185 protein-coding genes and 1 riboswitch (2 of these 186 only partly in view) are annotated in these 230,686 nt (G+C 50.7%); of the genes, 98 read left to right on the forward strand and 87 right to left on the reverse strand.

What is annotated here, in order from left to right:
• Positions 1-431, reverse strand: the 5' portion of a protein-coding gene (gnd, locus tag AC27N8_RS31305; RefSeq protein WP_487072899.1) for a phosphogluconate dehydrogenase (NAD(+)-dependent, decarboxylating). 586 nt of this gene lie to the left of the window's left edge; 431 of the gene's 1,017 nt are visible here — the first part of the coding sequence; it begins with the start codon at positions 429-431; the stop codon falls past the left edge of the window.
• Positions 432-902: 471 nt separating this feature from the next.
• On the opposite strand from gnd, the gene AC27N8_RS31310 reads away from it, so the two are divergent.
• Positions 903-2,660: a hypothetical protein gene (locus tag AC27N8_RS31310; RefSeq protein ID WP_487072901.1), complete on the forward strand. Its 1,758-nt coding sequence runs from the start codon at positions 903-905 to the stop codon at positions 2,658-2,660.
• 161 nt (positions 2,661-2,821) lie between these two features.
• A complete protein-coding gene (locus AC27N8_RS31315) occupies positions 2,822-4,027 on the forward strand; it encodes an aminotransferase class V-fold PLP-dependent enzyme (RefSeq protein ID WP_487072903.1) in 1,206 nt (401 codons plus the stop codon).
• An 89-nt stretch (positions 4,028-4,116) separates the two neighbouring features.
• Here AC27N8_RS31315 and AC27N8_RS31320 read toward each other — a convergent pair whose 3' ends face one another.
• Complete coding sequence (locus AC27N8_RS31320; RefSeq protein ID WP_487072905.1) at positions 4,117-4,770, reverse strand: DUF998 domain-containing protein; 654 nt, start codon at positions 4,768-4,770, stop codon at positions 4,117-4,119.
• Positions 4,771-4,937: 167 nt separating this feature from the next.
• Here AC27N8_RS31320 and AC27N8_RS31325 point away from each other — a divergent pair, with 167 nt between their 5' ends.
• Entirely contained in the window at positions 4,938-5,702 is a 765-nt protein-coding gene (locus AC27N8_RS31325; protein ID WP_487072907.1) for a TetR/AcrR family transcriptional regulator, read from the forward strand.
• A 109-nt stretch (positions 5,703-5,811) separates the two neighbouring features.
• Positions 5,812-6,318, forward strand: coding sequence for an LURP-one-related/scramblase family protein (locus AC27N8_RS31330; protein WP_487072909.1), 507 nt, complete (start codon positions 5,812-5,814; stop codon positions 6,316-6,318).
• A gap of 68 nt (positions 6,319-6,386) precedes the next feature.
• Here the strand turns inward: AC27N8_RS31330 and AC27N8_RS31335 are convergent, their stop codons facing one another.
• A complete protein-coding gene (locus tag AC27N8_RS31335) occupies positions 6,387-8,849 on the reverse strand; it encodes a xanthine dehydrogenase family protein molybdopterin-binding subunit (RefSeq protein ID WP_487072911.1) in 2,463 nt (820 codons plus the stop codon).
• Positions 8,850-9,178: 329 nt separating this feature from the next.
• On the opposite strand from AC27N8_RS31335, the gene AC27N8_RS31340 reads away from it, so the two are divergent.
• Positions 9,179-10,036 (forward strand): YIP1 family protein, encoded by an 858-nt coding sequence (locus tag AC27N8_RS31340; RefSeq protein ID WP_487072913.1) that lies wholly within the window; start codon positions 9,179-9,181, stop codon positions 10,034-10,036.
• Between the two features lie 75 nt (positions 10,037-10,111).
• On the opposite strand, the gene AC27N8_RS31345 is transcribed toward AC27N8_RS31340, so the two are convergent.
• The gene (locus AC27N8_RS31345; RefSeq protein ID WP_487072915.1) at positions 10,112-11,809 is read right to left on the reverse strand and encodes a hypothetical protein; all 1,698 of its coding nucleotides are present in this window, start codon (positions 11,807-11,809) and stop codon (positions 10,112-10,114) included.
• 184 nt (positions 11,810-11,993) lie between these two features.
• On the reverse strand, positions 11,994-13,703 hold the full coding sequence (locus AC27N8_RS31350; RefSeq protein WP_487072917.1) for an AMP-binding protein: 1,710 nt from the start codon (positions 13,701-13,703) through the stop codon (positions 11,994-11,996).
• A 490-nt stretch (positions 13,704-14,193) separates the two neighbouring features.
• Between AC27N8_RS31350 and AC27N8_RS31355 the strand changes: the two genes are divergently transcribed.
• Both AC27N8_RS31355 and AC27N8_RS31360 read left to right on the forward strand, forming a co-directional pair.
• On the forward strand, positions 14,194-14,571 hold the full coding sequence (locus AC27N8_RS31355; protein ID WP_487072919.1) for a zinc ribbon domain-containing protein: 378 nt from the start codon (positions 14,194-14,196) through the stop codon (positions 14,569-14,571).
• A gap of 68 nt (positions 14,572-14,639) precedes the next feature.
• Positions 14,640-15,788 (forward strand): WD40/YVTN/BNR-like repeat-containing protein, encoded by a 1,149-nt coding sequence (locus AC27N8_RS31360; RefSeq protein ID WP_487072921.1) that lies wholly within the window; start codon positions 14,640-14,642, stop codon positions 15,786-15,788.
• Between the two features lie 365 nt (positions 15,789-16,153).
• Here AC27N8_RS31360 and AC27N8_RS31365 read toward each other — a convergent pair whose 3' ends face one another.
• On the reverse strand, positions 16,154-16,522 hold the full coding sequence (locus AC27N8_RS31365) for a VOC family protein (protein WP_487072923.1): 369 nt from the start codon (positions 16,520-16,522) through the stop codon (positions 16,154-16,156).
• A gap of 125 nt (positions 16,523-16,647) precedes the next feature.
• Between AC27N8_RS31365 and AC27N8_RS31370 the strand changes: the two genes are divergently transcribed.
• The 4 genes from AC27N8_RS31370 to AC27N8_RS31385 all read left to right on the forward strand — a co-directional run bounded on the left by AC27N8_RS31370 (position 16,648) and on the right by AC27N8_RS31385 (position 21,779).
• Entirely contained in the window at positions 16,648-17,595 is a 948-nt protein-coding gene (locus AC27N8_RS31370) for a helix-turn-helix transcriptional regulator (RefSeq protein WP_487072925.1), read from the forward strand.
• Between the two features lie 135 nt (positions 17,596-17,730).
• The gene (locus AC27N8_RS31375; RefSeq protein ID WP_487072927.1) at positions 17,731-20,787 is read left to right on the forward strand and encodes a DUF6788 family protein; all 3,057 of its coding nucleotides are present in this window, start codon (positions 17,731-17,733) and stop codon (positions 20,785-20,787) included.
• Between the two features lie 170 nt (positions 20,788-20,957).
• Positions 20,958-21,182: a hypothetical protein gene (locus tag AC27N8_RS31380; RefSeq protein ID WP_487072929.1), complete on the forward strand. Its 225-nt coding sequence runs from the start codon at positions 20,958-20,960 to the stop codon at positions 21,180-21,182.
• Positions 21,183-21,263: 81 nt separating this feature from the next.
• Complete coding sequence (locus AC27N8_RS31385) at positions 21,264-21,779, forward strand: DinB family protein (protein ID WP_487072931.1); 516 nt, start codon at positions 21,264-21,266, stop codon at positions 21,777-21,779.
• Between the two features lie 50 nt (positions 21,780-21,829).
• Here AC27N8_RS31385 and AC27N8_RS31390 read toward each other — a convergent pair whose 3' ends face one another.
• Together AC27N8_RS31390 and AC27N8_RS31395 are read right to left on the reverse strand one after the other, a co-directional pair.
• Entirely contained in the window at positions 21,830-22,759 is a 930-nt protein-coding gene (locus AC27N8_RS31390) for an MBL fold metallo-hydrolase (protein WP_487072933.1), read from the reverse strand.
• 12 nt (positions 22,760-22,771) lie between these two features.
• Positions 22,772-23,230 (reverse strand): hypothetical protein, encoded by a 459-nt coding sequence (locus AC27N8_RS31395; RefSeq protein WP_487072935.1) that lies wholly within the window; start codon positions 23,228-23,230, stop codon positions 22,772-22,774.
• Positions 23,231-23,557: 327 nt separating this feature from the next.
• Between AC27N8_RS31395 and AC27N8_RS31400 the strand changes: the two genes are divergently transcribed.
• The 3 genes from AC27N8_RS31400 (at position 23,558) to AC27N8_RS31410 (ending at position 26,342) form a co-directional block, all read left to right on the forward strand.
• The gene (locus AC27N8_RS31400) at positions 23,558-23,983 is read left to right on the forward strand and encodes a response regulator (RefSeq protein WP_487072937.1); all 426 of its coding nucleotides are present in this window, start codon (positions 23,558-23,560) and stop codon (positions 23,981-23,983) included.
• Between the two features lie 253 nt (positions 23,984-24,236).
• Positions 24,237-25,199 (forward strand): S1C family serine protease, encoded by a 963-nt coding sequence (locus AC27N8_RS31405; RefSeq protein WP_487072939.1) that lies wholly within the window; start codon positions 24,237-24,239, stop codon positions 25,197-25,199.
• Between the two features lie 156 nt (positions 25,200-25,355).
• On the forward strand, positions 25,356-26,342 hold the full coding sequence (locus AC27N8_RS31410) for an NAD(P)H-dependent flavin oxidoreductase (RefSeq protein ID WP_487074782.1): 987 nt from the start codon (positions 25,356-25,358) through the stop codon (positions 26,340-26,342).
• Between the two features lie 60 nt (positions 26,343-26,402).
• Here AC27N8_RS31410 and AC27N8_RS31415 read toward each other — a convergent pair whose 3' ends face one another.
• The 3 genes from AC27N8_RS31415 to AC27N8_RS31425 all read right to left on the reverse strand — a co-directional run bounded on the left by AC27N8_RS31415 (position 26,403) and on the right by AC27N8_RS31425 (position 31,607).
• The gene (locus AC27N8_RS31415) at positions 26,403-28,925 is read right to left on the reverse strand and encodes a tetratricopeptide repeat protein (RefSeq protein ID WP_487072941.1); all 2,523 of its coding nucleotides are present in this window, start codon (positions 28,923-28,925) and stop codon (positions 26,403-26,405) included.
• Between the two features lie 289 nt (positions 28,926-29,214).
• Positions 29,215-30,639: an acetate--CoA ligase family protein gene (locus tag AC27N8_RS31420; RefSeq protein ID WP_487072943.1), complete on the reverse strand. Its 1,425-nt coding sequence runs from the start codon at positions 30,637-30,639 to the stop codon at positions 29,215-29,217.
• Complete coding sequence (locus tag AC27N8_RS31425) at positions 30,636-31,607, reverse strand: PAC2 family protein (RefSeq protein WP_487072945.1); 972 nt, start codon at positions 31,605-31,607, stop codon at positions 30,636-30,638. Before AC27N8_RS31425 ends, AC27N8_RS31420 begins: the two co-directional genes overlap by 4 nt.
• A gap of 552 nt (positions 31,608-32,159) precedes the next feature.
• Between AC27N8_RS31425 and AC27N8_RS31430 the strand changes: the two genes are divergently transcribed.
• The 4 genes from AC27N8_RS31430 (at position 32,160) to AC27N8_RS31445 (ending at position 36,878) form a co-directional block, all read left to right on the forward strand.
• On the forward strand, positions 32,160-33,131 hold the full coding sequence (locus tag AC27N8_RS31430) for an RluA family pseudouridine synthase (RefSeq protein ID WP_487072947.1): 972 nt from the start codon (positions 32,160-32,162) through the stop codon (positions 33,129-33,131).
• A gap of 45 nt (positions 33,132-33,176) precedes the next feature.
• Positions 33,177-33,722: a hypothetical protein gene (locus AC27N8_RS31435; RefSeq protein WP_487072949.1), complete on the forward strand. Its 546-nt coding sequence runs from the start codon at positions 33,177-33,179 to the stop codon at positions 33,720-33,722.
• Between the two features lie 208 nt (positions 33,723-33,930).
• A complete protein-coding gene (locus AC27N8_RS31440) occupies positions 33,931-34,791 on the forward strand; it encodes a CHRD domain-containing protein (RefSeq protein ID WP_487072951.1) in 861 nt (286 codons plus the stop codon).
• A 224-nt stretch (positions 34,792-35,015) separates the two neighbouring features.
• On the forward strand, positions 35,016-36,878 hold the full coding sequence (locus AC27N8_RS31445) for a MutS family DNA mismatch repair protein (protein WP_487072953.1): 1,863 nt from the start codon (positions 35,016-35,018) through the stop codon (positions 36,876-36,878).
• Positions 36,879-36,885: 7 nt separating this feature from the next.
• Here the strand turns inward: AC27N8_RS31445 and AC27N8_RS31450 are convergent, their stop codons facing one another.
• From AC27N8_RS31450 to AC27N8_RS31460, 3 genes are all read right to left on the reverse strand, one after another.
• Positions 36,886-37,035, reverse strand: a complete 150-nt coding sequence (locus AC27N8_RS31450) for a hypothetical protein (RefSeq protein WP_487072955.1) — start codon at positions 37,033-37,035, stop codon at positions 36,886-36,888.
• Positions 37,036-37,271: 236 nt separating this feature from the next.
• On the reverse strand, positions 37,272-37,943 hold the full coding sequence (locus AC27N8_RS31455) for an orotate phosphoribosyltransferase (protein ID WP_487072957.1): 672 nt from the start codon (positions 37,941-37,943) through the stop codon (positions 37,272-37,274).
• Between the two features lie 95 nt (positions 37,944-38,038).
• Positions 38,039-39,136 carry a glutamate--cysteine ligase gene (locus tag AC27N8_RS31460; protein ID WP_487072959.1) on the reverse strand — a complete coding sequence of 366 codons (1,098 nt, stop codon included), beginning with the start codon at positions 39,134-39,136 and terminating at the stop codon, positions 38,039-38,041.
• Between the two features lie 200 nt (positions 39,137-39,336).
• Between AC27N8_RS31460 and AC27N8_RS31465 the strand changes: the two genes are divergently transcribed.
• On the forward strand, positions 39,337-39,663 hold the full coding sequence (locus tag AC27N8_RS31465; RefSeq protein WP_487072961.1) for a ferritin family protein: 327 nt from the start codon (positions 39,337-39,339) through the stop codon (positions 39,661-39,663).
• A 178-nt stretch (positions 39,664-39,841) separates the two neighbouring features.
• On the opposite strand, the gene AC27N8_RS31470 is transcribed toward AC27N8_RS31465, so the two are convergent.
• The 3 genes from AC27N8_RS31470 to AC27N8_RS31480 form a co-directional block, all read right to left on the reverse strand.
• Positions 39,842-40,501, reverse strand: coding sequence for a nitroreductase family protein (locus AC27N8_RS31470; RefSeq protein ID WP_487072963.1), 660 nt, complete (start codon positions 40,499-40,501; stop codon positions 39,842-39,844).
• Positions 40,502-40,777: 276 nt separating this feature from the next.
• Positions 40,778-41,848 carry an FTR1 family iron permease gene (locus AC27N8_RS31475; RefSeq protein WP_487072965.1) on the reverse strand — a complete coding sequence of 357 codons (1,071 nt, stop codon included), beginning with the start codon at positions 41,846-41,848 and terminating at the stop codon, positions 40,778-40,780.
• Positions 41,849-42,181: 333 nt separating this feature from the next.
• Positions 42,182-43,228 carry a VIT1/CCC1 transporter family protein gene (locus AC27N8_RS31480; RefSeq protein ID WP_487072967.1) on the reverse strand — a complete coding sequence of 349 codons (1,047 nt, stop codon included), beginning with the start codon at positions 43,226-43,228 and terminating at the stop codon, positions 42,182-42,184.
• A gap of 368 nt (positions 43,229-43,596) precedes the next feature.
• Here AC27N8_RS31480 and AC27N8_RS31485 point away from each other — a divergent pair, with 368 nt between their 5' ends.
• Complete coding sequence (locus AC27N8_RS31485; RefSeq protein WP_487072969.1) at positions 43,597-45,519, forward strand: ABC-F family ATP-binding cassette domain-containing protein; 1,923 nt, start codon at positions 43,597-43,599, stop codon at positions 45,517-45,519.
• A gap of 62 nt (positions 45,520-45,581) precedes the next feature.
• On the opposite strand, the gene AC27N8_RS31490 is transcribed toward AC27N8_RS31485, so the two are convergent.
• Entirely contained in the window at positions 45,582-47,405 is a 1,824-nt protein-coding gene (locus tag AC27N8_RS31490; RefSeq protein ID WP_487072971.1) for a tetratricopeptide repeat protein, read from the reverse strand.
• A gap of 664 nt (positions 47,406-48,069) precedes the next feature.
• On the opposite strand from AC27N8_RS31490, the gene coaE reads away from it, so the two are divergent.
• Together coaE and AC27N8_RS31500 are read left to right on the forward strand one after the other, a co-directional pair.
• A complete protein-coding gene (coaE, locus tag AC27N8_RS31495) occupies positions 48,070-48,666 on the forward strand; it encodes a dephospho-CoA kinase (protein ID WP_487072973.1) in 597 nt (198 codons plus the stop codon).
• Between the two features lie 55 nt (positions 48,667-48,721).
• Entirely contained in the window at positions 48,722-49,753 is a 1,032-nt protein-coding gene (locus tag AC27N8_RS31500; protein ID WP_487072975.1) for an alpha/beta hydrolase, read from the forward strand.
• 74 nt (positions 49,754-49,827) lie between these two features.
• Here AC27N8_RS31500 and vanA read toward each other — a convergent pair whose 3' ends face one another.
• Positions 49,828-50,868 carry a D-alanine--(R)-lactate ligase gene (gene vanA, locus AC27N8_RS31505; RefSeq protein WP_487072977.1) on the reverse strand — a complete coding sequence of 347 codons (1,041 nt, stop codon included), beginning with the start codon at positions 50,866-50,868 and terminating at the stop codon, positions 49,828-49,830.
• 1 nt (position 50,869) lies between these two features.
• Positions 50,870-51,829 carry a D-isomer specific 2-hydroxyacid dehydrogenase family protein gene (locus tag AC27N8_RS31510; RefSeq protein ID WP_487072979.1) on the reverse strand — a complete coding sequence of 320 codons (960 nt, stop codon included), beginning with the start codon at positions 51,827-51,829 and terminating at the stop codon, positions 50,870-50,872.
• Between the two features lie 1,099 nt (positions 51,830-52,928).
• Between AC27N8_RS31510 and AC27N8_RS31515 the strand changes: the two genes are divergently transcribed.
• Both AC27N8_RS31515 and AC27N8_RS31520 read left to right on the forward strand, forming a co-directional pair.
• Complete coding sequence (locus tag AC27N8_RS31515) at positions 52,929-54,356, forward strand: UDP-N-acetylmuramoyl-tripeptide--D-alanyl-D-alanine ligase (protein WP_487072981.1); 1,428 nt, start codon at positions 52,929-52,931, stop codon at positions 54,354-54,356.
• 342 nt (positions 54,357-54,698) lie between these two features.
• Entirely contained in the window at positions 54,699-55,172 is a 474-nt protein-coding gene (locus AC27N8_RS31520; protein WP_487072983.1) for a hypothetical protein, read from the forward strand.
• Here AC27N8_RS31520 and fxsT (AC27N8_RS31525) read toward each other — a convergent pair.
• Positions 55,169-57,955 carry an FxSxx-COOH system tetratricopeptide repeat protein gene (gene fxsT / locus AC27N8_RS31525; RefSeq protein WP_487072985.1) on the reverse strand — a complete coding sequence of 929 codons (2,787 nt, stop codon included), beginning with the start codon at positions 57,953-57,955 and terminating at the stop codon, positions 55,169-55,171. The genes AC27N8_RS31520 and fxsT (AC27N8_RS31525) overlap by 4 nt on opposite strands.
• A gap of 172 nt (positions 57,956-58,127) precedes the next feature.
• Here fxsT (AC27N8_RS31525) and AC27N8_RS31530 point away from each other — a divergent pair, with 172 nt between their 5' ends.
• Positions 58,128-58,823, forward strand: coding sequence for a helix-turn-helix transcriptional regulator (locus AC27N8_RS31530; protein ID WP_487072987.1), 696 nt, complete (start codon positions 58,128-58,130; stop codon positions 58,821-58,823).
• A gap of 430 nt (positions 58,824-59,253) precedes the next feature.
• Here the strand turns inward: AC27N8_RS31530 and fxsT (AC27N8_RS31535) are convergent, their stop codons facing one another.
• A complete protein-coding gene (gene fxsT, locus AC27N8_RS31535) occupies positions 59,254-62,058 on the reverse strand; it encodes an FxSxx-COOH system tetratricopeptide repeat protein (protein WP_487072989.1) in 2,805 nt (934 codons plus the stop codon).
• 130 nt (positions 62,059-62,188) lie between these two features.
• On the opposite strand from fxsT (AC27N8_RS31535), the gene AC27N8_RS31540 reads away from it, so the two are divergent.
• Positions 62,189-65,506 (forward strand): BTAD domain-containing putative transcriptional regulator, encoded by a 3,318-nt coding sequence (locus tag AC27N8_RS31540; protein WP_487072991.1) that lies wholly within the window; start codon positions 62,189-62,191, stop codon positions 65,504-65,506.
• Positions 65,507-65,755: 249 nt separating this feature from the next.
• Here the strand turns inward: AC27N8_RS31540 and AC27N8_RS31545 are convergent, their stop codons facing one another.
• The 3 genes from AC27N8_RS31545 to AC27N8_RS31555 all read right to left on the reverse strand — a co-directional run bounded on the left by AC27N8_RS31545 (position 65,756) and on the right by AC27N8_RS31555 (position 71,726).
• Complete coding sequence (locus AC27N8_RS31545) at positions 65,756-66,772, reverse strand: S41 family peptidase (RefSeq protein WP_487072993.1); 1,017 nt, start codon at positions 66,770-66,772, stop codon at positions 65,756-65,758.
• A gap of 300 nt (positions 66,773-67,072) precedes the next feature.
• Positions 67,073-70,315 carry a lantibiotic dehydratase gene (locus tag AC27N8_RS31550; RefSeq protein ID WP_487072995.1) on the reverse strand — a complete coding sequence of 1,081 codons (3,243 nt, stop codon included), beginning with the start codon at positions 70,313-70,315 and terminating at the stop codon, positions 67,073-67,075.
• Between the two features lie 40 nt (positions 70,316-70,355).
• Positions 70,356-71,726: a lanthionine synthetase C family protein gene (locus AC27N8_RS31555; RefSeq protein ID WP_487072997.1), complete on the reverse strand. Its 1,371-nt coding sequence runs from the start codon at positions 71,724-71,726 to the stop codon at positions 70,356-70,358.
• 944 nt (positions 71,727-72,670) lie between these two features.
• Here AC27N8_RS31555 and AC27N8_RS31560 point away from each other — a divergent pair.
• The 6 genes from AC27N8_RS31560 to AC27N8_RS31585 all read left to right on the forward strand — a co-directional run bounded on the left by AC27N8_RS31560 (position 72,671) and on the right by AC27N8_RS31585 (position 80,571).
• Complete coding sequence (locus AC27N8_RS31560) at positions 72,671-73,546, forward strand: GNAT family N-acetyltransferase (protein WP_487072999.1); 876 nt, start codon at positions 72,671-72,673, stop codon at positions 73,544-73,546.
• Between the two features lie 849 nt (positions 73,547-74,395).
• Positions 74,396-75,724, forward strand: coding sequence for a branched-chain amino acid ABC transporter substrate-binding protein (locus AC27N8_RS31565; protein ID WP_487073001.1), 1,329 nt, complete (start codon positions 74,396-74,398; stop codon positions 75,722-75,724).
• A gap of 125 nt (positions 75,725-75,849) precedes the next feature.
• Positions 75,850-76,791, forward strand: coding sequence for a branched-chain amino acid ABC transporter permease (locus AC27N8_RS31570; protein ID WP_487073003.1), 942 nt, complete (start codon positions 75,850-75,852; stop codon positions 76,789-76,791).
• Between the two features lie 55 nt (positions 76,792-76,846).
• On the forward strand, positions 76,847-78,904 hold the full coding sequence (locus AC27N8_RS31575; RefSeq protein ID WP_487073005.1) for a branched-chain amino acid ABC transporter permease: 2,058 nt from the start codon (positions 76,847-76,849) through the stop codon (positions 78,902-78,904).
• A gap of 20 nt (positions 78,905-78,924) precedes the next feature.
• On the forward strand, positions 78,925-79,809 hold the full coding sequence (locus AC27N8_RS31580) for an ABC transporter ATP-binding protein (RefSeq protein ID WP_487073007.1): 885 nt from the start codon (positions 78,925-78,927) through the stop codon (positions 79,807-79,809).
• Between the two features lie 57 nt (positions 79,810-79,866).
• Positions 79,867-80,571, forward strand: coding sequence for an ABC transporter ATP-binding protein (locus tag AC27N8_RS31585; protein WP_487073009.1), 705 nt, complete (start codon positions 79,867-79,869; stop codon positions 80,569-80,571).
• A gap of 58 nt (positions 80,572-80,629) precedes the next feature.
• On the opposite strand, the gene AC27N8_RS31590 is transcribed toward AC27N8_RS31585, so the two are convergent.
• Together AC27N8_RS31590 and AC27N8_RS31595 are read right to left on the reverse strand one after the other, a co-directional pair.
• A complete protein-coding gene (locus tag AC27N8_RS31590; RefSeq protein WP_487073011.1) occupies positions 80,630-80,851 on the reverse strand; it encodes a hypothetical protein in 222 nt (73 codons plus the stop codon).
• Positions 80,852-80,909: 58 nt separating this feature from the next.
• Entirely contained in the window at positions 80,910-82,238 is a 1,329-nt protein-coding gene (locus AC27N8_RS31595; protein ID WP_487073013.1) for a TolB family protein, read from the reverse strand.
• A gap of 124 nt (positions 82,239-82,362) precedes the next feature.
• On the opposite strand from AC27N8_RS31595, the gene AC27N8_RS31600 reads away from it, so the two are divergent.
• Complete coding sequence (locus tag AC27N8_RS31600; protein WP_487073015.1) at positions 82,363-84,033, forward strand: ATP-binding protein; 1,671 nt, start codon at positions 82,363-82,365, stop codon at positions 84,031-84,033.
• A gap of 6 nt (positions 84,034-84,039) precedes the next feature.
• Positions 84,040-84,759: a response regulator transcription factor gene (locus tag AC27N8_RS31605; protein WP_487073017.1), complete on the forward strand. Its 720-nt coding sequence runs from the start codon at positions 84,040-84,042 to the stop codon at positions 84,757-84,759.
• A 282-nt stretch (positions 84,760-85,041) separates the two neighbouring features.
• On the opposite strand, the gene AC27N8_RS31610 is transcribed toward AC27N8_RS31605, so the two are convergent.
• Together AC27N8_RS31610 and AC27N8_RS31615 are read right to left on the reverse strand one after the other, a co-directional pair.
• Positions 85,042-87,024, reverse strand: a complete 1,983-nt coding sequence (locus AC27N8_RS31610; RefSeq protein ID WP_487073019.1) for an APC family permease — start codon at positions 87,022-87,024, stop codon at positions 85,042-85,044.
• Between the two features lie 449 nt (positions 87,025-87,473).
• Positions 87,474-87,611: a hypothetical protein gene (locus AC27N8_RS31615; RefSeq protein ID WP_487073021.1), complete on the reverse strand. Its 138-nt coding sequence runs from the start codon at positions 87,609-87,611 to the stop codon at positions 87,474-87,476.
• A 55-nt stretch (positions 87,612-87,666) separates the two neighbouring features.
• Between AC27N8_RS31615 and AC27N8_RS31620 the strand changes: the two genes are divergently transcribed.
• Both AC27N8_RS31620 and gad read left to right on the forward strand, forming a co-directional pair.
• Positions 87,667-88,011 (forward strand): hypothetical protein, encoded by a 345-nt coding sequence (locus AC27N8_RS31620; RefSeq protein WP_487073023.1) that lies wholly within the window; start codon positions 87,667-87,669, stop codon positions 88,009-88,011.
• Between the two features lie 105 nt (positions 88,012-88,116).
• Positions 88,117-89,568 (forward strand): glutamate decarboxylase, encoded by a 1,452-nt coding sequence (gad, locus tag AC27N8_RS31625; protein WP_487073025.1) that lies wholly within the window; start codon positions 88,117-88,119, stop codon positions 89,566-89,568.
• A 106-nt stretch (positions 89,569-89,674) separates the two neighbouring features.
• Here gad and AC27N8_RS31630 read toward each other — a convergent pair whose 3' ends face one another.
• Positions 89,675-90,898 (reverse strand): cytochrome P450 family protein, encoded by a 1,224-nt coding sequence (locus tag AC27N8_RS31630; protein ID WP_487073027.1) that lies wholly within the window; start codon positions 90,896-90,898, stop codon positions 89,675-89,677.
• Positions 90,899-91,062: 164 nt separating this feature from the next.
• Here AC27N8_RS31630 and AC27N8_RS31635 point away from each other — a divergent pair, with 164 nt between their 5' ends.
• From AC27N8_RS31635 to AC27N8_RS31660, 6 genes are all read left to right on the forward strand, one after another.
• A complete protein-coding gene (locus tag AC27N8_RS31635) occupies positions 91,063-91,674 on the forward strand; it encodes a TetR/AcrR family transcriptional regulator (RefSeq protein ID WP_487073029.1) in 612 nt (203 codons plus the stop codon).
• 126 nt (positions 91,675-91,800) lie between these two features.
• Positions 91,801-93,786 carry a murein biosynthesis integral membrane protein MurJ gene (murJ, locus tag AC27N8_RS31640; protein ID WP_487073031.1) on the forward strand — a complete coding sequence of 662 codons (1,986 nt, stop codon included), beginning with the start codon at positions 91,801-91,803 and terminating at the stop codon, positions 93,784-93,786.
• 295 nt (positions 93,787-94,081) lie between these two features.
• Positions 94,082-94,831, forward strand: coding sequence for an ABC transporter ATP-binding protein (locus AC27N8_RS31645; RefSeq protein ID WP_487073033.1), 750 nt, complete (start codon positions 94,082-94,084; stop codon positions 94,829-94,831).
• Positions 94,832-94,871: 40 nt separating this feature from the next.
• On the forward strand, positions 94,872-97,730 hold the full coding sequence (locus tag AC27N8_RS31650) for an ABC transporter permease (protein ID WP_487073035.1): 2,859 nt from the start codon (positions 94,872-94,874) through the stop codon (positions 97,728-97,730).
• Between the two features lie 89 nt (positions 97,731-97,819).
• Positions 97,820-99,310 carry an ATP-binding protein gene (locus AC27N8_RS31655; RefSeq protein WP_487073037.1) on the forward strand — a complete coding sequence of 497 codons (1,491 nt, stop codon included), beginning with the start codon at positions 97,820-97,822 and terminating at the stop codon, positions 99,308-99,310.
• Between the two features lie 8 nt (positions 99,311-99,318).
• A complete protein-coding gene (locus AC27N8_RS31660; RefSeq protein ID WP_487073039.1) occupies positions 99,319-99,978 on the forward strand; it encodes a response regulator in 660 nt (219 codons plus the stop codon).
• A gap of 48 nt (positions 99,979-100,026) precedes the next feature.
• On the opposite strand, the gene AC27N8_RS31665 is transcribed toward AC27N8_RS31660, so the two are convergent.
• Together AC27N8_RS31665 and AC27N8_RS31670 are read right to left on the reverse strand one after the other, a co-directional pair.
• Positions 100,027-101,466 carry a sensor histidine kinase gene (locus AC27N8_RS31665; protein ID WP_487073041.1) on the reverse strand — a complete coding sequence of 480 codons (1,440 nt, stop codon included), beginning with the start codon at positions 101,464-101,466 and terminating at the stop codon, positions 100,027-100,029.
• A 4-nt stretch (positions 101,467-101,470) separates the two neighbouring features.
• Complete coding sequence (locus AC27N8_RS31670; RefSeq protein WP_487073043.1) at positions 101,471-102,139, reverse strand: response regulator transcription factor; 669 nt, start codon at positions 102,137-102,139, stop codon at positions 101,471-101,473.
• Between the two features lie 317 nt (positions 102,140-102,456).
• On the opposite strand from AC27N8_RS31670, the gene AC27N8_RS31675 reads away from it, so the two are divergent.
• From AC27N8_RS31675 to AC27N8_RS31715, 9 genes are all read left to right on the forward strand, one after another.
• The gene (locus tag AC27N8_RS31675; protein ID WP_487073045.1) at positions 102,457-102,702 is read left to right on the forward strand and encodes a hypothetical protein; all 246 of its coding nucleotides are present in this window, start codon (positions 102,457-102,459) and stop codon (positions 102,700-102,702) included.
• Positions 102,699-103,574: an undecaprenyl-diphosphate phosphatase gene (locus AC27N8_RS31680; protein ID WP_487073047.1), complete on the forward strand. Its 876-nt coding sequence runs from the start codon at positions 102,699-102,701 to the stop codon at positions 103,572-103,574. The genes AC27N8_RS31675 and AC27N8_RS31680 overlap by 4 nt, the downstream gene beginning before the upstream one ends.
• 23 nt (positions 103,575-103,597) lie before the next feature.
• Positions 103,598-104,251 carry a DedA family protein gene (locus tag AC27N8_RS31685; RefSeq protein ID WP_487073049.1) on the forward strand — a complete coding sequence of 218 codons (654 nt, stop codon included), beginning with the start codon at positions 103,598-103,600 and terminating at the stop codon, positions 104,249-104,251.
• Positions 104,252-104,476: 225 nt separating this feature from the next.
• Positions 104,477-105,646 carry a hypothetical protein gene (locus AC27N8_RS31690; protein ID WP_487073051.1) on the forward strand — a complete coding sequence of 390 codons (1,170 nt, stop codon included), beginning with the start codon at positions 104,477-104,479 and terminating at the stop codon, positions 105,644-105,646.
• A gap of 9 nt (positions 105,647-105,655) precedes the next feature.
• Positions 105,656-106,261 carry a hypothetical protein gene (locus tag AC27N8_RS31695; RefSeq protein ID WP_487073053.1) on the forward strand — a complete coding sequence of 202 codons (606 nt, stop codon included), beginning with the start codon at positions 105,656-105,658 and terminating at the stop codon, positions 106,259-106,261.
• Between the two features lie 214 nt (positions 106,262-106,475).
• Positions 106,476-107,666: a hypothetical protein gene (locus AC27N8_RS31700; protein ID WP_487073055.1), complete on the forward strand. Its 1,191-nt coding sequence runs from the start codon at positions 106,476-106,478 to the stop codon at positions 107,664-107,666.
• A gap of 9 nt (positions 107,667-107,675) precedes the next feature.
• A complete protein-coding gene (locus AC27N8_RS31705) occupies positions 107,676-108,239 on the forward strand; it encodes a hypothetical protein (protein WP_487073057.1) in 564 nt (187 codons plus the stop codon).
• Between the two features lie 302 nt (positions 108,240-108,541).
• Positions 108,542-110,743, forward strand: a complete 2,202-nt coding sequence (locus AC27N8_RS31710; RefSeq protein ID WP_487073059.1) for an APC family permease — start codon at positions 108,542-108,544, stop codon at positions 110,741-110,743.
• A 333-nt stretch (positions 110,744-111,076) separates the two neighbouring features.
• Positions 111,077-112,468, forward strand: coding sequence for an ArnT family glycosyltransferase (locus tag AC27N8_RS31715; RefSeq protein WP_487073061.1), 1,392 nt, complete (start codon positions 111,077-111,079; stop codon positions 112,466-112,468).
• Between the two features lie 100 nt (positions 112,469-112,568).
• Here AC27N8_RS31715 and AC27N8_RS31720 read toward each other — a convergent pair whose 3' ends face one another.
• On the reverse strand, positions 112,569-113,120 hold the full coding sequence (locus AC27N8_RS31720; protein WP_487073063.1) for a transposase: 552 nt from the start codon (positions 113,118-113,120) through the stop codon (positions 112,569-112,571).
• A 440-nt stretch (positions 113,121-113,560) separates the two neighbouring features.
• Here AC27N8_RS31720 and AC27N8_RS31725 point away from each other — a divergent pair, with 440 nt between their 5' ends.
• The 5 genes from AC27N8_RS31725 to AC27N8_RS31745 all read left to right on the forward strand — a co-directional run bounded on the left by AC27N8_RS31725 (position 113,561) and on the right by AC27N8_RS31745 (position 122,216).
• Positions 113,561-114,964, forward strand: a complete 1,404-nt coding sequence (locus AC27N8_RS31725) for a sigma 54-interacting transcriptional regulator (protein ID WP_487073065.1) — start codon at positions 113,561-113,563, stop codon at positions 114,962-114,964.
• 50 nt (positions 114,965-115,014) lie between these two features.
• On the forward strand, positions 115,015-117,204 hold the full coding sequence (locus AC27N8_RS31730; protein WP_487073067.1) for a vWA domain-containing protein: 2,190 nt from the start codon (positions 115,015-115,017) through the stop codon (positions 117,202-117,204).
• Position 117,205: 1 nt separating this feature from the next.
• Entirely contained in the window at positions 117,206-117,991 is a 786-nt protein-coding gene (gene rsmG / locus AC27N8_RS31735) for a 16S rRNA (guanine(527)-N(7))-methyltransferase RsmG (RefSeq protein WP_487073069.1), read from the forward strand.
• 240 nt (positions 117,992-118,231) lie between these two features.
• The gene (gene fxsT / locus AC27N8_RS31740) at positions 118,232-121,024 is read left to right on the forward strand and encodes an FxSxx-COOH system tetratricopeptide repeat protein (RefSeq protein WP_487073071.1); all 2,793 of its coding nucleotides are present in this window, start codon (positions 118,232-118,234) and stop codon (positions 121,022-121,024) included.
• A 436-nt stretch (positions 121,025-121,460) separates the two neighbouring features.
• The gene (locus AC27N8_RS31745) at positions 121,461-122,216 is read left to right on the forward strand and encodes a hypothetical protein (protein ID WP_487073073.1); all 756 of its coding nucleotides are present in this window, start codon (positions 121,461-121,463) and stop codon (positions 122,214-122,216) included.
• A gap of 70 nt (positions 122,217-122,286) precedes the next feature.
• Here AC27N8_RS31745 and AC27N8_RS31750 read toward each other — a convergent pair whose 3' ends face one another.
• Both AC27N8_RS31750 and AC27N8_RS31755 read right to left on the reverse strand, forming a co-directional pair.
• Positions 122,287-123,207, reverse strand: a complete 921-nt coding sequence (locus tag AC27N8_RS31750) for an NADP-dependent oxidoreductase (RefSeq protein ID WP_487073075.1) — start codon at positions 123,205-123,207, stop codon at positions 122,287-122,289.
• 135 nt (positions 123,208-123,342) lie between these two features.
• Positions 123,343-124,257: an alpha/beta hydrolase gene (locus tag AC27N8_RS31755; protein WP_487073077.1), complete on the reverse strand. Its 915-nt coding sequence runs from the start codon at positions 124,255-124,257 to the stop codon at positions 123,343-123,345.
• Positions 124,258-124,557: 300 nt separating this feature from the next.
• Between AC27N8_RS31755 and AC27N8_RS31760 the strand changes: the two genes are divergently transcribed.
• Entirely contained in the window at positions 124,558-124,947 is a 390-nt protein-coding gene (locus AC27N8_RS31760; protein ID WP_487073079.1) for a hypothetical protein, read from the forward strand.
• On the opposite strand, the gene AC27N8_RS31765 is transcribed toward AC27N8_RS31760, so the two are convergent.
• Entirely contained in the window at positions 124,919-125,782 is an 864-nt protein-coding gene (locus tag AC27N8_RS31765) for a helix-turn-helix transcriptional regulator (RefSeq protein ID WP_487073081.1), read from the reverse strand. The genes AC27N8_RS31760 and AC27N8_RS31765 overlap by 29 nt on opposite strands.
• Before the next feature lie 200 nt (positions 125,783-125,982).
• Between AC27N8_RS31765 and AC27N8_RS31770 the strand changes: the two genes are divergently transcribed.
• On the forward strand, positions 125,983-126,555 hold the full coding sequence (locus AC27N8_RS31770; protein ID WP_487073083.1) for an isochorismatase family protein: 573 nt from the start codon (positions 125,983-125,985) through the stop codon (positions 126,553-126,555).
• 26 nt (positions 126,556-126,581) lie between these two features.
• Here the strand turns inward: AC27N8_RS31770 and AC27N8_RS31775 are convergent, their stop codons facing one another.
• Positions 126,582-127,622, reverse strand: coding sequence for a LacI family DNA-binding transcriptional regulator (locus AC27N8_RS31775; protein WP_487073085.1), 1,041 nt, complete (start codon positions 127,620-127,622; stop codon positions 126,582-126,584).
• Between the two features lie 711 nt (positions 127,623-128,333).
• Between AC27N8_RS31775 and AC27N8_RS31780 the strand changes: the two genes are divergently transcribed.
• The 4 genes from AC27N8_RS31780 (at position 128,334) to AC27N8_RS31795 (ending at position 132,704) form a co-directional block, all read left to right on the forward strand.
• A complete protein-coding gene (locus AC27N8_RS31780; protein WP_487073087.1) occupies positions 128,334-129,668 on the forward strand; it encodes an ABC transporter substrate-binding protein in 1,335 nt (444 codons plus the stop codon).
• Between the two features lie 112 nt (positions 129,669-129,780).
• Complete coding sequence (locus tag AC27N8_RS31785) at positions 129,781-130,788, forward strand: carbohydrate ABC transporter permease (RefSeq protein ID WP_487073089.1); 1,008 nt, start codon at positions 129,781-129,783, stop codon at positions 130,786-130,788.
• 3 nt (positions 130,789-130,791) lie between these two features.
• Positions 130,792-131,616: a carbohydrate ABC transporter permease gene (locus tag AC27N8_RS31790; RefSeq protein WP_487073091.1), complete on the forward strand. Its 825-nt coding sequence runs from the start codon at positions 130,792-130,794 to the stop codon at positions 131,614-131,616.
• 59 nt (positions 131,617-131,675) lie between these two features.
• Positions 131,676-132,704: a zinc-dependent alcohol dehydrogenase family protein gene (locus tag AC27N8_RS31795; RefSeq protein ID WP_487073093.1), complete on the forward strand. Its 1,029-nt coding sequence runs from the start codon at positions 131,676-131,678 to the stop codon at positions 132,702-132,704.
• A gap of 63 nt (positions 132,705-132,767) precedes the next feature.
• Here AC27N8_RS31795 and AC27N8_RS31800 read toward each other — a convergent pair whose 3' ends face one another.
• Positions 132,768-132,920 carry a hypothetical protein gene (locus AC27N8_RS31800; RefSeq protein ID WP_487073095.1) on the reverse strand — a complete coding sequence of 51 codons (153 nt, stop codon included), beginning with the start codon at positions 132,918-132,920 and terminating at the stop codon, positions 132,768-132,770.
• Positions 132,921-133,030: 110 nt separating this feature from the next.
• On the opposite strand from AC27N8_RS31800, the gene AC27N8_RS31805 reads away from it, so the two are divergent.
• Complete coding sequence (locus tag AC27N8_RS31805) at positions 133,031-133,987, forward strand: PfkB family carbohydrate kinase (protein WP_487073097.1); 957 nt, start codon at positions 133,031-133,033, stop codon at positions 133,985-133,987.
• 17 nt (positions 133,988-134,004) lie between these two features.
• Positions 134,005-134,139, forward strand: a complete 135-nt coding sequence (locus AC27N8_RS31810; protein WP_487073099.1) for a hypothetical protein — start codon at positions 134,005-134,007, stop codon at positions 134,137-134,139.
• 68 nt (positions 134,140-134,207) lie between these two features.
• Here AC27N8_RS31810 and AC27N8_RS31815 read toward each other — a convergent pair whose 3' ends face one another.
• A complete protein-coding gene (locus tag AC27N8_RS31815; RefSeq protein ID WP_487073101.1) occupies positions 134,208-134,672 on the reverse strand; it encodes a hypothetical protein in 465 nt (154 codons plus the stop codon).
• Between the two features lie 239 nt (positions 134,673-134,911).
• Here AC27N8_RS31815 and AC27N8_RS31820 point away from each other — a divergent pair, with 239 nt between their 5' ends.
• Both AC27N8_RS31820 and AC27N8_RS31825 read left to right on the forward strand, forming a co-directional pair.
• Positions 134,912-136,213 carry a hypothetical protein gene (locus AC27N8_RS31820; RefSeq protein WP_487073103.1) on the forward strand — a complete coding sequence of 434 codons (1,302 nt, stop codon included), beginning with the start codon at positions 134,912-134,914 and terminating at the stop codon, positions 136,211-136,213.
• A gap of 200 nt (positions 136,214-136,413) precedes the next feature.
• Positions 136,414-137,169, forward strand: coding sequence for an SDR family NAD(P)-dependent oxidoreductase (locus tag AC27N8_RS31825; RefSeq protein WP_487073105.1), 756 nt, complete (start codon positions 136,414-136,416; stop codon positions 137,167-137,169).
• A gap of 50 nt (positions 137,170-137,219) precedes the next feature.
• On the opposite strand, the gene AC27N8_RS31830 is transcribed toward AC27N8_RS31825, so the two are convergent.
• The gene (locus AC27N8_RS31830) at positions 137,220-137,648 is read right to left on the reverse strand and encodes a hypothetical protein (RefSeq protein WP_487073107.1); all 429 of its coding nucleotides are present in this window, start codon (positions 137,646-137,648) and stop codon (positions 137,220-137,222) included.
• Positions 137,649-137,934: 286 nt separating this feature from the next.
• Here AC27N8_RS31830 and AC27N8_RS31835 point away from each other — a divergent pair, with 286 nt between their 5' ends.
• Entirely contained in the window at positions 137,935-139,017 is a 1,083-nt protein-coding gene (locus AC27N8_RS31835; RefSeq protein ID WP_487073109.1) for a HoxN/HupN/NixA family nickel/cobalt transporter, read from the forward strand.
• A 120-nt stretch (positions 139,018-139,137) separates the two neighbouring features.
• On the opposite strand, the gene AC27N8_RS31840 is transcribed toward AC27N8_RS31835, so the two are convergent.
• From AC27N8_RS31840 to AC27N8_RS31865, 6 genes are all read right to left on the reverse strand, one after another.
• Positions 139,138-140,475, reverse strand: coding sequence for an adenylosuccinate synthase (locus AC27N8_RS31840; protein ID WP_487073111.1), 1,338 nt, complete (start codon positions 140,473-140,475; stop codon positions 139,138-139,140).
• A 75-nt stretch (positions 140,476-140,550) separates the two neighbouring features.
• Entirely contained in the window at positions 140,551-142,080 is a 1,530-nt protein-coding gene (locus AC27N8_RS31845) for a spermidine synthase (protein WP_487073113.1), read from the reverse strand.
• Between the two features lie 30 nt (positions 142,081-142,110).
• Positions 142,111-143,418 (reverse strand): zinc ribbon domain-containing protein, encoded by a 1,308-nt coding sequence (locus AC27N8_RS31850; protein WP_487073115.1) that lies wholly within the window; start codon positions 143,416-143,418, stop codon positions 142,111-142,113.
• Between the two features lie 192 nt (positions 143,419-143,610).
• Positions 143,611-144,642 carry a hypothetical protein gene (locus AC27N8_RS31855; protein WP_487073117.1) on the reverse strand — a complete coding sequence of 344 codons (1,032 nt, stop codon included), beginning with the start codon at positions 144,640-144,642 and terminating at the stop codon, positions 143,611-143,613.
• Between the two features lie 190 nt (positions 144,643-144,832).
• Positions 144,833-145,324 (reverse strand): M67 family metallopeptidase, encoded by a 492-nt coding sequence (locus AC27N8_RS31860; protein WP_487073119.1) that lies wholly within the window; start codon positions 145,322-145,324, stop codon positions 144,833-144,835.
• 118 nt (positions 145,325-145,442) lie between these two features.
• The gene (locus tag AC27N8_RS31865; RefSeq protein WP_487073121.1) at positions 145,443-146,132 is read right to left on the reverse strand and encodes an HAD family hydrolase; all 690 of its coding nucleotides are present in this window, start codon (positions 146,130-146,132) and stop codon (positions 145,443-145,445) included.
• A 176-nt stretch (positions 146,133-146,308) separates the two neighbouring features.
• Between AC27N8_RS31865 and AC27N8_RS31870 the strand changes: the two genes are divergently transcribed.
• Positions 146,309-146,581: a hypothetical protein gene (locus AC27N8_RS31870; protein ID WP_487073123.1), complete on the forward strand. Its 273-nt coding sequence runs from the start codon at positions 146,309-146,311 to the stop codon at positions 146,579-146,581.
• 98 nt (positions 146,582-146,679) lie between these two features.
• Positions 146,680-147,378 carry a VIT1/CCC1 transporter family protein gene (locus AC27N8_RS31875; RefSeq protein ID WP_487073125.1) on the forward strand — a complete coding sequence of 233 codons (699 nt, stop codon included), beginning with the start codon at positions 146,680-146,682 and terminating at the stop codon, positions 147,376-147,378.
• Positions 147,379-147,429: 51 nt separating this feature from the next.
• On the opposite strand, the gene AC27N8_RS31880 is transcribed toward AC27N8_RS31875, so the two are convergent.
• From AC27N8_RS31880 to pdxR, 3 genes are all read right to left on the reverse strand, one after another.
• A complete protein-coding gene (locus AC27N8_RS31880) occupies positions 147,430-148,368 on the reverse strand; it encodes an NADP-dependent oxidoreductase (RefSeq protein WP_487073127.1) in 939 nt (312 codons plus the stop codon).
• A 212-nt stretch (positions 148,369-148,580) separates the two neighbouring features.
• A complete protein-coding gene (locus AC27N8_RS31885; RefSeq protein ID WP_487073129.1) occupies positions 148,581-149,144 on the reverse strand; it encodes a TetR/AcrR family transcriptional regulator in 564 nt (187 codons plus the stop codon).
• Between the two features lie 97 nt (positions 149,145-149,241).
• A complete protein-coding gene (gene pdxR / locus AC27N8_RS31890; protein WP_487073131.1) occupies positions 149,242-150,750 on the reverse strand; it encodes a MocR-like pyridoxine biosynthesis transcription factor PdxR in 1,509 nt (502 codons plus the stop codon).
• Positions 150,751-150,900: 150 nt separating this feature from the next.
• Between pdxR and AC27N8_RS31895 the strand changes: the two genes are divergently transcribed.
• The 4 genes from AC27N8_RS31895 to AC27N8_RS31910 all read left to right on the forward strand — a co-directional run bounded on the left by AC27N8_RS31895 (position 150,901) and on the right by AC27N8_RS31910 (position 155,232).
• Entirely contained in the window at positions 150,901-151,908 is a 1,008-nt protein-coding gene (locus AC27N8_RS31895; protein WP_487073133.1) for an SIS domain-containing protein, read from the forward strand.
• Positions 151,909-152,275: 367 nt separating this feature from the next.
• On the forward strand, positions 152,276-153,283 hold the full coding sequence (locus AC27N8_RS31900) for a LacI family DNA-binding transcriptional regulator (protein WP_487073135.1): 1,008 nt from the start codon (positions 152,276-152,278) through the stop codon (positions 153,281-153,283).
• A 192-nt stretch (positions 153,284-153,475) separates the two neighbouring features.
• Positions 153,476-154,846: a cystathionine beta-synthase gene (locus AC27N8_RS31905; protein ID WP_487074784.1), complete on the forward strand. Its 1,371-nt coding sequence runs from the start codon at positions 153,476-153,478 to the stop codon at positions 154,844-154,846.
• Between the two features lie 50 nt (positions 154,847-154,896).
• Positions 154,897-155,232, forward strand: coding sequence for a hypothetical protein (locus tag AC27N8_RS31910; RefSeq protein ID WP_487073137.1), 336 nt, complete (start codon positions 154,897-154,899; stop codon positions 155,230-155,232).
• Between the two features lie 110 nt (positions 155,233-155,342).
• Here AC27N8_RS31910 and AC27N8_RS31915 read toward each other — a convergent pair whose 3' ends face one another.
• The 16 genes from AC27N8_RS31915 to AC27N8_RS31990 are packed head-to-tail and all read right to left on the reverse strand — an operon-like array spanning position 155,343 to position 176,752.
• Positions 155,343-157,535 carry a D-glucuronyl C5-epimerase family protein gene (locus tag AC27N8_RS31915; RefSeq protein ID WP_487073138.1) on the reverse strand — a complete coding sequence of 731 codons (2,193 nt, stop codon included), beginning with the start codon at positions 157,533-157,535 and terminating at the stop codon, positions 155,343-155,345.
• Positions 157,528-158,478: an NAD-dependent epimerase/dehydratase family protein gene (locus AC27N8_RS31920; RefSeq protein ID WP_487073140.1), complete on the reverse strand. Its 951-nt coding sequence runs from the start codon at positions 158,476-158,478 to the stop codon at positions 157,528-157,530. The genes AC27N8_RS31915 and AC27N8_RS31920 overlap by 8 nt, the downstream gene beginning before the upstream one ends.
• A complete protein-coding gene (locus tag AC27N8_RS31925; RefSeq protein WP_487073142.1) occupies positions 158,478-159,479 on the reverse strand; it encodes a dTDP-glucose 4,6-dehydratase in 1,002 nt (333 codons plus the stop codon). Before AC27N8_RS31925 ends, AC27N8_RS31920 begins: the two co-directional genes overlap by 1 nt.
• Before the next feature lie 45 nt (positions 159,480-159,524).
• The gene (locus AC27N8_RS31930) at positions 159,525-160,241 is read right to left on the reverse strand and encodes a class I SAM-dependent methyltransferase (protein WP_487073144.1); all 717 of its coding nucleotides are present in this window, start codon (positions 160,239-160,241) and stop codon (positions 159,525-159,527) included.
• Positions 160,205-161,290 (reverse strand): glycosyltransferase family 4 protein, encoded by a 1,086-nt coding sequence (locus tag AC27N8_RS31935; protein WP_487073146.1) that lies wholly within the window; start codon positions 161,288-161,290, stop codon positions 160,205-160,207. Before AC27N8_RS31935 ends, AC27N8_RS31930 begins: the two co-directional genes overlap by 37 nt.
• A 38-nt stretch (positions 161,291-161,328) precedes the next feature.
• Positions 161,329-164,073, reverse strand: a complete 2,745-nt coding sequence (locus tag AC27N8_RS31940; protein WP_487073148.1) for an oligosaccharide flippase family protein — start codon at positions 164,071-164,073, stop codon at positions 161,329-161,331.
• A gap of 10 nt (positions 164,074-164,083) precedes the next feature.
• Positions 164,084-165,130: a D-glucuronyl C5-epimerase family protein gene (locus AC27N8_RS31945; RefSeq protein WP_487073150.1), complete on the reverse strand. Its 1,047-nt coding sequence runs from the start codon at positions 165,128-165,130 to the stop codon at positions 164,084-164,086.
• Complete coding sequence (locus tag AC27N8_RS31950) at positions 165,127-166,632, reverse strand: O-antigen ligase family protein (RefSeq protein WP_487073152.1); 1,506 nt, start codon at positions 166,630-166,632, stop codon at positions 165,127-165,129. The genes AC27N8_RS31945 and AC27N8_RS31950 overlap by 4 nt, the downstream gene beginning before the upstream one ends.
• A gap of 48 nt (positions 166,633-166,680) precedes the next feature.
• Positions 166,681-168,423: a tyrosine-protein kinase domain-containing protein gene (locus tag AC27N8_RS31955; RefSeq protein ID WP_487073154.1), complete on the reverse strand. Its 1,743-nt coding sequence runs from the start codon at positions 168,421-168,423 to the stop codon at positions 166,681-166,683.
• A gap of 54 nt (positions 168,424-168,477) precedes the next feature.
• Complete coding sequence (locus AC27N8_RS31960) at positions 168,478-169,623, reverse strand: SDR family NAD(P)-dependent oxidoreductase (RefSeq protein ID WP_487073156.1); 1,146 nt, start codon at positions 169,621-169,623, stop codon at positions 168,478-168,480.
• Between the two features lie 47 nt (positions 169,624-169,670).
• Positions 169,671-170,885 (reverse strand): DegT/DnrJ/EryC1/StrS family aminotransferase, encoded by a 1,215-nt coding sequence (locus tag AC27N8_RS31965; protein ID WP_487073158.1) that lies wholly within the window; start codon positions 170,883-170,885, stop codon positions 169,671-169,673.
• The gene (locus AC27N8_RS31970) at positions 170,875-172,947 is read right to left on the reverse strand and encodes a sugar transferase (RefSeq protein WP_487073160.1); all 2,073 of its coding nucleotides are present in this window, start codon (positions 172,945-172,947) and stop codon (positions 170,875-170,877) included. Before AC27N8_RS31970 ends, AC27N8_RS31965 begins: the two co-directional genes overlap by 11 nt.
• 29 nt (positions 172,948-172,976) lie before the next feature.
• Positions 172,977-173,216, reverse strand: a complete 240-nt coding sequence (locus AC27N8_RS31975; protein ID WP_487073162.1) for a hypothetical protein — start codon at positions 173,214-173,216, stop codon at positions 172,977-172,979.
• A complete protein-coding gene (locus AC27N8_RS31980; RefSeq protein WP_487073164.1) occupies positions 173,201-174,625 on the reverse strand; it encodes a nucleotide sugar dehydrogenase in 1,425 nt (474 codons plus the stop codon). The genes AC27N8_RS31975 and AC27N8_RS31980 overlap by 16 nt, the downstream gene beginning before the upstream one ends.
• Positions 174,606-175,637, reverse strand: coding sequence for a Gfo/Idh/MocA family oxidoreductase (locus AC27N8_RS31985; protein ID WP_487073166.1), 1,032 nt, complete (start codon positions 175,635-175,637; stop codon positions 174,606-174,608). The genes AC27N8_RS31980 and AC27N8_RS31985 overlap by 20 nt, the downstream gene beginning before the upstream one ends.
• A complete protein-coding gene (locus AC27N8_RS31990) occupies positions 175,628-176,752 on the reverse strand; it encodes a DegT/DnrJ/EryC1/StrS family aminotransferase (protein WP_487073168.1) in 1,125 nt (374 codons plus the stop codon). Before AC27N8_RS31990 ends, AC27N8_RS31985 begins: the two co-directional genes overlap by 10 nt.
• 246 nt (positions 176,753-176,998) lie before the next feature.
• Here AC27N8_RS31990 and AC27N8_RS31995 point away from each other — a divergent pair, with 246 nt between their 5' ends.
• Positions 176,999-177,607: an acyltransferase gene (locus AC27N8_RS31995; protein ID WP_487074786.1), complete on the forward strand. Its 609-nt coding sequence runs from the start codon at positions 176,999-177,001 to the stop codon at positions 177,605-177,607.
• On the opposite strand, the gene AC27N8_RS32000 is transcribed toward AC27N8_RS31995, so the two are convergent.
• The gene (locus tag AC27N8_RS32000) at positions 177,596-177,796 is read right to left on the reverse strand and encodes a hypothetical protein (protein WP_487073170.1); all 201 of its coding nucleotides are present in this window, start codon (positions 177,794-177,796) and stop codon (positions 177,596-177,598) included. The two genes, AC27N8_RS31995 and AC27N8_RS32000, sit on opposite strands and share 12 nt — an antisense overlap.
• 221 nt (positions 177,797-178,017) lie before the next feature.
• On the opposite strand from AC27N8_RS32000, the gene AC27N8_RS32005 reads away from it, so the two are divergent.
• Entirely contained in the window at positions 178,018-178,512 is a 495-nt protein-coding gene (locus tag AC27N8_RS32005) for a hypothetical protein (protein ID WP_487073172.1), read from the forward strand.
• 15 nt (positions 178,513-178,527) lie between these two features.
• On the opposite strand, the gene AC27N8_RS32010 is transcribed toward AC27N8_RS32005, so the two are convergent.
• Positions 178,528-179,874 (reverse strand): ATP-binding protein, encoded by a 1,347-nt coding sequence (locus AC27N8_RS32010; RefSeq protein ID WP_487073174.1) that lies wholly within the window; start codon positions 179,872-179,874, stop codon positions 178,528-178,530.
• 519 nt (positions 179,875-180,393) lie between these two features.
• Between AC27N8_RS32010 and AC27N8_RS32015 the strand changes: the two genes are divergently transcribed.
• From AC27N8_RS32015 to AC27N8_RS32025, 3 genes are all read left to right on the forward strand, one after another.
• Positions 180,394-181,200, forward strand: coding sequence for a metallophosphoesterase (locus tag AC27N8_RS32015; protein WP_487073176.1), 807 nt, complete (start codon positions 180,394-180,396; stop codon positions 181,198-181,200).
• A gap of 188 nt (positions 181,201-181,388) precedes the next feature.
• Complete coding sequence (locus AC27N8_RS32020) at positions 181,389-181,811, forward strand: archease (RefSeq protein WP_487073178.1); 423 nt, start codon at positions 181,389-181,391, stop codon at positions 181,809-181,811.
• Positions 181,812-181,956: 145 nt separating this feature from the next.
• A complete protein-coding gene (locus tag AC27N8_RS32025; RefSeq protein WP_487073180.1) occupies positions 181,957-183,411 on the forward strand; it encodes an RtcB family protein in 1,455 nt (484 codons plus the stop codon).
• Between the two features lie 413 nt (positions 183,412-183,824).
• Here the strand turns inward: AC27N8_RS32025 and AC27N8_RS32030 are convergent, their stop codons facing one another.
• Complete coding sequence (locus AC27N8_RS32030; RefSeq protein ID WP_487073182.1) at positions 183,825-184,037, reverse strand: helix-turn-helix domain-containing protein; 213 nt, start codon at positions 184,035-184,037, stop codon at positions 183,825-183,827.
• 264 nt (positions 184,038-184,301) lie between these two features.
• Here AC27N8_RS32030 and AC27N8_RS32035 point away from each other — a divergent pair, with 264 nt between their 5' ends.
• Entirely contained in the window at positions 184,302-186,461 is a 2,160-nt protein-coding gene (locus tag AC27N8_RS32035; RefSeq protein ID WP_487073184.1) for a recombinase family protein, read from the forward strand.
• A 184-nt stretch (positions 186,462-186,645) separates the two neighbouring features.
• Here the strand turns inward: AC27N8_RS32035 and AC27N8_RS32040 are convergent, their stop codons facing one another.
• The gene (locus AC27N8_RS32040) at positions 186,646-188,637 is read right to left on the reverse strand and encodes an ATP-binding protein (RefSeq protein WP_487073186.1); all 1,992 of its coding nucleotides are present in this window, start codon (positions 188,635-188,637) and stop codon (positions 186,646-186,648) included.
• A 1,142-nt stretch (positions 188,638-189,779) separates the two neighbouring features.
• Here AC27N8_RS32040 and AC27N8_RS32045 point away from each other — a divergent pair.
• Positions 189,780-190,223, forward strand: a complete 444-nt coding sequence (locus tag AC27N8_RS32045; RefSeq protein ID WP_487073188.1) for a hypothetical protein — start codon at positions 189,780-189,782, stop codon at positions 190,221-190,223.
• A 113-nt stretch (positions 190,224-190,336) separates the two neighbouring features.
• Here the strand turns inward: AC27N8_RS32045 and AC27N8_RS32050 are convergent, their stop codons facing one another.
• Positions 190,337-191,176, reverse strand: coding sequence for a PP2C family serine/threonine-protein phosphatase (locus AC27N8_RS32050; protein WP_487073190.1), 840 nt, complete (start codon positions 191,174-191,176; stop codon positions 190,337-190,339).
• Between the two features lie 302 nt (positions 191,177-191,478).
• Here AC27N8_RS32050 and AC27N8_RS32055 point away from each other — a divergent pair, with 302 nt between their 5' ends.
• The 3 genes from AC27N8_RS32055 (at position 191,479) to AC27N8_RS32065 (ending at position 194,193) form a co-directional block, all read left to right on the forward strand.
• Positions 191,479-192,099 carry a histidine phosphatase family protein gene (locus AC27N8_RS32055; RefSeq protein ID WP_487073192.1) on the forward strand — a complete coding sequence of 207 codons (621 nt, stop codon included), beginning with the start codon at positions 191,479-191,481 and terminating at the stop codon, positions 192,097-192,099.
• A 131-nt stretch (positions 192,100-192,230) separates the two neighbouring features.
• A complete protein-coding gene (locus tag AC27N8_RS32060) occupies positions 192,231-193,469 on the forward strand; it encodes a leucine-rich repeat domain-containing protein (protein ID WP_487074788.1) in 1,239 nt (412 codons plus the stop codon).
• 304 nt (positions 193,470-193,773) lie between these two features.
• Positions 193,774-194,193, forward strand: a complete 420-nt coding sequence (locus tag AC27N8_RS32065) for a peptidoglycan-binding domain-containing protein (protein ID WP_487073194.1) — start codon at positions 193,774-193,776, stop codon at positions 194,191-194,193.
• Between the two features lie 48 nt (positions 194,194-194,241).
• Here AC27N8_RS32065 and AC27N8_RS32070 read toward each other — a convergent pair whose 3' ends face one another.
• Complete coding sequence (locus AC27N8_RS32070) at positions 194,242-195,687, reverse strand: WD40 domain-containing protein (RefSeq protein ID WP_487074790.1); 1,446 nt, start codon at positions 195,685-195,687, stop codon at positions 194,242-194,244.
• 465 nt (positions 195,688-196,152) lie between these two features.
• On the opposite strand from AC27N8_RS32070, the gene mdlC reads away from it, so the two are divergent.
• A complete protein-coding gene (gene mdlC, locus AC27N8_RS32075; RefSeq protein ID WP_487073196.1) occupies positions 196,153-197,760 on the forward strand; it encodes a benzoylformate decarboxylase in 1,608 nt (535 codons plus the stop codon).
• Here mdlC and AC27N8_RS32080 read toward each other — a convergent pair.
• Positions 197,757-199,040 (reverse strand): metallophosphoesterase family protein, encoded by a 1,284-nt coding sequence (locus tag AC27N8_RS32080; protein ID WP_487073198.1) that lies wholly within the window; start codon positions 199,038-199,040, stop codon positions 197,757-197,759. The genes mdlC and AC27N8_RS32080 overlap by 4 nt on opposite strands.
• A gap of 947 nt (positions 199,041-199,987) precedes the next feature.
• Between AC27N8_RS32080 and AC27N8_RS32085 the strand changes: the two genes are divergently transcribed.
• Both AC27N8_RS32085 and AC27N8_RS32090 read left to right on the forward strand, forming a co-directional pair.
• A complete protein-coding gene (locus AC27N8_RS32085; protein WP_487073200.1) occupies positions 199,988-201,025 on the forward strand; it encodes an AAA family ATPase in 1,038 nt (345 codons plus the stop codon).
• Between the two features lie 247 nt (positions 201,026-201,272).
• Positions 201,273-203,690: a hypothetical protein gene (locus tag AC27N8_RS32090; RefSeq protein ID WP_487073202.1), complete on the forward strand. Its 2,418-nt coding sequence runs from the start codon at positions 201,273-201,275 to the stop codon at positions 203,688-203,690.
• Positions 203,691-203,863: 173 nt separating this feature from the next.
• Here the strand turns inward: AC27N8_RS32090 and AC27N8_RS32095 are convergent, their stop codons facing one another.
• The 4 genes from AC27N8_RS32095 to AC27N8_RS32110 form a co-directional block, all read right to left on the reverse strand.
• Positions 203,864-204,040 (reverse strand): hypothetical protein, encoded by a 177-nt coding sequence (locus tag AC27N8_RS32095; protein WP_487073204.1) that lies wholly within the window; start codon positions 204,038-204,040, stop codon positions 203,864-203,866.
• Positions 204,041-204,060: 20 nt separating this feature from the next.
• Entirely contained in the window at positions 204,061-205,878 is a 1,818-nt protein-coding gene (locus tag AC27N8_RS32100; RefSeq protein WP_487073206.1) for an outer membrane protein assembly factor BamB family protein, read from the reverse strand.
• 18 nt (positions 205,879-205,896) lie between these two features.
• The gene (locus AC27N8_RS32105) at positions 205,897-206,439 is read right to left on the reverse strand and encodes an RNA polymerase sigma factor (protein WP_487073208.1); all 543 of its coding nucleotides are present in this window, start codon (positions 206,437-206,439) and stop codon (positions 205,897-205,899) included.
• 198 nt (positions 206,440-206,637) lie between these two features.
• On the reverse strand, positions 206,638-208,371 hold the full coding sequence (locus AC27N8_RS32110) for an outer membrane protein assembly factor BamB family protein (protein ID WP_487073210.1): 1,734 nt from the start codon (positions 208,369-208,371) through the stop codon (positions 206,638-206,640).
• 180 nt (positions 208,372-208,551) lie between these two features.
• Between AC27N8_RS32110 and AC27N8_RS32115 the strand changes: the two genes are divergently transcribed.
• Positions 208,552-208,983, forward strand: coding sequence for a hypothetical protein (locus AC27N8_RS32115; RefSeq protein ID WP_487073212.1), 432 nt, complete (start codon positions 208,552-208,554; stop codon positions 208,981-208,983).
• A gap of 11 nt (positions 208,984-208,994) precedes the next feature.
• Here the strand turns inward: AC27N8_RS32115 and AC27N8_RS32120 are convergent, their stop codons facing one another.
• From AC27N8_RS32120 to AC27N8_RS32130, 3 genes are all read right to left on the reverse strand, one after another.
• Positions 208,995-210,161, reverse strand: a complete 1,167-nt coding sequence (locus AC27N8_RS32120) for a hypothetical protein (protein WP_487073214.1) — start codon at positions 210,159-210,161, stop codon at positions 208,995-208,997.
• 159 nt (positions 210,162-210,320) lie between these two features.
• The gene (locus tag AC27N8_RS32125) at positions 210,321-211,340 is read right to left on the reverse strand and encodes an LLM class flavin-dependent oxidoreductase (protein ID WP_487073216.1); all 1,020 of its coding nucleotides are present in this window, start codon (positions 211,338-211,340) and stop codon (positions 210,321-210,323) included.
• A gap of 87 nt (positions 211,341-211,427) precedes the next feature.
• Positions 211,428-212,408: an EamA family transporter gene (locus tag AC27N8_RS32130; RefSeq protein ID WP_487073218.1), complete on the reverse strand. Its 981-nt coding sequence runs from the start codon at positions 212,406-212,408 to the stop codon at positions 211,428-211,430.
• Between the two features lie 689 nt (positions 212,409-213,097).
• Here AC27N8_RS32130 and AC27N8_RS32135 point away from each other — a divergent pair.
• Positions 213,098-213,898, forward strand: coding sequence for a phosphate/phosphite/phosphonate ABC transporter substrate-binding protein (locus tag AC27N8_RS32135; protein WP_487073220.1), 801 nt, complete (start codon positions 213,098-213,100; stop codon positions 213,896-213,898).
• On the opposite strand, the gene AC27N8_RS32140 is transcribed toward AC27N8_RS32135, so the two are convergent.
• From AC27N8_RS32140 to AC27N8_RS32150, 3 genes are read right to left on the reverse strand one after another with little or no spacing between them, the layout of a single operon-like run.
• Positions 213,889-214,077, reverse strand: a complete 189-nt coding sequence (locus AC27N8_RS32140) for a hypothetical protein (protein WP_487073222.1) — start codon at positions 214,075-214,077, stop codon at positions 213,889-213,891. The two genes, AC27N8_RS32135 and AC27N8_RS32140, sit on opposite strands and share 10 nt — an antisense overlap.
• The gene (locus tag AC27N8_RS32145; protein ID WP_487073224.1) at positions 214,055-215,293 is read right to left on the reverse strand and encodes an MFS transporter; all 1,239 of its coding nucleotides are present in this window, start codon (positions 215,291-215,293) and stop codon (positions 214,055-214,057) included. Before AC27N8_RS32145 ends, AC27N8_RS32140 begins: the two co-directional genes overlap by 23 nt.
• Positions 215,294-215,322: 29 nt before the next feature.
• Positions 215,323-216,003, reverse strand: coding sequence for an ArsR/SmtB family transcription factor (locus tag AC27N8_RS32150; RefSeq protein ID WP_487073226.1), 681 nt, complete (start codon positions 216,001-216,003; stop codon positions 215,323-215,325).
• Between the two features lie 161 nt (positions 216,004-216,164).
• On the opposite strand from AC27N8_RS32150, the gene AC27N8_RS32155 reads away from it, so the two are divergent.
• Positions 216,165-216,848 (forward strand): methyltransferase family protein, encoded by a 684-nt coding sequence (locus tag AC27N8_RS32155; RefSeq protein ID WP_487073228.1) that lies wholly within the window; start codon positions 216,165-216,167, stop codon positions 216,846-216,848.
• A 191-nt stretch (positions 216,849-217,039) separates the two neighbouring features.
• Here the strand turns inward: AC27N8_RS32155 and AC27N8_RS32160 are convergent, their stop codons facing one another.
• On the reverse strand, positions 217,040-217,306 hold the full coding sequence (locus AC27N8_RS32160) for a heavy-metal-associated domain-containing protein (RefSeq protein ID WP_487073230.1): 267 nt from the start codon (positions 217,304-217,306) through the stop codon (positions 217,040-217,042).
• 110 nt (positions 217,307-217,416) lie between these two features.
• Positions 217,417-218,772, reverse strand: coding sequence for a sigma-70 family RNA polymerase sigma factor (locus AC27N8_RS32165; protein ID WP_487073232.1), 1,356 nt, complete (start codon positions 218,770-218,772; stop codon positions 217,417-217,419).
• Between the two features lie 198 nt (positions 218,773-218,970).
• Between AC27N8_RS32165 and AC27N8_RS32170 the strand changes: the two genes are divergently transcribed.
• From AC27N8_RS32170 to AC27N8_RS32185, 4 genes are all read left to right on the forward strand, one after another.
• Positions 218,971-219,933, forward strand: coding sequence for a D-2-hydroxyacid dehydrogenase family protein (locus AC27N8_RS32170; protein WP_487073234.1), 963 nt, complete (start codon positions 218,971-218,973; stop codon positions 219,931-219,933).
• A gap of 82 nt (positions 219,934-220,015) precedes the next feature.
• A riboswitch (cobalamin riboswitch) is annotated at positions 220,016-220,233 on the forward strand.
• 204 nt (positions 220,234-220,437) lie between these two features.
• The gene (locus AC27N8_RS32175) at positions 220,438-220,659 is read left to right on the forward strand and encodes a CbtB domain-containing protein (RefSeq protein ID WP_487073236.1); all 222 of its coding nucleotides are present in this window, start codon (positions 220,438-220,440) and stop codon (positions 220,657-220,659) included.
• A 15-nt stretch (positions 220,660-220,674) separates the two neighbouring features.
• On the forward strand, positions 220,675-221,424 hold the full coding sequence (locus AC27N8_RS32180; protein WP_487073238.1) for a CbtA family protein: 750 nt from the start codon (positions 220,675-220,677) through the stop codon (positions 221,422-221,424).
• 164 nt (positions 221,425-221,588) lie between these two features.
• Positions 221,589-221,738 (forward strand): hypothetical protein, encoded by a 150-nt coding sequence (locus AC27N8_RS32185; RefSeq protein ID WP_487073240.1) that lies wholly within the window; start codon positions 221,589-221,591, stop codon positions 221,736-221,738.
• A gap of 27 nt (positions 221,739-221,765) precedes the next feature.
• Here the strand turns inward: AC27N8_RS32185 and AC27N8_RS32190 are convergent, their stop codons facing one another.
• Positions 221,766-224,171, reverse strand: a complete 2,406-nt coding sequence (locus AC27N8_RS32190) for a heavy metal translocating P-type ATPase (RefSeq protein ID WP_487073242.1) — start codon at positions 224,169-224,171, stop codon at positions 221,766-221,768.
• A 253-nt stretch (positions 224,172-224,424) separates the two neighbouring features.
• On the opposite strand from AC27N8_RS32190, the gene AC27N8_RS32195 reads away from it, so the two are divergent.
• The 3 genes from AC27N8_RS32195 to AC27N8_RS32205 all read left to right on the forward strand — a co-directional run bounded on the left by AC27N8_RS32195 (position 224,425) and on the right by AC27N8_RS32205 (position 226,959).
• Complete coding sequence (locus tag AC27N8_RS32195) at positions 224,425-224,715, forward strand: hypothetical protein (protein WP_487073244.1); 291 nt, start codon at positions 224,425-224,427, stop codon at positions 224,713-224,715.
• Positions 224,716-224,956: 241 nt separating this feature from the next.
• Entirely contained in the window at positions 224,957-226,594 is a 1,638-nt protein-coding gene (locus tag AC27N8_RS32200; RefSeq protein WP_487073246.1) for an ATPase domain-containing protein, read from the forward strand.
• Positions 226,591-226,959: a response regulator gene (locus AC27N8_RS32205; protein WP_487073248.1), complete on the forward strand. Its 369-nt coding sequence runs from the start codon at positions 226,591-226,593 to the stop codon at positions 226,957-226,959. The genes AC27N8_RS32200 and AC27N8_RS32205 overlap by 4 nt, the downstream gene beginning before the upstream one ends.
• Before the next feature lie 111 nt (positions 226,960-227,070).
• Here the strand turns inward: AC27N8_RS32205 and AC27N8_RS32210 are convergent, their stop codons facing one another.
• Positions 227,071-228,384: a glycoside hydrolase family 16 protein gene (locus AC27N8_RS32210; protein WP_487073250.1), complete on the reverse strand. Its 1,314-nt coding sequence runs from the start codon at positions 228,382-228,384 to the stop codon at positions 227,071-227,073.
• A gap of 101 nt (positions 228,385-228,485) precedes the next feature.
• Between AC27N8_RS32210 and AC27N8_RS32215 the strand changes: the two genes are divergently transcribed.
• Positions 228,486-228,659, forward strand: a complete 174-nt coding sequence (locus AC27N8_RS32215) for a hypothetical protein (protein WP_487073252.1) — start codon at positions 228,486-228,488, stop codon at positions 228,657-228,659.
• A 416-nt stretch (positions 228,660-229,075) separates the two neighbouring features.
• Here the strand turns inward: AC27N8_RS32215 and AC27N8_RS32220 are convergent, their stop codons facing one another.
• Entirely contained in the window at positions 229,076-230,173 is a 1,098-nt protein-coding gene (locus AC27N8_RS32220) for a LacI family DNA-binding transcriptional regulator (RefSeq protein WP_487073254.1), read from the reverse strand.
• A 246-nt stretch (positions 230,174-230,419) separates the two neighbouring features.
• Here AC27N8_RS32220 and AC27N8_RS32225 point away from each other — a divergent pair, with 246 nt between their 5' ends.
• Positions 230,420-230,686, forward strand: partial view of an MBL fold metallo-hydrolase gene (locus AC27N8_RS32225; protein WP_487073256.1) — the start only. Its footprint extends 528 nt past the window's final position; only the first 267 of its 795 coding nucleotides appear in the window; its start codon is at positions 230,420-230,422; its stop codon lies beyond the right edge, outside the window.

A 230,686-nucleotide genomic window follows, 5' to 3' on the forward strand; every position in this document is an offset into this window, starting at 1 on the left:
TCTACGATCTTATCTTCGCCGCCAATCATTTCGCAATAGCCGCGATCCAGTCCCCAGACGCCTCCGCTGGTGCCGCAGTCGACATAGTGAATATTCGATTTTGCCAGCTCTTTGGCGCGGCGAATATCGTCCTGATAGTGAGAGTTGCCGCCGTCGATGATGATGTCTTCGGGGGAGAGATGGGGCAATAATTGAGCGATGGTGTCGTCGACTGATCCAGCGGGCACCATCAGCCAGAGGATACGTGGTGTGCTCAGCTGCTTGACAACATCCTCTAACGATGTCGCTCCACTTGAGATCGCACCTTCCTTAACTCGCTGTTCCACTGTTGAGGCGGTACGGGCGTAACCGACAACCTTATTGCCAGCACGCACGAGGCGTTGTGCCATATTGGCACCCATGCGGCCAATTCCAATCATTCCAAGTTCCATTATACTGTGTTCCTTTCTTCGTTGTGCCTATGCTGATTTGCTTCAAAAAGACACACATTAAGCGATCTCTGTGTAGCATGCGGGTAAGGCGAAAAATATCTTCCTGCGGGGAGAGCCTATTGTGAATTGAAGTTGTCGCATTGCCATGCTGGCTAGCTCTCTGCTCGCATTCAATGTATGCGTAGTGTTCTTTTACTATACCACGTCTGAGTAATTGCCGTCATGTTCTATTGCTCCATAGCTAACCATCAATTTATGGTATTGGACCCCTGGGTTGTCTGGCGGCCTGATGGCCTGAAGCAGGTTCCGTTCTGTCCCTTTTTTTAACTTCTTTTATATGGGTATCTGCCATATTATATGCATAGTTGAAATTCTTATTTATGGCATTCTTTTTGATGAGTGGTAGTTGTGTGGATTGGGGTCAATTGTTTTTCAGAACGTGCATCAAATCTATTTTATGGAGAGCCAGCTATGCCTCGCTTTTTTCATTTTTATGATCAAAAGTTTGTTATCAGTCGGCAAGCTTATAGAAAATTATCTATTCATGTTGTATTGGGCTGCTTGATCATTGTTCTTCTGGCGGGATGCTCATTGAAGGGTTCTTCGGGCGATGTCGCGTTGGGAGCGGGAAGCCCCACGGAAACTGTCGTAGCTCCGCAAACGACCTCTTCCGCAACAAACACACCTCCAACGCAGAACATAACTGCCACTTCTGTCGCCGGGACTCCTACCGCTCCCTCTACATCGCATACTTCGAGCTCGCTACAAGACGCGTGGGTGAACCGTCAGCCGTATGATGACAAAGGCGATATGGTTCCCGATTTCTCTCTGGTGGGATATGCTCATACGGGGACGCAAAACATCCCCGACGTCCAGAACATCGTAGAGACGCTATCCCCTCAAACGTCGCAGAAAGACGACACCGCACGCATCCAGCAGGCCATTGAACGTGTCGGGAGCAAAGTGAGCAGTGCTCATCCAGGCGTCCTCCTGCTTGAGGCTGGAAAATATTATCTCAAGGGGACGCTCAAGATCAACAAGAGCGGCGTTGTCCTGCGCGGAGCCGGACGAGGATCTCATGGGACAATCCTGGTGGCTCAGGGAGCACCGCACGAGTTGATCTCGATGGGAGGATCTGGTACCTGGAAGCGTACCGGCTCAACTATCAATGCGACCGATAGCTACGTGCCGCTGGGAGCCAGTAGCCTGCACGTTGCCAGCACAGCGGGACTCAACGTGGGCGATCAGATTATTGTCCAGCGACCTCAAACCGCGACCTGGGTGACCGCCATCGGCATGGATCGTATCCCTGACCGTCCGAATGGAACGCCCAGTACTCCCTGGCCCGCCAGCAGTGGCTTGCTATTCGATCGTGTGATCACCGGAGTTGACGCACAAAAGAAGCAGATCACTATCGATGTTCCATTGACTAATGCGTTAGAAAAGCAATACACGACGGCGCTTGTCTGGAAATACACCTTCTCCGGCCGTATCAGCAACGTCGGACTTGAGAATCTCAGCAGCGATGCCAGCGCCTTCACGCATGGCACGGGAGCCACGCCAATCAATGGAGCCTCCGACTCGAAATTTATGTCGATCGACGCTACTGAAAACGGCTGGGTACGAGAAGTCGCCTTTGATAAATATGTCTCAGGTCTACTCATCGGCGAAACCGCGAAAGCGATCACTGTCAATAACACAGTCGCTAACATGGATGTGCCAAAGACGTCTGCCGCACCTTCGGCGTATATGATTTCAGGACAGCAGGTGCTTGTCTCGAATAGTATTGTCACAGGAAATTATATTCACGCCTGGACAACCTCTTCCCGCACCCCGGGTCCAAATGTTTTCTTTAATTGCACCGCTACCGGCAACGTATCCGTCGATGCTGGTCCGCACCAACGCTGGGCGACAGGCATCCTCTTTGACAACATCAGCATTGCCAATGGCTTCATCGAGCTCATGAATCGCTCCTGGATGGGGACCGGTCAGGGCTGGGCGGCCGCCAATAGTGTCTTATGGAACAGCACAGCAAAAACCTATTCGATCGAGAACCCACCGACCGCCAAAAACTGGGCCGTCGGCATTAAAGCGACCTTGAAGACTCCCGTAGACAACGAGAAGAAGCAAGGAACAATCATCTCGGCTGGCGTGACCGTTCCTCTCGCTCTGAGCAACGGAAAAACTACCAACAGCCTGTACGAGGCCCAACTATCGACCCAAAAGTAGCGTCGTGCCCTCGGGCACGATGTCCCACTCGACGTATGATCAGGCACGCCAGCGTCGCTCACCGAGATCCAGCTGTAGACGTGCTTCTTTGGAGAATGTACAATAGTAAGAGCGGCTGATCGAGCCAGAGCGACTTTCTATATTGAAGGAGCACACTCAGGATGAATGCAGGGGAATCCAGGATGCAGTTTCCGACGCCTCCGGCGCTTGAGCATTCCGAACTGGTTGAGTATCGGGAGCAATTTCCGATACTTCTGAAGAAGACCTATCTGAATAGTGGCTCCCTGGGGGCACTTTCGCATCGATCTTTGCATAATGTGACGCAGTTTTTAGCGACATGGAACGAATGGGGTGCACAGGCCTGGGATGATCACTGGCTGGCCGAGATCGATCGGGTGCGCCGCACGTTCGCGACCCTGATTGGAGCGCAGCCGCACGAGATCGCCATCGCCCCCAACGTCTCGACGGCGCTCAGCTCGATTGCTTCGGCGCTCGACTACAGTGAGCGCAACAATATTGTGATGTCGGAGATGGATTTTCCTACGATGACGTATCAATGGCTGGCCAGGCAACGCCTGGGAGTCGAATGCCGCTTCGTGCCCAGCCCTGATCATATCTACGTTGCCCCTGAAGACTTTGCCTCTCTGGTGGACGATCGGACCGCTCTCGTGGCGACCTCGCGTGTTTGCTATAGTAGTGGATACATCCAGGACATCCGAGCGGTCGCCGACATTGCTCACAAGCACGGAGCCTATCTGCTCGTCGACGACTATCAGGGGACGGGCCAGATTCCCCTCGACGTGAACACTCTCGATGTGGATGTATTGGTCACGGGCTCGCTGAAATGGCTCCTGGGCGGACCCGGATTGGCCTTGATCTACGTGCGTGAAGGTCTGATCCCGCTGGTACAGCCAACCATTGCCGGTTGGTTCGGTGCCAAAGATCGTCTACAGTTCAAAAATGACACCTTCGAATTTCGTCCAGACGCCTCACGCCTGGAATTGGGAACACCCGCCATGGCCAGCGTCTACGCAGCCCTTGGAGGCTTAGATCTCATCAAAGAGATCAGCATCCAGAGTATCTGCGAACGCTCGCGCTATCTGACCAACGACCTCATTGCCCGTGCCCGCGAACGCGGCTGGACCGTCTACGCGCCGCAGGAACCGGAGTTGCGTAGCTCTCTGGTCACGCTAGAACTGCCAGATCCATCTCGCATCGCCCGTGAACTCCTTGCCCGAGGCATCATCGTCGATCATATACCCGGACGTGTACGTATCTCGCCTTATTTCTATAACACGATTGATGAGAACGCGATCGTCATCAACGCGATTGCCGAGATATTGGAGAGCCGCCCATCCTCACTCTAAATCAGAGCTGCACAGATTTTAAGACACTGTGCAGCGCATCATAATCGCATTTCTCTCTACTCTACGTTTAATGGTTCGTGTATCCGATCCTATCGGATCTGCCAGAGCAGAGAGGCATTCAAGGCAGTGATCCAGATGAACCCTACGGCAATTGCGCATCGTTGCCACAAACCCACCAGAGCCTCTGCCTTATGCTGGTGGGTTTGTGTGACTCCTGTAGCCATCATTATCCCGAGAAAAGCTATGAAGGCAACTCCAGAGCAGAGAGAGTACCAGGCCCACACGAGCTCACTGACCGAGAAGAAAAGACTACTAAAGAAAAACGTGCTTATTACGAGCCACCCAGCGGTGATGGGAAAATTCGCTCCATGAATCTTGCCATGAAGGGTTGGCCCTTTTTGCTTCAGTTCCAGTGGAAAGTAGAAGATAGGATCTGTTATGTATGCACCTTCCACCATCAGACCCAGGCCGAAGAGTCCCAGAAACAATGCTCCCCACCAGGAACCTGGTAAGACGCGAGTGATGCCAAACGCTGAAACGAAGATCAGCAGACCACTAACCAGGAAATTGGTAATCTGTACCCAGCCCCGTTTACCTAGAGCAAGCTCACTGCCGAAATACCGCCAGGGATCGTATCCTGGCCGCAATGCTCCCTCAAGCAGGAGGGCTGCCAAAAAAAGTAAGGGACCAATGGCTCCGCTAAGCAGGAGTAACTTGGGAATGAGGGAAACTATGTCTCGCACGATGCATTTTCCTTCCATGGGTGCCGATTCTCAAGAGCAGGCTTTTGCTCTACATTTGTAGCACACTTCTGCGAGTGTATTATGCGTATGGCGTACGCTATATTGCGTATGATATACTCAATATGTTGCATTGTCAACCTTGTAAGAAGGAAGGTGGATAACAATTAATGGATGAACAGCACGCATTCGAGATCCCGGCGAGCATTGCACTGGCCTGGGGGACACATCCTCGTGCCAGGAAAGGGCCGAAACGGGGATTAAGCATCGAGCGGATTGCTGAGGTAGCGATAAGGATTGCGCTCTCAGAAGGGTTAGCTGCCGTATCCATGAATCGTGTTGCCTCTGACCTTGGGACAGGGGCGATGTCGCTCTATCGCTATGTGGACTCCAAAGATGAGTTGCTTATGCTCATGCTCGACGTTGCTCTGGGGACGCCACCGCCAGCTATCGACGTGAACGATGGCTGGCGTACGGGCCTGGAACACTGGGTCAGAGCAATACGTGCCGGCTACAGTCGGCATACCTGGGCTTTGTACATCCCGATCAGTGGGCCACCGATCTCGCCCAATCAGGTTGCATGGGTGGAGGTCGGTCTTCGGCTTCTGGGAGAGACCAACCTTGCCGAAGCTGAGAAACTTTCGGTTATCATGCTCCTGAGCGGTTTCGTTCGCAGTGAAGCCACGTTGGCGGCTACCATTGGTGCCGCAAGCCTCGCGTCAGGGTTCACCGCGCAGGAAACCATGGCGGATTACGGACGCGTCCTTGCCGGAGTCCTCGATCCTTTGCGGTTCCCGGCGTTGCATGCTGCCATCGCGTCAGGTGCTTTGAGTGATGCAGACGGATCAGACGCTGAGTTTGAGTTGAGTTTGGCCTGTATCTTTGATGGTGTTGAGGCACTTGTACAAAGGCGAGCGAGGAGTCGTACTGTGTAACCCTTCCGACAAAATATCCACTTACTCTATCTCGGATTTGATATATGGCAGAGTTTTCCGTTATACTTCATGATAAGAAAATACTTTGTATCGTCATGGAGGGAACACTATGCGTTATCACTTGAAAGAACGTTTCTTGACTGTTAAAGATGATTTCGTTGTGCGCGGTGATAAAAATGAGATTATTTTTGATGTGAAGGGGAGCTTTTTACGTATTGGGGACTATCTACATATTTATGATCGGCATACTGGAAAAGAAGTTATCAGCATCAAAGAGAAAGTCTTTACCTACGACAAGCAGTATATGTTTTATCAGAACGAATCTGAGATCGCTACCATTCGTCGCAAGGAGTCTTCCGATTTCAAGAATAATTTCTTTGAGGTTGATTGCGCCAGTGGTGCTGTGCTTCAGCTTCATGGCAACTTCCAGGAGTGGGATTTTGAGATCGTAGATCAATATGCTCGCCTTTATGGACATATCAGTCGTGAATTTGCCTTCTTGAGCGATCATTACACAGTTGATGTTCCTGCTAATATCGATGCTCCCTTTGTGCTCGCCATTGCCGTTGTTCTGGATGAAATGCGCGAAGACAGGGTCAAGACCGAGAACAAATAAAAAAATTCGCTCTCTGGCCTGTTTGATATAAAAACAGGCCAGACAGGCTAATCTATTCGGCGAGGACGCTACTCAAATTCTGGAGCATCGTCACTTTTTGGTGCCTTCGCTTCGGCATTGAAGACGGATGGAAACGTCGGATCTGGTTGTGTGAGCGTCCCTTGTTGTGCGGCTTGTATCAAGGTCCAGATTTTTTCTGGCTTGAGTGGCATGTCGACTGCTTTGATACCCAGTGGCGCGAGTGCGTCCAGGACCGCGTTGACGACGGCTGGCGGTGCGCCGATCGTGCCGGCTTCGCCTACTCCCTTGACTCCCAGCGGATTGCGCGTGGATGGCGTTTCGACGAACTCGGTGACAAATTCTGGGATGTGTCCGGCGGTTGGTAGCGCATAATCCATCAGCGTGCTGGTGAGATTTTGCCCCTCATCGTCATACATCACTTCTTCGTACAGAGCCTGACCGATCCCTTGAGCCAGTCCTCCATGTATCTGTGCTTCCGTCAGATAATTGTTCAGCACGCGTCCACAATCGTCGACCGCGAAGTAGGTCAGAATGTGCACGTCGCCGGTCGTCTGATCCACCTCCACGACCGCCAGATGTGCTCCCGATGAGAAGGTCGCTTGTGGTGATACAAAATCGCGCCAGGCGGCCAGCCCCTCGATTGGAGCGCCATTAAACAGATTCGGCGACTCATGTTCGATCAATTCGGGCTGTTCTTCCACCAGACGTGCCAGCTCTCCCAATGGGATCGCACGGGCTGGAGTCCCTTGTACCATAACCTGACCATCTTCCATAATCAGATCTTGCATTGTGGCTTCCAACAAGTGCGCGGCCACCTGTAACGCTTTGTTGCGGACGGCTTCGGCGGCGAGCAGGATCGCTGATCCTGAGGTCTGGGTGACACGGCTGCCAAAGGTGCCGATGCTGTACGCTGGGAGTGTGGAGTCGTTCATCTGCACCTCGACCCGTGCCGCAGGGATTTGCAAGACCGTTGCCACAATCTGCGTGAAGGCCGTGAAATGCCCCTGACCATTGGTTGCGACCCCGCTCTGTACCAGGACCGTCCCATCTTGTCGGATGCGTACCGTGGCAGCTTCCTGTGGAATCTGGGGACCAGTCGGTCCCATACCGCCGCCAGAGTTCTCAATGAACGTTGCCAGACCAAGTCCGAGCAGAGGCTGTGATCCTCCTTGCTTGAGGCGCTCGGATTGCCTGGCTCGTAAGCCATTGTAATCTGACAGCTTGAGCAGGCGCTCAAGGCCAACCTGATAGTTTCCGCTCTCGTATTGCATACCAGTCACGGTCCGATAAGGAAAGGCATCGGCGGAGATGAAGTTGCGCTGACGCACCACCGCTGGATCGATATGTAGCTCATGCGCGATACGATCCATAATGCGCTCCAGGATATATGTCGCCTCGGGTCGACCGGCTCCGCGATACGCAGCCGTTGGTACCTTATTTGTAAAGGCTCCGACGACCTGAGCATCGATTGCCTGCACGCGATACGGCCCGTTTAGCAGGTAGGTCGTGCCTATCGGGATGGCTGCTGTCATGCCAGCCAGGAATCCGCCCATATCGCCGATGGTGCGCAATTTAATCCCAAGCAATTGACCGTCGCTTTTCACAGCGGCCTCGATATAATTGACCTGCCCGCGTCCATGGATCTGAGATTGTAAATTCTCGCTACGATTTTCGATCCACTTTACCGGACGTCCATATTTCATCGCCAGAGCAGCGGCCACAATCTCCTCACCAAGGAACGTCGTTTTCGCCCCAAAGCCTCCTCCGACCTCCGCATTGTAGACCTTGATCTTGTCTCGCTCGATATGGAGAAATTGTTCCAGCGTTAAGCGTACGCGCGAGAGCGACTGAGAAGAGACCCAGGCAGACAACTCTCCACTCGCGGGGTCAAAATCGAACAGACACGCTCGGGATTCCAGCGAACTGGGTGCCAGCCGCTGATTGATCAGGCGCAAATTGATTGTACGATCGGCCTGTGCAAATGCGGCTGCAATATCGCCTCCTCCCGATTGATTGAGGTAGGCTTGATTCGTGCCAAACTCTTCATAGAGGAGCGGAGCATCTGATGCGAGTGCCGCTTCCGGATCGGTGATAGCGGGCAGAGGTTCGTAGTCCACATCCACCAGCTGGAGCGCGTCATCAGCGATATACTGGCTCTCCGCCAGGATAACTGCCAGCGGATCGCCTACATAGCGGGCCTTGTCGATCGCGAGTAGTCGCCTGCTGGTCCTTTTGAGACCCGGCATCGGCATCGGCTCGATCGTTGGCATATCACTAACCAGTTCAGCGCCGCTAAAGGCTCCAATCACTCCTGGCAGACGCCGCACTTCAGCGAGATCAATATGCTTTATCCTCGCATGAGCGTACAAGCTATGTACAACTACCATATGGAGAGCTGATGGTCGTCCGGCTGGCGGTCGCAAATCATCCACATAGTAAGCACTACCAGTAATCAACCTGTTATCTTCTCTGCGTCGTTCCAGGCCAGCAAGCATGTCCTTCTCGCCCATACAAAGCTCCTTACATCTTTTCAAGCAATAGTTTGTGCATTAGATAGGCTATTCATGCCCGCGATATCTCCAGGCATATCATCATCAAGCTATCTTTCATGCTACCACAGAAACGTAGCGGCGTAAAAGATACAATGCAGACTCCCAATACGCATCAACTCGAGAACACATTGGTAGGATACGTCAAGCAAACACGTAAAAGCTAATAAATCGACAAAAAGAAATACATTGGTGATTGATTAATTTATTGCTTTCTATTAAAATATAAGCACCAGACATATTTTTTATCTTTGGTATAATTTAGTTGTTTGCAGGAAAGAGGATGTTGTATGTCTTACGATCCTAACCAAAGCAATAATCCAGATGCGACACCACCACCCGAGTCGGGTTATCCACCGCCTCCTGAGAATGTCAATGACAGTTATTCGCCACCTCCCGGCTACGGCTATCCACCTCCCAGCTATCCACCTCCTGGTTATCCCGCACCAGGCTATGGGTACCCGCCTTATCCGGGGGCGAATTTTGATGGTCCTCCACCCCGGCCACTACCGTTCGGTGAGGCGATCAAGCAATTGCCCGCGCAGTATTGGAGAGTCATAACCAAACCTGGTGCAGCGACCTTCTTTCAGGAGAAGAGCAAAGCAGCCTGGAATATCATCTGGTTCCAGATTGCGTTCCTCACTGTCTTGCACACACTATTCGTTACTATCCTATACAGTGTACTGCTGCCAGCCTGGTCTACTATGATGACAGAGAGTAGTAATCTACAGGTTAATCAGGCTAATTTAGAGAGCAAATTTTCAAGCGCTATCGGCATCGGGGCAGCTATCTTTACGCCTGCTCTGCTATTCGCTATGGTTGGCATTTACTACCTTATCGCCAAAGCTTTCAAGGGCCAGGGAACATTTGTAGAGCACATGTACAGCTATATGCTTATTTATACCCCTCAGTCAAGCGTCCTCATTCTCATTAGTTGGATACCAGTCGTAGGCACGCTGGTCGTCCTGGCTTTCAGTATCTATATGATTGTGCTACAAGTCTACATGACCATGGCCGTTCACCGTATGAGTGGAGGTCGAGCAACACTGGCTGTGCTTCTACTGCCAATCATTGTGATGATTCTCGCATGTGTTCTCGCAGGCATTCTGGTCGCATTCGCTGTTAGTATGGCTCACCAAATGCAGTAGCGGTGCATGCTAAGCGCCCGTCGCGATCAAGTGAATTGATCGCGACGGAAGCGGATTACAATGTCCACTTTTTTATTATTCTTCATAGCGGCGTCTGACAACATGCATCTGACGATCGTTCAGTTCATCATGAAGATTGAGTATCTCCATACCACTTCTTTCGTGGTCGCGCGAATCAATATGTAAAGGAGTAAGCCCGGAAGCGATCATTGTTGATCCTGGTTTCTTCAACATTTGGAGGTACGTATTATAGTACTCTTTTGCCTCCTTTGCATCATGCGCAACTTCTTGATTGAGCAATCCACCACAGTTAATCACAATGTCTGCTCCCTCCCGGGGGAGTTTGATCTCATCCATCAGTCGTTCAGGATTGGATTTATATACAGACAAGTCTTTTTGGGAAACAAAGGTTTGTAGATGTTGAGAGGGTAGCCTGTCGAAGCGCTCTTGCGCCGTCTCGGTATCCTGCTTATTAAAATCGACGAGGTAGTATTTGATTTTTAGATCTGGGAAGTGCTCTTGAGCGTCCTTGATAATATGCTCGGCCAGATCACCATTGCCTCCGGCGATGTCCAGGATCTTTACCTCTTGTTTGCCTCTTGATACAAAATCTTCAAGGACGCTTTTGGTATAATCTCCCATCGCTGGCTGGATCAATCTATAGTAGTTCTCGCGATTTTCATCGCTAAGGCGCCAGTTCTCCCAGAAGCTCTCTGTGTGTCCTTCGCTCTTCTGACGCGTTATAACTTCCTCGAACTGGTTTCCTGCTAAAAAGGGCCTGGTCTGCTTTACTGTGTCGAGGACTCTATCGCGCTGTTCACGATTCGTCGCGAGCGCATAATATGTTTTCCCATCCGTTGTTGTAAGCTTTGCGGCAATATAGGAAGTACCTTCTCCCCTGGCGTTTATGACCTCAAGCGATTTTAAATGCTGATCCTGGTAGGATAGGGAAAGAGAAGAGACGTCGAGGTGGTACCGGGAGGAGGATGTGGTAGAATTGCCCTCAAACAATGTGTCCCAATTTCCAGGAGGGTTTCCTCGCCACGTAATATCACGCAATTTATGCTCAGTCTCAGACTTGTCGCTCTTTGTGTAATCTTCTGATGGCTCGGCACGCCCTGCCTTAATAATGTGCCCCTCGTCCTCTCGTGTTTCATCTTTATAACGTGTGCCGCTAAAGATACGTTGATCTGGGTCATTTAAAATGTCACCTTGCTTCTTCTCTTGATTTTTAAAAGCTCTGCTGCTAGCTTCTATATGCAGCTGGTTTTCATCGAAAGTAGGATAGCGTTCCTTTAAGCTAGAAAAAAGAGGTTGATAATCTTTAGCGAACTCGTAGGCCCGTGCGGTTTGTACTGCGATATGGTAAGAGTCTTTATCGTCGAAAAATTCATGGCTATCAGGAATATGGTCATGCAACATCTTCATATATTCAGTCCTGGTTTGAGGATGTTGCATGGCCTGATCCATTGCTGAAAAGGTTACCTTCTCTTCAGATATACGCCAGGTATACCCATCACGAAAAACCTCTGACATTTTCTCTTTGAGTGCAGCATTGCTTTGAGCAATGTCACCTTCTGCTGAAGGGCGTCTCTCGAGAGACGCATCACTCCCACGAGCGACATCCTCGTGTGCTGCTCTTGCATGCCGCGCCTCTTCAGATTGCATCCTAACAAAATCATTATGTGATGACCCTCCGGCTTCTTGTTGTCGTCCTGGGTTGACCTCTCGTGGTCGATCTCTTTCTACACTTAAAGACCGTTTATCTGCCATGATAAATACTCCTGATTAACTTTATCCGATCAAAAACTTCACATATATAAGGTGCAGATCTATCGTTGGCAAAATATATTTGCTTTTCAATATTATAAATTGCTTTATTACCCAAAATCGATAGGATCTTAGCTCGTCCTCTACTGGCGTTGCTTGCCGATATTTTCAGCGACTGGACTGCGTTTTACATCTCCAGTTCCTCGATGGATTGCTGCCGCATCAGATACTTTTGTATCTTGCCGGTCACAGTCATCGGGAAGGCATCGACAAATTTGATGTAGCGTGGCACCTTATAATGCGCGATGCGGCCCTGGCAGTACTGCTGGACCTCGGCGACGCTGAGCGAAGCTCCTGACTTCAGCTTAATCCAGGCCATGATGGCCTCGCCGTATCTGGGATCGGGGACGCCGATGACCTGGACGTCACTGATCTGCGGATGTGTATAGAGGAACTCTTCGATTTCGCGTGGATAGACATTCTCGCCGCCGCGAATCACCAGATCCTTGATGCGTCCGACGATCGAGATATAGCCATCCTGATCCATGGTAGCCAGGTCGCCGGTATGCATCCAGCGAGCCTGATCGATCGCCAGCGCGGTCGCCGCGGGATTGTTCCAGTAGCCGAGCATGACGCTATAGCCGCGTGTGCACAGCTCTCCGGGCGTGTTGCGTGGGACGATCTGTCCGCTATTGGGATCGATAATTTTGATTTCGAGATGGGGATGGATGGTTCCGACGGTGGCGACGCGCTTTTCCAGTGGAGCGTCGCTGCGACTCTGTGCGGAAACGGGACTGGTCTCAGTCATCCCATAGCAGATCTCGACATCGGCCATATGCATCAGGTCGATGACGCGGCGCATGACTTCGATGGGGCAGGGAGATCCTGCCATGACGCCGGTACGTAGGCTGCTGAGATCAAATGAGGAGAATGTCGGCTGATCTAACTCGGCGATGAACATGGTGGGGACGCCGTAGAGCGAGGTGCACTGTTCTTCCTGGACCGCCTGAAGCGTGGCCACTGGATCGAATACTTCAGCTGGATAGACCATGGTGGCTCCATGCGTGATGCAGCCAAGATTGCCCATGACCATGCCGAAGCAGTGATAGAGTGGGACAGGAATGCAGATCTTGTCATGCTGCGTGATGTTTTGCAGGCGCGCGACGAAATAGCCGTTGTTGAGCAGATTATGATGGCTGAGGGTGGCACCTTTAGGAAAGCCAGTGGTCCCGCTGGTATATTGAATGTTGATCGGATCGTCGAAAGCTTGCTCCTGCTGACGTGTTGCAAGCTCATCGCCACTGATCTCTGCTCCCAGAGCGAGAAATTCACTCCAGGTTAGCATCCCGGGCTGCTTTTCCGTGCCCATGCGGATAATCGTGCGCAGCTCTGGTAGCCTGTCTGATTGGATTAACTCATCTGAGCCGGAGCCAAGCTCTGGGACCAGATCCAGGATCATCTGAGTATAGTGTGAGCTTTTAAAATCGGTTCCCAGCAGGAGCGCTGTACAGCCCGACTGCTTGAGTGTGTATTCGATCTCTTGTAGCCTGTAGGCTGGATTTAAATTAACCAAAATGGTTCCCACTTTACTGGCGGCAATCTGCGTGATGGTCCATTCGGCGCGATTGGGTGACCAGATCCCTAACCGTTGTCCCTTCTCAAGTCCCAGACGCATCAGGGCGCGGGCGCATTGATTGACCTGGCTTTGTAGCTCGCGGTAGGTCAGGCGGATATTTTGATGCCGTACGATGAGGGCTGGATTATCTGGATAGCGTTCAACTGTCTGATCAAACATGTCGCCGATCGTGAGTCCGAGCAGAGGCACATCGCTGGTGGCGCTGGTGTAGCTTGCTGCGGCTGGCTGCGACGGTGCAGTGATTTTTTCGGCTTGCGTCATCGTGATAGATCTCCTTTGATGTTGTTGGATAGAAGGATGCTTGAAAATAAGCAGTTTCTGCAAAACAAAGGAACGGCTGTGTTATGGTGTAGCGTACAAGATTCTTTTTGAAAAAGCAAATCATTGATCGTGCGTTTGGATGGGCGTAGAGGAGCGAAAATACTCCAGGCGAGTAAGCGTACTGTACCTTCTTCCTGTATCGGAATCAGTTTGCGGGACGTAGAGCTCACGAGGTTGTATAATGGATCTAACGGATCAATAGAAACGTACCAAAAGAGAGAAGTCTATTCTTGCCGCATCTGTCAGTTTTGTCGTGACAGATTTTTGTGGTATTTTATTTAAAATCGTCCCAATCTCTCCCCCAATTTTTCTACTCTGTACACTATATAGAGACTTATTGTTTTGCTTATATCAAAAGCTTGTTTGTTGGGAGAGGTTAATACATAAGCGGTTAAAGAGCAAAAATAGCCTATTCACGGAGGAAAAAATAATGCAGTGTCCCAATTGTCATGTGGAATATGCGGAGGGCGATCAGTACTGCCAGAGTTGTGGTGCTGAGGTCACAAAAAAATCGAGCAGTCTCATTCCTTTACAGACACATCTGCCTGCGGTATTGTATAATTCTCCCGTACCGCGTAGCGTAGCAGCCGGCGTGGGAGCACTTGCCGTGGGAGTGGGTATAGAATTATTGCGTCGCAACCTGCTCATGCGCTTGCAGCCGGAGCGTGGTATCAAAGGCGCTCTGCCAGCGTTGAGTAATGTGAAGGATCTTGTCTTCCCACAGAACAATAAGCCCGTAAAGCTGCCTAAAGGCTACGTGATGGAAGAAACAGTTGTCGCAGTGCGCCGCGTGATCCGTCGTGGATAAATAATCGAGCCGTGAGCCGGGGGAGCGAGGCGATTTATCAAGCTTATCGCTTGTGTAAAGAGGATGATATGTATTGCCAGGTAGTCAAAAATCGTCTTGCTCGCATCCTACCCCTGAGTATTGTCAGTCTCTGCTTACTACTCGCGCTCGCCGCCTGTGGGAGCGGTAGAAGCTGGCAAGCAAGTACTTCAAGTGCCTATCACATACGTGCCCTGGCGGTGAATCCCGCGCAGCCACAGGATCTCTATGCGGGAGGCGCTCAGGGCGTGCTGCTGGTGAGCCTTGACGCTGGAGAACACTGGCAAGCGACAAAGAATACATTCTCACAAACGATCACCATCAACGTGCTTGGCCTGGATCCTTCGGGGAAAAAGCTTTATGCTGCTACTGATCATGGCCTCTGGTATTCATCTGACAATGGCCAACGCTGGCAGAGCATCCCAGCCAGCAAGCTCCCCGCCGATGCATACACAGCTCTGGCCTTTGATACCTCATCGACAACGAACGCCCTGTACGTCGGAACTGCTCAGCACGGCATCTTTATGAGCTCTGATGCAGGGAACTCCTGGAAAAACATTTCCAGCGGACTACCAACGGCTGTGGCGATACGTGGTTTAACCTACAACGTCTACCAGCAACAACTCTGGGCGGCCACTGATCAGGGAATATATCGTACCGCAACCAGTGGAGCATCCTGGAGCGCTTTCAATCAAGGCTTGCCTGTGCATATAGCCATTAATAGTATCCTCACGACCTCTAATCAGATCGTCTATGCGGGCACGCAGCAAGGCATCTACGTCTCGCAGGATAACGGTGTCCACTGGTCGGCCAAAAACGACACCCTGGCGAACGCGCAGATTACCTCAATGCTCCTGGATCCTCATTCAGCCAACACTGTTTACGTAGGCACGCAGGCAGGCGCATTTCAAAGTACCAATCAAGGGGCCACCTGGACCGCCATCGCAGCAGGACTTCCCAATACTGCGCCTGTGCAGGCTCTTATCGTTGGTGGCACCAATAGCGATCATTTTGTTGCTGCCCAGAATACCATTTATCTCTACATCAACGATAGCGGCAACAGTCTTCTAAATTTTCTCCCCATTCTGCTCTTCGCAGTCATCTTTATTGGCATCTACTACCTCTCGCGTAGAAGACGCCCGCGACCGTTACGCCAATCGGCATCCAGTCCGGATGAACCTACAGAGGTGCCTTCTTGAGCTTGAAACATTGATCCTTAAATAAGGAGTTCTCAGGGCAATGAGGCGCTCTTCTGAGATACCTGTATCTCGTGTGGAGGATTGCAGACGTGCTGAAGTCACGCCCCTAGCGTTTTGGGGAATATTTCTCATGGCAATGGAGTGGTCTTCCGAGGTGCCTATATTGCATGTTTACGATATATGGACGTGCGAAAGGACACCTTGCATATGCATAAACGGCAATTCGGAAGAAAGATTCACATCCATTTGATACACTCTCCAAAACGCCAGGGAGCGTGGCTTCCGTGCGCCTGCGGCTTTGCCATATGACCAGGCTCATCGGAAGATTGATCCCGCTCCCAGACACGCTACTACATTGGCTGGTTTTATGTATTGCTCTCCGGTAATGCAAAGTGTGGATTTTTAATAAACCCCAACGTGTTCCCGAAGGGATCGATCACCGATCCTACATAGATGCCATCGCCGACATCCTCTACAGGTTCATGTTCGCGTGCTCCGGCAGCCAGGAGGCGTGTGAGGGCCTCCTGTGCATCCGTGACGCCCCAGTAGGCGATCGGACCCGAGGCGCCAGCCGTGCTATTGGGATTGAGTCCAAGCTCAAATCCGCCGACGTTGAAGCCGACGTAGAATGGCTGATCAAAGTATGGCTGGATACCAAGTATCTCGCTATACCATGCTTTAGCTTTTTCCAGATCAGTAACACCGTATACAACGGTACGCAAACCTTGAAACATGTGCATTTCTCCTTCAATTGTACTTTGTTCTTTTTCGAGTATACTTGTAAAGGCGGATGGAAGCGGTCCGCCTTTCTGCGGATTTTGTCAGAAGTTGTAAATCTGTGTACGGGGAGAACGTTTGTATGTATCATCCAACGAGCCGCGTACTGATTGTACTTGAGTTATTGCAATCCAGACCCTCGATGAGCGGTCCAGAACTCGCCAGACGCCTGGAAGTTGATACGCGAACGATCCGACGTTACATCATCATGTTGCAGGATATCGGTATCCCGGTTGAGGCAGTGATCGGTCGGCATGGAGGATACAGGCTGCGTGCCGGTTTTAAGTTGCCGCCTTTGATGTTTTCCCATGATGAAATCCTGGCCCTGACATTGGGACTGCATCTGGTTCAGCGCGTGGGTGTGGATGCGATGGCTCCAACGGTTGAAGGTGTGCTGGCGAAGCTTGAACGTGTCCTGCCGCTCTCCTTGCGAGAGCAAATCCAGGCATTGCAGGAGACGCTTGTCATCGACACCCTCTCGTCGGATGTGCTGGTGGAGAGGATCGTGATAGAACTGCTCAGCCTGGCAGCGCAACAAGGTCGTCGTGTGCGACTCTGCTATCGAACAAACGACGATCGCGACACGGAGCGCCTGTTTGATCCCTATGGAGTCGTCTGTCATGCTGGACGCTGGTATACAGTTGGTTACTGTCATATGCGCTCAGCCCTGAGAGTCTTTCGTCTGGACCGTATGCGACAGATTGAGATGCAGGAAGAGACCTTCACGCGCCCATCCGACTTTGACAGCCTGGACTACATCATTCAATCCTTTATTGCCATTCCTGACCGCTGGGATGTCGAAGTACTACTCATGCTCTCCCTTGAAGAAGCCCGCCGTAAAATCCCCGCCTCGCTTGCCACTCTGAGTGTAGATACACAAACGTCGGGAGTACTATTTCGCGCCTCCATTGATACGCTTGACAAAATAGCACGCCTCCTGGTCGGTCTCGGCTGTAAATTTGTCATCCAGCGTCCACCCGAGCTTAAAGAAGCCCTTCACACCCTGGCGCAAGAAATCATCCAAATGTAGCACACAGTCAATCGCCATACGTTCGTCCCTCTTGCTTGTGATTTTGCTACCCAAGAGGTATACTTCCTCCAAAACACGGTTTGGGTAGCATAGTGAGCGCCTGGAGGAAACCAGGCAGGAGGAGGTGTACCTGCGATGCCGAAGGCGGCCCCGTATTGTCTCAAATGGGATCTCTTGCAGAGCACGTACACATTTCATGACACGCGCAGCCAACAGATGCTTCTGGATACTCCAGACAGTCATGTGTGGTTGGACTGGTTAGCTCGCATCCCGTCATTCACCTTTAGTGGCCAGCACGGACAACTCACCGTTCGTCGGGAGATGCGTTCGGGGGGTGCCTATTGGTACGCCTATCGCAGAGTTGGCGGGAAGATGGTCAAGCGCTACCTCGGTCGGAGTACTGAGGTCACCCCTGCTCGTTTAGAGGAGGTTGCTAGCCAACTTGCCGAGGTAACATCCATCCCGGTGGCCATGCCTGTCGTGTCTCTGCCTGATCCACAAGCAGCCTCGGAAGCCTCGCTGGCCAGACGATTGGCCAGCAAACTGCGCTTGCCTCACTTGCGTCCGCGCCTTGTCCATCGCACGTACCTGGTTGAGCGTCTCCACCGGGGGATGGAGGTGCCACTCACGCTCCTTTCTGCCCCAGCTGGATCTGGTAAAACTACCTTGCTTGCGCAATGGCTCACGCAAAGCAAGATAGACTCTGCATGGCTGTCCTTGGAACCTGAGGACAATGAGCCCGTGCGTTTTCTATCCTCGGTGATTGCTGCCTTGCAAACCCTTGATCCGCAACTGGGCAGTCGTGCGCTGGCTATGTTGCGCTCCGCTGCTCCTGCGCCACTTCAACCTCCTGAGGTCATCTTTGCCCAACTTGCTGCCGACCTGAGCGAGCGTGCCCATCGGGATCTGGTCCTGGTACTCGATGACTATCACGTCATTACGACAGTCGCATTGCAAGATGCGGTGGCTGCTCTCCTGACACATGCCCCACCCTATCTGCATCTGGTTATCGCGACACGTGTCGATCCCGCCTTACCACTCGCACGACTGCGTGCGCGGGGCCAACTCTATGAAGTACGCGCCTCACATATGCAGTTTAGTCGCGAGGAAACCCACACCTTTTTGCAGACCGTGATGGATCTCGATCTATCCGCTGAAGAACGCGCTGTGTTGCAGGAGCGCACAGAGGGCTGGATTGCCGGCATACAACTGGCGGCGCTTTCCCTGCAAGGTCGTTCTGATGTGCAGCGCTTTCTGGCCGATTTCAACGGCAGCCATCGGCATATCGTTGATTATCTGGTCGAGGAGGTACTCGCCCATCAACCGGAGGCGGTGCAGGCTTTTTTGCTTCACACAGCCATCCTCGATCGACTAACAGGCCCCTTATGTGACGCGGTGACCGGTGAGACTCACAGCGATATCCTGCTGGAGCAACTGGAGCACGCCAATTTGTTCCTTGTACCACTCGATGAGCGGAGGCAGTGGTATCGCTACCATCACCTATTCGCCGAGGTGCTGCGGGTGCGCGTGCTGCGAGAAGTGGGGAAAACGGGACTCGCTACCCTGTATACGCGCGCCAGCGCGTGGTATGAGCAGAATGGGATGCCGGTTGAGGCGGTCGAGGCCGCACTTTCCGCGCATGATTTCGAGCGTGCGGTGCGCTTGATCGACGAGCCGCTCACCACGCGGATGATTATGAGCTTGCAGTTTGCTACCCTTATTCGCTGGCTGGAATGCTTCCCGCGTGAGCAGTTGTTTACCCATTCCTTCCTCTGCATATTATACGCAATGAGTTTATTCCTTGGATCTGAGACGTCTCATGCTTACGAAGGTCCTCTGGCCGTGGCCGAACGACTCTTTCAAGCTGAAGGAAACTATAGAGGTTTGGGCCGGGCATATATGTTACGAGCGATTGTAGCAAGCGTGCGAGGTGATGGAGTGCAGGCGATCAAGTACGGTGTTCAGGTACTCCAGTTGTTGCCAGAAGATGTCAGAATGGGACGTAGCACAGCGGCTAGCGCGTTAGCCGAAGGCTACCGACTGAACGGAGATGTGAGAGCAGTCCAGAAGGTGCTCGCCGAGGCGCGCTTGCTGCATGAGCAGGCTGGCAATATTCCCAGTACTCTGGGCGATACTATTGTGCTTGGTGACCTGCTCTTTATGCAAGGGAGGCTGCGTGAGGCAACTGCTATCTATGCTTCTGTACTCGCATCGGCGGGTGAGTGGCAATTTTTTGCTGTCCAGGCCCTGATTGGCCTGGGGAACGTTGCACGTGAGCGCAATGAACTTGATACAGCAAAGGCAGACCTCAGACGAGCCATCGCCATTGCTGGCAAGACGCGCGATAAAGTATTGCAAGCGCGGGCCTCGCTTGTGCACGCCCGTGTCCTCCAGGCTTGTGTGGATGCCAGGAGCGCGAACGAGGCCTGGTCTTCGACACTGATATTGGCGCAGGAGTGCGGTTATGCCGGGCTCGTGGAGCAAGCCCGAGCGTATCAGGTACATGGCTGGCTTCAACAGGGGCGCATGGATGAGGTGATACGCTGGCAGCACGCGTGCCCGCTTGCTATCAATGCTCCTGCCAGCTATCCACAAGAAGTTCTGGCTCTCACGCTGGTGCGCGTGCTGATAGCTCAGGGGGAAACCGGTGAAGCTCTACGCATGCTAGAACGTTGGCGCCAGCATGCCAGAGCGCAAGAGCGTACTGGCAGCGAGATTGAGATGTTAGTGCTCTCCGCATTAGCATATCAGACGCAAGGCAAAGCAGGGCAAGCATTACAAAAGCTCCAGCAGGCTCTCCTGCTCGCCTCACCTGAAGGATATGTTCGCGTGTTTGTGGATGAGGGCTTACCAATAACTGCCTTGCTGCATATGGTTCTCTCCAGATGGAAAGGGAAAAGCGGAGCCGATAATGTTCACAGGTTGCTCGCCGTTATGGAAGCCGTGTCAAGAGCCGGCACGTCCCTTACTCCCTTTGCTTACCATCGCGAACTGCCACTTGATCCTTTAACTGACCGCGAGCGCAAAGTCCTGCGCTTGCTTTCGGCAGGTCTCTCGAATGCAGACATCGCTGCCGAACTGATAGTCTCAATCAATACAATCAGGACTCAGGCGCGTAGCATCTATCACAAGTTGAACGTGAAGAATCGTCACGAAGCCGTAGCGCAGGCTCGCCACTGGCGACTGCTGTAGGCGATCCTGGGTGTTTCTGCGCACTTCTTATCCCTTCTTCATCCTTCAGACACACAAGGTCCACTTCATTCCAGTTTCATACCGTCAGGATGAAGACATTTCATCCTAATCGTGGCTACACTTGAGGCATAGAAACATATCCTATTCCAACTAAGTGGGGAGACTGATGCATGATGAGCAATTCGACGAGCTATCATATTCGTGTCAAAGGTCAGATAGGTTCTGAATGGTCCGAGTGGTTTGATGGCATGACTATCACCTCTGATGAACACAACGAGACGCTTCTTTCCGGGTGCGTGCTTGATCAAGCAGCCCTTTATGGCATCTTGAACAAGATTCTGGCTCTGGGCCTCCCCCTGCTCTCGGTCTTGCGCGAGGAGATACCATCCTCGTAGAGTCTGAGGACGCCTCCCACATAATGTTGAGCTGTATGCCCTCGATGGAGAGCAGGCTCATTGAAAGGTAGAGATTTACACATGAACACCAATATCTCTGGTTCTGCAACACCGACTATCCCTCTTTCCGATCGCATGGCCTTGCGCGCCCAATTAGAGGAAACGAGGCTGGCCTACCACGCGCTGATGGAATCTCTGAGCGATGCGGATTGGTCTCAAAAGACTGGAGCGACCTCATGGACAGTCGGGGAGATGATGACTCATCTGGCTGACACGCTTGCGGACAAGCCCGCAGGGATTGCCTCTGTGCGGCGAGGGAAAAATTACTTAAATCCACCGCCAATCCTTTACGGGCTGGTGATGAGAGTCTCATACCTGATGGTGAAGCGCAGCGCGCGCGGCCAAACACGCCAGACAGTTCTTGCTCGCTACGACCAAGCCTACTCAGCGCTGCTAACCACCTTTGATGGGGTCAAAGACCAGGAATGGACGCTGGGAGCCTTTTGCTACGGTGAGGGGTACAAAACGATTTTCGAGATCTTCCAGATGCCTGTGAGTCACTTTCAGGAACATTCAGCTCAGATTGCTTCACGATGAGCAAGCTAGTAGTAAGCGGATAAATCCTCTTTTGGGCTAATTTTTGTGATTTAGTGCCCAGAAGTATTTCGTGATAAGAGCCAATGAAAGACTTTTTTCACGTTTTCTTGATGTACTTCGCGATAAAAAGTATGATCGATGCTATTGACTTTATCTGCAACTACTTCTTCATAGGGATAATCTATCATTTCTGCGATAGATTCAAGTTGTGGGCTGTCTGGATGCCGGGCAAGTCGTGCTCGTGCACGTTGTTCGATGGTACGTATATAGGCGAGATTCCTGCTCAGGACGTCAGGATCGCTGGTTTGACCGTGTGAACAAAGGACAATCTTTGGCTGGAGCGCTACTAATTTCTCAAGCGAAGTGAGCATAGCGGGCACACTCTCCGCACTTCCTATCGTCGGGAATGGCTGTTCGGCGGCATCGAAGGCGAGCAGCAAGCGTAGCGCTGGTAGCCAGAGTGAGCAATGTTCGTCACAATGTCCAGGGGTATGTAGGAGTTGAAGTTGTAGATCTCCACCATCCAGGGAGAGCGCATCAGAGAAGGCCAGTTTGGGAGGTGTGATGTTGACGTTCTTGAAGAGTGGGAAGCGCTGTTGATACTCCTGTAGAAAAGTGCGATTTTCGGCCGTATCCATGCGTGGAGCACATAACATATGGGCGATCAGGAGCGCATTGTGTGCCGATATGCTTTGTATGTAGCTATTTCCCCAGCAATGATCCCAGTCTGCATGGCTATTGATGATCAGTAGCTGTCGTCCTGCCAGCTGATCGTGCACCGTTTGCAGCATGAATTGTAGATCCTCCGGGCAAAGCAGGGTGTCACAGATCACCACAAAGTATCTGGTAATGATACAATAAGCATCAACCTGTAACTCATCGAATTCGCCGGGTGCCGAGAAGATGCGGCGAAAGACGCGTATGCGACTATCGATGGGGAGGTCAGGGACGATAAACGGCGTTGATGCTTGCGTTGGCATGAATTCCTTATCCTAATGATGCAGTGAACCCAGGAAGGCCACGACGAGATACAGCACAAAGATCAGTAGCACTACCAGGAGACAGGCCACCAGGCAGGTGATGTTCCAGGCGCGTTGATTGTTTAAGGCTTGCCAGAGCTGGTCTCGCATGTCGGACGGATCTAGTTCGAGCTCCGGACGTAGCTCAAGCAATTTGGGTAGCATTTCACGAAAGTCTTTGGCATTCGTCATACCTTCAGCGAGGATAATTGTTGAGTCATCATCCAGATCGGCCATCAGAACTAGTTTGGATGGGTTGGGATCGCCAGGGATCAGTGTCAGGCGCCGCAGGATATCTAGAGGCACGCGGATCTCGTGGCCTTGCTCGATGCCTGTGACCACCAACTCATCGGAATAGAGCTGGATCTCTTTACTCATCCCGAAGCGCACGACGTTGATCGGGTACTTGTTTTCAGTCTCGTTATCGCTCATGCATGTTCCGTTTTTTGTGAATCGACAATGGTAATATTTGATTGAATAGATTGTACACTAAGTTTCTAAAGGCGTCGAGTCGTTTCCCTACTTGCGCCGGCGCCTTTCAAGGATAAACTGAACATTTGTTTGTGTGAGTACTATAGAAGAGGTGTCGTATTTTTGTACGCGCCCATACATTTTGTGCAAAATGGTGAGATAGAGAAGAAACTCCACCTCTGTATTAGCCGAGATGGGGGAGTGACTTACCCTCTTCTTGACATGTGCGTATAGAAACATTACAATTCAAAACTGAACTGTTCGTCAGACAAGGAACGCTGATATCCTATGGCCCAGGTAGGTCTACTTGAAGACAATGCACGTATCGCAAAACTTTGTGCAACTATGCTGCAATATGCGGGTCATCATGTAGTTATATATGAACATCCCCGCGCATGCCTCAACGACCTTTTGTCTGTTTCCGTGAACAGGCAACCCGTTGCATTTGCGCCCGTGGTAACCAGATTGCTCCCGGTCGATGTTCTTATTCTCGATCTACATCTACCCGACATGACAGGTATTGAAGTTTTGCACTCATTGCGTGCGCATCCGCGAACTCAATCGTTACCATTAATCTTTTGTACCGCCGCCACCTCAGCCGAAGTGGCCAGTGCGCTGAGCATCGCTCCGCAAGCCTGCTTTATCGAAAAGCCGTTCACCTTTCAGGAGTTGATTTCCGCCATCTCCAACGCGCTCTGTGCACAAAAGGATTGATGGCCTCTCCCGCCGCAGCGGTGACGCCCTGTAACGATGAGATGATGTATATCCTGCATGCAGGATATATTCATTATTCCCCAAAAGTTTGACAAGATATACATCTCTCTCTCTATTTTGAACCTCTCACCGCACAACTAGAGATATCCTGACTCATGTATTCATTTGTGATAGAATATAAATCAACCTTGTTATGTTTGTGGCCTCGCACGCACACCATCTAACCTGGTTCCACAGAAAAGATGCACTTGTTATGAGTATATATGAGCGAGATGCGCTGGCTATGGATGCTTATTCTCATTCAGTCACTACTGCTGCTGAGCTTGTTGGTCCCGCAGTTGTCCGTATAGATACAGAGCATGATGCTACTTCACGTTCTGGACGTTCCGCCTCTCCGCGTGGAGGAGGCCTTGGTTCGGGTTTCATTTTTGCGTCCGATGGACAGATTTTAACCAATGCGCACGTTGTTGAGCATGCGAAGCGTATCTTCGTGACGCTTGCCGATGGTCGTAAGTTTGCGGCTGGCCTGCTGGGTAGTGATCCAGAGGTGGACGTCGCTGTCCTGAGAATTAGTGCTGATCGTCTGCCGGTCGCCGAGCTTGGTCGTCAGACCTTGCGCGTGGGGCAGTTAGTCATCGCGGTAGGAAATCCCTACGGCTTAAACTGGACCGTCACGGCAGGGGTCGTGAGCGCTCTGGGCCGTACGCTGGATGTGCCAGGCTCAAAAAAGATGGTTAATCTTATTCAGACCGACACATCGATTAATCCGGGCAACTCTGGCGGTCCTCTTGTCGATAGCGCAGGCCGCGTGGTGGGTATCACGACGGCTATGATGCCGATGGCTCATGGCCTGGGCTTTTCGGTCCCTCTGGACACGATCAAAGCCGTATTAGCGCGTATCTCACAGAAGCGAAGCGAAGCGCCAGTCGGCGTTTCATTAGGAGTCGGCGGCCTGGGAGTATCTCTGGATGCTGCACTGCGTCGTACCCTCAAGTTAGAACAACAATATGGTATGGAGATCCTCGAAGTGCGTCCCCACAGTCCCGCCGAGCAGGCTGGCCTGAAGCGTCAGGATATCATCCTCGCAGCCGACGGCGAGCCCATCGCCGAGCCACGCGACCTGAAAAACGTCTTGAGCCGTCGTCAGGTCGGCGGAAAGGTCGTCATTACCTTTATGCGTGCCGGCAAACAGCGTAAAGTAACTATCGTCTTGTAAACGTCATATCGTAGCGTCGTACGCTTGCGTACGATGTTCCAGTTTATCGTACGCAACGTCCCACTTGTGAGCGTCTCTTACGGGTTACTGGAACACCGTACGCAAGCGTACGACGCTACTTTAAGGGAGAAAGCGATGGCCATGCTACCAGAGAAGATGCATACGCGTTTCACCGCTCTTATCGACATTCGCTACCCGATAGTCCAGGGAGGATTATCGCACCTCTCCTATGCCGACCTTGCGGCAGCCGTCTCCAACGCCGGAGGGCTTGGTCAGATTGGCTGTGCCTGCTTTGCGACTCCTGAAGAGCTCCGTGCCGACATCCAGAAGGCGAAACGCCTGACTGCTCAGCCGTTTGGGGTCAACTTTCCGATCGGACATGTGCCGCTGGATGGTTTCCTGGATGTTGCACTGGAGGAATCTGTGGCTGTCATCAGCATCACGGGAGGGAATCCCGAGAAGCTTCTGAGGGCGATCCAGCAGAGCGGCGTGAATGTTCGCACGCTCGTGCTGGTGGCAGGCGTCCGAGCTGCCCAGAAGGCTGAGCAGTTGGGCGCGGATGCTGTGATTGCGGTCGGCTTCGAAGGCGGTGGACATCTGGGACGTGACGATATCGGGACACTGGTCCTGGTGCCACGCATCCTGGATGCTGTCAAGATCCCTGTCCTTGCCAGCGGCGGACTCGCGGACGGACGCGGCCTGGCTGCCGCTCTGGCTTTAGGCGCTGACGGTATCGAATTAGGGACGCGCTTCGTCGCGGTGCAGGAGAGTAACGCGCATCCAGCCTATCAACGAGCGCTGGTGGATGCCAAAGAGACCGATACCGTGATTATCGAGCGTGCCATCGGACGGCCTGCTCGTGTGCTGAAAGGCCCTATCCCCTCGGCCATTCTGAAGATCGAGCAAAAGCTTGAACAGGAGCAGGCAACGCCTGAAGAACGCCTGCAACGGCTGCTCCCCCACATCAGCGGGAGTGTAAACACCCGTGCCGCGCTCGAAGGTAGCTTGGATGAAGGTTTTGTCTGGGCTGGCCAAATGATCGGCTTGATCAACGATATCCCCACGACGCAGGAGCTGATCGAGCGTACCGTCAACGAAGCCTATGGCCAGACACAACGCCTGCAAAGAATCTTCTCAGAGTAGCGTACTGGATCTTTCCCTCTCTCTTTCACGCGTTGCATGCTAACAGGCTACGCTCGCGCACTAAGAGAGGTTATGCTCAATCGCGTAGCGGGTGACAGCGCTACGCGAAGGCACCTGTAGCTTGCGATAGATCGATGTCAGATGAAAGTTGACCGTGCGACGACTGATGACTAGCTGTTCCGCCACCTGGATATCTGTCAGTCCCTGCGCTACCAGACGTAGTACCTCTCTCTCTCGGTTCGTCAAGTCATCATGTAAGGTCCGAGGAGCGATGGACCTCATCATAACCTTTTTCTCTGGTTTCTCTGGCTGTGTGAGAGAAGTAGCTCTTGTGCTTTGATAGCGTGACGCAACTGCTTGCTCTGGAGACATAGCTTGTCCTTCGGCCCAGGCGGCAGCGAAGATACGCTCGCCCGCTTGATTATGCAGCTTTAAGAGTGCCTCCTCATAAGCTTCCGTTTCGACCGGTGTCATCGATGTCCCCATTGTTTGCCGTAATGCTTTCGCAGTGCTCAGGAGGCGCACGGCCCAGATAACCTCGTTTTGTGCCACCGCGACTCTGGCCTGTCCCTCCAGATAAATGGCGGTCACCCATCTATCGTCGATGCGCATAATGATCTCCAGACCCTCCTCGTAGTATGCGCTCGCCTGGGCATACTCACCCATCATAAAAGTGATTTCTCCTAAAGCGCTGAGGGTATGTGCAATGCCACGCTGGTTCCCTAGCTTTCGATGGGCGGCCAGACTCTCCTCTTGTAACGCCCGTGCAGTCTGGATATCCTCCTGAAGAAGTAATATCCATCCCTGCATATTCAGTGCTGAAGCGATATTGTACTGATTACCGAGCTCTTTTGAGATTTCCAGGCTCTCTTTGATCATGCGGAGTGCCTCCGATGCATCTCTTTGAAAGAAGGCCATTGAAGCAAAGGCAAAAAGTGTTTCGCTCCGCGCTACTTTACACGGCTCTCCATGTATCTGAGAGATAGCCAGACTTGCTTCATAGTGCCTGCTTGCCGCCTCAGAATCTCCCAGCATCCCGTCGATATATCCCAGGCGATAGAGCGACTCTGTGATCCCCACCGGATCATCCAGTTCGCGGAAGATAGCCAGGCTTTCTTCACAAGCCACTGACGCAGAGCGGAAATCTCCTTGATAGCGGGCCAGGGTTGCGACGACGTACAGTGCACTGCCACGGATCGCCGGCGCTACCTCGTACGGCTGCTTGAGTGCTCGTTCTAGCAGATCACGCGCCTCTTTTACATGGCCTCCAATATTCCAGAAGCGTTCCAGGGCTTTTCCCATGCGCAGAGCCATCTCCGTCCCCTGACTGGTCTCCTGATCTATCAGAGAACAGAGTGCTTCCCGCACGTTATCGTGCTCTCGTTGCAGACGTTCCAGCCATGGACGCGGATGTGGTCCGTTCAATTCCGGCTCAGCCTCCTCGGCCAGAGCCAGATAGTATGTTGCGTGAGCCCATTGGATCTGCTCTAGCTCTTCTGTCTGCGCGAGACGGTTGAGTCCATACTCGCGAATTGTGCGCAACATCAACAGACGTGGCTCTGCTGCCTCCTGCGTCGAGCGATAGAGCATACTTTTATCCAGCAGGGAGGCAACTCCCTCAAGCACCAGCTCCTTCTCTTGTTGATGTCCCATCAGTTCCCAGATTCTCTCGATTGCCGGAAAGGTACAGCCACCAATGAAAATTGAGAGATAACGAAAGAGCTGTTGCTCCTCTGCATTCAGCAGACGATAGCTCCACTCCAACGTATTCTGGAGTGTCTGCTGCCGTCCAGGGGCATCGCGCATCCCATGGGATAATACCTGGAAGCGATGATCAAGCCGCTTAAGCAGGGTTTGCGGTGAGAGAAAATTCAAGCGCGGAACGGCCAACTCAATCGCCAATGGGAGCCCATCCAGATGAACACAAATTTCTGCAATGGTACGAATATTTTCATCATTCAGGTTTATTTGAGGCAGAGTTGCCCTTGTGCGCTCCAGGAAGAGTATAATCACGGGATACTGTAGCAGTTCCTCTTTCTCAGGTAGCCGAGTAAGGTTTGGCAGTTCTAATGGAGGCACAATTAATGTATGCTCTCCTGATATCCTCAGGACCGCACGACTGGTGACCAGGATCTTGAGACCTGTACAGGCCTCAAGGAGATTGGCCAGGGCAGGTGCTGCCTCTATAACCTGCTCGAAGTTGTCGAGAAGCAGAAGGAGATGCCTCTCCTTCAGAAAAGTTTTTAAATGTTCGAGGGTAGGTTGGCTTCCCAATTCTTGCAGCCCGAGCGTTTTGGCGATGGTGGGGATGACGAGTTCGGGGTCGCGTGTCTCCATCAGTGAAACAAAGCATACCTGATCGGCAAAGTCCTTGCCCAGGTTCATCGCCACCTGTAGGCTGAGACGCGTTTTCCCCACTCCACCGGTACCGATAAGGGTCAGTAAGCGTATCTTAGGACGTCTAAGCAACTCGCATGCGGTAGCGATCTCCTGCTCGCGTCCAACGAACGAAGTCAATTGAACGGGTAAAGAGGGCCATCCTTTAGATGTAGCAGATGCAGTCGCTTTTCCATCTCGATGCATGAGTGATCTCTCCTTTAGGACGTGTCTTCTTTACGACAATGAAGTCTCACCTGCCGAAGCCTGCTCGTTCAGGGGTCATTGAGCCAGATGCACAAGGAACAAAACTGCTCTCATGCATCTTTTTCGTTACACGTCTGAATTGAGATGGGCATCGTTTGAACCAGAGATATTTTCGTCTTCGCTTTTACCAGATAAATAAGTTATTGCCCATCTTGCTATCATTAACGATCAGCCCATGTCGTTTTGGAAGTCGTACTGTACCGGGACCACATCTCCTACTGAGAATACATTAGGCATTCTCTAGAAACTGTCCAATCTCGGAGAGGGCAGCCATGGCGCGGCAGGTAATCTCCACCGATTCGTAGTAGGGAATATTCTCCTCTCGCAGTAGCCGCAAAGCCGGGATGTCGTGGCGGGCATAGACGGTCTGTACCAGGATGGGTTTCTTATAGTTTTTGACGAGCTGTCCAAGCATACGAGCGGCTTCTTCTTCGCGGGTTCCAAATTCTTCTGCGAGTAGCATGCGATAGCCGCCGAAGAGTCCGGTGATGATGACTCCATCGATGTCTGGATCTTTGAGGCAGACCTCGGTGATGGTGGCGAATGAGAGCGGATCTTCGTCGGTTGCGCCTGCGACGTCGATGGGATTGCTGGGAGTGGCTCGTGCGGGCATCAGGGGACGTAGCTCTTGCTGTGTCTGCTCGCAGAGCACCTCGACCTCCAGGCCAGCGCGGATCGCTGCGTCGCCGGTCGCGACCGAGCTGCCGCCGCCGTCACCGACGACGGCGATACGTCGTCCGCCCCTGGGGGTAGGAGGCTGGACGGCCAGTGCCTGGGCGACCGGATAGAGCTCGTCGGAGCGGATGACGCGTACGACACCGCTGCCGAGCAGACCGGTATCGTTATCGGGACGGACGCTGGCTTGCGTGCCGGTATGGGCGAGAGCGGCTCGCACGCCGACGGATGTTGCTCCGCTCAGAAAGATGACTGAGGGCTTATAGCGTCCATGCCGATACATCTCTTTTGTGGTCTGACGCAGGGTCTCTTCCTCGATGGCTTCGACGTAGCCGGCGATGACGCTGGTCTCTGGATCGGTTGAGAGATAGTGCATGCATTCGGGAAAGGAGACGTCGATGGCGTTGCCGATACTCAAGAAGGTGGTAAAGCCAGAGCCATCAAGATGAGCTTGAGCGAACCAGTACATGCCCAGATTGCCGCTCTGCGAGACGAGTCCGATCGGGCCGACCGGTAGCGGAAAGACCATCCCGAGGGCGTTGAGCTTTGAGCGCTGCACATACAGACCCATGCAGTTGCTGCCGATGATGCGCACTCCCTGTTCGTGGCAGCGTGCGACGAGCTCTTGCTCCAGGAGGCGTCCTTCGGGACCAGTCTCGCTAAAGCCAGCGGTGATAATCACGATCCCCTTGACGCCATGTGCCAGACAGTCCTCGACGCCTTTTTGGACATGGTTGAAGGCGGTGGCGATGACGGCCAGATCTACTGGACCGGGGACGTCGCGTATGCTCGGATAGGTTGGTCGCCCCAGGATTTCGGAGACGGATGGGTTAATTAAATAAATATCACCGGCGAAACCTCCGGTGATGAGCTGTTTGGCGGCGACATGTCCCCATTTCTGGGGAGCACGAGACGCGCCCAGTATCGCTACTGAGCGCGGTTGTAAGACCTCTTCTAATGTGTAGGGTGAAATGCTCATTCACTCTCCTCTTCGTCGTCAGATTGGTTGGTAGGACCGTTGGCTCGTTGCTCGCGGAGCAGTGCTTCGACGTCGCGGATGAGGCTATCTGCGCTGGGAAGTGGTCCGCTGCTGGGGGCGCGATCCGGATTCAATGAGAATTCCTCTTCTTCATCGTCATCGTCATCATCATCGGGATCGATGCCATTGGCGATCTGCTCCTCGAGCTTGCGCACGTACTCACGCGCCTCTGGATCGCGTGCGACCAGGGCAGAGACCTGCTCCTCGAAGCGTACCGCCTCTGATTGGATCTTCTGGAGATCCAGTCCGAGCGAGAGAAATTGGTTGAGATAGGTGAGCAGCGCTGCTGTGACCTTGATATTTGGCGTGGCCGCTAGATAATGGGGGGCGGCCGCCCATAAGGATGCCGAGGCAATATTGGCTTGAGTACAAGCATCTTGCAGCACACCGATCATCCCCGTTGGTCCCTCATAATGTGATCGATTGATCTCCATCTCATGGAGGCGCTCGGTCATACCCTCGTTCGCGGAGGACCCTGAGACAGGCACTGTCAGAGAGTGAGGCACATCGGCGAGCAGAGCCCCAATAAAGACAACTTCAGTGACGTGAAACTTCTGACACACCTCAATAAAATTGGCGCTAAATGTTTTCCACTTCAACTGTGGCTCGGTGCCCAGGAAAAGGATCACATCATGCGTGAGGTCAAGACTATGATAGGCTAAAAACTGATTGCTCGGCCAGACAATATTGCTCTGGACGCCATCGACATATTTAATCGTCGGTCTGGTTTCAGTAAAAACAAAAAATTCTTCTGCATCTATCTCGGCAATTTTTTCAGCGGACCAGTGATCAATCAGAAACTTAATCGTTGTCGTTGCGGCATCCGCAGCATCATTCCACCCGCCGAAGGCGACCACTACCACCGGATCTCGTAACTCTGGCTGATTATAATACTGTATTTGTGACATCTCTATCCCTCTTTATCTGCCCGCATGGATATTTCTCAAGCAAATATGTTGTTACCATTCTATCACATTCGCACAATGCCTTGATGACTTAAATCCGCTCCACAAGCGGATCGAGATCTCTTTTGGCCTGTCTGAGACAACGTGATTGCGGCGTGCGCTTGTGCCCAATACCTTTCAGTTTAGCCAACAGCTCTTTTTGCATCAGGCACAAATGCTTGCCAACGTAGCGGTGCGGCAATTCGCTTGATCGCGACGTACCGCCGTGCTGTCACTAGACGCACGACAACGTCCCACCTACATCTGAAAGCAACGCAAACGAGACGATCCGCAGTGGAAAGATCGCTCAATGGGATCTCCATGAGGAGCGTGATCGTACGAGTCACAGACAGCACGGCGGTACGTCGCGATCAAGCGAATTGCCGCGCCGCTACGTCAGTAGGCATCTCACCCCATTGGGATGCTGGTCTTCAATGCCGCTTAGGTGTGCGCTTGTGCCTCGCGTGAAAGGGCATTTCTCTTGACGCTTGAGAGAGAAGCTCTTATACTGCGAACATGGAAACGGAAAGCACTCAAATTGAACTTGTCTACCAGGATCATTATCTCTTAATAGTGAACAAAGCGGCGGGCCTGGTTATTCATCCGACGTACAAACACAGCGATGGTACGATGTGGGATGCTGTTTTGGCGTTTCTCGCGCAACAGGGGGGCGATGATTGGCAGCCTGAGTTGCTCCCCGACGATCCTGAGTGGAGTGGCGCGCCGCCTGCGGTGCGTGAGATGCTGCGGCTGAAGCGTACCGAACGGCTCTGGCGCGAGGATGGCTTATTACCGCGTCCCTGTCTGGTACATCGCCTGGATAAAGATACTTCTGGCATCGTTGCGCTGGCGCGTACTGAGCGCTCAAGACGTCATCTGATCAAGCAATTTCACGATCACAGCATCGAGAAGCGCTATCTGGCGGTTATCCAGCGCGGAGCCAGTGACTGGTCTCGCCCGAGGGCTCCCTTTTCAATTACCAGAGAAAGTCCAAGTGGAGAACATCTGCCGATGGTTGATGGTACTTGTTTCTACACGGCTACGAGTGCTGAGAAGTTTCTGCTTGATGGAGCCCTTCAGCGCGATCCTGACGAGCGTCGACGTTGCATCGTTGGACCTGATGGACAGGCATCGCAGACCTCCATCCGAGTGCTGGCCGTTGTAGAGCCATATGCCTTCCTCGAAGTGCATCCGATCACCGGTCGGACGCATCAGATTCGAGCGCACCTCGCCGCCGCTGGATGTCCTATCGTTGGCGATCAGATGTATGCTCCACCGGCTCCCGCAGGCAGCGCCTCGGCGCAACTCGCCCGACAATTTCTGCACGCGTATAGCCTGACGCTTCATCGCTATCCGCGCAACGACCCCTATCAATTTATCGCCCCGCTGGCATTGGACCTGCAAAGCTGGTTACAGCAATATAGTCCCGGCTTATGGCAAGCCTGGCTGAGGCTGCAAGAGACAGAAGCGCCTGCACCATCTATTTAAACGTTGATATCGCAACCAACCAATGAAAGCGACACGGAACATCCTATGCAAGCAGAAAATCATCCAGCCAACAGCGGCCCCCACGCGCAACTGTCCAGAGCAGATAAAGAGAAGCGTCTGGATGCCATGGTCAAGATCTGGCAAAGCGAGACCGAAAAGCGCTGCCAGCCCGATACACTCCCCGCTTTGATCGCCGCCAGCGGACTCGATGAGTATCGCTACGCTGTCTGGCTGCGCTTCCCCGAATGGGAACGTGATGCCGTCGTCGGACAGGTCATCACTCTGCAAAAGCAGGCCGGAGGAGACGTCTTGCCGGTTCTCTACAATCAGTGGAAGCGCGAGCCGCTGCTGCGTAGTATGCCTGATTGGAAGCAGCATCTTCCCAACGAAAACGTCTTCAACATCTCGGTCCGCATTACTCCGGGCGGACTCGGAGAAGGAAGCAAATGGGCTGTCGTCATGCCCAAAGAACTCATCCCCCGCTACCGACCTGGCTGGCCGACCCAGCAAGAATGGGTCTCCTGGACACGCTCCTTCGACTGGCTCTCTGTCGGCACAGGATTTATCCGCTCCCTGCTCAACGCCCTCTGATGTCTCACACATCGTGATAAATCGTACAAATCGAGCTGGCGTTACATTGGCATAACCTTTGTCGGCAAGCGAGACGCATGACACAAAGAAACATTTGATCGCTCGTAGTCGTGTAGGCTACAGCAGATTTCTGCTGCTTGTAACTGTTGTTGTATTGCCGAGGCATTTTATCAATAGATGTGTCTTGTTGAGCGTTAAGGAGTCTTTTATGCAGAGAATTATCGCTATGATTGCCAGGATTGTCCTGTTAGGGATTTTCATCATCTCGCTGCTGTCTCTGAGTAGTCTGACTGGGACGTCGCTTGTGCACGCGGTTGGCCCTCCGTCAGATATGGGGAAGCAGGTAGGTGCCGCGTATCTTGAACATACTGCACGTGGCTCGGCCCAATTGAACTGGTCTCCGGCGCAGGATGTCTTAACGGTTACCTTGCATGTATCGGGCTTGCAGGCGAACAGTGTGCATCCGGCGCATATCCACGCGGGCAATTGCGCTGTCGATGGTGCAATTATCTATCCTCTGAACAGCGTTATAGCTAACGCGGCGGGCAATGCGGTCTCCACCACGGAGATCCGCGCTGTCAAAGATGGTATTCCCGCGATGGGTTGGTATATCAACGTCCACGTTGGTCCTACCTTAGCGACACCTGAGCAGGCGGCGGCGCTGGCCTGTGGAACGATCATCAATCCATCGCACGCGGATTCTGCTGTGACTACATTGGGTCTCACGCCAGCGCCCAATCAGAGCGCCTATGGGGTTGCGCTGCTCACCTTGAAGGGCGATACGTTAACTGTCTCTACCACGGTCTATCATCTGGTACCTGGATCGAAGCATATGGAGCATATTCATGCCGGCAGCTGTGAATATCAGACTCCTGGTACCGTCCTCTATCCGCTCAGTGTACTGAAGGCTAACGACAAAGGAGTTGCTACAGCCACCACTTCCATCAATGGGATCACTGCGATACCCCCTGCCGGATGGTATATCAATATCCACTATGGCACGGACCTCTCTACTCAGGTTGGTTACGATGCTATTGATTGTGGAAACGTTACCCCCATCTCTTACTAGCCAGTGCGACGCGCAAGATGACCAGCTCGGCGGCACACAGGAGAAATCATCTCTGCTGTGCCGCTCTTCTGTGCTGATCACTTTCATCTGACAGGTCTCCTATAAAAGATCAGGGATTCAATTGTATGTGAGCGTATTGTGTGAGACAATGCGGGAGGCATATTTCTCTCTGCTTGCGAAATATGCAGCGGATGTCAAGTACCTACGAGGATTGGAACTTTTCTATGAAGACACTGTCTACGCGACAAGCGATAATCGAGCGACAGTTGGAGCGTGTTGGTCGTCGTTTGAAGAAGTTAGAGGAACTGGATCAGAAGAATAAGGGCCGCACCCTAAGTGTGGTTGCGGTTGGTGTTTTTCTGACAGTTGCTGGTCTGGCGACCGTACATTGGTTGGGATTTATTTTCCTGCTGGCGACCTGTGTTGGTTTTTTTATTCTGGCACGCGTCCAGCCGAACGTGAACCAGAGCGTGCTACGTTATCAGGTCTGGATACGTTTGCTTCAGGCACAGATTGCGCGTTTGCGTCTCGAATGGGCTGAACTGCCGCCTGTCCCTCCGCGTGAGGAGGAGGAAGAGATGGAGATGAACCATCCCTACGAGCTTGATCTTGACATCAGTGGAGAACGATCTTTGCATCGCCTCTTGAACACTGGCGTCTCTCAGGAGGGGATGTTACGCCTGCGTGATTGGCTACTTGAGCTTGAGCCTGATCTGCCGACGATTGAGGCACGACGCGCTCTGGTGCGCGAACTGATCCCTATGACGCGTTTTCGTGATAAGTTAATGATCTATTCTCTCTTTGCGACGCGTTACAGCACCTCATCGGTTGATGGCGATCGCCTGCTTGAATGGCTGGAGGATCGTACCGAAGTCAAGCCGAAGCGTTCCTCTTTGATTGTGGCCATCGTTTTGTCATGTTGTTTTTGTCTCTCTTTATTATTGACCCTGATTATCCACGTGCCGGTTGAGATCAATGTGGTCACGCTGGCGCTGTGTGTGGTCTGGTACTTCAACATCAAGAAGGAGCAGGGCATCCTGTCGCAGGATGTGAGGTTGGCACGGACCGCACTTGATCAGCTCAAGCAGATTTTTCAATACCTGGAGCACTATCGCTATCCCCAAAATTCGGAGCTGCGACAACTCTGTGAGCCATTTTTTGCCCATGCCGAGAGTAGGCCATCGCTTCTATTGAACCGTGTTGACGGCTTACTGGCTCTCAATTCGATCGCTGCTATGCCGCTGGTAAATCTCGTGATTCCGATTGGAGCAGTGGTGGCTTACCGGATGGAGCGTTGTAAAAATCAGATTGCGCAGCATCTGCCGACGTGGTTAGATGTCTGGTATGAGCTTGAGGCGACTAGTTCGCTCGCCAACTTTGCCTATCTGCATCCCGACTACACCTTTCCCGAGATCGTTACAGGCGATCAATCCACTTTTGAAGCGAAAGGGTTGGGACATCCACTGATCTCGGACGAGCGTAAAGTGGCTAACGATTTTCAAATGGCGCCCGGGGGAGAGATCTTGCTGCTGACCGGCTCAAATATGTCTGGCAAGAGTACCTTTCTGCGTACGATGGGCATCAATATGTGCTTGGCTTACGCCGGAAGCGTTGTGAACGCCACCTCGTTCCGCACCTCAATCTTCGAGCTCTACGGCTGTATTCGCGTGACCGACTCGCTGGCCGATGGCTACTCTTATTTCTATGCGGAAGTGCGCCGCCTCAAAGGACTGCTGGATCGCCTCAAGGCGGGTCCCATTTATCCCGTCTTCTTCCTGATCGACGAGATCTTTAAGGGCACCAACAATTATGAGCGCTTGATTGGAAGTGAGGCTTATATGCGTGCCCTGGTGGAAAAGCAGTGTATTGGAGCCATCACCACCCACGATCTGGAACTCGTAACGCTCTCAGAAAGTTTCCCCATCATCAAAAATTATCACTTCCGAGAAGACGTCATCAAAGGGAAGATGGTCTTCGAGTATCGACTGCGTAGCGGACCTAGTCCGACACGTAACGCTTTGCGCATCATGCAAATGGAAGGCCTACCTGTCCGCTGGGACACTCCTTCAACGGCAAAAGCAAAATAGCGCTCGGTCAAAGGTCATGGCTGCGATGTGGCGTTGGAGTCGCGCATCCCAATGGGGTGAAATGCCCACCGACGTAGCGGCGCGGCAATTCGCTTGATCGCGACGTACCGCCGTGCTGTCTGTGACTCGTACGATCACGCTCCTCATGGGGGTCCATTGAGCGATCTTCCCACGGTGGGACGTTTTCGTGCGTCCAGTGACAGCACGGCGGTACGTCGCGATCAAGCGAATTGCCGCGCCGCTACGTCGGCAAGCATTTGCACTGTAAGCGAAAGGATATTCTACCCATCCTCTCGGAGATGTATTGATGCATGAGTCATGATGTACTTTTAAGCAAAGAAGCGGATATAACCTTCATCGAAGATTATATCCGCTCCTCTGGCTCGGGTGTTGTTAGAACCCGAGCGAACCGGTGGGGGAATCCCCTTGTTTGCTGCGTAAATACTCAGTGCATGCGCGATAGGTCTCATCAGTGATCAGACCGCGCGACGCATAGTGGGTGAGCATCACATCGAGCTTTAAGATGCTGATCAGATTAAACCCTTGACGATGCAGGCGCTCGGCTGCACCATGTTCACGGTCAATCAGAACAATGACATCCTTGACTTTCACGCCATTCTCTTCGAGAAGCGAAGCTGTTTCAATAATACTGCTTCCGCGTGTGATCAGATCGTCAATAATAATCGCCGTATCACCTGCCACAAAGTGTCCTTCCACGCCACGTTTGCCAGTTCCTTCGGGACGGCTACGCGCATAGATAAGAGGAATATTTGTTTCCAGGGAATAGGCGGTTGCCAGTAAAAGCCCTCCGACCGGCACCCCTGCCACAAGTGAAAAGGGATGAACACGCGGACGACGTAATGATTGTGCTAAATCAATTTCTTGTTGCATCAGCTTGCTGGCAACACGCAGGGCGGTTGGGTTACTGATCAAGACTTTTGGATTTACGAAAATTGGAGAACTTACCGTTGATTCGCTCACCGTAAAGTTCCCAAATTGGACGCCACCAAGGTCGAAAAGTATCTGTGCCAACCACAAATTATCCAGAGACTGCTCTTTCGCCACTTCGGATCCTTTCTCTCAACAGAAGGATTTGTTAATTAAGTATATCATATTGCATCTGTCCAGCCAACATTTTCCATCTCGGAGAGGAATGGCCCTCACCGATATGTTTGGCGCAGCGTTTTCTCGATCGATCCGGTGGCCTGGAATGTCGCGATCTGTTTGTTGACAGGCATCTCTCCGGTGGTCAGCATCGTACGTAGTGGAGCAAGCAGCCCAAGGTCATCATCGTCGCTCAGAGCGGCTTCAGCAGCGTGCAGGACCTGCTGCGCGGTCTCGGCGATCTGCGCGTTTGAGAAGCCCTGGCGTGCTGAGAGCTTATGCAGGGCAGTATCGGGGACGGTAGCGCGTCCTGTCAGGGTGGTGTCGAGGATAAGTCCCTTCAGGAGGGCCAGCAGAGCGGCATAGATCAAGAAGTTATCACAGCTATCGAAGGCTTTAAACTCGATGCGCCCCACTTCGGCCGGGATGCGGGCCAGTTTGGTGTGCGAGGGATTGCTGGCGACGAGTTCGGAGTGATGCTCCAGAAATACCAGTGCGGCGGGACGTAGTCCGGTGCGTAGAAATGTGCGTACCGATAAGCCATCCCAGAGCTTGCCGGCGTAGAATGGCGAGCTGAAGGTAAAGGGGACAATGTAGGGGCTATAGTGAGTAAATTTGCGTCCAATATCGATCAACGTGTTAGTATCCAATCCTGAGTGCGAGATACTGAGGTCGGGACCATAGGTGAGCATGGCCAGAAATGCTGATAGGTCTTCTGGTGAAAGCTGCAAGAGCTTTTCCTCGTAGGCATTCAGGGGCGGATCGGGGATGAATTCTGTCTGGTAAGGATGAAAGCTTGTTAAGACCGGTGTGAGTCCTTCTGCTGCTACTTCGGAGGAGAGGATCTGGAAGCTGCTCGTAAGCTCGTTGATGGCTCCCATGATGGTGTCGTGCGGCGCGGTACGGATCTCCAGCCCCTTGATGAGGCAGGTGAGCAGGTTCCCTTCAGGATCAAAGCGTTCCACACCTTCCATATACCAGCGCTTGACACGAATACCCGCATCGCCGATCACTAATTGGGCTGCATCGCTTTCATAGCTGGGGAGTCGAGCGACAATCTGTTTGAACTCCTCAAATGATGCCGTCGTAAAATCGGTGAACTGATCCTTTTGATCGAGAAACGCTACCTCGTGTTCAATGCCAAATTTGAACATGTCAAACCCTTCTAAACTGAACCATTTATCTACCATTTTAACACGTATGACCAGGGTGTGATTTTGTGCTTTTTGGTGACATATAATGGGACAATATGACTAAAATTGCTATTGTTTGTTGTGCGAAACTCATTGGAGCAAGTATAGTTAATAATCTCAACTACTGTTGTTTTTTTAGCATTTCTTGAAAGGATTTTGAAATGGGACTTGGACAGTATCATGAGCCTGCCAATGAGTTGTCGCAAGAGGTTCGTACCTTTGCTCGTATGATTACTTCACTCCAGGAAGAGTGTGAAGCTATTGGATGGTATGAGCAACGCCTCTCACTGGAACAGGACCCTGAAGCGAAGAAAATTATACTGCATGCGCAGGCTGAAGAATGTTTGCACTTCTCCATGGATCTTGAGTTTCTCCTCCGTCGCCATCAGTTGTGGCGTGTGGCTGCTCAGCACGTGCTGTTTCGTGAAGGCGATATCGTTGAGAATGCAGAACAGGGCGAACATGCGCAGGATGACATACTGTCATAAGTATTTTTCCTTCCTGGCGCAGAAAATATTTCATGTATCATGACTTTTTATCAAGTGTGCATTATTGGTTCGCCAGTGTGCTGATGTGACTGTCTTGATCTTCTGACGAAAGGAAATGCTCCAACTTATTTCACAGCTGAGAGCATTTCCTGGTTGCAACGGAACGCGATAGATATTTTTATGAGAGCCAGGTCGTTTTTTCTGAGAAGTGCGTTGGCGTGCGCATCTGACGTATCACTTTGGGATAGCCGACATAAATAAAGCCAACGATATGGTCATCGTTACCGAGCCCGAACCAGCGCTTGACCAGAGGATCGTAAGCGCTATCGCCCGTACGCCACAACGTTGCCAGTCCCATCTCCTCGGCTGTGATGAGCATATTCTGGGCGGCGGCAGCCGCAGCCTCGATATTCTCTACCAGCATCCCCTCGATCTCCTGTATCTCCTTGATCGCAATCGTGATAATTACTGGTGCCCTGAGTGGCTTATTGCGTTCTTTCCATAATCTGAGCTGCATTTTTTCAGGGGAGAGATCTTTGAGGGTGGGCCGAAGCGAGGCCGCCATCAGAGCACCTAACTCCTCGCGAGCGGCTCCCGTGATTACGTAGAAATGCCATGGCTCTGTGACATGATGGCTTGGAGCATACGTTGCTGCTTCCAGCATACGCTCGATCTGTGCTCGTGACGGCTCTTGATCGGTTAACTGCCCGACGCTCCGCCTCTGCTTGATCGTGTTGAAGACCGGCGCTTGCTGTTCTTGCAGCAGCTGGTCGATCGAATGGATTTTTTGGTTCATTGTACGTTCCGTTGTAATGCGTTCAATCTCAACAATGCTCATATGCGTGCATCTATCCTTCTTTTTCTTTTTTCGGATCTCGCCAATCGAATCCGTTCGTCCGGTGCACTGAATGTCTTCGTTGTGAGGAAGGCATTCATTGAGCTTTTCTCTCTCTAAAGATAATCCGCTCTTACTCTCTATCCACGTCCATAAACGCTGTTTTTTTCTGTTCAGGACCATTCGGTGGTACTAAGAGGATAAGAGGTTGTATGAGTTTCTGTGAGAAGGGCTTCCTCTCTACCCTGAACCCCTCTCATTGCGCTCCTTCTGCCTGTGTCAGTCCCCATTTGTCTCTACGGCTACCTTGCCCTCAGTTGTGGGAGGAGCTTCACGCAGTTTGAAAGGTTCTTGACCACTTTTCTTTGGGAGCGCGACCGCCTGGTAGCGCGCCACTACATACGATCCCAGCACCAGGATAACTGCGACGCTTTGGGCCACGATGGTCTCGACGTTGGGGAAGATTGAGAACCATAAGCCAGCCCAATCAGGTAGCCATTGCAGCCAACTAATATTGGTCGTACCAATCCAGCCAGCCAGTTGCATCTCGTTGATCTGTTCGCCAACCATGACAACCAGGACGGCTGCCAGCAGGACGCCTGTCAGAATGAGCATTTTCTTATAGGGCAGGTGCTGATGTCCCACAAAGGTCAGGAGCGCTACGACGCCAGCAAAGATCGCGCCGAGCAGTGCTCCATAAAAGACGACCATCCCTCCCATCTGTAAGCGATAGCTTTGCAGGAACAAGACGACTTCGAAGCCTTCTCGATAGAAGGAGGTGAAGCCGAGCATTCCCAGTCCCAGGAGGATACTTCTCTTTGACGCCTCTGGATCTTTGGAGTCTTGGAGCAGGCTACGCTTTTTGCGATTTTGAAAAGATATCCAGCCAGTCCAGTAGATTTTATGGAAGAACCAGTTCATGACGACGAGCAGGACGACGATGGCGAGCAATCCCGTCCAGGCCTGAATGGCGAGGGCCGAGACGCTTTGGGTCAATGCATTGATGATTGTGATGGCGATAAACCAGGTGATGAGTGTGGCGATGAAGCCGAAGCCCGCACCTATGCTGATCGGACGGCGATATGACTGATTGGTCCCCATCAGACCGGCTGTAATCGCTGAAAGCACCAGCACGCATTCCAGTCCCTCACGGAATACCAGGACTGCAATATCCAGCACTGCCACGGTAGTACTTGTATGTGGTAGTGTCGGATCAGGACTCCCGGCTGCGGTAATGGCTTGCCAGATTATCACAGCTGCAACCAGAAGCGCACCGATCACGAGACCTATGATCGTGAGCGGCTGCATTTTGCGCGTCCTTCTTTGCTTTACAGCGCTATCAGTGGCCATATCAAACATCCTTCCTCTGTACAATCACACTTGACCTTTTCGGCTTTCGTATGCATATCCCCTCAAGCTGAGGTCTGCTGCTTGGTCTGCTTGAGGCGATTGAAACAAGATAACGTCAGTGAAATAACTTTGCTTTTATATCTTTGATGATTCTGCGATCGTTTATCGGGTCAGAAAAGATTTCTTTTATCTCTAACCTATCAATATCCTACTCGCATAGTCGGATATTAGCACTACCTAATATCTCTTGTCAAGAGGAAAGAGACACAATTATCCCGGCTAGCGTGATATCACGCTAGCTTAGTAACTCGATGGGAAGTGGGACAGGCCCTTTTAGGCGTTTCCAAGTATTAAGGCGACGAGAAATACGAGCAGCCCGCCTCCTACAACTTGCACCAGTGAGAGCCACAGTTTGGTCTTAAAGTATTTATAGCGAATGGCGGCGATTGCGAAGAGTTCAACTCCGACGACAACATACGCCATTGTGAGAGCCAGATTCAGGTTGGGAATCAGGAATGGCAATGCGTGTCCAGCTCCACTGAGAAATGTCATCAGGCCGGTGACGCCTCCACGAATCAGAGGATTTCCGCGACCCGTGATATCACCATCATCGGAGAGCCCTTCTGCAAAGGCCATACTGATGCCGGCTCCCAGAGCCGAAGCCATTCCAACCACAAATGCGGTGAATGGTTGATGTGTGGCGAACGCTACGGCGAAGATAGGTGCCAGTGTCGAGACTGAACCGTCCATCAGTCCGACCAGACTTGGCTGAATGATCTGTAACAGGAAGCCCTGGTCCACCTCATCACCATCATCATCTTTTGCTGCTTTACTCTCTCTGGCTGCTGAGCTGAGCTGTTGTTCGAATGACTGGGCGTTTGGATATGCTGGATTGATGAGGGCTGGATTATAGCTTTGACTCCACGCAGGGTTGAGCGTGGATTGCGCAGGGAAGGCCAGTGGTTGTTGTCGTTGCACTCTCTCTTGAGGTGCCTCGGTCCCGCTCCAGGTTGGAAGCGCCTGCATTGGTGACGACTTTGTCTGCTTGGACGTTCTCTCTTCGCGTCCGGTTACATACATCGCAGCCTGTGATGTGGTTTGTTGTGGGGGTCGTTGTACGCGTGCGCTGATACTGTACCAATTCTGGTCAGCACCCATGAAATTGACGTTAAACAACGATGCTGATTCCTGACCTGCATCAGCCATTCCCTGAGGCGCGACCGCCCCCGCTTGTTGAGGTTTATTCCCTCGTACGACTGGTATATTTCCTCCTGTCACAATAGGAGGGACTAATTGCCAATTTTCTCTTTGCTCAAATGCATCCCAATTATCTCCGGCATCAGGATTCATCTGAAAGTCATCCTGCATGGCATTCATCATGTAAAAAAATCCCCTTTAATCACCTGTCCTTTTATCGCTATGGGAAAGAGCACTACCCGTGCTCAGTGCTAATTATAACGATACATGTTGATGCAGCTACTTTCAAGCAAATCCCTGCAATTGGTACTTGTAGATAAGACATGATAAAATTTCTTAACCAGTATTCCAATTACCTTTTCTTTTTGTTTTGCCTTCTTGCCTGGCATGCCTGGTTCTCCCTCATGGTCAGGTCGTGATAAAATAGAGAGAGTTAGAGCTTTCTCGTACGCCTGTCAGGTGGCCTCTTGCGTCAGATGTATTGGTATGTTACGCTTGCTAAAATTATTTGTGCAATGAGAATGCTCGTTTGAAATCTCAGGAAGAGTGTTATGCCAGTTGTAAGTGTGATCAATCTTGGAAAATCTTTTGGCGCGGAACGTATCTTTGCGGGCATCCAATTTCAAATCGAGGCGCAGGATCGTATCGGCCTGGTGGGACCTAACGGAGCGGGGAAGTCAACCCTCCTTAATATTCTCGCACGTCGCGAGGAGCCTGATGAGGGCTCGATCGCTCTGGCACGCAACACGCGTCTGGGCTATCTGACACAGGTAACCGATTTCAATCCACAGCATACGTTGCGTCAGGAGATGCTGGCGGTCTTTGCGCATCTGCGCCAGTGGGAGCAGGAGCTTGGTGAACTGACCTCGGAGATGTCGTCGGTGCAAGGAGACGATGCTCGCTATGAGGCGGTGTTGAAGCGCTATGATCAGTTACAGTCGCGTTATGAGCATGCTGGTGGCTATACCTACGAGCATCGCGTGGATCAGGTGCTGGACGGCCTTGAGTTTACACGCGAGCAGCAGGGCGCTCCTGTCATGCAGTTGAGCGGTGGACAACAGACGCGGGCGGCTCTGGGCAAGTTGTTGCTACAGGAACCCGAAGTATTGCTGCTGGACGAGCCGACGAACCATCTGGATCTCGCCACGCTGGAATGGCTTGAGGGCTATCTCTCGTCCTGGTCTGGTGCGATGGTAATCGTGGCACACGATCGTTATTTCCTGGATAAGGTTGTCACACGCACCATCGAACTGGCCTTTGGACGCATCGAAGAGTATCCAGGCAACTACACCAAATATCTCTCTTTACGCGAGGAGCGCATGGAGCGACGCCAGCGCGAATATGAGGCTCAACAGGCCTATATCGCGCATACAGAAGAATTTATCCGTCGCTACAAGGCGGGACAGCGGAGCCGCGAGGCTCGTGGACGTCAGACGCTGCTCAATCGTATGGATCGGGTTGAGCGGCCGCAGAATATGCCCGAGCTGAATTTTGAGTTTGCTCCGGTGATTGATAGCGGAACCATTGTCGTCTCCACGCATGGCCTGTCGGTTGGGTATAAGCAGTCGGGAGCCGAAGATAAAACGCTGGTTCGTATCAATGATCTCAATCTGCTGCGCGGCGATCGCGTTGGCTTGCTTGGACCCAATGGAGCAGGTAAGACGACGCTGTTGCGGACTCTGATTGGCGAGTTACCGACCTTAAAAGGGCATATCAACATCGGGAATAGTGTGCGCGTTGGTTACTACTCGCAGACGCACTCGGGATTGAATATGGAGCGCAGCATTGTGGACGAGATTCGTCAGGTGAGTGCTTTGAGCGAAGAAGGTGCCCGGAGTTTTCTGGCCCGCTTCCTCTTCTCCGGCGACGACGTCTTTAAGGAGGTCGGGACATTGAGCGGTGGTGAGCGGAGCCGTGTGGCTCTCGCCAAGCTGACCTTGCAGGGTTCCAATTTCCTGATCCTCGACGAGCCGACAAACCATCTTGATCTGCAATCGCGTCAGTTTCTTGAAGAAGTGCTCAGCGAGTTCGATGGCACACTGCTCTTTGTCTCGCACGACCGCTACTTCATTGACAGTCTGGCCACGATGATCTGGGAGATCGAGCAGGGAACCCTGACGGCCTATCAGGGGAACTATACCGAATATCGTACACGCCGCCTGCAGATTCAGATGTCAGGCGCCCAGGGCACATCATCCGCCAAGGCCCAGCCTGTCAAAAAGCAGAGCAGTAGCAACAACAAATCCAACAATAAAAAAGCGGGCAAAGAAAAGGTCAGAACCATCGAGGCGGTTGAGCGTGACGTAGAGAAAGCTGAGGCGCAGGTTAAAGCCCTCGAAGAGGCGCTCTCGCAGGCTGCGCTTCAGGGTGACGGCGCACAATTGACGCAGCTATCGAGTGAATATGAGCAGGCAAAGGCTCGCGTTGACGAACTCGTTGCTGAATGGGAACTTCTTGCCGACATGGTTAGTTAACGCGTGGCCAATCAAAAATGAGCAGGTAGCGAGGTCGCACCTGCTCATTTTTTGTTGCAAACCTATTTTTTTCTGCTACGCATGCGTACGGGAAAACCAATCAAGAAGCCCAGCAGGGCCAGGACGAATGGGATACTGGCGGCTGCAATTAACCATGCTCCGACAAAGATCAGTGGCTGAAACAATGAGGGCCGTATACTCAGCTGATTGAGCAGGGTGTTGCTTTCAAACTTGGCGCTGATCCCCAGGATGCCCGCGATGATCAGGCTGAAGATCGCGACCTCCAGTAGGACGGCGAAGCCATTTCTAAAAGATCCACGAGCTGCGCTGACACACAGGACTGCTAATCCAATGCTGCCGACAAAGAGACCGACATAGGGAATGCTGGCGACAAAGATCACCAGAGCGAATCCCACGATCCCCAGTAGAATGCCAAGGATACTTAATCCTGCCCCGGCCAGGAATGCGCGTCCGAAGCTCGTCGGCGGCGCTGCTGAAGAGCGCTGCTGCGCTACTGGAATGTTTTGTGCCTGACTTTGCGACATCGCAAGGCTCCCCATGATATTATTTTTGATCGCGTACGTCTCAGGGTTTTGTGGATCAAGCTCCAGCGAGCGCTCGATAGCTTCTAGCGCCATCTGGAACTGGCCCAGATTACTCAGCACGACCGCTCGCATGCTCCAGCCCATGGAATTATTGGGATCGAGCTGCAAAATATGCTCAATCGTGCTCTGAGCTTCGGGATAACGTGCGGCGGTACCGAGAAGTTGTCCTTTTAAGATCAGGGCGGATAGGTCGTTGGGGCTGTTCTGGAGCACTTGCTCGGTTAGATTGAATGACTCTCCATAGTTTTTGGCATCGAAGAGCTTTTGGGCCTGCGCGATGAGCTGCTGATTGCGCTGATCCAGTGCGGCTGCCTGACTATTATCCAGACCCGCGGGCGCTGGTGTGGATGAGGCAACGGCTGCTGCCATGCCAGCGTTGGGAATATTTTGCTTGAGCAATCCCGTCGTTGATGGTCCTGCGGGCGGCATCCAGGCCGGGCCTGCCGTCGGATTAGACATCTGGCTCTGGACCTCGGGCGTTGTATCAGGTAGATCTCCGACCAGCAGAAATGGCATCTGCTGTTGTCCGAAGAGCTGCGGTCGATGTTGGTCATCCAGTGTGCTAAAGAGATAGGCATGGAGCTTGGTTAATGTGACGGAGCCTGTGGCCTGATCGATGGCGGGGCCGCAGAGGCCAAGCACCATACTATGTACCAGTTGTCCAATGCCGCGCTCTCCGGTCTCTGGGACGCGGTCATTGCCGCGACATGAACACATAAAGAGCCGATTGGCCTGCGTCTGTAAAATATTGAGGACCGATGTACCCAGCAGGGGCTTGGAATCATAGGGTGAGGTCCGGCGCATACTCCACATCTGCCCGGTCTGGAAACAATCAAAGATGCACAGAATCTGTGAGGCACGGCTGCGTGTCAAAACATGCTGAGCCAGGGAAAGCAGGCTCAGGCAGGTTGTCAGATCTTGATACTGCGAATTGGTAAACGCGAGATATCCTTCGCCCGAACGTTCATCAATAAAGGTATGGCCTGCGAAGTAGAGCAGGATCGAGTCGCCTTCTTCGGCTTTCTGAATGCATATTTGGGTGATTAGAGACTCTATAAGCTCTCGGGTTGCATGTTGTCCCTGTACGAGCTGCACATCTGGCGGCGACCATTTGCCCCCTTTGTTATTTACCAACCATTGAGCGAGTGCGCGTGCATCGTTTTCTGCAAACTGTAGTGGGCAAAACGTTCTATCCTGATATTGGTTCACGCCTACAATGAGACCGAGATGCCGTGGTAACGCTTTCTGTGGTGGCGTTCTCGTCAACTCTCCAGAATACATGTTGTTCCTTCCAGTTTTGATTCATATTTCCTTGCATCCAGATGAGAATGGTGCCGCAGCACCTTCCTCGCCATGAGTGTTGTCTCCACGCTTTTGCTTGAGCGCCACATCTTCTGAATGCATGTGGGTATGAGTGGTATATCGAATTGTTTCTTTTTCTCGTCACATCTGCTCTGAGGATAAAGTCAATATACAGTGCACAACGAAATGAGCCGGGTCATAAAAAGCTGTGTGTTGCAGTACTTGCTATTTTTTATACGCACAGCAACGCCGCTTTATGGACAATTTGTTGCTAAGGATGAGACAGATAGCCTGCTGTTGCAGTAGTTTCCGTTTCGATAAAGATTAGACCTGAGTAAGAAATTTTCGCTAATTATATAAATTTGTGCGCTTATGAACCAACAGAATTTTGATATACCACAACGTCAAGTATACACCATCAGGGAGAATTGTAGGAAAAAGATGAGGACTTTTGTCCTTTGTCCGCGTGCTGTCGCATGGAGGTCTCTCTCGGATGCTGTGCGAAGATAAGATGGGACATGATTTTTGTTGTTATGGAACTTGCGGTCCTTGATACAATAGACTTGATGATAGTTGTTGTGGCAGGGCTGATGGGCTATATTGTGCGTGAGCTAATCAAAGGATGCCTGGTTGGAGGTAAGATTTGCGTATTCTTGGCATCACAGGGAACATCGCCTGTGGAAAAACATCGGTGGGCAAGATGCTTTTGAGCCTGGGGGCCGAGCGCTATATTGATGCGGATGCACTGGTCCATCGCCTCTACGAGCCGGGACAGCCGGTCGCACAGGGAGTTGGTTCTGCCTTTGGCAAGAAGGTTCTGGCTGAGGATGGTAGTGTCAATCGGCAGGCACTGGGCGCGATTGTCTTTAGCGATGCAGAGGCACTGCGCAAGCTTGAGGCCATTGCCCATCCGGCCGTCGCCGCAGCTGTGCGTGCCGAACTGGCGTTAGTCAGCGCTGCTGGCACTGCCGTGATCGACGCGGTCAAGCTGCTCGAAGGAGGATCGGCGATCTTGTGTCAGAGTATCTGGTTGATCGTCTGCTCCGAGGAGCATCAATTGCAGCGACTGATGGACAGAAATCAGCTGAGCAAGGAAGAGGCGCAACTGCGCTTAAAGTCCCAGCCTGCTATTGCTGATAAATTATCATTGGTCGATGAAGTAATTCAAAATGATGGAACGTCTGAAGAGACATATCAACAAGTAAAGGCTGCCTTTGAGCGATTTTGTCTGAAATTTTAACGATTTTGCCTGAAATTGGAAAAAGGGATGGTCTTTTATTGGTGGAGAGGGTTGTATGTGTAGATCATCATTTGTACGCTCATTCCTGATAAGTATCGTACTTGTATTTGTCGTATCGCTGCTCTGGTGTATCTACGCCGTCGATATCTCGCCAGCCAACAGCGCTACGGATACGTTACTGCATGCAGCTCAGCAAAATGCGCGAGCGATGAAAGCAGGCCAGCTTATCTCCGCCGGGATCAAAAACACCAGCCAATCCTCGACCCTGAACGATTCAGTCCAATCCGACCTTTTTCAACTCACCGATGGCTTGCGACCCGGACCCGGCCCAGATATTCCCGCAGCCAGAGACGTGCATGAGATACCGGTGAGAGACATCTCATTTTTCAATCAGCGTGGCAATCTGCTCTCGGGCTGGATAGCAATCTACTCGCGGCAAGCGCCCGTCATCATCCTGAATCACGGCACCCCCGGCAATCGCGTCGACATGCTTGAGCGAGCAGCCTTCCTGTTCAAACACAGATATAGCGTTATGCTCTTTGATTTTCAGAGTTACGGTCATAGCCAGGGGATTATGTCGACGCTGGGCATGGTTGAGTCGGAGGACATTCTGGCGGCGATCTCATTTCTGCACGTCTATCCCGACACCGCCAATAACAAGATCGGCGTCCTTGGACTCTCGATGGGAGCGACCGCCGCTGTCCTGGCGGCCGCGCATAGCACGGACATCTCGGCGGTCGTCGCCGAGAGCTGCCCCGAAGACGCCACTCGCGTCCCTGGAGATGTCCCCAACGATCAAGTACGAGCGGCCGATCGCAAAGCCGTCGCAGCGGCCTACGGCGTCGACATCACGCTGGCGCGACCCGTTGACGTCGTTCATCAACTTGCCGGACATACTGCCATCTTCTTCATTAATGGCGACAACGACACACAGACACCTCTGGCCGGCATGGAGGATTTATATCGGCACGCAGGAGATCCCAAACAAGCGTGGGTCGTCCCCGGCGCCAGACATGCTCAGTCCTTTGCCGTCGACCCACGCGATTATATCCTCAACGTCGATACCTTTTTCGATACCTACCTCTAAGCGAGAGAAATAAACGAGAGGAAATTGCTATCAGCTTTCCTATAGCTTTCCCTGCTGCGATCAGGTTGCAGTGTTTAGCGGACTTTTTCGGTCACTGCCAACGAGATTATCCGGTCGAGCATTTCGGCAAATGGCATTCCTGCGCCCGCCATCATGCGTGGATAACGGCTGTATGAAGTCATACCGGGCAACGTATTGACCTCGTTAAGTACGACCTTTCCATCTTCCTTCAGGAACATATCCACCCGTGCAATTCCCCCGCATCCCAGGGCGCTATAGATGGTTTTTGCTGTCTGCTGAACGAGCGAGCGTGCCTCGGGCGAAATATCGGCGGGAACGATGACTGTTGAGTTTTCGGAACCGGCTTCGGGTCTATTCTCCTGATGGATTCTGAAGAAGCCATGAGAGAGACGAATTTGATCGACCTCGCCGACGGTTAAATCAGAACCGTTCCCTAATATCGCACATCCCACCTCGCTGCCGACGATAGCTTCTTCGATCAATATCTTCGTGTCAAACTCTCTTGCGGTTTCCAACGCGCTCAGCAGTTCTTCTTTGTTCGATATCTTGCTGACGCCGAAAGATGAGCCCGAACGGGCTGGCTTTACCACGACAGGATAAGGGAGTTGTAACGTCTCAATATCCGTATCCGCTGTGACAATCCAGAAATTCGGCGTGGTAATGCCCGCACTTCTCACGACGAGATACGCAAGGGATTTGTCCATGCACAGAGCAGAACTTTGGATATCGCAGCCTACATAGGGGATGCCGGAGAGCTCTAACAAACCCTGCATCGCACCATCCTCGCCGAGTTTGCCATGCAGAACGGGAAGTACCACATCTAAACGGATCGTTTTATATGCTCCGTCTTCCAGCACGAGCAATCCGTGGACGCTTCTATCCGGGGACAGTACCGCCGGACGGCTATTGTTATTTTCCCAATCTGCGTCAGGGCCGTCACACAACTTCCAGATACCGCTCTTGGTAATTCCTATATAGAAAGGCTCAAACTTCTCGGTGTCGAGGTGTTTGGCGACCTCTTGCGCAGATTTAATGGAGATGGGATGTTCTTCGGAAATGCCTCCAAATATGATGGCCAGTTTCAACTTATCCACGTTATGTTCTCCTTGCAAATTTCAGGCAATTAATAATCGTATTTTCAACAGTATCTCTCAGGGCGTGATCTGTATAATAGGCAGTGTGCGGGGTAATAATCACTTGCGGTAATTTTTGTAACCGTAGCAATGATTGGCTTGCGATGGGTTTGTTTCTGTAGTCCGCGTAAAATATTCCATCCTCACCTTCGAGGACATCCAACGCCGCACCGCCTAATCTGCCGCTTTCCAACGCTGGAAGAAGAGCCTCGGTATCAATCAGTGAACCGCGTCCAGTATTGATAATGACTGCGCCGTGCTTCATCTGCTCGATACGTTGACGATTCAAGAGATGGTTTGTCTCCACGTTCAATGGTGTATGAAGCGTGACAATATCGCTCTGGTGTAACAATACATCAAGAGGAACGTAATTGGCAGAGGTTTTGGGACAATGATCATAGGCTAAGACGTGGCAGCCAAAGCACCGCAGACGATCCATCACTGCTGCGCCAATGCGTCCTGTTCCAACTACTCCAATGGTCATGTCGCGTAATTCTTTTCCTCGTACGTCACTCAATCTGAAATCGTGCATCTCTACACGGCTGAGAATGGATTTTGCATTTCGCAGCACCATCAGCATCAGCATCAGTGTGTAATCAGCCACACTATCGGGCGAATATACCACATTTTCAACTGTAATGCCAACGCTTCGCGCGAAATCTACGTCAATATGATTATATCCAGAACTTCTTGTGGAGATATATGTTACGCCAGACTGTCTCAGTGCACGAAGAATGGAATGTGTAATGTGAGTTTTATGATTGACGCTGATGCATCGATTCTCACACGCCAGTTCAATATTGGCTTCAGATACCGGTGCCGCTGTAATCGTTGGCATCACGTCAAAGCGAGGCGCTATCTCCTGGAACAAAGCGGTTTCGTCGTGCTCGCACCCATACATTGTAATTCCCATTTTTGTCATAATTTATGTACCGTTTCTCAAAAGTAGGACAAGAGTGGACAATCATCACGATTGTTCATATCCCTCTATCCACACGCATCGGCCATTAGCGCCGTGGGATAGGAAGCATGCAGGCTCACCGAGTGACGCCACCCATTGTGATACATTTTCCTGCGTATTGCAGGCAAGCTCGTGGGCTTCTCGCTGGAAACTGTAGCAGCGACCGCGTTCCGTCTGACGAAACGGGTTTGACCTGTTGCTCATGGATGTGGAGGTTGATGAATCCCCACCAGTTTCCAGTGCCGTTATGCTTCTTTGAGTCACGCCACGCCAAGCTGTGCAATGTTGAGAAATGCCACATCATCTCGTAATCTATTCTACCCACCGTGGGTGCAAGAGTTTTGGCTGTGCTTGTTTTGTCCACTGATGCATCCATATTTGTCTATGTTCCATACGAGTCTACCATCGTGCTGTCTTTTTGTTAACTGCTAAAACTTCTATGTAAAGCTTTTTAATTATGTTTTAGCTTATGGTTTATGTTAAATTGCAGGTATGCTCCCGATTATGCTTAATATCGCATTCGAACCCTCCTGCCGAGTGAAATATAGTGGCAAGCTAATAGTCTGCGGGCTGCTTGATACCATATAAAATAATATCTTGAAGAAGCGACTGCCGGTAATCTTCGTCAAGAGATTGGCATTATAAATGAGCTTTTCAGAATATCCTGCAACTAAGAGTTCTTCGTTAGAAACTGCTTGCATATCGTTAAAGTACCCCATCTTATTCATCTTTGCAATGGTAAGCGTCACTGCAAGTTATAAAAAATGAGTATAAAAATTCCATTTAGCCGCACTTGATGTGTAAATTTCATATTCTATTCACATTTAAATGGTACCCTAGTGGATATAAAGAGTATAGGTTTCATGATTGCAGTCAAAAATGTACCATATTCCAAAAATCCTATCGTTGTTGGCCAAGTTTAAGGATGGGAAGATATTCCTATTTATACCCTCGACAAACCTGACAGCATTGAACTGCTCACTCCCTGCATAGACGAAAAATCAACGCCCGTGATATAATCGTCTCAAATGAGAAGAGAAGTAAAGGATATTACTTACACATGTTCACGCTCAACGATATACTACAAAGTAACGCCAATCAGGTCCATATCCAGAGTAGTGTCACTCCCGATCCTGATCTGGTCTTCCGCTCAGCCCATCATGATAGTCGCTTGATCATGCCCGGCGACCTCTATATTGCTCGCAAAGGAGCCAGCAGCGACGGTCACAGCTTCATTCCGGATGCCGCTCGTGCAGGCGCACTGGCCGTTCTGTGCAGCACACCGGCTACCGACGTCCCCCCCGACTTTTTACAGATCGTTGTGCCCGATGTTCTTGTCGCTCTTCACGCCACAGCACGCGCACGTGCTCAGCGTCAGAAAGATACCATTCGCATAGGCATCACCGGGAGCAATGGCAAAACAAGCACAAAAGATGCGGTGGCTGCCGTGCTCAGCCGTAAAGCTCCCACGCTTAAAACCTTTGCATCATATAACCACGAGCTTGGCTATCCCATCACGCTGCTTCGCCTGGAGCCACAACACCGTTACGCTGTGCTGGAGATGGGTGCTCAATGGGTCGGCGAGCTAACCTGGCTCAGCAATTCCATTGCCAGCCCCCATTGGTCTATCATCACCAGCGTTGGTGCCGCTCACCTTGAATATTTTGGTACACAGGAAAACGTCGCCATTGCCAAAAGCGAACTGGTGCAGGTTCTCTCTCCTGACGGTTTTGCCATTCTCAACTATGACGATGAAAATGTGCGCGCTATGGCGGCGAAAACGCAAGCGCGTGTCATCTATTATGGTACAAGTGCAGAGGCGACGGTACACGCTAGCAATATCGGTGGTGATCCCCTCTTCGGACGTAGCTTCACGCTGCACTATCGCGATCAACAGCGGCCCGTTCAACTTCGTCTTCCTGGCGAACACGGTGTCACCATTGCCCTCGCTGCCGCTGCCGCTGGCTACGCGGCCGAGATGCCACTGGACGATGTCGTCTCGGCTCTGGAAGATCTCTCACCTGCACCAGGACGCTGCGAAATCAAATCTGGCCCCAACAACAGTATCCTCATCGACGACACCTATAACGCCAATCGCCAGTCGATTGTCGCCATCACCAGCGCCATGCACAATACAAACAAGGCCCCCAATGGAAAACGTTGGGCCATCCTGGGCGATATCTTCCAACTTGGTACCTATGCACGCGCCGAACACACCGACAGCGGCTCTGCCCTGGCTGGCTTTGTGGATTATCTCATCGCCATCGGTGATCAGGCTCGTTTCTACGTTGAGGGCGCTATCGCTGCGGGGATGCCAGAAAAGAACACCTACTACTTTAGCGCTGACGTCAGCAACAAGGCAGAATTAGAAGCCGCCAAACGCGCCGCCGCCGATCTCCTCAAGCAGGAGGTGCAATCCGGCGATCTTGTACTCCTGAAAGGATCACGCGGCATGCGCATGGAAACTATGATTACCATGTTTGAGTGATATCCCGCACGCTCTGATCTAAAAACGGAAATATCTAGCCTGAGCAACAAAAGTGTCGAGCGAAGCGAGGACACCGTAGCGTCGCACGCTTGCGTGCGATGTCCCTGTGACTCGTACGAGCCAGCAGGCTCTTTGCGGCACACCTCGCAGGTCAGTCTGATTGCGGTGCACCATGCGAGCGGGCCTGATCGTACGTCGAGTGGAACATCACACGCGAGCGTGTGACGCTACGGTGTCCTCGCTTCGCTCGACACTCATGAGAGACATCTTTCGGCAACAAGTGTACTATTTTGAAATGCTGAAAGATAACGATCACTATCATTTTTAGGACGAGTGAATACTATGCGTAAGCAGTTATCTTTTTCTTTTGTGGTGCTCCTTGCATGTATAAGTAGTTCTCTTTGGCTTGCCGCCTGCGACGTCACGAAAACGCCACAGACGACCACTCAGCTATCTCCGGTGCCAACCACCCTTCCCTTAACTTCCACCCCTGTCACATTGCCCGCACTTACTGCTGATCCAGGATGGCATGCTGTCTATAATCATACCGGAGATGCGGCCCATTTTGTGGATCAATCGTTTACGGCCGAAAATTCGTATGCTGTGATTGCTACCTGTCTGGGGACTGGTAGCATGACTGTCTACATCGATCCTGGTGAGAACTCCACCATTCGCTGCTCTCAGACAGGACAGCCGATCACACAAAATCAAAGCTCGTCTGCTGCTGGCCAGACACGCACTGTCCACGTTGAGGTACAAGGTGCCAATATTCAATGGACTGTGCTTGTCGAAACGAGTAAAAATGTGGCTCATTAAGGTGATTCATTAAGGTGTATTTTGTCCAAGATGCGGGTATAGTCGGCTTGTGATTCCTCTATTTCTTGATGTGTATTACCTAAAACACTGACTCTGATTTCTAAGGCACGTTTGTACAGGGCCATCGCTTGTTGATTTTCTCCCTGAGATTCATAAAATGCCGCGAATTCGGCTAGAATGTCTGCTGTCTCTGGATGCTGCCCTAAGTGCTCTTCTCGTAACTGTAATGCATGTTGATAGAGTGGTTCTGCTTGTTTGTTGTGCCCTTGTTTGAAATAACAATTGGCTAGTCCGCGGAGTGGATATGCAAGATATGGATGATTAGGGCCGTGAGTCTTTTCACGAATGTGCAATGCATGTAGGAAAAGTGATTTAGCCTCTTCATACTTCTCTTGTTTAACATAGAGATTGGCGAGATTGCTCATCACTCGAGCCATATTCAAGTGCTCTGGCCCCAGGGATTTTTCCCACACTTGTAATGCTCTTTGAAAGCGTAACTCGGCTTGTTCGTATTTTTCTTGCGCGTGAGCTATGGATCCCAGAATATTTAGAATCTGCGCTATGTAATCGTGAACTGGCCCTAGAGCTTGTTCGCGAATAAATAAAGCTCTTTGACCCACCTGTTCGGCTTGTTCGAATATTCCCTGTCTGTAATACAAGATAGTTAATCCATGAAGTGGGATAGCTACTAGAGGGTGGCTATCTCCCAGTTTTTGTTCCCAAATGCTTAAAGCTTTCTGGTAGAGGGGGAGCGCCTGTTGATATTTCCCTTGCTCTGAATAACAAAATGCTAGATTACAGAGTGGTTGGGCTATTGTAAGATCATCAGATAGGAGTGTTTGCTCCCAAATATTCTGTACTTGCTCTAATAGCCGTTCGGCTTGTTGATACTTTCCCTGTTCTATATAGAGTGCAGCCAAGCCATTGAGTGTCTCGACAAATTGGTGTTCTTGGTGTTCTGCGCTTACATTTCTTTCTAAAATAGATAAAGCTCGTTGGTAAAGAGGTTCAGCCTGTGCGTATTTCCCCTGATTGAAATAGAGATTGGCAAGTCTACTTAGTGGGGACGTTATAGAAATATGCTCATACCCTAACGTTTGTTCTCTGATCTGCAATGCATGCAGGAAAAGTGGTTCTGCCTCTTTGTGTTTTCCTTGTGTTCTGTAAAGCTCTGCTAGTTCGTTAAGTATTTCTGTGAGTAAAAAATGTTCTGGTTCTAATATTTGTCTTCCCATTAACAACGCGCGCTGGAAGAGTGAAGTCGCCTCAACATATCGGGCACGCCCTGACAAGTAGGTTGCTACATGACTCATCAAGGTGATCAATACTGTGCGTAATGCCTTATCCTCATTTAGTTGCTCATGCAGTGTTATACAGATCAGCGCGTGCGGAAGAAGTTGTTCGCTTGTTTTCCAATAGGTCTCTTGTCTACCCTCATAAGAGGGAAAAAGTTGAGCCATACTATGCAATATACGGGTAATCCACATTTGTTGGCTTGTTATTGATGCCTGTGCTTTGTGCACCGCCTGTACCAGCCGGTGAATTGAGATGGTGGCGTTACTTGTATTGCGTTGTACTAACGAATACATAAGGAGTTCTTTGAATGCGGCGTGGAACAAAAATGGATCATCCGCAAGTTTTTTAATGGTTGGTCCTAAGCATGATGCACCCTGGATGAAAAACATTTCGGGAATCTCATTGGGGGCAAGATAGGCACAGATTGTGAGTATCTCCGCTGCCGATGAATTTTTCCTCTCTAAATGTCCAAATGCCAGTTCAAATGTTTTGGTTACAGATAAGGGATGGTTGTCGTGTGCCTCTCGTTCATCGAGTAGTCGTACCTGATAAGCCTGGAAGAGTTGCAAGTAGGCGGATAAGCTGCATTGAGTAGATTCTATATAGGCGCCAGCTTGATCTAGTGCTAGAGGAAGGCCATCCATGACAGAAACAATCTCCCTGGCAAATTGTGAATCTGTTGATGAGAGTTGATCTATTGTATCTGTTGCCTGGAGAATTCGGGCACGATGGGTAAGCAGGTGCACCCCATCCTCCTCTGTGATGCGTTCAAGGGTGAATGCGTGCGAGGTGAGCCCTAATGATTGTCGACGGGAGGTGAAGAGCAATGAGCCGGAACGCGTAGTAGGCAGAAAACTTTTTATCTGCGCTAGATCTTCAATATTGTCAAAGATCAGGAGCCAATCCTTGTGACTGCTGAGCCAACGTGTGACCGCTACTACAATTTTCCCCTGCTCTGGCTCCTGTTTTTCTACTAAATTGAGAATATGTGCAATGATGATCATGCTGGAGATCACAGTTTCTGGTGTTTCTGCACTGATCCAGAAAACTGCTGTATAATTATCTGCGTACCGATAGGCATACTCGATCGCCGTCTGCGTTTTGCCAATGCCTCCTAGACCGCTCAATGCATATGATTGATTTAGAACTGCACTATGCCCCTGTTTTAAAGTCTCGTGTAAGTGGTGTAGTATCTCCTCACGACCCGTGAAAAAGGGATTGCGTTGATGTGGAACGTGCCAGTAGGGAGAAAGTGCTGTAAGACTGGCTTCCAGTAAGCGGCGCGTCTCATCTGTATCCAGTCGTAATTGATGGGCTAACTCCAACACGATCGTTTTGCTCTCGGGGAGAAAGTCTCCGAGCTCCCAGGTTCCAATCGTATTGCGATGGACTCCCATTAAGGTCGCCAAATCCTTTTGAGTCAACCTCTGTCGTTTGCGCCAGGCTTTAAGTAAATCTCCGAAACCAGAGAATCTATTCTCCATCATAATCTTTCCAGAAAATTTTTAGGGGAAATGCACAGTTATTCCGTGCATTCAGCCCACTATCATAATAGTAGCACAAGAGTAAATATATCTCGTGATTGTTTTAAAGCTTGAGTTTCTTGCATAGTATTCACTGAGTGAGAATCTCATAGAGAGTTTTTATGGAGAATTTATTATGGCAATTAGATCGTCGGATGAACTGATTTCAGATGATGGTACCTATTTTGGAGATAAGCATTATGAAGCTGGTATTCCTACTCTTGATACCTCAGTTGAACTCCTGACATATTTTGAGGATGCTTTTATCTTCGTGCAACACTTTAATGAACATACGACTGTGCAAGAAATAAGAGCCTTTTTAGCGACATTTGAGCAGAGAGCAGAGCATCGTTTTTGCTTATTTTTTCATCACTCATCCGAGGATTTGTATATCCCGCCCAATTACCATAGCCATTTTCCTATTCAATTTGGGAAGCGGATCTATGGAACACTTGTAGTGAAAGGGCAAGTAAACCAACCTACTACTCCAGCTTTTTCACTTCAGTTGGCTCACGCGCTTGCTCGACTTTGCGGTTGGCTACTCCATACCTGTGAGCAATCGATGTTTATTTGGAGTTACCAGCGGCCAGAAGCCTTGACTTTGATCAATGATACGCTTTCAAAGCGAGAGCGCGAGGTTTTAACGTTAATGTGCCATGGTTGTAGCCTGGAAACTATCGCACGAACGCTCAATATCAGCACCATGACAGTGACCAAGCATAAACAAAATATCTATCAACAATTAGGCGTGCATACTTTTCGCGATGCGCTTCATGTTTCATATCATTGTGGGCTGGTTTCATTTTTGGACGAATTATATGCATGGAGGTAGTAGTTTGACTGCTCTCGCATGAGGCCGTAAACCACAAAAAATCAAAGGTCTTCAGCCTCTGGATAGATTTGTAAAACTTCCACTCTAAACATCTACCTATTCATTAGAAATTGTGTGCGTATTATCATAACTTACATGCTATATTGATTTAGTGAAAGCTAAAAACAATAATGCTGAAAGGAATACAATGAAATGGAAGATTCAGAAGCAACGAGGAAAAGATTACATGATTATATTTCTTCGCCAACTTGTTTTCTCTATGGTTAATCAATCAGCCTGGTACTGTCCTCTTGGATGAAAAAGAGGCTAATGAAAAATGGCAGGCAAGAAAAGCTGAAAAAGGTGAACCTATTCGTTTGAGATGGACAAAACAATAATCCCCTTCTTCCCACATTTCGCTGCGTAATTATTAAAGGTATCTAATGGATCCTTATTCCTGGGTATCTTTGGCCCACAGACTAACGGTACTATGATGGATATTGAGTTTTTTGGCAATATCACGGGTACTTACTCCTGCTCGGGTAAGTGCCTGCGCTTGCGCTTTGATTGATGCATCGTAGCCACGTTGTTTCGCTCCAGGAGTAAAATAACGCTGGCATGAACGGCAGCGGAAACGCTGTGTTCCCGCTCGATTGACGCCACTGTGCACAACAGCTTCATTTTTCTGGCAAGTAGGACATGCTGGATAAACATCTCTGCTTTGCTCAACAGTTATCGCCGCGTTATTCGACATTTCAACTGTTGGCACTTCTATGCGGGCGTCTTTGATTAACTGCTCTGCTTTATTGGTCCTATCCAATTCTTGCAAGAGTTGCATATAGTCTGACTGAGTTTCTTTTGTTTTATGATGATCTAGTCCTAATGTCTGCTCTCGAATCCTCAGTGCTTGCTGATAAAGAGAGAGTGCATCTGTTCTTTGTTGGTTCATCCAGCGAAAGCGGGCGAAGTCATGCAAGGTATCTGCTGTTTCAGGATGCTCTGCTCCTAAAATATGCTCAAAAAGAAAGAGCGCTCTCTGATAAAATATTTCTGCCGAGGGATACTTTCCTTGATCTCGAGCAAGATTAGCAAATAATAATATCGTGGAGGCAACACGACGGTTTTGTGAGCCGTAGGCTTGTTTAAATAGGATGGCTGCTCGCTGGTTAAGTGAAGCCGCTTGTTGGAATTTTCCTTGTTTATAGAAAACATTTGCCAGATAATTTGAGCAGAGTGCTACACGTGGATGAGTAGAGCCATGAAACTGTTCGTTGAGTGCAATTGCACGTTGAAAGAGCACTTCGGCCTCGGCATATTGCTCTCTCTGGCTGTAGAGGATCGCAAGATTTTTTATGCTTACTTCAATGTATAAGTAGTTTTTCCCTGCTGGATGATTCTCAGCAAGTTTCAGTGCTTGCCGAAAGAGAGGTTCTGCTTGTGTATACTTTCCTTGATCAACATAAAGTGCTCCTAGATTATTTAGACCCTGCATATAGAGAGAGAGGTTTGGCGTCTCTGCATTCTCTAATATATTGAGTATTTGATGAAAGAGTGGTTCTGCTAGAGGATATTTTCCTTCATTTCTATAAAGGATAGCGAGGTTTCCCAGAGTTTTTATAGTATCAGTATATTCTTCACCTTGTTGACGAATATGCAATGATTGCTGATAGAATGGTTCTGCTTGTCTATATTGTGATCGCTCATGTAAATAAAAGGCAATACCATGAAGTAAATTACTCGCTACAGGGAATATCATGTTCCAATGTTCTATGTGATTTGCACATAGGATTGCATGAGGTAAGTAGCGTTGACACTGGGTCCAGGTACTCATCTCACTCGAAGGAAACGCCTTATCCAGAAGATGTACTATTTGCTCCGCCCAGTGTTTTTGTATTTCTTTTTCCATCGATTCCCGAATGACAACCTGCACAAGGCGATGAAGTGAAAATGTATGGTTCTCTATGTGACGTTTGAGTAAGGAATAATGGAGTATAGCTCCGACAGCTTGATTAAACATATAAGCGTCTGTGGTTATGGCGCTGAGTTTTGGGCCTAGATAAATACTTTTTTGAGTAAATAATTCCTCTGGAATGGCATCGGGCGATAAGAAAGAACAGATACGTAATATATCAGCAGCAGCGGGATTAATATGATCTAAGCTTTTGAGGGAAAGCAGAACGGTTTTAACTACTGAATTAGAATGGTCTGCAACAGCAGAACGTGTATCCAATAGTTGCGTTGGATACTTCTGATAGAGTTGTACGTAGTCAGTAAGATCACATTGAGTCGCTTCTATGTAGGCACCTGCTTGATCGAGTGCCAGTGGCAATCCATCCATAGCTGTGACTATCTCTCGCGCACGTGTTACATTTGCGTAGGAATGCTGATTCAAAGATGTAACAGATGTAGAGAATCCTGCACGATGTAGCAGGAAGAGTATTCCCTCTTCAATGGTTATCTGTTCGAGTGCCAGCATTTTTGTAGAGAATCCTAATGACTGTCTGCGCGAAGTAAAGAGTAAAAAACCGTAGCGAGCAGAGGGAAGCATGTGTTGTATGAGTGTTGGATCTTCGACATTATCGAAGATCAGTAGCCAATTATTATGGCTATTGAGCCAACGCATAACGGCTGTCAATATCTGAGCTTGATCTTGATTTTGTTTTTCAGATAAATTGAGTAATGTAGCAATATCAACCATACTGGATGTAATACTCTCCAGCGTTTCTGCATCGATCCAGAAAACCGCAGTGTAGTCATTTGTATAACGATAGGCATACTCGATAGCCGTCTGCGTTTTGCCAATGCCTCCTAGACCACTTAACGCATATGATTGGCTCACGACTGCACTATGCTCCCTTGTCAATGCCTCATGTAAGTGATGCAGTACATCCTCGCGACCTGTAAAGAAGGGATTTCGTTGGTATGGAACGTTCCAATAGGGTGAGAGTGCCGTGAGACTGGCTTCCAGTAAGCGACGCGTCTCATCTGTGTCTAGTTGTAACTGATGGGCCAGCTCCAATACAATCGTTTTGCTCTCGGGAAGGAAATCGCCAAGTTCCCAGGTTCCAATCGTATTGCGATGGACTCCCATTAAGGCGGCCAAATCCTTTTGCGTCAACCTCTGCCGTTTGCGCCAGGCTTTGAGTAAATCTCCGAAACCAGAGAACGCCATATTCTCCATTTTTAATCCTTCATAAAAAGATTTAGTTTTTTTGTGCAAATGCACGGTTATTTCGTGCATTCGATATTTTATCATAGAGGTATCACAAGAGTAAATCTATCTCTATTGCTGGAAAATTCATATATCTTGTGAAAGGAGAAATATATTTTGTATTTTCTCCTAGTTGATTTTATGATAGTGATTAGCTTTTATATGGAGAAAAATTATGGTTAATATGTCAACCCTCAGTAAAGTTACTTCACCAGTAGTATCTCCAAAGACCCTTCATCGAGCATCGCTTGTCCAGACACTTAACGAGGTTATTGGCAGCCCAATTGTGAAATCATTTTCCTATAAACTTATATTGCTCTCTGCGCCAGCAGGATATGGAAAAACAATCTTACTTGCAGATTTTGCTCAACGCACAAGCATTTCTTGTTGCTGGTATTTTCTTGACCACACAGATATTGATATAATCACCTTCTTTAATACACTTCTTATAAGTATACGTCAATGTTTTCCTCATATTGGCAAAACATTTGAAATCGCGCTTGCTAATATTACATCAGTGATTACTGATTCAGTAAGAATAGAACATATATGCGAAGAAATTGTAGATTCCTTTATTGCCGCCATAGAATCGGAAATCACCGATCGTTTCGCTATTTTTTTCTGCAACTATCACGAGATAAGTCAGAGTCATACTATCAACACTCTGATGAATCGCTTCTTGGAGCGTTTACCTGCACACTGTCTTGTAGTTATCGAGAGCCGCAGCGTTCCTGAGTTGAAGTTTGCGCAACTGATCATCCAACGGAAGATACTTAGTTTGGACAGGAGGTTTCTACGCTTTACATCCTCAGAAATTGGCCAGCTTGCACTCCTTCAAGGAACTGTATTTCTTAGCGAGATCGAGGCAGAACAAATAGCCGTTTTATTTGATGGATGGATCGCAGGAATCCTACTGGGAACGCGTCTAGGAGATATCCAGTGCTTAGACAAAACACACTCTTTCCATACTCATTCTCTATCACTAACAATTCTGAAGAGCCGAAAAGAACTCTTCTTTTATTTATTTAATGAGGTATTTTGTTATGACCTTGTAAACTATACCTTTCTGAAAGATGCTGTTGTTCTCCAGTGCATGACTACATCCCTATGTAACGATCTGCTTCATGTTAATGATGCTGAAGAGCGATTGCATTATCTGGAACAAAAAGGTTTTTTGACAAAGAGAGAAGAAAATGAGGAATCGGTTTATGAGTGTTATCCATGTGTAAGAGATATTTTATTAGATGAGCTTAAAAGCCAGTCTTCAGAACATTTTGTCTTTCTCCATAAAAAAGCTGCAGAAATATTTTATGCAAGTGGAAACTATTACCAGATGGTTTATCACGCATTCCAAGCCAATGAGTGGCAGTTCGCTGAATCCGCCATCATGGAAGTACAGAAGGATATGTTTGTAATGGGACAAATTGAAATTCTTGCTTGTTGGATCGATGAACTCCTTTCTGTTATGCCGTTTATTCACCCTACATTACTTCTCGTTCGTACAAAAATTGCCATGCTCTTTGGAGAATATTCTCATGCAGAGCAGTTATTGGAAATAGGGTCCAAGGTCATTGCTGATCAAATTCCTGCTACTAGAATGGATGATGTTAGGGTTTTGCTGGCAGAGACAACACTTCTCCAGAGCAGAATGCTTTTTTACAAAGGAGACTATTCTCAAGCACAGGCATTATGTCAAAACGTGCTCGATACAATCTCGATTGATGAAATTACGCTGCAAGCAGAGACCTATATGTGTCTGGGTATTGGGGCGAATCTGTTTGGGAATTTTCAAATGGGCATTGTGTACTTCCAGAAAGCACTTCATCTTCGAGGACGTAATGTAAAAAACCAACAAATAGCAGAACTGCATGGAGCGTTAGCCAACATCTATGGCTTGCTCGGGAATTTTGTCTTGGCCGAACACCACCTTACTCGCGCGCATGCCTGTTGGAACCATTTATCCACTGAGCGAGGAAGAATTGATGATCTTATCCGAGAGGGACTTATCAAACACTATCAGGAGAAGTTCGCTGAGGCCGACTCGCTTTTTGCTCAAGCTTTGAATTTGAGCAATAGAAGTCTCCGCTTTTGTCGAGAAAGAGCTTACATCCTGGTGAGTCAAGGAGAATTGTACTTGGATCAAGGACTTTATAGTCAAGCCTTGACGTGTTTAGACGACGGGCTCTTCCTCGCTCTCGAAATGAAGGATACCCATCTTAGAAACTGTGCATATCGTATGCTGGCTATGACCTATGTTTTCCTGGGAGATATCGACACTGCTCGGTTACAGGTTTCACAAATACATATGCAAACTGACGACGTGAAATCAATCCACTATGAAAGTGTGTTACGAGAACTGATCCATGGAACTATTTCCTTATATGAAGGACATCTTAGTGAAGCATATTCCTGTCTCACGTCTATCGAGGATGATCTGTGTCAAATAGGTCTCAAACGGGAGCAAACTCGGCTCTCTTTGCGTATCGCAGCCTGTCAGGTCACGCTAGGCGGAGATGTAGGTGAAGTGATCAGACGTATGGAGGAATTGGTAACTATAGCCCAGCATGACCGCCTTGAGCACCTCATCAATACTGAGCTTCATCGTCTTCCGAAACTGGAACAGTTTGTGAAAACACAGCAAGAGATGGCATCTATAACCCCGCCTCACAATAAGAAGATTGGTGTTTTCCAGCATCAGGCTCCTTCTGCCTCTGCTGATGTACTCCCACCGGTTGTAAGCTCCCTTCGTTCTGATATATCGTCATTGCATATACAAGCGCTAGGAGAACCTGTGATCACCCACGATAATGGTCTTGCCATCCAATGGCATCTTGCACGAGCAATGGAGTTAGTCTTTTTTTTGCTTGAGAAAGGCCGTCCCGTTCAAAAAGAACAAATTTTTGTTGCGCTTTGGCCCGAGACTAAGGGCAACATAGAGCAAGCACTTCGTACCAATGTGTTTTATGCACGCAAAGCTCTAGGGGAAAAAGCTATTATCTATCAAGCTGGCACGTATGAATTGAAGCTTACTTCTCTTTATGAGGTAGAGTACGATGTTTCCATATTCCAAAACCATTATACACAAGCAAAAAAGGCACTTGAAGCAGAAGATACGATGACAGCAAGAGCTCACTTTCTCAAAGCTGCTGGTCTCTATCGAGGAGATTATGTCCAATCTTTTTATAGCGATTGGCGCATTGTCAAATGTGATGAATTGCGTACTCTCTATCTCGATATACATCAAGTTCTTGCGCGAATGGCTTGGAAGCAGAGAAGCTTTGACGAAAGTCTTAGCCATTGGAAGCATCTATTAACAATGGACAATTGTCTTGAAGAAGCACATCATGGACTCATGAGTTGTTATTTGCAGTTGGGGAAAAGAGGTTTAGCTTTGCGTCAATATCAGCGTTGTACAGAAACTTTAAAGAAAGAGCTCGACGTGGAGCCTGGCCCTGCTCTTCAATGCCTATACAAACGCCTCACTAATTTATAAGGCAATTGCGCTTGCTGTCTGTGTGCAGTCCATTGTCTGTTAGCTCGCCTATATACATTAGGTGAAGCTGGATGAGTATCGGCTCGGACCTAGCCTGATGAGAGATGACTTTCCTTATCAATTTCTCTGCCTTCTCTGTCACAGTCTTTTTCGTCTCATTGGAAGAACGCTTCTTTTTCACTCCCAATGTGTATGAACCATTCTTCGCACTTATTATCAGCTCTCTCGACTTTCCCTCTGTTTTTTCTGTTACTTCTGACAGTTCTGCTGACTATGCAACCAGGTTGTGGCAGTCCGGAAAAGACTCGTGTTTTGGTTAGGCGGGATCATGACATCAGGAGCGATCGCACCATCGTATTTGTGCCCTGTGCGGTCAACATCGATGGCATCCGTGAGCACCAGATATGCTCCATCACGTAATCGGAAAGACTCATTCGCAGTGGGAAGGCCATAGGTAGACTGGCCAAAACTATGGCTGTGTGGACGCCCGCGGAAGGCGACAACCATAGCCTCGCCAGAACTTGCTGTGCTAACACTGGTTAAGATGGCAACTGGAGGGTTTGGATACTTGAGGTGATAAGGGTTCTGGATACTGAGTAGTGGTGGGGAGCCTGCCTCTTGAGCCTGCCCATCAACGTACCCCCAGTTCTGCCTGGTTCCATCAGGAAAGGCAAAGAACCCGGCAGTTCCCTCCCCCAAGATCGGCCCAACTCCAACAAGCATAGGCCCTAATTGCCCTCCAGTATTGTAACGCAGATCCACGATCCAACCACAGGTGACGCTCTGATCAATTTCTCTGATGGCCTTCTGGGCGAGCAAGGCATACTGCTTTTCTGCCTGCTCTGATCCTAATATGGCTGGGAGCTGGAGATAGCCAACGCCAGAGGTTAAGAGTTGTCCACTGGGGATCTCATAATTCTGTAACGCGCCCCTTTCTTGTTGCTGCATGGTTTGTAGGTCTACGAAACGGCTATGATGATCACCTAGTGCATCCAAGGCATTCCTGATGGCCGGGTAGGTGTCGGCTGGTGTTTTGGCACCATTTGCATCTTTTAAAGCCTGGTGCCGCAACATGTTCCAATTAATCTTCTTGCGATTCAGCGAGTGTTCTTGCAGAATGTCCAATGCTGCGAGCAGATAGGACTGCGCTTGTGCAGATAAAGTAGGTGTTGGTGTGGCACTAGCAAGAGGGGTAATCGTTTGACTACAACTACTCAAGCAGATGACGAGACAGAGACCCAAGAAAGAAATGTGAAGAAATCGCATATGTTGATAATCTTTCTGTTTATATCGATATCTCATTATTACTAGCAACAGATAATAAATTATAGTATCACTTGTATTAATAGAAGGACGTTTTCTCTGTATTTCATTTGGAAAGAATAACTCAAACTGAAATTCCAGATATTTCAATGTCCATCTTAAGAAAGCATAGACTTTCATTTTTCCGTCCGATCAATTCTCATCAAAACGCCAGAGTTTGGAGACTCCCATCCGATCTGGGTGAACTAAGTAGGGAATGGAATTGCAACCTTTCATTCGAGCTCAAAGCCTCACCGATCAAGCTCACTCAGACCGACGCTCCAAAGATTTTAAGGTATATCTCAAGAAAGCGTAGACTTGCGTTTCTCTTGCCCGATCAATTCCCAGTAGTCGATTGATATGCATATGCGCCAGGCTACTCAACAGAGACATTTCTGATATTTGGAGCTTGCCTGATTCAGCTAATGAGCGTACCTGCATAGCTAACTGACTCAGATGTGCATACTGATCTTTCAGGAGTTCTAACAGTTGAGCATGTTGCTCTGCTAGAACAGGATCGGATTGGTTTTGTGGTGCGAGCAGATCACAATAGCGCTTTCTCTGGGAACGGTATTCTTTGTTGTATACATATGGCTCGGTCAGGTTCTGTGCCCAATCCAAACGTTGTCTGAGATCACAGCCCCAGGAGGAAAGTAAGTGATTAAGAGAGAAGACTGCAACTTCCAGAGGATCGAGGGCCACACGGTGCATATGCTGGGCCACGATTATTGCACTCACCACACTACTATCTATCATGAATACCTGCTCTAATAGGTCAATGGACTCTGCTCCACCGTAGCGCTCTACTTCGCGCTCATAGGTATCCAGGGAATAACGCTGGATCTGACCACGCTTTGCCATTTGCAGACAAAAGGGCAAAACAAGATTTAAAATGGAATAGATATTAATAACTTCTTTGGCGTGAAAACGTAGCCTCAAGTGTGGTTCAGGATCGTAATAGCGAATAAAGAACCAACAGTCAATTAGCTCCTGCTCTTGTAGCATGCGCACCAAGACAGGTAACAAAGAAGCGATCAACTCTTCATGTTTGCTTGGCGCTGCATACAGTTTTAGATAGAGCCAATCTTCGCCAGGGAAACTGTTGCGCTCTATCGAGCTAATAATTCGTGCATCACGAATGAACTCCTCTTTCTGGGGGGTGGGTCTAATTGCTGGATCCACAGCATCCATGCGAAGAAGTGGCACCACAATCTCCGAGAAATATTTCTGATCCAGACCATCGCGTAGCCAAAGATGCTCAAAGTTGGGGAACAGTTCTTCCAAACGAATAAATCTAGAATCGTTTTGCTTGTTTAGTTCATTGTGGAGTTCAGCCACCATAAGAGGATGTTCCAGATCTAAAAGTAATCGATTATCTAGATTCTCAACTAGATAGACGTAGCGTGGCACATGCCATTGTTTGCGCCAAGCTTGTAAGCCTTGGAACCAGCGGGCATCCTCAGTTCCTTCGCCTAGCAACGGAATCACGTCGTTCTGAAGATTCCAGCGGACTGGGGTGATTACGAGCTTGGAGGATGGACCAGTCTTCAATACTAGGCGAGGCAGGAAAGGAGCACCAGAAAGTATCCCCCAGTCAAAGTGGTTCAAGAGCGGCTGTCCATCATCATTAATTTCGGAGATGAAGCGACAAACGTTAGGAGCCTGCGCAGGGACGAGCATATGTGTCCTGCAGACATGCACTTGTTTACCAAGACGGAGCGAGCGCAAGTAAAAACGTCCATTTTTAACACCAACAACCAGATCACAAAGCTCAATTACTCGCTCAGGAGGAACCGAAGGTGTAGTACCCACGGCGATTTCATAGGAACGCATTAGTGGACGAATTGCGACATTGGCTTGTCGGGCCTCCGTAGGTTGGTAGCTTAGTTCGGCAAAGATAACGTCTGGTAGCAACGCTTCTTCACGAGCGGCAAGATCATGCAACGCATCCATACCCGACTCTCCCAGGAGGTCGAAAAAGCGCCCGAAGGTCCGTCCGCCACTATGGGAGCCACAATTACCGCTGATCACGGCTGCCCATTCACCGCGATCTAGAGCCTCGCGGGAATGTGCATGTATTTGCAGATAGATCTCTAGTGAGAGTGGAGTCTCCGACAAGCGAGGTGTCCAGGTTGCTAAGCGACGTTGGAGATCTTCAGTGAGCTCAAATTCCTGACTTCCTTGATTTATAGCCTCGGCTACCAATTTTATCAAAAGCTGATGGCGGGAGCTGTTTTCTGGAGGAGGATTGCTTGTGGAGCGTTGATAAACACGCGGCGGTTTTGTATAGCCTACCGGGGCATCCAAACCGTTTTCTGGGCTGAGAAGATCAAGCAAGGGCACCTCGGCATTGGCTCCATATTTTTCAAGAAACCACAGTCGATATTCCTGGAGCTTAGGAGAGCCCGTTGGAGCGGGAGTCTGAGAGAGGAGTAATTTGGCAGCACACGCAGCGGCTTCGCCAATTGTGTAATTGAGAGTAGGTGATTGCAAATGCAGAGCCACATCGACTTGGAGGGGATATTTCTTCACAGGTACCAGCGATTCTTGCTTCTCAATCAATGTAGACAACAAATCGGGTGAGGCACCAATACTAGCCTTATTTATTGCCGCTACTGCTTCCAGCACTTGCTTCAGTTTTTTTCTTTCCTCATCAACATTGAGTAGCGTCTCCAGGGTATTTGTAATATACTCAATAGGCTGAGCATTGGTGAGCGGAGGATGCAACTGGCTAATCAAGAATCCATGCTTCCAGAGTTGCCAGAGTAAACGATCAATTTGCTCTAGCGTTGCATGTGGGAAAGCATGCAGAAGATCTGCTCGTAGTTGAGCATACAAAATACTCTGGTGTGCTAGGGCAAACACTTTACGCACAACTGCGGTGGCACGCAAAGAGATTGTGCGAGCATCTTGTGTTCCATAGGTATCAGCAAGAGGCAGGACGGCCCGTTCACCTGTAAGATAGGCAGTTTGGTTAAGCCTGACTCTCAGTTGTGCTACCAGAGATGGATCCTTTTCTAGATAGTGTAAGACGGAGAGTACCCAGGCCATATCAGGCCTAGCACGTATACTTGCAACTGGAGGAGACGCCAGAGAAACGTGTGTCGAGTCTGCAAAAACACCTAGAGCCATTCCTGAAAACAAGCCAAAGGGAGTAGGACGAGTACTCATACGGATGAGGTAACGTAATAGGCTTGCATAGGTACGCTTATGACGGAGAGCAGAGCTTTCTCCTTGCTTTATGCGTTCATATGCTTCTAGTAAGGCTGGACTGGCTATTGCCAACGCTTGAGTTACCTGCGCTTGAGCAACCAGTTGGTCAAGCAGTTCATAACACGCCATCTTCCGGCTTTGCAGCATGAGATCAAGATTCTCCGAAGCTTCTTCAGGCGAGATTTGCCCTATCGTAGATAGGCGTAGAAAGACCTGGGCAGACAGAACAGGAGCCCTCATCATATAGAAGCCCGCTGGTACAAAAATTAGCGTCTCTCGCTTGCTTTCAACCATAACACTCTTCCTTTCAATGCTTATGAGATACTGTCTCTTCCTAGGAAATTGCCAGAACCTTGTCCCAGGCGGGCCAAACAGGCGTAGAGGCAGCTAATAACGCCATAGCTATTCCAGGAGCGCCCGTCAGCCAGGCAGGCTGGTCAAGGGGTATCCCCTGCACCACATCCTGGAAACCCAGCATTAAGGCTGGATTGAAAGCATCGAGAACTCGCTCAACCAGCAATGGTATCGCTTTTTGAATCTGCTGGCTCTCGGTCTCAGATGCAAAATGGAGACAGATTTGTAGCAAACCTGCCGTTCCATGACAAATACATGTTGGAAGATTGTTTTGAGCTAGAACATAATGTATCATTGTCTCAATTATCCCAACTGCAACTTGGCGTAAATTCTCCTCTTCTAGTGCGCTTCCAGCTAACCAGAGACTGCGTGCTATCCCTGGCGCGCCATAGCACCAAGTAGGAGGGGTTGCAGGCAAACCCTTCCAATCCTGAGGTAAATATGCAAACTCTAGCGGGATATTGGCAGGCCAGTTTATATCCCATTCCCCATGTACTTGGTGTTCTACTAACCAAGTACTCAAATAGACTATTGATTCTCGTAAGCCTGGTGAACGGTATCCAGCAAGCCAGGTCAGCGCAAGAACCGCTAGAGGGCCTGGAATACCATGGGCCAGCCCACAATTGAAATGCCCTTGAGGGGCTGCTCGACGTTGGATATCGTTAGGCAATAAGGCAGGGGGAATAAACCAACGCTCTTGTCCAATTGGTTGTCCTGGTTCAGACAGCCACAATAAGTAATCCAGAATCTTGCAGATAGCCTCCTGCACATACATCTCGGGATGTTTGATTGAAACCAGATAGAGTAATATGCCCGAAGCTCCAGAGATGAGATCATAATCCCTGGGCGCTACTCCCTTTTCCTCTTGAGGTCTTCTCCAGTGCTTCGCAAGTACCTGTTTGCAAAGCCCCTGATTGAGCTGCTCTAAGGTATTTCGATAACGTTTTCCCTCCTTGCTAGCTAAGGAGAGGGTAAAAGCTATGCCTGTATTCCCTCCGAAGAGAGATGGCTCGACAAAGATTCGCTGACTTTCCGCAGCGGCGAGGCATAAATATTGTTGTGTCAGCATATCCCAGCCCAACCCTGAAAAACAATCATCGAAATATGCATACATTAGTGCTACTCCAACCGACCCCCCTGCTAATGAAGTAGGGAGCCATCTCGATGGATAGGGAGACCGGTGGCTAACTAGTTTCGCTGCATTGATTACATATCCAGGATCTCGCATCTGGTTAGCGACAAAATGAGCAGCCTCTTGAGCACGTTTCCTTAAAACCTCATCCAAAAAACATGGCCATCTGACTTGTTTCTGCTCAAGAGAGGATTTATAAGAAAGTTCACTTACATTCATTCCTTTTACCTCTTGTAGTAAGGAATCTACCTATTGATGTTTAGACTCATTGTGTGAAGCAGGATGAAGCCATTTTAAAAAATGGTGTGAAGTCACTTTCCATCTAGCGCCAGAAAAATGTAATCTAAACACCAATAGCTATATACAGTCCACTAATTAAGTAAAAAAGTATAGATGAAGAAGAGAGGGCTCCTTTGGCGAATAGAAATCCTATTCACTCTAGAAAAAATCTTTCTCCATTACAAAATTGGTAGAAGTTTCCTGACTTCTAGAAGCAGCACAATGTACCACCTGTAAATACGGTTCGACAGACATCTGTACAAGGAAGACTGTCACAACCCGTTATATCTGTTTGTTGGAAAACGGGGTTCTTTGTTGAAGAATCAGGAGCCTGCGAGTTGAGCGTAACTCGAATGTCCAATTCAAAGGTTGGATCGATCTCTTGAGTATTTTCCAATGCAGTAATAGGTGACATGATTCACGTCCTTTCAGTAGTGAAGCTTGTGTAGTAAACAGTCAACGAAAGCATTTCCAACCAAATACTTTGAAGAGTGCAGAGGCAGAGAGTCATAATTCATTCCTCTTCACAGTTGGGTGAGAGCTATGTGGTATCACATCCACAGCATGCGCTGGTAGCTCCAATAGGCGTCACTCTTCCTTAGATTTCATGAAAGGCATTCCAGAATATTCCAGCTCCCTTTCAGTTACTAACTGCTTGCTTCCGTTAACTAAGAACCTTGTTAAGGTTGTATGGATGATATGAAAATCTCCTTTTCCCGAAATCTCACGTATGTGTGGACTTAAAAGAAAGGATACAGGACACGTGTTTATTTTCTGTTTAGCTAAAGTTTGAATAAGTTCTAAACTTGTTCTAAACAGCATTTTTCTATTCTTTCAGTAAAAAATAAAATTTTGAGGATTTTAGTAAAGAAATGAGGAAAAAAATGGGTCAAAATCATTTTAGTGATGACCAATTTGTTATGGACAATTGCTATTTTTATAATGCCACAGAATATTCGTTTGCTCAACTTACCGAGCTGCGCAACGCCAGTTTTAGCGGCGATTTATTTTCGCTGACGATGACTCCTAAGATGACTGCCGATTTTTGGCGTATCAATCAGATTGATGCGAACCTGTGTGTTGTTATGCACGATCAAGCGGGCACGTTTGTGGGTATGGCGTCTATGGGTATGCGGGGGAAGCGGGGCTGGTGTGGCGGCTTTGGCATTGTACCGGAGTTTCGTGATCGGGGCGCTGGTAAATTGTTGGCTACTAAGATGGTCCAGGTGGCGTACGCTAGTGGCCTGGCAACATTGCAATTGGAGGTGCTGGCACAAAACGTTGCTGCGATAAAAACCTATGAGAGTGTCGGTTTCGTGACAACGCGCCAGCTCTTCAGTTTAGAGATCGCTACGCAAGATTTGTCACAAGATGTTATTTTCCATGCTCAAGCCTTCGCCCCTGATGTGCTTCTGCCCTGGCTTCAAAACGCAGATCGGCCCACTTGGGGGCGTGAGTTGGGTACGTTCCTCGGTATTCATAATGAGGCGGTTATCGTAGCTGGCCCCGATGGTCGGATGAATGGATTGCTGGTCCAGCGCTTGCACTTGGGCGAAATAATCCGTATTCATGGTGCTGTGCTCCAGAGCTCATTGACGGATGTACAACTGGCAGCCTTATTGTGGCAAGCTGCAGGCAATGCTAAACAGATCCAACTCTTTAATGAGCCAGAGGGAAGCTCATTCCTGGCTCGTTGTCGTCAGCTTGGTTTTAAAGAGTTCGTCAGTCAGTACGAGATGTTTCGTTCTTTTCTCGCTTGAGAATATATCTGCCTCTTAATTTTCTACGAATAAGCCTGATTGGGTAAAACAAGAGGACCCTTATGTCCACATTACACATTATCTTGCTCTCGTTGACGCGACCATCTCTCAGCATTTAGATGTAAATGAAGTGCAACTTGTTCAAAACGCTGTTAGCAATTATAACAAATTGCCTCTGACATTTTGTCAAAAAGGATCAACCTCTGGTAGTTTTAGGCTTCTATTTTCCCAACAAAACTCTTAACTAGTTTGGCTTGGTGTTTTATTTCAATGGTCCTTGCAAAGTATACTATCATTCAATTGTCTGAGCGAAGCCACTACGGAGGAACAGGAGTTGGTAGTAATATTAGCTTTCCTTATGATATTCCTCTCCCTGAAATAAAATTCCTTCCCTTCTTTCAAAAATGCTTGCAGGTGAATGCTTGGGGAGCCTTCTCTCAATAGTTCTTGTAGAATAGCCTGCCGTGAAAAAAATAAGTATTGACATCATCTGTGATAGTACATATAATTTCCTCACTCTGGTTGCTACTGAAGTATGAGAAGGATGCAAATATAAGTTAAGATAGCTTGTGTTTATTTCGTATATGTTTTGTCACGAAATTTCCTTTATTACGGTATTTTACCAGGAAGCTATTTGGATTTGGAGCTTGTAGGTGTAGATCTTGGTGAGAAGAATCTATTTGGTGACGTATTATTTTTGTAAGCCATCGACGTCTTTATAAAATAAGCAGAGCAACTTGTGACCTGTGACTCCTTTTCGTTGTTTTTTTATGTGCTAATTTGTTTTTTGTTTTGAGAGTGTCTTATCCTTCCTGATAGGCGCTTTTTGAAAGGCAGGCTGACTAGATTATGAGACGACTTTCGCCTCGTATTTTCGCCTCGATTGTAGGCTTGACGCTGGTAATGACCATCCTGGCTGCTTGTGGAGCTGGTGCTGCGACCACAACCACAACCTCATCTGGTCCAATTACCATCAAAATTGGTTCTGAGTTTCCAACGACTGCTTCTGACGCATCCAGTGGTAAGCCGGCGGAAGATGGAATCGCATTGGCGATTCAGCAGGCAAACGCTAAAAACTTTTTGCCTGGCTATAAATTTGTGCTGGTTGCCAAAGATGATGTCGGTAATGGTGGCACCCACAATGCTACAGTTGGACAGCAAAATGTTACTGACCTGGCTGGTGATGCACAGGTAGCTGGTATTGTTGGACCTCTGAACAGTAGTGTGGCTCTGGCAGAGATTCCAACCACAAACCGTGCTCCAATTGCATTGATTAGCCCTGCTAATACCAATGACTGTCTGACAAAAAATACCCCTACTGATGAATGTGGTGGTAGCAAAGATCTTATCCCTTCACTACGTCCTTCTGGCAAAGTGACCTATTTCCGTACAGCCACAATTGACCAGTATCAGGGTGCTGCCCTGGCTCTCTATGGTTATAAAACCAAAGGGTACAAGACAGCCTATGTGATCGATGATACTGAGACTTATGGTGTTGGCCTGGCGAACAATTTTACTTCGTATTGGAAGAAACTCGGTGGCACCATTGTTGGATCTTCTAGCGTCAAAGTTACGAACTCATATGAGAACATTTTGACTCAGGTTGCGGCTAAGAAGCCAGATGTGATTATGTTTGGTGGCAATGACTCTACTGGTGGTACCACAATTCGTCAGCAGATGAAGAGCATCGCGGGTCTGGGTAATACACCTTTTCTGGCTGGTGATGGTTCCCAGACAGGAACTCTTGCCAAGGCTATCAAACCATTGGGTGGTGGCGCTGTCTATACCTCGATTCCTGGTATTGATCCCAGTAAGTCAAAGGGCTATACTGATTTTTATAATGATTACGTGAAAGCGTTTGGAGCCAGCAACTTTGGTTCATACAGCGCTGGTGGCTATGACGATGCAAATATCCTCTTGCAGGCGATTAAGACTGTCATCACCGCAAAGACAGCTACACCTCCTGCTAATGCAAATGGGGATGCCAGTGCTTTCCGCCAGGCTGTCATCGACGCTGTTCAGAAGACGACCTATGTTGGCCTGACTGGTACCCATAGCTTTGACGCTAATGGTGATACGACCAACCACTATGTTTCTCTATACACAATTGCTGATGATGTCAACACTGGTACTGGATGGAAGTTCCTGGATCAGATTGATACAAGCACTTTAGGCTAAGCCTTTCTTGCTTATGGTGGACCTGGGGAGGTTGTAAATAGCTTCCTTCGAGAGCTGATGCTTCCCCGGGTTTTTTTATTGACTTGTTGAATATCCTTTGCTACGAAGAGGAGTAACCACCTTCTATGGCTACTTTCTTAAATTTACTGATTGTCGGTCTGGCCACTGGTGCCATTTATGCCTTGATTGCTCTCGGGTATACAATGGTTTATGGCATTATCGAGTTGATCAATTTTGCCCATGGCGATATCTTCATGCTCGGTACGTTTGTGACGATTGCGATTATGAGCGCTCTAGGTGTTCAGGCGAACAATCCTCCCTCGGTGATGACCTGGGATCTGGTTGGTCAGTTGGCTCTTGCTTGTGTTGGCTCGTTTCTCTTCTGTGCTGTTTTGGGTGTCGTTATCGAGCGTGTGGCCTACCGACCACTGCGTAATGCTCCCAAATTGGCTCCTTTGATCTCGGCCATTGGCGTCTCTCTGATCTTGCAAGATCTTGGCAAGCTCTGGTTTGGCAATACAAATGTCTCATTTGTCTCCTTACCTATTGGCGCTTTGAGCTTCGGACCGATTGATATTGATGTGATTAATATCTTTGTGCTTGTTGTTGCCCTCGCTTTGATGGCTGCTTTACATCTCATGGTCACGCGTACCAGAATCGGGCGTGCTATGCGTGCGGTGGCTCAGGACCGTGATGCGGCTGCTCTGATGGGTGTCAATGTTAATCTGATTATCGCTTTTACTTTTTTTGTTGGAGCTGGTCTGGCCGGTGCTGGTGGCTTCATTTACAGTCTTAAGTTCCCCAATACCTATTTCTATCTTGGATTTCAGCAAGGTTTGATCGCTTTCACTGCTGCTGTTTTGGGGGGAATTGGCAATCTTGTGGGTGCCATGCTCGGAGGATTGTTGATTGGTATCATCTCTTCCCTGGTGACGCTCATTCCTGCCTCTATCTTGCCTCATGGTGGAAACGCCTGGAACCAGGCTATTATCTTTGTGATCTTGATCCTGATTCTCGTTTTTCGTCCTTCTGGCCTTTTGGGACAGCAAGTACCTGAGAAAGTATAACAGAGAATTGGAACGAGATAAAAATAAATCAAGCATCAGAGTGAGGTGATAAAACGTGGCTGTATCAGTAAGTTCCCGTGGATTGCTTCCAAATGCACAGACGGGCAGGCTATTGCTTAAATGGCTGCCGGTCATCCTTGTTCCTGTCGCGGTCTTCACCTTCGTATGGAGCGGTGAGACGATTGTGAACCAGGCGCTACTGGGAGTTCTTGATCCTCAGAATCCATTATTCGACCACAACGTCTGGTTTGATTTTCTCAATTTTCTCTTTGTGATCCTCTTATATGGCACAACGATTGTACTACAAGGCTATCTGGTTGCAGCGGATAGCGGTCGTCACAGCACTCTGGAAGTCTGGCTGGATGCCTTATTCGTGATGGTCTTGCCGATTGTCTTCCTTTATATCACGAACAATCTGCTAATAGGATTGGCTTTAGGTGTGATTGTCTGGGGGATCTACAATCTTGTCCGTGCGCGTGTGCGAGCGGCTATGCATTACGCGCCTCCGCCCCCTCTGGATGCTGTGCAGGTGATGGATGCTGAGCAGCAAGCTAGTCTGCTGCGTCTGGCTCGCCTGGGTGGTTTCTGGTTTGCTACCATCTTCGCTGTTATCTTTCTGGTTTTGGATCTTGTTTACTTTGCCATTGGTTCTTTGCCCGCGCTGCTTTTACCCTGGGTGATTATCCGCACAGTCCTCTTGATTGGTGTGGGCTATTTCCTGGGTGGATTGGGTGGCAGGATGGCTTTACGCTATGTGATTAAGCCAGAAGACGAGATTACAGTGGCCGAGGTTGGTGCCGCTGATCGTCACGAGGAGCCATCTGCCGATGGAGGTGCCCGCCGTATTAGTCGCCAGCAGCAGTTGCAAAGCTTGTCGGCCAGTCGAGCGAGCGAAGAGGCGAAGGATGTGGTTCCTAATGATAAACCCTTACAGAGTAAAGGGGCCACACGTGTCTATATGTTTCTCTTCCTGGCTTTCCTTATTGTGTATCCGATTGTAGACCCTTTGCTCTTTGGCGCAGGTTCCAAAGGACGTGTTTCGAGTTATGGAGACCTGGGCTTCTATGTGATCCTCGCTTTAGGTCTAAATATCGTGGTTGGCTTTGCTGGTCTGCTTGACCTGGGTTATGTGGCCTTCTTTGTGATTGGAACGTATGCCTGGTCGTTGGTCGGCTCACCACAATTTTATAAGCTCACCAATATTCTGCTTACCCAGCAGGTTGTCTCCTGGTTCTTCTGGCCGATGCTCATCATTGCGGCGATTATCACCGCCCTATGGGGGGTCTTGCTGGGGGCTCCGACGTTGCGACTGCGTGGTGACTATCTGGCGATTGTGACGCTGGGCTTTGGCGAAATTATCCCCATCGTCTTTACCCAGGTGGATAGTGTTACAAACGGCGCAAATGGTATTGCCGGTGTCTATCCGCCCGCGACCCCTTGTATTGGCTCCTTTTGCTTGAATTGGTTTTCCGATCCAACACCCTATTTCTACCTCATTTTGATTTTGATTGGCCTGTGTATCTTTGCTAATGTGCGCCTGCGCGATTCTAAGTTGGGACGTGCCTGGATTGCTATTCGTGAAGATGAGATTGCTGCTTCATCATCTGGTATTAATCTGGTAAACACCAAGCTGTTTGCCTTTGCCGCTGGTGCTTTCTTTGCAGGTATTGCGGGAGCTTATCACGCTGCAAAATTAGGGGCTGTTGCACCGGCAGATTTTAATACGAATGACTCGTATATCTATCTGTCGATGGTTGTGCTTGGTGGCTTAGGAAGTATCCCTGGTGTTCTGGTGGGAGCTGTGGTGGTCTATTCCATTAACCTTCTGATCCTTAACCAGCTCGATACCTTCGCGACTGATCCGAATAACGTTTTGCACATTATTCCTCAGCTCGTGCCAAACTTTAGCTTTGAAAACATCCGCAATCTCCTCTTCGGCATTATTCTGGTCTCCATCATGATCTTCCGGCCACAAGGCTTGATTCCAAGTGCTCGCCGTCAACGTGAGTTGCGTCGACCGAAGAATGAGCCCGAAGAGTCGCAAGAGGGACTGGGCTCATTGGATGAACCTCCAGGCTCAGCCGAATTTGGGGCTGAAGTCCATGTGGAATAGTGGCATAAAGGAGATACATTATGAGTTCTAATCAGGTAGAACAGGACGAGCAACCCGCCTCTGGTTCGTCGACGGAACATGCATTGCTAGAACTTCAGTCGGTGACCAAGACCTTTGGAGGTCTGACGGCTGTCTCAGACGTGAATCTGATCGTCCGACCGCGTGAGATTGTCAGCGTGATTGGCCCCAATGGCGCTGGTAAGACTACTGTGTTCAATCTGGTGACAGGCATCTATAAACCGACGAGCGGTGCCATTTTGTTGGATGGCCATTCGATTGTGAATCTTTCGCCCGATCGAATTGTTAAGCAAGGTATTACCCGCACTTTCCAGAATATTCGTCTCTTCAATAACATGACTGTACTGGAAAATGTCCTGGTGGGACAGCATACTCGTCTGAAAGCTGGCGTGATGGGATCACTTTTCCGCCCTCGTTATGTGGTGGAAGAGGAGCGCATTGCTCGTGAACGTGCGATCGAATTGCTTGGTTTCTTTGGTACGGCACTGGTTGAGCGTCAGGACGAGTACGTCATCAATCTCTCTTACGCGGATCGTCGCCGTATTGAGATTGCACGCGCCCTGGCCGCAGATCCCAAGCTGCTCTTGCTCGACGAGCCGACCGCTGGTATGAACGAGGCTGAGACGCTTGAAGCCGTCAAGTATATCCGGCAGTTACGCGACGAGTTGGGCCTGACAATTCTCTTGATCGAGCACAAGTTGCAGGTGACCATGGGCATGTCCGATCATATCGCGGTGCTGGACTACGGGGTCAAGATCGCCGATGGCTTACCCGACGAGGTTCGCTACGATGAGCGCGTGGTTGCGGCCTATCTCGGACGTCAGACCGAGAGCGAGATCGCTGCTGCTGAAGCGGAAACGGCCAGAAAAAATCAACTACAACAGTAAGCGTTCAAGCGCATCATATGCCCATATGCATACGAGAGGTTATGAGGTAGGTCTATAATGTTACGACTCGTTGATGTCAATACGTATTATGGTCCCAGCCATGTCTTGCAGAACATCTCACTGGAAGTCAACAAGGGAGAGATTGTCTGCCTCCTGGGAGCCAATGCCGCTGGCAAGACGACGACCATGAAGACAATTTTTGGTTTGACGAAGTCCAGTAGTGGTCAGGTCTTCTTTGAAGACAGTCCGATTGAGCGCAAACTCACGGGCGACATCGTGAAGTCCGGCCTGGCCCTCGTGCCAGAGGCGAGACGCGTCTTCCCGCGCATGACCGTGCGTGAGAATCTGGAGATGGGAGCCTTTGTGCGCAGCAATCGTAAAGAGATCGCTGAAGACATGGATCACGTCTGTCAGATCTTCCCGCGCCTCCAGGAGCGTCTGAAGCAGACTGCTGGAACGATGTCCGGTGGAGAGCAGCAGATGCTCGCCATGGGACGAGCTATCATGTCGCGTCCCAAGATGATCTGCATGGACGAGCCATCGATGGGACTCTCGCCCAAACTCGTCGAAACCGTCTTCGACACCATCCTGCGCATCCGCGACGAAGGCATGACCATCTTCCTGGTGGAGCAGAACGCCTCCATGGCCCTCAGCCATGCCGATCGAGGCTACGTGCTCCAGACTGGAAAAATCGTCTTGAGCGACACAGCCAAGAACCTGCTCACCAACGACCTGGTTCGCCAGGCCTATCTGGGGGGATAACCTGGTTTGTTGGAAAGAGAGCGTTGGACCACTATTTAGGTCCAACGCTCTCTTTTGTTTAATCGGCATCCAATTTTTGATTGAGCTTCTCGATCCTTTGGATCACCTCGGCGAGTGTACTCACGCCAAGCTCTTCCATCTCCTCCTGGAGGGACTCCAGATGCTCTAAGAGCTCAAGATCATCATATTCGTTATCGGCGTCCGAGGATGCCACATCGGCGGCCTCTTTTGACTCTGCTGGAATCTCGATAAAGCGTGCGTGTGATTTCTTTTTATTCACGCAAAAAATCTCCTCTCAACAAACCAAATTCTGCTCTCATTGTATCTCATTTTACCTCTTAATACAGAAACGATGTATTTGGATCTTGATAGGTCCATCCAGGTTGGCTGATGTTGCCCGTAGCCAGCGAGAGTGGAGTGCCCTGTACCTGTCCTTGATCGTTGATGGTAGCGGTATAGAGTCCGTTACTGGACAACTTTTTGCCTTGCCATCTGAGGCGTTGCTGGCTGAGAAAGACGAAGTGACGGCTATCGGCTGACCAGAGGCTATTAGGTACGGGTTGTAGTAATGCGCCGGTGGACGGAAAATTTATCTGCTGTGACGCTGACTGTATATTATCGGTCAGCAGGAGCGTCTGCTTGTGAGTCGCCACTGAGATAAGCGAGAGCGTATGAGAGCCATCCAGCAGGAGGAATTGGCTGTCCGGTGACCAGTAAGGGACTGCTTCGGGAGAGACCGCAAAGCTGAAAGCGGTTTGAGTGGCGAGGTCGAGTATCGTATCGGTCTTTCCTGTGCTATAGAGGAGCTTGTTGCCATTGGGAGACCAGGCGAACTGTGTACAGACACAGGTAGCGAGTCTGGTTAGCTTGCCGGCCGGGCTTTGCATGACGAGGTGTATCGGTAGTGGGGTACTGCTCGTGACGCTCAGCGGATAGACATCCTGTGCATAGACGAAGCTCTGGTCCTGATGTGCCGGTCGCCAGAGCAAACGCTCTAGCGAGGCCGACAGGGGATGGTTCAACAGTGGACTGCTTCTATTGACATTGTTGGTGCCCTCCATGCTGGTCGTGAAGATGCCTGTTGTGCCGTTGGCGACGATCAGATAGCTTTGCGGGTCGTAAGAGATCGATGGGATTGAGAAGGTGCCTGGGAAGCGCTTGGCTGCGATGCCGCCCGGTTGATCATTCTGAGCGATCCACCACTGCGCGTTGGCTGGATTGGCTGCGAAGTTTTTTGGAGTTTGTCGATAGATTACACGAGTGCCGTTGCTGTTCCATTGAGGATTGTTATAGTTGACCTGTGGGCTGGAGAAGGCGATCTCAATCGGCGTACCACCATCGACGCCAATCGTATTGAGCGTGCTGGGGAGATCGCCGATGACTCCGCTGGGAGATTGCGAGACGAGATGTTTGGCCTGTTCAGTCTTCGCGAAATCTTCATCGAGCGTGCGGAACGCGAGCAGACGATGATCTGGTGACCATGCATCGCTGACGACAGCTGTCTGTGGTGCCACCGTTTTAAACGCGTTTGCTCCATCAGGATCGATGGTCCACAACTGTCCATCGCGGAGAAAAGCAATCACCGTTGTCCCCGAATGACCGGGTGAGCAAGCTACGAGTCCCAGACAGAGAAATAAAGCCACAAGTCCAATACGTAGTTGTTTCATAGCTTGAGTATAGCGTTGTAGCAATACTCAGGTCAAGAGTCTCGTGTTGTGATATCCTTGAATATAGACATGGATGTTTGATACTATCTTGTATAGGATTCTCTGAGAGAAATTAATTGCGACCATGAAAAAAATAGAATCTCTCCTTTTTTTGGGCCTGAGGGATGATCGGCGTGGGAAGCGTTATCTGCTTGATACGCTGATTGCACTTGTCTTACCAGCTATTGTGACAGCTTTTATTTACGCTGCCAGGCTTTACCCTGCGATTCCCAATATTTCATTTCTCTATTTGCTTGTAGTATTGGGACTGGCCAGCGTCCGTGGACTCTACGCGGCGGTGATTGCCTCGTTGATCTCCTTTTTTACGTTTGACTTTTTTCTGGTGGCACCGGTTTTTACGCTGACCATTGGGACTGGTGAGGAGTGGCTGGCACTGTTTATTTTTCTGGTGACGGCGATTATTACGGGCGAGCTGGCATCAGCGCTCAGGCAGCGTGCCGAGCAGGCGCTGCAACAGGAGAAAGAGACACGAGCTCTCTACGAGCTGGTGAATGCCACGACCAATGAAGATGATCTCTCCTCTCAACTGCGTACGATAGCGCGAGCTATCGTCGACAACTTCTCGATGCTGGGTGTCAGCGATTGCTCGATTCTGTTGCCTGATCTGCACGGCACGGGTAAGCTAGAGATCCAGGCCGCTGCGCTGCAAGAGCCCGCTCAGGTTCGGCTCTCTGCCGACGAGATGCATACGGCGGAGTCGGTGATGCGCGAGGGTAGAATCATGAGCTTTTTCGTCAGTTCTGAGCAGAAATTGACGGATCGTGTTCGTCGATCTGTTAACGATAAATCTTCGACGCGCTTTGTGCCATTGCGGCAGCATCAGAAGGTGTTAGGAGTTGTGCGGTTGGTCATGGTGGATAGCTCGCAGCGTTTTCCGCTTGAGCGTCGGTCAGTCGATGCATCTGTGAATATCAATGATCAGGCGACGTTCTTCTGGACCTTTCTCGATCAGGCGACGGCGATGATTGAACGCGCTCGCTTACATCGTGAGGCGGTTCAGATAGAACTCCTGCGCCGTACAGATGCCTTGCGTGCTGCACTCCTCTCATCGGTCTCTCATGATCTGCGTACGCCACTCTCATCGATCAAAGCGGCGGCCAGTAGTCTGCTGCAAGACGACGTCGTATGGGATGAGGAGTCCAAAAAGAGCTTTGCGCAGGCCATCGAGCGTGAAGCTGATCGCTTAAATCGTCTGGTCGGGAACATTCTGGATATGTCGCGTATCGAAGGTGGAGCGCTCAAGGCCGAAAAAGAATGGTATCCTTTGGATGAACTGCTCCACGATGTGATGGGACGGATGCACGACGCTTTGCTGGGACGCGCTCTGCACGTGGATATTCCAGCTGATCTGCCGCCCGTACAACTGGATTATCTCCAGATCGATCAGGTGGTGACCAATCTTTTGGAGAATGCGCTACGTTATACGCCATCCGATTCGCCGCTTGAGATAAGTGCTCAGGCTGTTGATGATCATATCATGGTCAGCATTGCCGACCGTGGTCCAGGCATTCCTCCATACGATCTGGAGCGTATTTTTGATAAGTTCTATCGTGTCACGGGAGCAAATCGTAAGTCTACCAGCGCGATGGGGACCGGTCTGGGATTGGCTGTCTGCCGAGGGTTGATTGAGGCCCATGGCGGACGCATCTGGGCTGAGAACAGGCCCGATGGTGGCGCTGTTTTTCGTTTTACTTTGCCGCTGGGCAAGATAGATGATCAGGTAAAGGTAAGGTAAAAGGTTATGAGTAAAAGTGGGGCGCGTATCCTGGTGGTGGATGATGAAATTGAGATTATGCGGGCGTTACAGCGTAGCTTGACGGCTCATGGATATGAGATCTTCACGGCATCGAGTGGTGAAGAGGCTCTGGATGCGATTCTGGCTCATCGTCCCGATCTGGTGCTGCTGGACCTGGGTCTGCCCGGCATGAGCGGCCTGGAAGTCTGTAAACGTATTCGTGAGCAATCTAATCTGCCCATCATCGTCTTATCCGTCAAAGATACCGAGCGCGATAAGGTGATGGCTCTGGACTTTGGCGCGGACGATTATGTCTCGAAGCCCTTTGGCATGGATGAGGTGCTGGCACGCGTACGCGTTGCCTTGCGTCATACGGCGCAGATCCAGGCGGGGACGGAGCCAGTCTTTGTGGCTGGACCCTTGCATGTCGACTTTGCGTTGCGCAGCGTTCAGGTGGACGGCAAAGATGCGAAATTGACGCCGACCGAGTATGATCTGCTCAAGGCATTGATCAAGAATAGTGGCAAGATTATGACGCGTCAGATGCTCCTGACGCAGGTCTGGGGGACTGGCTATGGGACGGAGGCGCATTACTTACACGTCTACGTAGGCCAACTGCGTCGTAAGATCGAACCAGATCCTACCCATCCCCGCTTCATTCTGACCGTGTCCGGAGTAGGATACCGCTTCAATGCCGACGAGTCGAGCGAAGCGAAGACCCCATAATGCCTGACGCTTGATCGTAACAAGAAGAATGACCTTTTGCACCAGGCATCCAAGCCAGCCGACGTAGCGCCGTGGTCTTGTGCCCGGCGGCCTCGTGACGTATGATCCGTTCGTTTTTGCCATCCAATGTTGCAAAACGATACGGACGATCGGCGATGGGGGACGTTTTCGTACGTGAACTGGCCGCCGGGCACAAGTCCACGGCGCTACGTCGGTAAACATTTTCATCTCAAGCGAAAGGAGTATTTCTCTTTCGCTTGAGTGTAATGTATGTAAGCGTATTTACCAGCGTTTGATCAGATGGGCGACCTTTCCTTCGGGGGTCAGTTCGTAGCGTACGCGATCTGGATTGATGTCCTTGAGCTGCTGATCATCTTTGGCGGCCACCAGGGTGTCGCGTGGATGGATCGATTGCCAGATCTGCTCTGCCATATTTGCCCCTTCTTGTAGATAGATGTAGCTACGGTTGGGGGATTTCGCTTTCAATGCTAATCCCTCGGCCTTACTAAAGGTATCCTTGGCCTCCGCATCGTCGAGATACGGATCAATGATTTCCATCATCTGTGGCGTCACCGGATTTGTCGGCTTGCCTGCCAGATACAGGAAGAGGATGGGATGCTGGGGCTCAGCACTTTGAATGGCTGCACGCATGACGGCGCTGTTCTGCTGCGTATGGCCGGGTGTCAGGATCGCGAGCGTTGCCCCTGGCGTGGTGTCCTTGAGACGCGTCATGACAACTGGCACCGGTACTTTACCCTCTCTCTGATGGCGCATATAGTTGAAGATCGCGATGCTCATACCAATCACCGTCACGCCGCCGCCGAAGGCGGTTGCCAGTGGCTTGGTGACGAGGTTGGTCCCCCACGCGACCGCTACCAGGATGGTCGTAATGATACCAAGCCCGAAATTGATCTTGAACCAGAGTCCATTGATTTTGTTTGTGGCAGCCGCCTCAGCTTGTTGATGGGCTGTGAGTACGGGTTGCGCATTCGATTTGAGCAGATCATGGACTTCAACGGCCGCTTGTTTTTCAGCTTGTGCGTGTGCTTTGCGGCTCACGGCACGCTTCAAATCGCGATAGCGTACGATGTCCATACCCAGACAGGTGAGCGTGAACGCACCTAACAAACCAAAGGCATACATATCACCCAGGATATCGATTCTGCCCCAGACTGCGACCAGGATGGCGATGGGTATTCCTGTGGCGAGCATAATGGATATATGGGGTGTTCCGCGTAGTTTGTTGCGTTTCAGGATAAACGGTGGGAGGAATTCCATGCGCGAGAGCGCGATAAAGACGTGGTACGCACCAATGATGGCGGTGTTACTGGCAAAAATGAGTAACGCGCTGGCACTGATTGATACTTCTGTCTGGAGGATTGGCCCGCCCCATTTACCGGCCAGAAGCGAGATGATCTCACTTGATGTCGCTGGATCTGCTGCGTATTGCGGTAAGAGGAGCGTCGAGAAAATGGTCAGGAGTGGACTGGTGATACCGACAGTGATCACAACAAGTGTCAGAGCGATGCCAGCCACCCGCCTATGCGGTGTCCTCATCACGGGCGATAACTGCGAGATGCTTTCCAGGCCTGAGAAGGCGAGAAATGCTCCTGCAAAACCAGTTAAGAAGGTCACTGGTGTAATGGCATGACCCGCGAACATCTCTGAAATCAGCCCAAAGAAGGCCGGTATCGAGAGATGTGAAAAGACGGTGATGAGAATTGCGATATCGCTGCCAAAAGCGATGATTGCACCGACCAGACTGACTTTGGCGCTTTCACTAATCCCGATCCAGTTGAGTATTCCGAGCAGTACCAATACGATAATCGTGATGATGACTGAAATGCCGATGGGACTGATCTCTGGAATGACGACACTGAGATAGATGATCCCCGATAGACTACTGATCGCGGCAGTGAGAAAATAGTCCACAAGAATAAACATGCCACCAATGGCACCGAACCATGGATTGATGGCTTGCGCTGCTACCGTGACGACTCCTCCACCTTGAGGAAAGCGATGCGTGACTTCTGCATATTTGAGCGCAAGTAAAATAAAGGCAGACAATGTCAGGAAAACAAAAAAGCCTGCTAATCCCTGTACAGTCTGATAGAGAATACCAGGTACATAGTAGACCGATGTTCCAATGTCTGCGAAAACCACTGCCCAGCAGAGGAGAGGTCCGAGGAGATGACCATCTGAATGCTCATCTACGTGATCGGATGTGCTTATTTGTGTGTTCTGTGCCACAGATTCCTGTGCCATACGATTTGATCATCCTTTGATGAAGGAAATTAAGCCTGTTCCTACAACGTGCGGACTACTCTTCCCACAATAAATAGCCTACACAATATACGTAATTGGAACAATGTATGCGTACATAGTGTAGCACAGCAGATACTACAAGTAAAATATTTTAGAGGGGAATTTTGACAGGATTTTAAGGGTTGCTATGGAATTTTTGACAGAATCCTTAGCAAGCAGCCTTTTTTATTGAGCTGTACCTGAGTCGCTTTTCATGTTTGTTCACATCTTTCATGTCACACCGATAGTAATTTTGAGAGTATTACTATATAAATATGCCTCTCATTTGGTATGATACAAGTAATACTCTCTCGAATGTGCTGCTGTCAGGTGGTCAAGAGAGAATTGTTATCTACCATTACCTATGGCTTAAAACTGGAGATACACGACCTTTTAGTGTATAATCTTTTCTAAGAGACAATTTTTTCTGAACGGCGATGGAGTTCGCCGTGCCAACGTCTATTGGCAAACGTGCGTCGACTGCTCAAGACTCCCCGATCCTGTCCAATGGAGACAGTATCAGGAGTATTTTTTTGTTCATCTGACATCTTCTCTCTTATTGTATGTACACTTGTGTGGATTGAGGACCAAAGAGGACTATCTATGAATTGTTATGTATGCTCTGCTGAAGATCTGGAGAGATCTTGTGTGGCAGTTGCCATCTGCCAGCAATGTGGAGCAGGTATGTGCCATAATCACCTCGTTACGCTCAAAGGAGCGGCATCCGTTGGCATGGCAGGAAACGTATCCCGACGACTCATCTGCTCTGCCTGTCATGATTTCCTTATCGTACGCCATCATAAATCGGCCTTTAACCGCCCCGGACAAGCACATCCCCGTCAAACATGGTGGAACCGCTGGCGCAAGAGCAAGCCAGTCGAACTTCCCGATCCACAAGATGCTGTGCTGGCTGCCGAACTCTTCCTGCAAACGAAACGCCAAAAGTAGCATCGCAAATTTCAGAGCCTCAGCGACTTTTAACGTCTATCCAGCGTCTATCTACGTGTAAGCAATTGAACATATCATGCTTAGTATGCTGTAGGAGTCGCAAGAATGCTTCATAAGAAAGTACACCCCAAAGATGTGGGCGCTTCAGAGGAGATGGTTACGCCGGTCTTTTGTCGCGTCTCACCTGATCATGCTGTGCCACGCTATGCCCTGCCTGAGGAGGAGATGCTTCCTCAGACGGCCTATCAACTTGTGCACGACGAGCTGATCCTGGATGGTAATTCCCGTCAGAATCTGGCAACGTTCGTGACGACCTGGATGGAACCTGAAGCTCGTCAGCTCATGGCTGATACCTTTGATAAGAATATGATCGATAAGGATGAGTATCCGCAGACGGCCGAACTGGAGAGGCGCTGTGTCAATATGCTGGCGCACCTGTGGCACTCTCCCGACGAGAATGATGCTCTGGGCTGCTCCACGATTGGATCAAGTGAGGCCTGTATGCTGGCCGGGATGGCGTTAAAATGGAAGTGGCGTGAACGTCGGCGTGCCGCTGGCAAGTCCAGCGAGCGTCCCAACATGGTGATGGGGATCAACGTTCAGGTCTGCTGGGAAAAGTTCTGCCGCTACTGGGATGTCGAGCCGCGCTTCGTGCCCATGGAGGGCGAGCGTTATCATCTGACCGCCGATGAGGCGATTAAGCTGTGCGATGAAAATACGATTGGGGTTGTCGCCATTCTGGGAAGTACGATGGATGGCAGCTATGAGCCCGTACAGGAGATCAGCGCAGCCCTTGATCGTCTGCAAGCAGAGACCGGCCTGGATATTCCCCTGCATGTTGATGCCGCGAGTGGAGGGCTGGTTGCACCATTTATCCAGCCAGAACTGCTGTGGGATTTCCAGATCGCACGCGTGAAGTCGATCAACGTTTCAGGTCACAAATATGGCTTAGTCTATCCTGGCGTTGGCTGGGTTGTCTGGCGCGATCAGGGAGACCTGCCCGAAGACTTGATCTTCTCCGTAAACTATCTGGGCGGACAGATGCCTACCTTTGCCTTGAACTTCTCGCGTCCAGGCAGTCAGATCGTCGCCCAATATTATAATTTTCTCCGCCTGGGCAAAGAAGGCTATCGACGTATCCAGCAGTGCAGTCAGGATATCGCACTCTATCTGTCCGGAGAGATCGCCAAATTAGGTCCGTTTAAGCTCCTCTCCAATGGCAGCGATCTGCCCGTTTTTGCCTTCACTCTGAAGGAACCAACCAATTTCACCGTCTTTGACTTCTCCGAGCGCCTCCGCGATCGCGGCTGGGTCGTACCGGCCTATACCTATCCCAAAAACCGCGAAGATCTGGCCGTGATCCGTATCGTCGTCAAGGAGGGCTTCAGTCGTGACATGGCCGATCTCTTGCTCAAAGACATGCAACGACATCTCAAATATTATGCCTCTCAGTCAGAATATCCGCACAACGGAGGCAGTCCCAGCTTTAGTCACGGTGCGAGCCAGGAGGAGAAGAGCCACGCGGCGTCTGTCCATCGGAAGCTTGCTGATGCATAATATCTTCGTGGTGGCCTTGCTTAAACATGAGGTAAAAGTACAGTAAGGAAGAAAACGTGCATCCGTCATCGTAACTCCAGAGACGGATGCACGCTGTTTATGGCGGTCAGAACGCGACAGGAAGATTGGACAATCCTAAGATCAGCAGGCCGGGACGCCAGTGCAGATCTTGTGGGTCGACGTTCAATTTTATGTCAGGTAAGCGCTTGAGCAGGGTATTGATGGCAATCTGCCCTTCCAGCCGCGCCAGAGGAGCTCCCAGGCAGAAGTGGATGCCTTTTCCGAAGGCGAGATGCCGGTTCTCTGGTCGTGTGATGTCCAGTTCTTCCGGATCGTTGAATTCGGCCGGATCGTGATTGGAGGCGGCCAGTACGACAAGGACTTGTTCGCCGCGCTTGATCTCCTGTCCTGCAAAGGTGAGATCTTCGCGTGCCCAGCGGTTCGTCGATGTCATGACTGGACTGCGGTAGCGCAAAAATTCTTCGACGGCCGTTTTGATTAAGCCTGGATCCTGTTTCAACTTCTCCAGTTGATCCGGATGCGTGAGGAGTGCCAGCACTCCGTTGCCGATCAAGTTAACAGTTGTCTCGTGACCTGCTACGATCAGCAAGAAGACCATTGAGACCAGTTCGCCCTCTGTCAGCTTATCGCCCGCAGTCTCGGTTGCGATGAGTTGGCTGAGCAAGTCTTCGGCTGGATTTTGACGCTTTTCTGCGATCAATTCACGGATGTACGCGTAGAATTGCGACATCCCTTCGCGAACCTCTGGTCTCCTGAAGGAGGCAGGATTTCCAGTCGCATCCACGATCATGTTTGACCAGGTACGGAAGCGGTCGCGGTCGGCCGATGAAACGCCAAGCATCTCACTGATGACCAGGATTGGGAGTGGAAAGGCAAAGGTGTCAATCAGATCGACCTCTTTTTGATCCTGGATCGCATCCAGCAGCTCATCGGTGATCGCCTGAATACGTCCACGCATATGTTCGATCAGGCGCGGAGTAAATGAGATATTTACCAGAGAACGCAGCCGGGTGTGATCTGGCGGATCGGTGTTGAGCATCTGCTCTCCGAACATTGGCTGTCCCTGCGGCTGAGGAGAAAAGTATGCTTCAATCTCTTCAGCGGTGAGGGCCGCACGGATATTTTTGACAAAACGTTGATCTCGTAGCGCTTTGTCGGCCGCGTCGTAGCCAGTGATGAGCCACGCTTCTCGCCCGCCCGGCATGGGCATTTTCTGCACAGGATTATGGGTACGCATGTCGGTGAAGACGGCGTAGGGATTTTCTTTGAATGCTGATGATGTGAGATTCAGGTCTGGTGACTGGGTCATAAAGACTCCTTTGCTTCATGGATGGAAAATGGGGACTTTATTTCTACATCTGTCGACTATCTTTACATCTGTCCTTCTAAATACTATAGTATAAGCAACAGGGCAGGTCAAGGAACAAGATTGGTGCTTTTGTAGACTATCCTACAAAGAGAAGGGATGTGTAGATGAACTCCTCAAGTATTCACGAAGATTTACGCGTGCGACGTACGCACAAGCTTTTATGGGATGCTCTGATGTCTTTAATGGATGAGCGGGAATTTGAGAAAATCAGTGTGACTGACATTTGCGAACGTGCCATGGTACATCGTACCACGTTCTATAAACACTATCAAGATAAGTATGAGCTCTTCCTTAAGGGTATGCGCGGTATGCATAATGAATTTATAAGCAAAATAAAATTTGAAGAGACAGGCCGAGATGCTGAAGAAGAGATGTTGGTAAAGTATGAGTATATCTTGGAGCATGTTGCTGAATATCAGCGCTTTTACAAATCTGTTCTTTGCCGTGATCATGTTGGTTCTTTTCACTCTCTCTTGCATGGTTATTTGATTGAACAATACGAGCGAAAAATGCAAAAGATCCAGAAGATGGGCACTACTTTTGTTGTCCCTCCGGTCATCATCGCGCAGTTTTGGGCAGGGACAATGATCAGTACGATTGCCTGGTGGCTGGAAAATGATCAGCCGTTTCCTCCTGCGCAGATGGCGCAATATATGCGCCAGCTTTTGATCAATGGCTATCAGAGGGTAGAAACGAAGGTATTTTCTGAAAATTAGTACAAGTGATGCTGCGGTACGTTATAATCTGTAGGATCTGCTTAAATTATGGGACCCTGCTTTATGTAATAAAAAGGCAAGCTTCTAGCTCTGCTTTGCTCTGTATGAAATGAGAACAAAAATTGTATGGATCAGACACCTCCGCAGCCTGATGAGTGGTCGCAAGGCACTCCGTTCGATGATGGCAATCCACGTTACCAGGGCTTAGAGTTCCTTCCATCTTCACAATCTTTTCGCGTTGATGACGTGCGTGCGGAGCTCGCGCAGCAAGAGCTATTGCAGGTTGCCAATGTGACGAAGCCTCTGAGTGAAGATGAGTTATTGTCAGACATGGAGCCCGATCTGTCCCAGGAACTTACGGCTAAGGTCAAGGCCGTGATTGCTCGCCAGGGGACGAGTGTGAGTCGGGCGGCGTTGTTGCTGACAAGCGCATCCTTTATCTCGCGCTTTCTGGGATTGTTGCGTAGCTCGCTTTTTTCGCACATTGGAACCAACCAATTCACGGATGCCTACACTCAGGCCTTTAACCTGCCTGATCTTGTCTATAACGTTGTGGCGGGAGGAGCTTTAATCTCGGCCTTTATCCCGGTCTTTAATCTCTACATGATCGGCAAAAAGGATGAGAAAACGGCCTGGCATGTGGCGAGTAGTGCGCTGAATATCTCGACCGCCTTTTTGATGTTTCTTGCCTTGCTTGGTATGATCTTTACGCCACAAATTATCCATGTTTACTACTTTACCACCCCTGTGGCCGAGCAGGGGACGATTGTCTCCCTGATGCGGATTATGTTTCTACAATCGGTGATTATGGGGGCCGGAGTGATTATCGGCTCCATCCTTAACGTACGTGGAGACTTTGTCCTGCCAGCTGTTGGTAGTATCTTATATCCGATCGGGATGATTATTGGCTTAATCCCTAGCTTCTTCCTTACGCAATCCGCCACACAGAGCACGAACGCCATAGATTATACCACCGTCTACTATGCCTCCTGGGGAGTTGTGCTGGGAGCCGTCTTGATGGTTGCTGTCCAGATCCCTGGCCTCTGGAAAGTTGGCATGCGCTATCAATTTGTCTTCGATTGGAGGCATCCAGGCTTCCGGCAGATGGTGCGGCAGATGATCCCACGCATGGCCAATGCTTTGATGATTACCATGTCACAATACGTAGACATTCTCCTGATCGGTGTCCTGATTGCCTATGTCAAACTGCCCGGATTACAGATTCAGTATCGGAATGCTTTTACAATTGTCAGTATTCCGCTGGGTGTAATTACGCCATTGGCGACGGCCTCCTTTCCGCGCATGGCCGAATATGCCGCCGAGAGCCGTCTGAACGATCTACGCACATTGATTATAGAATCGCTGCAAAGTGTTATCTTCATTGCCTTACCTTCCTGCTTAGGCATGGTTATTCTCAGCCTTCCCCTGGTCCAGTTGCTCTATGAGCACGGCCAATTTACCTTGAGCGATGCCCAATCGACGGCTATCCCCTTGATCTGTTATGCGTTTGGTCTGCCTGGTCTGGCTCTCGTGGAGATTCTGACGCGTCCCTTTTACGCCATGCGGCAGAGCCGTCTACCGGTCTTTATCAGCTTGATGCAGCTCGGACTCAAAATCGCATTAAGCATCGTCTTGCTCAATCCAGCCGTCTGGCTGGCACAGACAATGCTGGGAAAAGTCTTCCCTACAGTCTTAAATCCCCTGCTCTTATCGGTCGCGTGGGGAATGGGAGCGCTGGCGCTTGGAACCGCTATCTCAAGTTTATTGGAGGCCATGGCGCTGCTCTGGGTGCTGCACAACCAATTGGGAGGACTCCAGCCGCGTGCCCTGATTGTCTTCATTGGACGCGTGCTGCTGGCTATGGTTGTCCTGACGATTGTCCTGGGAGGGAGCTACTATGCTCTTGGACTGGTCCTCAAGACACCTGATACCGTCGCTGGGGATTCAATGTCCCGGGCTAGCTCGATCATCGTTGCTGTCAAACTGATCATCGCCGGCGCGCTGGGAGGCTTTGCCTACTTACGGACTGCTCGCTTTCTGCATCTGCTGGGAGGCAATGAACTTCGTCCCGTTAATCGCCTCCTGACCCGCCTGCATCTCGCCTGGATCTAACCCAAACGTAGCGTCATGCCCTCGGGCATGATGTCCCACTTGACGTATGATCAGGTGGACTAGTGTGGCTCGCCAAGATCGTGCTGTCTCGTACGAGCTACTGGGACATCATGCCCGAGGGCATGACGCTACGTTTGGATACCCGTCTAAAGTCTTGCTGACAACCCTTCTCTGGATGCGTTACAAATTCCCTTGTTGGGCTTATGCTTAAGCCAGTGAGACATGGAATCACCTGTCACGATAAAAATCATCCTATAGCCATATGAAATAGCTGCATGAAGGGAAAAATAGTACTATGACGATACAACCCTCTTTAGAACTTGACAATACCTCTCCGACTGAACAGAAAATTGTCATGGATGTCAGAAACATCACGAAAAGTCTTCCACTCGGTCATGAGCGTATTGAGATCCTCAAAGGCATCAGCTTCACTATTCCCAGCGGAGAATTTGTCTCCATTGTTGGACCTTCGGGCTCTGGTAAAAGCACGCTTTTGGGCATTATCGCTGGATTGGACAATCCTACCACAGGCTCGGTGCTGATCGATGGCATCGATATTACGCGTATGTCCGAGGGCAAGCTGGCAACGATTCGCAACAGTAAGATTGGTATGGTCTTTCAGGCCTTTAATCTGATTCCGACCCTGACCGCACAGGAAAACGTTGAGATTCCTCTCTATGTTGGGAAGCATAAGGGCTCACCTGCGACACGTGCGAAGGAACTGCTTGCGTTAGTAGGTCTCTCGCATCGGCTTAATCATCGTCCCAATCAGCTCTCCGGCGGTGAGCAGCAGCGCGTTGCGATTGCGCGTTCGCTGGCAACTGATCCCGCCTTTGTAATCGCTGACGAGCCAACGGGGAATCTGGATGCAAAAAATGGTGAGAACGTGCTCAAACTCATCTCCGACTTACGTGCTCAGACCGGTAAAACCTTTATCATCGCCACCCATGATCCAGTTGTGGCCTCGCACGCCGATCGTGCCATTCGTATTGTGGATGGAACCATCGCCGCAATAGATCATGCACTTGGCGTTATCACACAATAATCTATTGCAGCAGAAGTAATGTTAAAGGACTTTAATTACTATGAAAGCTTCTATCTATCTCAGCTATCCCACAAGTTCATTGATACGAGGTGGACAGCGCTCCTTGCTGGCAATATTCTGTGTCGCCGTTGGTGTGATGGCGCTGGTCGCCTTGCAACTGGTCGGCGGAATGTTACAAAGTACGCTGACCGTGAACACACGTGCCACCAATGGTGGGGATATCGCCGTCGCCGCGCAGGCCAAACCGTTTACCGCCAGCGATCTGACATTCTTCAGCCAGCGTAAAAGCGCGGGCAATATTCTCAACTACACAGCCGTTGTGAACCAGACAAGCTCATTAAACTCAGTCTCAATCACCAGCGGCACTGGTGGCGGTGTACGTGCGTCCTCGTCCAGCGACTCATTTCAGTTGGACGCAGTTGACCCGGGTAACTATCCGCTGGTTGGGCAGCCGGACTTTGTGACGCCGACTGGCGGGAAACTTTCTTCCTTACTGACGAATAAACAGGTGGTCGTGACGCAAGCCTTCGCAACCAATACGAAGCATAAAGTTGGCGATACCATTACCACCTATATCCGATCACAAACTGGAACCGCTCAAGCGCTTCATGTCACCATCGCGGGTATCATCAGCAATACTGGAGGCTTTTCCGAGTCCAATAGCCTGATGCTCATCTCGCAGGCTGAATATAAGGCGCAGATCTCGCCGAAGTCCGCGCTGAGCTATAGCAATGTCTATATCACGACCGCTGATCAGGCGCAGACAGATGCGACCGTCAAAGTGCTCAACCAGCACTTCACGCAAGCTTCTACCCAGACGGCGACCGATGTGCTGAAACAGGAGCAATCCTCAATCGATAACGTCAACGAGTTTCTGGAGATCGCTGGTCTGCTGGCTTTGCTGATCGGTGGCGTTGGGATTGTTAATACCATGCAGGTGCTGCTCTCACGGCGTAAGACAGAGATTGCTATGCTCAAGACGGCTGGTTATCGCCGTGGCGATCTTTATGCTCTCTTTGGATTGGAGGCTGGTCTGCTGGGTCTGATCGGAGGCATCATTGGAGCTGCGGCCTCAATCGGTGTCAGTGCCATTGTACGCATCCTGGTACAAAACCTTGGCTTCAGCGTGCCGTATGTCATCAATCCGCTTACAGTTGCAGGCGGAGTGATCATTGGTATTGCGACCTCACTGATCTTTGGCTTGCTTCCGATTGTCCAGGCGGCCAATATTCGGCCCCTCAATGTGATCCGCGACACTGGAGAAAGTCGTGGCGCTGGCAGCGTCATTCTGAGTCTTATCCTACTCATCTTGTTGTCTGTCCTCTTTTGTGTGCTCGCTATTATCATCTTAAATAATAACGTCATGCTGGGTATTGAAGCCGTCTATGGCACTTTTGCCTTCTTATTGTTGCTCAGTGGCTTCTTCAGCCTGGTCGTACTCGTCGTAAGCAAGTTGCCTGTGAGAAATCACTTCAGCTATCTGCACATTCTCTTAACAGTGATTGGTCTGCTGCTGGCGGTGCTACTCTATCAGGTCGCGCCGGTCTTCGGGTTCGTCGTTTTCGGCATCACGGTTTTGGGGCTGCTGCTGATTATCGCACCACGTACCTGGCAGGTCAGTACCAGATTGGCGCTACGCAATATTGGTCGTCAGCGTTCGCGTACCACGACCACCATGGTGGCGCTCTTTATCGGCATCTTCGCGATAGGTCTGGTCTTGTTACTGGGACAGAACCTGCAAGAGCAGATTAATAACACGCTGGCGCAAAATCTGACCTACAATGTGATTACGTTGACGACCGGAAAAGACTCGCAGACGCTCCACACGCAAATTGGGGAGATTCCGGGCCTTAAAAAATCTCAGGTTGATACATATACACAAACTCAAATAAAGACAGTCAATGGGAAGCCATTAAAGACGGTGACACCGACTACTACGAGCACGAAGGCGAGCGCTACCGCTCCTGCACGTAGAGGGGGAGGAATCTTTGGTGGTGGTCCGGGAGGCCCTCCAAACGTAGGCTCCACTGCTCCTAAAACGACGACCGACACCGCACTTGGAAGTAGTTTAGAGGGATATGATCTTTCCAAAACCCTTCCTGATGTGACAATCGCGCACGGACGTAATCTGAAGGCCAGTGATGCAGGTACAACGAATGTCGTGATTAACAGCTCTTTAAGTACCCCTGCTGCTGGTCAGGCTGCGATCAAGGTTGGCGATACGATTACTCTGGGCAGTACTGATGACAAGGTCGTCAAGACAGCTACTGTGGTGGGTACCTATAGTACAACCGTAGCGAGTGGCCTGGCACATATCGGCTCTATGCTGGTACCGAGCCAACTGGCAACTGACCTCAGTCCTGCTGCCACTGGTGTCACGACTATCACTTATATGGACATTTCATCTGCACAGGTCAATGATGCGATGAAAAAGCTGGGACAGCTTGTGCCAGACGCGAGCGTAGAGAATCTGGCGAGTATCGCTGATTTTGTGGAAAGCCTTCTCAATAGTATCACCCAGGTCCTCGTAGCGATTGCCTCGCTCTCGCTGCTGGCGGCCATTGTCATCATTGCGAACTCGGTCGCCCTGGCAATGTTGGAGCGTCGACGTGAGATGGGTATTCTCAAAGCTGTCGGCTATACCAGTACGGTCGTCATGAACGAAGTGATCATCGAGAACGGCCTGGTTGGCGGTATCAGTGCCCTGCTGGCGATGCTGCTGGCCAGCCTGATCATCGGCCTGGTTGGGAAATTTGTCTTCAACCTGACCCTGAGTGCTTCACCGCTGATCGTGGCCGGACTCCTTGGAGGAACGGTTCTGTTGACGATCCTGACAGCTGTACTTGTTGCCTGGAACGCCGTGTGCGTGCGTCCACTTATGGTATTGCGCTACGAATAGTAAACGGAACGTCGCACGCTCGCGTGCGACGTTCCATCTGGCATATGCTATACTATGGGCGTCATTTTTTTTCGTGAAAGCGGTAAGGCATGTACGGACATCAAGCTCCACGCTTCTTTCGTCGGCTCGGGGGGAAACTGACATTAGCCTATACGTTAACCTCTGTCGTCTCCTTTTTGCTGGCCGAAATTGTCGCGATCGCTATCGTCTTCTGGGTTATCCATAGTGAAGCTGCAAATGCCGCCTTGCAGAGCCTCGAATTGAATGCTCCACAAGTGGCCCCCTATGTTGTCACAAGCCCTCCTGATCGGCGACTATTGACATCCTGGCTGTATACCATTAGCAACAACTCATTGCGGATACCGACGCTCAATCAGCTTGATTCCTTAAGTGTGGTCGACGCACAGGGCATGACGATTGCTTCGATTGGTCGGCATCCCAGCATGCCTGATACGTTGGTGCAGACACAAATGTCGCCACAAATCCGTAGCAATTTCCAAGCAGTGCTCAGCGGCTCTGGAGGCACCAAAGGCTTGCTCGGACAGGAGGCGGATGGTACGCCGGTAGCTATCGCCGCGATCAGCGATACGCATGGGAAGATACAGGGAGCACTCATCATGTACATTTCCCAGCCTGATATGGTCACCCTGATCGGGACGTCCTTTCATCTGATTAGCGTGACGGCGATCATCGTGACGATTATTGCTGGAATTGCCGGATTAATCTTTGGGTATCTCAATGCGCGTGGCATCACCAATCGTCTCCAAAACTTGTCCATCGCGGCCGACAGATGGAGCCGTGGCGACTTTAACGCTCTGACTCAGGATACCTCAGAGGATGAATTGGGACAATTGGCGCGTCAATTGGATCTTATGTCCGGGCAATTGCAGAATCTCCTCCAGACCAAACAAACGCTTGCGACCTTAGAGGCACGGAATCGCCTGGCTCGCGACCTGCATGATAGCGTCAAGCAGCAGATCTTTGCTGTTGCTATGAACATTGGAACCACGCGATCCTTGCTCAAGCGTGATCCCGAGGCTGCCGAGGCGAGCTTGAAGGAGACAAGTAAACTGGTGGCTCTGACGCAGCAAGAACTGACATCGCTCATCCGAGAGCTACGTCCGGCGGCCTTGAATGGGAAAAATATTGCCACTGCTCTGCACGAATTAGTCACGAGCTGGGCGCAGCAGACCAACATTGTTGCCAACGTGCGCACAGAGATCCCATATCCACTGCCATTGACCGTTGAGGAAGCTTTCTTTCGTGTCACGCAGGAAGCCCTATCCAACGTAGCGCGTCATAGCAAAGCCACGCTGGTCCAGGTGGAGCTGAAGGCGGTCCAGGATAGTGTGAGGCTGGCAATTAGCGATAATGGGCAAGGCTTTACAAAACAGCACCATGATGGATCTGGTCTTGGCCTGCACTCGATGCGGGAACGCATGAAAATTCTGGGTGGGGATGTCCAGATTGAGAGCACTGTAGGATCTGGTACTAGAATTATCGCGCAGTGCGCATATCGGCATCGTAGTGCTGACAATCAGCCGTCAGGAGTTGAGGCTGTATCTGACTCCATGGAGTAAACATTGCTATGACTGACAGTATCTCTGTCCTTATTGCGGATGATCATGCGCTGGTGCGCCAGGGGATCTATACCTTCTTAGCCTCCCAGGAGGATTTTATTGTGCTTGGGGATGCGAACTCGGGTGAGGTGGCTGTCCAGATGGCTGGCGAGCTCGTTCCCGATGTGGTTCTCATGGATCTGGTGATGCCTGGCATTGGAGGCGTCGAAGCGACCCGTCAGCTCAAACAGGTAAGCCCACGCTCACAGGTTATCGTGCTGACTTCTTATTACGAAGACGAATATATCTTTCCTGCTCTGCGTGCGGGTGCGCTCTCCTATGTGCTCAAGGATATTGGTCCCGATGAACTGGCCGATACCGTACGCAAGGCGGCACGTGGCGAATCGGTCTTGCATCCCCGTGTCGCTGCCCGCGTCGTCCAGGAACTACGCGGCACGCGTACCGATATTCCTAATCTCTTCACCGACCTGAGCAATCGCGAATTAGAGATTCTCAAGCTGATTGCCAATGGTCACACGAATGGCGAGATCGCTGGCAAGCTCACCATCAGCGAAAAAACGGTCAAAGGGCACGTGAGCAATATCCTGACCAAGCTTCACATGCTTGACCGCACACAAGCTGCTGCCTTTGCCTGGCAGCAAGGATTGATGATGCGGCGCGATCCTTAAACTCAGCTGTCCCGTCCTGATGATCTTGTACTATGATCTCAAATCTGCTTATTCCGGCGGTAATGAGAGGAGTGGGAGTGAGATTGTGAAGCTGCTTCCCTGTTTGAGGATGCTTTCGACGTGAATGGTGCCGTTGTGCTGCTTGATGATGCCCTGGGCAATGGCGAGCCCGAGACCTATCCCAGGCAGGATACGAGCATTTGGGGCGCGATAAAAGCGCTCGAAGAGCCTGGACAAGTCGTCTTGAGCGATACCTATACCTGTATCTGTGATCGCGATGTCTATGTATTGACCGATAATTGTGCCCGCGACCGTGATCTTGCCACCATCGGGTGTATATTTGCAGGCGTTCTCTAGCAGAATCAAAAAGACCTGTTTGAGGTAATCAGCATTGCCTGAGACGACGGCATTCTCAATCCTCTCAAAACCCTGGCATTCCAGTGTGAGCTGATTGACTGGAGGACGGCCCTGGCGGCATGCTTCGCTGATAATGTCGACGATGAGTAGTGGTGTTTGTGTAAAGGATGTGCTGGCATCGGTACGAGCAAGCATGAGCAAGCGCGTAACCATACGAGCCATGCGTTCTGTCTCTCCGTGGATATTTTCCAATGCGTGGGCCTGAAATTCTGGATCACTTCCCAGCTCTTTTTTCATCAGGTCCAATGAGGAGAGAATGATCGTTAACGGTGTGCGCAGTTCGTGCGAGACGTCTGCCAGGAAGCGGCGCTGAAGATCATTGACGCTTTGTACCTGTTGATAGGCATCTTCTAGCGAGTGCAGCATGCCGTTGATCGTCTGGGCCAGGCTGTTGATTTCATCTGGACGCTCACCGACCTGTAAGCGCAAGGAGTGATCGCTGGTCATCGCGATATGCGAGGCAGAGTTTGCGAGCTGTTCCAGGGGACGTAGCATATGGCGTACCAGTAACCAGACAAGGATCGCGGCCAGTATGAGCATGATGATAACTCCGCTGTAAAGTAGCGTTAAAAGCAGGTTGATGATCCTGCTATTGGTGATGTCTGCAGCTGCCAGAACGTATCCCTGGATCTTGCCTTGCACAATAACAGCATGTCCGTACATCATAAATTTGCTGTTATCAAACGGGACCTCTTTGAGTACGATGTTTGCCTGTATGGCTGGTTTGATCTGAGCGAGCGGTAAGATAAGCCTTCCCATATTATTTGAACTGGCAAGGGGCCTGCCCTGCTGATCCTGATATTGTAGATAGGTCTCTGGCGTGCTAAAGGCTTCCAGTTGCTTATGGATGAGTGAGAGGTTGGTTCCTGGTTCTTGCTCTAGCGCGTCCGTGAGGGAATTAACGTTTTGTTGCAGACCTTCCTGCGTGACAGTTATCAGGACCCAATGTGCTATGAGGAATGTTGTGAGCACTAAGAGTAGTAGCCCGCCTGCCAGGATGGCAATAATCCAGAGGGTCAAACGGGTATGAATAAGACTGATTTTCTGTATGAAGCGATGCTGTGCCGGCATCACATTATCCTTTCATTACGTAACCGACCCCGCGAATCGTTTGGATCAGGCGTGCATTGCCATTGGCCTCTAATTTTTGGCGCAGATGTCCCATATGGACCTCCAACACATTTGTTTCCAGAGTAGCATCGTAGCCCCAGATCTGTTCCAGAAACTGGTTACGTGTCAATACTTGCCGCGGATGGCGCATGAGCATAAGTAGTAGGTCATACTCGCGTGTTGTCAGTTCTATTAACGCTCCCTGTCTACGTACCTCGCGAGAGACCTGATCCAATTCCAGATCGTCGTACGTGAGCAATTCTTGAGTACCACTATGACGACGCAATACGGCGCGCATCCGTGCCACTAACTCATCAAAGGAGAAAGGTTTAGGAACATAATCATCTGCGCCCAGGCCCAGGGCCAGAACCTTATCCGCGACATCATCACGCGCCGTCAGCATGATGATAGAGACCTCTCTATGGAGGTGCAAGCGACGACAGACCTCCAGACCATCGATACCAGGCATCGTGATATCCAGGAGCACCAGTTGCGGCTGATAAGTTTGTGTTGCTGTCAGTCCGGCCTCACCATCCAGAGCTGTATAGACCTCAAAGCCCTCATAGGCTAATCCTCGTTTGAGTAAGGAGATAATTTTCGGGTCATCATCTATTAGCAAGACACGCGTTGCCATTGCAAAAATTCCTCGTGTTGGATGCATGAACTGCATTTGTATTCGTATATTTGTATCTCTGTTTTATGAATAGAAGCATATCACAGAGAACCTCCTTCTTTGGAGCCATTATATGCTCACTTCGGAGTAGTTACAGGGACCCTTTATCAAATCTTTATCCTGGCTTCATACAGATTTCAGTCGTAGTACATATTCTGAGACGACAAGCTTGCTCATCTTTGTTTCATCTGGGGTTGCTAGAATAGATGCTACGAAACAGAGCCTGATTTACAGATGAAAACAGAGTCTGATCTACAGATGAAAGGAAGAAAGACAATATGAATAACAAAAAGACTTTTTTTATTGGAGCAATTATTGCTGCGGTTGTATGCATTGGTATCAGCATTTACTATATTGTGCCTGGATATGATCATTTATTGGTGACGCATGACTCCACTCATTCTCATCCGACCCATGCCTTTGCCTTCTTTGCGCTTGCGGTGATCTGTATCATCGGTAGCCTGATTACGCGTCCAAAATCGGTCAGCATGCCCACACAATCTGACACGGAGCACCCTGTATGAATATTACGTTCTGGCAAACGCTGTTTCTTGCACTTCTCCAGGGTGTCACCGAACTTTTTCCCATCAGCAGTCTGGGTCATACCGTGATCCTTCCCAGCCTGCTTGGTTGGGGAGATCTGGTACGTGACAAGCATTTCTTGCCCTTGATCGTTTCTCTCCACCTTGGAACCAGTATCGCCTTGATTCTGTATTTCTGGCGCGATTGGATCAAAATTCTGGCTACGCTGGGAGACAGTATCAAAAAAGGCGAGATCCAGCGGGGGACCGACTCATGGGTAAGCTGGCTCGTTCTGATCGGATGTATCCCGGCTGGCTTGATTGGCGTCTTTTTAGAAACACCCTTAAAAGATTTGTTTGCGTCCCCACTGATTGCTGCTTCGTTTTTGATTGTCAATGGTTTCATTTTGTTCTTTGGTGAGATGTTGCGCAAGCGACGCGGGGCACGAGATGCTTACTCTGGACCACTGATGCCAAAAACGAGTCGTGCGTTGTCCTCATTGTCCTGGAAAGAAGCACTGCTGATTGGTCTGGCTCAATCATTGGCGTTGATACCGGGCATCTCTCGTTCGGGTGTCACCATGGTTGCGGGCTTAGGTGTAGAACTCGATCATGAAGATGCGGCACGTTATTCCTTTTTGCTCGGTACCCCCTTAATAGGTGCCGCTGCATTTTTGGAGATCCCTCAACTGCTTGGGCAATCGGCTTATGTATTAATCATCATCGTCATAGGTGTTATCGTGTCCGGTATCGCTGCTTTTCTAAGTACAAAATTTCTTTTGAAATATTTTGAAACTGGACGCTTGAATCCATTTGCGTACTATTGCTGGGGAGCCGGACTGCTTTCATTGGCTCTGCTCCTGATTTTTCGTTGATATAAAGATAAACAAGGATATATATGGCTAACATTACCACGTTCCTTACGACTGTTATCACAAATCTTTACATTTCTACGGGCTTGTTAGGACTTGTTCTGGCTATGGCCATTGAAAGCTGTTGCATTCCACTGCCGAGCGAGATAGTCATTCCGGTCGCAGGGCTCTTACTGGCCCAAGACAAGTTGCTTCCAGGTGTAAACACGCTTGAAGGTGTCTGCTTGATCGCTCTGGCTGGTTCTATTGGCTGTCTGCTTGGGTCGATCGTCGCGTACTGGATTGGTTTTAAGGGTGGTCGTCCGCTAATGCTGAAGTATGGACGTTATGTACTCATCTCGCGACACGATGCGGAGAGAGCTGATCTCTTTTTTCAGCGTTGGGGGAGTGCCACTGCGTTTTTCTCGCGGCTACTCCCTGTCATACGTACCTATATCTCATTGCCAGCTGGGATCACAAAGATGCCATTTCTTAAATTTTGTCTTTACTCCCTGGCCGGTTCTTTTCCCTGGTGTCTACTACTTGCTTATGCCGGCGTGGTGCTGGAAGGGAATATGGCGGTCATTGACCCGTATTATAAAAGTTTTGAGTATGTGATCGTTGCGCTCGTTGTCATTTTGATTGTACTGTACATCTGGCAGCACATTCGCAATGATCGCCGTGCACGCAGCAAGGCATAAATCGTCCTTTATCAAAACTTTATCTTAACTTCATAGAGACTTCAGTAACGGCAAGTATCCTGAGTAGAGCGCACCTGTGGAACTGCACTATGTCTGCAACGCCATAGGTGCGGGCTCCGGAACAGTTTGAAGCACCTCTTTTTACTTAATAAGTAGAGGCAAGGGTATCAATCTGGCTTGAGGCGCATTGAAGAGAAAGTAAAAGTAATCAAAAGGACGATTTATATGGCCCAACACACCATTGGCGAGACACGTTCGATACGTGAGATAACCTCGCATGAATTATCGTTAAGCTCTGTGGTCAGGATACGCTTGATTGCGGCTCTGGTCATCACATTGAGTTCGTTGATCTGTTTTTTAGGAACGAGTTGGGATATTCAGTGGCATGTGTTTGTGGGACGCGATCGGACGCTTATCCCGCCGCATGAGATGATGTTAACCGGTATTGCTCTGACGGGTATTGCCGCTCTCGTGGTTGTGATTACTGAGACCATCTGGGCTCGGCAAAATCGAAGCAATACGAAACAGGTTACGCCATTTGCAGGCATCTTTTCTGCACCGCTGGGTGTCTATATTGCTGGTTACGCGGCCCTCAATTCGGCTGTGGCCTTCCCTTTAGATACCTACTGGCATACTCTTTATGGTATCGATGTCACGCTCTGGGCACCTTTTCACGTGATGATTATTAGTGGTATGGCCTTGACTGGCCTGGGTGCTGCTTATATGTTTGCGTCAACAGTAAACCTTGCCCAGCGTATGCAGGCATTTGGCGCGAGGCGGATCGCCTATCTGGGTCTGATGGTAGCCCTGGCTACTACTCTGTCTCTCTTCATGCTACTTGAAGTCAATGGTATTGATACCCCTATCTTTGGTATCGCTCCCTTTCCATTTCTGATGGGATTGCTGGTTGGCTGTATTCTGATTGTTGCAAATTCTATTCTTCCCTGGAAGTGGGGCGCGACAAGCGTTTTCGGTGTGAGTGCCCTTTTTGTGATTATTGATCAATTGGTCATTCCGCCAGCCTTAACTTTGCTCATGCAAATTGAACAGTTAACATTTCTGAACAGGCACCATTCTGCTCCCCCCAGCATCTCCGTGGTTGCCGTTACCTGGCCTCTCCTGACACTCTTTGCGGCTATACTTGTAGATCTGGTGGCGCAAAGCGCAAAAAAGCGTCATTGGTCACAACGAAAATTGCTGATTGGATTAACTTTAGCTGTTGTTGTGAGCACGATACCTGTTACAGTTGAAAATCCTATTACCATTGTTGATATGCTGAGTGCATTGGGTATCGTGGGAACTATTGTGACATTTCTGTTCGGTATTCCAGGAATATTTCTGGGTATCAAGTTTGGACAGAGCATGGCGAAAATTCTGCGCACATTGGAGGGATAGCCCATGAAGATGTCAAAATTACTGCTGCAAAGGTTTATGCTTGTGTTGGGCGTTGCCGCTTTGGTTGTGGTGCTGGTAGATCTTGGGATCTCGATTGCGGCGACTATTCCAGGTTCGACACCTGCACGTGTGGAGCATGTCAAAGCTGGTCCCTATCAACTGACCGTTGGCTTGTATCGTTATCCCGCCAGTGCTGGTTATGCCTTACCTTTTACTGTAACTCCTGTGAATGTTTCCAGCGACTCTCTGACGTATCAGATTTTTTCTGTTCCGGCTAAGGGGGTAGATGCGACGCCGGTTAGGGCGACATTCAGTCCTGTAGCGAATGTACGTAACGGTATTCAAGGGGCGGCTGAAATTACCGTCAAGGGAACCTGGTCGTTACAGATCCAGGTCAATGGTGCGGCCGGCTCGGGATTAGCTACCCTATCGTTTCCAGCAACGGCGCTACCTGCCGTTCCAGTCTGGCTTGGCTGGGCGGTCGGATTGCTTCCTTTTTACGTTCTTGGAGTCTTTTTCTTGATGCAGATGTCTCGTAACAGGCAGACGATCGGGCTGGAAGACGATAAAGAGGTGACAAATCCTGCACAAAGTGTTGATGCGCTCGCTGTCTAGCAGCGTGTGACCCATTCAAGATTGATGGCGACGAAAGAATCTTGAATGGGAATACTATCTTTGGCTTGTAAATGGTACAAAATTGACACACTTTTGGCAATAAGTCGTTATATCTCGGCGCTATCCTTATTCATAGAGAGAAATGAGCAAGGATAGCGATCTATTAGCAGGTTCTGCTTGCTCTTAGTATATGAGAAATGAGGACTTCTTTCATATGGTACAACACAGTATCAGTGAGACGCGTTTAGGACGCGACATCGCTCCGCAGACATTGTCATTACACACAGTTGTCAGAGTACGCTTGATTATGGCTCTGCTTATCACCGTCAGTTCATTGACCTGTTTTTTAGGAACGAGCTGGGATATTCAGTGGCACAATTTTGTCGGACGTGATCGGACGCTTATTCCACCGCATGAGATGATGTTAGCTGGCATTGTACTGAGCGGCATCGCAGCTCTGGTGCTGGTGGTCATCGAGACGATCTGGGCGCGCCAAAATCGCAGGAGCCCACAGCAGGCTACTCCTTTTGCTGGACTCTTTTCTGCTCCCTTAGGTGTTTATATTGCTGGCTATGCGGCTCTCAATGCGGCTGTCGCCTTTCCTCTGGACAGCTATTGGCATTCGCTCTATGGCATCGATGTCTCCATCTGGGCACCTTTTCACGTCATGATTATCGCTGGCATGGCACTGACTGGTCTGGGGGCTGCGTATCTTTTCGCCTCAACGGCTAATCTTGCCACGCGCATTCAGGCGTTTGGAGATCAGCGGATTGCCTATGTGGGCATGGCAGTGGCTTTTGCCTGCGTACTGTCTCTCTTCATACTTCTCACCATTGATGGATTGGATGTTGAGAATCTGCTTCCTTTGGGCGTGGGCGTTGGAGCCATTAGCTTCTTTCCATTTCTGATCGGTTTGCTGGTGAGTGCTGTCCTGGTTGCTGCTGCCGGCATCCTTCCCTGGAAGTGGGCTGCCACAAGCGTTTGTGGCGTGATGGCGCTTTTTGTGCTCATCGATCAACTGGCTATACCGCCGGCCTTAACGCTATTGATGCAGTCGGAACAGCTAACCTTTCTTCGTGCGGATCGTCCAGCCCCACCAGTAGCAGTTGTGAGCGTTTCGTGGCCGTTGCTGACCCTCATCGCCGCCCTGTTGATCGATCTTGTGATGCAGCGTGCCAAAAAGCGGAACTGGTCAAAGCGGCAGTTGCTGGTCAGATTAGCACTGGCTGCTTTTGTATGCACTATTCCTGTTTTCATCGCCAATCCTACCGTCGCTCTGGAAGTCATCGGTGTCCTTGGTGTGATAGGAACTGTCCTGACGTATGTTATTGGCTTTCTGGGCATCTTTATTGGTATCGAGCTTGGACAGAGTATGAGTAAAACCATGCATACATTGGAAGGATAGTGCATAAAGATGTCAAAAATATTGCTGCAAAGAATCATGCTTGTCGTAGGCGTTATCGCATTGCTGGTCGTGCTGCTAGATCTCGGGATCTCGATCGCGGCCACCATCCCAGGTACGACTCCTGCGCGCGTAGAACATATCAAGGCCGGTCCCTATCAACTGACCGTCAGTCTGTATAAGTATCCCGCGAATGCCGGCTACGGCCTCCCTTTTGCTGTTGCTCCGGCGAGTGTCAATACGGGTGATGCTCTGACATATCAGATTTTTTCTGTCCCCGCCAAAGGTGTCGATGCCAATCCGGTCAGGGCGACGTTTAGTGCCGATCCCGATGTGCATAATGGTGTCAAAGGTGCCGCAGAAGTGACCGTTAAAGGTGACTGGTCATTGCAGATCCAGGTCAATGGGGCCGCAGGTCAAGGAGTGGCGTATGTAACGTTTCCGGCTACCGCGCTGCCTGCCGTTCCCAATTGGCTAGGTTGGCTGATTGGACTGCTTCCCTTTTATGTGCTTGGCGGATTTTTTCTCATGCAAATGTCGCGTAACAGACAAGTAGCAGCCATACCTGTGGGGTAGGCTGTAGTGTCAAGAGATCTTGAGGATTCATTGACGAACGTGGAAGAAATCTTGAGCCTTTGTGCTCAACTCATGAAGAGTATTGAGGGTTTGCTTATGTATGCTCAAGAAATCTTGAGGATTCACAGAAATCTATTGAGGTTTTCTTGATTTTCTATGACCTATACTGACAGCAGTCACGACAATTGATAGCGTAGAGATCAGCGCAGCGAGTGTCAATCTGATGCTTGTTGCGCGTGATGATTTTGATCCGAGCAGTTATCTTATTCTTGATGCTGTGACTATATAGGAGAGCATAAGCGATGTATCAAGAGGATACACAGACCCTCAATACCTCTGGTCGGAGTGCAGATACTTCTGCCACTCCAGAGAGCATAGCTATTCCAGCCCCCATGGCTAACGGGAATGAAGGAAAAAAGACCGCGGACCTTATCGACGAAGATGATCCTGCTCGCATTGCCCGCTCAAGATTTCTCAAAGGAAAGTATCCCAGTCACGAACGTATTCGGACGGTACGTCCCAGCAAGCAAGCCCTGGAGAGTGTCAGCCCTGGCTTGCTGAAGGCCACCGATGAGTTGTTAGCTCCTCCTTATGGTGGGAGCCGTCTGCTCTATTATATGAAGCGTACGCTGATCGGAATGCCTATTGCAAGCTCCCAGGCTGAAAATGAGCGCTTACCAAAGTTCAAGGCACTGGCAGTCTTATCTTCAGATGCGATCTCATCGGTTGCATATGCCACGGAGTCCTGTATGGGGGTCCTGCTGCTGGCGGGTCTCTCCTCATTGCATCTTGTGCTGCCCATCAGTATTGCGATCATTGTCTTGCTGGCCATCGTTGCCATATCATATAGTCAAACAATCCCGGCCTATCCCAACGGCGGTGGATCGTATATCGTTGCCAAGGACAATCTTGGAGACAAAGCCGGGCTGGTGGCGGCGGCAGCTCTGCTGATCGACTATGTTTTGACTGTATCGGTAAGTGTCGCTTCAGGAGTACAAAATCTGGCCTCCATTCCGGCCTTCAACTTCTTGACGGGACCGCATCTGGAGGCGCTGGTTGATGTGGGATTGGTGATTGTGATCACCGTCGTTAATCTGCGTGGAGTGCGGGAATCCGGTTCGATTTTTGCCATCCCGACCTACTTTTTCATCTTTAGCGCGCTCTTGATGATTGTGCTGGGCTTTTTCGACGCATTTGTGCTTCATCATCAGCCCTTAGTCGCGCAATTCCACGTCATCAACAATCAGGCGATCCACGCCACCGAATCCGTTTCGCTCTTCCTGGTCTTGAGAGCCTTTGCCTCGGGCTGTTCGGCCATGACCGGAGTGGAAGCGATCTCGAACGGGGTGCCGGCCTTTAAGAAGCCGGAGGCGCGTAATGCACGCGTGACGTTGATGTGGATGGCGATTATTCTGGGCGTCTTGTTTAGCGGGATCGCTATTCTGACCTTGTCCTACGGCATCGCCCCCGATCCAAGTGGAGCAACGACCGTGATCGCACAACTCGCTGCCAGAATCTTCTCTGGTCCGCTGGCCTTTATGTATCCGCTGTTCCAGATCGGCATCCTGCTCATCCTGACCCTGGCCGCCAATACCAGCTATGCCGACTTCCCACGGCTGGCGTCGCTACTGGCACGCGATAACTTTTTACCGCATCAGTTCGCCTTCCGTGGTGATCGTCTGGCCTTCTCAATCGGCATTGTTGTACTTGCCATCATGGCCAGCATCTTACTGCTCGCCTTTGACGGCAGCGTCAACCACCTGATCGACCTGTATGCAGTAGGAGTATTCATGTCCTTTACCCTCTCGCAGGGAGGTATGGTGCTGCACTGGTGGCGTCTACGTGCCAGTAAAAAGACCTGGCTGCGCAGCGCGATCATCAATGGTACAGGGGCTCTGACGACAGCACTGGTAGCTCTAGTCATTGCCATCACCAAGTTTGCCTCCGGTGCCTGGATCGTGGTGGTGCTTATCCCGTTGCTGGTACTGATGTTTATCGGTATCCACAAGCACTACTTGCGTGTGGAGCAGGAGCGTACTACCAATATTCCTGCCAGTCCGACCGATATCAAGCACATGTTCATTGTGCCGATCGCGGGCATGGATCGTGTCTCGATCCAAAGCCTCTCTTATGCACGATCGATCACGCACAACGTCATCGCCGTCCACGTCGCCATCGACGAAGCCGACGAGTGCCACGTGCGCGAGGAGTGGAAGCGCTGGCGACCCAATATCGGTGCCGATGAAAAGACAGAACTGGTGATCATCGAGTCCCCGTATCGTTCATTGGGACGTCCCTTGCTGGCCTACATCGACACCATCCATGAACTCTACAGCGACTACACCGTCACCGTCCTGCTGCCGGAGTTCGTCGTCGGACATCTGTGGGAGCATATCTTGCACAACCAGACCGCTCTGGCCTTGAAAGCCGCCTTGCTTTTCCGTCCGGGAATTATTGTCACCAGTATGCCTCAGCATCTGCTGGAGCGCGTCGCAAGAGTATAGGATAGAACCAGGCGAGCCTGGTTTGGTATCAGAACATTCAGCACAACAGTGTTTGCTCATTGTTGTGCTGAATGTTTTTGCTTTTTATACCCTAGAACTAGAGTGTATCTGAAGAAAGGCTGATTTTGTGAGGCGTTCTTCCAATGAGTAACAGGCCATGCTCAGACGTTTAAATGTTACCATGGTCGGCTTCCTGAGCGCATAAAAAGGAGCGCTGTCCGCTAAGATATTGTTTTAATCACCAGAGAGCAGGTATAATCAGATGAATTATGCCTGCCCTCTATTTGTGGAGGGAGATTTTATCAACATGGAAGTGTGTCAGGATCGTCGTTCATGGAAGAATTTAAACAGCCTTCTTTTTCAGCAGGCTTGCTTTTTGCACAATTTCAGAAAAAAGCCACTGCAGGCGTGAGTATTTTTTTGCTTGCTTTCATTATCCGGCTTATCTATATTTTAACAGCAGCCTCTCACTATCAACCCATCTTTGATGCTGGATTATATGATGCTATTGCGCGTAACCTGTTGCATAAAGGATGCTATTGTATCCACGGAGACTCTTTAACCGTCAGCCGTGCTCCTCTCTGGCCCTGGATTCTTTCCATTATCTACTATTTCTCGCATGAGCAAGTCTTTTTCGCGCAACTTTTCTACTGCTTGATAGGGAGTGGAACCTGTATCTTTATCTACCTTCTTTCGAAACAACTCTTTAAGCCATCGATTGCCTGGTTAACCGGGCTTATCGCCGCAACTTATACTGGATTGTTTCTTTATGATGGCTGGCTGTATTCTGAATCTCTCTACACATTTTGCCTGACAGGATTTGTCTACTCACTTTTCATGCTCCAGACCTGCTCTCAATCTCTTCTAGCCAAAAAGGATAAAGATCATGGTGCCAGCAAAAGTAGTCGCCCCTTTTTTAACAGATGGGTGTTATGGAGTGGATTGTTTCTTGCCGCAGCGATTTTAATACGGCCAAATGGATCAGGTCTCTTGCTTGTCGTATATTGCTTTATCGGCATCCATATCGTCATCAATGTTATAAAAGGACAACCATGGATGCCTCTGGTGATGCAAGCCGTATTGATGACATTGCTTGCGCTCATCATCGTTGCTCCCTGGACCTATCGAAACTATCAGGTTTCGCATCAGTTTGTTCTTGTCTCTACAGGCATGGGAGAGGTACTTGTTGGAGCGTATAATGATGGTGTTTTGACTCAACCAGCGGCAAACCAGGGGTTGTGGAGTCCTCCCAGGGGAACCAAAATCCATGATGAAGTGAACTATACTCCTGCCGATGATAAAAATAGTACCAATCAAGCCATTGGGTGGATCACCTCACACGTGGATAAGATGCCTCTCTTGTTAGCTCTTCATTTCGAGAATATGTGGAAGCCCTACTCCTATTCTCACGGGCTACCGATTGAAGAGTTTCCACAGCGATTTTCCTCGCAAGTTATCTTCTGGCTCATCCCCTTGCAATCGTACCCGATCTTTATCCTGGCCCTGCTTGATTGCCTTTTGACGTGGAGGCAACAGAAAAAAGAGCTTATGATTGTCTATATCGCAATTGCTTTTACCATTGCACAAAATGTCTTATTTTATGGCACCATGCGCTTTCGTGCTCCGATCGAGCCTCTACTGGTACTGCTCGCCGGCGATGCGCTCTGGAAGTCATTTGCCTTACTTAGAAGCCTGCCATGGTCGAGCGAAGCGAAGACCTCGTAACGTCGCACGCTGGCGTGCGATGTCCCACTCGACGTACGAGCCAGCACAATCTTGGCGAGCTACACAGGCGTGCCTGATCGTACATGAGTGGGACATTGGTTCATTCGGGAGGAAACGGAATATGACCGCATGAGTTATACTCACACGCATCTTTGATTTTCGTCTTTCCTTTTTTTAACATCGCAGCTAGAGGATTATTTAACATATATAGCCGTTGGTTTTCCAGATCCTTTTCGCTCCGGATAATGTGATCATAAAAGCTTCTTTGCCATAATTGGCCATGATGGTCTGCTAATTGCCCATTGATATGGCGTAACCATGCAACAGCACAAAAAGATTTGTAACTGTCTATAACATTAATGATACTTTTTGTATTTTCTCCCCGACCTTGATGCCAGATGATGCAATGAAGATGGTCAGGCATGATAATGAGAAGGTCTAATGCAACACCCGCAAAATGTTGAGGCAGATGATACCATTCATCCTTAAGGATATTTTCCACAACGGGTGTACTAAAAGGGCGGTCATGACGATCATGAGCACAGATAGTCATTGCATAAGCCCCAACTGTTTGATAATCATAATTGCGAAGATGCATGTTGCGGCGATGCTGATAAAAGATCCCTTGTATTTTCGATGAATGTGTAGACAATGGTAAATTCCCTTTCTTATTCACAAAAACATGTTCATATATATCCTATACCCCCATATAGCCAATAAAGCGGAAAGTAGCGTCAGGTCTTGGGCCTGATGTCCACTGGACGTACGACCGAAGGCAGCTGGCTAGCGCCACTGCAAGTATGCAAACCTGTTCAGTTGGGGTTCGAAAAGATCGCCGTTGGACGTGGGCTTGGCGCTAGCCGGCTGCCGTTCCGGTCGTACGTCCAGTGGACATCAGGCCCAAGACCTGACGCTACGGTGTCATCGCTTCGCTTGACACTGCCCTTGCGTTTTCTGTGATGAGGCTGTAAAATCAAGTATGGTTCCACATGTTTCTGGTCCCGTTGGATCATGCCGGATCGGTTCCTATTGCCCTCAATCCAAGACATGTATTCCGCGAGCCACCCCCCAAGAAAGGTAGCAGAAAACTGAATGACTATCACTACTCGACCGAGCACAGTTGGTGAGTTGCGTGAAAGTGGATATAAGGTGCTTTCCGTGAAAGAAGAGATGCGGAAAAACCTGATTCAGAAGATTCGTGATGGTGAAGAGCTCTTCCCTGGGATTATTGGTTACGAGGATACGGTTATTCCTCAGATTGAAAACGCCATTCTCTCGGGTCAGGATATTATCTTCCTGGGTGAGCGTGGTCAGGCGAAGACGCGTATGGCGCGCAGTCTGGTCAATCTGCTGGATGAATATATTCCGATTATCGCCGGCAGCGAAATTAATGATGATCCCTTTGAACCGATCAGTAAGGCGGGTCGCGATAAACTCGATGAGTTTGGCGAGCGTACTGAGATCGAGTGGATCGGTCGCGATCGTCGCTACGGTGAGAAGTTGGCGACCCCTGACATCACCATCTCCGACCTGGTTGGAGAAGTTGATCCGGTTCGCGTTGCCGAGGGCCGTTATCTGTCGGACGAGTTGACCATCCACTATGGGATGATTCCACGTACCAATCGTGGTATCTTTTGTATCAACGAATTGCCGGACCTTGCGGAGCGCATCCAGGTGGGACTACTCAACATCATGGAAGAGCGCGACGTGCAGATCCGTGGGTATAAGATTCGCTTGCCCCTCGATGTCTATGTTGTTGCCAGTGCCAATCCTGAGGATTACACCAATCGTGGACGTATCATCACGCCACTGAAGGACCGCGTTGGTTCTGAGATCAGGACGCACTACCCGACCACGATTGAGCACGAGATCACCATTATGGAATCCGAGAGCAGCTCGTTGCTCAAAGAGGATCTGGATATCGTGGTCCCGCAGTTCATGAAAGAGATTATTGCGGAAGTGACGCATCTGGCGCGTCGTAGTAACGACATCAGCCAGCGCTCGGGTGTGAGCGTGCGTGTCAGCGTATCGAATTATGAAAATGTGATCAGTAACGCCAGCCGTCGTGCGCTGCGACTCAAAGAGCGTCAGGTGGTGCCTCGCGTGAGCGATCTGGACGCGATCATTGCTTCGACAAGCGGCAAGATCGAGCTGGATGCGGTCGGCGATGTGAAAGAGGAGCGTGTGATCCAGAAGCTGGTCAATGGAGCGATCTTAAGCGTCTTCAGCCAGCATTTCGAGCCACGCGAATTTGAGCAGTTGGTGGCCGGCTTCGAGCGCGGACTCAACGTCCAGGTGGGCAATGACATGCCTTCGATGGACTATGTGACACAGCTTTCGAAGGTTGGCGGTCTCAGCAAGGCCATCGATAAATTGAACGGACGCGGTAATCCCGCCTTGATCGCCTCAACGGTCGAGTTTCTGCTTGAGGGACTTCATCTGAACCGGCGTCTCAACAAAGACGAAGTTAAAGGGAAGACACGTTATCGACGCTAGTACCCGTAGGCCCATAGACATTCAACCGAGCGATGTAAAGGATGCGCATTATGTTCAATCGATTTTATCGCAACCGTTACGGATATACGCGTTGGGATGGCACACAGAAGATCGATGGCCTGGACGCCGATGATATTCTTAATGCTCTCTCCGACGACTACATGGAAGAGGGGAACCTGCAACAGGCGCTGAAGCGTCTGATGCGGGAGGGCGTCAGGGGTCAGGATGGCAGCAAACGGGCGATGGGGCTCCGTGAAATGATGGAACGTATGCGCCAGACTCGTCAGGAGCAATTAAGTAAGTACAATATGGCTTCGGGCGTCATGGATGATCTGCGTCAGAAGCTTGAAGAGATCAAGCAGATGGAGCGCGACGGCATCCAGCGTCGCGTCGACGGCACCCCTGACGAGAAATCATATCCACCTGGTGCACAGGGCCAGCCGCATGGTGATCAGTCCCCATCAGATCAGCAAGGCGAGCAAGGTCAGTCAGGACAACAGCCATCCGGCCAGCAGGGCCAACAAGGTCAGTCTGGTCAGCAGGGACAATCCGGTCAATCCGGACAGTCCGATGATGGCGATCTGACTCCGGAACAGAAGCAGCGCATGCTGGAGATGATCGCCAAGCGTAAGCAGGATTTTCTCGATGCTCTGCCGGGCGATGTGCCCGGTCAGATCAAAGGTCTCTCCGACTACGATTTTATGGATGAGCAGGCGCGAGAGAAGTTCCAGGAGCTGATGGCTGGCCTTCAGCAGCAGATGATGCAGCAGTTCTTTCAGGGTATGCAGCAGGGATTGCAGAATATGACTCCTGAGGATGTTGCCAATCTGCGCGAGATGATCCGCGATCTGAATAAGATGCTGCGCGAGCGTCAGGAAGGCATCGAGCCGGACTTCGACGCGTTTATGCAAAAGCATGGTCAATATTTTCCGGGCGTCAACTCCCTGGACGATCTGATCGAGCAGATGCAGCAGCAATCGGCAGCTATGCAGGCCATCATGGATAATCTCTCACCCGAACAGCAGCAAGAGTTGCAGGATCTGATGGATCAGATGATGGGTGACGATCGTATCCGTGTTGATCTGATGGAACTGGCGCAGAATATGCAAGCCATGGCCCCTTCCGAGCCATCCAGGACACGCTTCCCTTTCCAGGGCGACGAGACGCTCCCTCTCAATGAGGCGATGCGGATGATGGGTCGCATGCAGCAGATGGAGGGTCTTGAGGAGCAGATGCAGGACGCTCGTCGGCTGGAGAATCTGGAAGCTATCGATAGCGAAAAAGTCAAAGAGTTGCTGGGCGATGAGGAATATCAATCGATCGAGCAGCTAAAACAGATGATGAAGACGCTTGAAGAGGCTGGCTATATTCAGAAAAAAGGGAGCCGTTGGGAGCTGACCGCTCGTGGTATTCGTAAGATTGGTCAGAAGGCGCTCCAGGACATCTTCAACAAAATGAAGCGTGATGGCTTTGGTCGTCACATCAGTCCCTTCCGAGGTGTCGGAGGAGAGCGTACCGACGAGAGTAAGCCGTATCAATTCGGTGATCCCTTCCTGCTCGATCTGGAGCGGACGCTGATGAATGCGGTCCATCGACGTGGCACTGGCACACCTGTCGACCTGGCGAAAGAGGATTTTGAGGTCTATCGTACCGAATTGACCACGCAATCATCTACCGTCCTGATGATCGACATGAGCAACAGTATGATCTACAATGGCTGCCAGCAATCCGCCAAGAAGGTCGCCGTCGCTCTGGAGAGCCTGATCCGCTCGCAGTTCCCACGTGATAATTTATATGTGGTTGGTTTCTCGTATCTGGCACGCGAATACAAGCCGAACGAGCTTTTATCCTTGAGTCAGCTGGATAACCAGCAGGGCACGAATATGGCTCATGGCTTGATGCTTGCTCGACAACTACTCGCCAAGCAGCGCGGCACCAATAAGCAGATCATCATGATCACCGATGGCGGACCGACTGTCTGGTACGAAGAAGGAGCTGGCTGGCTCTTCTCCTATCCGAGTCCCTACGCCGAGCAGCAGGCGCTGCTAGAAGCGCAGCGCTGCACGCGTGATGGTATCACCATCAACACATTCATGCTCTACGACGATCAGTGGATGGTCGCTTTTGTCAACCAGCTGGCGCAGATCAATCGTGGACGCACCTTTTACGCCGATAAGGATAATCTTGGTGAATACTTGCTGGTAGATTATCTCAATAGTAAACGGAAGTTAGTATCGTAGTATGTCTGAAGACGTTCGGAGTGGAACCGCCAGCGAAGCAAGCAATGCAGGAGCTGGCGAAGCAGTAAGCACAGAATTTCGTCAGGGATTAGTACAGTTAGGGCTCTCAACGCAAGTTGAGAGTGCCTTTCTGCTCTATCGACGGGAACTCCTGGAGTGGAATACCCGCTTTAACCTGACCGCCATCAAAGATCCAGCAGAAGTCTTAACCAAACACTTCCTTGACTCGCTCTCCCTATTGCAAGCCTATCCGAGCCAGAGCGCCATCCACATCCTGGACATCGGCACCGGAGCGGGCTTTCCCGGCATCCCTCTCAAGATCGTGCGTCCGCAGTGGCATCTGACCATGATCGAAGCCACCGGCAAAAAGATTACCTTCCTCCAACATATGGTTGACACTTTACAACTGAGCAACGTTGAGATTATCCAGGGACGCGCCGAGGATATCGCTCACAAGCGTGCGTATCGCGGACACTTCGATCTGGTGACCGCACGCGCCGTCGCAGCACTGCCCGCGCTCTTGGAATGTAGTGCTCCCTTTTGTCGTCGCGGTGGCCTGTTGATCCTGCCCAAGAAAGGCGACATCGATGCCGAACTCATGCAGGGCAAGCGTGCCGCCAATCTGCTGGGGACACGCCTGAAAGCCAATGTGGCTGTCACTCTGCCCACCCTTGATGATGGAAGACGACTTCAGGTCTGGGAACAGTATAAAGAGTGTCCACCACAATATCCCCGCAGTTGGGCCGCCCTGACTAAAAATCCGCTGGGCTCTGGCTCTGCCGTGTGACTTTTTGAGCTGACCGGCGATAAAACGTTGTGATTGTGGCTCTACACTTCTCTTTGCTGGCTTACTAAAAGGGCTTCATGACAAATGAGAGCACGTAAGTCCTGATACATTGCTTTGATGATAGGAATGTCTATATTGTATATATGATCAAAGCGATAAAAAGCCGTACCTGGCTGTGATAAACGAGAACGGCTCAATGAAGGAGCCGTTTTTGTGATGAGAAAGTGATGGGAAATTTTTATGCCACGAAATGAAGCTTTAAGACGACAGCGTATCCTGCGCAATTGGCGACAAGAAGATATCGCGCAACAACTGGATATCCCGCAGAGCACTGTACAACGCTGGGAAAGGGGCATCCATCATCCCAGCGCTTACTACCGGATGAAGCTCTGTGCTCTCTTTGATCTTAGCCCACAAGATTTGGGATTGGTCGAAGATCTCGAACCATCGCCACAAGAGGAGAGAGAAGAAAGATCACTGTGTGGTGATGACCCATCGCAAGAATTTACGCTATGGACCATACCACATACACGTAATGCTCATTTTACCGGGCGTGAGGATATTCTTGAACATATCATAGACTTCTTTTCTATCGCGAAGGCAGAGACAGCAGGGGATCAGACTGCATCGCCCCGAGCCTATGCGTTGAAGGGGCTGGGGGGCATTGGGAAAACGCAGATTGCGGTCGAATATGCGTATCGGGCTCGTGAGCAAAAGCGCTACACCCATATCCTCTGGATCACGGCCACCAGTGAAGAAGCCATTCTGAACAGTTTCGCGGCTCTTGCTCAACGCCTGCCAGTGTTTTCTTCCAGGGATGTGACCGATCAGCGAAAACTTGTGGCGATGGTGATTGGCTGGCTGGAGCAGTGTCTTCAGTCCTGGCTGTTGATCATTGATAATGCAGATGACATTGCGCTGGTTCACCCCTATGTGCCACGCATAGGGAACGGTTGTATCTTGTTCACCACACGAGCAAGCGCAGTGAGCACTATCGCCTCATCTCTTGAAGTCGACAATATGAGCATTTCCGAGGGGATGACCTTCTTGTTACGACGGGTGGGTTTGTCTCAGGCAGATCTCTCTCATTCTGAGATGGAGCATGCTACCCATCTTGTTGTGACACTGGCACAGTTTCCGCTGGCACTTGATCAAGCAGGAGCCTATATTGAAGAAACAAGGGGAAGCTTTTCGAGTTATTTTCAGCTCTATGAAACGTATCGTCAAAGCTTGCTTGCCAGACGTGGTATGCAAATGACCTTGTATCCTTATTCGGTTGCGACGACCTGGTCGCTGGCATTCGAGCATGTAGAAAACATCAACCCGGCTGCGGCCGAACTGTTACGTCTGTGCGCCTTCTGTGCCCCTGATGCTATCCCCGAGGAATTGCTGATACGAGGTGCTGCTCATTGGACTCCGCTGCTGAAAGAAGCGGTGACGGATCAATTCAGCTTCAACCAGATGCTAGAAACCTTGCTGGCCTTTTCTTTAATTAAGCGTTCAGTTGATGATTCCTGTCTGAGCCTGCATCAGCTAGTACAGGTCGTACAGGTGGAATGTATGACTCCACAAGAGCAACGCCAGTGGGCCGAGCGTCTGATATATGCAGTTAATGCTATCTTTCCTAATGGAAATGAGCCAGAAACCTGGGCTCAGTGTCAGCGCTATCTGGCGCAGGTAGACGTTTGTTCCTTACGCATCGAGCAGTGGAACGTGATCAGTGTAGATGCAGAGCGGTTGCTTCATCAAGCAGGTGTCTATGCGAGAATACATACTCTCCATGTTCAGGCAGAGCGCTGGCTTGCTCAGGCCCATGCTCTCCGTGAGCACATGCAAGGAACGGAACACGCTGAAGTGGCAGAAAGCCTCAAGGAATTGGCCACGCTCTACCAGCTGCAAGGGAAATATAAGGAAGCGGAATCATTCTACTTACGTGTCCTGGAGATCCAGGAGCGCCAGTTGGGGGGCGAGCATCCTGATATTGCAACCAGCCTTAGCGGCCTGGCATTTGTCTACTGGTGGTTGGGAAGGTACAAGGAAGCGGAATCACTCTATGTGCGTGCCTTGACGATACAGGAACAGCAGTTGGGAGTCGAGTATCCTGATATTGCAGAAAGCCTCAACGGCCTGGGTATTCTCTACTGGTCATGGGGAAAATATCAGGAAGCGGAACCACTCTTGCAGCGTGGTGTGAGCATTATGGAGCAACAGTTGGGGCCAGAGGATCCTAATATTGCAATAGGTCTGAATAATCTGATATTGGTATATTGGTCATGGGGGAGGTATCAAGAAATGGAAGCGTTCTTGCCCCGTGCTCTGCGCATTGGGGAGCAGCAGTTGGGGCCAGAGCATCCCTATGTGGCAATCGGCATGAGTAATTTGGCCTTATTACACTGTTCAAGAGGGAGGTACCAGGAAGCGGAACCACTCTTGCAGCGTGGTGTGGGCATTATGGAGCAACAGCTGGGGCCAGAGCATCCCTATGTGGCTATGGGTCTGAATAATTTGGCCTTAGTGTACTGGTTATGGGGGAAGTACCAGGAAGCGGAACCACTCTTGCGGCGTGCTGTGCACATTGTGGAGCACCGTCTGGGACCAGAGCATCCCGAAATAGCTAGTGGCCTCAACGGATTGGCATGTCTCTATACCAGGCAAGGAAAATATGAGGAAGCAGAACCGCTCTACTTACGTGCCTTGGAGATCCGAGAACAGCAACTGGGAGGAGAGTACCCGGCAGTGGCAGAGAGCCTCAACGGCCTGGCATGTCTCTACACTGACCAGGGGAAATATAAGGAAGCAGAGCCGCTCTACTTACGTGCTCTGGAGATCCGAGAACAGCAATTGGGAGAGGAGCGTGTGGCGGTGGCGGAGAGCCTTAACGATCTGGCATGTCTCTATACCAGGCAAGGAAAATATGAGGAAGCGGAGTCGCTCTTGCTGCGTGCCCTGGAGATCCGAGAACAGCAATTGGGAGAGGAGCATCCTGATACGGTTGCCACGCGCACTTGCTTAAACTTACTTTGTACAAAATAAAACCGTCCTTCTGGGGGAGCAGTACACTTTCAGCGTTTGAGTGACGCTGCCCCTCCTCAGTTGACGTTAACTACTCGCTCATGGCATGTCGATGACATAGGAAGAAACGCTGTCAAAACGCTATCCAAACGCTCGCCAATGCTCTACCACCTCACTTTCCAATCCTCTATACTACTTCATATGTTTTGCAATAACACCTTTTTACTGCTTGATATTTGATAAGAAGCATAATAAATACTTCTCTCTATTCCATTTGCGAGGAGATGAATGCAAGCAACTTCTCTACGAATTTGCTTTGTTGTAGTGATGTTTCCAACGAGATGAAACGAAATAGTTTTTTTGATACTTTCTCCTTTCTCTTAAATGGAAGATCATCGCTTCTCACTCTTTTTCAGCACTGGGATATCACCTTGTTTACATCGAAAGGAAATCATACATGCCTCGCAGAACTCAAGAAGTCTCTTATTCAGAGCATTCTGAAAATATATCTAGTACATCATCTGGAAGTCAGAGAGATGTGTTACGGCATGCAAGTTCATATCGAGATTCATCTCGTGTTAATTTGCAAACAGAAGAAAACAGAGGTGGAGATGCTAACACGCCCTGGGGTAGAGAGATGCATATAAATATGAATATGACTATGCCAGGATATAGAGGTGGATATGTGGAGAGTGGGAGTTCTGAAGTGAGCTCAGAACATGCTGGATCTTATGAGACACAAAGCAGAGGTGGATATATTAACGAGCCAGGGAACAGAGGTGGATTTTATGGTGGTGGGAGTTCTGATGTGGGCTCACAATATACCGGATTTTATCAGACAGAGAGTAGCGGTGGATTTTATCGCGGTGAAGCTTCTGCATACAGCGAAACCCCGCCAGTATTAGATACATCTAGTCGGTCCAAGGGGGGCAGATTTAAAGAGGAACTTGATTCGCCTACGGCATTAACTAAAGCTCATGAGACGCTGGAAAGCTGGATAAATGACGATATTGCTGCTGGAAAAGAGCCAGGAGCGTGGATTACCGCGAAAAAAACTGGTACAGGAAAGCGAGGAGACCGTGTGGATTATACGCTTTCGGATGGCAATTCATATCAAGTTTCAGCTCGCGATAGCCAGAGATTAGACAATCTTATAAACAGTCACAGAAGTGCTACTGCTGAAGAGGGAAATCAGGCAGTATACTGGGATTAAAACCTCCATTGCCGTTCTTGCGCTAACTCAGCTTGCTTGTTGTAGAGCAACAAGCAAGCTGAGTATATGCTTATGGTACGAGCACAATCTTGCCACGCGTATGATGCTGCTCTAGATCGCGAAATGCCTCCTGCACCTCCGAGAGAGGATAGGTGCGAGCGATCGGAATTTCTAATTCTCCCCGATCGATGAGCTGGGCGAGCTCGGTCAGGATTGCGGTCGTGGCTCCTTGAGAGTGACCTTCTCCTTTGATGCCATACTTTGCCACCGCCTCAAAGTTAATAATTGTATCGATCCGTTCGGGTTGGACGCCAAGCTTGAGGGCGAGTTCGACGTAATCGGCCCCAAAGGTATCGATAAAGGCGTCGAGATGATTATCGCTGGCTTTGCGCAGACGCTCCTCGATTCCCTCACCGTAGGCGACCGGGATAACGCCGTGGTCGCTCAGCCACTGATGATTCGCTGGACTCGCCAGGCCAATCACTCTGGCGCCTACTTTTACCGCCAGCTGCACCACGATTGAGCCGACTCCACCTGCGGCTCCTGAGACCGCCAGCGTATCTCCCTTTTTCAGCGAGACGGCACGAATGGCCGCGTACGCTGTGGACCCGGCGACAAACAGCGCGCCTGCGACTTCCCAGGAGACGCCGTGCGGACGATGAATCATCTCGTTGGCCTCGACGATGACAAATTCTGCCTGGCTGGCTCGATTGTTCGTAAAACCGATGATCTCATCGCCTACGGCAAAATCCTTTACGCCCTCGCCGATAGCGTCGATCACGCCCGCCAGATCGGTACCCTGTCCGGAGGGAAATGTGGAGGGCCAGCGCTCATGGAGCAGTCCCTTGCGGATGGATGCCTCACCGGGATTAATCCCGGCCGCTTTGACTCTGACAAGGACCTGTCCAGGACCTGGCACGGGCTGCTCGACATCGACGACCTGCAATACGTCTATCCCACCATACTGATTTAATCTGACTGCTTTAGCCATGCTTTCACGCTTTCTTTTCTTATCACTCAACTGATTTTTTGTTACCCTCGCGTCTATATATCGCATTCAATATATGACACGCTCCATGTTTGATCCTCGTGACCCGAGATTTTCTGTAGCTGTCTTGCTTCTCTCTTACTGAGACAACTTTGTTTGACGACGGATAAACTTCCCCATGTTCTCCAGCGATTGCTGACCTTCAGGCAAGACGCAGGCAAATGCTTGGAACACATGCCACATATCATCCCATACAGTCAGCTCGACTGGAACATCCGCAGCCCGGGCGTGTTCTGCGAGTAGAAGGGAGTCATCCAGAAGGACTTCGTCATTACCGACTTCGATCAACAGAGGGGGGAAGCCATGCAGGTCTGCGTTGATAGGTGAGAGGAGCGGATTATGTTTATCTTCTGTGCCAGCATAAAATGTCGCTAGAAAGTTGATCGCCTGTCCCGAAAAGACGGGATCGACTGCGTCGCGTGTTGTCCGACTCTCAACTGTGCCAACAAAATCGGTCCAGGGCGAAAGGAGTACTGCTCCTGCTGGCAGTGGTATGTTCTTTTCACGCGCTTTTTGCAGCAGCGCCAGGACCAAGTTGCCACCTGCGGAATCGCCTCCGAGTATGATATGCTCCGGTTTAATTCCCTGCGTCAGCAGCCAGTTATAGGCTGTCAGCGCATCGTCAAGCGCGGCAGGAAAGACGTGTTCGGGCGCGAGACGATAATCAATCAGCAAACCACGCACACCTGCTGTGTTACTGAGACGTGCGGCCAGATCACGATGTGATTTGAGTGAACCAATGACATAAGCACCGCCGTGGAGATACAGCAACACGCGTTCCGTATCGGCATCTGCTGGATAAATCCATTCCGCTGCTATGCCATCTACATTCACAGACTCGACACGTGTCCCTTCTGGCAATGGGATTGGATGTCCGAGATAGTTTTCAACCAACAGTTCATATGAGACACGCTGCTCGGGCAATGGGACGCTTGGAGCATTCTTACCGTCCAACAAATAAGGGCGGATCTGCAAGCTTTCTGGGCTAGCCATAAGGAAACACCTCATCTTGTAACAAGCTACTGGAAATAACCAGAGACAAAAGTTTATCTACGGCTACTATATCTGAAACACTTTGATCATGTAAGAAGTTACTAAAAAGTGATAGGGTTACCAGATAGAAACCAGGAAGCAAACCTCTTTTGTTGATATCTATAATTGCTGCAATAACCTCAAGCAAGAGAGCGATTCGAAACGTTCCACTGGCTGATTACGTATCTGAGGGAGGATGCTATGTTATTAGAGATATTCTTATAGTCAAATATAGAGATGCCGAAAGGATGGGTTTTGACCATGGGTGCTGACGAGGAAAAAGTACGTAAGGATGATCGTCGCTATACACAGCAGGAAGGTGGATTGGCAGGTGCTGGCGGTGGCAATATCCCCAATGGAGGGGCGCCCATTGGTCATGGATCTGCTCCAGAGGAGGGCGAAGACGTGAAAAATGTCGATGCGCATGCTACCAATCAGGAGAACACTTTGGGGAATATCAACGCATCGGATATGCCTGCGCAAGGGACGTTAGGTGGACGTAATCCCGGGCAACCCAATAAGAATATTGGCGATATGGATCGTCCACGGGAGCAGGGTGACATGGAAAATGGCCCGATTGATCCCATGACTTCAAGGGCTCCCCATAAAGTCAACGAGCATCCTAAAAAAGATCCTCAACCGGAGGCGTAGATCTCTGAAGCAGCTGGCAAAGCTTTGCGGATGTTCCTGTATTATCTACTGGCGTATAGGTTGTCATCTTTAATTCAGGTGCATCATAGACCTGAAATGTGAGGTGTTCAAATACCAGATGTCCTGCCTGTGGATGATTAAGGATTTTTTCACCCTCAGTAATGCGTAGAACCTCATGCTCTGGCCACCAGGAGCGAAATTCGGGACTCTGCTTCATCAGATCGTCCCGTAGCTCTGTCAGTTGTGGATCATCAGGGAAGCGCCCGCAACTGGCGCGAAACTGTGCCAGGATATGCCTCGCGTGCTCTTCCCAATCCACGACCATCCGTCGATGGTCTGGCGACAGAAATATGCGCCAGACCACATTGCGTTCGTGTGGAGTCATCTGGCGGAAGTCTCCAAAGACAGCGCATGCAGCCTCATTCCATGCCAGGATGTCCCAATACTCACTGGTCACATAGGCGGGAATGGCACCCAGATGGTCGAGAAAGTGCTGGACCGCTACACTTACTGTCTGCTGTGAGGGAGTTCTTTCTGGCGGAGGCTGTTGATGGGCTAAAAAGAAAAGATGTTCTCTCTCGTTACCATCGAGACGTAAGGCATGTACCAGACACTCCAGGACCTGAGTCGAGACCATGATCGAACGTCCCTGCTCCAGCCAGGTATACCAGTCAACACTGACGCCTGCCAACTGAGCAACTTCCTCCCGCCGAAGTCCTGGCGTGCGACGCCTTCCTCCCGCTGGCAACCCAACCTGTTCTGGCGTCATGCGCTTCCTGCGTGTCTGCAAGAAATCTCCTAGCTCTTGCAAACGTCGCTGATCTTGCTGCTCCAAGCTCATTTGCTCCCCGGCCCCTTCTTTCTAGACTGTATCAGCTCTATCCCAGGAGTTTTGCTCCTATGATAATTTCTCATCTAGTATAGCAGCCATGCTCAATATACACTAGCGATGCGGTGCAGGTGATGTTGCCAGAGGTGACCGCTCTCAATGCGCGCTACTAAAAAGTCTATTTATACTAGAAGGAGTATCCTTTCATGACGCAACTTTTCGATTGGAATACCACAGCTCTCGTTGTGATTGATCTACAGCAATGGATCAGAAGCAATCAATATGCTCCCTATTCGGGAGAGCAGGTTGTGGCGCATGCCGCCACGCTGGTGGAGGCTTTCCATACGCACCATGCCTTTGTGGCGCTGGTACACGTGTCGACCAATGATGGAAAAGACATGGTACAGCCTCTCCTGGATCAGGAGCCGCCGAACATGAATTTTGTGGATGGCTGGCATGAGATCGTGCCTGAACTTGGTGCCAATAGTACGGACCATATTGTGACCAAGAAGCAATGGGGTGCTTTTTACGGCACAGATCTTGATTTGCAGCTCCGCCGTCGAGGCATCACAACGCTGGTGCTTTGTGGCATCTCTTCCGGCATCGGCGTGGACACGACAGCCAGAGAAGCATTTCAGCATAACTATAACATCATTTTTGCCAGCGATGCTATGACTGCCTTTACGCAAGCTGAGCATGAATACGTTCAGAGTTACATCTTTCCGAAAATTGGTCGCCTGCGCACGACCCGGGATATCCTTGATAATGCTAACGAGTAAACAGCCTCTACTCTTCGTATATCTATTCAAGTCCCTGTTTGTGTTTGCAGCGTGGCACCACACGACTCACGTACGATCAGTGTCGGTGCCAGACGTATCTCTCTGGGAGATGCCTGTCGATTCTTCATACGCTCGAAGAGCAGATATGCAGCCTGTTGGCCTATCTCGTAAGTTGGCTGGCTGATGGTCGTGAGCCTGGGATAGACCACAGAAGCCCATTCGAGATTATCGAAGCCGACCAATGCGATATCCTGGGGGCAGCGCAGGCCGAGCTTATTGATGGCTTGTAGCGCGCCGATGACCATCAAGCCGTTCATGACAAACAGGGCTGTCGGGCGCTCAGGCCGGGACAAAATGTGGAGCGTCGCTTTTTCTCCGCCATCGATGCGCGAATTGGCTTCCGCGACGAGCTCGGGATCGAAGGGGATATGATGAGCCTCAAGGGCTTGCTTATAGCCGATTAGACGTTCTTCGGTGGTGGTGATGCCTGCGATGCCGGTGACGATCCCAATGCGTCGATGATGCAGGCTGATAAGATGCTCTACCGCCTGCCGGGCTCCCGCGATGTTGTCGACGAGAACTGCGTCGATGCCGGCTTTGAATAGGGAGCGATCAATGCTGACAAGTGGCAGATGATGTCTCGGCCAGGTGCGCAGGTAGTCGTGATTGCCATTTGTCAGGGCGACGATCAAGCCATCGGCGCGTTTGTTCTCCAGGAGGTTGAGATAGCTCATCTCCTTTTTGATGTCCTCGTCGGTATTGCCAAGGATCAGTGAATAGTTTTGAGCGTTCGCGACGTCTTCTACGCCTCGCACGACGCTGGTGAAGAAAGGATTGGTAATATCGGAAATGATCAGGCCGATGGTATGGCTGACCTGTGTTTTTAAGCCTTGAGCGAAGCTGTTGCGTTCATATCCTAGCGCCTTGATACTCTCACGGACGCGTTGTGCTAGTTCGGGACTCACATACTTGTTGGCGTTAAGCACGGCTGATACAGTGGCTACGGATACCTCTGCCCGGAGCGCGACATCCTTAATCGTTGGAGGATGATCGGCTGACTTCTCCATATTTAAAAATCCTTTGGTTTTTTGCGTCACGAATGCCATCGTTTTAGCTAATCGTTACACTGAAGATATATCATGGATGTTAGATTTATGTCAAGCGCGGGTTTTGGGCGCTTGCTCCACTGCGTGAATTTCTCTCTTTTGTGGCCTTGACAAGCATGAATATCGTATGGTATGGTTAGTGAAACGATTAGCTAATCGTTTCACTGGTTTTCTCGTTAGCGACGTTGGTTTTGCAATTCATCAATGGGTGATGAGGCAGGAGTAGGCCAGGATGAGTTATTTCATCTTAGCTCATGTGCAAAGAAGCAATATATTTTTGATTATCTGCTGTAGTGAAGAGTCGCTTTGATTGTTTTAAGGTGTGTTCTTTTCTACACGTATTGCTACACTACACCTCTAGAAGCCTCCAGGATACGGTTTCATTGAAGGTTCGCATACTTCTTTGATCGGTCACGGCGTGCACTGTATCCATGAAGATCACTCCAGGCAACATTATCTGAAGGAAGGACTCATGACGATTTTTTGCCCTTTTTCGCCTCTTTAGTAGAGAGAATGCTATCCATCTGCCATGTGCAGCAGGCATGGAGATCCATTTTCTGTCCCTGTAGTAGCGCCCTCATTGTATCGTCTCGTTTTATATACCAGTCTTGGAAGTAGGTATTCGAAATGAAGAGATTTTTGCGCATTTTTTCTGTTCTCACGGTATGCAGCATGTTTTTGATGACCATCGCGGCCTGTTCCCCAGCGAGTCAGACCTCCTCCGGGAATACGGTTACGCTGACCGTCGGTACCGTCAACAATTCTCAGATGGTGCAGATGGAACAGTTAACGACGCAGGTATTCCAGAAGGATCATCCCAATATTAAAGTGAAGTTTGTGACTCTGCCCGAGGATGATTTGCGTACCAAAGTCACGCAAGATGTGGCGACGAATGCTGGCAAGTTTGATATTGCGACCATCGGAAGTTATGACACTCCGATCTGGGCTCACAACGGCTGGGCTGCGAATCTGACGCCGTATCTTGATAAGATGTCGGCCTCTGACAAGAGTAGTTACAATTATGATGATCTGCTCAAACCTGTGATGGCATCGCTCTCGTACCAAAACAATCCCTATGCCCTGCCATTTTATGGTGAGAGTAGCATGTTGATGTACAATAAGAAAATATTTGCCAGCCATAATCTGACCATGCCTTTGCATCCGACGTGGGATCAGATTGCCACCTTTGCCAAAGAATTGAATGATCCTTCTACCGGGACAGTCGGGATCGCGTTACGTGGTCAGGCGGGCTGGGGTATGAATCTGGCTCCGCTGAATACGGTGATCAATACCTTCGGCGGTCGTTGGTTCGACGAAAATTGGACTCCTCAGCTTTCGACTCCTGCCGTCACGAAGGCGGTCACCACCTACGTCAATCTGCTGAAGAACTACGGTGAATCAGGCGCTTCCACCGCTGGTTGGGAGGAGTGCTTGAGCTTGATGACTCAGGGTAAGGCCGCTATGTTCTATGATGCGACCTCCTTTGGTGGCTCGCTTGAGTCCCCTTCGACCTCTAAGATCGCAGGTAATGTTGGCTATGCCTATGCACCAACCGAGGTGACGACTAACGGTAGCCGCTGGCTCTGGGCCTGGGCTCTGGGCATCGTCAATTCCAGCCACAACAAGGATGCTGCCTTCCAGTTTCTTACCTGGGCGACCAGTCCTCAGTATCTGACCCTGGCTGGCAAAACCTTTGGTTGGGCCAACGTTCCTCCTGGTACCCGCACTTCGATCTATCAGAACGCCGATTACCAGAAGGCGTCTCCATTTGCTGCACTTACGCTGGATTCGATTAATACGACGACCCCAAATCAGCCAACCCTCCAGCCGGTCCCGTATCATGGCGTGCAATTTGTGGGTATCCCGCAATTTGAGGATGTGGGTCAACAGATCAGCGAGAATATCTCCGCTGTCATTGCCGGAAAAATGACGGTTGCCGCTGCCTTAAAGCAATCTGATCAACTATTATCATCGCAAGTGAACAAGAGTAACACTGCTGGCTACTAATACTGTTTTCTGCGCCTGTAACGAGGAGGCTGTTTATCATCTTGATGATAGACGGCCTCGCTCAAACATTTTCGGATTTGTTCGGTACGCAGACAAAAAGAAAGGTTTGGCCATGAGTGAGGATGGCTTTACGATGAAGCAACATGCGTTGGCTCTTCAGCGAGCTGAGTCGACCAATGCTCTCAAGGCTGCCAACGGTACGGTGACAACTGAGGAGCGTGTGAGAATGGCTCGGAAGCCAATGTCTCAGCGCCGTAAGGTGTTATGGCTGTATATTCCAGCGCTTGTCTTTATGCTTGTAATGACCCAGATCCCCTTCTTGTTGACCATCTGGTACAGTCTGCACTCCTGGAGTCTTTTGCAGCCAGCGGCAGGCTTTAATCTGGTCGGCTTGTCCAACTATGTTCATATGCTTTTTGGTGATGTCAACTTCTGGCCGGTGATGGGTCATACGCTGGAACTGGTCGTGGGAGCGATTGCTCTGGCGCTGATCGGTGGAACCATCTTAGCGTTGCTCTTGAACCGTCCCATCTGGGGGAAAAGCGTCTTGCGTGGCGCTGCGACGATCCCGTTCCTGGTGACGCCGGCCGTGATGGCTCTGGTCTGGAAAAACCTCCTGCTGAGTCCTGACTTTGGCTTGATCGATTGGATCTTTAAGTCGGCTGGTTTGCCTGCTGTGGCCTGGTTCTCTTCATTTCCGTTGGAGAGTGTGACGCTGATTGTGGCCTGGGAATGGACTCCTTTTGTGATGCTGGTGCTCCTGGCGGGTCTCCAGGCCGTACCGGATGAAGTTTTGGAGGCGGCGAGGGTCGATGGCGCAAATGCTTTGACGACTTTTATCCGTATCGTGTTCCCGTTGTTGCGACGCTCCTACGAGGTAGCGATTCTCTTTGGAACGATCTTTATCTTTCAGACCTTTGGTGAGATCTACCTGACAACTGGCGGTGGACCTGGTGTGGCGACAAATACGCTGCCTTATTATACCTATTCTACGGCCTTCACCTCATTTCAGATCGGTCAGGCCGCGACGCTGGGCGTGATTGGAGTGATCATTGCGATCTTTGCCGCCAGAGGGATGCTCCGCGTGACTGCCGATAATACGCCGGATGAAAGGGGCTAACACATGACATTTTTTAGAAGAATCTCAGCGCCATTTTTGTCTGTGCTCACCTATCTGCTGGTCCTGCTATTAATCTTCCCGGTGATCTGGATGGTCATTACGGGCTTTAAGCAAGAGGCAGACGCCTATTCATCATCGCCGACGCTGTTTTTCCAACCAACGCTGGATCAATTCGCGCTGGTAGTAAATTCAGGCTTCGCCGCCTATCTATTCAATAGCGCGATTGCCTCGCTGGTCTCGACGGCGATTGCCCTGATCTTAGGCGTGCCCGCAGCGTATTGTATGGTCTTTCAGATGCGCAAAAAATCGTCCAACGACATGCTCTTTTTTGTGCTCTCGACGCGTTTTATGCCCTTTGCGGCCATCCTCATTCCGCTCTATGTGATTTTCACGCGCCTTAACTTATTGGATAATGTCTTTACCCTGGTGCTGGTCTACACATCGATGAACCTGCCCCTGATCATCTGGATGGCTCGCTCTTACTTTATCGATCTGCCTCTGGAGGTCCTGGAAGGTGCCTGGCTGGATGGCAGTTCTACGCTGCGGACGATTATCAGTATCGTGGTCCCGATGGCGGCTCCCGGCCTGGCGGCGGCGGCCTTACTCTCCATCATCTTTGCCTGGAACGACTTTTTCTTTGCCGTCACCTTAACCTATACCGATGCGCCGACGCTACCCATCATGGTCGCAGTCTTCTCTAGCAACCAGGGATTATTCCTCGCAAAAGTCTCAGCCCTGGCGACCGCGATTATTATTGTCCCCGTGATTCTAGGCATCTATGCTCAGAAGCATCTGGTTCGCGGGTTGACTGGTGGTGCGGTAAAATAGTGGGGACGGAGATTTTTTTGTGGATAGAGTATTATACAAGTAGTGAAAGAGGATGAAGCATGCGTGCAGTTATTATTGATAAACCTGGAGAGATTCGTGTCGGAAACGTTGCCGATCCAACGCCGAAGCCCGACGAACTGATCATCAAGGTGGGAGCATGTGGTATCTGTGGTACCGACCTGCATATTGCCCAGGGAGAATTTCCTCCCACACCTTATCCGATCGTGCCGGGACACGAGTTTGCCGGCGAGGTTGTCGCGTTGGGAAGCAATGTCCAGAACCTGAATGATAAAAATAGGCCGTTGGTGATCGGGAGCCGGGTCGCCGTTGATCCATCGCTCTACTGTGGACATTGCTTCTTCTGTCACACTGGACATGGGAATATGTGCGAGAATTGGCAGGCGATTGGGGACACTGTCAGCGGCGCTTTTGCCGAATATGTGGCCGTGCCATTTGCGAATGCCTACCAGATTCCTGATCGGATCACGTTTCGTGAGGCGGCCTTAATTGAGCCAGTCGCCTGTGCTGTCCACGGTGCTCATCGACTCGAACCAAAGCTGGGCGAGAGCATGCTGATCGTTGGAGCTGGCACCATGGGTTTACTGCTCCTGCAACTTCTCCTGCGCGGAGGCGCGTCACGCGTCGCCATGATGGATCTCAATGAGCAGCGTCTCGAAACTGCCAGAAAGCTCGGCGCGGATCGTACCGCAACCTCGATTGAGGCGCTGCTGGCAGATGAGCCTCTCGGCTTCGATTGCGTCGTTGACGCCACAGGAGTCTCGCGAGCGATTGAGTCAGCCTTCACCGCAGTCCGGCGCGGAGGAAAGTTCATGGTGTTCGGAGTCGCTCCACAGGAGGCTCGCGTCGCCCTATCTCCGTTCCGCATCTATAACGAAGAGATCACCATCGTCGGCTCAATGGCGATCCTGAACTCTTATCAACAGGCCGTCGACCTTGTCAGCGGAGGAGCCATCGACACCAAAACCATGCTCACGAAAGCTCTTCCTCTGGATGGTTTTTCGCAGGCACTCGATATCGTCAGACGTGGCGAGGGCGTGAAAACGCAGATCCTGCCCAACGGCGAATAAAAATCCGCACATAAACGTGTGCGTACAATATTGTTACGTGAAGGAAGCATCACCCCAAAGGGATCAAGCAAGCAGACGTAGCGGCGCGGCTCCGCCGTGCTGTCTGTGGCTCGTATGATGCGGCCTGGGTGCGTCTCTCAATGGAACGCCATGGGCAACGTTGCCATACGAGCTACAGACAGCACGGCGGAGCCGCGCCGCTACGTCGGTGGACATGTCACCCTATTGGGATGGACGCCTCCAATACAACTTTTATGCATTGACTTTATTTACAAACTTTACGGGAGCGTAAAACGTTCCGTGTTACGAGAAGAGGAACCGGTTTTATGGACGTTATCACCTGTGGTGAATTGCTCATCGACTTTGTCTCTCTGGAAAGTGGAGCGACGCTTGCTCAGTCAATCACATTTAAGAAGGCGCCTGGAGGTGCTCCTGCTAACGTCGCCGTAGGTCTGGCGCGCCTGGGTAGGAGTACCGCTTTTATTGGACAAGTCGGAGACGATGAGTTTGGTCACTTTCTCGCTGATATCCTCCAAACCAACGGGGTGGATGTGCGTGGTCTAAGCTTTTCCGAACAGGAACGTACTGCATTAGCCTTTGTCTCATTGCTCGCCAACGGTGAGCGTGACTTCATGTTCTATCGACATCCAAGCGCCGATATGACCTGGCAGTTTCGAGCCGAGGATGCAGATTTCTTATCCTCGGCTCGTATTTTTCACTACGGATCCATCTCGCTGATCAACGAACCCAGTCGCAGCTCGACACTTACCGCCTTGCGCTACGCCAAAGAAGGTGGAGCACTTATCTCCTACGATCCAAATCTCCGGCTCCCGCTCTGGTCCTCGGCTGAAGCCGCTCGCGCCGGTATCCTGGATGCCTGGCACTATGCTGATCTAATCAAGGTGAGCGAAGAAGAGCTATCCTTCCTGAGCGGCAAAGATACGATCGCAGATGGCGTGTGCTCACTCTGGTCCAAGAGCCTGCAACTGCTAATTGTCACGCAGGGCAGTGCTGGCTGTAGTTACTATACCGCCACGGAGAGTGGACATCTACCCGGCTTTACTGTCAACGCCATCGACACCACGGGAGCCGGCGATGGTTTTGTTGCTGGTATGCTCTCCGGCTTGCTTGACGCAGATCTTCAACTTGATACGTCATCGATAGAAAAAGCTCTAGCATTAGGGAACGCGGTAGGAGCGCTCGCCACCACGCAGCGTGGAGCTATTCCGTCCCTCCCAACTGGAGACGAAGTCCAGGCATTTTTGTTACAGCATTCTTCTTAACATCAGGAGATGATCTTATGGCTGATCAACAGGTGAAGCCGCCGGCCCCACCACATATTGTAACGGTTGAATTAGCTCCAGGGCACTACTCAACGCAACTGAGTTGCCAGTTTCCTGAATCCTTGTTGGCAATCAGCCTGGCCAGCGTCTGAGACAACAGCCGCTCTCATGAGCGGCTGTGAAACTATTATTATGTATTGACTATCTTCTCTCGTGCCCTCTATATATCGTTTACGTACCTATCCTGTGATTGTACCTGCTGCCGTGTCTCAGGCTTGACTTCCTGATAGATGGCAAGGATCGGAATCACCAGTGGGAGCATCAAAAATATTGATTGAATGGCATACTTGTGCATCGACTTTACCCTGTGTATCGGCTCAAACGCTGCTTCTCGCGCAGCACTTTTGTGCTTGATGATGCTGATGGCATAGAGCAACATGGGTATATAGTTGAGCGTGATCCACGAGAGTACAATGCCTATGATCAGCAGAAGAATGGGACTGTCACTATTGCTGAAAAAGGTGTACAGGGTATAGATACCCAGCAAGCCACTGACAACCACTCCAAAGGCAAACTCTGCCAGAATAATCCAGCGACCGTGAATCGAGATATCCAGAGCTGCCAGTTTTCTTATATTGATGAACATTTCCTTTTGCGCCTCTTGCTGTTCTTGTTGTGTGGTCATATACTTCTCCTCAAGCGATAAGAATAGACAGCTATTTCAACGGCGATGGTAATTTGCTTGTATTATACATCCTTATTTTCACATCGTCATATATGTATAACGTGGGAGAGGTGAGCAAAAGATGAGATATAAGGGAGAAATGCTTGACCAATGAGCACGAGTCGTGCGAAGATGTGTAAACATGTTGGCTCCAATGGTGAGGACAGTTCTACTTTATGCTACGCAAGAGGAGAGATCTTTTGAAGCATATCAAAGGGCACGCATTAATCTATCTTGGCCTGGCGATCTATCTTCTTTTCTATCTATCAGCCTTCAAGACCGGATGGTTTGACCTCTTTTTTTCTGGTGCAGCGTTGCACATAGGTGCCAGGGGGATCGACTTTTATCAACTACCGCGTGGAGCCTGGGCATTCTGGCATGGTGGTGCGCTGACCGGTGAGGCACTCCCCGATGGATCGATGTATGCGCACAATGAATCTGCCAATCCGAACGTCTATCATCCCTTATTCACGCTCACGCTGGGATCATTTTTGATGCTTTTTGAGCCGGTGCGTGCGTTATATGTCTGGCTGGGCATCAAACTTGTGCTCTCCTTGATTGTCATAGACTATTTTTATTGGAGTTTTCGTACCTATAAATATATTCAATTTGCTGTCTTCCTCTTACTCGCAAATTTCAGCATCTATTTAGAACTGGCTGCCGGACAATTTCAATTTGTCTTAAATATATTTCTGCTACTCTTTTTGATCACGCTGGTCAAAGGTCAATCTCGTCTGGGGAGCAGCATGTACTACACGCTGGGCCTGCTGATAAAGCCTGTGGGAGCGCTGTTTGTCTTTGCCCTCTTTTTTAAGCGCCACTGGCTGATCGCTGGACTTGGTCTGATGCTTTTTGTTGTCTACACAGCCATCTTCTGGTTCAATGGCCTGGGGACCTATTACGTCGATAACTTACTGGCCAATTTTTTTTCATCGGCGAAGGCGGGACCGAATCAGATCATCACCTTAAACGCGCTGCTACGCTTTAGCCCTCTCACCGACTGGCCTGATTTCGTCTACAAGATTATCCAATATAGCGCCCTGCTAGGAGTCATTTTTTTAAGCTCATTGCGACGTATCCATATCAGCAAAGCGATCTTTTTTACGATTGTTTACTATCTCTGCTTTTATGAGCAAGTCTATGAATATCAATGGTCCATTTTAGCCTACGTCCTATGTATCTGCGTCGTCCTCCTGCCAGAATTCCAGACCCGCTTCTCCATCATCTGCTGCCTGCTCATCTGCCTGCCAAGCTGCTTTGTTATCTTGAGCCTCTTTCATATCGACGTGCTCAACGTGAAAGTTCTCGGCTGGCTGCCTGACGTATCAGGCTGGGAATTGATGGTGATAAGTAAACTGCTCCCTCTGTTCTTGCTGTGTGGAAGCGTTCTCCTGGTGGATATCGAAGCCCTCATCAATCGTATCCAGAGGAAGAGTATCGTTGGTACTCCTGTTAATCCAGATCTACCTATAATATCTGATGAACCCCAAATTACTGATTGAGGAATTCCTTTTGTCTACTCTGCCTTGTTCGATACATCAGACTCTGTTATGCTGTAGAACAAGTGAATTACCTGGCTGCTACGTGGGCTGACCTGGTTGCCTCACGGCTACACGGAGATCTTTGGATGCATGTCTCAGGTTCCACATTGGCACTATGAACTTTGACTAAGCGCTACATTAAAATAAAAAGGTAGAAAGATATGGATATAGCAGGAAAAGTGGCTTTGATAACGGGTGGAGGTACTGGCCTTGGCCGGACAATTGCGCAGCACCTGGCTCATAAAGGGATGCATATTGCGGTTGGATACTCTCATTCTAAAGATGATGCGACTGACACTGTCCGGATGTTGCAGGAGATAGGCGTACAGGCGCTGGCGGTGCAGGCTGACTTGAACGCTCCCACTGCCGTGGCTGAGAGCAAGCAGATGGTTGAGCATGTCGCCGCACACTTTGGACGGCTGGATCTGTTGATTAACAATGCTGGCACTACGCGAGCCGTGCCCTTTGCACAGATTGATAAGCCTACGGAAGATGATTGGGATACGGTCCTCAACGTCAACACCAAAGCTCCCTTTTTCACGACGCAGGCAGCCGTGCCGATCATGAGACAAAATGGAGGCGGCCAGGTAATCAATACGGCCTCCATATCTGGGATTCGCGCTGGTGGTGGCAGTAGTATTGCCTATGCCGTCTCCAAAGCGGGAACAATTCACCTCACCAAATGCCTGGCGGTCGCGCTGGGACCAGATATCCGCGTCAACGCCGTGGCGCCAGGTTTTCTTGCCACACGCTGGAACGTACATTTTACCGCTGAACAACTCCAATTGGTCACCCGACAAGCTGCGCTCAAGAAAGCGGCCGATCTGGATGACGTTGCGGCTGTCTATGTGATGCTGGCCTGTAATGAGAGCATCACTGGTCAGGTGATTACTGTCGACGCCGGGGTGACGGCATAATTCAGGTTGACCAGAGAGCAGAGATCTTGCTCTCTGGCGCGCTAAGTGTCCTACTGATAAGGAATGAAGATGGATGGATCGCCCTTACACCCAAGGATATGAAGGCCATCGCTCAAGAGCCTGGCCTGATTGCAGGCGATATCGGCTATGAAATGATGGAATGCTGGTACCATGTACGTATAAAGCGACTCATGAATTTGACACGTGGGAGAGATCCAGAACTTTCTGGTCGAACCAGTATCGATCCCCATCACATGAAATGTCAGCGTCTTATTGGCGCAAATCTGTGTAGCCAGCCAGAAGCATCGTTCAATTCTGTTTGCGTTGGGAGTATATGGGGGACCACCGTGGGAATCGACCTCTCCGCAATCGGTTGCAATCGGAGCTGCGGAAGCGCCTGGGATTGCCAGGAAAAGGATGCATGTGCCCGCCATCGTAAGTATGATGAACAGAGTGGTGAGTAGTCGCCGTTTTATCATGACAGACTCCTTTAACGAATATCTCCTCTATCTACGATCAACCGCCCGTGTCTCATAGAGATATTCTTAGTTGAATGACGATGAAGCTGCTGTAAAAGTTCCCACACAACTTTTGTTATTAGGAAATTTAAGTAATTGCAAATCATTTGCAATTACTTTTTTTTGCGCGTATACTCTCTACGTACCATTTTCAATGGGACAGCTTTAGGTCGTGCTCCGCAGATCACTGAGGATTGTTGGACGGAGCTGCTTAGGCCCTCATGCTCAATCGTCACCTGGAGGTTTCATGAGTAGTAACTTTGGTCTGGCTGCACTTTCGCGGGTCTATCAGCAGAGCTCGCCTGATGTGCGTCGCAGAGTGGTCGGTATTTTTGTGTTCCTGATCGCCTATAACGTGCTGGTCTGGCTACTTGCCTTCTCTTTATTTCATAGCCGTCCAGACTTATTAGCTCTATCCTTCACCGCCTATACCTTTGGCCTGCGCCACGCCTTTGACGCAGATCATATCTCGGCGATAGATAACGTTACCCGCAAGCTGATGCAAGAGAAGCAACGGCCGATTGGAGTTGGTTTCTTCTTCTCGCTTGGGCATTCCACCATCGTTATCGTCTTAACTGTCTTGCTAGCATTTGCCGCAGTCGCCCTGAACAACTTCGACCGGCTCAAGGATATCGGTGGATTGATAGGTACCAGCGTCTCAGCATTTTTCCTGTTAATCATCGCGGGCATCAACATCGTGATCCTGGTCGACGTCTATCGGACGTTTCACGAGGTGAGGCAAGGTGGCACATATAACGACACGATCCTGGATGAATCTTTGAATAAACGTGGACTCATGGGACGCTTCTTTCGTCCCCTGCTCAAGATGACCGATCGTAGCTGGAAGATGTATCCCATTGGCGTGCTCTTCGGCCTGGGATTCGATACCGCTACCGAGGTTGGTCTCCTGGGGATTGCCGCCTTTAGCGCCGGCCATGGAGTCCCGATCGCAGCCATCCTGATCTTTCCCGCCCTCTTCACCGCCGGCATGACCCTGATGGATACGACCGATAGCGTCCTGATGCTTGGAGCTTATGGTTGGGCCTTCGTCAAACCGATGCGTAAACTCTACTACAACCTCAACATCACCTTTATCTCAGTCCTCGTTGCCCTGATTGTCGGAGGCATTGAAGCTCTCAGCATCGTCGCCACCGAGATGCATCTCCGTGGCCCCTTCTGGGACCAGATCGACGTCCTCGACGGTCAATTCGGCCTGCTTGGCATCATCATCTTTGGAGTCTTCATCGCCAGCTGGCTTATATCGACCATTATATATAAGGTCAAGCGCTACGACGAGATCGACATCAGCTGGGACAAAGCCACCCCGTAGCGTCGTACCCAAGGGTACGATGTCCCAGTTTCTCGTACGAGACAGCAGCATCCCGGCACACCACGCTGGGGAGCTTGATCGTACGTTGAGTGGGACATCGTACCCAAGGGTACGACGCTACTAGCGCATCGAGTTTCTGGGATAATTTTCGTCGCGTGCGGGTTCGGCAAGGACGTCCTGAAGCTGGATGGTCTTGTTGCGCTCGGGGCTGACGGAGATCATCACTATAGGTGTCTCTATAATTTCTTCGATGCGCTTCAGGTAGTTTTTGGCGGCGGCAGGCAGATCATCGTACTCGGTGATATCGGTGGTGCTGCATTGCCAGCCGGCGACCTCTTCATAGATGGGCTCGCAGGCGGCGAGGTCGTTAGGGATCGCTGGCAGGTTATGGATGATTTGTCCGCGCAGGCTGTAAGCGGTGCAGATCTTGATGCTTGGGAGGGTGTCGAGGACGTCGAGTTTGGTGATGACGGCGGCGTCGAAGCCGTTGATCTGAGCGATAAAGTGTCCGGCGACGCCATCGAACCAGCCGCAGCGGCGCTCGCGACCGTTGTTGGATTTGGCTTCGTGTCCGCGCTCGCGCAGGATGTCGCTGGTATGGGAGTCAAAGATCTCGGTGGGCATGGGACCGCTGCCGACGCGGGTGGTGTAGGCTTTGAAGATGCCGACGACGCGATCGATGCTGCGTGGAGGCAATCCGGCTCCGACGGCGGCGTTGGCGGCCATAGTCGATGATGAGGTGACGTAGGGATAGGTGCCGAAGTCGATGTCGAGGAGGGCTCCCTGTGCCCCTTCGAGCAAGATGGTTTTGTGATCAAAGAGCGCGTCATGAAGCATCTGCTGCGTATCGGCGATATGCGATTGCAATTGTTGTCCGTACTTGAAATATTCTCCGTGGATCTCTTCCAGTGAGAGGGCTGGATGTCCATAGATCTGCGTGATCATGCGGTTCTTCTGCTGGAGTACCAGAGATAATTTAGCGCGGAACGCATCCACATCGAGGAGCTCGGCGATGCGGATACCCGAGCGTGCATGTTTATCGACATACGCGGGAGCAATCCCCCGTGGTGTCCCCTCCAGGGGCTCGCCTTCTCCCAGACGCGACTCCTCCTCCAGGCGATCGAGTACGATGTGATAGGGCATCACGACGTGCGCTCGCTCGCTGATATACAGGCGTGAAATATCTATGCCTTGCTGCTGTAAGAGCTGCATCTCTTCGAGCAGACCTTTGGGATCTACTACCACTCCGTTCCCGATGATACAGATCGTGTTCGGAAATAAGATGCCCGATGGCACAAGATGAAAGGAGAATTCTCCTCCTCCGTGAACGACGCGATGGCCCGCATTGTTGCCGCCTTGATAACGTACCACATAATCCGCACGTGTCGACAGCTCGTCAACAATTTTCCCTTTGCCTTCATCGCCCCATTGTGCCCCGATAACTGCTACTACAGCCATAGTTGTTTTTCCTCTCAGATTTATCTTGCTTGTTTTTTATCTCACCTTAGACCAAAATCTGCTGACTGTCAATCGTCACGAATGCACAATGTAGTCAATCAGGAGTTGATCCGTGATCTGTTCGATTGGGGCTTCGTTGTCCGTAAAGATTAAACCGCCGTCGGGGCGAGCACGCGTGGCTACTGGGAGGACTTCACTGGCGAGTAGACCCATCGTTGAGTCGGGTGCGAATTGGCCCATCTGTTTCTGGAACGTGCCAAGCGATGTCGGTTGGACCGTGGCTACGATCTCCGTGTTGATGGTCCCCGGTACATTAAATGTATAGACGCTTGGAAAGACGGTGCTTAATGTGTTTACAAAGGCCTGTACCAGACGATAATCGTTGTTTGTGTGTCCTGTGTTGATCGCTACGACTCCGGTGGAGCTGAGATGGCTGCGCACCTGCGCGAAAAATTCTTTAGTTGTAAACTGGAATGGAATATATGGTTGCTGATACGCGTCGACGGCAATCAGTCCATAGGTGTGTTTGGAAGCCGCAAGGAAAGTACGCCCATCTTGATTATACACGTTCAGGTTTGGCTCATTCATATTGAAATACTTGCGTGCCACCGAGACAATCGCTGGATCGATCTCCGCTCCGTCGATCTGGACATTGTGATAGACCTGCGTGAATTGGCTCGCCGACGTTCCACCGGCCAGCCCTATAATCCCGACTCGTTGCAGTTGATCGGGGGTAAAACCTGCATTGAAATAGGGCGCTGCCAGAAAATAATCCCAATACCAGCTGGTCAGGACGCTGGTGCTGTTGGGATTGTAGATAGAGTGGACTGCATCGCCCTCATTGAGCACTAATTCGCGGGTGCCATCATTGCTTTTGGTGACCTGGATATAGTTATAGAGCGATTCTTGATCATAGATCAGATTCGGGATCGTTTTGAGCGGACCCAATGGCACGACCAGTACAAAAACCATCGGGATAATCAAAACCGCCAGCGGAAGCGCTAAGACCGGTCGCTGCTTTGGCACAAAGCCCCATAACGAGGATGCTAACAGGAGCACACCAAAGATAATCAAAGAGCGCCTCACGCCCCAGGTTGGGATGAACCAGAGGACAGGTAGAAATGCTCCCAGGATGCTCCCAACCGTCGAAATAGCATACAGCGAGCCGCTGATGCGCCCACTCTCCTTGACTTCGCGTGTGATGATGCGGATGGCAAAGGGCGAGACGAGTCCGAGCAGCGTCACTGGAATCGCAAAGAGTAGCAAGGTGCCAACCAGCGAGCCAGCAAAAAGGCTGACAGAGACCTGTTCGAGTCCCGTGACTGATCCGGCCAGAATGCCTTTGCAGACAAAAGGGATCACTATAATCGATAAAGCTGCGATGGCTGTAATGCCGCAAAGTACGCGTGGCTGTGGATAGCGATCAGCCAGCCGACCTCCTACAAAGTAACCGATCATCAAATAGAGAAGAATCAGTCCTATCAAGCTGCCCCAGATAAAGAGCGAGGTCCCAAAGTAGGCTCCCAGGAGACGTGATGCGCACATCTCCAGGGCTAAACTTGTCATGCCACTGACGAACACGAGTCCGCTCAGGAAATATTTCAACGTTTTCTCCGATTAGTGAAGCTTGTTCGTTTACGTAAATTGGAACTTACCAATCATTATATTGTAGTACGCAGTACTAACTTGTGCAAATTGCGCTTGTGCCGATTGTACTTCCAAAATAAAAGCTTTCCCCTGGTGGACGGTGACATACGCCGTGACTTGCTCTATTTGTTGGGTACTTCCCAGGTAGACAATTGAGGAGGATGACCATGTTTCACCTCCAATTGTGACAGCCTGGCCGCTCGGAGGATTGGGGGCTTGATAGCCTGGCTGTGTCCCATAACTGCTCTGTAGTTCACTCAGCAGGATCGCGTCGGCGGCAGCCGTTGGATTATCCTGCCGTTTAAGCAGTGCTACCTGGTCGGTCTGCATAGGATTGATAAATTGGATACCGATGGTGCTTGTGAGCGCACTCATTTGCCAGCCATTTGGGTATTCATCCATGAAGCCGCTGGGGATGCATTCAAGGCCACACCAGATAAAGCCTGCGTCAGGGACCGGTGTCGGTGTCAGCGCTGCATTTGAGGTGTGGGTGGGAGGAGTTTCAATCCCGCCCGCATGCGTGACCGTGGTTGTGCCTGTGACGTTAATGCCGTCGGTCTGTGAGTTTTTGGGTTGGCTGCCCTGATAGATAATGGCTGCGCTGATGATGATAATCACCAGTACCACCAGGCAGATGCTGATGATAAGCGGCGTAGTGTTTTGTGTCTGGTTCTTCTGCGATGGTCTGGACGGCGCTCCCTGATAATAGCGGCCATTTGACGGTGGGACATAGAGCGGCTGACTGATGGGTGGATAGCTATAAGCTGGATTGCTAATGGGTGGCGGAGCGGCCGGGAGTGCATGGCTGGGTGGATGCGAAACGGAGGTTGGCGCGTAAGGATCATCGGAGCGAAAAGGCTGATGACCGGCGATAGTTGGTCCTGGAAAGCCATAGGATGGCTGAGGAGAAAGTTGTCCTGAGCGTAGCAGTGGTCCGCTACTGATTGGAGGCATCATGATTGCGTCTGTGGCATCCTGGTAAAAGCCCGCCACAGGAGGTGGTGGATTGCTCGTGCTGACCTGCTGATCTGCTGGCGTGGACGCATTGAGAGAGGCCGTTGTGCGGACGAGATTGTCAGGTCCAGAGGCGATTGGGGCTTGAGGAGATTGAGCAGGCTGTGGCGTTGTCGTATGGGGGAGACCGCGCATGACTTGAAATTGTGATGGTATTGCTTGTGGAAATGCCAGTTGATCTCCGTCCGCCACATTGGGGGAGGAGGGCCTTAAGCGACTTCCACAATGCCCACAGAATTCAAACCCTGCTGGTGCTTCGTGACCACATTCAGGACAACTCATCGTCAGTTGATCTCCGCTTCTCTGAGGTAGCTTTATCCTCCAACCATGAAAGAAGTGAGTCTAAAGCTTATCTGACTGGACTAGATTTTATGTGTGCAGGCTATTATAGCGTATTTGTGGGGGTGAGACCAGATTTTTTATCCAAAACTAACCATTTTTGCTATAGCCCAGGCATAATTGCATGCTCAGATGTTACTGGTTTCCAACTGACTCCGATGATGTGTCGGGGTAAAGTAAGCGTCCACCAGGGCGATCTATCATACAGATCGCCCAGAATTTGGGATATTCCTTTGGAATAACATCAATTGGGTGTTCATTTACTCCGAAGATCCCCCATTTGCTCGTGACAAAGATTTGATTCCCTTTTATTCCTGAAACAACACCTGTATGTGGGGGGTCCAATTGTCCCGGCCAGTTATAATAAGCAACAACGTCACCTTTTTTTATGTTCAAATTTTTTACATGCAGGTATTCTTCACCGTGATAGCTGGCAACCTGCTTATAGCCATTATGCTCGAGGATCGTGCGTGCGTTTGCATTTGTCAGCCATCCGCCTTTGCCATCAGTAAAGACATAGCTATGGCAATTATATTCAATGTTGGCTGGCTTAACTTCGCGAACAGCACGAAAGCGCGGATCCTCTAATTTTTCATCTCTCATCACCTCATCGGCTCTTTTAATGAGATCTTTCTTACTCCAATTTCTGAAACCTTGCAATGCTGGCTCATACGTCCATGGGCGTTTGGGGATACGCACGTGCGCATCGGTGATGTGAGAAATAGGTTCTAGATAAGAGCGTGCAGCGGTAGCTGCGAGCCCCTCCCTTGCTGATGTGAAGACCCCTTTAATCGTCTCTTGAGCCAGAGAGGGAACAGAATAAGAAGGGTCAGATAAAATATCCCTGTAGCGCGGAGACTGCTCTTTATAACTATAAACTCCATTGCTTTGAACATGTTCAGGCCGGGTAGGTTTTGCATGACTGTTGCTGTCGTCATCCATAAAATCCGAGAAATATGTTACCTTTGTAGGATCGCGCATCTGTTCCCATTGCTGATGACGCCTAGAAGCCTCTTTAAGTGCATCAAGTGTTGGGCGCTTGCTTTCTCTGCCTCGTCTTTGAGAAGAATCCTTCTGAGAGTCAGCCATCTTTTTAGCATGACCTATTCTGGATTCCCGCGAATTTTCATACATTTCAAATTTTTTTTCTGCATAAAAGTCAGCCAAACAGATTACAGGCTGTTCAGGCTGATATGACAATTATAGAGCACTTGTTAGATAAGACGATTTTTGCTCTTGAAAGTTGACAGGTAAACCATAAAGCGAAGAGGAAGAATTTTAAATGGTTAAATTATACACATCTTCATGCGAAATGTATTGGATATATTATGATCAGGCGAATTGCAAGCGTACGATTCTATTTGGTTTGGGGGTGCAGGCAGATGGGTATGTGTTGGAGGCCGTCGCTGCTGAAGTGATGGTAGGCAATCAATGGTGCTGAGGTGAGTCCTCCTTGAGCCTCTTGACGAAATTTCGCGTCGAAGGGGCCGCTGACAATCAGCCAGGCCCAGGGGATATTTTGTTGTCGATTGACGCGCTGCATATTGTCTCGATCGGTCTGACTGGCTCGCGGGAAACCTGTCGGATGGCTATGATAGACGCCAATAATCTGGTCTGGATGGTTGAGCTCGACCTCAAGGAGTTCGACCGGCTCAAATTCGAAGTAGACCGGCGAGTTGGCGCTGTTGGTGAGAGGATGTGCCTCTTCGACATTCCAGTGACCATCTTGATCGATGGTCCCCAGCAGGACGCCACAGGCTTCTATCTGCCAGCGTTGCGTGATGTCTTCTAAGATGGTTTGTTGTGCGGCTTGGCTCAATGCGAGGTGCTGATTATGCGGATATTTCATGCATCATCCTTTTGGCATAGGAATTGAGTGGAGGAATCACTGTTATGTCGCTGTGCACTATCCCGGCGCGTCTGGAGTGGCGCGGACGCAAGTGAACGAACGTGATTCCTCTGCAAGTCTATTCGTTTGAGGCTTTCCCGGGTTTCAGGAATTCATCGACGCTAACATGGCGTGCATCCCCGATCTGCTCGAGTGTGATATCGGGCACGAACGATCCGGGAAAGCCTGCGCGTGCATATTTGCCCTGATTGACAAACACGGTAGTGATGCTCTCTCCCTTAAGCCTTTTAACATCCACGAGAATCTGAGGCTTGTCATCGATGATTGCCCAGTGATCAGCCGGATAGAGTTTTTCAATCTCATCGAGCTGCTCTTGCTTATGGATATAGAGCAGAACGCGTCCCTCAACGGCCTGAGAGATCCCGCTATTGAAAATCTTCTCTGCCTGATAATTTTTGTCGCCATCAGAAACGATTACCGGCGTGCCGATCCCATCCAGGTACTGGAGCGTCTCCAGCACATGCGGATAGAGAAATTCCTGAAAAGGAAAGTTATCGAACAGTGACTGCACATGCTGAAAGGTGAGATCATCCATCTCATCCAACGACGTACGTTCGCGCAAAGTGCTCAGCGCAAGAGGAATATCCACCACGCCCTGCTTGCTGCGTACCTTTTCATACAAATCCCAATAGCGCTGGCAGAGGGTGGGACCAATCTCTGTCAGAAGTGCAGCGCTCTGGGCATCCTTGATGCGATCGTTGTCGAGCAAGGTATTATCGACATCGATCCAAAAAACGAGTTTAGGCATGTACTATCCTCTTATGAACGTGTTGTATTCTAGCGTATCAGACACTATAAGCCAGTATATGCCATGAACACGTTCTTGCGCAAAATTCGACGATCCTTGTAACGTTGTACGCAAGCGTGCGACGTTACGAGGTATACTACAGGCAACAGATATGATTGGGGAGTTGAGAATAAGACATGAAGGTTGTTTTTCGCAGCAAAGATTTTGGGAGCGTTGAAGGCTTGGGCTATGGCTTTAACAATCGCCGACCGATGGCGAATCCCTGGCAATATCAGGGACGCGTGCAGCATCGGCAGTGGAAGGGGAACTATGAATGTGTCTGGCACAAGGCGGATACTCTGCTGAAGCAGGACGAGTTGCTATGGACTGTGCAGGGTGATGCGCGTCTGTTTGGTCTGGCGGCTGCCTTGAAGTCGAAGGGCTTTGAGGTAGACGTGGAGCAGGATTAGGTACCTATCAGGCGATGTGGTACACTCTCAGAGATATTTGAGTGGACCTTATTTGGAGCCCTCAGATCAGTGCTCAGCAGAAACGAGAAGGTAGTGTTATGCCACAGACGCCACATATTGAGCGACATTTTACGGCCGGAGAAACTGTCCGAGACATCGTAATTGGTATGTCGGATGGTTTAACGGTTCCCTTTGCACTGGCAGCTGGCCTTTCAGGTGCTGTCAGCTCGACCACCATTATCATCACGGCTGGCCTGGCAGAGGTTGCAGCGGGTTCGATCGCTATGGGACTTGGAGGCTATCTGGCGGCACGCAGTGATGCCGAGCATTATGCCAGCGAGCGTCTGCGCGAGCAGCAAGAGGTCACAGAGAAGACCGAAGATGAGAAAGCTGAGGTGGCCGATGTATTTACCTCCTATGGCCTGAGCGCGGCGGAAAGTGCTCCCATTGTAAAAGCGCTCAGCCAGCGTCCCGAGGCCTGGATCGATTTTATGATGCGTTTCGAACTGGGGCTTGAGAAGCCAGATCCCAGGCGTGCACTTACCAGTGCGCTTACCATCGCGGCATCCTACATTGTGGGAGGCTTAATCCCCTTAAGTCCCTACTTCTTTCTCTCGCCTGTCAATACGGCACTTCTCTTCTCAGTGGTGGCGACATTGCTGGCCTTGCTGATCTTTGGATATATCAAAGGGCGTTTTACGGGCACAAGGCCCTTCAGGAGTGCTCTGCAAACGGCGCTGATTGGTGGACTCGCTGCCGCTGCCGCCTTTGTGATCGCACGTTTTATCTCCAGGTGAAGCTGTAAGAGTTCCCTCCCTACACGACCAGGGTCGTCGTCAAGCCCACTTTTAGAGCTTGATGACAACCTTGCCATGGGCATGACGGCTGGACTGAAACTCGGCTGCCGTGCGGATTTGTTCTATCGGGTAGGCCGCCGCAATGGGGACCTGGAGCTTGCCCGTAGCAACCAGTTCGGCAATGTATTCAAGGGTACCTGAGACGGCCTCGATGCCAGAAACTCCTCTTATCCCTGGGATTTGAGCTGCGATAACGGAGATATGGGTATCTGGTACGCCGAGCTTACGCGCAGCTTCTACCGTCTCTGATCCGTATAAATCGGTTGCGGCGTTAATGCCATCGGGGGCAAGGGCTTGTACTCGTTCGGCCAGGCCCGCACCATAGGTTACCGGTTCGGCACCAAGGCCTCGTAAGTAGTCAAACGATGATGCGGAGCCGGTGCCGATGACGTTTGCCCCGGCCAGGCGAGCGAGTTGGATTGCGAAGATACCCACCCCTCCGGCTGCCCCGCCAATCAGGATGGTGTCGCCCTGCTTGAGTTTGAGCACGGCCAACGCAGCTGAAGCCGTCCTCGCCGCGATGCTGAGCGTCGAGGCGGTGATGTCATCAAGACCGTCTGGCGTATGATGTACCTCATCGCCTGGAGATATAGATTTTTCAGGATTGATAATCACATAGCCCGCGACGGACCGCGAGATGGCGCTGCCAAATACGCGTTCGCCGATGGCGAACCCGGTCACTCCGGTGCCGACCTCGTCCACTATTCCCGCGTAGTCAGAGCCAAAACCGGTTGGCAGACTCAGGCCGAACCTGGCACCGGCTGTATCATTTGCAGTCATGATCCAATCCATCGGGTTCAAACCAGCAGCAACCACGTGGACCCTGATTTGTCCCGCTTGGGCATGTGGCTCAGCGACCTCACGCAGGTCTAGTTTTTCAATCCCACCGAACGAATCCATAATTACGGCTCTGCTTATATGTGGTGACATCTCATTTCTCCATTTCAAATTCGTTGTACATTTTTCTCCTGGTCAACGGTGATCTGCACCGCTGCACGTTCCATCCCTCAAAGACAGCCGATGACGAAGACCGACTTGGCCGTCGTGACAGTGATATTAAATGCCCTGCATAAAGGATTTCTTTCCCTGCCTTCAATCCGAGATTGGAGTGAGCATTCATTCCAAATGTCAGGCAAAAAAAATTAGCGTTTAACGGCATCCCAGCAGGCCGACGTCACTTGCTCAATAGTAGCTTGATCCAGGTGAATTTGCTGCCTCATATGTGCTTCGACCAGCGTATTTGTCGCTCCAAAGAGCAACACTGACATCACGTCGAGCGGCATTGCTTTGAGCAGGTGCTGCTGTTGGGCGTCGATCATCACTTGATTAAAAGCCACGATCAGCGCTGGCACCTTCTCACTTTTGGCTCGTTCCTGGATAAAAGGAATCTGCGTCAGTTGATTTGTGAGGAGAAATTCGCGCGGATGCTGAATGCTGTACCGAATAAGGCTGTTGAGCAAACATAAAACCCGGTCAACCACTGGCTGTGTTGCGTCATAGCCTTCCAGGACATACAGACTCATGTTGGCTTTTATCTCGCTGAACAGGCAAAACACGAGGTCTTCTTTGCTGGGGAAATAATTATAGATGGTCCCCATCCCAACCTGCGCCCGCTGCGCAATCTGGGACATGGCCACGTCTTGCAATCCCTGCTCGAAAACAAGATCGCGCGTCGCCAGAATGATCTGGTCACGTTTACTGCTCATCACATAGCCTGCTTTTTATTTGGAATGAACCTTCATTCCAAATATATGCTATATTTAGCAACATGTCAAGTGTGATGGCTTAAAGTCTTCTAATAAATCAGGGCTCAAATAGCTGTGCCAATGTCTGGATGCCGGATCTTATCTCCTGCTCATTGAAGGCCGTGTAGCCGAGAAGCAAGGCGTTGCGTGGTGTGGACTTGATATAGTATTTGGAGACGGGCGTGACGAAGACATTCTGCCTGGCAGCTAGCTTTGTAACGGATTGGTCATCGTACGCGGTTGGTAAATCGGCGATGAGATGCATGCCCGCTTCGTCGGGTTGTGCGTCGAGGACGCCCTCCAGCTCTGTATGGATGGCATCCAGCAGGATGCTCTGACGCTCGGCGTAGAGCGAACGCATGCGGCGGACGTGACGAGCAAAGTGCTCTTCGCGTATGAAGTCGGTCAGGACGAGTTGATCGAGCGTGGGCGACTGTCGATCTGAGGCGGCTCGGGCGGCGGTAAAGGCATCGACCAGTTCGGGGGGCGAGACCAGATAACCCAGACGCAAGCCGGGGAACAGGACTTTGCTGAAGGTGCCAATATAGATGACGCGATTGGCTTGATCTAATCCCTGTAATGAAGCCAATGGGTGTCCCATATAGCGATATTCGCCATCATAGTCATCCTCAAGAATCCAGGCCGCCGCCTGATCAGCCCAACGCAGCAGCGCCAGCCGTCGTGACAGACTCATGGTGACGCCCGATGGAAATTGATGCGATGGTGTGACATAGATCAGGCGTGCCTGAGGACTGCTCTGTATGCCTTGTTTGATATCGATGCCCTCTGCATCGACGGCCAGGGGGACGAGCTGTGCCCCGCTGCTGAGCAAGGCACCTCGGGCACCCAGATAGCCCGGATCTTCGATCCAGACATCGTCTCCAGGATCGATCAGGATCTGGGCGGCGAGGTTGATGGCTTGCTGCGATCCCGATGTTATGATGATCTGTTCCTCGCGACAGCGGACGCCACGAGCTGCCTGGAGATAATCGGCGATTTCGCGCCGCAGTGGACGGAAGCCTGCAGGATCTGTGTAGCCGAAGTTGGCTGGATTGTTCCGTTGCCAGTGTCTATTGGTGAGTTGCGACCAGAGCTTGAATGGAAATTCATTCAGGGCCGGGATGCCCGGTTGAAAGGCTTGTTGCAGGATCTTCTGCCGCCAATCCTGTCGCGGAGCCACGACCGACTGTGCGATGATCTTGCCTCGCTCGGAGAGATATTGATCGCGCGGCCGTACATCTGGCGTTGTCTTCCTGTCCGGTGCCGGATCTGGAGTTGGCAGAGAGAGAAATTCATCTGGCAAGACATCATTGACGTAGGTGCCGCTGCCAACTTTGCCGCGCAGATAGCCTTCATAGAGCAGTTGCTCAAAGGCGACGACGACGGTCGAGCGCGAGATGCCGAGCGTATGGGCAAAGGTGCGTGTCGACGGCAGGCGTGTCCCGGCTGCCAGTTGATTGCTTAGAATATCCCGACGCATGGTGTCATAGAGCTGGCGGTAGAGCGGTTGCGTGGACTGATGATCGAGCATGATTGCGAGTAACGTGGCACTTGCTGTTTTTTTCAATGATGTCTCCTGGGCTGATGCTTGTCTGCTAAAATGGTATGCTTATCATAGCGAAAAATGGTGCTACCTACAAGACCGCTTTGAGGGTATGATATCTCTATACTTTGGCATACAGATGTTAGTTACATCTACTCATAAGGAGGAATCATCATGACGGAATTTGCTCTCGACACGCAAATCGCCTCGCAGCCGGCAGCGATACGGGATGTATTAAAACGTGTGCAGACGCCCGCTCTCGACGCCGCACGACCATTAATATTTGCCGGAATTGGTACTTCATTGCACGCCTGTCGCGTCGCAGCCAGCTGGCTGGTTGAACTGAGTGGCGGCCAACTGCGTCCGCTGGTGCTCAACGCGCACGACCTTGCCCTGGCGATGCCGATCTCGGCCCGTGATCAAGTGATCATTGTCAGTCATCGCGGCTCGAAGACTTTTCCTGGCATGGCGCTGGCCCGAGCGCGTCAGCAGGGGGCGACGACGGTGATCATTACCGGCATTGATGCGCCTGCTCAGGAGGCTGATTATGTTATTCGTACCTGTGCGGGAGAGACATCCAGCACGCACACAGTCTCCTACACCACAGCACTTGCCGCGTTGGCGCAACTGGTCGCGCAGATAGTTGGGCCTGCCGGTACTCAACTGAGTGCGGAGATTGAGCGCGTCCCCGACTACATCGAGCAGATATTGGCGCAACCAGCCCCCATCGCGTTGGCACAGCGTCTGGTGCCTTGCGATCCGCTCCTGCTGACAGGCGTCGGACGCGATGCGATCACGGCATCTGAAGCGGCGTTAAAGTTCAAAGAAGGAACCTATACCTGGGCCGAGGGCATGGAGACTGAGAATGCTTTACACGGTCCACCGGCAGTCTTTCGCGCTGATATGGGAGCTATCACCATCACGCCAGCGGGCGATGACGGTCAGCGCACCCAGGCCCTGCGCCGAGCTTTGCAGACGCTCGGTATCGCAGCCCTGACCTGCGGCGATCAGGATGAAGACCTCTGGTTTCCAGAGATCCATCCCCTGGTGCGCCCACTCGTGACGATTGTCCCCTTGCAGCGCCTGACCGCCGAACTGGCCCGGATCAAGGGGAGCAATCCAGATCAGATGCATCGTGAGCTTGAGCCATGGAGAACCATCATCGACACAATCGTATTGTAACAGAAAGATGTCGAGCGCAGCGAAGACATTGTAGCGTCGGACGCTTGCGTACGATGTCCCAGTTTCTCGTAAGAGACAGTAGGATCTCGGGGCACCACGCTGGCATGCCTGATCGTACGTCGAGTGGATATCCCAGTTTCTCGTAAGAGACAGCAGGATCTCGGGGCACCACGCTGGCGTGCCTGATCGTACGTCGAGTGGACATCGTACGCAAGCGTCCGACGCTACGGTGTCCTCGCTGCGCTCGACACTGGTCGAAGTTGGCTCTTCCATCTCCAGAAAATTCCTGCTAGAATACCACTATCATATGGTAGTGGTATTCTCCTAAAACAGCGGTAGAAAAAGTGGTTTTTCCTGGAAGGATCGCATGGCGACAATTTATGACATTGCAAAAGCGGTCGGTGTGACACAGACCACAGTTGCAAATGCGCTAGCTGCGAGAGGCAATGTCAGTGAGGCAACGCGAGCTCGTATTCTCAAATGTGCGCAAGAGATGGGATATCGTCCGAACGTCCTGGCGCGTGGATTGGCAAAAGGGAAGACATCGACGCTGGGATTTCTCCTACCGACCATTGCCAATCCTTTTTATCCTGAAATCGCAGAAGAAATCGAGCGCATCGCCCATGCGCACGACTATCAAATGCTCCTCTGCAACACCCATTATGACAGTGGATTGGGGCGGCAGCATCTCGACCGTCTGGTGAGTCGCTGGGTCGACGGCATCATTGTGATGGGCTCCAGCATGGATATCGCCGATGTTGAGCGTCAATTTCGTAGTGGCCTTCCGACAGTGCTCTGCGATTGGCAAGAAAATGAATCGTCATCCACCATCCCGCAGGTGCACGTTGACTTTCGTTACGCGGGCAAGCTGGCGGCGCAGCATCTCTTAGGACTTGGACATCGACGCATCGGTATTATCGTCGACGAGCCGCAGCAGACACTGCGCCTCGAAGGCTTTCGTGAAGCCTTGCAGGAAGAGCAGATTGTGCTCTCTGGCGACATGATCCAGCAAGGACACTCCACCCTCGAAAGCGGTAACATCGCCGCGCAGAAACTGCTCGCCTGCCCCGACCGTCCGACCGCCATCTTCGCGACCACCGACTGGATGGCGATTGGAGCACTGGAAGCCGCTCGTGACGCAGGCTTATCTGTCCCGCAGGACCTCTCGATCATCGGCCTTGATGATATCGCCGTCAGCGCTCATCTCAGCCCGCCCCTGACATCGATCGCGATTCCCAAGTATCAGCTTGCCAAAGAAGCCACCGAGCTGCTGCTTCATCAGATCGAAAGGGACAGCGATTACCAATCGTCGATTCTGCTGCCGCCATCGCTCCTCGTCCGCCAATCGACCGCACGGCCCATCGCGATCAAGTGATTTTGTGCGTAGGGGTGGTTGTGCTATACTGATGGCGATAATCGGACGCGATTATGTGTTTATATATGCCAGTACCTGACGAAAAACAAATTTGAGATAGAACCATGGATAGTCAGTATCGTACTCGTCAGGAATTACACCTCAAAGAGGCAGATCGACGTGAAAGAAACAACAGAACCTGCGATGGGAGAAGTGAAATTTTTCCCCACTATCATTGATGCAATCGGAAATACGCCTCTTGTGCGACTCAACCGTATTGCCAATGACGTTCCACCGTTAGTCCTGGTCAAGATGGAAATGATGAATCCCGGTGGAAGCGTCAAGGATCGTATTGGTCCCAACCTGATCGCACAATGTGAGAGAGATGGCTTGTTACGGCCTGGTGGTACGATCGTTGAGCCAACCAGCGGAAATACAGGACATGGTCTGGCCATCGCGGCTGCGATCAAAGGATATCACTGTATTTTTGTCATGACGGACAAAGCGAGTGAAGAGAAGCGTAGTTTATTGCGTGCGTATGGTGCGGAGGTCGTCATTTGTCCGGCGAGCGCCAATCACGACTCACCTGATTACTACAAAAACGTCGCCTACCGACTTGCTGAAGAGATCCCAGGTGCCTGTTGTCCCGATCAATATTCCAACACAGCCAATCCCGCCTCGCACTATGCCTCGACCGGTCCCGAGATCTGGCGTGACACCGCTGGACGTGTGACCGCTTTCGTGGCAGGCATCGGTACCGGAGGAACCATCACCGGCACCGGACGCTATCTAAAAGAGGTCAACCCGCAGATCAAGATCATCGGAGCAGATCCTGCTGGCTCTGTCTACTCAGGGGACACGCCCAAACCCTACAAGATCGAGGGCATCGGCATGGATATGTTCCCCAAGAACTATGATCCATCCGTTGTCGACGAGGTTATCCGCGTTGATGATCGGACATCGTTCAATTGGTCGCTGCGCCTGGCGCGAGAAGAAGGCATCCTGACAGGAGGCTCGGCTGGTACCGCCATCGCAGCCGGTCTGACCTATGCCAAGCGGCTATCTTCGAACGACATCGTAGTGATCCTCCTCCCCGATACTGGTCGAGGATATCTCAGCAAGCAGTTCAACGAGACCTGGATGCGTGAGAACGATCTGCTGGTTCAGGCCGGGAGCGATCAACCGACCCTCTACGACGTCTTAACCTATCGGCGCACGCACACGCGCAGCATGCCCCTGGTGGTCAGCGTGCACCCCACCGACTCCGTCGCCGACGCTGTCGAGCTGCTGCGTCGCTACGGTATCAGCCAGACGCCTGTGATGGAAGATGGACAGATGATCGGCAGCTTGACCGAAGATCTTCTCCTGCGACGACTCGCCAGCGGCGAACCGTTGGACACCTGTGCCGTCGGAGAGATCCAGGGAGTGCCCTTTCCGATCCTCGAGACCGACACCCCCACCAAGGATGCCTATGCCCTCCTGAGCGATAGTACCGCCGTCGCAGTCATGCACGGCAACACGCTCGAAGGCATCGTCACCAAAAGTGACCTGCTCGAATTCTGGGCTCATCAGCGCCACGCGTAATCGAGGACATGGTCCTGCGAAGGCGGATGATCATTTGGCATGAGGCGTCAATGCTCACCGACGTAGTGCTCTGTCAAAACACAGAAGGACGTGGCGTGGCAAAGGAGGATGGCCCCTTGAACCAGGCGCTCAGGCTCGCCGACGTAGCGGCGCTGCTCCGCCGTGCTGTCACGTCCCGCACGAACACGTCCCATGTGCATCTGAAAGCAACGCAGACGAGACGATCCACGGTGGGAAGATCCCGCAATGGAACCCCATGGGGAGCGTGGTCGGACGAGTCACAGACAGCACGGCGGAGCCGCGCCGCTACGTCGGTGAGCCTCACACCCCATCGCCTTCTGGAGCTGTTTTGGACACACATCACCGATACCGCATCGGCGCGATGACCGTTGACCGAGTAGTAGCGGCGTCGGCTGGGCCACGCCGACCACTCGACGAACGATCAGACCAGCCATCGGCTCGGCGAGGCATGCCAGAGGATGTGCTCTGGGGAGCGTCACGTACGAGCTTCTGGTCGGCGTGGCCCAGCCGACGCTGCTACCTTGCAGGGTACCGGTATAAAGGGGGATATGCGTGAGAGCGTACGCTGCAACATGGCGGCGCTATGATATCTCTCGACATACGTGCGAGCGGATTGTCCCATCTGGCGGCAAAGCGGCGGATTGCTGCACAGATGGAGCAGTGCTGTCCCGATGGCCTGAGCGTTAGCGGGCGGGATTGCCAATCCACGCCCTTCTGCCAGCAGCCGCGTGTTTGACAGAGGAGTGGTCGAAGCTATGACGGCGCATCCGGCGGCCATAGCTTCGAGTACTGCCATCGAGTAATTTGTGCCCCGCGTGCCGCTATAGAGGAAGATGTCTGTGCTTGCCAGCAGCGTGACGACATCGGATGGATGGGCTTCTCCCCATAAGATGCATACCTCCTCCAATCCATAGCCTTTAATCTCGGCCTCGACCTGAGAGCGTAGAGGTCCATCGCCAGCGATCAGGACGCGCACGCGCTGATAAATCTCCGCGGGGAGTTGAGCCAGCATCCAGGCGATACCTTCGACCGCGAAACTCAGACCTTTCTCGGGAGCCAGACGATTAATCAGCGTGATCACAATTGTATCTTCGGCGATTCCCTGTGTCCGACGCTGCTTGACTCTGACCTCTGCTGTGGGAGGCGTGAAGAGGGTGGCATCGACCGTATAGGCGTAGCGTGTGATGCGGCTGCTGTGGACGCCCAGATATTGGCGATACACCATTTCCACTTCGTCGCCGGCAATGAGAAAATGATCGGCTCCCTGCGTGGCCAGCCGCGCCAGGAGTTGTAGGGATGACCAGTAGCAGGCGTAGCGTAGGCGAGCGATCATGCGTTGAGGCTTGTTATACGTTGCCAATGCCTGCATCCGTTCGTTGCGAAAGGCCGGGCTTGCCAGACAGGTGACGCTACCGTGATCCATGCAAACGACACGTATGCCCATCAGCTTGCCTATCACGACGGAAAACGCGGCACTATACAGTCCATCCTGTGGCAGGATCAGTTGGACATCGGGACGGCTTAGCAGTAAGCGGAACAGTTTATATCCGCCGGCCAGCACGTAGCACCAGACGTTAGGAAACTGCCAGGGAGCGGTCACTGTCCCGATGCCAAATGACTCGATCGCTAATCCTGCTGACTTGCGTCCTTGCATAGCTGTCAGATAGGTCAGTTGCCACTGTTTCTCCATCGCACCAACCATGCCAGCCAGTACGCTGCGCATGCCGCCCGGAATTGGAAATGCTTGAATGGGGATCAATACAGGCTGTCGCATTGTCCGTGTCGTGTCGAGGATCAGGTTGCGCAGGACAGTTTGCAGGATGTGTTCGTACTGTCCGATGAGATTGTTTCTCAGTGGATAGCGATAGCTATATTTATATTTTGTCCAGCACGCCGCCAGCGTTTCGTACTGCTCGTATCTGGTATAGCGGGCGAGGGCTTCGAAGAGCCGGATATGTGCCCTATGCTGGTCCCGCGAGGCCAGACGCTTATGCAGAAGATCCGTATATGTCCAATAGCCGGTATCAAACGCATCGATCAGAATATGCAAGCCAGTCAGGCCACGCGTGATCAAATCATCGACGGTACTATCGCTCGTGATGGCCAGGTAGTCATATAAACCGAAGAGGGCGAAGATACATCCATTCAACGCATGGGTCGCTGGATAAGCTCCGATCTCCTCGAAAAAGAGACCATTTTCGCCCACTGGCGTATTGATGCCACCGTCCAGGATATCATGTGCCAGCGTGCCGATAGCTCGCCAGGCTGCTTGTTGAAAGATAGCCTGTCCTGTCAACTGATAGGCTCGTATCAGCACGGAGATGCAGGTGCCCTGTACCAGCGCAGATAGGATGAGGTGACGAGGCGCATAGGATGTCTTCTGCCATGCAATGAGCCATCCACCTGTGCCATTGGCGAAGAGAGACTCATGAGCCAGCAGCCAGAAAGCTTGCCGCAGGAAAAGATCTTTATCGGCCGCCATCCCATAGCTACCATAGGCATTCCAATGGACCAGAGCGCGCTGTGCCACGTGCTCGGGATGATTGTCCAGGACATTTTTTCCTCCTGCTCGGCTGGAGACGTTGAGGGTATCCAATCCTACAGGATGCATCAGAAACGGGAGCATATCGATCGGATAAGGGAGCAAATCCACCTGCATGTCAGCCATGGACGTTTCCTTCCTCGTGAGCAAGATGAGCGGCGAGATGCGTTAGACCCGCTTCGAGTGGGATCGAGGGGGTGAATTGATAGTAGGATGCAAAGGATTGTGGGTCGATGGTGAATTCTATATATTCGGCGCTGCTCCCCTGACAATGAATCTGCGGCTCCAGCCCGAAGAGATGAGCGGCTCGTGTGGTGACCTGCTTCACGCTTTCGCGGCCTCCCACGCCCAGATCTATGCAGCGCACTGCGGCGGGAGGCGCATAGGTGATAACTCTCAGCAGAGCCTGCATGGCGTCATCGACGTACATCGCATCGATATAATTCGCGCCATCGCCCGTGAGCGTAAAGTGGGGATTGCGCTCAAAGGCAAAGCGTTGCACCAATCTGGTATAGAGCTTGCGCGCAGGCTCATAAGGCCCATATGCGCCGAAGAAGCGGACGATGGTGGCCGCTTCCAATCCGCGCTGCTGCTGAACGTATGCCCGGATGTAGTGCTCGGCGGCCAGCTTGGAGATCGCATAGGGGAGGCAGGGCTCTAGCGCTGTGTGCGGACCCACTGCTCCGCTGGCACCCAGATAGACCGCTCCCGACGAGAGATAGACGAGATGCTTGCATGTGCAGGCATCAAGGATATGCAAGAGTCCAACCACATTGGTCATCAGATCCTGGATAGGCTGCTCGATTGAGTAGGGAATGGATGTGTTACTGGCGAGTGCCAGACAGGTATCGAAATCGCCTCCGTTCTGCTCCATGACTTGCCTGACCTGCTGCTCGCTTGTGAGGTCGCAGGCGATTGCCTGGACGTGTGTGAGCTCATGACTCTGCAAGAACGTGAGAAAATCGGCCGTGCCAGGTCGATATAAGGCGACGATCTGCCATGTCGCCGGGAAGGCCAGCAGAGCGTTGCGACCGATAAAGCCCGCGGCTCCCGTGACTAAGATACGCATTATTGTACGCCCATCTGTATCGTCTGGGAGCGTTGACGATAAAAATCGATCGTTTGTTGCAGGCCTTGATCAAGCGAGACGCGAGGCTCGAAGCCGGTCAGAGTCTGTAGCTTCATAATATCAGCGCAATGACGTCGAACATCGCCGGGTCGCTCCTCCAGATGTTGTATCAGGATGGGATGGCCCAGGATATGCTCGATTTTTGTTTTGAGGTCGAGGATGCTGATCTCTGTGCCGCTGCCTACATTGGTGATTTGTCCATGCGCCCCGGCGAATTTATAGAGCTCCATGGCCGCCCGGACCGTGTCTGTTACGTAGATATAATCGCGGCTTTGTCGACCATCCCCGAAGAGCGTAAAGATACTGCCGTTAAAGGCACTTTTGAGCAACATCGGGATCACGCCAGCATACTGTTGATCGTTCTGACGCGGGCCATAATTATTGAACGGGCGTACAATCAGCGCATCCACGTTAAAGGCGGCGGCATAGGTACGTACAAGATGGTCGCTGGCAGCCTTACTGGCGGCATAGGGGGTCAGCGGTTCAAGTGGATGAGATTCGTTCATTTTTCTCATTAAGGCAGAGCCATAGGCTTCCGAGGAAGAAAAATGGACCAGGGTCTGAAAATATCCCTTGCGCAACAGCTCGCAGAGATTTGAGGTGATCTGGACATTGGTATTAAAGCAAAATTGAGGCCTCTCCAGCGAGGTTGGTAGAGGGATCACGGCCAGATCAAAGACCACATCTATTTTGCCCGCCTGTGAGAAGGCTTGCAGCAAATCATCCTCTCGGGATGCGTCGAGGATAAGGAGCTTGATCTCGGGCATGAGTTGATAGGCCGTCGTCAGATTTTCGGGCGTGCCCAGAAAAAGATTGTCGACCACGATAATTTCTGCGACCTCTTCCGCGATCAGCTGTTCAACCAGATGGCTCCCGATGAAACCTGCTCCACCCGTGACAAGTACCCGTTTTCCTGTAAGTGTTTGATGCTCTGCAAGCATAATGATTACCTCTTTCTTCTTGTTGATCGTACCTGTTTTGTCTGGCTAATCGTCGCTACTGATGAGAATAAGCGCGTGGGTATTGAATATTTTAAATTGCTGTAACGTCTCGGCGAGCCAGTAAGAGTGCGGCACGATGAGACGCGCCAGCGGAGGGGCCAGCGTTATGCGATGGATGTCGAAGTGCACTCCTGAGCCAGCAAAGAGTTGCTGGATGTGGCGTACACTCATCCCTTGTACGGCTGTATTCTTTGGATTCGAGTAGATGAAGTCATAGAGCAGCAACAGACCACCGGGCTTGCGCACGCGCCACATCTCAGCGGCGATCAGCTGGCGTAACGATGGGTCCAGAATAGAGCTGAATACGACAAAGCTCATTACCAGATCGAAGCTTGCGCTGGGATAGGGGAGCTCATGGGCGCTGCCGCTGCGCCAATCGATGCCTGGATGCAGGTGCTTTGCCTGTGTAATACGAGCGGCCATCAAATCGATCCCTGATAAATTCTCCGGCTGCGCCCCATAATTGAGGAAGCTGCGTAGATATCCTCCGCTCCCGCATCCGACGTCGAGGATCTTTGCCGTCCGTAGCTCTGTCGAGTGGTGCTTTTTTAGCAGCGCTAAGAGATGCCGCTCCAGATTGTGCAGATGGAGCAGGGTAGTGGCGTTGAAATAGCTGTACCGTTCAACGTAGCGTTTGTTCGAGGCACGCTGTGTATATTCGATCTCTAAACGAGCGATTTCTCTGTCGATTGGCTTTTGCATCGCCTGCCATTTATCCTTTCTTTACGCCCGTGTCGGAAGCGGCTGTTGCTGGTGAGTAATGTGGAATAAAGTTCTTCGAGATTTTCTGAAAGCTGACTACTGCCATGATAGGTGAGTACCCATTTCCTGGCTCGCTCGCCCAGTGCTCGGGCTGCTTCTGGATGCTGAAAAAGATATTCGAGCTGGGCATCAATCTCGTCGGCGGTCTGCGCCTGACAGATTGGGGGCGGCTGGGGATACGCGTTTCCATAGCGGAACGAGCAGATGACAGGTTTCGTGCAACTCATGGCCTGGAGCTCTGAGAGTCCCAGGGCTCCCAAGGCGAACTGGCCGACGATGACATCCGATGCAGCGATCAGCTTCTGGACCTCTCCCGCTGGCATGAGCGGCACAAACTCGTAGCGCTGTTGGTACTGCTGTTTATAGTGTTCTTTTAACGGTCCCCAGTCGAGGAGTCGTACGCGAATATCTGTATGACGCTGCATGAATTTGTCTATCCCCGCCAGCGCCGTACTTGAGCCTTTTTGCGGATCAAGGCGTGCGAAGAGAAGTATTGTCCAGGGACGCATATAGTCTCCATCTCCGATCCAGTCGGGAACAAAATGTTCTGTATCGAGCGGGGCGGGCGAGAAACAGGCATCGGGACGGATACTGCGTACTACTGGCAGCAGATCAGGCGTGATACATAACACCGCGTCGGCGCGCAGCAGGGTTGGCGTGAGCATAGTGCGAAAGAAAGGCTGCTCCAGGCGCTCGCGTACGTCGGAGCCGTGGCAGTGGATGACGACCGGGATCTCGCTCAAGGTACTGAATATGCCATAGCTGGCCCAGTGGATATGCACGAGATCAAAATACTCACGACGAAATTGAGCTGTGGTGCGAGCCATTGTCAGGACCCGCCACGGCATTAAGGATAGCTTGATGGGGAGCGCAGCGCCTGCTCCACGCAGATCGGGCTCATAGAGAGTTGTCGTATGGCCTCGGCGCGAGAATTCGCTGGCATAGGTTCCGGCGATATTATTGATGTTATGGACAGATAGAATACGCATTTTATCTCCTAAGATGTATTATACTGCGGCCAAATACTTTACCATACTTTATCCAATTCAAAGATCCTTTTGTAGAGCTGAATAACGTGTGTGCGCTCTTTCCCCCAACAAAGATCCTTTTTTGCGGCGGCCAGCGCATTCTCGTGCATCAGTTCGAGTGCCACCTTGTCGGCCAGCATGGCCTCGATGGCGGTCCCAACCTCTGCTGGATCGAGCGAACTGACAACATGCCCGACATCGTATTGCTTGATGATCGCCTCAACGGCATCGAGCGGAGAAGCCAGAATGGGCAGGCCAGCCATAAGATATTCAAACAGCTTATTAGGCAGGCACCAGCGAATACTCGGGGAATAAGCGGGAGAAAAGAGTATCAGCCCGATATCCGCCGAAGCGGTCCACTGCAACAGCTCCTCGTAGGGTACGGGCGGCAAAAACTTGATACGCTCAGCCACCTGTGTATGCGTTATCAGATCCTCTAGCTGTTTGCGTATAGTCTTGTCTGCCCACCCCATTAGAACAATCACCGTCCCCGGTCTCAAAAATGGAGCCGCAGCTATCAACGTCTCCAGGCTCCGATCGGCCTGGATATTGCCTTGATAGAGGACTATCTTCGTTTCGGACCCCAGTTCGAGTCGTTGTCGCAAGCGGTTACTTTGCGCGACAGCTTGATACTCAGGAAAATTGCGCACAAGTGAGATCTCTGGCGTGTGATAGCGCCTGAGGAGTTCTTGTCCAATTGGCTGAGAGACCGTGATCACTGCCGTACAGCGTGGCAGGATGTGTGTCAGCAAGCCGGTAAGGAGGGGACGGAAATGGCTCCAGTGCACAGAAATGTTTGACAGTGGGAGCTCATGAGCATCGAAAATCAGTGCTCTGTGACGCAAGCGTGCCGCGATATAGCATGCTGGCAGCGCTGACATATCATGGGCATGATATGCATCGGCATCCAGGATCAGCAATTGATAGATACTACGCAGGAACAGACGTATTTTAAATGCACTCCTCAGGCCTATCTGTCTGGTACAGAGATGATGGATATGGATGCCTGATCTCTCTTCGGTCGGCGGGTAGCTCGTATTATGCTCAACATCTATAATGGAAACGAGAAAGCCTGCCTGAACGAGCGCAGTGGCTTCGCGTAACACCCTCATATCGGCCCGTACGGCTCCGCGAATATGCATCACGACGTGTGCCCGGAGGTCTATCTGTGGTCGACGGTCGTACGGATCATCGAGTGGTGAGCGTATACGATCAAAGGTACCGGTAAGCGTTGTGCCCATCTGATATCGGCCACGGTGCTTTTTCGCTGGATAACTACCCAGGCTCAGCAGTAGGAGCGTATAGAGTGTGATGCCTCCCCCGTAGATGAGCAGGGTGAGAACATTTCCTTGCTGCCGGACAAGCATACTACCTCCCAGATAAAGCAGTGCGCCGATCAGGAGCGCCAGGAGAAAGCGTCCCATTTCGAATGTGATCGGATAGAGCTTCTGGTTCATGAGATAGGCAACCAGTGCCAATACCATATATGCAATCAGGGTAGAAATAGCGGCTCCGCTAGCTCCATAGGTAGGAATGAGCCAGAGGTTCAGGACGAAATTGACCGTTGCGGCCAGCGTCGTAAACACTCCATTGATCCATGTTTTGCGCTTGAGATTGGCACCGATCATGAAGAGGTGGAAGATGCCATAAAAGACGATCGAAGTGGCTACGATCGGGATGACAATGGCTACCGAGGAATAGGCGACTGGAAAAAACCAGTGCAGGATCAATACTCCCACGTATGAAAAGCTGAAGGCGCTAAGCAAGAGGAGTAGGCCGAACCAACGGAAAACGAGCCGAAAGATATGGACGGCATCTTTCCGTCGGGCAATCGAGAACATGGCTTTGGGCCAGGCCAGCGTGAATGGACCCATGATAATGACCGTAATCACAGTTCCCAGCGTATAGGCGACCGCATATTTTGCCGTCTCGGTCAGTGAGCTTAAACGGCTGAGCAGATAGCGGTCGGAGAGCTGCAGGACCCAATAAGAGACGACGTTGAGGATCAGGGGGAGACCAAATCCAAGTACATTACGTGCGATGTCGCCGCGTATGCGTATCCCTACACGATGCATGATGATTGGAAGTGTACAAAGCACAATACTGCTATAGCCAATGCCTGTTGCCAGCAATGCACCAGCAATTCCGTGCTGCCAGAGACCCACGAGCAGCAGATTGGCGAGTAGCGTGATCAGCATATTGCTGATCGAGAGGACTGTATAGTAGAGGGCGCGACTCTCGGCCCGCAGCCAGGCGAAGCCGGGGACAGTAAGGTTTTGTACGCAGATGATCCCTCCTGCAACTATGATCAAGTTGCTGCGCGAGGCGTCTCCGAGCAGCTGACGTGCCAGGAATGGAGCCAGTACCGTCGCTCCGATGACTGTCAGCAGGGAGGCGCTCAGGAGTAAGACGGTTACGGTGGAGAGCACTTTCTGTTTTTCTTGCTGGCTTGTATAGTCATAGTTATAGGCGCGAAAGAAAGCTGCTCCCATGCCGAGTTGCGTGATGCCTGCTGTTAAGCTAATCAGCGTATTCAGTAGCGTGAGGAGGCCATAATCGGATGTCGAGAGCGTATGTGTCAAAAATGGTGCCAGCAGGAGCGAAATGAACGGCGTGACGATCGACGAAATTGCGTACACTCCCGCATCCTTGACGAATTTGAGGAGGTCCGCAATAGACTTCTCTGCGCTTTCAACGCGGATGGGTCTCTCTTTTGTCGTGACCCGGCTTTGCTTTTCTGACATATCCATCGCCTTATCCTTTCTGCCGAGCGTCTGTATGTCTCTGGAACATCCGCGCAGCCACATGGCGTAGTCCGCTGCGATAGCGTAGAAAGCGGCTGGCCATAAAATAGCGCAGCAAGGAGATCCAGTTCTTCTGGTAGTTATCCCAGCGTACGGCCAGCGCGGCACAATGTTCGCAGCCGGAAATGCGGGCCAGCGCTTCAAATAATGTCACATGCAGGGCGTGGTAGAATAAGGGCGAAGGGGTAAAGAAGCGGAGGTCGTAGCATGACCAGTATCCCAGATCAAAATCATCGATCAGCGTATGCAAAGTTGAGAGACTGCGCTCAATCAGCCTGGCGATCTGCTTATCGTGGGTATAGAACACGTAGTCATATAATCCAAAGAGCGCCAGCATGTAGCCGTTGAGGACGTGCGCCGCCGGATAACTTGCGACCTCTTCGAAGAAGACCTCATGCTCTCCAAAGGAGACCGCGACACCACTGTCGCAGATCTCCTGTTGGAATGTCTGTACCGCCCGCTGAGCGGTTTGGTGAAATATCTCCTCACCGGTAATCTGATACGCACGTATCAGCACGGAGATCGCATTTCCCTGCGTGAGAGCTGAGAGCCACTGCGGGGGCGTATTATATTCGTGCACTGCAAATGGGAGCGGCCAGCCAAGGGCACCATTGTTCAGGCGTATTGCATGCTCTACCAGCCAACGAGCCTGAATCAAGAAAGCATCCTTATGAGATGCCTTGTGACCTCGTAGATAGGTATTCCACTGCGCCAGTGCGTATTGCGCGATACTGGTTGGATGATAGACGGCTGGATGGCTCTTATCCACCGCTCGATTGAATAGTACACCATCTTTATCGAGCGTTCCGAAAGGCAAGCTCAGTAGCGACTCCATATCGAGAGCGTAGGGTTGTAACTCCGTATCGTTGGTCGGCAGCTGTGCCAGATGATAGCGTGGCTGTGTGCGTTCATGCTGCCAGAGTTGCCATTCCGCCGTCAGGAGGCGCATACCTGGGAGGATTTGCCATCTGTTGCGCTGCTGCATGGGTGTGCTCATACAAAATCCTCTTTCTCTGTCGTCGTCCACTGGCGATCTTGCGCCTTGTCGAGATCCATTTTTTTTGTACCTGCTGGCGCTGAGATGATGCCCAGGATTAACCAGCCGCACGCCGCCAGAGGTGGGAGGGTCCAGGCGTTGACGCTGAGGCTATTGGTGCTCAAGGCGATGATGGCGGCGATCCCGATGCCGAAGAGCGTACTTTGTGGTCTCGGGACCATCCACCAGTTCCGTAAAGCCCTCCATAACGCGTAGCAGATGAGTCCCATAAAACAGGCGAGCACTGGTAGGCCGCCCATCGCTCCCAGTTCTAAGAAGGAATTGTGTGGATGTGCCAATATTTTGTATTGTTCTGCCACTCGATAGGGCTCGGCACGCTGCATATAGGCTTGCAGACCCAGGCCAATCCCCGTGAGCGGATGCACCTGGATGATGTGCAGCGCGGTGGTCCAGGCTCCATTGCGTAGCATGAGTGTGGTTGGATCTGCTGCGTGCTGCAAGAGGAGCGTGATCTGGTATGGAAAGCAGATCAGCAGTGCTCCTATCCCCAGTGCGGTAAACAGCATCATTGCGATTCTGTAGCGCATGCGTCTGAGCAGAACAACAAAGACGATCATGCCAACGCCAGTGCTGATCCACGATCCAACACTATATGTGAATAGGAGCGCGGGGAGAATCATCATCATCTCGGTCAGATACACCAATTTCCCCTGCACATGCTTGCATTCGAGAGAGAGCCCTAAAGGGATACAGAGGACGGTGGCGAAGAAGGCTCCATTCCAATCCGGATTGACAAAAAAAGCTCCCAGTCGATAAATACTGCTCCCCTGAAATATGTTATAGTTGGAATCGCTGGCCAGCGAGATATCGAAACGTGAGGTTCCAAACAGCAATATCCCTGACCATGCCTGGATGCAGGTTATCAGCGCCAGCATAGTGCCTAGAGCGGCGAAAATCTGGAAAAAACGTCGTATCTTTTTGATATCCCCTGCCAGTAGTGTCCCAAGCCAGAACATCAGGAAGGCTCCCAGGATAATGTTCGGATAATAAAAGGCTGCATCATAACGTGTCAGAGCTCCATTGATAGCTGGTGGGATTGCCAGTGCCAGATAACCTATCCAGAGCCACAATGCGGGTGGTTTGTTCCAGTGATCGGTGGGCGAGCGCATTAAGAAGAAGAGTAGCAGCAGGAAACAGGCGAGTCCGGGCGTAATCATCAGATGTCCCTGATACCAATCCAGGTAGAGGCTTGTCACTAATAGTAAGACAATGATCCATTCGCGCTGTTTTGTCGCAAGTACAATCATAATAAAACTGATGCTGATAATTATCCCAGGAAGATACCAGCCAGTTATCCCCGTAATTATGCCGAGCAAGAGTGCAATGACGACTGTCACGCTGGCTCGCAGCGAAATACTTGTCACTGCATTGGACACACGCTCTGCTGATCGAGTTGCAATTTCCACAACATTGAGCTTCATGATCTTTTCTGATCTACTCATCCCTACCACCTTCCCGCAAAATGTTTTCAGCGTCCAGATGCGAGCTTGTTATCTTCGTTTCATCGATTGCATCACCATATGCTTAAAGCCTGTTTCTGATTGTGGCAGGGGGCGCGCCAGCGGAGGAGTATCCTGCTTTTCGCCCATCCGAGATTGAGCACTGTTTGTCTCATCATCCAGGGTGTCATAGTAGCTATAGGGTATGTCTTTGGATGTGAGGCGCTGCTTGTTGATGACGCAGCCAAGCACATGGATGCCTGTCTGCCAGAGGCGGGCCTTCACCTGCTGGAGATGCTCTTTTCTTACGCGTGTCATATCGGCGATGACAATCGTGCCGTCCACTTTTGAGGCGAGAATGCTCCCATCGGCCAGCCCCAGGAGCGGAGGTGCATCAATGATAATCATTTCAATATCGCTCTCTCTCGCGGCTGCCAGGAAATTATCCATCGCGACCGAGTCCAGCAGTTCCGAGGGATTTGGTGGCAGGGTGCCGGCAGGCATCACATAGAGATTCTCGACGCTTGCTGCATGGATGTAAGGATCTAAGCAGATGCTTGTCGCTGATTTAGCGGGTCGCTGGGCATATGCCATGATGGCATCGCTGAGTCCTTTCACATCTTTTTCCAGGCAAAATTTCTCATGTAAGATAGGATGATACATATCCGCATCGATGAGCAGGGTCTTCTTGTTCGCTTTGGCCATAAAGAGTGCCAGATGAGACGCGATGGTACTTTTCCCATCGAAGGCGAGCGGACTGGTCACGACCAACGAGCGTACCGTGCGCCCGACGGCTAAAAAGCCAAGGTTAATCCGTAGGATGCGATAGGCTGCGGCATTGATGCTATTGATCCTGGCATTGATCTGTTTCGACTGCCTGTTTTTGGCCTGATCTGCATACCATACAGTTGTCAACACTGGCACATCGAGTATGTGTGTGATCTCTTCTGCCGTGCGCACGCGTGTATTGAACTGTTCCAGTAGGAGCGCCAATGAGAGCCCAAGTGCGAGCCCGGTGAGCAGGCCCAGCGCTGTATTGAGGAGAATACGTGGACTTATAGGGTGCAAGGCGACCAGTGCCGGTTGTGCGAGATTCAGGAAATCGTGGCTTTGTGCATTGGTGATTTCCATCTGTGTGAGCATTGGTTGGATCTGATCGCTGTGATCCTGGAGGCTGTTGGATTGATTTTGTAATCCGACAATTTGCAACTGGAGGGCTTTGATTGCCATCTGCGTGCCCTGTTGGCGTGCCAGGGAAGTAATCTGCATCTCTGCTTTGTTGATGCGGGTTGCGAGCCCGTTGATGTGCTGATTGGTCTTCTCGATATCGCGCTGTAGATTTTGTAGTGGGAGCGTGTTCTGTTGGACAAAATCTTGATACTGCTGCTCAATCAAGGTTGTGGCGATATCGTTGGCCAGGCTGGCTGCTCTGCTGGGAGAGTTGTCCTGGACATCAATTTTAAAGAGCTGGGTATTGAGCTGAGCGGTAGCCGTCGTCGCACGGGCCAGTTGAAGATAGCTCAAGCCGTGATAACGGGCTGCGACTCTGGTCAGGATGGGAGTACTGGTGGCGAGTGCCGCTTCAGTCTGCACGAGTTGGTCGCTGGCCAGCAGATTGTTGTAGCTGGTGGACTCTGTGCTGCTGTGAATATTGACGCGTACAAGCGCCGTTGCCTGATAGATTGGTGGGAGTAAGTGACTGCCGATATACGTACCTGATCCAACCAGTAGCAAACATGCTATGATGAGCTTCCATTGTCTTACTATCAGGAGCCAGTAGTGTTCGAATGTCATAGTATCATCTCTTTCAGATAGCTGTTAATAACCCTGCATACGTGCACACAACAATTACCACACCTTGATCAAATCAGGTTGCAGGACCAGATCAAAGAGATGCTGACGCAGCATCGCATCATCATCGGCCAGCAGATAACGATCCAGGAGTTGCACCCATCGTGTGATGGTGCCAAAGGTCGGGAGCACATTTTCACACGATATGCGGAAGATCTTGTTATGAATGGTTGGTTTTAAGCGCTCATCCAGCGCGGTAAGTGTTTCATGCAGGCGCTCACCGGGACGCAGGCCCGTATAAATGATGTTTACCGTACTGTTGGTTCTGGTTGTATATTGATGAATCATTTTATGTGCCAGATCGATGATATGTACGGGCTTTCCCATATCTAAAAGATAGATCTGGCCGCTTTCCGCCAGGGTTGTCAGCAGGATGGTTAAATCGCAGGCTTCTGGGATCGTCATGAAGTAGCGCGTTGCATGAGCATCAGTAACCGTCACTGGTCCACCATTCTCGATCTGTCGTGCAAAGGTTGGGACAACGCTCCCACGGCTCCCGATGACATTTCCGAAGCGCACGGCGCAGAAACATGTACTCTGAATAGCTTGCTGGGCGAGCGAGAGGATAATCATCTCTCCCCACCTTTTGGTCGCACCCATGACGCTGATAGGGTTAGCCGCTTTATCCGTCGAGATAAAGATCACGCGCTCTGTCTTATATTTTTGTGCCAGACAGCAGAGATTATAGGTGGCCAGTACATTCGTGCGTATGGCCTGATCTGGATAGAGTTCAAGCAACGGTACATGCTTATAGGCGGCCGCATGGAAGATGATGCGTGGTTTTGTCCGGGCAAAGAAAGTATCCATATACGAGGCATCGGTGATATTGCCGATATGGAGTTGTAGATGCTGGCTATGAGGATGAGCATGGATACTTTCTGCCAGGTCAAACAATCCTGTTTCATTCATGTCGAGCGCAATGATCAGAGCCGGTGCATAATTAAGTAATTGACGACATAATTCCGAGCCAATCGATCCGGCGGCCCCGGTTACCAGGATGGTCTGTTCATGCAGAAAAGTATGCGAGTTGGTTGATTGCAGTGGCACACTCTCGCGCCCTAGCAGATCGGCATAATCCAGCTTGCCTGGATATGAATCATCCCATGTATCCTGATGTGGAAGCGGTTGTGAAAAACTCATCATTGCTCACCTATATCCATACTTTACGAACACGAAAGATAGTATCCAGGCTATCTACACTTCTTAAAAGTTTTAATAATAGTTATCACCGCCTCAATTACATCGGTAACATCGTCGTTGGTCATACCAGGATAGATAGGCAGCGAGACGGTTTCTTGATATGCTTGCAGCGCGATTGGAAATGCATCTGCGGCCAGATGGTAGGTGTGACGATAAAATGGATGGAGATGAAGGGGAATGAAATGAACACTGGTCCCAATTTGAGCGTCGGCCAGCGCACGGATGAAATCTGCTCGTGTGATGGTGAGCATGTCCAGCTGTAAGCGCAGCAGATAGAGATGCCAGGCGTGTGTGATATGTGTCGGGTTGGGGGGCGTAAATATTTCGGGCAGCAGGGCAAAGGCTTGCGTGTATTGCTGTGCTATCTCTTGCCTCCGTTGGCAGAGCCAGGCGCTGCGAGCCAGTTGATGCAGGCCAATTGAGGCCGCGATATCGGTCATATTATACTTATAGCCGGCCTCCACGACTTCGTAGTACCAGGAGCCGCCAGCCGCATAGCGGTTCCACGCTTGATGGCTGATGCCGTGCAGTGCCATCAATGAAGCGCGTGCCGCATATTCAGGATTGGCCGTGGTAAGCATGCCACCTTCGCCAGTAGTAAGTGTCTTTGTGGCATAGAAGCTAAAGGCTGTCAGCTCATTCAGCGAACCGACCATCTGTCCGCGATACGCCGCCGGGAAGGCATGGGCGGCATCCTCAATCACTGGCAGCTTATGAGCGCGAGCCAGCGCACGGATGTGATCCATCTCGGCCGGCAGGCCCGCGATGTCGACGACAATGATAGCTCGCGTACGGGCGGTGATGCTTTTCTCGATCTGCAATGGATCAATATTGCAGGTGATGGGGTCGACGTCGACGAAAACGGGATGGGCTCGACAATGGATCACGACTTCGGCTGTGGCGGTAAAGGTATAGACAGGCACAATGACTTCATCGCCCTCCTGGATGCCGATGGCGTCCAATGCCAGATGCATGGCTGCCGTGGCAGAGTTGACGGCGACCGCGTATGGAGCCGTCACCGACTGCGCGAATTCTTTTTCAAAGCGTTTGGCTTTTAAGCCAGTGGTTAGCCATCCTGAGCGCAGAGTATCCACTACCTCATCGATCTCGGCTTGTGTGATATGCGGTACTGCAAAGGGCAGAAACGTCGTACGCCTGGCGCGGGTACCAGCCAAAACCGCTCGCGATATCTGTCTATCTTCCATGTCTCAACACCACCTCTCCCACTGTTTTCAACAGAATCTGTAGATCCAGGCGCGATGATTGCTGTTCAATATAAACAAGATCGTACATAAGCTTGATCTCTTCATCCTGGAGTGTATCGCCATAGTGATGCATCACCTGCGCCAGCCCTGTCAATCCTGGCTTGACCAGTAAGCGCTCATGATGTTGTGGGAGCGTCTCTTTTAGCGTCTCGGCAAGAGCCGGTAGCTCAGGTCTGGGACCTATCAGGCTCATCTGGCCGAAGAGAATGTTCACTATTTGCGGCAACTCGTCCAGATGCGTGGCGCGTAGCACACGCCCAACGGCGGTTATGCGTGGATCATGTTGTGTTGTCCAGGCAGGAGTGCCAGCACACTCTTTCTCAACCTGCATGGAGCGTAACTTATACATACGAAACTTCGTGCTATGATATCCCAATCTCTCCTGCGTATAAAAAAGCGGACCAGGAGTCGTGATATACATAATGATAGCTAACGGTGGCAGTAATAAGATCAGGATGAGCAGGCCGACAATGATAAAAAAGAAATTGATGCTGTGCTGCCAGCAGGCGTAGCGATACGATAAGCGCGCCGCGTGGACCTGGGCATTGCATCCAACTAATTCGGCGGGAGTTTCAAATGGAGGTGATGTGGTCTTCCGAATTGTCGGTGCATGCCAAAAGTAGCGTCGGACGCTTGCGTACGATGTCCAGTTCATCGTACGAGACGGCTGGATTGCGGTGAGCAACGCTGGCGTACGATCAAGCACGTCAGCGTCCGATGCTACTTTGAAATCCGGGTTGTCGCTGCCCTCTGTGTCTGTGATGATCGTGCTCTGTCGTTTTAAGAGTGCCATGATATGCTGATGAAAGTTTTTTGTGAGCTGTTGGCGATCAAAATGCTGCTCCACAAAGGCGCGCCCATGTTGTCCAAGGGTCTGCGCTTCCAGCGGATGGTCTCGCAAGTACAGGATTGCCTGAGCGATGGCGATGGGATTCTCGGGCTCCGCATAGATGGCTGCATTGGCTTGCTGGATGGCAATCTGACATGCCTCGCCGTCTACCGCCAGGATGATTGGACGTGCACAGGCCATCGCTTCATACATCTTTACGGGGAGCACGCCCTGGAAAAGGATGGCTTTACTGGCGGTTGCAAGACATGCATCGCTGGCGGCCAGCAGGAGAGGTATCCGCTCATATGGTTGCGGATCGAGAAAGGTGAGATTGTGCAATCCACGTCTACCCGCTTCAGCCATCAGAGCAACTTTCTGCGCGCCATCGCCTACCAGGACGATCTGGATATCTCCATAGGTGAGCAGGATCTCGGCCGCAGCGAGGATCGCGCCTAAGCCATGCGAAGGACCATGGCTGCCCGCATACAGCACCGTAAAATGCTGATCCCATCCTAGCGTTGTGCGAGCGAGCGCCTGCGATGTGGGATAAAATTTGTTACAATCGACCCCGTTGGTGACAAACATAATCTTTGCGAGCGGCAGGCCACGGCTGACAAGGATATCACGCAGTCCCGCCGTGACCACCCAGACGCGTGCTGCTCGCCGATAGGTTGACCATTCAAGCCAGGTGGCCAGCCGGATCAGATGGCGATTGCGCAGCATCCCCATCTGGACAGCCACCTCCGGCCAGAGATCGGCCACCGTAAAAATAAAGGGACAATGTTTCCAGCCTGCCAGCAGACGTCCTGCGATCGCGTTGAAAAGTGGTGGTGACTCAACAACGATCACATCGGGTTGTCTGATCGCGTTTCCACCTAGCAGGGGCGCGACGCATCCAAACGAAAGCTGCGACAGGATACGCAGTAGAAATCCTCGATTTGGACTGGTATAGCTCCAGACACGTACGATCTGGATACCGTCCTTCTGCTCGTGCAGGCGTCGATGTCCTCGGTACTCCTGCGGGATAATTCCGGAAGGGAAATTGGGGAACGTCGTCAGCACCGTCACTTGATGCCCCAATGCGAGTAGTCCCTGCGCCAGTTCATGGATACGCATCGCCGGCGGCGTTATTTCAGGTGGATAATAAGGGGTAACGAATAAAATATGTGGCATATTATGTACCTCTTCCTCCTCCACCTATCCTATCTATTACCTACAAAGACCATCAGTACCGTGGCCCGACCAACTCTTTGCACCAGGTGCCAATGTTCGCCGACGTAGCGGCGCGGCTCCGCCGTGCTGTCACTCGACGCATGAAAACGTCCCATGTGTCGCTGAAAGCAACGCCGACGAGAAAGATGTCTCAATGGAGCATCATGAGGAGCGTGATTGTACGAGTCACAGACAGCACGGCGGAGCCGCGCCGCTACGTCGGTGGGCATGTCATTCCATTGGGATGCACGTCTCCGATGTGACATCGGTGAGATGACTTTTGATATGGCTGTGTAGTGGTCTCCTGCCCATCACCAATGGCAAGATACTGCATATTCAGAGCTTCAATCTCTGCGCGTCGCAAGACGTGGCGTCCGTCGAGCACGGCCTTACAGCCAACAAAGCGAGCAAAATTGAAACTCTGGTAGGCGCGATGATTGCATTGCAGTATGATGGCTGTGATGTCCTTTTCGTCGCTCGCTGGTAGCGTTGTATAGCCGAGCCGAGACAACTCTTCTGTGTCGAAATAGGCGTCATCGGCATAGACAACTGCTCCGCGACGTAGTAGGGCATCCTGTAATAACTTCGCGCTGCTAAATGCGACCTCGCGCACGTCGCCTCGATAGGCTACGCCCAGCAGTAAGATGGATCGCTGATAGAGTCGACCGACGGCTTTCTCCAGACGCTGTACTGCATATTCTGCCATGCTATCGTTCATCTGTCGTGCCTGACGTGGCAGCATCAGCGCTTGAGGCGTGCTGGACGGCGCAGGCTGGTCGCAGGGATTTGAGAAGAGAAAATATGGATACACTGGAATACAATGCCCTCCCACGCCCACGCCCGGTGTATGGATATGGGAGAAGGGCTGCGTGTTGGCGGCCGCAATGGCTGTATAGACGTTGAGCTGATGGCTATCGGCATAGCAGGCGTACTCGTTGGCCAGAGCGATATTCACATCTCGATACGTCGTCTCAATCAATTTGACAAACTCGGCCTCATCCGTCGACGCCATAGAGATAACCTTAGCCTCAAGCACCAGGCGATAAAAAGCGCAGGCGCGTGCTGTACTCTCCTCATCGATGCCGCCGACCACTTTGGGATAGGTGCGCAGGTCATAAAAAATACTCCCTGACGAGACGCGCTCGGGACCATAGGCGAGGTAAAAGTCCTTGCCTGCGCGTAGCTGCGAGATCGCTTCAAGTAACGGGCGAAAGTGTTGGGAGGTCATACCAATCGGCAAGGTCGTTTCATAGATAACCAGCGTACCCGCTTGCAAACCGGTTGCGATCGCTCTGGTGGCGTCATCGATCAGCTGCGTATCGGCCTGATGCTCTTGATTAATCGCGACGGGAACTATAATCACCACAACCTGTGCCTGACGTACCGCTGCCTGGGTTGACGTGGTTGCCGAGAGCAATCTTTCGCGCACCAGACGAGGTACCTCTGTTGCCAGTTCGGGCTCTTCCTGGATGTGTGAGCGTCCTGCATTCAAACTATCGACAACCTGACTATTACTATCGCAACCGATGACCCGGCATCCATGTCTGGCGTACTGCACCGCAAGCGGCAGACCAATTTTTCCCAGGCCAATGACCGCGACCGTGGGCGGCGAGGAGAAGCTAGATAGCGTTTTGAGCATACTGTACCTCGTTTCCTCTCATCGCTGCACTCTCAGATGCCGCTGCAAGCAAGCGATGAGCAATCATCAACGTCTTCAGGCCATCCTCACCTGTCACCGTTGGCGCCGTATTGTTGTGGAGCGCTGCTATAACATCTTCATATTCGAGGCGGAGTGGTTCCGCTTTCTGCACTTTAAAGCGTGTCATTGTCCCCTCGCTCACGCCCTTGAGGGAGCGTAACGCGTCCCAGGAGATTGACGTATAGTCGTTTTCGTAGAAAGAGATGTCTTGTGTGAGATAGTTTACACAAAACATCCCCTTCTCGCCGGTCACCGTAATTTCACGTATCTTTGTCGGAGTCAGCCAATTGACATCCAGGACGCCAATCGTATCATCCGCAAAACGTAGCACGCCCAGCAGTAGGTCTTCGCACGTGCCATGGATGTGGCGTTGCGTCTCGGCATGGATATGTGTGATCTCAGCATTGGTCAAATAGCGCATAATGTCAACATCATGCGTTGCCAGATCCAGTATCACGCCCACATCGCGGATACGTGGTGGAAACGGTCCCAGCCGTCGCGCATGCATCTGAAATAAAGTGCCGAGCTTTCCGGCTACCAATTGGCGTTTCAGTTCAATAATGGCGGGATTAAAGCGTTCAATGTGTCCTACGGCGATCCTGACATTGCGCAGGTGCGCGAGTCGGATCAGGCTTGCGGCTTCCTCAACGGTCGTGGTTATAGGCTTTTCGATCAGGACGTGGATGCCCTGATTCAAGATGTATGAGGCCACCTCAAAATGCAAGTTTGTGGGGACCACAACGGCGACAAGATCGGGATGCGTAGCGGCGATCATGGAGCGATAATTCTGATAGCCCGCCACATGGAAGCGGCTCATCGCTGTCTGTAAGATGAGCTTTGCTTCCTCCGCAATCCCCACAAGCTGTACATGCTCGGCCCCAAAGTCGGAGAGAACGCGCAGATGATTCATCCCCATTGTGCCGGCACCGACAACCGCGATCTTTAACGGCATAACTTGAGGACCTCCTTTGCAATAGTCATCACATCTTCTGTGCTCAGGGCGGGGTGTACAGGCAACGACAGCACTTGTTGCGCCGCCTCTTCCGTGATCGGTAGTTGTGCGCCTGCGTGGATCGGATCATCGGATGCTGGGTCCTGACCAGAGAAGCAGCGGTATTTTTCTGGATGCTCCTGGTAGAACGGCTGCTGATGAATGGGCACCGGATAATGAATGCTGCTCTCTATGCCCTGCTCCTGGAGAGATTTTATCCATGCATTGCGCTTGTGCGCCACGCGGATGGTGTATTGATGGTAGACGTGGCGATGTTCCGGATGCGCTACTGGCGTCTGGATGGCTGTGCGGAGCTGGCGGGTCAAAAGTGTCGCGTTAGCGATACGTCGTTGCGTCATCGTTTCCAGGCGCTGGAGCTGCACGATGCCAATGGCTCCCTGGATATCGGTCATGCGTAAGTTGTAGCCCAGAGCTATCTGGTGATAACGGGTGCTTTGCCCTTGATTGCGCAGCAGGCGGATACGCTCAGCAATTTTGGGATTGCCGGTCGTGACCATGCCTCCCTCGCCAGTCGTCATATTTTTGGTGGCGTAAAAAGAAAAGCAGCCGGTGCCAAATCCTCCAACCGGCTTGCCATAGACGGTGGCGCCATGTGCCTGACAGGCATCTTCTATCAATGCCAGATGATAGTCTTCTGCGATCTGCGCTAAATGATTGATGGCACAAGGATTTCCATACAGGTGGACAGGAAGGATCGCTTTGGTCCTCCAGGTAAGCGCCTGAGCGACCAGATACGGGTTGAGATTATATGTGTCGTCTATATCGACGAAGACAGGAGTGGCCCCAACCATGAGTATGACATTTGCCGTCGCCGCGAAGCTAAAGGCCGTGGTGATGACTTCGTCGCCGGGGCCAATATCGTGGGCGAGCAAGGCCAGATATAAGGCGGCTGTCCCTGAGGAGACGGCAACAGCATCCTCGACCTGGCAGAACCTGGCAAAATCGTGCTCAAATTGGATCACATTTTTTCCCTGAGCGAGTTGTCCCGACGCCAATACTTGCAGCACAGCCTCATTCTCCTCAGCGCCCAGGAGGGGATATGCAATAGGAATCATAACAGTATTCCTCTAATCAAATTGGCAAATCAAGATCCATCCTGTTTTTTCGTCCAATATATATATCGAAAATAATGGGCTACATTTCTATTATACTTGATACAAAAAATGCTCTATATATATTTATCTAGGAAAGGTAGATTTTTTCATATTGGTATACTACATGTATCTCAGGTGATTTTGGCGCTATCTATGCTTTTGGAAAGATAAAGGTTCTACTTCTGCGTGAGGAGGTGGGGAAAAGTGATGATCTATCCTGGCTGCACTATTCATCCAACCGCTGAGATCGAATCCGACGTTTTGATTGGTGCCAGAACACTCATCTGGCGTTATGTGCATGTGCGTAGCGGTGTCAGTATCGGATCAGAATGCACGATTGGCAACGGCGTCTATCTCGACACACGCGTGCGTATCGGTTCGAGAGTCAAGATTCAAAACTATGTCTCGCTGTTTGAAGGAGTCACCATCGCTGACGGCGTTTTTATCGGTCCGCACGTTTGCTTCACCAATGATCAATTTCCTCGTGCCATTACTCCTGATGGCCGGCGGCAGGAGGCGAGCGATTGGCATGTTTCCCCGACGTTCGTGGACTATGGAGCATCCCTGGGAGCTAATGCGGTGATCGTCTGTGGCGTCACAATCGGCTCATTTGCCCTTATCGGCGCCGGCTCAGTGGTCACCAGAGATGTGCCGTCCCACACCCTTGTCTATGGGAATCCGGCTCGGCAGCATGGATACATCTGCAAATGCGCGCAACGCTTTGCACACATCGAGAGACAGGAGCAGACGGCGCGCGGATGGTGCACAACTTGCCTGCAATGGTGCGTGTTGGATAGTTCAGCTCTAGAGCAATAGTGCATATTTCGCATTGGTACTTTTTGCATGATAAATGTGTAATGCTCTGCCAAGGATCATAACAATGTGACCCAAACAATGTGGTCCGACCAGCCAGGAAACCCCGTTCGCTCCAGGCACGAATGCTCGCCAACGTAGCGCCGTGGTCTTGCGCCCGGCGGCCAGTTCACGCACGTAAACGTTCAACATCAGGTCCGTTCGGGTAAGGATTACGCGTAGAACTGTCTCTGTATGATGGTGGATGGCGGATTTCAGCATTGGGCGACAAAAGCGAACGTTACGTACGTCACGAGTCCGCCGGGCGCAAGACCACGGCGCTACGTCGGTGGGCGTGTCACCCCATTGGGATATACATCTCCAATGCTACATTGGTGTGATGACCTTTGAATATGTAATAGGAGTGAGACTTCATGAAACGCTTTCTTCAATCTCTGGTTTGTAGCTTGCTGTTATTAATGGTGTGTCTTTCCTGCCTGGGGAACTATACTGCCTCTGTACATGCTGCCGACGTACCAGTCGCCGACGTGCCAGTTACTGACACGCCAGCCGTCGATGGGCCTGGAATACAGCATCCTCTGGGTTTTTGCCGCTCTGGAAAACGCACGGTGTTGCTGTCTCAGGGAACGTTAGAAAAACAGTTCGCCAGTATTTTGATCTATGCTATTCATGGCACGGGGAGGATTATTGATCCACAAGATCATGACATCTATTCTGTCCAGGTACAAGATTTTGGCAGCACGATCTATCTGAATCGGAATATTCGTGCGGGCCACTCAATCTCCTTTGACTATAGCACGCCGTGGTGGAAGTTTGGTCTTGTCAATCTGAATATCCTTATCAAGTGTATCAGTAATCCACATAAAACCGTGCATCTGGTCTTTTACGGCTCGGGATGTGTCAATTAGCGAGCTGGATGGCTATCAGCTGTACAAGGTGTTGGCGAGAGGGAGCCGGAACCAGAATGTTGAGCCGCTCCCTTTCTGGCTTTCGATGCCGACCTCGCCGCCGTGACGATTGATCAGCGTTTTGCAGATATAGAGTCCCAGCCCCAATCCGATGCCGCCGCTGTGATGTAGGACGACGTCTTTGGCCTGATAGTAGCGCTCCCAGATATGCTTTTGCTGTTCAACGCTGAGTCCTGGACCGTGATCGCGTACCCAGACACGTACGTAGTCGCCATCCCTGTTCAGGCCGACGACGACTTCCCGGTCGGAGGCTGAGTATTTGAGGGCGTTGCTGAGATAGTTGCTGATGACTTGCCCGAGGCGGTCTTTGTCGGCGAGGATAATGATCTCCTGCTCGTCTGGGAGGGGCGCGAGGCTGATGTTGCGTTGGGGCGTGAGTTCGAGCTGATCGCTGATAGCGTTGCGTATGATCGCGATGAGATCGTACTCGGCGAGCGCCAGGTTAAGTTTGTTGGCCTGGATGCGGGTACTGTCCAGCAGATCACCGATCAGGCGGTTCATGACTTTGGTCTGACGGCGGGCGCGATCAAGCATGTGGAGGGCGTCATCGGTGGCTTTCTGGACCACCTCGGATGGCTCGTCCTGACTGGCTTGCAGGATGCTTTTGACCCGTCGTTCCGCCAGTTGAAGATTAGCTTGAATGGTGGTCAATGGACCGCGCAGCTCATGACTTGCCATACTGGTAAAGGCATCCTTGCGTCGCTCAAGCTCTTTCTGCTCGTGGATATCTCTGGCGACGATCGCCATATATTGCGGAAGCTGTGTCTGTGGATGTACAACCAGAAATGCTGTCAGCTGGACATCGATTATAGTGCCTGTCTGGTGATTGCATAAAGCGAAATCACCCTCCCAACGTCCATTCTTTTTCACTTCGGGGAAGATAATCTCCTGGAAAAAAGGACGCTTTTCTTCAGGTACATATGTCAGGAGCGATGTTGTCTGTGCTTCCTGGTTATCGGCGATGCCGCATAGCTTACAGCCAGCCTGATTTATGTAGACGGTCTGGCATTGCATGGAGGTCATAGCGATCATGTCCGAGCTGTTCTCAACCAGAGCGACAAAGGGCTGCATCGTTTCCATCTGGGCTGCCTGGCTCGCCGCCTGTGATGATGGGTTGCGTTTTGAGCGTTGAGGCGATAATCCGTGGCACATAAACAACTGGAAGTCGTTTTTGTGGATGCGGTAGCCGGCCCGTCCCAGCGGAGTGCCTTTGAGCTTGCCTGCTCGCAGCCAACGGCGTATTGTATCGACCGTCACATTAAGATCTTGAGCGATCTCGCGAACGGTGAGATAATCTCCCACCCCACTCCTCCTGTTGTTGAGCTATGATATGCGACGATTATAACATACACTTTCACCTATGTCTATATGTTTTTACATGCCATCACTTTCCTGCATGCTAATTACAATCTTGCACACTTTTCCACGTCTTTAAAACATCTCCTCAATTTCTGCCACTCGTATTTCTTGTGTTGTTGTACATCACATGCTATTTTCCTATAATAGAGAAAAGCTTTATCTGGATAATTCCTTGTGTAGTCCCGCTCATAGGTGTCGGGGGCGGTGCACGACTTTTGAGACGTGATCGCGATGTGCGTCTAATAGAGGGCTTGTGCACGTGACATAAGCAGTCGTACGGTTTTATCTACTTGCTGTGTGGTGCTCCGCTGGGAAAGATTCGAGGTGTTTTGCCGCGTGATGCAAAACAAAAAATCATCGCAGGTGGGTGTACTACGTCAAATATAATATCGCCAGGATGTTGCTCTCATGTATCATCCTTGCTCATACGTCGCATGTTAATGTTTAGAAGGAAGTTTTTTTATGGTTGCTCCTATTTATGTCATTGGTGATATTCATGGATATCTGCGTGCGCTTCACAAGATTTTGCGTGAGGCTCGCTTGATTGATAAGGATCACCATTGGATTGGAGGTTCGGCGACACTCTGGTTTCTGGGCGATCTGGTCGATCGTGGACCCGATAGTGTGGCTGTGCTGGATTTTGTGATGGCTTTACAGCGTGAGGCTGGAGCGGTTGGCGGCTCGGTTGATAGTCTGCTTGGCAATCACGAGCTTTTGATGCTGTCCGCGTATCAGTTTGGCCGACGCTCGACCAACGTGAGCAGCTCCTTTGTCACCAAATGGCGTCATAATGGAGGTGTCAAAAAAGATCTGGCCAGGCTGCGCGAGGAGCATATTGACTGGCTGAAGGAACGGCCGGCGATGGTTCTGGTAGAGAATGCGCTCCTGATTCATGCGGATGCCACATTTTACACGCGCTATGGTCGCTCCATTGCCGAAGTCAACGAGACCTTTAGGACGCTCCTCAAGCACAGCAACACGCTGGCCTGGGAAGAGTTGATCGAGAGCTTCGCGATGCGCGGTGTCTTTATGCATCATTACGGCGGACACGAATTTGTTGAGCGCTTCACCCAGATCTTCGGCGGCGACGTTATCATTCACGGACATTCTCCCATCTCGGCCGTTATCGGTGGACCAGCCAGAAAAGTTGTGCAACCTTATGTGTATGCCGATGGGAAGTGCATCAATGTTGACGGTGGCATCTATCTGGGTGGGAGTGGATTCGTCTATCAACTATCCAATTCCAGCGCCGAGCAGCATATTAGCTAAATTTGCTCAATTTTTAGCTTGACAAATCGCAATATATTAGGTAGTCTGAAATAGTGATAATTAATTGCTTCAATATAAGGAAAGGGAGGGTACATTATGTCTTCACATTTTACGACTGTCAGTCTTGATAGCAAATCGTCTTATCGATCTCGTGTAGACAGCCCGCCGATGACCCGACCAGCAGCAAGATGATGCGAAAGCCTTATGAAGTATTCGAGCATACCGCGGACATAGGTATCCAGTCATTTGGGCGCACCCTTGACGAACTCTTTATCGCCGCCGCACAAGGTGTTGAGAGCGTCATGGTCGCGCCAGAGCAGATCGACTGCGTTACCAGTCGCGAAATCGACGTTGAGGGCCATGACACCTTAGCACTTCTGATCTCCTGGCTCAACGAACTGATTTTTCTCTTCGATACCGAATATCTCCTCTTTCGCACCTTCGAGATTGCGATCCGGACGGATACGCATCTGATTGGTCGAGCTTATGGAGAGGTCTATGATCGGCAACGGCACGACTTGAGTAGCGCTGTCAAAGCCGTCACCTGGCACGAAGCCGCCATCTCCAGGCTCGACGAAGGCTATCAAGCCCGACTTATCCTCGACCTGTAACCTCGTACGTCACCGTGCGATGTCCAGTTGATCGCATGAGACGTCAAAAAGCGCTGCGCAACGTATCCAAACGAACACCACATCCACCGCAGCAGCGCGTCATTTCTTATATACATACTCTTTGAGTTGATGAAGGAGACCCATCTTGGGCAATAAGATCCCACTAGAGCGCGTCGACGAGAATCGTTGGCGCATCCCACAGAGCTACAATGAAGCTATGAACGTGCCCGGCCTGATCTATGCCGACAACGAACTGATCGAACAGATCCTCAACGATAACGCCTTACAGCAGGTCGCTAACGTCGCAACCCTGCCGGGCATCGTTGGACACTCGCTCGGTATGCCTGACATCCACTGGGGCTACGGCTTCCCGGTCGGAGGCGTGGCGGCGACCGATGCCGAAACTGGAGTTATCTCGCCGGGAGGTATCGGCTTTGACATCAACTGTGGAGTCCGCTTGCTGGCAACCAATCTTGTCCGTGACCAGATCAAAGGTAGCGTCGATCGCCTGGCCGACGAGCTGTTCAAGATGCTCCCATCCGGTGTCGGAGGCGATGGCATGCGTCCGCTCAGCAACGCCGAGATGCAGCAAGTAGTCACACGAGGCTCCGCCTGGGCGATTGAGGAGGGCTATGGCCTGCCCGAAGACCTCGAAGTTACCGAGGAGCATGGTTGTCTCGCCGGAGCCAATCCAGATTTTGTCAGCTCGCACGCCCTCCAGAGAGGGAAGAAGCAGCTTGGCAGCCTTGGATCAGGCAATCATTTCTGCGAAGTCCAGGTTGTCGATCACATCTATGACGAAGTCGCTGCCGAAGCTATGGGCATCAATCGCAAAGGACAGGTCGTTGTATCCATCCACTGCGGCTCACGCGGATTCGGACATCAGATAGCGGAAGATTATGTCAAGATAGCGGAAGCCAAGCAGCAGGAATTCGGCTTCAATCTCGTTGATCGTCAGCTCGCCTGCCTGCCAATCCAGTCGCCCGAAGGACAGGCTTATCTTGGCGCCATGGCCTGCGGAGCCAACTTTGCCTGGGCTAATCGCCAGCTCTTGATGGATGGCGTGCGTCAGGCGTTCCAGAGCGTCTTCGGACGTCAGGCACGCGCCAAAGAGATGCCTCTGGTCTATGATGTTTGTCACAACATCGCCAAGATTGAGGAGTATGTCGTCGATGGAGAAATGAAGCGACTCTGTATCCATCGCAAAGGAGCCACCCGCGCCTTCCCAGCCGGACATCCAGCGCTCCCGGAGAAGTATCGCGCTGTCGGACAGCCTGTCCTGATCCCCGGCGACATGGGACGCTATTCATTTATGCTCGTCGGCGCTCAGGGCTCTATGGATGAGAGCTTCGGCTCCTGCTGCCATGGCGCGGGCCGTCGCATGAGTCGCACCGCCGCCAAGAAGTCGATCGGGAGCCAGCAGCTCCTGGAGCAGTTGGAGAAGAAGGGCGTGACGATCCGCGTCCATAGCAAAAATTTATTGACCGAGGAAGCGCCTGCTGCTTACAAAGACGCACAAAAAATCGTGGGGGTCGTTCATAACGCAGGCCTCGCGCAACTGGTTGCACGGCTAAAACCGGTGATTGTAGTTAAAGGGTAACGTAGGATACCCGGTTCTCCTATACCTGAAACGGTACTGCTTCAGCGGAAACAGTACCGGGGTTTGAGAGAGTACCACGTAACCCTGTAGGCAGTACCAGGTACTTATAGCGGTTCCAGGAAAACAATTATCGGGCCTCTCATGGGTTTACCTCCCTGGCGAATCGACAGGCAAAGCCCATTCGTGGTACACTACCACTAGGCGTTTAGCCCGTCCTAGTAGCAAAAACCTCCTAACGCAGTGTCTTTTACCGCCACTGTGTAAACAGTTACAAAGAATCGGGATGGTGGTTGGGCTGTGGAACTTTCTCAGGGTGTACACAGCTTCCTTCCGGCCTGTTGAGAGTCTCTGGGGAACGCTTGGGCTCGTCTCAAGCGTTTCTTGGAATCACCTCCTTGAATTAAACTTGGATGTCAGTCAGCAAGATTGAGTCCCGCAATATCCTTATAGGTAATCTCCTGCCCTAACGCTTTGGAGAGAGCATTGGCGATTTTTCCTGCGGTCGCTTTGTAAATTCGTTTCCCCGTAATGGCATCGGCCAAAGTCCCTGGGTCAATCCCCGCTTCCCTGGCTAGCCTCGCTTTTGTCCATCCAAGCTTAACCCGATAATCTTCTATGGTCATCATAGATTAAGCACCTCAAAAAATAATAGATTCATTCCTCTCCAAGTATGCCATGCCCTTATGGGAATGTCAATGCAACCACCTGACTTATAAGGAATATCATGGAAAGTTTGGGAGAAATATGGTATAGTTACCCTTACATGGGCAGATATAGGGAACCAGAGACAGGAATATGCAAAAAAACCGTGGTTGCTACTCTCCTGCCCCTTTGTATGAGATAAATATTATAATGTATGGAGGATTATTCTCCTTAATAAGGAAGGATAGGTGAAGGAATTGCCCTCCCACCAGAAGCAGCAAGCGCATGGCAGAATCGAAGGAGTGTTGCGTGCCGTTATTTACTGCCGCGTCAGCACCGATAAGCAGGAACATGATGGGGAAAGCCTGGAATACCAGGAAGAAAAATGCAGGCAATATGCCGAGTTGCACGGCATAGAAATCTTGCTGATGCTGAAGGAAGCTAAAAGCGGCTTTATCCATTACTCGCACCGCGAACAGCTTACCCTGGCCCGTCAGATGGTACGTGACGGTCTGGCAGACGTGATTATTGTCTGGGATTTGCGCCGATTCTCGCGCAACTTCGTGCATTCCGCGATGATTTTCGAGGAAATCGAAAGTGTGGGCGGCGAAATTGTGAGTGTCAGCGAAAATATCGACAACAGCCTGTCTGGCAAGCTCATCCGTTCCATCCTCGCCTGGAGCGCCGAGTCTGAGCGTGAGAAAATTCTCGAATACGCAAACCGCCATTGGCAGAAGCGCCATGAGCTTGGCTTGCCGATGGCGACCTCGACCCCGCCTTACGGCTGGCAATGGGGTGACAAGGAGAAGACATTCTTTGTGCTGAACGTGGAGGAAGCCGCTGTCCGGCGCTCCATCTTTGAAATGTTTGTTGAATTGGACATGAGCATACGGCAGATTGGCCATAAGCTCTCGATGGATGGCATACCCTGTCCCAGGGATGCGCGGTTTATGCAGGAAGAGGAAGAGGAAGAGGGAGAAGCCGAAGAGGAAAAGCCGAAAAAGCTTCGCCCGTGGCCGATTGGAACCGTTAGCAACTACCTGCGCGATGTCGTCAATATCGGTACGCTGGTTATCTGCAAGAAGAAAAAGGTGTTGCAGGAAGATGGAACCATCAAGGGCATCGTGCACCCTGATCGGAAAGTCCTTCCGGGGGCCATGCCTCCCATTGTCTCTCAGGAAATGTTCGAGCAGGCACAACGCAAACTGGCGACGAACCAGGAAACCAAAAGCTATTGCCCCAAGGATGTAGAACGCTACCTGCTGGCAAGCCATGTCTTTTGCGAGATGTGCGGCAACCGGATGCAGAGCGTCACGGAAAAAGGCATACCCATGTACCGCTGCAACAAGCACATGAGCATTTATGATACGCCACGGGAACCCCATATCCAGCGTATCAGGACGGAATACCTTGATCCGGTGGTATGGGAGGATTGCTGTCGGGTATTCGAGCGCCTGGAGCTTATTCAGGATGTCATTCGGGACAGTATTGAGCAATCCCTCCAGGACCTTCTGGAAGACACACGGGGAAGGGAGATGCTCGACGGCTTGCGGCAGGAGCTTGCGTTTGCTCTGGAGGAGCGCAATAAGCATCCGGAAGGCAGCTATTATTACAAACTAATTAACCAGGATGTCACCCAGAAGGAGCAGCAGCTCCACAAATGCGAGGAAGAGTTCGCGCATTCCAAGGACGTGGTGAAGCTCTCTGCTGCCTACCAAAAGAGCGTCATGGGGTTCCTTGATTTCCTGAACACGATGCGGGGCCGGTACCACGAGGCCAGTTTCCAGGAAAAGCGGAACGCCCTGGAGGTATTGGGTGTCAGTGTGTATGCCAGCCGGGATACCACCATACGCCCTGAATGGCCGGAGATTAAAACCCGGAAGGCATGGCTTACGGTTTCCGAAGTATCTAAGCTCACAGACATCCATGAGGGTACGCTCCGCTCCGCCATCAATGCGGGCAGGCTGAAGGCCGAACAGAAAGCCATACCGCACACGATCATCCACCGCGATGAAATTGCGCGTTTCTTCACGAGGGAAAGGCAGGTTTCCAGGCTGGCGAAGTATGATGACGAATGGTTTACTGTGTATAGGCTCACGGCCACAGTGGGAATCAGTAATCACCAGGACATCCATGATGCGATAGGACGCGGTGAACTGAAGGCCGAAACGCACAATTTCATGCAAGCTTATATCCACCGGGACGAATTGAACCGTTTCCTCCAGGAATCGCCTATTCGCTTACGGGAACTCATGGAGAGTATCCAGCCGGAAATCAAGATTATGTATTCGCCGTTGTTTACAGGTGTCCAAGCATCGAAAGACGCGCTGCAAGTCGTTAACGTGGTTCACAATGCCGGATTGGCGCAACTGGTGGCACGTCTGAAGCCCATTGTTGTGAAAGGGTAACACTGTGATCGTTGATGGCAACTCGACCTGAAAGAGTTTCATTGACGATCACATTAATTTTGTCATTATTTGAAGTAGGTAGTCCTGGAGATTTCTCATTTATCGGTGCCTCGTTGCCAAGATTGGTTATATTCATTACTTTGTTATACTTACTATTTGTTCAGGCATAATTTTTATCTATTGATCATGAAAAATCTTCTATTTGTTTTTCGATATCTCCAATACACAATCTAAAATACTCCATTTCATCTTTTGAAACTTTTTTAGCATGTGCATCTGCTCTAAGATCATTAATAAACTGCATTTTCTTATCAAAAGCATTCCTATCTTGTGAGAATATATTTTTAAAGAGATCCCAATATTTTATGATAATCTGTCTAAGGTCATTAAAATATATTTTTGATTTATTTGGATTAAATAGGTCTTCATAAGAGAGATGAGCTAGCTCCATTTTTCTTTTCCCACCCATAATATCTAGGACGCTATCTTTTGCCAGTGGTTTACTTTGATTGGCTCGAAGCTGGTTTCTAACAATTAATCTTAACTTTGGTTCTAATGCATTTCTTCTTGCAGAAATTTCCTTAATAATTTCTTCTTGTGACATATTTAATTTCTTGTATTTGTTCTTTTTCAAAAGATATTCTCTTACTGACTCAATTTTAAAGTTATATGTATCACCTGGTTTTTCAATAATTCCATATTCTAGTAAGTGGTTAGTATAATAATGAGATAGATTTGCGAAGTCATTAAAAGTTGTTATATCTCCTATTGCTAAATATTCTAGCATAGAATATTCATCCTGGTAAAAATCGTTTAAGACATTTAAGATCATTTCTATATAAGTACTGTTTTTCTGGTTGAAAACATTTTTTGCCTTCTCATATAATGCTTTATCTACGGTGAAAGGTCGTTCTGAATCACATAGGCTATTGATAACACTGCAAACCTGACGGATAAGAAATGGGTGACCTCCAAAATCTTCTGTTAACTTGCCATAGATAATTTCATCAAATTTTAGCCCCATCAATCTTCCAAGTTTTCTAACCATTTCTCTCGTTTGAGGGACATCAAAGTTTGAAATGTATTCGAGAGGTACCTGATTGAAAATGGGATTATCTTTTCCTTTGATGCTTGCTACTTCCACACACATGGCATTTGTTCCTACTATCAAATATGAAAAGATATCAAGTTTTTGGAAGATAGAACGTAAGGTTTGCCAGAAGAAAACAAAATCGAACTCATCAGCCCAATGTTTTGTGGGGGATATATTGAACGTAATATTTTCTATTTCATCGAATATTAATAAGATGCTTCTATTTCCAAGAGCATGATAAATTTTTAATATTTCCCTTTCAAATATGATAGAAGCATCCTCCTCTGTATAATTTTCCTCTTTCGCAATATTAATATTGAGTTTATAATCGTTATTAAATAGATTAATGATATAGTAGAGGGCTTTATTCCAGCGACGACGATGAAATGCAGGATTTTGGCAATCAATTCTAAGTGCCTTTCCCTCTGTCTGTGTTAATGTTCTTTCAATACCATATATAACTGATGTTTTTCCTGTCTTGCGTAAACCGAAAAGTCCAGAATTTTCGTTGGATTTTTGTCTATTTACAAGAGAATGAATGATATCATTTCTCCCAAAGAAGTATATATCTTTTCTCAAGGGCGCTTGGAATGCAAATAAATCTCTTGAGTAAAAACAACTTTTAAATCTATTGCGCATAAAAAAATTATCATATGTAGAATGCAGCTCATTATATGTAAACGGTACTAATATTTGTGATTCAAGATTGCTTCTGAGATAATCATTGATTTTTATCCCTGTAGAATTATCTTTACTTATGATAAGACTACAAATTTTGTCTAATCTTAATGATGAATGTTTTTTCATGATATGATCGAAAACTTCAAGAGTTCTGGGCTCAAAATTCTCATACCGGTTGAAAATAACAATTATTTCTCTCTCTAAATTAAACATTTCTTGATATATATTTGTTGGTTTAATAAGGATGTATCTATAATAGCTTCCTCCAATGTTTATTTCTTCTCCTCCATTTGTCACATACCATTCCTTGCTTATCTTGTTTACAATCACACTTTCTTCACGAGAAAAACCTTTTAGATTGACTAATCTATGCACCCCTGGATATACACGGTTTTCATTCATATACATGCCTTTCTACTTTTAGAAAACTTCTTAATTAGCGATTTCAGATAAATATATAAAAGAATGTTCATGCAAAATTGCCTGGCTTTTTGTGTTGATCTTTTTCCAGACCGAGTGACTCAATAATTCACTACCTACTCTACTGCTAGATAATTTACTGCAATACATGGATGTTAGCATAATTAATTTAACTATGTCAATATTAGTTAAGAGGGAGGTGTGAGAGCCTTAGATTTAGGAAGTCAAAAGCCTTAAGGCCCTTTCTAAAAGCTGGCAAATTTTGTCCATGGTGTTCGTGCGCCTATGGGGGTCAGTCACGCGCGAGAGGGATGCTTTAGGTTCTGTTTGATTGTGTGCCCATTTTCTTCGTCTTTTCATCATAACGGGAGCCCTGAACTCCACGATGAAGATAGTAGAGATAAGTACTCTAGTAATTTGTGGTTAGTAAGGAGTGATTCATCTGCTAAGATGCTGTAAAATCCTGATATAAGATGTAGTATCAAGTAAAGCATGTTTTTAAACGAAGTGAGAGGATATTCTCTCTTGATTAAAACAGCCTGGAAGTTCCGATAAATGCTATTATTATTGATGTGGTACAGAATCTGGCTGCAAAGGACTTTCAAGCTATCTTTCGTTTCCACCTTACTTTTCGTAGCTTTAATTTGAAAGAGATTCGTCATAAGATCTTTTCAGATAACCATTTGCTTATCTCACATGAAATGAATGTTCTGAATATGCTTCTCTCCTACAAAAAGTAATGATAGATCAGATCAGCCAGGATATGGCCTGCTCACTCTGGAAGAAGAAAGGACGTGAGGATATGTTGTAAGAGTAGCCTGAGTCGGATCGAGATAGCATCATAACCTGCTGTGTGATCATTTGTTGACACGTTTTTACTGCTATAGAGTGCTTGTTCTGATATAATAAAATTATGTCAGAGGTATTTCATTGCTAGCTCGATATCCATAGGCATTCATCCCCCTTCGTTACAGCTATGGCGATATGTGTATTGTCACCCATTGCTTAGCTAAAATGGAAGGGAAAATGAGCGGCGATCAGGAGATTGGGGCCAGGACACGAAATGCTAAAGAAGGAAGAAAAGTTTCTCTGAAGACGGAGAATCACACAGAAAGGACTCTCATATGATTCAACGCTGGTGGGTTCGCCCTTTTATCGCGCTTGCAATTATGCTTACCGTCGGGCTCACAACGACTGCTGTGGCATCACCGATTTCAGCTCATGCGCTCACCTGTGGAAGTGTTACCACCTCGCTTGAGAAAGCCAATGCTGTCGTTGATGGTGTTGCCGTTGGTTATGTAGAACTTTTAACCGATGGATGCAGTACCTATGAGGTACATGGCCACATTGCGCAAGATCCGGGTGGCTATACTGGACCGTTTGATCTCACCGTTCTGGCGGGAGGTTTTCAATATAGCGCTCAAACAAGGGCCAACACCGTACCCGCAGACGTCTATACTTCCACTTTCTCCTGGAGAGCGACTACGGATATTACAGCCTGGTACGACATTCACGTCACCAACACAGATATCAATTACGAAACGCAATTCACGTATCATCCTGCATAGGAACAGTACTACCCATCTGGCTCAGTAGTGTTGTGTCCTCGGACATGACGTCCAGTTCCTCGTACGAGACAGTTCAATTGTGGCGCTCCAGGTTCGATCACGAGCGAGCGTCGTTAAGAAGATGGCAACACCGCAGTAGCTGCATTTTCAAAGCCCCAGGTAATCACAGTTGCGCTGTCTCGTCCTTGCTCCTGCTGAACTTCCTGAAGCGCAGATAGTACACGAGCTTGCTGCATGATCATTGGTCCATTGGTATCTTGCATAAAGGTATCATAGACTCTCTGAGGATCTTTAAAGAGGCTCTGACCACATTCAAGCAATCCATCTGTGATCATCACAATCTGATTATGTCCCTGCCGTAGCTCGCGCATCCCACTGCTATAGCACGGAACAGCCAGATCAAACGTATTGACCTGCCCGATCCACTCGAAGAAAGCGCGTTGATTCAGTGCAAATTGTCCCAGGTGTGCCAATTCAGGATGCAGCAGGTAAACGACACAATCCCCAACATTGAACCACCAGAGGAACTGTGCCTTGCGCACACAGATCAGACAAGATGTTTCGCCCTGGATGTGCTCGCGCTGCTCACGGAAAGAGACGGATCGAAAGATCGAGAGCAGATGTTGATGCAGCGATGTGAACATGGTTTTCACAGGATGCTCAAGTAGGATAGCTATCGACGCAGCATCAGCCTCAACCGCGTCCATCACGAGCTCGACGCTCTCGGCTGAAGTATGGCCATCCAGGAGCATAGCAAACTCCCAGGAACCATCGTTGGCAAACCAGACAAGGGCTCCATCCTCATTTTTGTCGGCGCCAGCACCGCTATGACCTCCATAACATCCGACGGTTACCCGCTCGCAATAGGCCAGAGTTGGCTTATCAAGATACATATTCAGGCTTCCGTTCCAGTAGAAGGAGGAGATTGGAGGTTGGAGGGAAAAGATATTCATGAATGTTATGATTGCCTTTCTTTCATGATAAAAAAGAACCATTTTTCAATCTGGTATACAGGTACAGGTATGTCATTCTTTCTTATTATAAGGGATCATTCCTCATTGAAGTATTTGTGTTATCAATGCTCAGGTATCTTGCCTGAATAATCTGTTCGCTTGTCAGGGAATCCGGGGTGTTTGTGTGCTAGCATATCAATGGGTTATATTTACGTGTGGATAAGTGGCTATCGCACTGAGCGCATCTGAGGTCATGTGGGTGCCATGGGATCTGGCGAGCTATTTTTGAAAGGTATATAAATATGCGAAAAACAACGCTCTACATTACGCGTCACGGACAGACGCAATGGAACCTTGAAGGAAGAACGCAAGGGCATCAAGACTCTCCGCTGACGGAACTGGGCATTCGGCAGGCGGGCTGGTTGAGGGATGCTTTAGAGGATATCGAATTTGCAGGCATTTATGCGAGCTCAAGCTCCCGGGCCAGGAAGACTGCGGAGATTATTCGTGGCCAGAGGTCGGGTGAAGTGATGTGCTATGATGACCTGCGTGAGATCTCGATGGGCATGTGGGAAGGAAAATTAGAGCAAGAGATTCGGCAATACGACTCAATTGCGTACAGCACATTCTGGGAAACGCCTCATTTATATGTGCCCGAAAATGGAGGTGAGTCCTATTACGATCTACAAAAAAGGGTCATACCTTTTGTTGATGCGTTAATTGCAAAACATGAAGGTGAGACTATTCTAATCGTTGCGCATGGTGTTACCGTAAAGACGATCATGAGCTACTTTGAACATCGTCCGCTGGCTGATCTCTGGCAGCCACCATATATGCATCCAACGGCGCTAAGTCAAGTTATTGTAGAAAACAAGCATTTTCAAATTGTGTCCCATGCTGATATTTCGCATTATCGGGAGTAATTGCAAGAATTTGTGTGATTGGGAAGTCCTAAGCGTTTTGTATAATAATAAAGGAAGATGAGATTAATTTGTTACCTTCATTAACTTTTTTAGCTGTAAAAATATGCTTGAGAGGAGCTTAAAAAGTGGAAATGAGGATTGATGGTATGAGCATCCCCGAGCATGAAATGAGTGTGTTGGAAGACATTGGCCGGGCCTTTCGGCTAAGCAGTTCGCTCAGGGCCAGAGAGATATCCCCTGAGCAGCGACAAGATGCGAGCTATCTGGAGGATGATTGTATCGATGTTCTGGTAGAGAATGATTCTGTGGTGGCGTTGTCGATTCGCTATGGTGCGTTGATGACTTTTCCTGCTTCGATCGATCGGTTAACTAATCTGCGCGAATTGGATCTGACTGGCAATTGTTTGATGAAGCTTCCTGACACGCTTGGTAATCTGACTCATTTAAAAGAGCTGTATCTGAGCAATAATCCTTTGTCTGTGTTGCCAGAAAATCTGTGCCAGCTCACCAACCTTGAAGTCTTTCACGTCTACAATAATAATCTCTCTGCTCTTCCTGCTGGCATTGGTCAGCTGACCAGACTGAGAGATATTAGTCTGGGTGGTAATAGCTTCACTGAGTTGCCTGAGTCGTTCTGGCAACTGACCAATCTTCAGGTATTGAATCTGGCCGAAAATGATTTTGCTGCTTTGCCGGAGGCGATCGGGAACTTTTCTGAACTGCACACTCTGGATCTGGCTCATAATAAATTGACCGCTCTACCGGAGTCCCTGGGGAAGCTCACCAATCTGACGTTTTTTCTCTACCTTGGTGATAATCCTCTCAGCTCACTACCAGAGTCGCTTTTTGAACACCTGAGCCAGCTACGGTATCTCAATATTACCGACAATAATCTGGCCGAGTTGCCCGAGAGCATTGGGAACCTGTCAAGCCTGATCGAGCTGCGTGCATATAACAATCGACTTGCCACCCTGCCTGCATCTCTAGGCAATCTAACCAGCCTCAAAGAGCTGCATCTGATGAACAATCGGCTGCTGACTCTCCCCGTAACCATCGGGCAGCTGGCGCAGCTGAAGGAACTCCATCTCTCCAATAATTGGCTAACGTTCTTGCCCTCTTCTCTGGGTGACCTGAGACAGCTTGCCGTGCTGGATCTCAGGAACAATCGGCTGATGGTGCTGCCAGAGTCGCTGCGCGAGATGGGTAAGCTACAGTCTCTTGATCTGAGAGCCAACTGGTTTGTCTCTGTACCTTCAGCCATTGGAGAACTGATCAGGCTAGAAAAACTTGATCTACGTTGGAATAAGATCCCCGCTTCATCATCTCCGCTCTTGCTGCTTGAGCAGTATGGATGCGTTGTCTATCGCTAGATTGATAATCTGCTGCATTGCTGCTGATCAACGCGTTCTCCAGGTAACTGCTCTACTTCATTGAATTCAGGCAGGAATTTTTCCCTGCCTGACCTTTTTCAAATATAAATCTTCTGGTATTGCTACTGATGGCAGTCAAAATACTGCTGGGAAAGAAAATGTTCTCAAAATGTTCAGTAAATGCCTCTGAAATGTTCTTCCAGACAATTTAGGTTTTGGTTATAGTATCTCTGTGTTCCAGTCATTTAGTTTGGCTAGATGCTACTTATCAGTGCGATCAGTAGTTTTAAGGAGAAAAAGATCGATGCATAAAAAGTTTATGATGTTTGTCCTGGGTGCTCTTCTCTTAGCAATGTCGTTAACCTTTGGCGCTTCTGCTGCACCAACTGCTCATGCTGCTGTGGCGCACCAGAGTGTGACCCATAAAGTCGCCGCGCCAGCAAGCTGTCCTCCTAGTCTCAAGAGCGGAAGTAAGGGATCGTATGTGACCTTATTACAGGAAGAGCTCAATTACCTCTACCTGAACTATTCTGACCCTCTCTACTTTGAAAACTCGCCATATAACTTTGGGCCGTATTCGCAAGATTCGTCTAACCCGCTCAGGGTAGATGGAGATTTCGGGAGCCACACCTATAACGCGGTACGCGATTATCAGTGGTGGAATGGTCTGGGAGTTGATGGTCAAGTTGGTCCTCAGACCTGGGGATCGTTGGGATTTTGCTAGCAGGTAAACTGAAAAGGAGAGTCGTACGCGAACGTACGGCTCTCTACCTTACGCGGAGGGAGTCTGCCAGATTTCGACTCCCTCATTTTGCGTACTGATGGCAAGTGTCGTCCCATCTACTGACCAGAGTACGCTTTCGATACTCCCATGGTATCCTTCGTATTTGGCAGCCAGCTTACCTGTAAGTGGCTGCCAGATATGGACTGATTTGTCCGCGCTCCCTGATGCGATATATTGTCCATTGTGGGACCAGCCAACGGTTTCAACTTCGCCTGTATGACCTTGATACGTGAAGATGCAAGTTCCGCTTGCGACTTCCCAGACTTTGCAGGTTTTATCGGCACTGGCCGACACAATATATTGTTCATCCGGAGACCAGGATAGATCAATAATTCTCTTCTTATGCCCGAGCCCGTTGGTCCTCGGCTTGCCCGTGAGGGCTTCCCAGACATGGAGTATCCCATTATCGGTCCCGCAAGCGAGCAAATTCCCTGATGCAGACCATCTGACATGCCTTATTCCCATGAGCAGTGGAGCGAGTTGTGAAATGGTATAGGAACTCACCATGCGAGAATCCAGAGGGTTCCAGACCTCGACGGTTGGATTATGGCCTGCGATCGCCAGATATGTGCCGTTTGGTGACCACGAGGATGCACGCATGCTATAGGGCCGTCGCAATGTGAAGATTGGTTTTGGATCAGGGAATCTCCATAATTGTAATGATCCTGCTTGAAAGTCCGCTGTCGCTGCTGCGATGATATTGTCTTTCGACCAGGAAACGTCATTGACCCATCCATTCAGGGTGGCATAGTAGAGAGTGAGTACTCCTTGATCGATGTTCCAGATCGAGATCAGATTTGTTGCGTTGGCGAAAGCGATATTGCTCTGATCAGGTGACCAGGCTGTGTAATTTACGAAGTTGGCTGTATTGGCATCAAGAAAATGGCGCATACGTTTGCTCGGTGGCATAAGGATAGATGCTGACACCGATTTTTTTGCCGCTGGAGTGGCCGAGAATGAGCGAGAGGCCATCATCAGACCACCTCCCGCCAGGATGATCGCCCCGATGCCTAATCCCGCAACGAGGAACTTGCGCCGTTGATATAATGACGGTGCAGAGACTGGTATGATCTGTCTATCGCTTGAAGGCGTTGGCTGTGGCTGCTGAGGGACGCTTGCCACTATGTCCGTTACTTCAGGTGCGGGATCGGCATTGATGTCAGGTGCAGGATCAGCATTGATGTCAGGTGCAGGATCAGCATTGATGGTCACTTCCTTTGCATCCAGAAGGGAGGCTGAGAGCAGACCGAGATCCTGCGCATTCATCTCAAAGAGGGCGCATAATTTCTGCCGATGGTGAGGATGAGGCAGCCGTTCTCCTCGTTCCCAGCGTCCTACTGTAATTACATCAACCTCGACTTGTTCGGCCACATAATTGCGGGACCAGCCGCGCCGTTCTCTTTCTTGTCGTAATGCAATAATAGTAGTTTTTATAAGATATCTCCTTTGCGGTAAAAGCCTTGAACGTTGTCAAAAAAGTGCTCAAGATAGTTATCAGCGCACAAGATATACATGCTCTTTCAGATATAATATGAGTAAAAAAGCTGCCCTTATTTCGCGCAGCTTCAGCATCTCTACTATCTATAGACGCATTTTCTCTATAAATATGCATAGTAAAACTGGTCAGATTCAAATGTGATATGATCGAGGTGATTATATTGGTTGGGCTTTGCTCTATCTTTATTCGTGTAGAAAGAGTCAATGCTCTCTTCTCAAAGTCTTGTTTTAAGCATTGACACTCATACTACAATAGATAAGCGAAGCGCAAAAGAGGCGTATAAGAAGGAATTAGCTTAAAATTTTTCGTGTAGACATATCTACATTTGTGTATGTCGTTAGCCTATAGCGTCGAAATCAGGTAGCATCATAGCCTGCCTGTGTAGCGAAAGGTTTGTTCGGATGAATCTTTCCCATGCTGACAAAGCGTTGTGTACAGTCAGGGATGCCACAATTGATCTGCTTCGTCATTTTGGGATGACGTCTATTTTTGGGAATCCAGGTTCAACGGAGTTGCCGTTGTTTAAGGATCTGCCGGATGATTTTCGCTATATTTTAAGTTTGCAGGAAGCATCGGCGGTGGCGATGGCGGATGGCTATGCGCAGGCGACGCATAACGCTGCCTTTGTCAATCTGCACTCGGCGGCGGGACTCGGCAATGCTCTGGGAAGTATCTTCACCTCTTACCGCAATCAGACGCCGCTGGTGATCACGGCGGGACAGCAGACGCGTGCGATGTTGCCAACGGAGCCATTTCTGGGGGCTGTCGATGCGACGCAATTTCCCAGACCTTATGTGAAGTGGAGCTGCGAGCCTGCGCGTCCGCAAGACGTGCCAGCCGCTCTGGCACACGCGTATTATCTGGCGATGCAGAAGCCCTGTGGTCCAACGTTTGTCTCTATTCCGGTCGATGATTGGGATTGTGAAGCTGTACCGGTTGCGCCTCGCAAGATGAGCTTTGAGTTTGCTCCTGATCCTGTGGCGCTGCACGAAGTTGCCAGGGCACTGAACAAAAGCCAGTCGCCAACCTTGATTGTAGGTCCAGGCGTTGATCGCGATGGAGCCTGGGACGAGATTATCGAGTTGGCTGAACGTACGAAAAGCGTTGTCTGGGTCAGCCCCAAGTCCAGCCGAGCCAGCTTTCCAGAGGATCATCCTCTCTTTGCGGGCTTCTTGCCGCCGATGCGACTACCGTTAGCGAAAATGCTCAGCGGCCACGATGTGATCGTCGTGTTAGGTGCACCTATTTTTACCTATCATGTCCACACCGGCGGAGAGTTTATTCCGAAAGGAGCACGGCTTTTTCATCTCATCGACGATCCAGAGGCGGTGGCCCGCGCCCCTGTGGGAACGAGTCTGCTGTGCACGTTGCGTCTGGGATTGACGCAACTGCTGCAACAGGTGAAGAACTCCAAGCGCCCGCTGCCCGCGCCACGTGTTGCGCCGCCCGCGCCTCCAGAGTCTGAAACGCTCAACGCAGATCTCTTCATGCACATGATTGCACACATTATGCCACCGGATGCCATCATCGTCGAAGAAGCTCCATCGCATCAGAACGCCATGCATAGCTATCTGCCGATTCGCACAAGCGGCGGTTTCTACACCACGGGCAGTGGTGGCCTGGGATATGGTCTACCGGCATCGGTAGGTATTGCGCTCGCTCATCCCGAGCGTCGGGTGATCTGCCTGATTGGCGATGGATCAAGCATGTACTCCGTGCAGGCCCTGTGGACCGCTGTACAGCATCGCCTATCCATCACATTTATCGTGCTCAATAATGGCGGATACGCTACCCTGAAAAAGTTTGGCCGGATGTTTGACGTAGAGAATTTTTCGGGCAATGATCTGCCTGGCATCAACATCGCCTCGATTGCCAGGGGATATGGATGTACTGCCTTGCGTATCGATAAATCCAAAGATTTTGCTGAGATGCTGATGGGTTCTTTTGCGAGCCAGGGACCTATCCTTTTGGATATCCTCATCGACGAGGTTACCGATCCGTTGTATTAATTGTACATCAGGGTTTCGCGGCTTGCCGGGAGCGGAGTATCACCTACGCTATAACTATGAGCCTGCTGAGCTTGTAGCGCGAGGCGTGCTGCGTTAATGATCAGGGTACTACTTTGTTTGAGAAGCCAATCGCGATCGGCATATTGATCCAAAAAATATTCCCATTGCTTGTCGGTGGGGACCTCGGTTGCTTTGGTCTCAATCGGCTCGACGGCGGGGCTCTGAGCACTCATGCGAATATTGCAGCGTCGTATGGTCTGGCGTAGCCTATTTATTGCGGTAAAATCGAGCTCATCCCAGACGTTTTGTGGGACGTCTTTGATTTCGAGCGTAGCGATCGCTTCGATTGGTAGGGCTGGTGTGAAGCGGGTGTGGATCTCTTGCATGAGTTCGCTACTTGTCATCTCTGCAGGATCGATGGGACGTAGTCTGAGCACTGAGCGCATGCTTGTATTGGGGAGTGTGCTTACTGCGGCTTTTCTGCCATGCTTCAATGCGACGAGTAGAGCGCCGCGTTCTGCATTGGGATCGTTGGTGATCGGAGGATGCATTCTGGCTTCGGCGTAGTTGAGCGCCTCCAGGCTGCCTGCATAGTAGGCCGGGACATTTGGGAGCGGCTGATACTTATGTGTATGCCAATCTCCGAGGGCGATATAGTCCCAGTTCTGGCGCAGGAGCTTTTTGGGGATGCTGGCTGCTGGATGGTGGAGCGAGTTGAGTTCTTCCATCCCTTGCACGCGTCCGTGGGTGAGGAGGATGTTGACGTATCCTGTGAGTGGGACTGCACCGACGAAGTTAGCATTCTGAACGGCTCTATATGGGAGGGCATGTACGGCGAGTCGATAATTCTGTAGCCGTGACGACGTCCATTTGGTGTCGCGTATCACTTCGCAGTGGTCCCGATTGATGACGTGAGCTCCGAGGGCGCTGAGGAAGCTGATGGGGCTTCCCGTATGCACGACGTTGGATATTTCATGGCTTCCATCTATAATTACGACTTCAATCTCGTTTTTGCGCAAAATATGGATCAATTTTGTGGCGTATTCGATGGCGCGGGGATAGGGGGTTGATTTGTGGAACATGTCGCCTGCAATGACGACGATATCTACCTTCGGCTCGCGGCGGATAATCGTCAGCGTCAAGCCTTCAATCGCTTTTTCTATATCGACCTCACGCACATAGCGTCCTGCATAGCGCTCGTTTTCTCCGAAGACCAGATGTTTGGGGCCGCTGTAGCCAAGATGCAGATCTGCCAGGTGGACGAGTTGAATTGTATCCATTTATATTATCCTTTCACTATAGGGGATATACCGGGGCTGGATCATGACCAGGACTCTGCCTGTGGCATGATTGGCTGTCATTTGAAATATATGTCTGCCTGTTTTTTATGCTTGTTTCTTTTATCATGGTGCAAAAATAGTGCTATTTTATAGATGATATGGGCCAAATAACTGTTTGTTTCTGGCATTTCTTTCAGCGGTAGACGTCAAGATGTTTAGTTCTCGTGCGCTGAAAGAAATCTTTGCGTTGGAGGAATTGTAATACATTTGTGATTAATATGAAATAACATTTCTATCAGATTGTTATCAAATCCTGTAAATTGACTGGTATTGGCGGCGTAAAGCGCTATACCTGTGAATGGTCTGTGATTGATAGCGTGAAGTAGTATGTCCAGGGATGGTTGTTTGTTATCAGTGGCGTGAGGTTATGAACCTGTAAAAAGACAACAGCAAGCACAAGCAGCCATCTGCCAGGAATACCAGCAAGGCTCCTATGGGACCGCTTATGAAAAAGCCGAGGGCCACCAGGGGGCCGCAGGCAAAATAGCACCATTCTACCAGAGTGGGGCTCATGGAAAGGGCAAAAGATTCCGCTTTGCCTCTTTTTTTGCGGAATCTTTTGCCCATGACGCTTCGTCTTCGCAAAATAAAATCTCTCTTATGGGCGAAAATAATTTTGTGATAAATGATTGGAATACCTCATGCTTCTTTGTGATGACGCTCATGATATGAAAATATAGGAGGAGCGAAATCACTTATCGGCCGCTTCCTAAAAAAAATATGAAAAAAATCGTCTTCCTCGCTAGAGAGACCTGTATTATAGGAGGGCCGAACATGGTACTATCCCATATAAATGTACAATCAAGTGATAAGATGATAGAATATCATTATTATCATCTTAGATATCATTTAATAAGAAAGCTTTCACTGAAAGAAGATGACGTTTTATGGGAAGACCCAATGATCGCTTGAGAACGATGCGAGAGTCTCAGCAGTGGACACAGGTGCAGGTCGCTGAGATGATTGGGTCGACAAGCGTGAATGTGAGTAGATGGGAAAATAACATCACCTTTCCGAGCCGCTATTATCGTGATAAGTTGTGCAAGCTTTTCGGCAAAAGTGAGCGTGATCTTGGTCTTTTGTCCCGTAGTGATGAGGCTGATGTGGTGGAGTTTGCTTTGCCCCCCTTCTTATTTAATGAGCCGTTGCCGCTCGCTGAGGAGATGTATGGTCGCAAGCGAGAGGTCGAGACGCTTTTCTCTCGCACGGCTCGAAAAGCTTCGACTTCGATCACTGGACCACGCCGGATTGGTAAGACCTGGCTTATGCGTTATTTCTGCCTCCAGGCGCCGGAACGTCTCGGATTGCGTTTCCGTGTTGGCTATCTCGATGGCATGTCGCCTCTGTGTCGCACGATCAATGGCTTTACTCTTGAATCGCTCAGACAGTTAGGGCTTCCGGCTCCGCAGGTGAATGAAGGGCTGATTAGCCTGGATAGAGGACTTCAGGAGCTTCTCGCTACGAAACTTGTGCCAATATTGTGCATTGACGAATTCGAATGCTTTGGTCGCGATCAAGAATTCCCTCTCGAATTCTTTGAGGGACTGCGTGCCATGTGCAATACCTCCCAACTCGTGCTGATCACCACCAGTCGTGTTCCACTGCATCAAGTTGTGAGCCGGAGCGCCCAGGGGAGTCCATTTTTTAATATCTTTGAGCGCATTCTCTTGAAGCCTTTTACCTACTCTGAAACCGAACAATTTATCTCCGAGAAGAGTCGCATCGCAAATTTTCAGCCGCTGGAGCGCGAGTATTTATGGAAGTACGGTCGGGAGAATGAAGAAGAGAAACAGTGGCTTCCTTTGCGTTTACAGCTTACTGGTAAATTGCTGGTACAAGAAGTCGAGAAAGTCAGGAAAAGTAGCAGCTTTAAAGATCTCTTCGAGGAATATTTCTTTACCCAATATAATGCAGTTATGTATTAGATAAGGTTTTTCAGAAATGAAAAGTTTTTTCGTTGACGAACCCTATCATTGGTTGCAGTGCTGTTTTTTTCAGCCTGTGAGATTTGAACAGGAGTTTGAGCTACGGACGTTTTTATCACGATTAAAAATGTTATTAAGATTAGTTCCCCTCTTATTTCTTTATTCATTTACTCCGGCAATTCTTGTGCGTATCTCTCTTTATTCTCTGAATCCCACTCTCTATCCGCAATATGGAATCCGTGGGCTGGTGCCACTCAGCCCAAATATGGCCTCTTTCTTATTTGACGCTATCTGGGTTGCTGTTGTGTGTTGTGTGCTTGGAGTCCTGGTGGGAGGAGTCTTTAGCTTTCGTTTTGGTATCGCGCTGGCCCTGGGATTAAGTGTGGCGAATGCAATTATCGTTCATACTGTGGATGATACGCTGGTGGGGATTATTTTTGGGCTGGCTTTCGGCTTAATCATGGGGATTGCCTTTAACAGTGGCAATGCGGTGACCCGTGGTGGTATCCGCAATGTCACCAGGACGATCTTGATTGGTATCGCTGTTGGCCTGGTGATTGGTGGCTTCACAGGTATTGTCCCTGGATATTGGGCGGGCTTCGAACTGGGAACTCTGTATCCTGTGCTGCAAAACGTCACGAATATCTGGGGGAGCGCGTTGGGCTTGATTGTGAGCGGTATTTCAGGATACGTGCTGGCAATGTTGTTGGCTTTCGGGCTGCATAGGAGAACGCAACGTAGTCCCGCCTCACTCGTTGGTATCCGGGTGGGAATTGTCGTTGCTACGGCCTTTGGACTTACTATTGGCATCCCGGTTGGGGATGCTGGCGTCTCGCATCTCTCTTTCGCCAGCGCCATCTTGATTGGTCTGCAAGAAGAACTTATCGTAGGTATCGCTTTCCTCTTTTGCTATTTTATCAGTTATTATCGACTGCCCCTGTATCCAATCAGCGCCTACTCGATGATCCAGGCCAATCTTGCCAGTCGTAGTCGACGTTATCCCGCCCTCTACTGCTTGCAGAGTGCCTCCTTACACTGGGATGAATGCGTCTTTTTGCCGTTACCCTATCTCAAAGAGATGCTCTTGCTGGCTGCCGAACAGTCCTTGAATGCCACTCTGGATGAGGTGAGCTTTATTGTTCGTGAGAGGCCCCAGCAGATAGGTGCCGCTCAGGATGCCATCTATGAGATCGTGCTGCTCGACCTGGAGGATCGCAAAGTGCTGCGTGATATTGGGCTGGCTCATCAGCGACTGGCGATCCTATTGCCGGCAGAAGTAAGAGCGTCGAATCCGAAAGTAGAAAAAGTCTTCCGGCGTCTGGAGGATGCCAGTCATGAAGCTGCCAGCTATCAGGCGCAGGCGAACAAAGATGATCGTCGCAAGGCGCTTGAGCGTATGGTGAACCTGCTCAATGAGATACCAGTCACCGAGGCGTTTAGAAACATCGAATTGAGCCAGCATCTGAGGACGGTGATTGTCCAGTGGAGTATGCTGGCCGAGCAGGGGATGGAGACGTTGGGGAGCGTCAGTGGAAAATTCTATCTTGAGAACCCTTATGCTCCTGGCAATCCACTTGATCTACGCGATCCCTTATTTGTTGGTCGCAACGATATTGTTCAGAAGCTTGGCAACGCGTTGCAACGACGCTATCGACCAACCTTTCTCCTGACAGGAGAGCGCAGGATGGGCAAGAGTAGTATCCTCAAACAGCTGCCGGTACTGCTTGGCGCGCGTTATATAGCCGTTTTTTATGATCTGCAACGACCAGGGATGTTGGCCAGCATCTCGGCCTTCCTGGCAGCGGTAGCGCTCGGCATCGCCAAACAGTGCGAAGAAGTGGGGCTCCCGATCCAGGAATTAGCGCGTGGCCGTCTGGATGAAGCTCTGCAGCAGAGCGAGTCCACTGTCTATGATAGCTTCGATCAATGGCTTTTAGAGGTAGAAGAGGTCCTGATCGATGCCGATCGCATTGTGATCCTGACCTTTGATGAGTTTGAGAAGCTTGAAGAGGCGTCCAATCGGGATAGTATCAAGCTCAACTTACTATTTGATTTTTTTCGCAGCATGATCCAGAACCGCACCCGTTTTGCCTTGCTCTTTAGCGGTGCCAAGATGATCGGCGATATGGGTCGGAGCTGGGCTGGCTATTTTGTGAACGTCGAGCGTATGAAAGTAAGCTTCCTGCAAGAGGAAGACGCTCGTCATCTGATCACCAATCCAGTGCCATCGGTCTTCAGTGAGGAGCTTGTCCAGCAAATTATTCAGATTACCCATGGACAGCCCTTTCTTGTTCAGGCCATCTGCAAGCAGATCATCGAGCGCCTCAACGATGCATCACGAGATCAGGCCACCCTTCAGGAGGTCATGCAGGCGACCGAGGAGGTCTTCGATGTCTGGACTGGCTATTTCTGGGATCTCTGGGATCGCTGTGATCAGAATCAGCGTCTCTGTCTGGTGGCCCTGCTTACTCTGGGTGATAGTAGCATCGAGCGCCTGGCCGAGCTGAGTGGTTTGAGCGTCGCACGCACGCGACAGGCACTCGACAAGCTCTGGACGCGTGATCTCGTCATCGATGATCACGGCATCCAGAAGCTGGCTATTCCCCTGGTGGGCCAGTGGATACAGAAGAATCAGCCTCTCCTGGCCCTCGACCAGGAACCGTAACGTCCAGAGGAAGCGTTTCCCAAAAGAGAGCCGTGCTGCTACTACACTGTCAAAGACCATTGCGCCTCTATCGTATGCGAGATGTGTCTCCAAAACAGATCCGTGAAGCCATGGGATGACAGGCCAGCCGACGTAGCGGCGCGGCTCCGCCGTGCTGTCTGTGACTCGTACGGTCACGCTCCCCATGAGGTTCCATTGTGATATCTTCCCACTTTGGATTGCCTCGTCGGCGTTGCTTCCATCAGCACGTGGAACCGTGTCGTGCGTCCAGTGACAGCACGGCGGAGCCGCGCCGCTACGTCGGTGAGCGTTGACGCCGTAGGCCAAAGATTTTTTGTTCCTCTCTTCACGCTATTGGATGCTACTTATCTTATGGAGCGCTAAAAAGCGTCACGACATCGCTCTGCGTGGGCTGGTCAGTCGGGTCCAGGGGAAACTTGAAGGCAGAGAGGACCTTCCCATCCGATGCCTGCAAGGCATACACTTTGCCATACTGCACGCTATGGTAGACGATCCCATTGAAAACGATGGGAGCGGTATCGACATCCATTGCTCCTGTTATCATTGGGCCAGAAGGTTTTGATGCTGGCGTGGGTGTGGGGATAGGGGTGACATCGCTACTGTCCATGTAGGGCACTGATGTCGACCAGCGGACAACTCCTGTTTGAGCATTCAACGCAACGAGTGTCAGTTGGAGATTTTGCATCTTTGCCTGTATTGGGATCTGGGCAGTTGTTTCAAAGTAGATGCTATCTTTATCTAGCACGAAGCCTGAGACGTTCCCATTCTTTAAAAGCGTCTGATGTTCCCAACGCTGTGAGCCATCGGTTATATTGAGTGCGTGTAGCGTTGCTGTAGTTGGCGTTGACGTATTGACGGTTTGATAATAGAGTAAACCTCCAGCGATCGTTGGATGGAAACCGTTATTGGCTGGTTCTTCTCCCGCTATCTGTGCTGTTTGCCAGAGTTTGACACCGGTGGCTGCCTGATAGGCCGTTGCTTGTACCTGCGTCACGTGCGAAGATGCATTTCCATGTTGGATCGTCTGATCTGTCAGATTATACTCACTGCTATAAACCACGCCGTTGGCTATCTGTGCTGCATCAACCATACTGCCAGATATACGTTGATCGTTATGCCAGAGAATCGAGCCATCCGCGGCGCTCAGACCGTAGCGGGCAAAAAAGTTTTGTCCATGCAGATGGTAGGAGACGACCGCATAGAGTACCTGCTCGCTTACCGCGCTCAGAGCGAAACCTGTCGTTTCATCTGCCCCCTGATTGGCTCCCTTTGAGCCCGCGATGGTGTATTGATGATGCCAGAGGGGAGTTCCCGTCTGTGGATCATAGGCTGTCAGCGTACTCACATCGGATGTTGGTGCCTCTACGATTTGATAGAAAGCCTGACTGGTGGCAAACGTTTTAAATTGTGTGGGCATCTTCCAGAGCACCGCGCCAGTTGCAACGTTCAAGCCGTACAGGTAGCGCTCACCAGAGAGCGGCCTGGCCGTTTTTACATATAACACATCGCCAATCACAAAAGGTTTATTCTCAGCCGAGCCGATAGTGATTTCATTGTAGATGGACTCATTATGAGTGAAGGTATGTGTCCAGACAACATCATTCCGACTGTTCAGACTGTAGATCGTCTGATTATGATAGGCGTAAAATTGACTAATACTGTGTCCACCGGTTGGCTCAATACTGTGTCCGCTGGTTGAAGCTGGACCACCATGTGGCGTATGTACAAATATCCATAGAAAGCTTCCTATAAGAAGCAGCAGACAAGCGGCAAGTACCAGCTTGAAGTAGATAGGATATATTTGCGTTGATAACTTACGTGGTTTTTGTCTTTGTGAGCTATCGTTTCTGGTAAGCGACGTAACATCTGGTACAGATGTGACGACTCCGGGTCGCTGTATTTCTGGATCCGGCGTGACGATAGTGATCTGCTCTGGCCCCGATTGCTGCTCTGTCGCGGTAGAGGTCTCGCTGTCCAATACACGTCGCCAGACGCGCTCCAGAGAAGGAGCCTGCTCACCCTGGTTAATCCGATAGAGATGCTGTAGGCGTTGCAGCGTTTGCAGGGATGCTTGATCCGCAGCGTCGTCGTGTTGCTCGGACCGATAGCGTTCGATCTGTTGATCTATTTCTTCTGGCGTGAAGGGGTTGTCGTCCTGATAAGACATCGTACGTTGTCCTTTCGTCTAGCGTTGGTAGTACTTGCGCAACTGGTTCAAGGCTCGCGAGAGGATGCTGCGGATTGTTCCCTCGCGCTTGTTGAGGAGGACGGCGATCTCGGTACAACGCAGGTCGCCGAAGAAGCGTAACTCAAGCACTTCCTGCTGCTCTACGGAGAGGTTTTTGAGATACTGGCGCAAGAAAATGGCTTCTTCTTGTTGAATCATCTGTGCCTCTATATCATCGTCATCGAGTATATCGGGCATCTCAGCCAGCGATACCTGTGGCTGACGATGCTTGTGACGATAATAATCGTTGACCTTATTGCGTGCGACTACCCAGAGCCAGGCTTGTTGTCTATCTTCACTGAGCGTGGTCAGCGGATCATTGCGTAGTGCACTGATAAAGACCTCAGTCAGGATGTCTTCCGCGTCGTCAAGTGTCGCCGTATGGCGCTTGATGTATGCAAAGAGCCCTGATGCGTAGCGCTGGTAGAGCGTGGCAGTACATGTATGCCGTATATCCAACGGCATACCGTCACTATTGTCCTGCCCGATAGATTTTTGCATCGGTTCCTCCGTAACCTATATCAAAGAAGATGTTTTACTCACTACGTCGCTATCTTCCATGAAAACGTTGCGTTATCTGGCAAAAGCCTTATCTGGAAACAGCCTGGCTTTTTCTAATCTTTAATTGAAAGATTCCGTAGCAAAGGTTTCTTCCTGGCACTTGGGGCAGACGCATGTATCTGCCCCAAGCGTGCATACTCAGGGCATCGTAAAGAGTGTCACGCGATCGGCTTTGGTTGGCTGATCAGCCTGATCTAGCGGGAACTTGAATTGCGTGAGGAGTTTTCCATCCGATGATTGCAAGACATCAATTTTGTTATACAGCACGCTATGGTACACTGTCCCATTGAAAATCACGGGAGCGCTATCGACATTTATCCCTCCTGTTGGCATCGGGTCATGTGGCTGTGATGGGGGAGTGGGTATCGGCGTGGGCGTGATACCTGTGGTATCGTTGAAGAGTACCTGGGTGGACCAGCGTATGGCTCCAGTGTGAGCATTCAAAGCTACCAGGGTGAGTTGGAGTTTTTGTGTCTCTTTTTGTGGCTGGGCGGAGGTTTCAAAGTAGATCGTGTTGCTATCCACGCTGAAGCCTGAGACGTTCCCAGCGTCCAGACGTGTCTGGTGCTTCCAACTCAGTGAGCCATCAGTGATATTGAGTGCATGCAGTGTGAGGGTCGCAGGTTGTAACGAGTTGACTGTCTGATAGTAGAGCAAACCTCCAGCAATCACCGGGCTGAAACCATTATTTGCTGGTTGCTCTCTTGCTATTTGTGCAGTTTGCCAGAGTTGATTACCGGTGTTCGCCTGATATGCTGCGGCTCGTACCTGGGTTAGTACACTATGCTCCTGCCCATTTACGATTTCATGCGCGGTTAGATTGTATTCACTGGTATAAACCACGCCATTGGCTAGCTGTGATGCGACAGTCATACTGCCAGAAATGGACTGCTCATTGTGCCAGAGGATTGAACCATCCCTGGCGCTTAGTCCATAGCGTGCAAAAAAATCTTGTCCATGGAGATGATAGGAGGTTACGGCATAAAGTACCTGCTCACTCACCGCGCTCAATCTAAAACTTGATGTATCCAGAGCGTTTGTTGCGACGCCCTTTGTGCCGGCGATGGTGTACTGATGGTGCCAGAGAGCTTCCCCTGTTTGTGGATCATAGGCTGTCAGCGTACTCACATCGGACATCTGTGGTTCAGTTACCTCATAAAATGCCTGATTGGTGGCGAAGGTCTGAAATTGCGTTGGCATTTTCCAGAGTACTGTGCCGGTTGAAACATTTAAGCCATAGAGGTAGAGTTCGCCGGAGAGGTATTTTTGTGTATTGACATATACAACATTGCCGGCCACAAAGGGTTTGTTTTCGTCGGAACCAATCATCAGTGCATTATAGATAGACTCATTATTCGTGAAAGTATGTGTCCAGACGATCTGATGCTGGTCATTCAGGCGGTAGAGCGTCTGATCGTGATAGGCGTAAAATTGACCAATACTTTTTACTATCAGATCATCGCTCTTATGCTGCATTTGAGTAGCAATCCAGAGAAAACTGCCGACGATAAGGAGCAGACAGACAGCAATTGCTGGATCGACAAACATACGTTTTGTGCGTGGTTGGGGTCCTGCACTATTTGAATTGCTCAGGGTAAGAGCATTGCGTACTGAGCTCCTGCGTATCACAATGCCGGACTGTTGTACTTGTTCGGGCTCACCGTAGGTCTTGATATCCAGCACACTCTGCCATACACGCTCCAGTGAGGGGGCCTGCTTCTTATGATTGATCCGATACAGATATTTCATGGCTTGAATTGTTTGCTGGATGGCGTATTCAGCGGGAGTTGTCCGGGGATCAAGCAGGTAACGCTCGATTTGCTGATCCACATATTCCGGCGTAAAGGATGGGGTATTAGAATCAGGCATCATGTATTGTCCTTCCGTGTAGTAAAGAGGATGTTTTACTCACTACGTCGCAGTTTTCTTCGAAACGTTGCACTTTTTAGGTACAAGACCGATTGGGAACAAAGTAGTGCTTTCTATCGTCTTTTCTACAGAAGATGTAACCCGTATTTTTGTATTTTCTGGTAAAAAAGTCAGGAGATGTTTATGTTTATCCAACCACGATCCATCTATACATGTTGCCTGCTATCAGTTTTATCGTTGCTACTGGTAAGTGGAGGAGATAATGGATCGAACGCCAGAAGTGCTCCGCTGAGCCTGCCTGATAGTATCCACATTGAGGTTGATCAGCCCATGCTAAACCATCAGCTATCGGCCGTGACCATTACCGATCCCAAAATGATCCAGCAAATCTATCAGCAGGTATACGCATTGTCGCCGATGCCGGAGAACATCGTTTGTACCATGGAACTCGGTCCACACTACACGCTGACCTTTCGACAAAAGACGAGGATTGTAGGAACTGTGCTGGCGAAAAGAGAGGGATGCCGTCCCGTCACGATCTCTGGAGAACATTGTGATCGCCAGGCCACCACGGCCTTCTGGTCCCTCCTGGATCAGGCTCTTGGCGCATCGTAGCGCCTCTTAACCTATTGTTGTGGATGCGTTGGTATCTGATTCTCGAAAGGGAGTTGGGGATCGCTGACCTTTCTTTTTCCGGAGAGCGCGACAAGGATGCCGTCCAGGATTGTGTTTCTTCTGGGCGGGAGTTGGAAGGGGCGGCCTTGTTCGTTGGAGCGATAGATCTCTTGCACAAACTCATTGATGGCGGCGCGGGTTATCTCCAGCTCAAGTTCTGCTTGACGCCCCTTCTGGTAACGATCGAGGAAGAGGTTTATTTGCATGCTGACCGGCCAGAGGACATTTTCTAATGGTAGACTGATACGTGCTCCAATATCCTGGCTGGAGACATGTTGGATTGTTGCCACAATTGCATTGGCTGCTATCTCTAATTGTTGTGCTCGTGCCTCATCATGCTTGTATGCTTCTGCCAGAGAATGCTCAAGCGCTGCCACATGCTCCACGCGATCGGCCAGCTTCAGCGCCTGGCGCATGGTCTTTGCGATGATCCAACTGAAGAAGGTGACGAGGAACTGGATCGTGATAGGAACGACGAAGATTTCCTCTACTTGTGCCGAATTTTGCAGGGCTCGTGTGAGATCTGGCGCATGAGATCCTATAGTGAGCATGACAATCACAAAGAGAATGTTAAAGCCACCGATAATAAAGGCGCTCCATGACTCAAGCAGGACGACCGCAACAATGATTGCCTGGATGAGAATATCAAATTGATTGAGATATATCAGGCTGAAACCACCGGGGATTGTGATGATGCTAATGATAGTAGGGACCTCCAGCGCAAATACCGTCAAAATGCCTGCCAGGGTGAGATGACCATATTTATTAACAAATATGGCGCATATCAGTGAGGCCATGGCAATCAGATGCCAGGGCAAGACTATGGCATGATTGGGAGCATTTATGGTGGCTGGGATCACTGGAATTTGTACAACTAGAAGGAGAAAAAGCAGAATCAGGCTGGCGAGCTTACCTCGTCTCACTTTATCTCGTTCATAGATCGTCGTTTCCCCTGTGACCGGAAGCGCCGGCGCAAATGAACGATACCACCAGGCAAGTAGGTGCGGTATTGCCTGATCTTCTTCTTGCAAGAGTACAGGCATGGAGGCTGCTTCATTCTCTTTTACCGTATGTGAGTGCCGCAACAATTTATCAGAATTTTCCGGTACATGTCCCATAGAATATCATCTCTCTGCTTGCAGAGCCCAAAGCTTTCAGGCACTGCACTTATACTCTGGCGAGAGCATAAGTGCAGTGTTGATAACGAACCAGCTTTTCATGGCGTTTTGCTATCAACACGCCTTAAGAGATCATAATGGGACGCTTTGAGAGGTATTCTATGGACGCTGTAAGTCGAAGGCATCAGCGAGGAGCTCATAGATTCGAGCGCGATTCTCGTGTCCGTAGACGATCGCGGAGATCATCAACTCGTCGGCTCCGGTCTGCTCGACCAGCTTGAGTAGTTTTTCGCGCACGACTTCTGGACGTCCGACGGTTTGTCGCCCGCGTGTTTCCTGTGTCGCCATCTGTTCGGCGAAGGTATAGTTATGAGCCAGAGCCTCCTCGGGACTCGGTAGTGGTCCCGGCTGTCCTGAGCGCAAGCGTAGAAATGCCAGGCGCATCGAAGAAGCCAGCTCTTCCGCTCGCTCATCGGTTTCGGCGCAGATGACGGTGGTGGTCAGGATGACTTTTGATTCCTGCATGTGCTCGGATGGATTGAATTGCTTGCGATACATCTGGATGGCTGGAAGCGCGAAGCCTGGATTGATATGATGCGCAAAGGCAAAGCCGACTCCCATCGCGGCGGCTGCCTGAGCGCCGAAGTCGCTTGATCCCAGCAGCCAGATTGGGGGTAACTGTACGTCGCCGGGAACTGCTCTGACCGTACGGAAAGGATGTCCCATCGGGAAGCCTTCGCCTTCGCCGGAGAAGGATAAGAGATCTGCCAGTTGTTGCGGAAAATCTTCGGCGCCGAGAGCCTCACGTGATCCGCGCAGAGCCAGAGCGGTCCGGGGATCTGTGCCGGGAGCGCGTCCGATCCCTAGATCGATGCGTCCGGGATGGAGAGCTTCCAGGACATGAAACATCTCGGCGACCTTTAGAGCTGTGTGGTTCGGTAGCATGATGCCTCCCGATCCCACGCGGATATGCTCGGTCGCTTGAGCCACATGACCAATCATAATTTCGGGAGCTGGACTGGCGGTCATATTGGAATTGTGGTGTTCCGCTAACCAGTACCTCTTATAGCCAAGCCGATCGGCTAACCGTGCCAGTTCAATCGTATTGCGCAGCGCCTGCGTACTATTTGAGCCCGCATCCACGGGAGAGAGATCTAAAACAGAGAGAGGAAGAGTCATCGTATCCGTCCTTTTATTGCCGGGTAAATAGATCGTTTTTAGCTATAACAAATTCGCTGACCAAATTTATCCATTCTCTGCATCAAATTAAATCTCTGTGGCGGGGATGACTTTTGTCGGCTCTTGCTTTTGGAAAACGATTACTCCCAAGGAGGCGATACAGATCAGGGTGACGGCGATGATGCCGCGCCAGGTGAGCTGCTCGTGGAGGAGGATCAAGCCTGCGAGCGCGGCAAAGGCTGGTTCGAGGCTGAGCAGGATGCTGAAGACGCGGGATGGAAGACGTCGTAATGCTTCCATTTCTAACGAGTAGGGGAGTGCGGTGGACAATAATCCGACGCCAGCGCCGATGAGCAGGAGGGGTGGATTCAGGAGGGCTGATTTTTCATGCACAATGGCGATCGGTACCATCAAGATGGCTGCGGTACAGGTCGCGATAGCCAGACCTGATCCACCCGGGAAGATGCGTCCAACGCGGGAACTGAGCAAAATATAACCAGCCCAGCAGGCTCCGGCGAGCAGGGCGAGGCCAATGCCGGCCAGCTTGAATGATGTTCCGCCCAGGAAATTGATCGGGGCCAGGAGGAGCACTCCGCAGGCGGCGAAAACGACCCATAAGACGTCGAGCACCCGGCGCGATTGAACGATGGCAACCGTTAGCGGTCCCAGAAACTCCAATGTGACGGTGACACCAAGTGGAAGCTGATCCAGAGCCAGATAAAATGATAAATTCATCGATGCCAATATAATGCCAAAGCAGGCGGCCAATCCATAGGCCACCCATCCATACGTTCCGCGCATCTTTTTGTGCCAGATGATTAATAAGATAAGAGCTGCTCCTGCCAGGCGCACGCCGGCCACACCGATCGGTCCAAACGCGGCAAAGAGATCTTTGGCAAGCGCGGACCCAATCTGAGTTGAACTGATCGAGAGCAAAATAAAGCTCATGGGCAGAAGTGTCTTTGTGGCTTTCTGGGGTAGAGCCGGTAATTGTCCTGTAGATGTGTCTGAATACAGCTTTTTCAATACTGCAACCTTCCTGATAGCTGCTGATGTGCTTGATCTCATTACGTGTACCGCGCTCTTTGTGATGTGCGGATGAGAAGGATCACACCACGTTGTGATCCTTCTCTAAACACCATACCACACAAAAGACCTTGTGCGTACTGATAAATTGCCGTTAAATTGCCATCAGCATGTGACACTCTTCTCTTTCTGAGCTTATTTTTCTTGACAAAAATTGCCCTACTCTCTATACTTTATATAGTTGATCAATTTAGTCTACATTATAATATTTTGTACTGACGATTCGTGGTCCAAGATAGGTAGACGTGTGCGTTTAATAGAGTGGCAATGTCGATGTGTACCGCAGTTTTGTGACAATAATAGAACTCTGATGTAGCTGCGGCTTTTCATTTGCCATAATGGAGTGATCGGAATAAACAATATGTCGATCATAGTGCTTGAGGAACCTGCTGATGGCCCGGGATAATTACAGACATGTGCAAAAACAGTACTTCGAAAAGTGGAAGTCAAACGTGCTAGTAGTGTTGGCGGTCGAGGCTCGTTGGAAACAAAACCGTCAGATGTTCGTAGATACGTTGTGGTACAACTATCACTATTATTTCACGTGTCTCTGTTGTGGTGCCAAAATTCCCTGTTGCTAAAGGGCGAGAAAGTCGTCTGAAATAGTGGTCGTACTTTTTTGTTGGAAGTGCACATTCAATCAACGGAGATTGTAGATGAAAGAGACACTCATGACAAGTCCAATCATTTTTGAAACATTCCTGGCGCCCACCTGGTACAAGCTGTATCAGTACATGACAGAATACGTGGAGCGTTCACTTGGTGTCCCGACCTTTCTGCTGAATGGAGAGGCTTTGGAGGACTTCGCTGATGCCTATACGGATGTCGGTTTTCTGACTCCGCTTGCCTATATACAATTGCTGAATCAGAAGCCGTGTCCGGTTGAGCTGATTGTGGCTCCTATCTCACTCGGAGACGTGCAACTGGGTGACGCCCCTCCGGTATTTTTTGATATCGTCGTGCGCAAAGAGAGCCATATTGTCTCTGCCAGCGAGCTTGATGATTGCATCTGGTCCTATTATTCGGGCCTGCCTCATGCGGAGGATCAAGCGCTCTACGAGCAATGCCTGCCGTCGGTGAGCGTCAAGCTAATGATCGAGGCGCAGACGCAAGCGCAAGCGCTCCGCCAGGTCCTGGATGGTGTTGCCGACGCGACCGCTATCGACGCTCATATGCTCGATCTGGTCTATCGTAACAGCCCACATATGGCAGAACAGTTGCGTGTCGTAAGCGCCTATTGCCCCTCAACGGGACCGCTTGTCGTCGTTGCGGCGCATCTGGGGGCCAACGTCAAACGCAGGATTCAGGACGCCTTCCTGACCATGCATCAAGATGCCTTCTTTGCCCAGCGCTTGCGCGAAGGCTCAATTGATCACTTTATTCCAGTCACCAACGGGCATTATCAAAGCATGAGCGAGCATTATCGCAAGGCGCAGGCCCAGATCCGTCGCGTCGAAAAAGCCTACGCCTGAAGATCCGACCCATGTCGAGCGCAGCGAAGACATCGTAGCGTCGCACGCTCGCGTGCGATGTCCCACTCGATCGTACGACCAGGCACGCCAGCGTCGCTCGCTGAAATCGTGCTGTCTCGTACGATCGAGTGGGACATCGCGCCCGAGGGCGCGACGCTACTGCTGGGCATGGCGGACATGTGTATTGATGGTTGCCGATATTGAGAGGATAATCATGACGGCGGTGCAGCAGATGATGGTGTTGGTGACGCCTACAGTTTGGAGCAGCCAACCGGTCAAAGCTACGCCGAGCGGCTGACCACCGAAGGCCAGCAGCCGAAAAACGCTATTCACGCGCCCTTGCAGCATATCGGGTATTAGAGCGCTACGATAGCTGAACTGCACGACATTGTAGGCGGGTCCAGCAATGAAGGCCGTCAGGGAAGCAATCCCCAAAAAGATCACGTTTGGCACGATCAGTGTGAACGCCAGGCTGGCCGCAGAGATCCAGCATGCGGCGATGATCACTTGTCCGAAGCTGAAGCGTCGCTGAATATACGGCGCAGCGATCGATCCTGCGATAGCCCCTACGCCTCCAATCGCGAAGATGATCCCGATTACCGAGGAAGAGGCGTGCATGCTCTGGGCCAGGAGGATAATGATCAGCGTGTAGCCCGCGAAGACGAGATTGAATCCCCCGGTGAGGACTGCCATGAAACGAATCAGTGGCTGCTGCCAGAGCCAGGATAATCCTTCCCAGATCTCGATGTGCAGTTGACGGGATGCCACGACACGCCTCTCTTGAAAACGTGTTTTAATGAAGAAGAGCGAGATGACCGAAGAGGTATATGAGAGCGCATCGACTAAGAAGGGGAGAAAACCGCCCAGAGCGAAGAGGAAGCCGCCCAGTGAAGGTCCGATAAGCGCCGTGACGCCTTCGGAGGCTTGATTCTGTGCCGTGGCGGCTGGCAGCTGGGCTCGCGTGACGACGCGTGGGAGGCAGGCGACTTCAGCGACGTTGAAGAAGACAAAGAGTGTACCCTCTAGCAGTGCGACTATGTAGAGCTGCATGAGGGTTAAGTGATTCAATCCCACCGCCAGGGGAATACTTCCCAGCGCCAGAGCGCGTCCAATATCGCACAGGATCATGACGAGCTTGCGATCCCAGCGATCGATCAACGCTCCGGCGGGCAGGCTAAAGATCAGATAAGGGAGAGCGCGTAGTGCTCCCACCAGTCCGGCCTGAACCGGAGAATGTGTCAGGGCCAGGATCAAGAGAGGGAAGGCCAGCTGCGAGACCTGACTTCCGGTGGAGGAGACGAGTTGTCCGCTCCATAAAAGGAGATAATCCAGGTTGCGCCAGAGCGATGGCGTCGAAACTGCTGATTGATCTTGTTTCACATCTTGTGAATTCATATAGTCTCTCCATATGCATTGATGTTAACTTAGCGATCATAGGTTTCATCAATTGGTGCTGTATCATCCTCAGAAGCCGATCCAGTGCCCTGGAGATAGTCAGGGGCGATAAACATACCCAGCACAACGCTATAGACTTTTCCCGAGGATGCAGGCTCTTCGTGGATAAGCTCCTCCATTAACGACCTGGCACGCTGGCTATAGTATTCGGCTCGTTCCGCCGTCAGACGTGGATGCAGCAAGGTCATCTCGGCGATGGGATCTTCCTCCACGCCCATTTGTGTATCGCTCAACTCATCCCGAGCATGAGTCAGCATGCGCAGGCTGAAGATGTCAGTGGGATCATCGCCGCGGATCTCGCGTGGAAAATCAAATTGGAAGATGCGTGCCGTGCGCGTATAGTAGTTGGCCACTGTCCCGCGGATAAAGCGTCGTGCGACGACCTTCGCCAATCCAGCCGCCTCCAGCAGATGCAAATGATGCCCGATCGCTCCAGGAGTAGAGCCGAGCCTGTCCGCAATCTGCTTGGCCGTCGCTGGCTGCTGCTGGATTAAGCCTAAAATACGTGAACGTGTTTCATCGCTGACCGCTTTGAATTCCGGCATCGTGGTCAGAGTCCGCTTTGCCGGTAGCTCAGGCATCTCAACTGGGATCGCCTCAGCCAGGATCGGCACCGCTTCAAGATTGTAATCGCTTCTATCGTCGCTCATGCATCTTTCTCCTTTGAACAATTATCCGCCTGCAACTGTAAGCCTTCAATTAAAATAGTATATGCTAATAATTTAGCATAGTCATGGCAGCGTGTCAAATCCCAGGAAGAAGCGTTGTAGAATAATATATTGAGTGCGTCTACATGTATAGGAGGTGTTATATGAAGGTTAATCCCAAAGAACTAATAGCCCAACTTATCTTTCTTTTTGTCGTCTTCAGCCTGCTTTTATTCGTTCCCGCCGGGACCATCTTCTGGCTGGCAGGATGGATTTTTCAAGCGTTGTTCTTTACATTTGTCCTGGTGATTACACTCTGGCTCTTTCGCAACAATCCAGGCTTGTTGCGCGAACGCCTGACCATGTCCCGAGCGGACCAAAAGACCTGGGATAAAATGTTTTTTCCCCTGATAAACCTTGCCTTCTTATTCTGGATGATTTTGATGCCTCTCGATGCGGTGCGCTTTCGTTGGTCATACGTGCCCCTCTGGGTTCAAATTGTGGGGGCACTAATGCTGGTGACTTCATTTTGCTTGTTTTTTTTCACCTTTCGGGCCAACTCGTATCTCTCGCCAATGGTGCGTATCCAGGAGGATCGAGGTCATACCGTCGTTTCTACAGGACCCTATCATTACGTTCGCCATCCTATGTATGCCGCCATTCTCCTCTTTGTGCCCGGGACCACGCTCCTGCTCGGTTCCTGGTATGGCTTGCTGGGGGGAGTGATCCTGATTACCGTGATGGCGAGTCGGGCAGTGATGGAGGAAAACACCTTAAAGCAGGAATTACCGGGTTATGATGCTTATATGCAGCAGGTCAGATATCGCCTCGTGCCCCATATCTGGTAAAGCTCTCTCGTAAATATTCCTGGCTTATCATTGAAGCCGCCCGATGCTGTCAACCATGCAGCTTCTGTGATAAAAACTGGAGAGACAATAGCGGCAAAAAAGATCGGCTACCCACATCTGCAACGATAAAATGCAGATGTGGGTAGCCGATCTCTCCATGCGTTTGCACTCAAGTGCTGATACCTGATCTCCTAAAGGAGATTGAGTGGTTTGCCGCTCGTGCGTGGCGTCTGGACAGGTTCCTTGGAGACCGTATAACCGGCCTCATCCAGGACCTCTTCGATTTGAGCCATCGAGATCTGGCTGGCATCATAGCGTAGATGCACAGACTTTGTCGGGATTGCCGTCGAGACAGCCTCTACTCCGGGTAAAGCTCCCAGAGCCCCATCGATTGTCTTCACGCAATGAGCACAGCTCACGTCAGGAACAGAAAGCTCCACATCTTGTACATTTGCCATAAACTTTTCCCTCTCATAAATCACGCAGATCCCTACCCGTAGGGGAGGGGTATATATATCAGCACTATAGCACATATTTTGGAAGTAGTGCAACCAGGATCATAGAGCTATCACCACTCAAGCACCGATTCCATGATCTCCAGATGAATCCAGTGAGCGGCGTAAGAACGGAATGGTACCTGCATCTTCATCCCAAACTTATGGATGGCATACATGAGACCTCTGTTACCTGCTTCGAGCAGTTTTCCCACATCTTTTCCGGATGCGAGATACTCTTTTGTGATGGAAAGGACCAGTTGCTGGCTTGCCATGAACAGTTGAAAATAGGCGATTCTACCATCCTCAACGATCCGGCTATCTGGACTTTCGTGCAGGTATTCTGCACGCTTCTTTTCCTTTTCACCCTGCATTGTCAGATGAGCAAGGTGACGCTCTTCTTCCGGGTCGAGTGCAGAGTACAACCTGCTAAGATTTTCCTGCAAGATCAAAGCACTCTCATTTGTCTGCTCATCACTTGATAGTTTTTGTTCAGATCTCCTTTCGACCCCTAGCGATTGCAGCATCCCATATGTTATCCCATACTCGCTTTCCATACTCTGCAAGGCGTGCAGGATATGCTGGGGACTGATTGCTTCTCCGCTCTCTTGTGCCATCTCACTTGCCTCCGCAAGGATGTGTTGTGTCTGTGGGGTGAGAGGGTTTCCCGCTTTAGCGTCGCCTTGATCAGTTCCTACCAGGAAGATTAATCCTGCTCGCACATGTTCATACGTTGTTCCCTGCTCAAGCAAAGCTGCGGCAGCACTTTTCTCAGCCAGGATTCCTAGCAAAAGGTGCTCGGTTCCAATATAGTGATGCCTCAAAGAGAGCGCTTCTTCTTTTGCCAACTCAAGTACACGTTGCCCCTCTTTCGTATAGATAAGATCTTTTGCATTCATTTGAGAATGTGTCCTTTCATTCGTTTCAATGCGCGCAGCCTGGCGTAGGGCACGCAGCTGTACCACCCGCACATGACCAGTATGTAAGCCCAATGCCTGACCAATTTCTGCCGCAGTATAGCCCTGGATGTAGCGTAAGAGCAGTACTTCGCGCTCACGTGCTGGCAATAAAGAGAGCAGGTGTTGTACTCGCGTCACCGCTTGCTTATTCTCTACATGCTTAAAAGGGACAACGAGACAGTCTTCTATCCTCTCAAGAGAAAGAGAGACGTATTTCAATTGCGCTTGCCAATAGTCGGCAAGCGTACTACGAGCGGTGGCGTAGAGCCAGCTCCGAACCTGTTGCCTACCCCGATCTTCGAGCAACCAGCGAAATGCTTTCAGAAAGACGATACTGGCCAAATCGTCTGCGACCTCATACTGTCCCACCTTATTGAAGAGAAAAGTATGAATCCTGGGATAGTGCTCACGAAAGATGCTTTCCATGAGTGCACGTCGCTGTTTATCCTCTTCTGAGAAGGATGCTTCCATGGCTGTTTCGTATTTCCTCCCTACTCTGTATTCATCATTACATAGAAACGGTCTGGCGTTACAAGCTCTCCTGGGATTTTTCTTTCTATAAACATCAATGACCGCATCGCCTCCCCTTCACGCTTGCCAGAATGACACGTTTGTGGCGTAGTATAATTGGCAGTGATGTCGCTGTTTGCCATAAATTAAGAGGTTGCTATGAAAATTGTGATACCTGACGATTATCAAGATGCGGTGCGCCACCTGGATAGCTTTTCAAAGCTCGCAGATGAGCAAGTGGTGATTTATAACGATACTGTGCAGGATACCGATACGCTGGTAGAGCGCTTTCGGGATGCGGATGCGCTGGTTCTGATCCGCGAGCGTACCAGGATTACTGAGGAGTTGCTGGCTCGCCTGCCTGATCTGAAGGTGATCAGCCAGACAGGAATGGGCGTTGCTCATATCGACGTCGCCGCCTGTACGCGTCATGGAGTCGCGATCACGGTGGGAGCAGGAGCCTCCGGCTCGACCGCAGAACTGACCTGGGGCTTAGTCCTGGCGGCGCTGCGCCACATTCCGCAGGAGGTCGAACGGATGAAGGCGGGTCGCTGGCAGGGCTCGCTGGGAGTCGCTTTGCGCGGGCGCACGTTAGGTATCTTTGGCTACGGGCGCATTGGGACGCTGGTAGCTGGCTATGGACGCGCTTTTGCGATGAATGTCCTGGTCTGGGGACGCGAGGGTTCGCTTGATCGCGCTCGTGCCGATGGCTTTACCGCAGCTCGTAGCAAGCAAGAGCTTTTTCAGGAGTCTGACGTGCTCTGTCTGCATATAAAAATGAGCGAAGAGACGCGGAACTTGATCACAGAAGCAGATTTGGCTCAGATGAAGCCGACTTCATTGTTGGTGAACACGAGCCGCGCTGGCTTGATTGTCCCTGGAGCGCTCGAAGCCGCGCTCCGAGCCGGTCGTCCGGGCTTCGCGGCCGTCGATGTCTATGAAACGGAGCCCGTTGTTGACCATCCCTTGCTCCACATGGACAATGTGCTCTGTACGCCACATCTGGGCTATGTCGAGCAAGACAACTATGAACTTTATTTCGGCGCAGCTTTCGATCTCGTATTAGCCTTTAAAGCCGGCAAACCGGAGCAGATCATTAATCCCCAGGCACTTGAGCGTTAGCCAAAAAAAGCAGATAGTGTGCAAGTGAATTGATACTACCTTGACACGAGCATAGGTTCTCAGTATCCTTAATAGTGAATGCATTCATTTACTTGCACTAGGTGGCTTTTTTGAAAAGAAAAGCAGAATAGGGAAGCCGGTGTGAATCCGGCGCAGTCGCGCTACTGTAACTGGCAAGGAAACTCTTCGCCTCCACCATCAGGAGGAGATTAGAGCCACTGTTCTCAGTGAGAATGGGAAGGCGAGAAGGGGAGTACGGCGGCCAGAAGTCAGGAGACCTGCCTGGTGAGGAAATAGCTCACGATCCTTCGCGTTAAAGGAACGAGATGCACCCGAGAGGAGTATGCTATCGCTCTCTCTTCGGCATGCCCTTTTGCTGTCCACACGCGCATACTCTCTGAGCAAACCCTCCCACTCCTCTTTCTTCATCTTGTGTCCTATTGCCGTAATGCGTGTGCTTATTAATATCCTTCATGAGCTATTTTTCACAGAAAGAGGAGTACTATGTCTAAAACTTACGAACCATCCCTCGAACTTGCCCATCCAATCAGAGACTGGGCGATTCTCGGCGGCACGCTAGGATTAGGCCTGCTGGCTTTATATCTGGTCGGTTTCGATCAGGGATTTCTGCTCTCGTTTTTTCAGGGCAACGCGGCCTATCAGGTAAACATGATTCATGAGCTTATTCATGATAGTCGGCATGTTGCAGCGTTTCCCTGTCACTAGAGGAGCCAGTATCCTATGCATCAGAGACCTTCACCCACGGCCATTGTTGCCCTGACCTTGTTGTCTGGCGTCATCGCTGGATTACTTGCTGCTTGCTTCCATTATTTTGCGACCGAGCCGGTATTGCAGCAAGCCATCAACCTGGAAACGGCGCATAAGATCGCGCTTGGTCAACTTGATCCAGAAGTATTCACGCGCCCGGAGCAACGCGCAGGACTATTTCTGGGCTATATCCTGTATGGTATCGGCTGGGGATCGTTCTTTGGGATCATCTGCTGGTTTGCGTTTGGACAGGAACGTCTGAGCGGAGCCAAAAAAGTATCCTGGAAATGGTTCTTCACCTTGCTCTTTATTTGTTATTGGACATTTTGTTTGTTTCCTCAACTCAAGTATCCAGCGAACCCGCCAGGAGTGGGGGATGCAACCACCATCGATGTCCGGCAAACCCTGTATCTTGCAGGGATTGCTTTATCTATCATCGGGACTGCCCTGGCATTCTTGTTGTATCGCTCTCTACAGAGGCGTGAAGAGCGAGGAGATATCTCCAGACGCACCCGCTTGCTGATCGTTCTTCTGGCCTATGGGATCTATGCAGTCATCTTTATGCTGGCTATGCCGGTCTACCCGATTACTGTCTCGATCTCCATGGGACTCGTTATGACGTTTCGCGTGCTCTCGGCGTTGGGAGTCGCTCTCTTCTGGTTTTTGCTGGGCGGACTTTTGTTGCTTTTCTGGCGGCGTAGAGTACAGCATCTGGCACAATAAACCTTTAAGTAGCGGCCGGCCGGACACAAGCATATGGCTCCACTGAAGAGACCACGGCGCTACTACACTGTCAAGGATCATCGTACCAATGGAGCATTGGAGACAGGCATCCCAATGGGGTGAGACGCTCACCGACGTAGCGGCACGGCGGAGCCGTGCCGTCTGTGACTCGTACGACTACGCTCCACATGGGGTTCCATCGAGATAACCTCCCCACGGTGGGACGTTTTCGTGCGTCCAGTGACAGCACGGCGGAGCCGCGCCGCTACGTCGGCTGGCCTGGACGCCTGGTTCAAGGGGTTTATCCGTCGTAGCTAAGCCGACGCTGCTCGTCGGGTGTGCTACTTAAAACGGCGCAGGCGCAGCGAGTTGGTGATGACAGTCACTGATGAGAGTGCCATGGCGGCGGCAGCGAAGATCGGTGCCTGTGCCTTCAGGAACGGGATGAGCGGCGAGAGGATGGCGACCGGTATCAAGATGACGTTATAGGCGAAGGCCCAGAAGAGGTTTTGCTTGATGATCCGCATCGTCGCTCTAGAGAGCGCTAAGGCGGTGGCGATGCTCTTCAGGTTGCCTTTGACTAACGTGATGTCGGCTGCCTCGATAGCGATATCGGTACCGGTGCCCATCGCGATCCCCGCATCGGCCTGTACCAGAGCAACGGCATCGTTGATACCATCTCCGGCGAACGCGACCACAATCCCCTGCTCCTGCAAGCGCTTGATCTGTTGGCTTTTATCCTCTGGACGCACTTCGGATAGGATGTGCTCGGGGGCGATATTGACCTGTTGCGCGATGGCTGCGGCGGTATGTCGATTATCGCCAGTAATCATCCAGACCTGTATGCCCTGCTCCTGGAGGTGCTTGATCGCTTCGGCCGAGCCTACCTTAATGGTATCTGCGACCGCGACAACGGCCACGGCGATGCCATCGATGGCGGCCAGCATGGTTGTCTTCCCTTCGCGCTCGAACGCTTGCATGGACTCTTCGAGGGACGTGAACGAGATGGCTCTTTCGCTGAGCAGCAGACGTGTCCCGACCAGGACTTGATGTCCCTGGATGGTTGCTTCGACGCCGCGTCCTACCAATGCTGTAAAGTGTTGGGGTGTGGCATTCAATGCCAGGCCGCGAGCCTTTGCTCCCTCAACGATCGCGCTGGCCAGCGGATGCTCAGAGCCCAGCTCTGCCTCGGCGATCAAGGGGAGTACATCGTCGATCTGACGCTCTGGCAGCACAGCGATATCTGTCAGCGCGGGCTTGCCGGCTGTGATGGTCCCTGTCTTGTCGAGCAGGACGGCGCGTACGGCCTGGATGCGTTCCAGACTTTCTCCTCCTTTGATCAGGATACCTTTTTCTGCTCCTTTGCCGGTGCCAACCATGATGGCTGTTGGAGTTGCCAGTCCAAGTGCGCACGGACAGGCGACGATGAGGACGGCTATTGCGGCGACCAGGGCAGTAATCCAGGGATTGCTGCTGGCCATCTGAGACATGTCAGACATATGGGCCGTCTGCACGCCTGTGACGAGGTTGCCAATCAGTGCCCAGGCAATAAAGGTGAGGGCGGCGATGACTAAAACGGCAGGAACAAAGATGCCTGCGATCTTGTCCGCGAGGCGCTGGATGGGAGCTTTTGATCCTTGAGCCTGTTCGACCATGCGGATGATGTTGGAGAGTACCGTATCCGCGCCGACTCTGGTGGCACGCATATGCAGCAGTCCATGCTGATTAATGGTGGCTCCGATCAGCAACTCGCCCTCGCTCTTCTCGACCGGGATGCTCTCGCCAGTGATCATCGACTCATCGATTGAAGAATGACCGGAAAGCACCTGACCATCCACTGGAATCTTCTCGCCAGGACGCACAACCAGCTCGTCGCCGGAGCGTACCTGCTCAATGGGTAGATCGCTCTCCTGTCCCCGACGGATAACATGTGCCAGGCGAGGCTGCAAATCGATCAGCTTCTTGATCGCGTCATTGGTCTGACTTTTGGCTCGTAGTTCCAGATACTTGCCCAGATAAATTAAGGTGATAATCAATGCTGCGGTATCATAGAAGGTGACGCCTCCCACGACCTGCGGGAAAAAGGTCGCAACTGCGCTCATCAGATAAGCAGCCGTTGAGCCGGCGGAGACCAGCGTATCCATCGTCGCCGCCCCATGCTTCAAGGTCTTCCAGGCGCTGCGATGGAACTCTCCCCCGACGATGGCCCAGACGGGCGTGGTCAGGACCAATAAAAGGATATTCTCACCCGGAAAGCGATCCATGAAGAACATGCTCAGGATCAGGATTGGCAATGAGAGCACGATTCCCAGCAGCAAGAGTGTCTGCTTGCGCTTTAATTCGCTCTGCTTACGCTGTTGACGCTCATCCTCCTGCGTGGTCGCTGTTTGTGGCACGCTAGCGATGGGTGCAGCGAAACTCTCGTCGTTATCCGTAGTGGTCTCGACGGCCATTGCAGCCGTGGGCGTCACTTGAGATAACGGAATAGCTTTATAGCCAATCGCATCCACCTTTTGCATCATCTGCTCCGGGCCGGCCTGTTCGGGATCATAGGTCACGGTCGCTTTCTCGCTTGCCAGGTTCACCTGAGCGTCTGCAACGCCGGGAACCTTTTTGAGTCCTTTTTCGATCCGCATCGCGCATGAGGCACAGGTCATGCCCTCAATCGCAAACACTGCCTGCTGGCTCGTTGCTTCGGTAGGTATATCTATCGTCTGCTTGATGGGGTGTCCGGCTTCAGTAGCCATGAGCATCACCTTTCATCTTAACGTAAAATGATCTAAAGATTACATCCCTACCCCCCTGGGAGGGGTATATCTGGATTATAGCGCCGTTCTCCGCGCTTGTCAATCGCCGAGCGAAGCGAGACATGTCCCACTTGACGTACGAAACAGCAGCATCTCGGCGCACCACGCTGGCTTGCCTGATCGTACGAGGTACTGGGACATCGCACGCGAGCGTGCGACGCTACTGCTCTGTCAAAACACAGAAGGACGTTGCGTGGCAAAGGAGGATGGCCCCTTGAACCAGGCGCTCAGGCTCGCCGACGTAGCGGCGCGGCTCCGCCGTGCTGTCACTAGACGTACGACACCGTCCCACGTGCTGATGGAAGCAACGCAGACGAGACGATCCACGGTGGGAAGATCCCGCAATGGAACCCCATGGGGAGCGTGGTCGTACGAGTCACAGACAGCACGGCGGAGCCGCGCCGCTACGTCGGTGAGCCTCTCACTCCATCGCCTTCTGGAGCTGTTTTGGACACACATCACCGATACCGCATCGGCGCGATGACCGTTGACCGAGTACTACGATGTCTTTGCTGCGCTCGACTGAAAAAGCGAAGCGTGAAGGGCTACTAGACAGTATATACATACAGAGGATGTTGGAGTTACGCAACATCCTCTATTCTAGAATCTGGATATAGTGCGATGCTTGTGCTATGCTACGTGAAGCAAGCGGCTATGGCACGACTCTAAGCTGTGAGGTGCTTCGTCAGAGTCCTGGCCATATCTGAATTGAGGAGAAGTTGTAGATGTCAGAGATTTCTAAGCAGACAGTATCGGCTGAGCGCGTGCCAAGCGGTATTGCCGGGTTTGATCAGTTGTTGCGAGGAGGTTTTTTTAAGGGCGAGACATATCTCTTGATGGGTCCCCCGGGAGCCGGAAAGACTATTTTCGGCAATCAGATCTGTTTCAACCATGTGGCGAACGGAAATCGTCGTGCGATCTATATGACATTGCTCGCCGAGACGCATAGTCGTATGCTCACGCATATGGAATCCTTTGCATTCTATACGCCAGAACCTCTTGCGAATCAGCTCTCCTATATCAGCGGCTACTCCACGCTTGATCAGCAGGGACTTGATGCGCTGGTGACACTTATCCGTAAGGAAGTTCGTCGTCAGCATGCGACGCTACTGGTGATTGATGGGACGATTACGATTGAGCAAAATGCAGCTACTCTGCGCGAGCGTAAGGATTTCTTGCATGCTCTGAGCGTGATCAATGAGGCGGTTGGCTGTACGACCCTCTTGCTGATGCAGTTTGATCGCGAGATCTATGATCAGCCAGAGCATACCATGGTTGATGGCTTATTTCAGCTCACCACCCGCCCGAACGATATGCGCTCAACGCGTGAGATCCAGGTGCGCAAGTTTCGTGGTAGTAAATTTTTGGAAGGTCGTCATTTATACGCCATCGACAAAAACGGCTTTGTGGTTCATCCGCGCACAGAAGAGTCCTTAAAAGTGCGCAAATTGCCTTTGCCGTCCACCTTGACCTCAGTCGCCTCGGCAGCCAAATTTGGCTTCGGGCTTCCTCGCCTGGATGAGATGATGAATGGTGGGGTGTCGATGGGAAATTCGACGATGGTGATGGGAGCCCCAGGGACCGGGAAAACCTTACTGGGCCTGCATTTCCTCTATCAGGGAGTCCGCGAGGGGCAACAGGGACTTTACTTTGGTTTTTCGGAGACGCCGGCCCAGTTAAAACTACGCATGACTCAACTCCTGCGGCATCCTCGGGTGGTCTCTCAAAATGAACAGGCTCCAGGCCGTGATGGAGCGCAGGCGTCTTTGCAAGCGGACAGCCCAATCGCAGGAGAAAGTGTGGAAAAGCTTCTCGCCAGCGACCTGTTGGAGATGCTCTGGCAACCGCCAACGGAAGATATCATCGATGTGCTGGCTGAGCGGCTACTTGCGACGGTTGAAGAACGCGGAGTCAAGCGACTCTTTATCGATGGCCTGGCCGGCTTTCAGAATACAACGGCATCACCTGAGCGTCTCGCTGGCTTTTTATCTGCTATCTTTACCGCATTACGTACATTAGATGTGACAACGATCTGGGCTGTCGAGCTGGCAGATCTTTTTTCTGCGGATATTGTGATGCCCGATCTGGTCAGCAAAATGGCGGCTCAAGTTGAAAATATCGTTTTTTTACGCCATGTCGAGTTGTATTCGCAGCTGTATCGTTTAATCTCGATCATGAAGATGCGTCAAAGCGGCTATGATCCATCCATTCGAGAATTTCGCATTACCGATTATGGTCTGGATATCGCTTCGACCTTTAAGAGTGCAGAATCTATCTTAACCGGTATTGCTCGTCCACGCGAGTCACCGCCAGTGTCGTCCTTCGAGATTAGTCGCGCCTCCTCTCAGGAGGAGCAACTATGACCACGATCTTAGTCGTTGATGATGAGTTTTCCATTATTGAGGTCTTACGCGATGTCTTACGCGATGAGGGCTATGATGTGATCACGGCTAATAACGGGCAGGAGGGCTGGACCTGTATCGAGAAGAAGCGTCCCGATCTGGTCCTGTGCGACGTCATGATGCCTATTCTTGATGGTCGTGAATTGTGTCGTCGCATGACGGTTCATCCCCGTTATCGTTCGATCCCTCTCATTTTTATGACCGCCGTGCATAAATCGTTTAATCAGGTGGAATGTAATTACGTTGCTACTATCGCCAAACCATTTGATATCGATGAAGTCCTCAGTTTAGTGGCTAGATATGTTTCCCCGAAACGTACCTTATAAAGAATAAAGAGAAGAGGTCAAAGCAAGACTTTGGCCTCTTCTCCGTTTGTGTCTCTGCTCAATTTCTGGCAGTCTCAGCGCATGAGACCTTGAGCACACGGCTTTTTGTGCTTATGGATGCGTCCATGATGTGGTGCTGGTATCATATTGGAGCCCACTCTTTTGATAGGTGAAAGAGTATTGGAGCACCTGTCCTGATGTGATACCGCTGACCGTATATTCCCAACGAGCCGTACTACTGTTGTAGGTCGTGTAGAGATTCTGCTGCGAGCCGCCAGCCACGGTGTAGTGCACGATGACGTAACCGGCTGTATAGCCACAGGGCTTGAACCAGGTCAGAGCGGTCGATGAGCTTGCACTGGTGACGCCCGAGGTATAGCTACCGGTGGTGCAGCCCGAGGTAGGTGTCGGGGTTGGTGTGCTTGGTTTAGGGGTAGGTGTGGGCGTAGCGCCGCCCGTAGAGCCACCGGACGTAAACACATGCACATAATTGATCAGCATTGGAACGCCGGAGCTTGTCGAGGCGGTAGCACTCCCCGGCCAACTGCCTCCCATCGCGACGTTCAGGATAATAAAGAAGCTATGATGAACTGCGTTGGCCCATGTGGTTGCATCCATGCCAGCGTTATTGGAAGAAACTTGCCAGAATTGCACGCCATCCAGATACCAGCGGATCTGCTCGGGCGAGGTGCTGCGGTCAACCTCAACACGATAGGTGTGAAAGCCAGCCTGGCAGGTTGTCCCGGTGCAAGGGGTATGGCCTCCGAGTCCTGAGGTCTCGTTACATGGACCACCGGGATTCACACCACAGTGCAGTGTTCCGTATTCCATGTTGGTGCCATTGACGTTTTCCATCGCGTCAACTTCACCGACGATCGGCCAGTTGGTATAGTTGCCTCGGAACGATGAGCCCAGAGCCCAGAAGGCGGGCCAGTAGCCTTGAGCGGCTGCGCCGGTCACATTGGGCATCTGGATGGAGGCCTCGATCGCCATCTCGCCACCGGCTGGGGCTGAGAAACTGCTATTCTGTGTCTCAATGCGGCCGGATGTCCAGCTGCCGTTGGCGGCGCGGATGGGTTTGATGGCGAGATGTCCATTACCATCCTGATAGACATTGGCAGTGCTATTAGTATTTGTCTCGACCTCACCCGTGCCCCAGTTGGCGGCTCCGCCTGGATAACTGGTTCCCGTGTCATAGAGCCAGTTCGCTGAGCTTGGGGCTGTGCCCGAGGTTCCGCTGAAGTCATCGCCCCAGACCTGCGTCCAGGATGCGGCATGTGCATTCTGTGCCGAGCTGAAGACGGTGAAATTCAAAACTGCCATCGCCAGTGATGCTAAAACTGTCAGTGAGACGACCAGAAGGGGAAGTCGTCGCATCTTGCGTCGGGAATTGTCTGCTTGATCATTATGAGAAAATATCCTCATCGATACTCCTTTTTCGCCTGAATACTATTTTTCGTCACGTACTACAAAAAGCCTCTTTTGTTTCGAGATAAAGTAGTGTACTGTCAAAGGTCATCGCACTGATGTCGCATTGGAGACGCACATCCCAATGGGGTGAGACGCTCACCGACGTAGCGGCGCGGCTCCGCCGTGCTGTCTGTGACTCGTACGACCACGCTCCTCATGAAGTTCCACTGCAGATTGTCTCGTTGGCGTTGCTTTCAGATGCAGGTGGGACGTGTTCGTACGTCCAGTGACAGCACGGCGGAGCTGCGCCGCTACGTCTGCTGGCTTGTCACCTCACGGTTTCACGGATCTGTTTTGGATACATATCTCCTCTGCTACCAAGGCGTATGACCTTTGGCAGAGTAGTAGCAGTCCATTGCTTCATGAGAGAACAATCATGAAATTGTCGCATCATCCTTTCTTATAATTGCCTATGCGTATCGAAAGTAATTTATCTATCAATGCAGAAATTGCATAACAACTTCTACGCGAAAACTGTCTCTCTTTTTATCCAAGCATCCTGGTAAGCAGGATCTGACGACAAGCCGTCATGACAACTATACGAATAGACTATGCCAGTATCATGAACATTTTCTGTATAGCAAAAGGTTTCAAAGAACGTCCTTCGCTGAATGAACAGCGTCTTCTCAACTTTGGTGTATCAATGTCAGGTCAGCATAGATAACGGTCGGTAGGCACCACTCGATGCCCGCACGATCAGTTTGGTTGGCAGTTGAATGCGTTCAAATGTGCTTGTCTCGGAGTCCCGAGCGGCACGTTGACGTGGATAGGTCATCTGTCGGTCTTTGGTGGTGAGATGGTCTGGATCAAGTTTGGTGAGAAGCATCTCGATCGCGGTGCGCCCGATCTCGAAGAAGGGCTGCTGGATAGTGGTCAATGCTGGCTTGATATGCGAGGATAACAGATTATCATCGAAGCCGACGAGCGAGATATCTTCGGGGATGCGTATCCCTTGCTGCTCTGCCACCTCCATGATGCCGTAGGCCATCTGATCGTTTCCAGCGAAGATTGCGCTCGGCCAGACGGATCGATCACGTGCAAAGAGCTCTTGGGCGCATTGTCGTCCACTGGCAATATCGAAACTCCCCTGGAGCAGCAGTGTTGGATCGGGAGTGATATCAGCTTCTTGTAGCGCCTGGCAGTATCCCTGATAACGCTCGGTGACGCAGCAATAGGATTGGGGTCCCTGCATATATGCGATACGTGTGTGTCCCAGATCCAGGAGGTGGCGCGTCGCCTGATACGCTCCTGAAGCGTTATCGATCCCGACCCAGGGGACATACATTGGCTCCTCCTGGTCATCGATCATCGCCAGCGGCAGCCCCTGATGGAAGCGCTCGATTAGATGATGCGAAAGTTCGCCGGGAAAGATTGCCAACAGACCAGCGACCATCCGCATGGCCAGAATGTTATCGAGGACATCGACGTGATTACGCTCAAAGCTCACGCTATAGAGAACGATCTCGTAACTGGTATCCTCAATGTAACGTGCCACGCCGCGCAAGATCTCCGGCACCGCCGGCCAGGTCATCGGAGGAGTAAGTACACCGAGCAAACGAGTCCTGCCGCCAGCCAGGCCTGTCGCGGTAACATTGGGAACAAAGCTATGCTCCTGTATCACCCGCTGGACACGTTCGCGCAGCGCCGGATCAACAGATGGATTCCCGTTGAGTACCCTGGAGGCAGTCGCCTTGGAGACTCCCGCCAGTCGAGCAATATCCTGGATTGTCAGCTTTCCTTGCATCGTATGCTTCCAACTTCCTTGCACTACCAATACAACATAGTGCTGGTATGAAAAAGAACTTCAGGAACCGCGATACACGTAGATGTACCCCTTAATCATAGTCCAACTTTAAACTAGAAACCGGTTTCTGTCAAGCGCATCGCGTATCTCCACACAAAAGTCCCACATAGTTGTGAGATGTGCTATCCTAGAAGAGGTTGCTCCTGATAAGCAGTCGTTTTTGGTTATAAGCAGGAGGTAATTTCAATGGATCAGATATCCGGCAATACGGTACAAATTACGCATATTGGAGGGCCGACGGCTCTGCTTGAGATTGGTCAATTTCGTATTCTGACCGATCCGACCTTTGATCCGCCAGGGAACAGCTATCCTTCGGGGAAAAATACGCTGGTCAAGACGGCCGGTCCGGCGCTTGAGAGCTCTGCGGTGGGGGCGGTGGATCTGGTCCTGCTGAGCCATGATAATCATCCCGATAATCTGGATACAACTGGTCGCGCCTATCTGGCGCAGGCT

Source organism: Dictyobacter sp. Z7_2, assembly GCF_057551105.1.

What these genes read in the sequence shown, in the direction of transcription:
- AC27N8_RS31520 (WP_487072983.1), top strand. Translation starts at nt 54,699, where the DNA reads ATGCGTAAGCAGTTATCTTTTTCTTTTGTGGTGCTCCTTGCATGTATA.
- AC27N8_RS31425 (WP_487072945.1), bottom strand. Translation starts at nt 31,607, where the DNA reads ATGTCACAAATACAGTATTATAATCAGCCAGAGTTACGAGATCCGGTG.
- AC27N8_RS32165 (WP_487073232.1), bottom strand. Translation starts at nt 218,772, where the DNA reads ATGGAAGCATCCTTCTCAGAAGAGGATAAACAGCGACGTGCACTCATG.
- AC27N8_RS31365 (WP_487072923.1), bottom strand. Translation starts at nt 16,522, where the DNA reads ATGTTTCAAGGTTTGCGTACCGTTGTATACGGTGTTACTGATCTGGAA.
- AC27N8_RS31660 (WP_487073039.1), top strand. Translation starts at nt 99,319, where the DNA reads ATGACTGACAGTATCTCTGTCCTTATTGCGGATGATCATGCGCTGGTG.
- AC27N8_RS31995 (WP_487074786.1), top strand. Translation starts at nt 176,999, where the DNA reads ATGATCTATCCTGGCTGCACTATTCATCCAACCGCTGAGATCGAATCC.
- AC27N8_RS31880 (WP_487073127.1), bottom strand. Translation starts at nt 148,368, where the DNA reads ATGTCACCACATATAAGCAGAGCCGTAATTATGGATTCGTTCGGTGGG.
- AC27N8_RS31895 (WP_487073133.1), top strand. Translation starts at nt 150,901, where the DNA reads ATGACGGAATTTGCTCTCGACACGCAAATCGCCTCGCAGCCGGCAGCG.
- AC27N8_RS32110 (WP_487073210.1), bottom strand. Translation starts at nt 208,371, where the DNA reads ATGATGCCTGATTCTAATACCCCATCCTTTACGCCGGAATATGTGGAT.
- gad (WP_487073025.1), top strand. Translation starts at nt 88,117, where the DNA reads ATGCTTCATAAGAAAGTACACCCCAAAGATGTGGGCGCTTCAGAGGAG.
- AC27N8_RS32020 (WP_487073178.1), top strand. Translation starts at nt 181,389, where the DNA reads ATGATGCGAAAGCCTTATGAAGTATTCGAGCATACCGCGGACATAGGT.
- AC27N8_RS31755 (WP_487073077.1), bottom strand. Translation starts at nt 124,257, where the DNA reads ATGGCTAGCCCAGAAAGCTTGCAGATCCGCCCTTATTTGTTGGACGGT.
- AC27N8_RS31900 (WP_487073135.1), top strand. Translation starts at nt 152,276, where the DNA reads ATGGCGACAATTTATGACATTGCAAAAGCGGTCGGTGTGACACAGACC.
- AC27N8_RS31530 (WP_487072987.1), top strand. Translation starts at nt 58,128, where the DNA reads ATGGCAATTAGATCGTCGGATGAACTGATTTCAGATGATGGTACCTAT.
- AC27N8_RS31925 (WP_487073142.1), bottom strand. Translation starts at nt 159,479, where the DNA reads ATGCTTGCAGAGCATCAAACACTTACAGGAAAACGGGTACTTGTCACG.
- AC27N8_RS31385 (WP_487072931.1), top strand. Translation starts at nt 21,264, where the DNA reads ATGAACACCAATATCTCTGGTTCTGCAACACCGACTATCCCTCTTTCC.
- AC27N8_RS31700 (WP_487073055.1), top strand. Translation starts at nt 106,476, where the DNA reads ATGGTACAACACAGTATCAGTGAGACGCGTTTAGGACGCGACATCGCT.
- AC27N8_RS31705 (WP_487073057.1), top strand. Translation starts at nt 107,676, where the DNA reads ATGTCAAAAATATTGCTGCAAAGAATCATGCTTGTCGTAGGCGTTATC.
- AC27N8_RS32050 (WP_487073190.1), bottom strand. Translation starts at nt 191,176, where the DNA reads ATGAATATCTTTTCCCTCCAACCTCCAATCTCCTCCTTCTACTGGAAC.
- AC27N8_RS31715 (WP_487073061.1), top strand. Translation starts at nt 111,077, where the DNA reads ATGGAAGAATTTAAACAGCCTTCTTTTTCAGCAGGCTTGCTTTTTGCA.
- AC27N8_RS32135 (WP_487073220.1), top strand. Translation starts at nt 213,098, where the DNA reads ATGACAAGTCCAATCATTTTTGAAACATTCCTGGCGCCCACCTGGTAC.
- AC27N8_RS31875 (WP_487073125.1), top strand. Translation starts at nt 146,680, where the DNA reads ATGCCACAGACGCCACATATTGAGCGACATTTTACGGCCGGAGAAACT.
- AC27N8_RS31960 (WP_487073156.1), bottom strand. Translation starts at nt 169,623, where the DNA reads ATGATGAGTTTTTCACAACCGCTTCCACATCAGGATACATGGGATGAT.
- AC27N8_RS31390 (WP_487072933.1), bottom strand. Translation starts at nt 22,759, where the DNA reads ATGCCAACGCAAGCATCAACGCCGTTTATCGTCCCTGACCTCCCCATC.
- AC27N8_RS31645 (WP_487073033.1), top strand. Translation starts at nt 94,082, where the DNA reads ATGACGATACAACCCTCTTTAGAACTTGACAATACCTCTCCGACTGAA.
- AC27N8_RS31340 (WP_487072913.1), top strand. Translation starts at nt 9,179, where the DNA reads ATGTCTTACGATCCTAACCAAAGCAATAATCCAGATGCGACACCACCA.
- fxsT (WP_487073071.1), top strand. Translation starts at nt 118,232, where the DNA reads ATGCCACGAAATGAAGCTTTAAGACGACAGCGTATCCTGCGCAATTGG.
- AC27N8_RS31725 (WP_487073065.1), top strand. Translation starts at nt 113,561, where the DNA reads ATGACTATCACTACTCGACCGAGCACAGTTGGTGAGTTGCGTGAAAGT.
- AC27N8_RS31480 (WP_487072967.1), bottom strand. Translation starts at nt 43,228, where the DNA reads ATGATGAATGCCATGCAGGATGACTTTCAGATGAATCCTGATGCCGGA.
- AC27N8_RS31560 (WP_487072999.1), top strand. Translation starts at nt 72,671, where the DNA reads ATGGGTCAAAATCATTTTAGTGATGACCAATTTGTTATGGACAATTGC.
- AC27N8_RS32085 (WP_487073200.1), top strand. Translation starts at nt 199,988, where the DNA reads ATGGGAAGACCCAATGATCGCTTGAGAACGATGCGAGAGTCTCAGCAG.
- AC27N8_RS31825 (WP_487073105.1), top strand. Translation starts at nt 136,414, where the DNA reads ATGGATATAGCAGGAAAAGTGGCTTTGATAACGGGTGGAGGTACTGGC.
- AC27N8_RS32105 (WP_487073208.1), bottom strand. Translation starts at nt 206,439, where the DNA reads ATGCAAAAATCTATCGGGCAGGACAATAGTGACGGTATGCCGTTGGAT.
- AC27N8_RS31355 (WP_487072919.1), top strand. Translation starts at nt 14,194, where the DNA reads ATGCAGTGTCCCAATTGTCATGTGGAATATGCGGAGGGCGATCAGTAC.
- AC27N8_RS31945 (WP_487073150.1), bottom strand. Translation starts at nt 165,130, where the DNA reads ATGAGCACACCCATGCAGCAGCGCAACAGATGGCAAATCCTCCCAGGT.
- AC27N8_RS32140 (WP_487073222.1), bottom strand. Translation starts at nt 214,077, where the DNA reads ATGTCCGCCATGCCCAGCAGTAGCGTCGCGCCCTCGGGCGCGATGTCC.
- AC27N8_RS32200 (WP_487073246.1), top strand. Translation starts at nt 224,957, where the DNA reads ATGTCAGAGATTTCTAAGCAGACAGTATCGGCTGAGCGCGTGCCAAGC.
- murJ (WP_487073031.1), top strand. Translation starts at nt 91,801, where the DNA reads ATGGATCAGACACCTCCGCAGCCTGATGAGTGGTCGCAAGGCACTCCG.
- AC27N8_RS32000 (WP_487073170.1), bottom strand. Translation starts at nt 177,796, where the DNA reads ATGTTGAACGTTTACGTGCGTGAACTGGCCGCCGGGCGCAAGACCACG.
- AC27N8_RS32080 (WP_487073198.1), bottom strand. Translation starts at nt 199,040, where the DNA reads ATGGATACAATTCAACTCGTCCACCTGGCAGATCTGCATCTTGGCTAC.
- AC27N8_RS31655 (WP_487073037.1), top strand. Translation starts at nt 97,820, where the DNA reads ATGTACGGACATCAAGCTCCACGCTTCTTTCGTCGGCTCGGGGGGAAA.
- AC27N8_RS32030 (WP_487073182.1), bottom strand. Translation starts at nt 184,037, where the DNA reads ATGATGACCATAGAAGATTATCGGGTTAAGCTTGGATGGACAAAAGCG.
- AC27N8_RS31310 (WP_487072901.1), top strand. Translation starts at nt 903, where the DNA reads ATGCCTCGCTTTTTTCATTTTTATGATCAAAAGTTTGTTATCAGTCGG.
- AC27N8_RS31760 (WP_487073079.1), top strand. Translation starts at nt 124,558, where the DNA reads ATGGGTGCTGACGAGGAAAAAGTACGTAAGGATGATCGTCGCTATACA.
- AC27N8_RS31610 (WP_487073019.1), bottom strand. Translation starts at nt 87,024, where the DNA reads ATGGCACAGGAATCTGTGGCACAGAACACACAAATAAGCACATCCGAT.
- AC27N8_RS32155 (WP_487073228.1), top strand. Translation starts at nt 216,165, where the DNA reads ATGAAGGTTAATCCCAAAGAACTAATAGCCCAACTTATCTTTCTTTTT.
- AC27N8_RS32125 (WP_487073216.1), bottom strand. Translation starts at nt 211,340, where the DNA reads ATGACTCTTCCTCTCTCTGTTTTAGATCTCTCTCCCGTGGATGCGGGC.
- AC27N8_RS31400 (WP_487072937.1), top strand. Translation starts at nt 23,558, where the DNA reads ATGGCCCAGGTAGGTCTACTTGAAGACAATGCACGTATCGCAAAACTT.
- AC27N8_RS31910 (WP_487073137.1), top strand. Translation starts at nt 154,897, where the DNA reads ATGCTCACCGACGTAGTGCTCTGTCAAAACACAGAAGGACGTGGCGTG.
- AC27N8_RS31595 (WP_487073013.1), bottom strand. Translation starts at nt 82,238, where the DNA reads ATGAAACAACTACGTATTGGACTTGTGGCTTTATTTCTCTGTCTGGGA.
- AC27N8_RS31800 (WP_487073095.1), bottom strand. Translation starts at nt 132,920, where the DNA reads ATGTCCACCGACGTAGCGGCGCGGCTCCGCCGTGCTGTCTGTAGCTCG.
- AC27N8_RS32145 (WP_487073224.1), bottom strand. Translation starts at nt 215,293, where the DNA reads ATGAATTCACAAGATGTGAAACAAGATCAATCAGCAGTTTCGACGCCA.
- AC27N8_RS31475 (WP_487072965.1), bottom strand. Translation starts at nt 41,848, where the DNA reads ATGGCCACTGATAGCGCTGTAAAGCAAAGAAGGACGCGCAAAATGCAG.
- AC27N8_RS31540 (WP_487072991.1), top strand. Translation starts at nt 62,189, where the DNA reads ATGGTTAATATGTCAACCCTCAGTAAAGTTACTTCACCAGTAGTATCT.
- AC27N8_RS31630 (WP_487073027.1), bottom strand. Translation starts at nt 90,898, where the DNA reads ATGACCCAGTCACCAGACCTGAATCTCACATCATCAGCATTCAAAGAA.
- AC27N8_RS31465 (WP_487072961.1), top strand. Translation starts at nt 39,337, where the DNA reads ATGGGACTTGGACAGTATCATGAGCCTGCCAATGAGTTGTCGCAAGAG.
- rsmG (WP_487073069.1), top strand. Translation starts at nt 117,206, where the DNA reads ATGTCTGAAGACGTTCGGAGTGGAACCGCCAGCGAAGCAAGCAATGCA.
- AC27N8_RS31985 (WP_487073166.1), bottom strand. Translation starts at nt 175,637, where the DNA reads ATGCCGTTAAAGATCGCGGTTGTCGGTGCCGGCACAATGGGGATGAAT.
- AC27N8_RS31350 (WP_487072917.1), bottom strand. Translation starts at nt 13,703, where the DNA reads ATGACGCAAGCCGAAAAAATCACTGCACCGTCGCAGCCAGCCGCAGCA.
- AC27N8_RS31785 (WP_487073089.1), top strand. Translation starts at nt 129,781, where the DNA reads ATGAGTGAGGATGGCTTTACGATGAAGCAACATGCGTTGGCTCTTCAG.
- AC27N8_RS31815 (WP_487073101.1), bottom strand. Translation starts at nt 134,672, where the DNA reads ATGACCACACAACAAGAACAGCAAGAGGCGCAAAAGGAAATGTTCATC.
- AC27N8_RS31770 (WP_487073083.1), top strand. Translation starts at nt 125,983, where the DNA reads ATGACGCAACTTTTCGATTGGAATACCACAGCTCTCGTTGTGATTGAT.
- AC27N8_RS31360 (WP_487072921.1), top strand. Translation starts at nt 14,640, where the DNA reads ATGTATTGCCAGGTAGTCAAAAATCGTCTTGCTCGCATCCTACCCCTG.
- AC27N8_RS31395 (WP_487072935.1), bottom strand. Translation starts at nt 23,230, where the DNA reads ATGAGCGATAACGAGACTGAAAACAAGTACCCGATCAACGTCGTGCGC.
- AC27N8_RS32180 (WP_487073238.1), top strand. Translation starts at nt 220,675, where the DNA reads ATGCATCAGAGACCTTCACCCACGGCCATTGTTGCCCTGACCTTGTTG.
- AC27N8_RS31470 (WP_487072963.1), bottom strand. Translation starts at nt 40,501, where the DNA reads ATGAGCATTGTTGAGATTGAACGCATTACAACGGAACGTACAATGAAC.
- AC27N8_RS31330 (WP_487072909.1), top strand. Translation starts at nt 5,812, where the DNA reads ATGCGTTATCACTTGAAAGAACGTTTCTTGACTGTTAAAGATGATTTC.
- AC27N8_RS31915 (WP_487073138.1), bottom strand. Translation starts at nt 157,535, where the DNA reads ATGGCTGACATGCAGGTGGATTTGCTCCCTTATCCGATCGATATGCTC.
- AC27N8_RS31485 (WP_487072969.1), top strand. Translation starts at nt 43,597, where the DNA reads ATGCCAGTTGTAAGTGTGATCAATCTTGGAAAATCTTTTGGCGCGGAA.
- AC27N8_RS32175 (WP_487073236.1), top strand. Translation starts at nt 220,438, where the DNA reads ATGTCTAAAACTTACGAACCATCCCTCGAACTTGCCCATCCAATCAGA.
- AC27N8_RS31410 (WP_487074782.1), top strand. Translation starts at nt 25,356, where the DNA reads ATGCATACGCGTTTCACCGCTCTTATCGACATTCGCTACCCGATAGTC.
- AC27N8_RS32065 (WP_487073194.1), top strand. Translation starts at nt 193,774, where the DNA reads ATGCATAAAAAGTTTATGATGTTTGTCCTGGGTGCTCTTCTCTTAGCA.
- AC27N8_RS31840 (WP_487073111.1), bottom strand. Translation starts at nt 140,475, where the DNA reads ATGGCTGTAGTAGCAGTTATCGGGGCACAATGGGGCGATGAAGGCAAA.
- AC27N8_RS31850 (WP_487073115.1), bottom strand. Translation starts at nt 143,418, where the DNA reads ATGAGTTGTCCTGAATGTGGTCACGAAGCACCAGCAGGGTTTGAATTC.
- AC27N8_RS31515 (WP_487072981.1), top strand. Translation starts at nt 52,929, where the DNA reads ATGTTCACGCTCAACGATATACTACAAAGTAACGCCAATCAGGTCCAT.
- AC27N8_RS31830 (WP_487073107.1), bottom strand. Translation starts at nt 137,648, where the DNA reads ATGATAAAACGGCGACTACTCACCACTCTGTTCATCATACTTACGATG.
- AC27N8_RS31930 (WP_487073144.1), bottom strand. Translation starts at nt 160,241, where the DNA reads ATGCAAAAGCCAATCGACAGAGAAATCGCTCGTTTAGAGATCGAATAT.
- AC27N8_RS31615 (WP_487073021.1), bottom strand. Translation starts at nt 87,611, where the DNA reads ATGTCAGATGAACAAAAAAATACTCCTGATACTGTCTCCATTGGACAG.
- AC27N8_RS32120 (WP_487073214.1), bottom strand. Translation starts at nt 210,161, where the DNA reads ATGGGACATGTACCGGAAAATTCTGATAAATTGTTGCGGCACTCACAT.
- AC27N8_RS32005 (WP_487073172.1), top strand. Translation starts at nt 178,018, where the DNA reads ATGAAACGCTTTCTTCAATCTCTGGTTTGTAGCTTGCTGTTATTAATG.
- AC27N8_RS31835 (WP_487073109.1), top strand. Translation starts at nt 137,935, where the DNA reads ATGAGTAGTAACTTTGGTCTGGCTGCACTTTCGCGGGTCTATCAGCAG.
- AC27N8_RS32045 (WP_487073188.1), top strand. Translation starts at nt 189,780, where the DNA reads ATGATTCAACGCTGGTGGGTTCGCCCTTTTATCGCGCTTGCAATTATG.
- AC27N8_RS31335 (WP_487072911.1), bottom strand. Translation starts at nt 8,849, where the DNA reads ATGGGCGAGAAGGACATGCTTGCTGGCCTGGAACGACGCAGAGAAGAT.
- AC27N8_RS31380 (WP_487072929.1), top strand. Translation starts at nt 20,958, where the DNA reads ATGATGAGCAATTCGACGAGCTATCATATTCGTGTCAAAGGTCAGATA.
- AC27N8_RS31500 (WP_487072975.1), top strand. Translation starts at nt 48,722, where the DNA reads ATGTGTAGATCATCATTTGTACGCTCATTCCTGATAAGTATCGTACTT.
- AC27N8_RS31885 (WP_487073129.1), bottom strand. Translation starts at nt 149,144, where the DNA reads ATGAGCAGTAAACGTGACCAGATCATTCTGGCGACGCGCGATCTTGTT.
- AC27N8_RS31980 (WP_487073164.1), bottom strand. Translation starts at nt 174,625, where the DNA reads ATGCTCAAAACGCTATCTAGCTTCTCCTCGCCGCCCACGGTCGCGGTC.
- AC27N8_RS32220 (WP_487073254.1), bottom strand. Translation starts at nt 230,173, where the DNA reads ATGCAAGGAAAGCTGACAATCCAGGATATTGCTCGACTGGCGGGAGTC.
- AC27N8_RS31675 (WP_487073045.1), top strand. Translation starts at nt 102,457, where the DNA reads ATGAATAACAAAAAGACTTTTTTTATTGGAGCAATTATTGCTGCGGTT.
- AC27N8_RS31935 (WP_487073146.1), bottom strand. Translation starts at nt 161,290, where the DNA reads ATGCGTATTCTATCTGTCCATAACATCAATAATATCGCCGGAACCTAT.
- AC27N8_RS31415 (WP_487072941.1), bottom strand. Translation starts at nt 28,925, where the DNA reads ATGCATCGAGATGGAAAAGCGACTGCATCTGCTACATCTAAAGGATGG.
- AC27N8_RS31545 (WP_487072993.1), bottom strand. Translation starts at nt 66,772, where the DNA reads ATGCGATTTCTTCACATTTCTTTCTTGGGTCTCTGTCTCGTCATCTGC.
- AC27N8_RS32115 (WP_487073212.1), top strand. Translation starts at nt 208,552, where the DNA reads ATGTTTATCCAACCACGATCCATCTATACATGTTGCCTGCTATCAGTT.
- AC27N8_RS32170 (WP_487073234.1), top strand. Translation starts at nt 218,971, where the DNA reads ATGAAAATTGTGATACCTGACGATTATCAAGATGCGGTGCGCCACCTG.
- AC27N8_RS31550 (WP_487072995.1), bottom strand. Translation starts at nt 70,315, where the DNA reads ATGGTTGAAAGCAAGCGAGAGACGCTAATTTTTGTACCAGCGGGCTTC.
- AC27N8_RS31370 (WP_487072925.1), top strand. Translation starts at nt 16,648, where the DNA reads ATGTATCATCCAACGAGCCGCGTACTGATTGTACTTGAGTTATTGCAA.
- fxsT (WP_487072985.1), bottom strand. Translation starts at nt 57,955, where the DNA reads ATGATGGAGAATAGATTCTCTGGTTTCGGAGATTTACTTAAAGCCTGG.
- AC27N8_RS32040 (WP_487073186.1), bottom strand. Translation starts at nt 188,637, where the DNA reads ATGAATGAAAACCGTGTATATCCAGGGGTGCATAGATTAGTCAATCTA.
- AC27N8_RS31790 (WP_487073091.1), top strand. Translation starts at nt 130,792, where the DNA reads ATGACATTTTTTAGAAGAATCTCAGCGCCATTTTTGTCTGTGCTCACC.
- AC27N8_RS31600 (WP_487073015.1), top strand. Translation starts at nt 82,363, where the DNA reads ATGAAAAAAATAGAATCTCTCCTTTTTTTGGGCCTGAGGGATGATCGG.
- AC27N8_RS32190 (WP_487073242.1), bottom strand. Translation starts at nt 224,171, where the DNA reads ATGGCTACTGAAGCCGGACACCCCATCAAGCAGACGATAGATATACCT.
- AC27N8_RS32130 (WP_487073218.1), bottom strand. Translation starts at nt 212,408, where the DNA reads ATGAGATCAAGCACATCAGCAGCTATCAGGAAGGTTGCAGTATTGAAA.
- AC27N8_RS32210 (WP_487073250.1), bottom strand. Translation starts at nt 228,384, where the DNA reads ATGAGGATATTTTCTCATAATGATCAAGCAGACAATTCCCGACGCAAG.
- AC27N8_RS31445 (WP_487072953.1), top strand. Translation starts at nt 35,016, where the DNA reads ATGAAGACACTGTCTACGCGACAAGCGATAATCGAGCGACAGTTGGAG.
- AC27N8_RS31620 (WP_487073023.1), top strand. Translation starts at nt 87,667, where the DNA reads ATGAATTGTTATGTATGCTCTGCTGAAGATCTGGAGAGATCTTGTGTG.
- AC27N8_RS31555 (WP_487072997.1), bottom strand. Translation starts at nt 71,726, where the DNA reads ATGAATGTAAGTGAACTTTCTTATAAATCCTCTCTTGAGCAGAAACAA.
- AC27N8_RS31680 (WP_487073047.1), top strand. Translation starts at nt 102,699, where the DNA reads ATGAATATTACGTTCTGGCAAACGCTGTTTCTTGCACTTCTCCAGGGT.
- AC27N8_RS31430 (WP_487072947.1), top strand. Translation starts at nt 32,160, where the DNA reads ATGGAAACGGAAAGCACTCAAATTGAACTTGTCTACCAGGATCATTAT.
- AC27N8_RS31950 (WP_487073152.1), bottom strand. Translation starts at nt 166,632, where the DNA reads ATGAGTAGATCAGAAAAGATCATGAAGCTCAATGTTGTGGAAATTGCA.
- AC27N8_RS31870 (WP_487073123.1), top strand. Translation starts at nt 146,309, where the DNA reads ATGAAGGTTGTTTTTCGCAGCAAAGATTTTGGGAGCGTTGAAGGCTTG.
- AC27N8_RS31955 (WP_487073154.1), bottom strand. Translation starts at nt 168,423, where the DNA reads ATGACATTCGAACACTACTGGCTCCTGATAGTAAGACAATGGAAGCTC.
- AC27N8_RS31965 (WP_487073158.1), bottom strand. Translation starts at nt 170,885, where the DNA reads ATGGAAGATAGACAGATATCGCGAGCGGTTTTGGCTGGTACCCGCGCC.
- AC27N8_RS31585 (WP_487073009.1), top strand. Translation starts at nt 79,867, where the DNA reads ATGTTACGACTCGTTGATGTCAATACGTATTATGGTCCCAGCCATGTC.
- AC27N8_RS31690 (WP_487073051.1), top strand. Translation starts at nt 104,477, where the DNA reads ATGGCCCAACACACCATTGGCGAGACACGTTCGATACGTGAGATAACC.
- AC27N8_RS31920 (WP_487073140.1), bottom strand. Translation starts at nt 158,478, where the DNA reads ATGCGTATCTTAGTCACGGGAGCCGCGGGCTTTATCGGTCGCAACGCT.
- AC27N8_RS31405 (WP_487072939.1), top strand. Translation starts at nt 24,237, where the DNA reads ATGAGTATATATGAGCGAGATGCGCTGGCTATGGATGCTTATTCTCAT.
- AC27N8_RS31490 (WP_487072971.1), bottom strand. Translation starts at nt 47,405, where the DNA reads ATGTATTCTGGAGAGTTGACGAGAACGCCACCACAGAAAGCGTTACCA.
- AC27N8_RS31440 (WP_487072951.1), top strand. Translation starts at nt 33,931, where the DNA reads ATGCAGAGAATTATCGCTATGATTGCCAGGATTGTCCTGTTAGGGATT.
- AC27N8_RS31665 (WP_487073041.1), bottom strand. Translation starts at nt 101,466, where the DNA reads ATGCCGGCACAGCATCGCTTCATACAGAAAATCAGTCTTATTCATACC.
- AC27N8_RS31730 (WP_487073067.1), top strand. Translation starts at nt 115,015, where the DNA reads ATGTTCAATCGATTTTATCGCAACCGTTACGGATATACGCGTTGGGAT.
- mdlC (WP_487073196.1), top strand. Translation starts at nt 196,153, where the DNA reads ATGAATCTTTCCCATGCTGACAAAGCGTTGTGTACAGTCAGGGATGCC.
- AC27N8_RS31975 (WP_487073162.1), bottom strand. Translation starts at nt 173,216, where the DNA reads ATGCCCACCGACGTAGCGGCGCGGCTCCGCCGTGCTGTCTGTGACTCG.
- AC27N8_RS31710 (WP_487073059.1), top strand. Translation starts at nt 108,542, where the DNA reads ATGTATCAAGAGGATACACAGACCCTCAATACCTCTGGTCGGAGTGCA.
- AC27N8_RS31970 (WP_487073160.1), bottom strand. Translation starts at nt 172,947, where the DNA reads ATGCCACATATTTTATTCGTTACCCCTTATTATCCACCTGAAATAACG.
- AC27N8_RS31865 (WP_487073121.1), bottom strand. Translation starts at nt 146,132, where the DNA reads ATGCCTAAACTCGTTTTTTGGATCGATGTCGATAATACCTTGCTCGAC.
- AC27N8_RS31565 (WP_487073001.1), top strand. Translation starts at nt 74,396, where the DNA reads ATGAGACGACTTTCGCCTCGTATTTTCGCCTCGATTGTAGGCTTGACG.
- AC27N8_RS31775 (WP_487073085.1), bottom strand. Translation starts at nt 127,622, where the DNA reads ATGGAGAAGTCAGCCGATCATCCTCCAACGATTAAGGATGTCGCGCTC.
- AC27N8_RS31460 (WP_487072959.1), bottom strand. Translation starts at nt 39,136, where the DNA reads ATGTTCAAATTTGGCATTGAACACGAGGTAGCGTTTCTCGATCAAAAG.
- AC27N8_RS32060 (WP_487074788.1), top strand. Translation starts at nt 192,231, where the DNA reads ATGAGGATTGATGGTATGAGCATCCCCGAGCATGAAATGAGTGTGTTG.
- AC27N8_RS31695 (WP_487073053.1), top strand. Translation starts at nt 105,656, where the DNA reads ATGTCAAAATTACTGCTGCAAAGGTTTATGCTTGTGTTGGGCGTTGCC.
- AC27N8_RS31670 (WP_487073043.1), bottom strand. Translation starts at nt 102,139, where the DNA reads ATGGCAACGCGTGTCTTGCTAATAGATGATGACCCGAAAATTATCTCC.
- AC27N8_RS32205 (WP_487073248.1), top strand. Translation starts at nt 226,591, where the DNA reads ATGACCACGATCTTAGTCGTTGATGATGAGTTTTCCATTATTGAGGTC.
- AC27N8_RS31315 (WP_487072903.1), top strand. Translation starts at nt 2,822, where the DNA reads ATGAATGCAGGGGAATCCAGGATGCAGTTTCCGACGCCTCCGGCGCTT.
- AC27N8_RS31940 (WP_487073148.1), bottom strand. Translation starts at nt 164,073, where the DNA reads ATGTCAGAAAAGCAAAGCCGGGTCACGACAAAAGAGAGACCCATCCGC.
- AC27N8_RS31605 (WP_487073017.1), top strand. Translation starts at nt 84,040, where the DNA reads ATGAGTAAAAGTGGGGCGCGTATCCTGGTGGTGGATGATGAAATTGAG.
- AC27N8_RS31745 (WP_487073073.1), top strand. Translation starts at nt 121,461, where the DNA reads ATGCCTCGCAGAACTCAAGAAGTCTCTTATTCAGAGCATTCTGAAAAT.
- AC27N8_RS31345 (WP_487072915.1), bottom strand. Translation starts at nt 11,809, where the DNA reads ATGGCAGATAAACGGTCTTTAAGTGTAGAAAGAGATCGACCACGAGAG.
- AC27N8_RS31780 (WP_487073087.1), top strand. Translation starts at nt 128,334, where the DNA reads ATGTTTTTGATGACCATCGCGGCCTGTTCCCCAGCGAGTCAGACCTCC.
- AC27N8_RS31810 (WP_487073099.1), top strand. Translation starts at nt 134,005, where the DNA reads ATGGCTGATCAACAGGTGAAGCCGCCGGCCCCACCACATATTGTAACG.
- AC27N8_RS32150 (WP_487073226.1), bottom strand. Translation starts at nt 216,003, where the DNA reads ATGAGCGACGATAGAAGCGATTACAATCTTGAAGCGGTGCCGATCCTG.
- AC27N8_RS31750 (WP_487073075.1), bottom strand. Translation starts at nt 123,207, where the DNA reads ATGGCTAAAGCAGTCAGATTAAATCAGTATGGTGGGATAGACGTATTG.
- AC27N8_RS31685 (WP_487073049.1), top strand. Translation starts at nt 103,598, where the DNA reads ATGGCTAACATTACCACGTTCCTTACGACTGTTATCACAAATCTTTAC.
- AC27N8_RS31805 (WP_487073097.1), top strand. Translation starts at nt 133,031, where the DNA reads ATGGACGTTATCACCTGTGGTGAATTGCTCATCGACTTTGTCTCTCTG.
- AC27N8_RS31990 (WP_487073168.1), bottom strand. Translation starts at nt 176,752, where the DNA reads ATGATTCCTATTGCATATCCCCTCCTGGGCGCTGAGGAGAATGAGGCT.
- AC27N8_RS31580 (WP_487073007.1), top strand. Translation starts at nt 78,925, where the DNA reads ATGAGTTCTAATCAGGTAGAACAGGACGAGCAACCCGCCTCTGGTTCG.
- AC27N8_RS31510 (WP_487072979.1), bottom strand. Translation starts at nt 51,829, where the DNA reads ATGACAAAAATGGGAATTACAATGTATGGGTGCGAGCACGACGAAACC.
- fxsT (WP_487072989.1), bottom strand. Translation starts at nt 62,058, where the DNA reads ATGATAAAATATCGAATGCACGAAATAACCGTGCATTTGCACAAAAAA.
- AC27N8_RS31420 (WP_487072943.1), bottom strand. Translation starts at nt 30,639, where the DNA reads ATGAGCATTTCACCCTACACATTAGAAGAGGTCTTACAACCGCGCTCA.
- AC27N8_RS31325 (WP_487072907.1), top strand. Translation starts at nt 4,938, where the DNA reads ATGGATGAACAGCACGCATTCGAGATCCCGGCGAGCATTGCACTGGCC.
- AC27N8_RS32055 (WP_487073192.1), top strand. Translation starts at nt 191,479, where the DNA reads ATGCGAAAAACAACGCTCTACATTACGCGTCACGGACAGACGCAATGG.
- AC27N8_RS31650 (WP_487073035.1), top strand. Translation starts at nt 94,872, where the DNA reads ATGAAAGCTTCTATCTATCTCAGCTATCCCACAAGTTCATTGATACGA.
- AC27N8_RS31435 (WP_487072949.1), top strand. Translation starts at nt 33,177, where the DNA reads ATGCAAGCAGAAAATCATCCAGCCAACAGCGGCCCCCACGCGCAACTG.
- AC27N8_RS31860 (WP_487073119.1), bottom strand. Translation starts at nt 145,324, where the DNA reads ATGAAATATCCGCATAATCAGCACCTCGCATTGAGCCAAGCCGCACAA.
- AC27N8_RS31375 (WP_487072927.1), top strand. Translation starts at nt 17,731, where the DNA reads ATGCCGAAGGCGGCCCCGTATTGTCTCAAATGGGATCTCTTGCAGAGC.
- AC27N8_RS32215 (WP_487073252.1), top strand. Translation starts at nt 228,486, where the DNA reads ATGTCGCATTGGAGACGCACATCCCAATGGGGTGAGACGCTCACCGAC.
- AC27N8_RS32015 (WP_487073176.1), top strand. Translation starts at nt 180,394, where the DNA reads ATGGTTGCTCCTATTTATGTCATTGGTGATATTCATGGATATCTGCGT.
- AC27N8_RS31795 (WP_487073093.1), top strand. Translation starts at nt 131,676, where the DNA reads ATGCGTGCAGTTATTATTGATAAACCTGGAGAGATTCGTGTCGGAAAC.
- AC27N8_RS31570 (WP_487073003.1), top strand. Translation starts at nt 75,850, where the DNA reads ATGGCTACTTTCTTAAATTTACTGATTGTCGGTCTGGCCACTGGTGCC.
- AC27N8_RS31450 (WP_487072955.1), bottom strand. Translation starts at nt 37,035, where the DNA reads ATGGACCCCCATGAGGAGCGTGATCGTACGAGTCACAGACAGCACGGC.
- AC27N8_RS31635 (WP_487073029.1), top strand. Translation starts at nt 91,063, where the DNA reads ATGAACTCCTCAAGTATTCACGAAGATTTACGCGTGCGACGTACGCAC.
- AC27N8_RS32100 (WP_487073206.1), bottom strand. Translation starts at nt 205,878, where the DNA reads ATGTCTTATCAGGACGACAACCCCTTCACGCCAGAAGAAATAGATCAA.
- AC27N8_RS32160 (WP_487073230.1), bottom strand. Translation starts at nt 217,306, where the DNA reads ATGGCAAATGTACAAGATGTGGAGCTTTCTGTTCCTGACGTGAGCTGT.